This is a genomic window from Aureimonas sp. ME7 (genome assembly GCF_903970965.1).
In the GTDB taxonomy this organism is placed as follows: Bacteria; Pseudomonadota; Alphaproteobacteria; order Rhizobiales; family Rhizobiaceae; genus Aureimonas.
The window spans coordinates 114,570-298,434 of sequence record NZ_CAJCKW010000006.1; the positions used below are offsets into that span (position 1 = coordinate 114,570).

Genomic DNA, 183,865 nt, shown 5'->3' on the forward strand with positions numbered 1-183,865 from the left:
AAACGCTGACGGCCATCTATGAAACCTTCATTGCCCGCTGGTTCGCCGCCCAGTCCTGACTTCCTGCCCTCGCTGCCCGAGATCGGTCGCTACTTCACCGGCGCGTGGCAGTTGATGGCCGGCGACCGGCAGGGGCTTCACCGGCTCGACCTATCGGCCGACGGCTTCTGGCGCTCGTTTGCCGCGCTCGTCGTGGCGCTGCCGCCGACCGCCCTGTCCTGGCTGGAGTTCGAGCGCGTCGAGCGCGGCTCGGCCGCCGCCGGGCCGCTCGCGGCGGTCGCCGCCCACGCGCTGGCCGACCTCACCGCCTGGCTCCTGCCCCTCCTCCTCGTCGGCATCGCGGCGCGCCATATCGGGTTCGAGCGGCGCATCGTGCCCTTCGTGGTGGCGGCGAACTGGGGCGGCGCGCTTCTGACCTGGGCGTTCTCGCCCTTTTTCGTCCTGCTGCTCGTCACCGGCCCGAGCGATCTGACGCAGATCCTCGGCCTCCTGATCGCGCTGGCCTCCGTCGTCCTGACGACCCGGCTCATCGTTTATGCCAGCGACTGCGACTGGCCGCTGGCGGTGTCGATCGTCACGATGATGGTGTTCGTTTCGCTTCTGTCCTACGGCGCCGTGTCCGATCTCTTCGGCATGGCCGTCGGCTGAGGCTTCAGGCGTAGTCGACCTGGGTGAGGTAGAGCCCGTCCGGCGGCGCGACGGGCCCGCAGCGCTTCCTGTCGCGCGATTCAAGCGCCGAGACGAGATCGGCTTCCGACCAGCGGCCTTCGCCGACGAGCTTCAGGGAGCCCGCGAAGGATCGGATCTGGTTGTGGAGGAAGGACTGGGCCGAGGCGTGGATATGCACCTCGCCGCCGGGCCCCGGCACGACGTCGAGCCGCTCCAGCGTGCGCACCGGGTTCTTCGCCTGGCAGTTCACCGAGCGGAACGTGTTGAAGTCGTGCGTGCCGAGAAGCCGCTTGGCGGCGCGGTCCATCGCCTCGACGTCGAGCGGGCGCCACACCCACCAGACATGGCCCTTCAGGATGGAGGGCGGCGGGCGGCGGTTGAGGATGCGGTAGAGATAGTGGCGCTTGCGGGCCGAAAAGCGCGCGTCGAACGTGTCCGGCACCTTTTCCGCGTGGAGGATGGCAACACTCCCCTCCTCGCGGAGATAGGCGTTGAGCGCGTCGCGCACCGTGTCGCTCTTCCAGTCGCGGGTGATGTCGACATGGGCGACCTGCCCCGTGGCGTGGACGCCGGCATCCGTGCGGCCCGCGCCGAACAGGGTCACCGCCTCGCCGCAGAAGGCATGAAGCGCGCGCTCCACGGTTTCCTGGACGGAAATGCCGTTCTTCTGCCGCTGCCAGCCGCAATAGGGGGCGCCGTTGTATTCGACCGTGAGCTTGTAACGCGGCACCGGGATCAGCTGCCGAGGCGCGTGCCGGCCGGCACCGGGTTGCCGCGCAGGAAATCGGAGGCGTGCGCCGGCTTGGCGCCGGCTTTCTGAACGTCGAGAAGGCGTACCGCCCCCTCGCCGGCCGCCACAAGAAGCGCGTCGTCGAGCGCTTCGCCCGGCGCGCCGGTTCCTCCTTCACCCACCGCGCGGAGAAGTTTCAGCCGCTCGCCGGCGAGAAGCGTCCAGGCGCCTGGAAAGGGCGAGAAGGCGTTGATGCGCCGCGCGATCTCGGCCGCCGGCCTGTTCCAATCGACGGCGGCCTCGTCCTTGCCGATCTTGTGGGCGTAGAGCGTCTCGCGTCCCGTGCGAGCCGCGATCTCGTCCTGGGGCTCGAAGCGGAGCGTGTCCGCCTCCAACCCGGCCATCGCCTCGACCATCAGTTTGGCCGAGGCCGAGGCCAGGCGATCGTGAAGTTCGCGCGCGGTTTCGCTCTCGCCGATGGGAAGCGTCTTCGTCAGCGCGACGGGGCCGGTGTCGAGCCCGGCTTCCATGCGCATCACCATCATCCCCGTCTCGGTGTCCCCGGCCTCGATCGCGCGCTGGATGGGCGCGGCGCCCCGCCAGCGGGGCAGGAGCGAACCGTGGCCGTTGAGCGCGCCGAGGCGCGGCGCATCGAGGATCGGCTGAGGGAGCAGGAGACCGTAGGCGACCACCACCGCGACATCGGCTCCGAGCGCGGCGAAGGAACGCTGCTCCTCCTCGCCCTTCAAGGACACCGGGCTGCGCACCGGCAGGCCGAGACGCCGTGCCTCCGCCTCGACCGGCGAAGGCGTCGGCTCCAGCCCGCGCCGTCCGGCGGGCCGGGGCGGCTGGGTGTAGACGGCGGCGATTTCGTGGCCCGCGCCGTGAAGGGCCTGGAGCGTCGGCACGGAAAACTCCGGCGTTCCCATGAAGACGAGGCGAAGGCTCATGGCCGCCTCAGGCCACGCCGCGCTTCGACGCCTTGGAGAACTTGCGGATCACCATGTCGCGCTTCAGCTTGGAAATGTAGTCGATGAAGAGCGTGCCGTTGAGGTGGTCGATCTCGTGCTGGAGGCAGGTGGCGAGAAGCCCGTCGGCCTCGATCTCGTGGGTCTGGCCGTCCAGCCCGAGATAGCGCACGCGAACGCCCGCCGGCCGCTCCACCTCGGCATAGTAGTCCGGGATCGACAGGCAGCCTTCCTCATAGGTCGAACGCTCGTCCGACGAATGGAGGATCTCCGGATTCAGGAAGACCTGGGGCGCCTTTTCCTCCTCGTCCTCCTTGGACAGGTCGATCGTGACGACGCGCAAGGGTTCGCCGACCTGGATCGCGGCCAGCCCGATGCCGGGCGCGTCGTACATCGTCTCCAGCATGTCGTCGACGAAGCCGCGCAGCGCGTCGTCGACGCGCAGGACCGGCTCGGACACGCGGCGCAGAAGGGGATCGGGCAGGATGACAAGGGGCTTGACGCTCATGCGCGTCACGTAAGCCGAAGGGGCGAACGGGTCAACCGCCGAGCGATGTTCCCGTTTTGATCTGGCTCGAGCATCTCGAATCGGCTAGGCTTCAGGCCATGGATTTTTCCGCCCTCGGCTCCTTCCTCGACCGGCCGTTCGTCGCCGTTTTCGGCCTGTCCCTGACCTGGGGCGAGGCGCTGCTCGTCGTGCTGGTCGCCGGGCTTCTCCTGCGTTTCGTCTTCCGGCGCGGGACCTCGGGCGCCGTGGACGACGAGGGGACGCAGGAGCTTCTGCGCTCCCAAGCCGAGCTTGCCGGCCGCATGCAGAGCATGGGCGAGATGATCGGCGCGCGGCAGGCGGAACTGACGCGCGCGGTGGCCGAGCGGCTGGATGGAATGGGCGTGCGCGTCGGGCGAAGCCTGCAGGAAACCCAGGCGCAGACCGGAGAAACGTTGGCGCGCCTCGCCGAGCGCCTTGCCGTGATCGACCGGGCGCAGGGGCAGATCCAGGGGCTTGCCGGCGAGGTGGTGCGCCTGCAGGACATTCTCGCCAACAAGCAGTCGCGCGGCGCCTTCGGCCAGGCGCGGATGGAGGCGATCGTCATGGACGCGCTGCCGCCCGGCGCCTATTCCTTCCAGGCGACGCTGTCCAACGGCAAGCGGCCGGACTGCCTGATCCCGATGCCGAACGGCGCGCCGGCCCTGGTGGTGGACGCCAAGTTTCCGCTGGAAGCCTGGACGGCGTTTCGCGAGGCGACGAGCGACGAGGCGCGCGATCTCGCCGCCACCCGCCTTCGCCGCGACATGGACGTCCATGTGCGCGCGGTTTCGGAAAAATACCTTCTGCCGGGCGAAACGCAGGACACGGCCTTCATCTTCGTGCCCTCGGAATCGGTCTTCGCCGAGATCAACGAGCATTTCGGCGACATCGTCCAGCGCGCGCATCGGGCTCGGATCGTCATCGTCTCGCCCTCGCTCCTGATGCTGTCGATCGAGGTGGTGAAGGCGCTTCTTAAGGACCAGCGCATGCGTCGGGAAGCGGGGCGGATCCAGCGCGAGGTGGTGGCGCTCGGCGAAGATCTCCAGCGGCTCGACGCGCGGGTGGCGGCGCTGAAAAACCACTTCGCCCAGACGGGGCGCGACGTCGACCAGATCCTGATCTCCACGGAGAAGCTGATCCGGCGCGGCGAGAAGATCGCGAGCGCGGAACTCGGCGAGGAAGGCGAGCCGCACCCTGTGTCGAGATCCTGAAACATACGCCGACGAATCGACCGGTTTTCCACACGTTCGCGAAACCACGCCGAAAAACACTAGGCCTAAAGCTTGACAAATCTTTAATCGGAGGGGATCGAAAACGCCGCGATCGCGTTTCTCCCCTGAATGACTATCTCGGGGGCTTTTTCCATGCGCGGCATCACGACAGCGATTTTCGCCGGTCTCGTCCTCTGCGCCTCGCCGATCGCCGTATCCGCGCCCGCCCATGCCGCCGCCGCAACCGCGTCGCAGGATCTCGCTTCCCTTTACAACCAGAACACCAGCGACGAGTTTCGCAAGGGTCTTCAGGTTCGCCTGACATGGACGGGCGACTATGCCGGCGCGTTCGACGGCCGCATCGGCCCGCAGACGCTCCGCTCGGTTCGCGACTTCCAGGCCCGCAACGGGTTCACCGCCGACGGCGTGATGAACGAGGCGTTCCTGAAGCTTCTGATCGCGAAAAGCGACGAGGCACGCGATGCGGTCGGCTTCACCCATGTGACCGACACGGCGACGGGCGTTCGCCTCGCTTTGCCCGGCGCGCTCGTCGCGCCGAAGGGCGAAACGGAAGTCGGCAGCCTGTGGCGCTCGGACGACGGCGGGATCGAGATCGAGACCGTGCGCTTCGCCAAGGAAGGCTACACGCTGTCCGGCGTCTTCGACACGCTGTCGGCCGGTGGCCCCGGCAAGACGGTGGCCGCCGCCGAGATGACGGGCGATGCCTTCACCATTCGCGGGCACGAGGACGGCCGAGAGTTCCTGATCCGCTTTTCGGGGCGTGGCAACGACCTGCGCGGCTTCTCCGTCGCCTGGAACGCCGAGGAAGCGCCAGTCGTCGCGCCATATGCGCAGGTCGCCGCGCTGACGGTCGAGCCCTTTGCCGCCGCGCCGCAGGCCGAGGACATGGGTCCGATGGCTCGCCTCTTCGAAAGCGGCCGTGCGGAAGGCGTCGCCTTCGGCGAAGGCGAGAAGGCGTCGGCGCCCGCCAAGCCGGAACTCGCCGGCCCCGCCCCCGGCTTCGATTCGTCGGGCACCGGCTTCGTCGTCTCCAAGGACGGCTGGCTCCTGACCAACGCCCATGTCGCCAAGGCCTGCAAGACGGTTCTCGTCGGTGACCTTGGTGCCGCGTCCCAGGTCATCGTCGATGAGGCGCAGGATCTGGCCCTCCTGAAGGTGGACGCTAAGGCCGGCAAGCCGCTGCCGATCGTCTCGGGCAAGCCGCGCCTCGGAGAGGACATCCTGGCGCTCGGCTTCCCGCTGCGCTCGATCCTCGCCGACAGCCTGAACGTGACGCGCGGCAACGTTTCGTCGCTGATGGGCCTGATGAACGACGCGAACTACCTGCAGATTTCCGCCCCCGTTCAGCCCGGCAATTCGGGCGGCCCGCTGGTGGATCTCGCCGGCCGCGTCGTCGGCGTCGTCACCGCTAAGCTCAATGCCGTCGCGGTCGCCGACCTGACGGGCGATATCCCGCAGTCGATCAACTTCGCGATCCGCCCGGATGCTGCCGCCCGCTTCCTCGATGCCCACCACATCGCCTACGAGACAGCCGACGCGAAGCTGGCGCTGGAAAGCGTGCCGGACGCGACCGCCAAGGTCCAGGACTCGATCTACCCGGTTCTCTGCCTCGGCACGAACTGAGCGCCCGCCCGCTGGAACGAACAAGGGCCGGATGCGTAGCGCATCCGGCCCTTGTTCGTTCCAGGTCGCCGGGTCAGTTGGATGTAATAGCCTCGAAGATCGGCGTCACCACGACGTGGGTTCCGTCGAAGCTCGCGCCCTGCATCGGAATTTCAGCGGTGCCTCCGCCCTGCCGGTCCACGACGAGGAGGCCGGCATCCGCCGTGTCGCTGGCCATGCGCACCTCGCGCAGAGTGCCCACGTGCTGGCCGTCGGAGCTCATCACCGCCTTGCCGGCCCAGTTCGTCGTATCCTGGTCGCCGATGCCCGAATCCATGGCTTCGTTGTCGCTGGTGACGGATGGAACCGGCGGCTGCGTCGCGGCCGTCCCTTGCGCGGACGCGATACCGGGGGCGCCGAGAAGAGCTAGGCCAAGCGCTGCGTGTCGAAGGAAAGGATGGATCAAGAGGGTCTCCAAAGCTCGAGGCCGCGAGACAGCGCGGCGATGGCTGAGGGACGCCCGTTTCACCGTCATGGTTCCCCGCGTCACGCAATCTTCACACGGGCCCGGCGGCGCCTTACCCGGCCTGTGTCGCAGCCGGCCCATGCCCCGAAACGCACTCGTCCCGTCATCCAACTGTGATCTTGCGACCCTAGGGCAGCCTGGAACCGTTCCAAGACAGAAGGACCCGAAGGGCGATGAACGAGCACGTCAATCCCCGCCATGCCGTCTTCCCGACGAGCCGCCTCGAGGATGCCGAAGGCGAGGGCCTGAACCCGACCGCCAACCGGACGATGGGCGAGATCATCGCCAACCGCTTCTCGCGCCGCGACTTCCTGCGCGGCTCGCTCGCCGCGACCGCGATCGCGGCCACCGTCAGCCCGATGGCGCTGATCTCGGCCGAGCATGCGCGCGCCGCTTCTCCGAAGCGCTTCGACTTCCGGGAAGTGGAAGCGGGCATCGACACCCATCATCACGTGGCCGAAGGCTACGACGCGGACGTCCTCCTGCGCTGGGGCGACGCCCTCTTCCCCGACAGCCCGGCCTTCGACCCGGTGAACCAGACGCCGGAAGCGCAGGTGCGTCAGTTCGGCTACAACAACGACTATGTCGGCTTCGTGCCGCTCAGCGGATCGTCCGAGCACGGCCTTCTCGTGGTGAACCACGAATACACCAACGAGCACCTGATGTTCCCCGGCATCGTCAAGGTGGTCGAGAAGGCCGACAAGAAGGACCCGACGAAGACCGTCACCGAGTTGGAGATCGCCCCGGCCGATCGCCGCCGCGTCGACATCGAGATGGCCGCCCACGGCGGCACGGTGGTCGAGATCCGCAAGGAGGGCGGCAAGTGGCGAGTGGTGCGCGAGGGCGCGCTCAACCGCCGCATCACCTCCAGCACCGAGATGCAGCTGACCGGCCCCGCCGCCGGCCACGACCGCCTGCGGACCAAGGCGGACGCGACCGGCACCAAGGTCTTCGGCACGATCAACAATTGTGCCGGCGGCGTCACGCCCTGGGGCACCTACATCATGGCCGAGGAGAACATCCACGGCTACTTCATGGGAACCCTGCCCGAGGGCCACCCGGAAGCGACGAACTACAAGCGCCTCGGCCTTCCCGAGGGCACCTATGCCTGGGGCCAGTTCCACGAGCGCTTCGATATCTCGAAGGAGCCCAACGAGCCCAACCGCTTCGGCTGGGTGGTCGAGGTCGACGTGATGGACCCGAACTCGGTGCCGAAGAAGCGCACCGCGCTCGGCCGCTTCAAGCACGAGGGCGCCGAATCGATCGTGGCCAAGGACGGGCGCGTCGTCTTCTATCTCGGCGACGACGAGCGTTTCGACTACGTCTACAAGTTCGTCACCACCGGGCGCTATGACGCCGACAACCGCGCCGCCAACATGGATCTCCTGGACGAGGGGACGCTTCATGTCGCCCGCTTCGCCGAGGATGGGACGGTGGAATGGCTGCCGCTCACCCATGGACAAGGCCAGTTGACGGCCGAGAACGGCTTCCATTCCCAGGCCGACGTCCTGATCGAAACGCGCCGGGCGGCCGATCTCCTGGGCGCGACGCCGATGGACCGGCCGGAGGACATCCAGCCGAACGAGACCAACGGCCGGGTCTACGTCATGCTGACCAACAACACGCGCCGCAAGGACGACCAGATCGACGCCGCCAACCCGCGCGCGGCCAACGCCTTCGGCCACATCATAGAGATCCACGAGGACGAGGGCGACTTCGCGGCCACCAAGGGTCGCTGGGAGGTTCTTCTGAAATGCGGTGATCCGAGTGTTGCCGAAGTCGGGGCGACCTTCTCGACCGAGACCACGAAGAACGGCTGGTTCGGCATGCCCGACAACTGCGCGGTCGATGCCGACGGTCGCCTCTGGGTGTCCACCGACGGCAACAGCCCCAAGGCGACGGGCCGCACGGACGGGCTTTGGGCGGTGGAAACGGAAGGCGAGGCGCGCGGCACGTCGAAGCTCTTCTTCCGCGTGCCGGTGGGCGCGGAAATGTGCGGGCCGCTTCTCCTGCCCGACATGCAGACGGCGTTCGTCGCCGTGCAGCATCCCGGCGACGGCGGCGAGGACTGGGACGGGTTCGGCCGCCTGTCCTACTACGAGGATCTGTCGACCCGCTGGCCGGATTTCCGCGACGACATGCCGACGAGGCCGTCCGTCGTCGCGATCACGAAACAGGGCGGCGGCCGGATCGGCTGATCCATCCCTCATGATCTTGGCGGCGGCCTTCCCGGAAAGGAGGCCGCCGCCGGCGTTTTTTTAGGGAATGCGGATGCGCGCCAGAAGGCCGCGATGGTTGGAGCCGAACGTGTCCGGCAGCGCCTCCAGCGAAAGGACTTGCGCACCGCGCGTCAGGACGTGGTCGATCGGCAAGCCGAAACGCCCTGCCGTCACAGGCCAGGTCGAGACGTAGAAGCCGGAAAAGCGCAGGCCCGTGTCGGCGGCGAGCTGCATCAGGCCGGGCGACCAGGGCGCGGAGTTGAAGTCGCCGGCGAGGATCACCGGCCCTTTCAACGCCTTGATTCGCCCGGTGAGCGAAGCCAGCTCGTAGTCCGGGATCTCGTCGAAATAGGGCTTCGACATGTGGGCGCCGACGAGATTCAGCGCTCGTCCGTCGATGTCGAGCTTGAACTGGACGTAGCGGCGGTGCGGCACGGCATCCAGCGTCGCCTGGAAGGTGCTGACGGGCGGATGCTTCGACAGGAGCAGCGTGTCGCACTCTCCCTGCCCCGCGCAGCCCAGCTTGTAGGGATAGGTCTTCATCAGCTCGGGGATCGAGCCCCGGAGCGGCGAAGCCTCCATGAGAAGCAGGGCGTCGGCACCCGACGACAGGAGATAAGGCACGGCAGACGGCGCGTTTCTGTTTTCGAACAGGACGTTGAAGGACAGAAGCGTGAAGTCCACCCCGCCGGATGCCGGATCAACGCGAGGCGCGGCGACGCTCTCGAAGCGCCACCAGGTGAGCCCGACGGCGAAGGCCGCGACGGCGATGACGAGAACCGCGCGTACCCGGCGTCGAAGAGCCAGAAGCACAAAGGCCGGCGCGAACAGGCAGAGCGCCATGTAGGGCATCAGCTGTGAGATGGCCGGCATCAGGACGGCCTTGGGAAACAGAAGGCTCGCCGCGATGACGAGGACGAGGCCGCCGGCGAGCGCGGACGCGGCGCCGGCCCATTCGTCGCGATGTCGCATGGGCGGAACGGCTCCAGTCGAGTTCGATGCGGGGTCGCCAGGCGTTCGACGTCGTCCGGCGGAGGGATTCCAGCCTTTTCGCACTTGCGAAACAAACTCCGCAAGGTAGCATCCGCCGCATTCCGGGAGCCGTTGGCTCCCCTCATTCGAAGGATCTTTCATGGCGGTACTCGTCACCGGCGGCGCAGGCTATATCGGTAGCCACATGGTCTGGGATCTGGTCGACGCGAACGAAAAGGTCGTGGTGCTCGACCGCCTGTCCACCGGCTTCGAATGGGCGGTGGCGCCCGAAGCCGAGCTCGTGGTCGGCGACATCGCGGACGGCGAGCTCGTGGGCCGGCTGATCGCCGAGCACGGGATCGACGAGATCATCCATTTCGCCGGCTCCATCGTGGTGCCGGAATCGGTGGCCGATCCGCTCGGCTACTATCTCAACAACACCGTCGCCTCCCGCGCCCTGATCGAGGCGGCGGTGCGGGGCGGGGTGAAGCATTTCATCTTCTCGTCCACCGCCGCCGTCTACGGCTCGCCGAAGACGATGCCGGTTCCCGAAACGCAAGGCCCCGCGCCCGAATCCCCCTACGGCACGTCGAAGTGGATGACGGAGCTGATGCTGCGCGACACCGGCGCCGCCCATCCCCTCACCTTCGCGGTCCTGCGCTACTTCAACGTGGCCGGCGCCGACCCGAAGGGCCGGGCCGGCCAGTCCACCAAGGGCGCGACGCACCTCATCAAGGTCGCCAGCGAAACCGCGCTCGGCAAGCGCCCCTTCCTGGAAGTCTTCGGCAACGACTACGACACGCCGGACGGCACCTGCGTGCGCGACTACATCCACGTGTCGGACCTCGCCGCCGCTCATGCCAAGGCGCTCGCCTATCTTCGCGCCGGCGGCGCGTCGATCGTCGCCAATTGCGGCTATGGCCACGGCTACTCGGTTCTGGAAGTGCTCGACACGGTGCGCGAGGTGGTCGGGCGCGACTTCGACGTGCGCATGAGCGGCCGGCGACCGGGCGATGCCAGCGCCATCGTGGCGGATGCATCGATCGCACGCGAGCGCTTCGGCTGGGAGCCGCGCTACGACGACCTGCCGCTGATCGTCGGCCACGCGCTGGCCTGGGAAGAAGCGCTGGACAAGCGAAACGCGCGCTAGGAGCCCTGTTCGCCCAGCACGGGTTCGCCGCGCGGGGCCTCGGGGGCCGGGTCATGGAATGCCGGGGACGCAGACCTTTCAAGGAAGTGGAAGGAAGCACGGAGAGCACGGTCCACCAATCGCGCGCAAGGTTTCGTCCCAGCGCGCGGGACGGAGTGGAAAAGGTCGGACGCGCACTTTCCGTCGTCCGCCCGTCTACCGCCCTGCGCCAGCATTCGGGCGGTCCGGGCGAGCGTGCTTCCTTACGCGAACTCGACCCTCGATCCCTCATGCCCCGAAGCTGACACCGGACGCAGAGCATCGCGATCGCAGCCTCGTCACGATCACGTCGCTGATGGCCAACGGGCAGGTCGCCCAACTGGCGGGACAGCTGAACCGCGCCTTGGACAACGGCCTGCGGAAGGAGGAGGCGGGCGAGGTCGTCACGCAGATCGCCTTTTATGCCGGCTGGCCGAACGCGTTCTCGGCCGGCCCCGTCGTCAGGGAAGTCCTGGAAAGCCGGCCCGAATGAGGGACGCCGTCAGTTCCGCCCCCGATGCACCTTCCCGATCTCCATTCTTATAAGGATTCGCCATGGAAAAGACGTTCACCGCCGCCTCCCTCGACGCTCGAGAGATCCAGGTCTTCCCGAGCGGCTCGGCCCCGTCCATGATCGCCAGCCCCGCAACCTTCTCCGGCCATGTCATCGTCGACGTTCTCGTTCCGTCGTCGGTCGAGACCCCTGCCTCCTCGGCTCTGGTTTCCTTCGCGCCGGCCGCGCGCACCGCCTGGCACTCCCACCCGGCCGGCCAAATGCTGATCGTCACCGCCGGCAAGGGTTGGGTCCAGCGCGATGGGGAGGAGAGACAGGCGATCGGCGCCGGCGACACCGTGTGGATCCCCGCCGGCGTGAAGCACTGGCACGGCGCGACCGACATCAATGCCATGAGCCACATCGCGGTCACCTACATCCGGGACGCGAAGAACGCCGATTGGATGGAACTCGTGACCGACGAGGAATACGCCGACCGCTGAGTCTTCTTCCAAGAAGGCTGAGGCCGGTCGATGCGTCGCCGGGCGGGTGGGGGACGGCGATATCCGGCTAGATGCGGGCTGAAAGGCCGATGGCTTGACGTGCCGGGGCTCGGCGATGCCGGGCGAATGGCTCTTGCCCGGACGAGGCGATCATGGATCGGCGGGAGCGGTCGCCGTCGCGCCGCCCCGCTTGCGTATCCGAACTTGCGGGGCGTCCGGCATCGTTCGGGCCCGCACACCCCGCAAGATCGTTGGATCAGTGGCTGTCGGAACCCGGGACGAGGCGACCGGCCGAACCCGGAGCGGCGGAATAGGTGCCGGCCAACGCTCCGGTGACGACGCTCATGATCGCATCGTGATCGGCCGCGTCGTTGACGGAGCGCGACCCGGGAACGAGACCGCCGCCGGAGCGGGCGGCCGAGGCGGGGGCGGTGGCGAGCGGGAAGCCGTAGGTGGCGCGGGCCGGGCTCGCGCCGATGCGGTCGGTCGAAGACGCGCCCTCGATCACCGACTGCACGGCGGCTTCGTCGCGAGCCCGCTCGTAGGTGTCGGAGCCGGGCACGATGGCGTGGGCTACGGACATCGTGCCGAAGGACGCGGCGGCAAGAAGGGCGGAGGCCAGGGTGCGGGTCTTGGTCATGGATCGTTCCTCGGATGGGCCTCGACGGGCCGTTGAAGCGGGGAAGCCGGGCGGGACGCCTCGACATCCCGGAGCGGGCCGTTTCGGCCCGCCGCTCTTCCCCGTGTTTGACGAGGAAGAGACTAGACGCGGCTTGTCGCAGCCCTGTGCCGCGGGCGTGCGAAATTGTCCCAAAAGTGTATCGAGCCGCACAGTCGATCCGAAGCAACGGCCGATCCTGCGACACGTTGATACAGTTTTTCGCGCGCCTTTCCCGCATAGTGGCCTTATGATGGCGGCCGACCCGAAGTTCGGAACCATCCGATGGACAGCATTCCCCATATCATCGTCGTCGACGACCACCAGGACATACGCGACCTCGTCGGAAACTACCTGGAGCAGCAGGGATACCGGGTGAGCGCTGCGGAAAACGGGGCCGCCCTCCGGCGCCTGCTCGAACGCGGAGTGCCCGATCTCATCGTCCTCGACATCATGATGCCGGGCGACGACGGGCTGACGATGTGCCGGGAGATCCGCACCATGGGCGACACGCCGATCATCTTCCTGACGGCGCGGGCCGAGGAAACCGATCGGGTGATCGGTCTGGAGCTGGGCGCCGACGACTACCTGACCAAGCCCTTCTCATCGCGCGAGCTTCTGGCGCGCATCAAGGCGGTGCTGCGCCGCGCGAGGCCGGCCGGCCCCCAGCGCGCGGTCCGGCGCCCCGCCATGCTGCGCTTCGATCGCTGGACGCTCGACGTCAGCCGCCGCGAGCTGCAGGACGAGGACGGCGTCGGCGTTCCGCTCTCGACCGCCGAGTTTCGCCTTCTGAAGGTGTTCGTGGAGCATCCGGGCGCCGTCCTGACCCGCGACCAGCTCCTCGACCTCACCGTCGGCCGGGAGGCCGAGCCCTTCGACCGCGCCATCGACAACCAGGTCAGCCGCCTGCGCAAGAAGGTCGAGAGCGACCCCCGGAACCCGACCATCATCCTCACCCATTGGGGCGGCGGCTACAGTTTCGTCCCGGAGGTAACGGCATCATGACACTCGCCTGGAGCCCGGTGACGGGGCTGCGGCGCGCCTTGGCGCCGCGCGAGGCCGAAAGCCGCTGGAACCCGGTCCACTGGTGGCGCAAGAGCCTGGCGATCCAGCTTCTCGCCTCCATGCTGCTGGCCCTGTTCGGCAGCCTCACCTTCGGTCTCTACATCTGCTGGGACGAGTACAAGGGCGCCATCCAGACCGCGGCGCGCACCGAGCTGCACAGCCGTTCGGCGGCCGTCGCGCGGCTGATGGAGGTCACCACGCCGGCGCTGAGGGACGAGCTCGCGCGCGTCAACAGCACGCAATACACCCGGTTCTGGATCACACCGGGCGTCACGCCCGATCTGGGCACCTGGGTCGACGACGCCTTCGCCCGCTTCCATGTGCCGTTGCGCGATCTCCTGGACGACGGCGCCGAGGACGCATCCGCCGCCCCCGAGGTTCATCCGGTTCTGGGCCCGGGCGCCACGAGCGCCCTGTTCCGCGAGGATGCGCGCTGGAACACGCCCACGGCGGAGGCGAGCGGCGACGTGCCGACGCAAGGCCGATACCTCGACTACGCCGAAAAGGACGGTGCCGGCGTCATCATCCCCTTGGGCAACGGACAGGCCCTCAACGTCGCCTTCTACAAGCGCATCGCACCGACGATCTGGGCGACCCCCCTTCCCCTCACGCTCGGCCTCACCGCCGCGCTCGTGGCGCTGGTCGGCGCGTTCACGGCGCGGCGCATCGCGCGCCCGCTCCGGCAGCTGACGACGGCCGCCGAATCGCTGGGGCGCGGCGAGGCCGGCCCCCCGCTTTGCGAATGCGGTCCCGACGACATCCGTCGCACGGCGGAGGCCTTCAACCGGATGCAGGAGCGTCTCCACCGCTTCGTGGAGGATCGGACGCGGATGTTGGCCGCGATCAGCCACGACCTGCGCACGCCGCTGACGACGCTGCGCCTGCGCGCCGAACTCGTCGAGGACGCCAACCTTCAGGGGCGGATGCTTTCGACGATCGACGAGATGCAGGCGATGGCGGACGCGACGCTGGCGCTGATCCGGCAGGAAACGACCGCCGAGGCGACGCGCACGATCGACCTTTGCGCGCTGGTCGAGAGCACCTGCGCGGATCTGGCCGAGCTCGGACACGACGTCACCTTCGAGGCCTGCGAGCGCCTGCCCTACCGGTGCCGTCCGGACGGCCTGCGCCGCGCCGTGCGCAACCTCGTCGAGAACGCCGCGCGCTACGCCGGAGGGGCGCATGTGCGCCTCGTGACGACGCGCACCAGCGTCGAGATCGTGGTGGACGACGACGGACCCGGCATCCCGCCCGACAAGCTGGACGAGGTGTTCGCGCCCTTCTATCGCCTGGAAGGATCGCGCTCGCGCGAGACGGGGGGCGCGGGCCTCGGCTTGTCGATCGCCCGTGCGATCGCCCGCCAGCACGGCGGCGACATCACCCTGCGCCGCCGCGCGCCCGGCCTCAGCGCGGCGGTGACGCTTCCCCTCTGACCATCGCAGCCCCTCGCAGCGCCTTCCCGGCGCCCCCTTGCGCGCGCCCCGATCCGGAGGCCGCCCCGCGAGTTCGCGCGCCAGCCCGTTGAAAGCCTGGAATGATCCATCTGAACTTCTCGATCCCGTGCCTCTACGTCTTGGTGCGGTTCGTTCTGCCTCTCCCCTGGACGTATCGATCGAAGATCGCGCTCGCCGCGCTGCTGATCGTCGGATCGCAGTTCCATCTCTGGAACCGCCTTTCGTCCGGCTCCGTTTTCGCGCCCGAGTTCCCGCAGGGCGTGGTGCTCGCCTTCAACTGGGCCTTCGGCGCGATCCTGTTCCTGGCGATCTTCCAGATCGCGCTGGATCTCGCGGGCTTGGCGACGCTTCCCTTCCGCCGTCCCGCGCCGATCGTGTCGAACCGGATGCGCTACGCCGCCGCGATCGCGGCCACGACCCTTGCCGGCGTCGCCGTCCATCAGGCGACGCGGCTTCCCCTCCCGAAGGATATCGAGATCGCGATCCGGGACCTGCCCCCCGAATTCGACGGCTACCGCCTCCTGCAGCTCACCGACCTTCATATCAGCCGTCTCTTCCAGGAGGACTGGACGCGGGCCGTGGTGGAGCGGGCCAACGCGCTGGAAGCGGATGCGATGTTGATCACGGGCGACCTGATCGACGGCTCGATCGAGACCCGCGAGGCGGACGTCGCACCGCTCGCCGATCTCAGCGCCCCGGACGGGGTGTGGATGATCCCCGGCAACCACGAATACTACTTCGGCTACGACGCGTGGATGCGCCGCTTCGCCGATCTCGGCCTCCAAGGCCTCACCAACGCCCACACCGTGTTGCACCGCGAGGGCGCCGAAATCGTCGTCGCCGGGCTGGCCGACCTTGCCGCGCCGGCGAACGGGCACGAGGGTCCGGACCTCGGCGCCGCGCTGGCCGGCGCCCCGGCGGGCGCGCCCGTGATCCTTCTCGAACACCAGCCGCGCATGGCCCCCGAGCGGGCCGGTCACGCAGCCCTGCAATTGTCCGGCCATACGCATGGCGGCATGATCCGCGGGCTGGATCGCCTCTTCGCCCTGGCCAACAACGGCTTCGTGGCGGGCACCTACAAGGTCGGCGGCATGACGCTCTATGTGAGCAACGGGACCGGGCTCTGGCCGGGCTTCGCCCTGCGCCTCGGCAAGCCGCCAGAACTCACGCGCATCACCCTGCGTTCGTCCCCGTAGGCGCGCGAGCGCCCCTGCCCGCGCCGCCCCTGCCCGCCATGCTCCAGCGCTCGGGCCGGCCTTGAGGACGCCGAAGCCGCCGGAACAGATCCCCGGCCTTACGCCTCCTTCGACACCGCCCGGGCCGCGACGGGTCGAAGCTCAGGCCATCCACCCAACCCGGAGTTACACACCTCGCACACCCTCGGGAGCTTCGCTAATGTTAAGATACCGGAAAGCATAGACTCCATACAAATTTAAGATGCTGAAACGAATGGTTTTTCGTCCCCGTATCTATGCCGCAGGCCATCAAGATCTGTAGCGCGAGCAGGGAGACGTTCTATGCATCGATACCAACTGCATACTATTGCAACTCTCTTGGGTTGTGCCGCCCTCGTCGGCGCCTTGCCCGAGGCGCATGCCCAATTTTCCGGAGGCCTTGGCGCGTCCGTCGGCGGAGGCCGAGGGCTGAGCGCGGGCGTTGGCGCCTCGCTCGGCGGCGGGCGCGGAATCGGCGCCGGGATCGGAGCCTCGCTCGGAGGGGATCGCGGCGCGGGTCTGGGAGCCGGCGCCTCGCTCGGCGGCTCCAACGGGGTCGGCGCCGGGGCCGGTGCGTCGCTGGGCGGCAGCCGTGGGACCAATGTCGGGGCGGGCGCCTCGGTCGGCGGGCGCAACGGCGTCGATGCCGGCGCGGGAGCCTCGCTCGGCGGCTCGAACGGAGTGAATGCCGGCGCGGGGGCCTCGGTCGGGGGCTCCAACGGCATCGGAGCCGGGGTCGGAGCCTCCGTCGGCGGGGGCAACGGCGTGAACGCGGGCGCAGGCGCGTCCGTGGGTGGCGGGCGCGGCGTCAATGCCGGGGCGGGCGCCTCGGTCGGCGGCGGCCGAGGGGTGAACGCCGGTGTCGGCGCGTCGCTGGGTGGCGGTCGAGGGACGGGTGTCGGCGTCGGCGTTTCGGTCGGCGGCAATGGAACGCGCCCCGGCGCGGGAACGGGAACCAATCCAGGCGGCGTCGCGTCCTCGCCGCCGATCCGGTCCAACCCGCCGACCGCGGGCAATCGTCCCGATCCCAACGCCGTACCGCCGACCGCCCTCCGCCCACCGGGCAGCCGCATACCGACGACGCCGAACATGAACCGGCGGCTGACGACGGCGGTCCTCCAGTTCAACGAAATGAGCCCCAACGACCGGCGTCGTCTGCAGAAGCGCTGCGGGCCGATCCTCAACGATCCCAACGGCAACGAATGGGATCTGGTGCAGCTCTGCAAGCTGCTCCGCTCCTGAAACCCGGTGCGGGCGCCGACCCCATCCACGGGGCGCCCGCATCCTCTCCTTTCCATGTCCGGCGGAAGCGCTCCGCGCGGCCGGCGTCCGAAGACTGGCCGGGTCGCACGCCGTCGATCCTGTCGCAATTCCGGCACAGTCCCCCTTCGAACGCGCTCCGAAGTCGCGGCCTCCGGGGTGGAAACGACGACAGGGCTTGCCGAAGGTCAAGGGGAAAATCTTAGCGAACACCGATGCTTCCGCAGATTTCTGGAAACCTTCCAGATATCGCCTTGGAATCGGTCCAAATCATTGCATTTGCTCGACCTTCCGCTTTGCGGCATGGCTTCGGCCGATCCGTAGCCGCCTTCCCGACAGGCGCGGAAGGAACGTCATGACCGACAGCGCCATCGATTGGGGACAGTTGTATCGCAGCGAAGAGGGACGGCTGCGCGGCCTCGTGCAGCGGCTCGTCGGCAATCGGGCGACGGCGGAGGACCTCGTTCACCAGGCTTTCCTTCACCTTCTGCGCCAGGCCGATCCCGCCTGTCGCTCGGCACCCGCCTACCTGACGACCACCGTGCGAAATCTCGCCCTCAACCACCTGCGCGATGCCCGGCGCCGGGGCGAGACGTCGCTGACCGATCTGGACCTCGACGCACTTACGGACGGCAAGCCCTCGCCCGAAGCGTCGGCCATCTATCGCTGCGAGCTGCGACGCCTTCTGGGCGCCGTCGCCGAACTGCCGGAGCGCCGCCGCCAGGCCTTTCTCCTCAGCCGGATGGAGGAGCTGACCTATGACGAGATCGCCCTTCGCATGAACGTCTCGCGCAACACGGTGATTTCCCATGTCGTGGCCGCGCTCGCCGATCTGTCCCGGCGCCTGGAGCGATAGGGCGCCGGCGTTCATCGTTTGGCGGACCCTTAGTGTCTCGGGATAAGGGGACACCATGAACGACACGCGGGAGCCGGATCCGACGATGGAAGGAAGCCAGACCGACAAGCGCTTCGAGGAAGCGCTGGAATGGTTCGTCCGGCTGCGCGAGGAGGACGCCGAGCCCGATCTGCGCGCCCGGTTCGAAACGTGGCGTCTCGCCGATCCTCGCAACGAGGAAGCCTTCGCCAGGGCGCAGGCGCTGTGGGACGGGTTCGAGATCGCGCGGCCGAGCTTCCGGCGCCGCCGTCGAGGGCCCCGTCTCGACCGGCGCGGCGTCCTGACGCTCGGCGGCCTCCTGGCGCTGGGTGGCCCGGCGCTTTATTGGGCGAGCAGGCCCGGACGCTTCGCCGATTATCGGACCGACGTCGCGGAGCGTCGCAGCGTGACGCTCGCCGACGGAAGCGAGGTCGAACTGGCGAGCTATTCGGCCCTGTCGGTCGACTTCACCCCGACACAGCGGGGCCTGACGCTCCATCGCGGTCAGGCCTTCTTCCGCGTCGCTCCCGATGCGGACCGCCCCTTCGTCGTCGAAGCCGGGGCCGGACGGGTCCGTGCGCTCGGCACGGCCTTCGACCTGAAGCTCGTGGCGGGAAACACCACCGTCTCCGTCATGGAGCACGCGGTGGAAATCGCCGCCGCGAAGCATACCACCACGCTCGAGGCGGGCTGGCAGGCCAGCTACGGCACGGGCGGCATCGCCCCGCCGCAGCGCTTCGACGCGGGCGTCGCCGAGGCGTGGCGACGGGACCGGATCGTCTTCGAGGACGTCCCGCTTCGCCGCGTCCTGGCGGAACTGGAGCGCTACCGGCACGGGCCGATCCTGCTGATGGGCGCGAACGTCGGCGAGATTCCGGTCACCGCCGTGTTCGACACCCGCGACACCGACCAGGCGCTTCGAACCATCGAGCGCAACGTCCCCGTGCGGGTCGTGGCGGCCGCCGGCTTCGTCACCCTCGTCTATGCCCGATGAAAAAAGTTCACGCCCCCGTTCATTAGCCGGGGCTTCCCGCGTGTCTGAAGAAACGAGGGCCTCCGGGGGGACGGCTCTCGTTCACCGAGGGACGCGGCCGAAACGGTCGCAAGGACACGAGAGTTCGACCATGCGTATCGAGGGACAGGACAAGGGCGCCGCGACACGAAAGCGGGCAACGAGGGCCATGGTTCGCGGCCTGTTCGTGTCGAGCCTTCTCGCCGGCGCGGCGCTGCCGGGCGCGACCGCGACGCCCGCCTCGGCCGAGACGGGCCGCACCGCCTTCAACATTCCCGCCCAGTCCCTGTCCGGCGCGCTCCTGCGCTATTCGCAGGCGACCGGCGTCCAGCTCTTCTTCGGCGCCGACCTCGTGCGCGGTCGCAATTCGGGCGGCGCCAAGGGGCCGCTGACCCCGACCGCCGCGCTGACCCGCATCCTCGCCGGCTCGGGGCTCGCCTATCGCAACGAGGGCGGCACGATCGCGATCTACGACCCGGCCGCGATCACCGGCAGCATCGAGGCGACCGGCGGGACGGTGGTTCTCGACACGGTGACGGTGGAAGGCGAGGGCGACGGGGGCGCGGGCGTCAGCGGCTTCGTCGCGACGCGCTCCTCGGCCGGCACCAAGACGGGCGCCCCGCTGGTCGAAACGCCGCAGTCGATCTCCGTGGTGACGCGCAAGCAGATCGAAGCTCAGAACGCCCAGAGCGTCACCGAGATCCTGCGCTACGTCCCCGGCGTCACGGTCGAGACCTACGGCGTCGACCCGAAGGGCTACGACTGGGTCTTCATCCGCGGCTTCAACGCCCAGAGCACCAGCGACTACCGCGACGGGTTGCGCCAGATCGCGTCGAGCTACTCGTTCTTCCGCACCGAGCCCTACGATCTCGACCGCGTCGAGGTCCTGCGCGGGCCCTCGTCCAGCCTCTACGGCCAGTCCGATGCCGGCGGCATCATCAACCGCGTCACCAAGAAGCCGACCGCGACCCCGGTGCGCGAGGTGGAGGTGGAATACGGCTCCTTCGGCCGCGTGCAGGGCGCCTTCGACGTGGGAGGCCCGGCGAACGAGGACGCCTCGCTGCGCTACCGCCTCGTCGGCGTCGCGCGCGAGTCCAACACGCAGTACTCCTATGGCGGCGCGGATGTCGGCGACGACCGGCTCTTCCTCGCCCCGTCGATCGCCTATGTGCCGGACGCCGACACGAGCCTCCTGATCCAGGCCGACATCCTGCGCGACCGGTCCGGTGGCACCGTCCTCTACTACACGCCGACCGACACCTTGATCGGCGATCCCGACTTCAACCAGTCGACGCAGGAACAGGCGACGATCGGCTACCAGTTCGAGCATCGCTTCAACGACACGTTCACCCTGCGCCAGAACCTGCGCTACGGCCATGTCGACTTCGTGCTCGACAATCTCCTGATCGCCGGCTCCAACGCCGCCGGGCTGACGCGCGTGGCGCGCAACTTCGACGAGACGCTGGACGCCTTCACGGTGGACAACCAGGGCCTTCTGAACTTCGAGACCGGCCGGGTCGGCCACGAGGTCCTGTTCGGGCTCGACTACGCCTATTCCGACGCCGACGTGAAGCGCTTCACGGGCGCGGCGCCCGGTCTCAACCCCTATGCGCCGGTCTACGGCGCCCCGATCCGCAATCCCTCGACCCCGCTCGTGCGCTACACGGAGGAAGCCAGCCAGCTCGGCCTCTACGGCCAGGACCAGGTCAAGCTCACCGATCGCCTGATCGCGACGCTCGGCGGGCGCTACGACTGGATCGACGTCACCACCGACAACGCGCTGACACGCACCACGACAAAGCTCGAGGACGGCGCCTTCAGCGGCCGGGCGGGCCTGACCTATCTCCTGCCGCAGGGCTTTGCGCCCTATGTCAGCTATTCCGAGGCCTTTGTTCCCAATCTCGGCGTCTCGGCCCCGGCCAACGGATCGGAAACCTTCGATCCCTCGTCGAGCCGGCAGTGGGAAGGCGGCGTGAAATACGAGCCGACCGCCTTCACCGGCCTCTTCACCCTGGCGCTCTTCGACATCACCAAGACCAACGTCCTGACGACCGACCTCGCCAACCCGGGCTTCAGCGTCGCCACGGGCGAGGTGCGCTCGCGCGGGCTGGAGCTGGAGGGCAAGGTGAATCTCGCCACCGGCTGGGACCTGACGGCCTCCTACAGCTACACCGACGCCGAGGTGACGCAGAGCAATTCCGGGAACGTGGGCAAGCGCCCGATCCTGGTGCCCGAGCATCAGGCCTCCGGCTGGCTGAACTACGAGTTCCAGGACGGCGCGCTGGCCGGTCTCGGCCTCGGCGGCGGCTTGCGCTATGTCGGCCCGTCCTACGGCAACGCCGCCAACACGCTGGAAGTCGAGGGGCGCACCCTGGTGGATGCCGGCGTCAGCTACACCTACGGCAACGTCAAGGCGCAGGTGAACGCCACCAACCTCTTCGACAAGCGCTACTTCACGACCTGCTCCTCCACCATCGACTGCTACGAGGGAACGCGGCGCTCGGTGATCGCCCGCGTCAAGACGAGCTTCTGAGGACGCGCGTCGTGGGCGATCCCCCGCCCCCGGCGCGGGCCGGCATGACGGCGGCGACGCGCCGCCGCGTGCTCCAGGCGCTGGCGGGCAGCCTCCTCCTGCCGGCGAGGGGCGCAGCGGCCATGCCCCGGCCGCTGCGCGTCGCGGCGATCGACTGGGCGGGCGCCGAGGCGATGCTCGCGCTGGGCGTGGTGCCGGTCGGCCTGTCCGACACGCGCTACTACCGCGAGCGCATGGGCCGCTCCCTCTTGCCCGAAGACGTCGCCGACATCGGGCCGTTCTGGGAGGTCAACATGGAGCTCCTGGCCGAACTGCGGCCCGACGTGATCCTGGCGAGCCCGTCCAACATCGTGGCGATGCCCACGCTGCCCGAAGTGGCGCACATCCATGCCGTGCCGGACGCCGTGCCGCCCGAGGGGCGATACGCGCTGGGCGCGGCGATCCTGCGCGACGTCGCCGCCCTCCTGTCGCGCGAGGCGCGGGCCGAAACCCTCCTGGCCGAAGCCGAGCGGGCGATGGGCGCTGCGGCCGAAGCGCTGGCGCGGGGGCCGGAGCGTCCCGTGTTCGTGCTCCTGCCCAACGGCAACGGGCGGAGCGTCATCGTCTACGGCCGCAACAGCCTGCCCGACGCGGTTCTCCGGCGGATCGGCGTTCGCAACGCGTTCAACGGGCGCACCAACGCGGCGGGCGTCGCCACGATCGGGGTGGAGCGGCTCCTCGCCGAGCCCGATGCCCTGATCCTGATGATCGACATTCCCTCCGCGCGTCGGCGCATCGACGCCGCCATCGCCGGAAGCGCCCTGTGGCAGGCGCTGGAGCCGGTGCGCGCCGGGCGCATGGCGTTTCTGCCCGCCTTCTATCCGTTCGGCGGCGTTCCCTCGGCGCTCGGGCTGGCGGGCGAACTCCGCGCACGCCTGTCGAACCCCGCATGATCGGCACGAGACGAAGCGGGTTCCTGCCTGCGCGGCACGTGTTCGCGCTCCTCGTGCTGGCCGCGACGCTGTTCCTCGCCTGGCGAGGGCTGGACGCTCTCCTGCCCACGGCCCGCTGGCTCCAGGCCGTTCAGGCGCCCGACCCGGCCGATCCGCAAACGCTCGTCTTTCTCCAGAGCGCGATGCCGCGCCTCGCCATGAGCCTTCTGGCCGGCGCCGCGCTCGGGCTGGCGGGGTCGGTCTTCCAGCACCTGTTTAGCAATCCGCTCGCCGATCCCTCGCTCCTGGGAGCGGCCTCGGGCGCGCAGCTCGCCTTGACGCTGGCGCTTCTCTACGCGCCGGGCGCTCTCGCCTTCGGGCCGGAGCCCGTCGCCTGGGCCGGCGCGGCGCTGGCGCTCGGCCTCGTGTTCGCCTCGGCGTTCCGGCAAGGCTTCAGCCCAAGCGGGCTCGTGCTCGCCGGTCTGGTGATCAACCTGTATCTCGGCGCGCTCGCCAGCCTTCTCGTCCTCTTCAACCACGACTTCCTCAGCGAACTGTTTCTCTGGCAGGCCGGCTCGCTCGCCCAGAGCGGCTGGTCCGGCCCCTTCGCGGTCGCCTCGCGCCTCCTGCCGTTCGCGGTGCTGATGGCCCTTCTGCGCCGCCCTCTACGCCTTCTCGAACTCGGCGACGCGTCGTCCCGCGCCCTCGGGCTCGGCGTCGGGTGGACGCGCGGTCTCCTTCTGGCGGGCGCCACGCTTCTCGTCGCTTCCGTGATCGGGTCCACCGGGCTCATCGGCTTCGTCGGCCTCGCCGCGCCGCATATCTCGAGGGCGTTGCGGGCGGGGCGACGGGCCTTCGATCCATGGGGCGCGGCGATCACGGGGGCGATCCTCCTCGCTTTCGTCGATCAGGTGACGCGCGAGCTATCCGCCTTCGCCGGCGAGATCCCGACCGGCTCCGTCGTCGCCGTCATGGGCGGGCCGCTTCTTCTCGCCCTCCTGTCGCGCATGCCGCGTTCGCCCGCTCCCCCGCCCCTGCCTACGAGCACGTATCCGCGTCCCGCGTACGCCGGGGCGCTCGGCTGGCTGGCCCTCGCCCTCCTCCTCGTCACCGCGCTGAGCCTTTCTGCCGCGCGGATGCGCGGGGGCTGGTCGTTCGACCCGTGGGCGCTGGAGGGGCTGATCCTGCAGGGGCGCGCCTTGCGGATCGCGGCCGCCGCGGGGGCGGGGGCGGGTCTCGCCCTGTCCGGCTTCCTGCTCCAGCGCATCACGGGCAATCCGCTCGCGAGCCCCGAGCTTCTGGGCGTCAGCCAGGGGGCGGGGCTCGGTCTCGTCCTGGCGATGCTGCTGGTTCCCGGTGCGGGCACCGGAGCCATGCTTCTGTTCACTTCGGCCGGCGGCCTCGCCGCCCTCCTCCTCGTCCTCGGCGCGAGCCGGCGCGGGGCGCGCGAGCCGAACCTGCCGCTTCTGGCGGGGGTTGCGGTCGGCGGCATCGCGTCGGGCGTGACGAGCTTCTTTCTCGCCAGCGGCGATCCGCGCGTGGCGATCCTCCTGTCGTGGTTTTCGGGCTCGATCGGGCGGGTCCAGGGCGCGAGCGGATCGGCGCTGGTCTGCATCGTCCTCCTCGGTCTCGGCCTTTCGGCCGCCATGCACCGCAACCTCGACACGCTGCTGATCGGACGCGATGCCGCCCGCCCGATCGGCTTTCCGCACGGCGCCGTTTCGTTCGCCGGCCTCGCGCTGGCCGCCGTCCTGACGGCCGCCGCCACCATCACGGTCGGCCCGTTGAGCTTCGTCGGCCTGATGGCGCCCCACCTCGTTCGCCGCGCCGGATTCCGAACGGCAGGCCAGGCCGTTCCGGCCGCGGCCCTCGCGGGCGCGATCCTCCTCGTTGCCGCCGACTGGATCGGGCGCAACATCGCCTACCCCTGGCCGATCTCCGCCGGGCTCCTGGTCACGTTCCTGGCCGGCCCCTTGATCCTGGCAGGGAAACTCGGCCGAAACCGCTGACCCGAGGGCCGGGAGCCGCGCCAGAGGCCATCCCGCATGTGAGGAAACGGCCTCTTTTCCAAGGCGGGGCGCAACCTCGCGCGCGAACGTGATATCGGGCTTCATTCCCGCATTCCGGCTGGTGCCGGCTTTGCCCGAAGGAGACACGGCATGGCGCCTGGGCGCACGACCGGCCAGGAGAACGTCATCGGCTCCCGCAGGGTGGACATCGCCGCCCTTCCCCGCTTCGGTCGCATCTGCGACCCGGCCGAGACGGTGCGGCGCGTGCGCCCGCATATGGCAGCCCTCGGCATCACCCGGCTCGCCCGGCAGACGGGGCTGGACCGGATCGGCATCCCGGTCTGGGCGGCGATCCGGCCCAACTCGCTGTCGCTGGCGGTCAACCAGGGCAAGGGGGCGAACGACGACGCGGCGATGGCCTCCGCCCTCATGGAAGCCGCCGAATACGCGATCGCCGAACGCCCGAACGCGCCGGCCCGTATCGCCACGAAGGCCGAACTCCTGGCGGAGGGCGCCCCCGTCTTCGAGCCTCGGCGACAGATGGCACCCGGCGCCCTCGTGCCGGAGAATCGCGAGCTGTCCTGGCTTTCCGGGCGCAGCCTCTTTCACGGCGGGGAGGTGTGGGTGCCCACCGAAGCCGTCCGGCTCGACCATACGACCGAGGTCTTCGGCGGGCTCGCCCGCTCGTCCAACGGCCTGGCGTCGGGAAACAACGAGGACGAGGCGGTGCTCCACGCCCTGTGCGAACTCGTGGAACGCGACGCGCAGACGTTCCAGCGGTTCCGACCGGGACGAAGCGCGTCCCTCGTTCGGATCGATCCCGCCTCGTTCGGGAGCGCCCTCGTCGACGACCTGTGCGCACGCCTGCGCGCGGCCGACTTCCACCTCGATCTTTTCGACATCACGACGGAGATCGGCATTCCCGTCGTCCATGCCGTGGTCCGCGACGCGCGAATCCCCGTCCACGGGCAGCTCGACCTGGCGGCCGGGTCGGGCTGCCATCCCTTCGTGCCGCATGCGGCCGTCCGCGCCATCACGGAAGCCGTCCAGACGCGGATCACCAACATTTCCGGGGCTCGCGACGACATCGATCCCGCCGAATACGCCGAGCCGCTTCGACCCGGCCTCCGAGCCTATGTCGAGGCCGCGCATACCCAAGCCACCGGCGAGCCGCCCCGATCCATCGCATCGCCAGAGGTGACGCCTGCCCGGTTCCTGGACATCGTCCGGCAGCGGTTGCTGGATGCGGGGATCGACGAGGCGATCGCCGTCACGCTGGGAAGCGAAGCGCACGAGATCGTCGTCGTGCGCGCCTTCGCCCCGCGTCTCGAGGATCGTCCCGTCAACCGGTTCTGGACGCCCGGCCCCCGGATGGCCAAGGCGATGCTGCGGCTATGGTGAGGGTTCTCTTCGCGGGGCCGAGCCTTCCCGGCGTCCGGCTCGACGCCGCCGGGATCGACATCCGCCCCCCCGCCGCCCAGGGCGACCTGCAGGCCTGCGTTCTCGAGGGCGCCAACGTCGTCGGCCTCGTGGACGGCGTGTTCGAGACCGTTGCGGCCACCTGGCACAAGGAAATCCTGTTCGCGCTGTCGCAAGGGGTCACCGTTCTTGGCGCTGCCTCCATGGGCGCGCTACGGGCGGCCGAATGCCATGCCTTCGGAATGATCCCGATCGGGGAGATCGCGCAGCGCTACGTTTCGGGCGCCCTGGACGACGATGCCGCAGTCGCCCAGCTCCACGGTCCGGCCGAGCTCGGCTACCTCAGGGTGACGGAGGCGCTGGTGGACTGCGAAGCGGCCATCGCCGCGCTCGGAGCGTCAAGCCGCATCGACGCGCGGGAAGCATGCCAGCTCGTGGACGCCGCCCGCGGCCTGTTCTTCAAGCAACGGACCTGGCATGCGGTCGTCGATCGAGCCGGGCTGGAAGGAGCCAGAGGGCGCGAACTCCTCGCTCTCCTTCCAGGCAAGGAGCGGCAGAAGCAGCGCGACGCCCGGCGTCTGGTGGAAGCCATGCAGGCGCTTCCCGATGCGAGAACCCTGCCCGATCCGGGATGGCACCCGGCCCGAACGCCGGCCTGGCTTCGAACCTTGAACCGCCGGGAGGCAGCGCCCTAGATGAACACCACGGAGGGTGAAAGCCGGCGCGACAAGATGGCCAGGCCGGCAACGCTCGCCGTGTTGGGGCGTTCATGCCCGATCTCGGCGATGACGATCGCCTCGCGAACTTGCTACACTTGAGGCGACGCAAACCTTTGGTATCCCGCGCGCGCATGGCCGACGAACGATACAGACTGGCTCTTCTGGGACCTCCGTCCCTGCGCGATCCCCATGGCGAACTCGTCGGCTTTCCCGCCAAGGCCTTCGCCTTGGCCGCTCTTCTGGATGCACGTGCCGACGGGCGCGCCGCCCGCCCCGTCCTGGCGGGCCTTCTCTACGAGGATGTCGGACAAACGGCCGCCATGGTCAACCTGCGCCAGCTGCTCAGCCGGGTCCAGTCCCGACAGAACCAGCTGGGGATCGAGCTCTTCGCCTTCTCGAAGGACGAGGTTCGGCTCGTGGCCGAGACGGGCGGTGTCGCGCTCGACGTCGCCATGTTGCGAGCGGTCGAGACGCTGCCCGATCGCCAGGCGCTGGACGCGTTCCGCGAAGGATACGGCGGCGATCTTCTCGAGGGCTTCGAAGGCAAGGGCGAAGCGTTCGATGCCTGGCTCGCCGGGCAGCGCGCGGAGGTTCGGCGGCGCTATCTCGATTTCCTGCGCTCGGGCGCGGCCAACCTCGGCGGCCGGGAAGGCGAACGGGCGCTGCGGCAGATCCTTCGGTTCGATGCCTACTCGGAGGATGTCTGGCGCGACCTTCTCAAGCTGGTGCGCGAAACCGTCGACCTCGAGGCGGCCGAGCGCGTCTTCCAGGAAATGACGGAGCGCTTCGAAGCCGATCTTGGCATCGCCCCCGGTCCCGAAACCGGAAGGCTGATGGAGATCCTGCGCGGTCGGGGCAGCGTCCGGGGCGCCGAGGCTTCCTATGTCAGGCCCGCCGAAGCCCTGCTTCGCGGCCCCGCACCCGACGGCGGGAGCGCCGCCACGCCGGTTCCGCGCCTGTGCATCCTGATGCCGCCCGCCGAGCCCGGGCTCGACGAGCACGCCGGTCTCGTCGGCTCTTTGATCGAGGACATCACGCTCGGCCTTTGCCGGCTCCGATCGCTCGCCGTGATCGCGCCCCACACCGCGTGGCAGCTGGCGGGGGACGGCGCGGCGCCGCTCGGCCAGTTGCAGCTCGACTACGTGGTCGAGACGAGCCTCCGATCGTCGTCGACCGGCCCCCGGATCTATGTGAAGCTCGTTCGGATGTCGGACCGGGTGATCATCTCGGGCGACGTCTACGAACTGTCGGACAGCTATCTCGGGCATCACGACCGGCTGACCAAGATGATCGTCCAGGCGCTGGCCGACGGGCTGGAGCGCGCGGAGGGCGAGCGGTTCCTGACCTCCGCCCGGCCCGACGCCTATCAATGGCTGCTGCAGGGGCGCCAGCATAGCCGCGTCCTCGATCTTCCCCACGTGCGGCGCGCCCGCAAGGCCTTCGGCCAGGCCGTGGAATGCGATCCCTCCTTCGTTCCCGGCCTGTCCGGAAAGGCGAGGACGCTGATTCTGGAATGGCTGCTTCTCGCCCAGACGGATCGCAATCTCCTGATCCAGGCGCAATCCATCGCCCAGCACGCGATCACGCTCGATCCGTTCAGCGGGGAAGCGCTGCGCGACTACGCCGGATCGACGCTTCTCCTCGGGGGGATGGACGAGGCGAAGGAAGGGTTCTCGAAGGCCGAACGCCTGACACCGCACCATGCGGACATCCTGGCCGATCATGCCAACGCGCTGACGCACTGCTCGGAGATGGAACTGGCGCTCGGCAAGATCGAGCGGGCGATCGGGCTGAACCCGATCCCGCCCGACGACTATCTCTGGACCGCGGGAGGGGCGCTGTTCTTTCTCAACGACTTCGAGGGCGCCCTTTCCTATCTGAAACGGATGAAGCGGCAGGAGCCCGCCTTCCGCCTGACCGCCGCGTGTCTCGCCATGCAGGGGCAAAGGCGGGAAGCGGCCTATTTCGTGGCGCGCGCTCTTGAGGACCAGCCGAACTTCCTCATACAAGATTGGGTTGCGACGATTCCTTTGCGTTCGAAGCAACACATCCAGCAATACACCCATGCCTTGGCCCAGGCCGGGTTTCGTTGAGAAAAGGGAGACAGGACATGCCGATCTTCATCGTGGGCGCCAAGAGCGACACCGAAGAGCTCTGGATGGTCGACACCGATGCCGGCACCGTCCGAAAGGTCGACGCGGATGCCGGCGCGGCGGAGGGCTCGGACGCTCCCACGCTCCAGAGCCTTCGCCGGAACGGCTACACCGTGATCCGCGACGTCGACGTGGCCGTTCTGGTCGGCCAGTCCGACCAGCCCGTCAGCCGCCAGTTCACCGACTGAGGGAGCGCTGCGAGACGGCGCCGCCCCGCGAGGGGCGGGCGGCCTTCGGTCGTGATAGCGACCCGTGGATCCCTGCCGGCACCCGTGTCGGCAGGACGACAAGCCCGACCGGCCCTTGGCGTCCTCAGTCGGCGGCCAGCGGCACCGTGTGGTTCGCGGACCAGGACAGGGTCACGGGGTCTCCCGGCGAACGCAGGCGCGCATCCCGGTTCTGGGCGAAGACCTTGAGGACGAGACCGCCCGCGGCCTCCACGTCGTAGATGATCGCCGTTCCCGAATAGATCGACGCGCGGATCACGGCGGGAAGCCGGTTCACGCCCGGCCCACCCTCGTCGCCACCCAAGCCGGAAGCGTCCCCGATATCGATCTTCTCCGGCCGAACGGCGAGCGTCACGCGCTGGCCCGCCGGCGGCAGGGCGAGCGCGCTGACGATCCGCTCGCCGCTTGGCAGCACCGCCCCGTCCCCTTCCACCGTGCCGTCCAGAAAGTTCGTGTCGCCCAGGAACTCGGCGGCGAAGCGGTTCGCCGGCCGCTCGTAGACCTCGGTCGGCGCGCCGATCTGCACGATCCGGCCGCGATCCAGGATCGCGACCTTATCCGACAGGGTCAGCGCCTCCTCCTGGTCGTGGGTGACGAAGATCGTGGTCAGCCCGCTTTCGCGCTGGATGCGCACGAGTTCGACCTGCATCTCCTGGCGCAGGCGCCGGTCGAGGGCGGAGAGCGGCTCGTCCAGCAGGAGGACGCTCGGCCGCGTGACGATGGCGCGTGCCAGCGCGACGCGCTGCTGCTGTCCGCCCGAAAGCTGCTTGGGCTTGCGTTCGCCAAACCCCGGCAAGCGGACCATCTCCAGCGCGCGATCGACCTCCTGGCGCGCCTGCGCGCCCCGGATGCCGCGCCGCGCGAGGCCGAACGCCACGTTGTCGGCGACGCTCATATGCGGAAACAGCGCGTAGGACTGGAACACCATCCCGATGTTGCGCGCCCACACCGGAACGTTCGTCACGTCGCGGCCGCCGATCGTCACCTTGCCGCGATCGGGAGCGACGAAGCCGGCGATGATGCGCAGGAGCGTCGTCTTTCCCGACCCGGAGGGGCCGAGAAGGCTGGTGAAGGAGCCTTGTGTGAAATGCGTCGAGATATCCGACAGGATATCGGCCTTCCCGTAGCTTTTCGCGACGGCGGATACGTCAACGGCGGTCACGGGGGACTCCTGGTCTGGCGAAGAGGGAGAAGAGAAGGAAGAGCATCATCGAGCCGCCGAGGAGAATGGTGCAGATCGCGTTGATCTCCGGTGTGAACCCCTTGCGGATCGCCGAATAGATCTCGACCGGCAGCGTCGAGAAGCCGGGCGTGGCGAGGAAGTAGGAGACCACGAACTGATCCAGCGAAACGGCGAAGGCGAAAAGCGCCGCTCCCACGATGCTCGGCAGAAGCAGCGGCAGCGTCACGCGGAAGAAGGCCGAGACCGGCCGCGCGCCAAGGCTCATGGCGGCCTCCTCCAGATCCGTGCGGATCGTCGTCAGGCCGGTGCCGACGACCAAGACGACATAGGGAATGGCAAGCGCCACATGGCCGATCAGGATCGCGTGGAAGCCGCGCCCGATACCCGTCCAGAAGAAGAAGACCAGCATCGCCGTGCCGGTGATCAGCCAGGGAATGGCGATCGGGGGCAAGAGCAGGAGGCGCAGAACCGTCTTGCCCCGGAACTCGCGCCGAGACAGGGCGACGGCCGCCAGCGTGCCGAGGCTCGTCGCCAAGGCCGAGGTGATCAGCGCGATCGAGACGCTGTTCCAGCTGGAGCGAAGGAGCTTGGCGTTGTCGCCGAGCGCCTCGTACCAGTGCGTGGTGAAGCGGAAGGGCAGCGCGTAGAGCGGCGACTCGTTGAAGCCCATCGCCACCAGCACCGCGATCGGCAGGTAGAGGAAGACGAGGACGGCGAGGAGATAGGTGCGGGCGGCAAGTTTCATCGGGGCCGCCTCCTCACAAGGCCGCGTTGCGGCGCAGGACGCCGGAGAAGGTGGCGAAGATCGCCAGCACCACGCCGAGGATGGTGAAGGACAGAGCGGCGCCGAGCGGCCAGTTGAAGGCCGAGGTGAACTGCTCCTCGATCACCGTGCCGAGCGTGACGCCGCGCGTGCCGCCCAAGATGCGCGGCTCCATGAAGGCGCCGATGACGGGCACGAAGATCAGGATCGAGCCCGAGATGAGGCCCGGAGCGGCGAGCGGCACGAGGATCTTGAAGAGCGTCGTCCACCAACGGGCACCCAGGCTCTCGGCGGCTTCCAAGATCGAATCGTCGATCGACAGGAGCGCGACGTAGCAGGTCAGCACCATGTAGGGCAGGTAGCCGTGGACGAGGCCGAGAATGATCGCGGGCAACGAATACAGGAAGCCGACCGAAGGCGCGTCGGCAAACAGGGTGCGGATCGCGGTGTCGAGGAAGCCGCCCTCGCGGATCACCATCGTCCAGGAGAAGACGCGAACGAGGCCGTTGGTCCAGAACGGCAGGATGACGAGGATCAGCAGCATCTCGCGGGCACGGCCCGCCGTCGCGCGAACCAGCGCCAGAGCGGCCAGGAAGCCGAGAACGGCTGAGATGGCCGTCGTCCAGAGCCCGATCAGAAGCGACGTCCAAGCGACGCCGACGAGATAAGGCTGGTCGACGAAGGCCCGGTAGTTCCGGAGCGTGAAGGCGACCTCCTTCTTGCCCATCGGCGTGCCGCTGAGGAAGCTGAACGCCAGCATCGCGCCGAGCGGCAGAAGGACGGCGAGCGTCAGCCAGGCATAGGTCGGCATGAGCATGGCGACGGTCGCCATCCACGCCGGCAGCCGACCGCCCGCGCCCCGGGCCGCGGCATCGCCGCGGCCCGGGGTGGAGTTGGGACTGATGGCGGCCTCAGCCGGCATAGGACGCCTTCACTTCCTGCCAGAGATTGCTGAAGGCCTCGCGCCGGTCGTCCGGCTGCGGCGCCATGATGGTCATCGTGTCGAGATACTTGGCGTCGTGGACGCGGCGGTTGAGGTCGTCGGCGGGAAGCTTGTCCATCGCGGCCGCGTTGGCCGACGCCGGCGCGCCGACCTTGGTTGCCCATTCGAAGTAGAACTCCGGGTCGATCATGTAGTTGATGAAGGCCTGGGCGTTCTCGGCGTTCTCGCTGGTCGTGGGAATGGCCAGCGTGTCGAGCCAGCCGACCGCCCCTTCCTTGGGAACCACGAATTCCAACGGCAGCTGGAAATTGCGCTTGGAGCGGACCGAGGCGCCGGACCAATAAACCGACAGGTCGAACTCGCCGGCGGAAAAGGCCTTGTTCCACTGGTCTTCGCTGGTCCAGATCGTCTTCACGTTGGGCTTCAGGCCCTTCAGCCAGTCGCCGACCGCCTTGAGGTCCTTCGGGTCGTTCATGTCCTGGCCGGTCATGAAGGCGCCGATGGCGACCGAGGTCACCGCGTCGTCGAAGAGACCGACCTTGCCGGCAAAGGCAGGGTCGGCGAGCGCGCCGTAGCTGTCGGGCTTCGGCTTGCCGTCGCGGATCGCCAGCGCGTTCATGCCCCAGACCCAGGGCACGCCGTAGTGCTCGCCGCCTTCGGTGAAGTTCGGATGGTCGGCGAGCTTGGCCGGCACTCCGGCCGCGTTCGGGATGGTGGACAGGTCGATCGCCTGCAGCAAGTCCTCGGCGGTCGCCTGCCGGGTCCGCGCGCTGTTGACGACGACGACGTCGTAGGCGCCCGGATTGGTCCGAAGCTTCGTCAGCATCTCGGATTCGGCATTGTAGTAGTCGTGGACCACTTCGATGCCGGTCTTCTTGGTGAAGGCCTCGACGGCCCATTTCTCGTCGGTGCCGTAGCCCTGCCAGTTGAGGACGGTCACCGTGCCGGCGGCGCGCGCCGGGCGGACCATGGCACCCAGGCCGCTCACGGCCACCGCGCCGGCGCCCATGATCGTCAGGAATTGGCGTCTCGAATGCTGCTGCATGGTCGTCGCTCCGGTTGGATGCGGGGGAAAGGGGCTTAAGCGTCGGTCGTCTTATTCAAGCACGAGGTTTCGAGATTCGACATCCACCATCCAGGTGCTGAGCGCCGCCAGAACGAGAAGGGCGGAGATCGTGCCGAGCGCCAGATGGAAGTTCGAGGCCATGATCGGGGCGATCACGGATGGGGCGAGAAGGCCGCCGAAGCGGGCCACCGCGCCGGCCGCGCCCATGCCGCTGGCGCGCAAGGGCGTCGGGTAGATTTCCGGCGTGAAGGCATAGATGGCGCCCCATGTCCCCAGAAGCGCGAAGCTCATCAGAAGCGTCGAGCCGACGACGATCGCGGTGCTCTGTCCCAGTCCGAACAGCAGGCAGCCGGCCGCACTCAGAAGCAGGAAGCCGATCAGCGTCGGCTTGCGGCCCCATTTCTCGACGCCGTAGGCGGCCAGCGCGTAGCCCGGCAGTTGCACCAGGGCGACGAGAACCAGGAACATCTGGCCGCGCAGGAAGCCGAAGCCCTCGCCCGACAGCCGGACCGGCAGGTAGACGAAGACGCCGTAATAGGAGATCGAGATCAGGAACCAGGCGGCCAGAAGGCCGACCGATCGACGGCGCAGAGCCGGCGAGAACAGGGCCGCGAGCGACTTGCGCGCCGGCTTTTCCGCCGCCAGCGCGCCGATCGTGGCGGTGGAGCCGTTGGTCTTGGCGACCCGCTGCAGGACCGCGCGCGCTTCGTCCGACTTTCCCCGGCTGTTCAGGAAGAACGGCGATTCGGGAACGTAGAAGCGTAAAGCCAGGCCGATGATGGCCGGCAGGCCGGTGCAGAAGAAGATCGTGCGCCACGCCTCGCCGCCTTGCGAGCCCGCCAGAAGGGCAAGAACGGCGAGCAGCACCGTGCCCAACGCCCAGAACGCTTCCAGAAGCACCAGCCACCGCCCCCGACGGTCGGCCGGCAGGAATTCGGCCAGCATCGTATAGTCCACCGGCAGCGTCGCGCCGACGCCGATGCCGGTCAGAAGGCGCAGGGCCAGGAGCCAGCCGAAATCGGGCGCGAAGGCGGAGGCGACGCCGAAGATCGCGTCGATGCAGATGGCGATCATCAGAACGGGGCGGCGCCCGATCCGGTCGGCCAGGCGCCCGAAGACGAAGGCGCCGATCAGCATGCCGACGAAGAAGAAGGTGCCGGTCTGCAGGGCTTGCGGGACCGTCACGCCGAAGCTTGCGGCGATGGAGGGCGCGCTGAAGCCGATCGCCAGCACCTGCATCGCGTCGGCGGCCCAGACGAGGCCGAAGATCACGAAGAGGCGCTGCTGGAACCGGCCGACGCCCGCCGCCTGTATGCCCTGTTCGACGGTGATCGCTGCTGGCATGCGGAACTCCTGGGTGACGGTTGACTGTTCGCGGGGGGGGCTCGCCCTCCCTCGCGCGGGAAAACAAGCGGCCTGTGACGGCCGCCTGCCGGTTCGCCTCAGGCGGAGCGGCGAAGCTCCTTCACGACGATGTCGCCGTCGACGACGATCGCCTCGTCGTCGAGGAAGAGGGAGCATCCGCGCATCGGGATGTCGAGGTGGCAGGCCGTGTCGTTGGGGCCGCCGAGTTCGTTGTTGGGGCCGGTGGAGAACATGACGTTGCCCCAGAAGGAGCGCGGCTCCATGCCCATGCCGCCGGGGAACTCGCCCGGCACCATGCCATGCCACTTGGCATTGGGGTTCATGCCCCAGCCGACATGGCTCATGCCCATGCCGCGCGGGTCGGCAAAGCCGTCCATGTAGGACTTGACGAGTTCGGCCTCGAGCCCGCCGCGGATGTCGCGCACCCAGCCCTTTTCGATCGTGTAGGTGATGGGCTCGCGCACGTAGATGTTCTGCGGCAGGAGGATGTCGCCGGGCGCCACCACGATCTGCCCGTCCACCCCGTCGTCGTCGCCGCCGGTGAAGACGAAGCCGGACGGCCAATGGTCCCAGCGGCCCGGCTCGTCGGTGCAGGCGTATTCGGTCACCGTCGGGTAGGTGTTGAGCTTGTAGGTGACGTCGGTTCCGTGCGGCGAGGTGATGCGCATCACCTTGGCCTTGGCGAGGATCTCGCCCGCGATCTCGACCTTCTCGCGCAGCTCCTTGGTGGGCAGCATGCGGGCGAGAAGCTCGGGCGGCTCCACCGCCGTCAGGATGCGCGTGCCGGCCGCCTGGATCGCGAACTGTTCGGGGCTGAAGAGCAGGAACACGCAGTCAATCAGCATGTCGCAATTCTTCAGGGCTTCCACCGCGTCGGGCAGGGCCGCGAGACCCGTCACCCCGACGTTCCAGCCGCCCGTCGGCAGCGGCGCGGGAAGGCGCATGTGATACATGCGCGCGCCCAGCCGCTGGCCGGCGGCCATGAAGGCGTCGGCATAGTCGAGGCGGTCGGAGCCTTGCGTCAGGACGACGAGCTTCTCGCCCTCGTGGACGCCCGACATCTTGAGCTGATGCAGGCAGATTTCGGTGAAACTCGCGTGATCCATGGCCGGTCTCCTTCGCGCGTTGGGCGGGACTGTCTCAAAGGGTGCGGGGGTCGGCGGCCGGGGGGGCGATGCGCTCCAGCGCCGCCACCGCCTCGTCCAGCGAGACGACGTCCCCGTATTTGGCATCAATGTCGAAGAGGTTGGCCTCGTGCGGGCCCTCGTGCCGGTCGCCGACGCATTCGCGCACGACGATCGTGCGGAACCCGTATTGGACGCCGTCCACCGCGCTCGCCCGGATGCAGCCCGACGTGGAGCAGCCGGCCAGGATCACCGTGTCGATCCCTTGCGCGTGCAGCATGGGGGCAAGGCTCGTGCCGAAGAAGGCGCTGGCATATTGCTTGGTGACGACCGGCTCGCCGGCGATCGGCTCGACCCCTTCGCAGAACTCGGCAAGCGGGTTGCCGGCGACCATGGCCGTCATGACCGGCGACTTGCGCACCCAGACGCCGCCGTCGGCGCAGCCGGGCGTGTGGTAGAGGATGTTGGTGTGGATCACGGGCATGTCACGCCCCCGCGCGGCCGCCAGAAGACGCGGCGTCGCCGCCACCGCCTCGACGACGCCCGGCGCGTAGAGCGGGGCGCCCGGCGTCGTGTAGGCGCGCATGAAGTCGATCACGAGAAGCGCCGGCTTGCGTCCGAAACCGATCCTGTTGCCCCAGACGCCCTTGTAGTTCTCGGAAGCGGCCTGATCCATCGCGGGGCTCCTCAGTAGGCGCCGGACAGAAGCGCGCCGGCGCCCGGAACGACCGGTTCGAGATCGAGCGCCTTCAGCATCTGGTAGGTCGTCGCGATCGCGGCGGTGACCACGGGCTTGCCGGTCAGCGCCTCGACCTTGGAAACGCTGGCGAGCGAGGGCATCTGGACGCAGGCCGACAGGACGATCGCATCGACGCCCGACGTGTCGAGCCCGGCCACGATCCCCGGCAGGTTGGCCGGATCGTGCGCGGCCACCTTCAGGTTGTCGGAGATTTCCAGCGCCGCGTGCGAGACGACCTCGACGCCTTCCGCCTCCAGATACTCGATCACCATCCGCGTCAGCGGCTTCATGTAAGGCGCGACCACGGCGATCCGCTTCGCCTTCATGACGGCGAGCGCTTCGACCAGCGCGCCGGCGCTGGTGACGACGGGCGCCGGCGCGCCGTTCTCGGCGGTCACCTTCGAAAGGCGGGCCTGGCTTTCGCGGTGGTAGCCGTGGCCCATCGACATGATGGCGACGAGGCAGGCATAGCCGAGGACGTCGACCCGCGCGTCGGAGAGTTCCAGCGCGCAGCGGTCGGACTGCGCGTCCATCGCGGCTAGTTCGTCCTTGGTCACATGCTTCATGCGCATGCGCGCCGAATGGAAGGTGAAGCGTTCGGGCCGGATCAGCTGACGGGCGGCCAGCATCGCCGGGATCTCGGTTTCCATGGTGATGTTGGAGCTCGGCACGATCTGGCCGATGCGGAACGTCGTCTTGGTCATGGCCGGACTCGCGAAAGGGAGGTGCCGAGAAGGGTGTCGAGGGCCTCGAAGAACCCCTCGAAATCGTCCCAGGGAATCATGTGGCCGGCGTTCTCCACCCGCGCCGTGCGGATCGAGGGGTTGAGGCGGACGATCTCGGCCTCGTCGCCCGGCTCGATCACCCCGCCCCGTCCCGCCACCATCAGAACGGCGGGAACCGGCAGTCCGGGCAGATCGACGTGGATGTCGTCGGTGTGGAAGCCCTCGAAGGCGGTGACGATCGCCGGCTCGTAGCAGGTGTGCAGCCATTCGGCGCGAAGGGCGAGTTGCCCCTGATCCCAAGTCGGGCAGAAGACGCGCATCGCCTCGCCGTCCATCCCCTCGCTCGCCTGACGGATGGAATCGACATACCAGGGGAGCTTGGAAGGATAGGGGCGCCGGCCCGGCCCCGAAACCGGAGGATCGACCAGAACCAGCCGCTTCACGCCGGCCGCCCCTCGGGTCGCCGCCCGGACCGCGATCCGGGCGCCCATGGAATGGCCGAGCACCGTCGCGCCCTCGAGGCCGAGCGCCCCGACCAGCGCCGACAGGTCGTCCGCCATGGCGTCGAGGCCGTAGTCGAGATCGGGCCCCGTCGAGGAAAGCCCGCGCCCGCGCACGTCCACGACATAGGTGTCGAACCCTTCTGCCAAGCGCTCGGCGACGAAGCCCCAGGTGACCGCGGGGCTGGTGATGCCGGGCACCACCACCAGCGGCTCACCCTCGCCGGCAAAGCGCAGGACGTGCTGGCGGATGCCGTTGGCCGCGATGTTGAAGCCGGTGGGGCTAAGGGTCATGCCGCCACCTCGCTTTCGCCGCGTAAGGGGGCTTCGAAGATGTCGTAGCCGAAGACCCAGGCCGGGTCCTCCTGCGTGCGCAGCCAGGTGTTGGCGTTGGACACGGCCTGGACGCGGGACGCGCGCTCGCGCCGGTTCGCCTCGTAGAGGCGGAAGGCGGCGGCGAAGTCGGCAAGGCCCGTTTCGCCCAGGCAGCGCGCCAGCATCGCGCCGTCCTCGATCGCCATGGCCGCCCCTTGCGCCATGTGCGGCTTCATCGGGTGGCAGGCGTCGCCGAGCAGCACCATGCGCCCGCGGCTCCACACGGGAAGCGGGTTGCGGTTGAGGAGCGGCCACTTGGTCACCTCGGTGGTCGCCTCGATCAGCGTCTGGACGATCGGATGGTAGCCGTCGAAGGCTTCGCGCATCTCCTCGCGGCTGGAGGGCACGGAAGCGCCCTCGAAGTCCCAGGCGGGATGGGGAACGCCGGTCACGTAGTAGTATTCGCGCCCGTCCGCCGTGGTGTCGTAGACCATCATGTGGCGGTCATGCGTCCACCACTTCACGCAAGCCTCGAAGTCGAAGCCCGTTCGGCGCAACGCGTCCTTGTCGAGAAGGGCGCGGTGCCCGACCCAGCCGCTGTAGTTCGGCCTTTCCTCGCCGAGGAGCGTTTCGCGGATGCAGGAATTGATGCCGTCCGCTCCGACCGCGATGTCGGCGCGCGTGCGCGTTCCGTCGTCGAAGGTGAGATCGACGCCCGAGCCGTCGTCGACGATCGCCGTCAGGCGCTTGCCGAAATGGAGCGTGCCCGGCTGGAGCGCGGACACCTGCAGCGCATGGAGGTCGCCGCGATGAACGGTCAGATAGGGCGCGCCGTACTCCTTGACGGCGAAGTCGCCGAGCGGAATGCGCGACAGGTATTGACCCGTTTCGCCATCGCGCGAGAACCAGAAGTCCGGCTTGGAGGCGATCGAGACCAACGCATCCTCAATGCCGATCCGGCGGAAGATCTTGAGGACGTTCGGCCCCATGTGGATGCCGGCGCCGAGCCGCGAGAAGGCCGGTGCCTGTTCGTAGACGTCGACCGAGAAGCCCGCCTTCTGCAAGAGGGCGGCGGCCGCGACGCCGCCGAGGCCGGCGCCCACGACCGCGATGCGGGATCCTGGCTGCATGGTGGGATCACTCCATTCGAGTTGGTATCGCCTGCCGGCGGCTTCGCACCATTGATTGAGCGTATACGCTATAAAAGCAAGGGTATAGTTTATGCTGCAACTGCATAAATCGTCGCCGCAGCGCACAAATAACGGGCATTCATGCCGGTTCTTCTTCGATTGACAGTATCCACCTTTGTCGCAATCATAGCGCATACACTCTAAAATTGTGCCGCAATGCTCGCTGCTCCCCTCCCCTCGCGCTTCCGCCACGCGCCCTCCCCCTCTCCGTGCGATCCGATCCTTGCAGTTCGGGCCCAGGACCGGCATGACAGGATATCGGCCACGGCCTCGGCCCATGGCGAAAGCGGGAGGCCATCGAAAGGCGGACATGCGGGACGGGAACGGAGAAGCGGCCGAAGCGAAGGGGGAAGCGTACGACTTCAGCCAGCAGGTCGGTTATCTCCTGCGTCGGGCCTACCAGCGCCATCTCGCCATCTTTCAGGCCGAAAGCGCCGACGGTCAGCTCACCTCCGTCCAGTTCTCGACACTGTGCGCGCTCCGGGACAACGGCCCCCGGTCGCAAGGCGAGCTCGTCCGGCAGACCGGCATCGACCAGGCCACCATCCGGGGCATCGTGGACCGGCTGCGCGCGCGCGGCCTCATCGAGCTGTCGAAGGACAGGGAGGACGGGCGCAAGGTCATCATCGGCATCACCCCGGTCGGGCTTGCGCTTCTCGCCGAGATGGTGCCGCGCGCGCAGCGCATCACCGAACTGACCATGGAACGGCTCAATCCCGCCGAACGCATGGCCCTTCTCCATACGCTGCGCATCATCGCGGACGTCGACGCCGGACCGTGACCGCACCCCGGCGCGAAGCGGGCGGGCGCGAGCGATGACCGGCGCCCCCGTTTCGTTTCGCCTGCACGTGAACCGGGAAAGCGTCACTGTCGAAACCGCGCCCGACACGCCTCTTCTCTACGTGCTACGCAACGATCTGGCGCTCAACGGGCCGAAATACGGCTGCGGGCTCGGCGAATGCGGCGCCTGCGCGGTGCTGGTCGGCGACCGCGCCGTGCGCTCCTGCACCCTGCCCGTATCGGCTCTTCGAGACCGCGCCGTCACGACGCTGGAGGGGCTCGGAACGCCCGATGCGCCCCATCCCGTCCAGGCCGCCTTCATCGCGGCGCAAGCCGCACAGTGCGGCTACTGCCTCAACGGCATGATCATCGCCACCGTCGCGCTTCTGCGCCGCAATCCCCACCCCGACGAGGACGCCATCCGGCAGGCGCTTCGCCATCACCTGTGCCGCTGCGGAACGCATAGGGAGATCCTGGCAGCGGTTCGGGACGCGGCAGCCTCGCAACCGCCGCAAACGGCGGAAGACAGACCCGGAGCCAAGCCATGACGCCATCCGTGGACCGCTCCGCGCAAGCCTACCTCGCCGATCCCGACACCCTGACCGTCTCGCGCGCCGCGGCGTCGGGCGAGGAACTCTTTCTCGCGGTCCATGCCGACGGCACGGTCACCGCCTTCAACGGCCACGTGGATCTGGGCACCGGCATCCGGACCGCGCTGGCGCAGATCGTCGCGGAGGAACTCGGCGTCGCCTTCGAGCGCGTGACGATGGTTCTCGGCACGACGTCCGCGACCCCCAACCAGGGTGCGACCATCGCCAGCGAGACCATCCAGGTCGCGGCCGTTCCGCTGCGCCAGGCGGCGGCCACCGCGCGCGCCTTCCTCGTGGCGGAGGCGGCCCTGCGCCTCGGCCATCCGGCGGCGGACCTGCGGATCGAGGACGGTACGGTCGTCGCGCCGGAAGCCGGCAACGAGTTCGTGCCCTTCGGCGAACTGGTGACCGGGCGCGCGGCGCGGCTGGCGATCGACCCGGCCGCGCCCTTGAAGCCCGCCTCGGACTATCGCGTCGTCGGGCGCGCCGTTCCGCGCACCGACATTCCCGCCAAGGCGACCGGCACCTTCACCTATGTCCACGACGTGCGCGTGCCCGGCATGCTGCACGGGCGCGTGGTGCGCCCGCCCTATGCCGGCTTCGACGCCGGCCCGCATGTCGGCGCGAGCCTCGTTTCGGTCGACGAGAGTTCGGTCGCGGGCGTTCCGGGCCTCGTCGCCGTGGTCGCGATCGGCGACTTCGTCGGCGTCGTCGCCCGGCGCGAGGAGCAGGCCGTCGAGGCGATGAAGCGCTTGGCCGTCGTGTGGCGTGCCCCGCCCCTCATCCCCGACCTCAACGCCCCCGAACAGGCGCTGCGCGACAATCCCGGCACCGCGCGCACCCTGGCCGACGAGGGCGATGCGGCGCGCGCTCTGGAAGGCGCCGCGCTTTCCCTCGAGCGGACCTATGTCTGGCCCTACCAGATGCACGGCTCAATCGGCCCGTCCTGCGCGGTCGCGGACTTTCGCGAGGACGCCCTCACCGTCTGGTCGGGAACGCAGAACCCCTTTCCGATGCGCGCCGACCTCGCCCGCCTTCTCGACATGCCCGAGGCGCGGATCGTGGTGGAGCGGTTGGAGGCGGCGGGCTGCTACGGGCGCAACTGCGCCGACGACGTGACAGCCGATGCCGCGCTCCTGTCGCGCGCGGTCGGCGCGCCGGTGCGCGTCCAGCTGACGCGCGAACAGGAACACGCCTGGGAGCCCAAGGGCGCCGCACAGGTGATCGACGTGCGCGGCGGGCTGGACCGCGAGGGTGGCCCCGCGCTCTACGACTTCGAGACGCGCTATCCGTCCAACCTCGCGCCCACCCTGCCCCTGATCCTGACCGGCAAGGTGGCGCCCGTCGCGGACATCGCCCAAATGGGCGACCGCACCGCGATCCCCCCTTACGCCTTTCCGAACCTGCGCGTCACCGTCCACGACATGCCCCCGATCGCCCGGGCCTCCTGGTTTCGGGGCGTGTCGGCCATGCCCAACACCTTCGCGCATGAAAGCTTCATCGACGAACTGGCGATCGAGGCCGGCGTCGATCCGATCGAGTACCGGCTGCGCTACCTCACCGATCCGCGCGCCGTCGATCTCGTGCGGGCCGTAGCCGAGCGCGCCGCCTGGAAGCCCCACACCGAGCCCTTCACGCACGGGGGCGACGGCGACATCCTCTACGGTCGCGGCTTCGCCTATGCGGTCTATGTGCACGGCAAGTTTCCCGGCACCGCCGCCGCCTGGGCGGCCTGGGTGGCGGATGTCGCGGTCAACCGCTCGACCGGCGAGATCGCGGTGACGCGCGTCGTGTGCGGTCAGGACACGGGGCAGGTCATCAACCCCGACGGGGTGCGCCACCAGATCCACGGCAACGTGATCCAGTCGACGAGCCGCGTCCTCAAGGAAGAAGTGCGCTTCTCGCAGACCGGCGTCGCGGTCCTCGAATGGGGCGCCTATCCCATCCTCCAGTTTCCGGAGGTGCCGGACATCGACGTCCTCATGGTGCCGCGACCGGACGACCCGCCGCTCGGCGCCGGGGAATCGGCCTCCGTGCCGAGCGCGGCGGCGATCTGCAACGCGGTGTTCGATGCAACCGGCATCCGGTTCCGCGAACTGCCCTTGACCCCTGAGCGCGTGCGCGCCGCGCTCAATCCCTTGCCCCCGCCGGCCGAACCGACATCGACGGAAGCGCGCAAGCGTCGCTGGGCCTGGCCCTTTGCCGGCGCGCTGGCCGGCGTCCTGGCGACCGGGGCGGCGACGCTCCCCTTTCCGTCCGCGATCGCTCCGATCGCGCGGCCCGCCGCCGACGTGTTCTCGGCCGCCACGATCGAGCGCGGGCGCATCGCGGCGGCTGCCGGCGCCTGCAACGTCTGCCATGTCGGCAACGACGGCCAAGCCTTTGCGGGCGGTCGGGCGCTGGAAACGCCGTTCGGCATCGTCTACGCCACCAACATCACGCCCGACCCCGACACCGGCATCGGCGCCTGGAGCTATCCCGCCTTCGAGCGGGCGATGCGCGAGGGCGTTTCGCGCGACGGGCACCATCTCTATCCCGCCCATCCCTACACGTCCTTCGCCAAGGCCAGCGAAGGGGACCTCCAGGCGCTCTACGCCTATCTGATGGCGCAGGAGCCGGTCACAGCCGAGACCCCGAAGACGGGCTTGCGCTTTCCCTTCAACGTCCGTCCCCTGATGGCGGGCTGGAACGCGCTGTTCCATTCGAGCGCCCCCGCGCCGATCGACCCCGCAAAGAGCGAGGCCTGGAACCGAGGGGCCGAACTCGTCGAGGGTCTCGGCCATTGCTCGGCCTGCCACAGCCCGCGCAACGCGCTGGGCGCCGAGCGCGGCGGCCGCGCGCATCTGGCGGGCGGCGAAGCGGACGGCTGGCACGCGCCCTCGCTGCGCGCCGGGGCCGCACCCGTCGCCTGGACGGCGGAAGCGCTCTACGACTACCTGCGGACCGGGCGCTCGCACGAGCACGGTTCGGCGGCCGGCCCCATGGCTCACGTCGTCGATTCGTTTCGCGACGTGCCCGACGACGACATCCGCGCGATGGCGACCTATCTCGCCTCGCTCGACGGCCCCCCGATCGATCCGGCGCAAGCCTCGGCCGCCGCGCGCCGCGCGGTCGAAGCGGCGGACGGGGCGATCGCCACGGCCGCGCGCATCGCGCCGGCCGGCGCGCGCCTCTTCGAGGGCGCCTGCGCGTCCTGCCACGCGTCGGACAAGCCGATCGCCTCGCTGGCGCTCAACAGCAACCTTCACGCCGCCGATCCCGGCAACGCGATCCGTGCGGTTCTGGAAGGCGTGCCCGCCCATAGCGGGCTCGATGCGGAAGCCATGCCCGCTTTCGACACGGCGCTGGACCGGCGTGCGATCGCCGATCTCATGGCCTATGTTCGCGCGCGGTTCGCGCCCGGCAAACCGGCCTGGAGCGATCTTCCCGCCGCCGTCGAGGCGGCCCGCGCCGCGCCCCATTCCTGATCCCGAAGTTCGGACCGCCGCCCCATGTTCTTCGACAAGACCATTCCCCTCGCCAGCGCCTGGAACACATGGTCGGACCGGCCGGGCGAACTCGTGTTCCTGCCACTCGGCGTCCGGATCGCGCCCCTCCTGTATTCGGGCAAGACGGCGCGCGCGAGCCCGATCCGCGCACCGGACGAGGTCCGCTTCGGCCGCCACGGTCTTCGCGGCGAGCGGATCGACTTCGAGACCGATCATGCCGGCACCCGCCTCGGCTTTCGCTACGACAAGCCCGACCCGTTCACGGTGCGCGGTGCCTTCGACGTGCGCGCGGCTGGCGAATGGGGCCTGCGCTACTGGATCACGCTCGCCCTGTCGGCCGAGGGCGGCCAGACGGTCCATTACGACGAGGCGACGGGCACGGCCGTCGTGGAGGTGGACTTCCGCTTCGTGGCGCTGGCCGCAAACGACGCTCCCGCGCTCGCGACCGGCCACGAGACGTTCGACGACCTCGTCGAGGACTTCGATCGGAACGGCTATTTCGACAAGACCTGCCGATCGGACGCGGCGCGGCTGATGGCGCTGCGCTTCAATCTCGAGATGACGCCGCGCCTGCGTTTCGCCGCAGCCGTCGCCGACAGCCGGGCGCTCGCGATCGCGCGCGCCCGAGCCGCGCTCGCCGAGGGCGAGCCGGGGCAAGCGCCTGCGCTTCAGACCGGGCGGGGCGCCGGCGCGCTCGACGCCGTGCGCGACGTTCTCGGCTGGAACACGGTCTATGACCGGCTCAACCGCCGTCCCTACACGGCGGCGAGCCGCATCTGGGGCCTCGGCGACGCGGTCTGGTACAACGACCAGTGCTTCGCCGCCCTGATGGCCGGTCTTCTCGACCCGGCGCTCGCAAGGGCGAATTTCGATGTCGCGATGGGAAGCGCGACGCCGCAGGGCAACATCGCCTGCCTCGTCAACCCGAAGGACGCCTGGGTCGACCGCACGCAGGCCCCGCACGGCGCCTTCATCGCCTGGGCGATGTTCGAGCGCAGCCGCGACCGCGCCTTTCTGGCCGACGTCTTCGATGCACTTGCGCGCAACCAGCTCTGGTGGCGCGCCCACCGCGATCCGGGCGGCCTCGGCCTCGTGTCCTGCGGCACGTCGGATGTCGGCGACGCGATGTATCGCGGCACCGCCTTCGGCGCGCGCAACGAAACGGGCATGGACAATTCGCCGACCCACGACGAGGCGCGCTACGACGGGCAAACGCGCACGCTCTCGACGCTGGATGTCGGCATCAACTCGGCGCTGGCGCTGGACGCCGAGATGCTGGCGCGCATCGCCACCGAACTCGGCCGCCGGGACGAGGCCGCCACCTTCGAACGGCTGGCGCGCGAAACCCGCGAGTTGATCCGCACCGAGCTTTGGGACGAGACGCGCGGCCTCTTCGCCAACCGGCAGCGGGACGGCGGGTTCGTGCGCTCGGTGTCGCCGACGAGTTTCTTTCCGCTTCTCTGCGGAGCGGCGGACGGGGCCCAGGTCGAGCACCTCCTCGTTCATCTGCGAGATCCCGGAATGTTCGGCGGCCCCTACCCGCTTCCCAACGTGTCGCGCGACGATCCCGCCTACCCCGAGCAGATCTACTGGCGCGGGCGCATCTGGCCCAACGTCAACTGGCTGGTCTGGCAGGGCCTTCGGCGCTACGGGCTCCACGACGAGGCCGAGGGCCTTGTCGCCCGTTCGCTTGCCATGTTCGAGCGCTCCTGGCAGGGCCGCCGCTGGTGCGGCGAGAACTACGGGGGCGAAACGGGCGAGATCGACGACCTACCGGGCAACGACCCCTTCTACACCTGGGGCGCGATGCTGCCGCTGATGGCCGTGTCGGAGGTCATGGATATCGGCCCGTGGAACGGCTGGGAGCTCGCGAACGACGGGCGGCCGGTCCGTCTCGGGCCGATCGAGAGCCCCGCCGGGCCGGTCGTGGTCGAGGTGGCGGAGGGAGAGCTCGCGCTTCGGGGCGCGGACGGCGAGCCCTTGTTCGCCACCACCTATCGCGGCCGTCTGACCCATGTCGTCGTCTCCGAAGGCTTGGTGTCCGCAACCTTCGCGGACGGTGCCGCCGACATCGCCTTCCGGTTGGGCGCACAAGCGTCGGAGAGGCTGGCGGCCGTGCGCCTCGATGGACGCCCGCTGGAAACGCGCCTCGTGGACGGCTGCCACGACGCCGAGCTGCCGGGGATCGAAGCCGGCGCCCGGCTCGACTGGCACCTTGCCCCACCGCGCGCCTCGTGACGGCGTCGCCCCCGGACTGGTTCCGGAATCCGGAGCCGCGCTTCCGAACGGCCACGTTCTGGTTCTGGCACCGCATCCCGACGCAAGCCGAGATCGCCGCGCAGCTCGCCGATATCAGCGAAAAAGGCATCGGCTGTGTGATGATCCAGGCCCGCCCGGCGCTCGACCTCTCAGTCTATCTCTCGCCCGCCTATCTCGCGGCTTACCGCACCGCCTGCCAAACGGCGAAGCGGTTGGGGATCGGCGTCACGATCTACGACGAATACGGCTGGATGTCGGGCCACGGCGGCGGGCGCACGGTGGCAGTCGCCGACGCCTTGCGCGAGCGCCACCTGTTCTGGGCGAGCGGGCCGGTCGGCGCGCCGCTCGGGATCACCGGCATCCGCTCGCCCTTCCTGGATTTCCTGGGCGAGGCGGGACGCAGCTGGATCTACGACGGCAGTCTGCCCGTTTGGGGCGACTGGCAGACGGTCGCCGCCATCGCGCATCCGCCCGTCGTCCGCGACGAAGGGGCTCTTCGCATCCTCGAAGACGTCGATATTGACCCGCAGGGGAACGACGGCTGCCGCATCGCGCTAGCCGACATCAAGGGCGTTTCCGCCGACTGGCGGGTGACGGTCTTCGTCTCCGCCCGCTGCCTGACCTCGCGGCTCGTCAACTATCTCCTGCCCGAAACGGCGGAGCGCTTCGCCGATACCGTCTACGCCCCGCTCGTGGACGCGGCGGATGGGGCCGCCGACGCGATCTTCTTCGACCACCCCTATGCCGGCTTCTACATCTGGAACGAGCACGAAGGCGCCCTCGGCAACAGTCTTCTCAGCGACGGGCAGCCGGCCGGCCCCGGCGATGCCATGGCCCTCCTCTCGCTTGCGCGCGACGTCGGCCCCGCGACGCCGATGCTCCGGGCCGGCTTCCTCAAGGCCTATGGCGAGCGGATGCACGAAGCCTTCTTCGGCACTCTGTCGCGCTGGGCGCGGAAACGGGGCCTCGGCTTCACCGGCCACGAACTCCTCACCCATGTGGGCGGCTGGTCGCTTCACGGCGGGCTGACGGGCATGGACCCGCGCACCATGCCCGGCGTCGACTATTTCGGGATCGACGCCTTTCGCACGCAAACGGCGGTGGACGCTGCCGACTTCGCGCCCCAGCTCGCCGCCAAGCTCGGCGACAGCGTGGCGCGCGCCAACGGGCGCCGCCGCTGCACGATCGAGCAATACGCGACGGGGCGCGAAAGGGGGCGGCCGACGCTCGCCGGCCAATGGGACCTGACGCCGCAGCGCTTCCGCACCCAGGCGATCCGGCACCTTCTCCTCGGCGCCCGCCGCATCCTGCTCCACGCCGTCAACGTCACCGACGGCTTCGACGGTGACGAACGCCCCCTTCTCAATCCGCGCTGGGACTTTCCGCCCGCCTACAACTTCCAGCCCTGGTGGGACGACTGCCCGGCGATCTTTTCCGAACTCGCGCGCCTGTCGGCCTTTCTGGAGGACGGCGATCCGCTCCGACCCGTCGCCCTGTTCTATCCCTTGGAGACGATCCGCGCGGAAGGGCCGGCGCATGCGTGCGGCGAGCACTTCGGCCGGTGGGCGGAGGCGCTCGCGCGTGCCGGCATCGGCTACGACGTGGTGGACGAGCGCATGCTCGGCACGGCTCTTGCGCCCGGTGGGGGCTACGAGACGTTGGTGCTGCCGGCCGCGACTCGCATGAGAAACGCGCGAAGCGTCGATCTCATCGGCGAGTTCGGCGCTCGCGGCGGCCGGATTCTGGCGTCCGGCCAGATCCTCCGAAGCGTCCGCGAGCGCGTCGGCAACCTCGATCCCATAGGGCGGCGGGATCGGGCGCACCTAAGCTTTTCCGAAATCGCTGCGGACGAGATCGAGGCCTGCGTCGCCGCCCTGCCGCGCCCCCGGCCCGACATCCGCTTCCGGGGCGACGGGCCGACATGGTCCTCGATCGCCCGCTGCGGTGACACCTGGCGGATCGCCGTTCTCAACGACGCCGATCATGCGCGGGAGATGGTCCTGGCCTCGAACGCGGCCGAGGGCGAGATCGCGATCTGGTCGCCGGCCGAGGGCGAAAGCGAGGAGCCAACCGTCGCCGCCGCGCGGCCCGGCGAACTGACGCTCCAACTGCCGGCCCACGGCGTCGCCTGCCTTACCGTTCCGGACGACGCGCACTGCCGGCCTCTCAAAACGTCGGGGATCGCGTCCCCGCCAAGGATATGCGCGGCAGCGGGCGCCAGTGCCGTCATGGAGCTTGCGGACGGCTGGACGCTTGGGATCGGCGACCTGCCGCCCGTTCCCGTCGCGGTGGATCGCGGATGGGAGAAGCAAGGCTTTCCCGTCTTTTCCGGGACGGGGACCTATCGAAACGAGGTCCGGATCCCCGATCGGCCGGAGAACGCGGCCTGGAGCCTCGCCCTCCCCGGGTTCCACGCTTCCGCGGAGGTCTGGATCGACGATCGCCTCATAGGCCGGGCGCTCGGCGGCTCCGCGACGTTCTCCCTGCCCTACAGCACGGGCGCACGCCTCGCCCTGACGATCCGCGTGCGCAACACGGCGGCCAACCGGTACTATCGCGACACGTCGTTCGGGGAAGGCTTCCCCGAAGCGTCCGGCCTGACCGCCCCGCCGCAGCTTCTGGCCACACCGACGCCCGGAGGGTGAAGCGAACGTTCCCGATCAGGCGTCCGCCGAGCCCTCGTCGCCCGCATCGATATCGAACCGGACGCCTTGCGCGAGCGGCATCTGGTAGCCGTAGTTGATGGCGTTGGTCTGGCGGCGCATATACGCCTTCCAAGCGTCCGAGCCGCTTTCGCGCCCGCCCCCGGTTTCCTTCTCGCCGCCGAACGCGCCCCCGATCTCGGCGCCCGACGAGCCCATGTTGACGTTGGCGATGCCGCAGTCGGACCCCACGACCGAGAGGAAGCGATCCGCCTCGCGCATGTCGGTGGTGAAGATCGAGGACGAAAGCCCGGCGGCCACGCCGTTCTGCAGGGCGATGGCCTCGTCCAGCGTCTCGTAGCGAAGGACGTAGAGGATCGGGGCGAAGGTCTCCTCCAGCATCGGCCCGGTCTGACGGGGCATCTCCGCCAGCGCGGGGCGCACGTAGAAGGCGGATTCCGCGACGCTCTCGGTGAAGCGCTCGCCGCCGGCCACCTGGCCGCCCGAAGCCCTGGCCGCGTCGAGCGCCCGCTGCATGCTCTCGAAGGCGGCGGCGTCGATCAGCGGGCCGACCAGCGCCTCGCTCTCCAGCGGATTGCCGACGGAAACCGAGGCGTAGACGCACTTCAGCCGGTCGACCAGCGCATCGTAGACGTTGGAATGGACGATCAGCCGCCGCAGCGTCGTGCAGCGCTGGCCGGCCGTGCCCATCGCGCCGAAGGCGATGGCGCGCAAGGCGAGGTCGAGATCGGCCGAAGGGGCGACGATGGAGGCGTTGTTGCCGCCGAGCTCCAGGATCGAGCGCCCGAAGCGTGCGGCGACCTGCTGACCGACGAGGCGGCCCATCGCCGTCGATCCCGTGGCCGAAACCACCGGCACCCGCGCGTCCCCGGCCAGCGCCTCGCCGGTCTCGCGTCCGCCGATGACGAGCTGCGACAGCCCGGCCGGTGCGTCCGGGCCGAATCTTGCGACGGCGCGCTCCACCAGCGCCTGAACGCCGAGCGCCGTCAGCGGTGTCTTTTCCGACGGCTTCCACACGACGCTGTCGCCGCACACGAAGGCGAGCGCCGCGTTCCAGCTCCACACCGCGACGGGAAAGTTGAACGCAGAAATGACGCCGACGACACCCGCCGGATGCCATTGCTCCTGCAGACGATGGTCGGCACGCTCCGATCCCATGGTCAGGCCGTAGAGCTGGCGCGACAGGCCGACCGCGAGATCGCAGATGTCGATCATCTCCTGGACCTCGCCGAGACCTTCCGAGACGATCTTGCCGGCCTCGATCGTCACCAGCCGGCCGAGGTCGTCCTTGGCCGCGCGCAACTCCTCGCCGAGGATGCGCACGAACTCGCCCCGGCGCGGCGCGGGCACGCGGCGCCACGCGAGAAACGCCTCGTGCGCGACGGCGATCGCCGCGCGCACCTCCTCGGCCGAGGCGTCGCGCACCTCCGCGATCGCCTCCCCGGTCAGCGGCGAGCGCACCACGCGCCCGCCCCCCGTCGCCACCGCCCGGTCGACGCCCAGCCGATCGAGAAGGTCGAGGGTTTGTTCGGCGAGATTCGTGGTCTTGGCCATGGACGGCTCCTTTCGTCGTCGAGCATGCCGGATCGTCGCTTTGCGGGCGCCCGGCAAGGGATATGGCGGGGCGCCGGAGGGTGCCCCGCGAAGGCGTGCGGGATGCGGCGGGCCTCAGACGTCGGCGAGCGCGCGCAGCGCCTGGAGGGCTTCGGCGATCGACGCGGACTGCATCTTGGCATAGAGCGCGATCTCGTCCGCCGGTTCGGCGCCCAGGTCCTCGACGAACGCGTCTCGATGGGCGCGCGCGGTGAAGTTCCGTTGGGACTCGTCGCCGAGATTGGACTGGAAGATGCCCGCCGCCGAAACGGGCAGGAAATCCTCGTAGGTGATCGGCTCGGCCGCGACGAAACCCCGCTCGACCAAAGCATCGAGATCGAGCCCCTCGGGTGCGCCGGCCTTGCCGGTCGCCCGGTAGCGGAAGAAGGCGAGTTCCTGGCGCCGAAGAGCGTCCTTGTCGTCCGGGAAGGCTTCGAAACGGCGGGCGAGAATGGCGGCCGCCTCCGCGCGAAGCGCCTCGCCCGCCACGAGGTGGAGGCGCAGGAGCGAGGTAAAGACGCGGAACGGATTGCGGCGGAGCGCTTCGGGCTCGACCGGCTGGAACGCGGTGGAATGCACGGGAACGCCGGCAACCGACAGGTCGTAGTAGCCGACCGGCACCATGCCCATCACGGCGAAGAGTCGGCGCATGGTGGAAAGCTTCCCCGCCGTGCCCAAACGAATCGCGCCGTGCCGTTCGAGATCCAGCCGCTCGATCTCGCGGTGGGCGAGAAGACGCGCGTCGAGCGCCGGGTCGGCGCGCCGCGCCGCCTCGTTGACGGCCGCGACGAGTTCCATGAGCGTCCCGTACTGGGGCACCTGGGCCCGGTACATCTCCGACATCGACCCCGAGAACAGCGTGCGGATACGGTCCGGCGACATGCAAGCGGATGATACCAACGAAGGATCTCCAGGCAGGCAGGGCGTTGGCCCATGCCTATCGCAGGGAACGGCGATCCGTGAGGGGAATATGGTCGCCCTTCGCGAATTTCGGGCCGAACGAGCGTGGGGCGGCGTCGCGGGAAAGCGCTACGGGAGCGCCCGCCCCGAAGGAGCCTCGGACGCTTCGTTCAAGGCGCTGAACTCCTCCGGAAAGCGCAGGAACGACTTCGAGAACTTGGCCGCGAAGTCCGTCGCCAGGGACGATATCGGCGAGAAGTTCGGCATGATGATCGACCATTCGAAATGGATGGCCGGGCGGAAGGGGCGGATTTTGAGGTTGCGCCAGGGAAGACGAGAGGCGGTGAACGGATCGACCATGGCGCAGCCGAAGCCGGCATCCACCAGCCCGCACCGGATCATCGTCAGGAGACTTTCCATCCGGATGCGCAGCGCGCGGCGGTGGGTCACCATGACCGCGTCGAAGGCGCGGCGCATGGACGAGCTCGAGGCGAGCCCCACGAAGTCCCGCTCGTGCAGGTCCTGCGGCTCGATCACGTCGCCCTCCAGAAGCGGATGGCCCGTGGGCGCGACGAATACCGCCTCCATCGAGGGAAGCTCATGGGCGCGATCGCCGAATGGGGAATGCGCTCGTGCACGATGCCCAGATCGCATCGCCCGGTGATCACGAAGTCGAGGACGGACGGCGACGTCATTCCGTAGAGCGTGATGTTCACGCCGGGGCGCGCCGCGCCGAACTCGGCGGTCACGCTCGGCAGCAGGCTCGTGGCGAGCGCGGGAAGGGCGGCCACGCGCAGTTCGCCCCCGCGACGCTCCCGGATATCCTTGGCGGCCTTCCCGATCCGCTCCAGGCCGACAAAGGAGCGCTCCACCTCGCGATAGAAGGTGATCGCGTCGGCGGTCGGCATGAGCTTTCCGCCCTTGCGCTCGAACAGCCGACGGCCGACGGCGTATTCCAGATCGCTGAGAAGACGGCTGATCGCCGGCTGGGTCACCCCGAGAAAATGCGCCGTTTCCGTCGCCGATCCACTCAGGAATGACGGCACGAAAGGCTTCCACCTGCCTGCCTTTCAGTACCTTTGCTCCCTCCTGCCACGACATAACATCAGGTTACGAAGACGCCATGAAATTCAATTTGGCGAATGGCAGCAAGTTTCGAACAGTTACAGGGTTGATGGAAATCTGATCAGGGACCTTCGATGAGCATTCAGCCCCGCCTGCGCCTTCTCACCACGGTTGCCCTCCTGGCCGCGTCCGCAGCCTTCCCCGCGAACGCGCAGGACAAGGTCCTCCACGTCGCGGCCTATGGCGGCTTCTACGAGCAGCTGATCCGCGAACAGATCTTCCCCGATTTCGAGAAGCAGCACGGGGTCCGCATCGAATACACGGCGGGCAACCCCACCGACACGCTGGCACGGCTCGTGGCGACCCAGTACGCCCCCCAGATCGACGTCGCGATCATGGACGACGGGCCGATGTACCAGGCGATCGCGCTCGGCCTTTGCCGGGACGTCGAGCCCGCCGCCGTGTACGACGACCTCTACGACATGGCCAAGGTCAGCGGCGGCAAGGCGACGGGCCTGGGCGCCGTGGCGACCGGGTTCATGTACGACACCCAGTATTTCCAGGAACAGGGCTGGGCCGCGCCGACCTCCTGAGCCGATCTCAAGGATCCGAAATACGCCGGCAAGCTGGTGGTCCCGCCCTTATCCAATACCTACGGCCTCCACGCCCTCGTGATGGAAGCCGAGCTCGGCGGCGGCAACGAGCGCAACATCGATCCGGGGTTCGAAGCCTTCAAGTCCGAGATCGACCCGAACGTGCTGGCCTACGAAGCCTCGCCCGGCCAGATGACGTCGCTGTTCCAGAGCGGGCAGGCCGTGCTCGGCGTCTGGGGCTCGGCCCGCATCAACTCGCTGGCCAACACGGGCTTTCCCGTGGAGATGGTCTACCCGAAGGAAGGCGCGGTCTCGCTCGGCATCATTGGGTGCCCGATCGCGGGCCGCGACACGCCCGAGGCGCAGGCGCTGCTTCAGTACCTGTTGAGCCCGGACGTGCAGGAGAAGGTGGCGCGCGGCTACGGCTACGGCCCGGTCAACAAGAACGCCAAGCTCACCGACGAGGAAGCCAAGGGCATTCCCTACGGACCCGAACAGGTGGGCCGGCTGCGCGTGATCGACTGGGACTACGTGAACCCGGTCCGCAAGGAATGGAACACGCGCTGGACGCGCGAAGTCGAGCGCTGAGGGCACGGGTCCGCCAGCCGGCATCCGTTCCGTCCGGCGATCCCGGCGGAAGACGCTTCTCAAGGAGACCGCCGATGAGCTTCCTGAAAATCGAACGCCTGACCAAGACCTACGATCAGATCGTCGCGGTCGGCGGCATCTCGCTCGACATCGAGCGCGGCGAGTTCGTTTCCCTGCTGGGACCCTCGGGTTGCGGCAAGACGACGACGCTGCAGATGATCGCAGGCTTCGTCGAGGTGACGTCGGGGCGGATCGTCCTGGACGGGCGCGATCTCGCCGAGGTGCCGCCCGCCAAGCGGGGCCTCGGCATGGTGTTCCAGAGCTATGCGTTGTTTCCGCATATGACCGTCGCCCAGAACGTCGGCTTCGGGCTCGAGATGCGCAAGGTCGGCCGGGCCGATCGCGACCGCAAGGTCGCCGCCGCGCTGCAACTCGTCGGCCTGTCCACGATGGCGGATCGCTACCCCCGCCGCATGTCGGGCGGCCAGCAGCAGCGCGTGGCGCTCGCCCGGGCGCTCGTGATCGAGCCGAACCTTCTTCTTCTGGACGAACCCATGTCCAACCTCGACGCCAAGCTGCGCGACGAAATGCAGGGCGAGCTGCGCGACATCCAGGAGCGCACCGGCCTCACCACGATCCTCGTCACCCACGACCAGTCGGAGGCGATGGCCCTGTCCGACCGGGTCGTCGTCATGAACCGCGGCGTGATCGAACAGGTCGGGCCGCCCGAAGCCGGTCTACCGGACGCCCGCCTCGCGCTTCGTGGCTGGCTTCCTCGGTCGAACCGACACGCTGGACGGCGAGCGCAGCGGCCAGACCGTGGCGGTGCGCGACCAGCGCTGGACCCTGGCGGACGAGGGCGCTGCGGGCCCGATCGTGGTCGCCGTGCACCCCGAGCGCGTCTGCTTCGGCGAGGACGGCCTCCGGGGCGTCGTGCGCAAGCGCGTCTTCCAAGGGAAGCCAGTGGTTCTTCGACGTCGAAAGCGAGGCGGGGCAGGTCTTCGTTCTGGCTCCCAACGGGAGCGGGGCGCTGCCGGCGGCAGGCGAAGCCGTGGGCCTCGTCTGGAAGGCCGAGGACATGCGCGTCTTCGCGCGCGACGAGGCGAGCGCGATGAGCGCCGTCACCGCGCAAGCCGCAGCACCGCTGGCGGCCGCGCCGCCGCGAAGCCGGGCATCCCTCGCTCCCTATCTCCTCAACCTTCCCGCGCTTCTCGTCGTCCCGCTCGCGATGACGCGACCCTGGCCTCCAAGGGCGGGGCCCGCACGCTCCTCGTCGACGAGAACGCGGCCATCGGCGACCAGATCTATCGCGGCATCGGCACGACGCCCTTGCGCAAGCGCGAACTCCTCGGCGAGAACTACTGGAAGGGAGGGCGGATCGGCGCGGACTTTGCCACGAGCGAGGCAAGCCACCTTCCCGGCGCGACGGTCTGGCAGCTTTCGCCCGATCTCGAGCTTGGGATTTCGGCCGGCGGACGCACGGCCATGATCGAAGCGCGCCAGGTCGTCATGGCGACGGGCGCGCTGGAGCGGCCGTCTCCGATCCGGGGCTGGACGCTGCCGGGCGTGATGACGGCGGGGGCTGCGCAAATCCTCCTCAAGACCTCCGGCGTGGCGGTTTCGGGCAAGGTCGTGCTGGCGGGCTGCGGCCCGCTGCTCTGGCTGATCGCAGCCCAGTACCTGACCGCCGGCCAGCGCTTCGACGCCATTCTCGACACGACGCCGCGCGGCAATTGGGCGGCGGCGTTCGCCGAACTGCCGCGCCTCCTCGCTTCGCCCTATCTCGCCACGGGCCTGAAGCTGATGGGCCCGGGTCCGGCGGGAGACAAAGGTGGTCACCAGTGTCACCGCGCTCGCCGCCGAGGGCGACCGGCATCGAGATCGTCGCGATCCACGAGGACAACGGCTGCCTCGTGTTCAACCCCCATCGCTACACGTTGGAGGAAGGCGGCATGAAGCGCACCGACCGCGCCCGACTGGCCTTCAAGCGCGAGGCCGATCCGAGCGGCATCCTCAATCCCGGCAAGATGGTCGCCGGGGAGAATCCGGACTTCGATTTCGACAGCGGACGCGCCTGACTGTTCTCCGGGCTCCCGCGCGCCGACGCCGCCTGACGTCGCTATGCGCGTCCTCGTCATCCACGCCCTCGATCCGGCCCTATGTGGAGCGTCTGCGCGCGGCCGACACCCTGGTGCTCGTCCACCCCGTCTGGAACTTCGGCATGCCGGCCATTCTGAAGGGCTTCTTCAACCGGGTGCTGGTGCCCGGCGTCGCCTTTGCCATGGCGGACGGCGACCGCGGGCGGCTGACGCGCGTCATGAAGAACATCCGCAAGGTGGCGGTGGTGACGACCTAAGGGGGCACGCGCTGGCGCGCGCTCCTCGTGGGCGATCCGCCCCGGCGCGTGGCGCGCCGCGTGCTCTACGACATGAACAACAACGGGCCACGCGAGTTGGAAGCCTTCAAGCACGCGGTGGGGCGGAGCATGAGCCGCTTCTGACGACACCATCCCCAGCAACCGGCAAGCGGCGGAACCGGCACCCGTCGACGAGGGCAAGCTGCCGCTGGAGCGCGCCCGGTCCGAGCTCGACATCCGCCAGCTTCGCATCCTGAGTTCGGTTCTGGAGGAGCGCAGCGTTTCGCGCGCGGCTGCCCTCCTTGGTCTCAGCCAGCCCGCCGTCAGCCTGTCGCTGCGGCGCCTGCGCGGGCTGACCGGCGACCCGCTGCTCGTCCGGGGCGCGCGCGGCTTCCTGCGCACCGAGCGCGGCGAAGACGTCCTCGTGCTGATCGGACGCATCCTGTCGGACGTCGATCATCTCGTGGGACGCGAGGCCGAGTTCGACCCCGGCTCCTCGGACCGGCACGTGCGCATCATCGCGGCCACGGGCCTCGGCCCCTTCCTGGTTCCCCAGTTCGTGCGCTCCTTAAGCGCGGCGGCGCCCGGCATGTCGCTGGAAATCGCACCCATGCCCGGTCCGGCCGCGCTCGATGCTCTTCTGAACTCCGGCGAGGCGGACCTCGTTCTCGGCCATCGGCCGCTGGAGGGGCGCGACCTGCGCGCCGAGGAGCTGATGGAATGCGAGGTCGTGTGCATGGTGGATCGCGCCCATCCGGCCGCGGGGCGCCGGGCGATCGCCATGGACGAGTACCTCGGCTTCGAGCACCTGTCGCCCAATCCCGCCCATGCCGACGCGGCCAGTCCCATCGACGGGCGCCTCGCCGAACTCGGCCTCAAGCGCTCCGTGCGCATTGCCGTATCGGAATACGCGATGGTCCCGCTGATCCTGCCGGGCAGCGATCTCGTCTTCACCTCGGTGCGCCCTTTTGCCGACTTCCTGTCGCGCTCAGGCGACTTCGCGGTGATCGGCGCGCCGCCCGAGTTCGGCCCGATCCACTTCTTCATGCTGTGGCACGAGCGCTCGCAGCATTCCAACTTCGGCGCCTGGCTGCGTCGCTTCACGCGCGAGGCCCTCCGTCAGGCCTGGGCGTCGTAGCGCCAAAGGTCGCGCGACTCATCCACCGCTCCCTGGCGATCGGGAGCGGGCACGCGAGACCTCGCCGGCCAGGGCCGCCGGGCACGATCGCTCGCAGTCCCATGCCGGCCTACCCCTCGGGCGCCGCGAACACCGACCACGTCGGGTACCGGCATCGGCCGGGTTTTCGCTTGGCGACGGGCGAGCGCGTTCCCCCTCGGGCCTCCGGTTTCCGAGCGCGCGTCTACGCTTTCCCCCCTTTTGTCATCAGGCCGGCTCTTCCCTAAGCCGTCCATACCATCCCGTCATTGACATTCTAATATACCAATTGTTAGTCTGCAGGCGGATTTGGACCACGGAGTGGCCCGCAGAGCCGGACGACAAGGGAGGACGAATGGCGCTGAACAGGGACCGGCTCCTGCCGATCGAAACGGAGGCTCGCGCCATCGCGCGGCGCCTGTTCGATGCCGTCGAGAGCCTGCCCATCGTCTCGCCGCACGGCCATACCGAGCCCGCGTGGTTCGCCCGGAACGAACGCTTTCCCGATCCCGCCACGCTGTTCGTGGTGCCCGACCATTACATCTTCCGCATGCTGTACAGTCAGGGCGTGCCGCTGGAGGCGCTCGGCGTGCCGCGCGCGGACGGCGGCGCGAGCGAAACCGACGGGCGCGCGATCTGGCGCCTTTTCGCCCGGCACTACGCCCTGTTCCGTGGAACACCTTCGCGCCTGTGGTTCGAGCACGCGCTCCAAACGGTGTTCGGCATCGAGGAGCGCCTGTCGGAAAACAATGCCGACGCGCTCTACGACCGCATCGCGGAGGCTCTCGGGCGGGACGACATGCGCCCGCGCGCACTCTTCGAGCGCTTCCGCATCGAGGCGATCGCGACCACCGATTCGGCGCTGGACGACCTCGCCCATCACGAGGCGATCGCCGCCTCCGGCTGGGGCGGGCGCGTTCTGCCGACCTACCGCCCGGACGCGGTCGTGGACCCCGACCGGCCGGGCTTCGTGCAGGCGCTCGCGCGCCTTTTCGAGCTGACCGGCGAGCGGGACGACTGGGACGGGTATCTCGGCGCGCACCGCGCGCGCCGCGCCTTCTTCAAGGCGCGCGGCGCGACCGCGACCGACCACGGCCACCCGAGCGCGCGCACCGCCGATCTGCCGCGCGGGGATGCCGAACAGCTGTTCGACAGGGTGCGCGGCGGCCGGGCCGACGCGGCCGAGCGCGAGCTCTTCCGCGCCCAGATGCTGACCGAGATGGCGCGCATGAGCCGCGACGACGGGCTCGTGATGCAGATCCACCCGGGCTCGGTGCGCAACCACAACGCGGCCGTGTTCGAGCGCTTCGGCTTCGACAAGGGCGCCGACATCCCCGCCCGCACGGACTATGTCGAGGCGCTTCGCCCGCTTCTCCAGGCGGTCGGCAACGATCCGTCCGTGACGGTGATCCTGTTCACGCTGGACGAGACGGCCTATGCGCGCGAGCTCGCCCCGCTCGCCGGCCATTACCCCGCGCTCCGGCTCGGCCCCGCCTGGTGGTTCCACGACAGCCCGGAAGGGATGCGACGCTTTCGCGAGGCCACCACCGAGACGGCCGGTTTCTACAATACGGTCGGCTTCAACGACGACACGCGCGCCTTTCTGTCGATCCCCGCGCGCCACGACATGGCGCGGCGCGTCGACTGCGCGTTTCTCGCCCGCCTCGTCTGCGACGGCCGGCTGGACGAGGACGAGGCGCAGGAGGTGGCGCACGACTTCGCCTATCGGCTGGCCAAGGACGCCTACCGACTTTGAATCGAAGCGCCGGCGCCCGCCGCCGGCTCGATCTGGGAGGATCACCATGCACATCACACGCAGACGCTTCATGGGCACCACCGCCGCAGCGGCCGCCGGCGCGACCCTGTTCGGCGGCCGCGCCCTGGCCGCGCTCGCCCAACCGTCCAGCCCGGTGACGATCACGGTCGCGGACGTGGCGGGCAATCTCGCCCTGACCCAGGCCGCCATGGAGCGCTACACCGCGGCCAGGCCCGAATGGGCGAGCCGCATCGCCTTCACCAAGGCGCCCGCGCCCGAGCTGCCGGGCAAGCTGCGCGCCCAGCAGGCGGCAGGCCGCGTCGACATCGACCTCGTTCTCACCGGCACCGACGCCCTGTCGGCCGGCCTCGACCAGGGGATCTGGACCGACCTCTCGCCCTATATGGCCGATCTGCCGAAGCTCGAGGACATCTACATCCCGCAGGCCTTCAAGATGCAAGGGATGGCCAAGAACCACGGCGTCGTCGTTTCCTACTACCCGTCCGGGCCGCTGATCGAGTACATGCCCGACCGCGTGCCCACCCCCCCAAAGACGGCCGACGAGCTTCTCGCCTGGAGCAAGACGAACCCGAACAAACTGATCTATGCGCGCCCCGCCAACTCGGGCCCGGGCCGCACCTTCCTGATGGGGCTGCCCTATCTCCTGGGCGACAGCGACCCGCGCGATCCCGAAAAGGGCTGGGAGAAGACCTGGGCCTATCTAGAGGAACTCGGGCAGAACATCGAGTACTACGCGTCCGGCACCACGCAGACCATGCGCGAGTTCGGCGAGGGCACACGCGACATCGTGGTCACCACCACGGGCTGGGACATCAACCCGCGCGTGCTCGGCACGGTGCCCGCTGAGGCGATGGTGGGCACGCTCCAGGGCTTCCACTGGGTGACCGACGCCCACTACATGGTGGTGCCGAAGGGCGTGTCGGAAGAGAAGCTCGCCGTTCTCCTCGACCTCATGAACTTCATGCTGACGCCCGAATCCCAGGCCTACGCCTACGACGAGGGCTACTTCTACCCCGGCCCCGCGGTGAAGGACGTGCCCTTGTCCATGGCGCCCGAATCCAGCCGGGCGGCGATCGAGGAGTTCGGCCGTCCCGAATACGACGAGTGGATCGCGTCGAACCCGCTGGAGATCCCGCTCGACGCCGACAAGATCGTCGCCGCGTTCCGCATCTGGGACGAGCGCATCGGCGCCAAGAAGGGGTGACCTTTCGATCCCGCTTGGCGCGGCCGGCACATGCCGGCCGCCGACCGTCTCACCTGCAAGTCGGAGGCCGTTCGCGATGAATGCCCACAGCAACCCGATCGCCTCCGTCCCGCCGGGCGCCTCGCCCCATGCCGACGGCGGCCGCCTGGAACTCGTCGGCCTGCGCCGCGCCTTCGGTTCCTATACCGCGCTCGACGGCATCGATCTCAGCGTCGAGCGTGGCGAGTTCATTGCGCTGCTCGGGCCGTCGGGCTGCGGCAAGTCGACGGCCTTGAACTGCATCGCCGGGCTCCTGCCGCTGACGGGCGGAGAAATTCGCCTCGACGGGCGTGCGATCCACGAGCTGGAGCCCGAAAAGCGCGGCTTCGGCATGGTGTTCCAGAGCTACGCCCTGTTTCCGCACCTGACGATCCGCCGGAACGTCGGCTTCGGCCTCGCGATGCAAGGCGTGCCGCGGGCCGAGGCCGACGCGCGCATCGACGCAGCGCTCGATCTCGTGCGCCTGCGCAGCCAAGCCGATAAGCTGCCGGGGCAGTTGTCGGGCGGCCAGCAGCAGCGCGTGGCGATCGCGCGCGCCATCGTCATCCGCCCGCCCGTGGTCCTGATGGACGAGCCCTTGTCCAACCTCGACGCCAAGCTGCGCCTGGAAATGCGCGCCGAGATCCGCGCCATCCACGAGGCGATCGGCTCCACCACGATCTACGTGACGCACGACCAGGACGAGGCGCTTTCGCTCGCCGACCGGATCGTCGTCATGGCGAACGGCGTGATCCGCCAGGTCGGCACCCCGGAAGACCTCTACGAGCGGCCGAGCCAGATCGACGTCGCGGACTTCATGGGATTTCGCACGCGCATCCCGGCCCGGGTCGTCGACGGCGAAGGACATGTCGAGGCGGTCGGGGCGCGCCTGCGCCTGCCCCCGGCGCGTGGATCGGTGCCGGGCAGCGCCGTCTGGATTTCGGTTCGCCCCGAGGATCTGGTGGCGGGCGGCTCGGAGGGGATCGAGGCCGAGGTGCGCTCGATCGAGTATCGCGGCCGCGCCTGGTTCGGCTCGGGCACGCTGGCCGACGGAACGCTCGTCTTCTTCCGTTCCGACGCGTCGCTGGCGAACGGAGCCAAGGTCCGCCTCGGGTTCGATCCCGCCCGCACGCTCGTCTTTCCCCGCGAGGACGCATGAGCGATCTCGCCCTTTCCTCCGAGCCCGCGCGCCGGCCGCAGCGTCCCTCGCTCCGCATCCGGCTGGCCGCGCGCGGCATCGACGGCACGACGCTGCTCGTCCTGCCCGGCCTTGCGGCGGTTCTCGCCCTTTTCGTGTATCCATTCCTCTACGGCGTCGTCGACTCGATCACGCCGACGGAAGGCGCATGGTACGCGAACTACGGGCGCTTCTTCTCCGACCCGTTCCTTTACAACACGATCGGCGCCACGCTGTGGCTGGCCCTGCCGGTGACGATCGTCAATCTCACGCTCGCCGTTCCGATCGCGCTGCGCGTCCGGCTGATGCGGCGCCAACGGCTCCTGACGACGATCCTCGTCCTGCCGATCACGCTCGGCACGGTTCTGGTGGCCGAGGGGCTCCTGAACTTCCTGGGACCGCGCGGCTGGTTCAATCAGGCGCTGATCTTCATCGGCCTTCTGGAAACGCCGCTGCGCCTGACCAACAACTACTGGGGCGTCTTCGCCTCGCTGCTCATCACCGGCTTCCCCTTCGCCTTTCTTCTGACCTTGTCCTACGTGTCGGGCATCGATCCGGCGATCGAGCAGGCGGCCGCGACGCTCGGCGCCAACGCGCGCCGGCGCTTCACCCACGTCTTCCTGCCGCTTCTGGTGCCGGGGCTGGCGGTGACGTTCTGTCTCGCCTTCGTGCAGGCCTTCGCCGTGTTCCCGTCCGCCGTGCTTCTCGGGGCGCCGGCGGGTGCGACGCGCGTCATCTCGATCGCGGCCTATTCGGCGGCCTTCGAGGAATACAACCACTCGCTCGGCTCGGCGATCGCGATCATCATGGGCCTCGTGCAACTCGCCGTGGTCGTCGCGGTGCTGGCCCTGCGCGGTCTTTTCTATCGCGGCCCGGCCGGCGGAACCAAGGGGTGAACGGATGATCCGCGACCGTGGCATCGGGTCGAAGCTCTGGCGCGCCGCCGTCTGGGGCGTCGCGATCCTCTTCGTCCTCAATCTCCTCGGCGTCATCTCGGCCGTGGTGACCAACTCCTTCGCCACCCGCTGGCTGGGCACATGGCTGCCGGTGGATTGGACGACGCGCTGGTACTTCTCGGCCTGGCGCGAGTTCCAGCTGACCGAGGTGCTGCTCGTCACCTTCCAGATCGTGTTCCTGGTCACGCTCCTGTCGGGGCTGATCGGCATCACGACGGCCTATGCGCTGGCGCGGCGCGACTTTCCCGGAAAGCGCTTCGCGATCCTCCTGTTCCTCCTGCCGCTTCTGGTCCCACCGCTTACCTACGGCATCCCGCTCGCCACGCTGCTTTACCAAGTGGGTCTCGGCGGCTCCTTCTGGGGTGTCGTGATCATCAACCTCGTGCCCTCCATCCCCTTCGTGGTTCTGGTGATGATCCCCTTCATCGAGCAGATCGACCCGCGCATCGAGGCCGCCGCCCGCGTCTTCGGGGCGGGCACCACCAGCCTGTTCACGCGGATCCTCCTGCCGCTTCTCCTGCCGGGCATGCTGGCGGCGCTGCTTCTCGTCCTGGTGCGCACGATCGCCATGTTCGAGCTGACCTTCCTGGTCGCCGGCCCGACCAGCCAGACGCTGGTCGTCTCGCTCTACTACGCCGTCTTCGCGTCGGGCGTGCGCGCCTCGCAGTCGATCGACGCGATGGCCGTCGTCTACATGATCACGACCCTGTTCTGGCTGGTGCTGGCACTGCGCTTCGTGAACCCGACGCAGATCGTGGCGCGCGCCAAGCAGTCGCAGCCGGCGCACTGAAGGGCCCCGCGCGCGGCGGGCGATCGGCCCGCCCGCCGCTTCCAGCGTGTGGCGGCGAATGCCGACGCGCTCGCCCGGCCGGTCGGAAGGCGCCCGCGCCGGGCTTCATCCCCTCAAGCGGGGGCGACGCCCTATGCCGCCGCCCCCTCCCGATCGAGGCCGGCCTCGCGCGCCATCGCGCGCAGCGCCTTCAGGCCCATGGCCTGATAGTGCCGAGGTTCGCGCACCGACGGGTCCTGCTCGGCCTCGATGACGAGCCAGCCGGCGTAGCCGTGCCCGGCCGCGAGCCGTAGGACCGGGGCGAAGTCCACCCCCCCTTCCGCGTCGCCCGGCACGGTGAAGACGCCGCGTCGAACGCCCTCCAGAAAGGAAAGGCCTTCCTCGCGCACCTGCCGCATGATCTCGGGGCGCACGTTCTTGGCGTGAATGTGCGCGACGCGTCCCATGTGACGCTTCGCGACCTCGGCCGGGTCGCCGCCGCCGAAGAAGCAATGCCCCGTATCGAAGAGGAGCCTCGTGGCCGGCCCCGTCTCGCGCATCAGCCGGTCGATCTCGGCCGGGGTCTCGACCACGGTTCCCATGTGGTGATGGTAGACCAGCGTGATGCCCTGTTCGGCCGCGAAGGCGGCGAGCGCCTCGACGCCTCGCCCGAAGGCCGCCCAGTCCCCGTCCGCGAGGACGGGCTTATCGTTCACCGCCGTGTCGTCCGCCCCGTGGATCGCGTTGGAGGTCTCGCAGACGATGACCACGGTCGAGCCGACCGCCTTCAGAAGGTCGAGAAAGGGCTGCATCGCCGCCTTCTCGGTCTCGATGTCGTTCACCAGAAGGTTGGTGGAGTGCCAGCCCGACACGTAGCGAAGGCCGCGCCGGCCGAGCGCCGCCTCGATGCCCTCCGGGGTCGTCGGCAGCTTGTGCCCCTTCTCGATCCCGTCGAAGCCGATCGCGGCCGCCTCGTCGAGGCATTGCTCGAGCGAGATATGGGCGCCGAGCGAGCGATCGTCGTCGTTGGTCCAGGCGATGGGATTGGTGCCGTAAAGAATCATCCGCGTTCCTTCAACTGGGTCTCGTAGGAAGCGCGCGCATCGCGGACCTCCTGGCGCCGGGAGACTTCCGGTACGGCGACGTCCCACCAGTGGCCACCATGGGGCGTCGAGGGATAGGGATCGGTGTCGATCACCACGACATAGGGACCCGCGATCCCGGAACGGCGCGCGAGCGCGGCCTCGAGTTCGGCGATGTCCGCAACCTTGACGGAGGTGGCGCCCATCGCGCGGGCGTGGAGCGCGAAGTCGATCGCGGGCGCGTTGGCCAGGTTGGACGAGGCGTAGAGATTGTTGAACTCCGCGCCCCCGGTGCCCTTCTGCAGCCGGTTGATGCAGCCGTAGCCGCGATTGTCGGTGACGACGACGGTGATCGCGACGCCCATCATCGCGGCGGTCGCCATCTCGGAATTGGCCATCATGTAGGAGCCGTCGCCGAGCATGCAGACGACGTCGCGTTCGGGCTCGGCCAGCTTGATGCCGAGCGCCCCGCCGATCTCGTAGCCCATGCAGGAATAGCCGTACTCCATGTGGTAGGCGCCCGGCCTCGGCGCCTTCCAGAGCTTGTGGAGCTCGCCCGGCATGGTGCCGGCGGCGCACATGACGACGGTGTCGGCGTGGGCGGCGCGCTGAACGGCACCGATCACCTGGGCGTCGGTCGGCAGTTCGTTGCCGGCGCCCGGCGGCGGAGCCGTCAGCGGATCGACGGCGGCGAACCAGTCCGCCTTCAGCCCCGCGCGGGGCGCCGGGGCGCGGGTGTCGCCGAGCGCGGCGGCAAGGGCGTCCAGCGCGGCGAGCGCATCGGCGCAAAGCGGCTCGGCCCCGTGCTTCATCGCGTCGTAGGCCGCCACGTTGATCGACACGAGATGGCGATCCGGGTGGCGGAACAGCGCCCAGGAGCCGGTGGTGAAGTCCTGGAAGCGCGTGCCGACGCCGATCACGAGATCGGCTTCGGCACAGACCGCGTTGGCGCTGGAAGCGCCGGTGACCCCGACCGGACCGAAGTTCCATTCGTCGTCCCAGGGGAGAGCCGACTTGCCCGCCTGGCTTTCGACCACGGGAATGCGCAAGCGCGCCGCGAAACGCGCCAGCGCCTCGCAGGCGCCGGAATAATGGACGCCGCCGCCTGCCACGATCACGGGCGCGCGTGCGGCCCGGATCATCTGCGCCACCGCCTCCACCTCGCGCGGGTCGGGCGCCGGGCGGCGGCGATGCCAGACGCGTGGCTCGAAGAACGCTTCCGGCCAGTCGTAACCTTCCGCCTGCACGTCCTGGCAGAAGGCGAGCGTCACCGGGCCGCAATCGGCCGGATCGGTCATGGTGCGAAGCGCGCGGGGCAGCGCGGTCAGGAGCTGCTCGGGCCGCGTGATGCGGTCGAAATACCGGCTGACGGGGCGGAAGCAGTCGTTGGCCGAGACCGTGCCGTCCGCGAAGTCCTCGACCTGCTGCAGCACGGGATCGGGCCCGCGCCCGGCGAAGACGTCGCCCGGCACCAGGAGGACCGGCAGGCGGTTGACGTGGGCAAGCGCGGCGGCGGTCACCATGTTGGTCGCCCCCGGACCGATCGAGGATGTCACCATCATCGCGCGGCGGCGGCCGAGCTGCTTGGCATAGGCGATCGCGGCATGGGCCATCGTCTGCTCGTTCTGGCCGCGAAAGGTGGAAAAGCTGTCCTTGGCGTCTTCCAGCGCTTCGCCGATCCCCGCGACGTTGCCGTGGCCGAAGATCGCCCAGGCCCCCGCGATGAAGGGTTCATCTTCTTCCGTCATCTGGCGGGAAAGCCAGCGGATCATGGCCTGGGCTGCGGTCAGGCGGATGGTGGTCATGCCGCGACGTCCTCCTTGCAGTTCGCCCTCGCCTCGTCCCAGAGGGCGCAGAGGGATGCGAAATTGTCTTTCATCCGCGTCACGGCGGCGGCATCGTCGATGCGCCCCGACAGCCACTCGCGCGCCGGCTCGCGGAAGATGGTACGGCCGACCGCAAAGCCCTTGACCAGCGGGTGGCGGGCCGCTTCGCGGAAGCTCGCCGCCAGTTCCTCCACCCCTGCGTCGAGGCCGAGCACGACGATGCCCCGGCAATGCGGATCGTGGGCCGCGATCGCCTCGCAGGCGTTCGACCATGCCCGCTCGCCGGTCAAGGGTTCGAGCTTCCACCAGTCGGGAAAGATGCCGATCTCGTAGGTTCGACGGATCAGCCGCGCAACGGTCTCCTCGTCGGTCGGGCCGACCTTGGAGGGGATGACCTCCAGCAGGAACTCCAGCCGGTTGCGCCGGGCGGCCGCGTAAAGGCGCCGGAGCGTGTCCTCCTGGGCCGAGCGCACCGCCGCGTCGTCGTCCGGGTGGCAGAAGCAGAGCACCTTGACGACCTGATGCAGCGGCCATTCGGCAAGGCCCCCGCAGTCGGGCCCGAGTTCGGCTTCGAGTTCGAGCGGCCGCGAGCCCGGAAGCTCGGCCGGCCGGGCGACCCAGAGGCCGGTGCCGGTGGCGGCATGAAGCGCCTTTCTCCCCAAGCGATCGTCGCACAGGATGCCGTAGCCGGGGCGCCCGTCGGCAACGCCGAGGGCCGCTTCGAGGCAGAGTTCCTTGAAGCGTCCGATGCGCTCCGGCGTCGCGCCTTCCATCGCCTCCATCTGCATCCGGTGGTCGAAGGCGAAGACGCGCATGCGCGGCCATGCCTCGTGCCGGTTGGTCGAGCGGTGGATCCGCTCCAGCTCCGCGTCGTGGCGCAGCGCCGGCGTGACGACGCCGCGTTGCAGGAAGAAGCGCAGTTCCTCCAGGCTCGGATAGGCCGGCGTGCAGCCGTGGCGCGAAACGGCGAAGGCACCGCAGGCATTGGCGTATTCGAGGGCGCGCGGCCAGGGCTCGTCGTCGAGCCAGCCTTTCAGAAGGCCCGACATGAAGCCGTCGCCGGCGCCCAGCACGTTGAACACCTCGATCGGAAAGCCCGGACCGCTTTCCCCCTCGTCGAGCGAGGGGGGAATCTCGCCGGTGAAGGCGACGGCCCCGGACGCCCCGCGTTTGCACACGAGGACCGCGTCCGTCTTCGCGCGAACCGCGCGCAGCGCCGCCAGCGTATCGGTCGAGCCGCCCGCGATGTGGAACTCCTCCTCCGTGCCGACGATCAGGTCGAAGAGCGACAGGGTCGCCTGGAGCCGGGCGGTCACCGCGCCGCTCTCGATGAAGCGGTTCTCGCCGTCGCCGTGGCCGGACAGGCCCCACAGGTTCGGGCGGTAGTCGATGTCGAGCGCGGTGCGCGCGCCGTTGGCACGTGCGAGCCGCAGGGCCTTCAGGACGGCGGCCTCGGTTCGCGGATGCGACAGATGGGTGCCGGTCGCCACCACGGACCGGCTTTCCGCGATGAAGGCCTCGTCGATATCTTCCTCGCAGAGCGCCATGTCGGCGCAGTTCTCGCGGTAGAAGATCAGGGGAAAGCGTTCCTCGTCGCGGATGCCGAGGATGACGAGCGCGGTGAGGCGCTCGGGGTCGGTCGTGACGCCGCGCACGTCGACGCCCTCGCGCGCCAGTTCCTCGCGTAGGAACCGGCCCATGTGCTCGTCACCGACGCGCGTGATGAGCGCGGAGCGCAGGCCGAGGCGCGCGGTGCCGGTCGCCATGTTGGTGGGCGAGCCGCCGACATATTTCTGGAAGGAGCCCATGTCCTCCAGGCGACCGCCGATCTGCGACCCGTAGAGATCGACGGACGAGCGGCCGATGGTGATGACGTCCAGTGCGGGCAATCGACCCTCCTCTCGCCGAACGGATTTCGAGGTGGGAGGGAGCGGGCTCGCGGCATCGAGCCCCGTCGAAACGTCGCGCGTGAGCGACCCGCGCCTCCTCCCGACGCATGTAGAACAAATATTCCATTATTTTGGTTTCGGCAAGGCAGATAGTCGCAACTGCCGCAAAACATGCCGATAAGCGGGGTAGGTCCGTCATGCGGCAGCTTAACCTTCTGGCGCCGCCACTACTCTAAAATATGTTGGAAAATAAATTCCAAATCGGGTAGTGTTCCGCCGGGAGGAGGATACTGCGGGAAGCGGATCGTCCCCTTGCTTGCGCCATTCTTCACCAGCGGAACGCTCCATGTCTCTATCGATTGCAATTCTCGGCGCCGGGCGGATCGGCAAGGTCCATGCGGGCGCGGTGTCGCAGACAGCCGGCGCGCGGCTGGCGGCGGTGGCCGATCCGCTCCAGGCGAACGCGGACGCCGTGGCCGCCCTCTACGGCTGCCGGGTGACGTCGATCGAGGAGGTCGCCGCCGCGTCCGACATCGATGCCGTGGCGATCTGCACGCCGACCGACACCCATGCCGACCTCATCGAGCTCTTCGCTCGCGCCGGAAAGGCGATCTTCTGCGAAAAGCCGATCGACCTGTCGCTGCGCCGGGTGCGCGAGTGCCTCGGCGTCGTCGCATCGACCGGCGTTCCGCTGATGCTCGGCTTCAACCGCCGCTTCGATCCGCATTTCTCGGCGCTGAAGACGGCGATCGAGGACGGGCGGATCGGGGATGTCGAACAGGTCGTCATCACCAGCCGCGACCCCGGCCTGCCGCCGCTCGACTACCTGCCGCGCTCGGGCGGCCTGTTCCGCGACATGACGATCCACGACTTCGACATGGCGCGCCATCTCCTGAGCGAAGAGGTGGAAAGCGTCTTTGCCACGGCTTCCGTGCTGGTGGACCCTATGGTGGCGAAAAGCGGGGACGTCGACACCGCCAGCATCGTCCTCAGGACCTCGAGCGGCCGGCAGGCGGTGATCACCAATTCGCGCCGCGCGAGCTACGGCTACGACCAGCGCATCGAGGTCCACGGCTCGGCCGGCATGGTCGCGGCGCAGAACCAGCACAAGGCGAACGTCGTCGTCGCCGACGCCACCGGCTATACGCAGCCCCCGCTGCAGGACTTCTTCATGGATCGCTACGCGGACGCCTATCGCGCCGAGATCGCGACCTTCCTCCAAAACGTGCGGGATGGGCAGCCGATGAACCCGTCCGGCGAGGACGGGCTGCGGGCGCTGGCGTTGGCCGAAGCCGCGAACCGCTCGCTCGCGGAAGGGCGGCTCGTGAGGGTCGCCGAGGTCCTGGCCGACTGACGCCGCATCCGGGGCGCGCCGCCGCGCTCCGGCTCTCATTCCCCGAAAGGCGCGGGGCCCGCGGTCAGGCCGCGGCCCCGTCGAGGATCCGGCTTTCGGCGAGCAGCCCCTTCTCGTCCATGATCGGGTGCGCCACCGAAACGATATGGGCGTTGATGCGCTTGAGATCGCGCAGGATGTCGAGATGGAGCGAGCTCGTCTGGAGGCTGGCGGCATGGCCGTCCCGCAGCCGCTGGAGGTGGCGCTCGGCGGACTGCTTCTCCAGAAGGCGCACCTGCACCTTGATGTTCATCAGCCGCCGCGCGAGCGTCATGTCGCGCGTGACGAAGATCGTCTGGGCGATGCGCAGGTTCTCGACCGTCAACTCGAAGAGCCTGTCGAGTTCGCGGTATCCCTCCTCCGAGAAGCGCAGGCCGTTGGTCACCATCTTGGTGACCTGTTCCAGGAGGCCCTTCTCGATGATGTCGCCGACATGTTCGAGGTTTATGGCGTAGTCGATGATGACGATCGACTTGGAACTGCCCTCCTCGCTCATCTCGCCCTGCCCGAGCTTCGACAGATAGAGCTTCACCTCCTGCTGCAGGCGGTCGACCCCATGCTCCAGCTTGGAAATGTCCTGCAGGGGCGAAAGATCGCGCCGCCGAAAGGCGTCGAGAACCTGCACCAGCATGCGCTCGATCAGGTCGCCGACGCCGAGCACTTCGCGCGTCGCGCTGGTGAGCGCGACGAGCGGGGTCGACAGCTCGACCGGGTCGAGGAACCGGGGCGCCATTTCGGACGTGGGGGCATCCGGCACGAGACGCGTCATCCAGTCGGTGAGAAGGCCGGCGAACGGCCAGGCAAGAAGCGCCAGCGCGAGATTGAAGGCGAGATGCGCGTCGACCGGAAGCTTGTCGGGCGGGAGGGGAAGCGCCGCCAGAAGCGCGCCGGCCTGATCGGCGAGCGGCAGCGCCAGGAGGCAGCCGGCCGCCCGCACGACGAGATTCGCCAGAACCACGCGCCGCGCGGCGGCAGGCCCTCCCATGCTGGCGACGACGGGTGGAATCGCGCCGCCGAGATTGGCGCCAAGCACCAGCGCCACGACGAGACCGGGCGACAGGATGCCCGCCCCGGCCAGCGACAGGATCAGAACCACGATCGCCAAGCTCGAAGAGGAGATGAAGGCCAGGGTGGTCGACAGGATCAGCGCCACCGGCCAGGCGTCCTCCAGAAGGCCGATAAAGGCGGCGAGCGCCGGCGAGGCGCGCAGCGGCTCGGTCGCCGAGGTCATCAGATGCAGCGACAGGAGCATCAGCCCGACGCCGACGAGCGCTGTTCCCGCGCCCTGGCGGGCGTTGCTCCGGCTGCGGTGAAGGGCGATGCCGACGAGGATGAGAAGCGGCGAAAGCCACTCGATCCCGGTGGCCACGATCCAGGCTGTGACGGCGGTTCCGACGTTCGCGCCGAGAAGCACGATCTGAGCCATGCGTGCCCGCACGAGGCCGCGCTCGACGAAGGACGACACCATCAGCGCGGTCGCCGTGGAACTCTGGAGCGCGATCGTCGCCACGAGGCCCGACAGGAAGGCGCGCCAGCCCCGGCGCGTTCCGGCGGCGAGCCCGGTTCGCAGCCTGGCGCCGAAGGCGCGCGAAACGCCGAGCTTCACCTGGGCCAGTCCGAAGAGGAGCAGGGCGACGGCGCCTGCGAGGTTGATCATGACGACGGTGGAATGCATGGGTCTCAACCTGCCCGAAATCGTTCAAGGCGCAACCCGGCGACAGAAACCGCCGCGATGCGCGCCGAGCGGGGCTTCGGCGATGCGCCGACGTCTCGCTCCGTTGTTTCGCGTCGTTCCGCTTCAGACGGCCCGTGCAACCGGCGTCGGGACGAGTTCTTGCGCCCGCTCCGCCCGCTCGATCGAACCTCGCATGACGTCGAGAAAGACGCGCCAGAAGCCGGCGAGCGGCGTCCTCGCGCCTTCGCCCGGCGCCGTGCCCGAGAGCGCCCGGTAGAGTGCGAGACGATGAGGGGGAATATAGGGCAGCGCCAGCTCCTGCGCATGGCGCAGGCAGTACCAATCGGTCGCGAGATCCACGCCGCTGCAGGTCGCAAGCTCCCGGACGGGCACCCCCGCCTCCGCGAGCGGCGCCGCGAGGCGGGTCGCGTCCACCCCGGCCGCCCGCAGGATCCCGTCGAGACTCGCGGCGGCGAAGAGGTCGGCGATCTCGTCCGGCCATTCGCGGGGCAGATAGCGGTGGGTCACGAGCGCGCGGGCGTGTTCGTAGAGGAAGCCGCCATAGTCCGGCGCAACGAAGGCCGGATGCGGCGCCTCGCCCGCGCGCGCCGCCTCGCGCCGGTAGAGCTCCACGAGCCGCCCGTCGAGCGGCAGGCCGGACAGGCCGACGGTTTCCATGGCGCCGCTTCCCGGCCGGAGGACCGCGAAGGCGGGCGGGAAGGCGACCGGCGACGGGACGGCCACATTGACAAGGCGATGCCCCGCAAACTCGCGCGTGGTTTCCCCCGCGACATGCATATGGCCGCTGAAATGGCGCCGCATCCCCGCCTCGATCAGCCGGCGCGCGACCGCGGGCTCCGGCGTGCGGCGCGCGACGTTGGTGTCGCCGAACAGGGCGCGCTCGGCCGCGAGGTTGTCGCCGAAGGGATCCACCACGGGATAATGCGAAAAGCACAGAAGCGTCTTGCCGAGGCGCCGAGCCCGTTCGTGGACATCGGCGATCCAGCGGGTCAGGAAGGGCTTGGAGCGCAGGACGCCGTTCCACCCCGCATTGGTGCTGTCGACGAAGCTGTCTTCCCGGGACAGATCCTCGGTGCCGTCCCGCGGCTCGAAGACGTTGGCGTCGATCATCAGGAGCCACAACCCGTCGGCGGGCTCGACCAGATAGGACGCGTCCGCCATCGAAACGCGGGTTCGCCCGTCCGGTGAGGCGATCTCGTAAACCCGCTCGGCCGGGTCGTCGGAAAGCCCGAACGGCGTTTCCCAGTGGAGGTCGGCAGGATGGCGGGTGAAGCCGTGCTCGAGCATCGGCCGAAGGGCTTCCGGATAGCCCTCGCAATACATGGCGTCCGACAGGACGGCGCCCGGCGTCCGGGCTGCCTCGGCATCGCTGGTGACGAGGACGGGCTGCCCATCGCATCGCAGGAAGCGCTTCGATTGATGGCGGCCGTGCAGCGCATAGCCGTCGTGATTGCCGGGCAGCGCGAAGAACCGGATCCCGTGCCGGTCGCGGTAGCGCCGGAGGAGGCGGGCGACGGATGCCACCGTGGCGCGCTGCCCGTCGTCGCTGTAGTCGCCAAGGAGGACGACGTGGCGGATGCCGCGCCGGACGGTCTCGTCCAGCGCCGCCTGGAGCGCGCCGAAGCTTTCGTTGAAGACGCGCGTCGAGGCGCGCGTGTCGGCCCAGCTGCGAACCGTCAGCCGACGCCCGTCGATGTCCGCGCCTTCGAACCCGTAGTCGCCCTCCACGTCGTGGTAGTGGGCGTCGGCGATCACCGCGACGGGCGGCAGGGCAGCTTGACGGATCATCCTTTCCGGCCTTCGATCAGGTCGATCCAGTCTGAGGCCTTGCGCGCGGCATCGTAGAGCATGGGCTTCGGGGTCTCGAACCATTCGTCGGGGCGCAGCTCGCGCTTCTCCCGGATATGGGCGAGCGCGTCGTCCAGCGTCGGAAACAGATCGCGCTGCTGCCGGTGGAGGTAGAGCGCCACCAGCGAGACCGAACGCGAGCGCCCGCTGCGGCAGTTGACGAGCACGTTGCCGCCGTCGGGGTAGGGGTAGGTTTCGCGCTTGGGCAGGGTCTGGTGCAGCGCGCCGTGCAGGATGTAGTAGGCGCCGAGCATCATCGTGTCCGGACTGCCGCCGCCGTCGATCATGCCGAGCTTGTAGTAGCGGATGGGGGAATAGCCGCTGGCGCACAAGGGCCCGTCCTCGGGGCGGGCCGGCTCGCGCACGAAGTTGACGTCGAGATTGACGGCGCAGTTGACGACGATGCCGATCTCGTTCGCCTTGAGGAGGGCGAGGTCGCGCGCGCCCTCCAGGCCGCCGATGAAGAGCTTGGATCCGAAGGGGCCGAGGCCTTCGGTGATGAGGCTGATCGCCGGGCGGGCGTAGACGGGGGCATCCATGCGGGGTTCCTTGGGCGGGCAGAGCAGGCGCGAGGCCGCCTCTTCCACCGGGTCGTTTCGAAGAACAGGCGTTCAGGCCGCGTCCACCCGGCGCTCCAGCACCGTGACGGGCTTGGCGATGTCGCCGGAGGCGGGATCGAAGACCATGGCGGCGGCGGGATCGAACTCCAGCCACACCTTGCGGCTCGGCCACGCCTCGACGAAGCGGGGAATGAGCGCGGTCAGCGCGGCGCCGCGCGCCGACAGGGTCAGGATGGTCTGCGACCCGGTCGGCTGCACGACGTCGACCTCGGCCGGCAGCGTGTTGGCGGTCGGCCGGTCGTGCAGCGTCAGGCGCTCGGGGCGGATCGCGAGGCGCACCGGGCCCGGCGCCCGGTTCAAGGGGGTCGGCAGGACGATTTCCGCGTCCTGGACCCGCACGACGCTGCGGCCCTCGCGCTCCTCGAGCTCGGCGTCGAAGAGGTTGATCCGGGGGTCGCCGATGAACTCGGCGACGAAGAGATTGGCCGGCTGATGATAGATCTCGTAAGGCGAGCCGATCTGCTGGATCACGCCGCCCTTCATCACCACGATGATGTCGGACATGGTGAGCGCCTCGACCTGGTCGTGGGTGACGTAGATCGTCGTGGCACCCAGATCGCGCGACAGGCGCTTCAGCTCGGTGCGCATCTCCGTGCGCAGAACCGCGTCGAGGTTCGACAGCGGCTCGTCCATCAGGAGGATGGGATTGCGCGCCGCGATGAGGCGCGCCACGGCCACGCGCTGCTGCTGCCCGCCCGAAAGCTCGGAGGGAAAGCGGCCTTCGTAGCCTTCGAGCTGCACCTTCCGCAGCGCCTCGGCGAGGCGCTCGGCGATCTCCGCCTTCGGCTTGCCGGCCTGGGCGAGCGCCAGCGTGATGTTGCGGTCGACCTTCATGTTGGGCCAGAGCGCGTAGCTCTGGAAGATGAAGCCGAGGCCGCGTTTTTCGGGCGGCACGAAATGTCCTTGCGCGCCCGAATACACGGTCCGGCCGCTCAAGGAGAGCTCGCCGGACGAAGGCTGTTCGAGCCCCGCGATGATGCGCAGCGTCGTCGTCTTGCCGCACCCGGAGGGACCCAGCAGGGTGACGAACTTGCCCTTGGGAATTTCCAGGTCGAGCGGCGGGATCGCCAGATGGTCGCCGTAGGACTTGGTGATGGCCTTGAGGGATACTTCGCTCATGATTTCCTCCCGAAACCGGCTTTCGTGGGGCGGCGCGCCCGAAAACGGGCGGCACCGGGGCGGAACCGGGCCGCGCGGCCCGGCTCCCTTTCGCGATCAGTTGCTCGTCTCGTAGATCCAGAAGTCGTTGACGGCGGCCACGTTGTCGCGCTGGAACTCGGCCGAGCCGAAGATCTTGCGCACGTTCGGCCAGTTCTCGCCGCCGGCGGGCAGCGGCACGTCGGTGCGCGGCGAGAAGGTGCCGACCTTGAAGTAGGCCGCCAGACCCTGAAGCTTCTGGAGGCTCTCGCCCTCGCGATAGGGCTTGTCGAGTTTGGTGTCGGGCGTCAGGTCCTTCGAGCCCATCTGGAAGGCGATGAAGAGCTTGGCGGCGTTGGGATGGGGCGCGCGGCCCGCGATCCCGACATAGGTCGAGTAGGCGTAGACCCCCGCCGGATCGACGTCGTAGAGGATCCCGTTGGCGTAGTCGTCGCTGCCGTTCTTGCTGACGTAGTGCATCGAGGAGAAGGTGATCGGCGGGTTCGCTTGGCCCTTAAGTCCCGACGCCGTCGCGAGCTTCGAGCCCGAATCGTAGATCACGAGATCGTTGTCGAGAAGGCGATGCAGGAACTCGTAGCCGGCGTTCTCGATGCCGTCGGACAGCTCGATCGGCTTGCCGGCGTGCTTCTCGTAGGCCGCCGCGAAGTCGTCGGCATGTTCGACGATCTGGGTGAGGAGCGCGAGCGAGGTCAGGGAGCCGAGCGGGCTCTTCATCGCGAAGCGCTTGTTCCACTCGGGCTCGGTCAGCTGCCAGACGTTGGTAACGGGCGGCGCGTCCTTGTAGGTGTCGGCGTTGTACATCAGCACCGTCGCCTCGACGACGTGGGTGAGCAGCGGCTCGCGCAGGTCCTCGGGGATCTTGTCGACGAGATAGCGGGGCACGTAGTTGACGATGCGCTTGTTGGGCAGCATGTCGAAGAACATCTGCGCCGTGCCGGCCGTGTTGACGACGTCCACCGCGTAGACGCCCGCCTGATGCTCGCGCACGACCTTCTCGATCGTCTTCTCCGAGCCGAGATCATAGGCGTTGACCTTGATCTCCGGGTAGAGCTTGCGGAAGTCCTCGGCGAGCGCGTTCACGCCGGAGGACGAGGAATAGATCGTGACCTCGCCTTCCGCCTTCGCCTTGGCGACGATGTCGTCCCAGTTCTCTTCCGCCGGCTGGTACGACCCGAGCTCGGCCGACTTTTCCCAGGTCTCGAAGTCGGCGCCTTGCGCGAGCGCGGCCGAGGCGAGCATGCCCGTCAGGGCGAACGCCGCCAGGGATGCCTTGAAGTGTCTCATTCCTTGTTTCCTCCCCTTCTGGTAAGCGCCGCCGTCAGGCGAAGCCCATCTTCGTATTGCGGAAAACCAGCCGGAACAGGAGGTTGCAGCCGACGACGAGCCCCACCAACAGGAGGGTCGCGGCGCCGATCAGCTGCGGAACGTCGTCCGTCTGATAGGTGTAGATCACGCTGGCGAGCACGGCCGTGGACGGCGTGACGAGCAGGATGATGAGAGACAGCTCGCGCATCGTGCCGATGAAGGACAGGAGCATGCCCGACACGAGGCCCGAGGCGGCAAGCGGGGCGATGATGCGCCGGACGCGGCCGAACCAGCCGATGCCCTGGACGCGGGCCGATTCCTCCAGCGACTTGTCGATCTGGAGCATGGCCGCGATGCCGGTGCGCGAGGTGTAGGGCAGGTTCTTGACCGCCGCGATGAGAACGAGCAGCGCGAACGTTCCGTAGAGTGCCGGGATCGGCCCGAGCGGCTTGGAGAACATGCCGATATAGATCGCGCCGAAGGCGACGGCGGGGAAAATGTACGGCAGGAAGGCCGCCATTTCGAGCGCGCGCGAGGACAGGGTGCCGCGCGTCCTCACCACGACATAGCCGATCAGAAACCCGAGGACGCCGGTGGCGAGCGCGGTGAAGAAGGCGAGGCGCAGGCTGTTCCAGGCGGCATTGAGGATCTGAGGGTTCTGGAAGACGCCGGGGTAGAGCGCGTTCACGCCCCCGCGCTCGCCGATCCAGTAGTGCAGCGTCAGGTTGGACAGGTCGTAGTTTCCGGCCGTGCGCGACAGCGACTGGAGAACGAGAAGGCCGAGCGGCAGGACCACCGTCATGCACATCAGGAGCATGACGAGCCCGAAGACCAGCCAGCGCGCGCCCCCCAGATCGATCTCGCGGCGGCGGAAGCCCTTGCCGGACATGGTGACGAAGCTCTTGCGCACGCCGATCATGCGCTGGTTGATCCAGATGAACAGGATCGCCATGACGACGAGCACCAGCGCCAGGAGATAGCCGTCGCCGACGTTGCGCGAGCCGATCGCGGCGTAGATCTGCGTCGGGAGCACATAGTAGCGGATCGGCATGCCGAGGACGGCGGGGGTGCCGAACGAGCCGATCACGCGGATGAAGGTCATCACCACGGCAGAGCCGACGGCGGGCAGGACGAGCGGCGCGGTGATCGAGACGAACTGGCGAAAGCGAGACATGCCCGCGATCGCGCCGGCCTCCTCCAGCTGGCTGTCGACGGTGGACAGAGAACCGGAGATGATCAGGAAGCCGTAGACGTAGTAGTGCAGCGACAGGCAGATGATGATCGGCACGGCGCCGAAGGCGAGCCAGTCCGGCGGCTGCACGCCGAACAGGTAGACGAAGACGCCGGACGCCCCGCCGATGCGGTCGTTCTTGAAGAAGGTCACCCAGGCGAGCGCCATCACCCAGGACGGCAGCATGTAGGGCAGGACCACGGCGGTATTGACGAACTCGCGGAACGGCACGTTGGTGCGCACCACGACCCAGGCCAGCACCGCGCCGAGCGCGAGGCAGATGGCGGTGGCCCCGAAGGCGGTCACGAGCGAGTTGAAGAAGGGCTTGTAGAACAGGGCCCAGGACATGCGCCCCGAAAACACCCGCTCGTAGTGGAAGGTCGTGAGCTCTCCCGGCTGGCGGCCGGGCAGATAGGCGGCGTCATAGGGCTGGACGGTGACGGTCTCGCGCACGAGCTGGAACAAGGGCACGATCACGAGAAGGCCGAGCGCGATCGCAAGGCCGAGCGCGATCAGCCGTTCGGGCGCGGAGAAGAACCGTGCCGCGCGGCGTGCGATCCGCCCTTCGCGCGAGGGTCGCCGGAGTTCTCCGACATGTTCAACGGTGACCATGCTTTTCCTCCCGAACGGCGTTGGCGAGCCGTATTCACTCGATGCGCGACGACGTGGCCTCGGCGCTACGCCGCCTGCGTTTCGGCGACCTCGCCAGACCTGAGCGCCAGGCGAATGCCGACCGCCTCGCTGACGCCCTCCGCGATGCCGGGCGCCGCCGCCAGGACCGCGCCCCCCTCGCGCAGCGAGCCGAGTTCGAGGTAGGGGCAGACACGCCCGCCCGCTTCCGAGACGATCAGGAGACCGGGCACGCAGTCCCAGGCGTTCATGTGCAGCTCGACATAGCCGTCCGACCTCCCGTCGGCGACATAGGCGAGGCCGAGCGCGCCCGACGCGCCGCGGCGAACGTTCGCTCCGAGGTCCAGGAGCCGCCCCGTCACGCCGAGATAGGCGTCGTTGGCGATGCGGGTGGACCATCCCATCTCGATGGAGGCGGCATCGAACCGGCGCACGGGCGAGCAGAAGATCGGCTTTCCGTTGCGCGTCGCGCCCGCGCCGGCCCGGGCGAAATGGAGTTCGTCGAGCGCCGGGTTGTAGATCGCGCCGAGTTGGGTGACGCCCCCTTCCAGGTAGCCGATCGAGATGCAGAAGTGCGGAATGCGCCGGGCGAAGTTCGCCGTGCCGTCGATCGGATCGACGACCCAGACGCGGTCCCGGATCTCGCCCCCGCCCTCCTCGCCGAAGAAGCCGTCTTCGGGAAAGGCCTGTGCGATCGCCGATCGGATATGGATTTCGGATGCCGCGTCGGTTTCGGTCAGGAAGTCCTGCGGCCCCTTCATGGAGATCGACGCAGGCTCGGAGCGGAACGCGTCGAGGACGAGTGCGCCGGCCGAGCGGATGACGTCGAGACAAAGCGCGGCACGCCCGTCGAGGTCGTCGGAATATCGTGTCGCGGCCCCCATGAACCCTCCCCTTGCACACGTGTTCATTCCTGCACACGTGTGCAGCGTTGGCAACGGTTATTTTCGGACGTTGGTCTTCATGTCGGGAAAACAGGCGTCTTGCTTACGATCCGGGTCGGGCCGACCGGTCGGTACGCCGGCATCCGTCCCGCGAAGCTGCTTCGCTGCGATCGCCGCCTCACGGATATCGTCGCTCTGGATGACATCGGTGTCCAAGCGGGTCGGCAGACGGCTGATGACGACGAACCGGATGCCGTCCGTCTGGCATTCCTCCTTGAAGGAAGCAGGCGGCTCGCCCGACAAGACGAGATTGGCGCGCGGGAAACTCGACGATCGGTTCGATCAAGGACGATGGCGCTGCGCGCGCCGCAGCAGCGCAAGACCCGGCATGCTGATCGGCCTGACGCCGAAGAGCGAGAACAGGTTGGCCCTACGACGCCCCCCCTTTCACGCGTTTCTTCGGTGAATGTCCGCTAGACCACCGATCGCGACACGTCCGCGCGGCGGGCGACTTCGGAAACGGCGACGAAAGTCTTGAGGATGCGGTCCGGTCGCGGGCTCGTGTTTTGCCTGAACGCACCTTTCGTCGCCCGCCGGCGCCCGGACAATGCGCAGCCGCCGGTCAGCCTCCTGCGGCGAGGCGCCGGAGATCGGCTTCGACGCCCGGCGCGCCCGCCAGCACCGGCCCGCCCGATAGCATATCCTGCCACCCGGCGGGATCGATGATCCAGCCGCCCGCCTCCTCCACGAGAAGAAGCCCGGCGTAGCAGTCCCAGGCGTTCATGTGCGGCTCCCAGTAGCCGACGAGGCGCCCGGCAGCCACGTAGGCCAGCATCAGGGCGCCCGAGCCGTTGCGCACGAACATGCCGCCCTCGTCGAGCAGCCGCTCGATGAAACTCGAGACGGTGCGGCTCGGCACGCGGTGGTTGGCACCCATGCCGAGAACCCCGGTGCGAAGGGTGGTGTCGGCGACGCGGATGGGAGCGCCGTTCATCGTGGCCCCGTCGCCGCGCCGCGCCGAGTAGAGTTCGTTGGTGGTGGGCGCGTAGATGACGCCCGCCACGATCTCCGCCCCCCGCATCACCGCGACGGACACGCACCACGCCGGAATGCCGAAGACGAAGGGGCTCGTCCCGTCGATCGGGTCCATGACCCAGGTGAAGCCGGAGCTTCCCTCCTCCAGCGCGTATTCCTCGCCGAGCAGGCTGTCGTCGGGAAACGCGTCGCGGATGCGCCAGCGCAGCAGCGTTTCAACCTCTTTGTCGGCAATGGACACGACGTCCTGCCCGTTCAGCTTTTCGGTCACCGTCAGCCGCGAGCGGTCGCGGAAGTAGCCGAGTGCGATCTGGCCGCCTTCGCGGGCGAAGGCCTCGGCCAGCCGTTGGCGGAGGGCGACCTCGTCCTCGGTCGTACGGTCTCGGGGTGTGTGAAGCATGGGATCTCAGGCCGGAATGAGGGCGACGCCGCGATCGTGCAGCGAGATGCCGACGTCGCTGGAAACGGAACGAACCTTTTCGACCGCCGGGTCGACGATGAAGAGACGGCCGACGGCGGTCTCGACCTCGTATTCGATATGGTCGCCGAGATAGGCGGCGCTGGTCACGCGGCCCTCCAGCGTACCCGGACGGGGATCGCCCAAAACCATCGCGTTCGGGCGGATGGCGAGCTTGGCCGCACCTTCGCGGGCGGTCTCGCCCCGGATCGGATGGGCGAGCCCCCCGACCTTGGCCGCCAGCTGGCCTCCGCCGTCGCGCACGACCTCGCAAGGAACGACATTGGCCTCGCCGATGAAGTCGGCGATGAAGGAGGAGGCCGGCGTCTCGTAGAGTTCGCGCGGCGATCCGGCCTGGGCGATCTCGCCGTCCCGCATCACGACGATGCGGTCGGACACGGCCAGCGCCTCCTCCTGGTCGTGGGTGACATAGACGGCGGTGAAGCCGAGGCGCTGCTGCAACTCGCGGATCTCGGTGCGCACGCGCCGGCGCAGCCGCGTGTCGAGATTGGACAAGGGCTCGTCGAGAAGGAGCACCTGCGGCTCCAGCACCAGGGCCCTGGCCACCGCGACGCGCTGCTGCTGGCCGCCGGACAGTTCGCTCGGCAGGCGCGCGCCATAGCCGGCAAGCCCGACGAGTTCGAGCCCGTTCTCGGCCCGCTCGCGCGCTTGCCCCTTCGACAGGCCGCCCGAGCGAAGACCGTAGGCGACGTTCTCGGCGATCGTCATATGGGGAAACAGCGCGTAGGACTGGAACACCATCGAAACGTCGCGCTCGTTGGCGGGCAGCGCCGTCACGTCCTTGCCGCCGATCAGGATCCGGCCGGCCGTCGGCTGCTCGAGGCCGGCCAGCATGCGCAGCGTCGTGGTCTTGCCACATCCCGACGGACCGAGCAGCGTGACCAGCGTTCCCGGCTCGATCTCCATCGACAGGGCGCGGATCGCCACGACCGCGCCGAAGCGCTTCTCGACGCTCTCGAAGCGGACGGATCCCTTCTTCATCGGGCTCGTCATGCGGTCTTCTCCAGGGAGGGGATCGGGGCGGCGGCGGGCGAAACGGCGGCCGGGCTTTCGCGCCGGAGCCGGCGTTGGCCGACCACGAGCTGGAAGCCGGCGATGACCACGATCATCACCAGGATCAGCGTGGCGGAATAGGCGATGGCGACGCCGTACTCGCCGTTTTCCGTCAGGCCCACGATGTAGGACGTGGCCATGTTGTACTGGGCGCTGACGAGGAAGATCACTGCGCTGATCGAGGTGATCGAGCGCACGAAGGAGTAGACCAGCGCGCTGACGATGGCCGGCTTCAGAAGCGGCAGCACGACGCGGCGCAGCGTCGTGAAGGAGTTGGCGCCGAGCGTCAGCGACGCTTCGTCGAGGCTCTTGTCGAGCTGGCTCATGGCCGCGATGCCGCTGCGCACGCCGACCGGCATGTTGCGGAATATGAAGCACACCACGAGGATGATCGCCGTGCCCGTCATCTCGATCGGCGGCAAGTTGAAGGCGAGCACGTAGGACACGCCGATCACCGTGCCGGGAATGGCGAAGGACAGCATCAGCATGAACTCGAGGAGCTCGCGGCCCGCGAAGCGCTGGCGCACCAGGAGATAGGCCGACAGGAGGCCGACCGCGGCCGTCAGGGGCGCGGCGGCCAGCGCGATCTCCATCGTGGTCCAGAACGAGTTCCAGGCGACGCCCGTCCAGCGCAGGCCGCCGTCGCCGAGCGAGACGGAAAAGGCCTTGGCGTAGTGGTCGAGCGTCAGCGTGTTGTCGAGGCCGAGCGTGCGCACGAAGCTGCCCGCCACGATCATCGCGTAGACGACGAGCGTGAACGCGATCCAGGGCACGACCATGGCGATGACGCCGGCCTTCAAACGAACGTCGAGCGCGGCGTGGCGGCCCGAATCCCCCTTGCCGGTGACGGTGGTGTAGCTCTTGCCCTTCAGCCACAGGCGCTGGGCGGCGAAGGCGGACAGGGTGAAGGCGAGAAGCACGAGCGCCAGGACGGCGGCACGCGCCGGATCGTTCTGCGCGCCGACGACGGCAAAGAAGATTTCCGTCGACAAGACGCCGTGGCTGCCGCCGAGCACCAGCGGGTTGCCGAAGTCGGCCATGCTCTCGATGAAGCCGACGAGAAAGGCGTTGGCCAGACCCGGCCGCATGAGTGGGAAGGTGACGGTCCAGAAGGTGCGCCAGCGGTTCGCCCGCATGGTCTGCGCGGCTTCCTCCATGGAAGGGCTGATGCCTTCCACCACGCCGATCAGCACCATGAAGGCGATCGGGGTGAAGCTCAGCATCTGCGCGACCCAGATGCCCGTCATCCCGTAGAGCCAGCGCCCGCCGTCGTAGCCGGTGAGCGCCAAGATGCCTTGCGTCACGACGCCGGAGCGCCCGAACAGGAGGATCAGCGCCAGGCCGATCACGAAGGGCGGCGTGATGATAGGCAGGATGGTCAGAAGGCGCAGAAGCTTCTTGAAGGGAAAGCGCATGCGCGTGGCGGCCAGCGCGAAGGCGAGACCGAGGACGGTGGTGCCGAAGCCCGTCAGGAGGGCGAGGAAGAGGGTGCGCCACGCCAGGCCGCAGGCGCCGGCTCCGCTCACGCAGTCGAGCGACCAGATCGAGCGATCCTGGATGTTGGACAGGAAGCTCGACGCGTCGAACGCGCCGTCGAAGGACTGGAAGGCGCCGATGAAGAGGCTGGCCAGCGGGTACAGGACGAAGGTCGCGACCAGCGCGACGACGAGGGCGATCGCGGACAGGACGAAGGCGTCGCCGCGCAGCCGGCCCCGCTCGGCGAGGCCAAACGAGACGAGAAGCAGAAACGCCAGCGCCAGCGCGAACGCCCCGATCCCGAAGGGCGGCTGTCCGTCGTCGAGCGGGCCGAAGAGGCTTTCCCAACCGCTCCAGTTCCACCCCCCGTAGCCGACGGACAGACCCTCGGCCACAAGAAGCGCGAGCCCGATCCCGCCCACAGTGGCCAGCCGGGAACCGCGCCGCTCTCCCGGAGGGGAAACGCGCAGGAGAAGGGCCGCGCCGAGCGCCAGGACGACCGGCAGGAGCCAGAAGGCGCCCCGCTCGGCGATCTGGACGACGCCCGGCGCGGCATCAAGGCCGAGCGGCCAAGCCCCGAGCCAGCCCGTGTTCCAAAGGCCGCCCTCCATCCCGTACCAGGGAAGGACGACGACGGCGACAAGCCCGAGGAGCAACGCTGCGTCGAGCCGGCGAACGCGGGAATCCATCGGCGTCCTTTCTTTCGGAAAGCATCGGCGGGCGGGCATGCTTCGAACGGTTTCGAAGCGCCTTGGGGGTGCGGGGGTCCGGCGAGCCCGGCGCTCGCCGCGAGCCTCAGTTGGCGGCGGCGCCGATCTCCTTGTCCCACCGCCCCAGAAGGGCCTTGCGGGTTTCGGCGTTGCCGTACTTGGCGAAGTCGTAGTCGATCAGCTTGATGTCGCCGAGCTTGGGCGCTTCCGGGGGTACGGTCGCATTCTTGTTGGACGGGATCTGGAAGCTGTCGGCCTCGGCGGCCTTCGACTGAACCTCGGCGCTCAGCGCCCAATCGTAGAAGACCTTGGCGTTCTCCAGGTTCTTGGCGCCCTTGACGATCGACATGGAGCCGACCTCGAAGCCGGTTCCCTCGCAAGGGGCGACCGTCTTCACGGGGAACCCTTCCTTGGTCATGGCGACCGCATCGTGCATGAAGACGATGCCGATGCCGGTTTCGCCGCGCGCGGCCGCCTTCACCGGGGCGGACCCGGACTTGGTGTATTGCGTGACGTTGGCGTTGAGAGCCTTCTGATAGGCGAAGGCCTCGTCCTCGCCCATCAGCTGCACGAGCGTCGCCAGGGCCGTATAGGCCGTGCCCGACGAATTCGGATTGGCGACCTGGATCTCACCCTTGTACTTCGGGTCCGTCAGATCCTTCCAGCAGGCCGGGGCCTCCAACCCCTTCTTCTCGAGGATCTGCGTGTTGTAGCCCCATCCGAGTGCGCCCGAGTAGACGCCGACCGTGCGATAGCCCGATACCTCCGCCTGCTTCTTCGCCCAGTCCTGCAGCTCGTCGAGCCTCGGCGACTTGTATTCCAGCGTCAGCTTGTCCTCGGCCGCCTGGAGATGCGGGTCTCCCGTTCCCGCCCACCAGATGTCGGTCTTGGGGTTGCGCGCCTCGGCGCGGATGCGGGCATAGGCCTCGCCCGAGCTCATGCGCACCATGTTGACGTCGATGTCGTGGTCCTTCTCGAAGAGCCGCTCCATCAGTTCGCACCATTTGACGTCGGCCGCGCACACGAGGTTCAGGGAACCTGCAGCCTCAGCCGGCAAAGCCGACGCCGCCATTCCGACGAGCATCGTGGTCACGAGGAAAGTCGCGCGCATTCTGAAGCCTCCCAGCATTCGTTCGTTTGCACTCCTGTGCAAGTTCGCTGGCATCGGGCGCGTTGTCAACGCCTTTCCTGCCTGCCATAGGTGTCGAAGGAACATGCAAGTGATTGCAGGGCGACACGACCTTGAAGCACAAGACGGAACGGCCCGATCGACCACCGGCCTTCGCCAGCGCGGAGGAGGTGGCGCGTCTGGCCGGCGTCTCGCGCTCGGCCGTGTCGCGCGCGTTCACACCCGGTGCCAGCATCTCGAAGGACACGCGCGCCAAGGTGGAAGCGGCGGCCGAGGAGCTCGGCTATCACGTGAACCACCTGGCGCGCGGGCTGATGCGCCGCAAGACGGGCATCGTGTGCCTCGTCGTGGCGGATATCGACACGCCCTATCTTTCGCGGCTTCTGGAACACCTGTCGCGCCTCTTCCAGGAGGCGGGAAAGGCGGTGATGATCCTGAACGCCGGCCGGGCTTCGGGAAACGTCGACGCGGCGCTGCGGCAGACGCTGAACTATCGCGCGGACGCGACCATCGTCCTGTCCGGCACGCCGTATCGCTCGATCGCGCAAAGCTGCCTCGACAGCGGCCAGCAGCTGGTTCTCCTCAATCGCGACGACCATCTGCCCGGCACGGTGAATCTGGCGGTCGACAACGCCAAGGCGGCGCGCACGGCGGCGACGCTGTTCCTCCAGGCCGGCTATCGACGCCTGGCGCTCGTATCCTCCGACCTGCGGACGCCCAGCCTCCTGGCGCGCCGCGAGCATTTCCTCAAGGCCTGCGGGGAAAACGGCCTTGGCGTGCGGATATGGGAGGGAGGGGCGACCGCCTATGAGAGCGGGCTGCGGGCGGGCATGGAGCTGATGACCTCGGACGATCCCCCCGATGCCGTGTTCGCGGTGACCGATCTCCTCGCCTGCGGCGTGATGGACGCGGTTCGCCGGCGGTTCCATCGTCGGATCCCCGAGGATGTCGGCCTGATCGGCTTCGACGACATCGAACAGGCCGGCTGGGCCTCCTACGACCTCACGACATTCTCGCAGCCCGTGACGCAGATCGCGAGCTGGACGGTTCGCCTCGTCGCCGACGGATCGGACATGGGCCAAGGCGCGGACCACGTCTTCGAAGCCCCTCTCGTGTGGCGCTCGTCCGTGCGCGCGTCCGCCTGAGCGTCCGCTATTGCGGAGCGCTTGCGATCTCCGCCTCCATCCCCGGCCGTTCCCGACGTTTGGGAAGCGGCGATCCGAGCACCCTTCCCCACCTTGCCGGATCTGCGACGGCAGGGCTGACGACCGGCGCTGAAGGCTCCGACCCTGCGCTATGGAGGCATAACCCATGCCCCCATGCCTCGGCGTGAGTGCGCCCGTCTCGTCGGCTACATGTTACTGGAAGCGCCCGCCGACACCGATTGCATCGTTTCGGATGGGGTGATCGTGGCGCTGGGTGCGGGTTCGGCTGGTTCCCCTCCCCGTTCTGTCTCGGTTTCGACCGAATTCGCCTTTGCCGATTGCGCGCTTGGACCGCTCGATCCCCTGTTCGAAGATCGACGCCGGCTGGCACGTTCGGCTCAGACCGATGCCAACCACCTCCGGTTTCGGCGCCAGGATCGGCCTGCCGGCGTTCTCGAGTTCGCGCAGCCATACGAGATGATGCAGCACCGCGGGCATTCCGCTTGAGCCACGACCTTGGTGTCGCCAAGACCAAGGAACTCACAAAAATCTATTCCTCGTGTCGGCATCCAAAAGGGAAAATCTCTCAAGGCTGCGCGACCTTTCGCCAAAACATGTCTAATAAATATACAGAAATGATAGATATATTTAGGAGAAATCTGGAACCGCCGTCAGTGTCGCAAATCAGGATCGTAAGCCTTCCCGGCAGCATCGTTCGATCCTCATGCGCTGACGCTCTGGTGGCCCCTGTTGCCAAGCACATCGCGATCTTCGCATCGAGCGCGGATTTCAATGGTGCGCAGCCCGGTCCGAACCTGTCGGCGCGGGTCTACCAAGCGATGGCCGAGGCATTGCCCGTTCTTTCGCGCTAGGACCCCGCGTTTTCGGCGGCCTGACGCTCACCGTCCACCCGTTTTCGGCTCTCCGACTGGTTGATCGATATGACCTTGTCTTCCCTTCCCGTCGATGAGCCCGCGAGCCGGTCGGCGACGACGCCATCCGATGCGCCGGCTCGCCGCATCCCGGCTTGGGTCCAGCTCGCATTCGAGCGCTCGATCGCCATCGCAGCGTTTCTGGCCCTGTGGGAGATCGCCCCGCGCCTCGGCTGGGTGAACGCCACCTTCCTGCCGCCCTTCTCGGATGTGTTGGTGGTGGGATACGACTATGCGATCCAGGGCAAGCTCTGGCCGCATGTGGAAGTCAGCCTCGTGCGTGCGCTTGGCGGCTTCTCGCTCGGCGTCGTCACCGCCGTGCCGCTCGGCATCGTGCTCGGCTGGTACAAGGGCGTCGACCGCTACCTCAACCCGCTTCTCCAGCTTCTGCGCCAGACCAACCCGGTGTCGCTGTTTCCGATCTTCATCCTGTTCTTCGGGATCGGCTACATGACCAAGGTCGCGATCATCTACTGGGTCGTGGTCTGGCCGATCCTTCTGGGAACGATCAGCGGCATCCGCTATGTCGACCCGGCGCTCGTCAAATATGCGCGCTCGATGGCGCTATCGGACCGGCAGCTCTTCCTGAAGGTCGTGGTGCCCTCCTCGATCCCCTCGCTGATCACCGGCATGCGGCTTGCCGCCACCTATTCCTTCCTGATGCTGGTCGTGTCCGAGATGGTGGGGGCCAACAACGGCCTCGGCTATCTCGTGGTCAACTCGCAATACCTCATGAGCATCCACCTTCTCTATGTCGGGGTGATCATCCTGGCGCTTTTGGGCATCACCGCCAACTGGCTGCTGGTGCTCCTGGAGCGGCGGCTGACCTCCTGGAAGGTCGAGCCCAACCTTTGACGGCACGGGGCGCTTGCCCCGCGCGATATCCGATCCGAACCGGCCGGCGGGGCGATCATGGTTCCCCGCGAAGGATGACGTTTGGGAAAAAACGCCCCCGCGTCCCGGCCGATCCGCCTTCCGTTCCCCATCTTCTTCGAGACCCGATCCGATGTTCGACCCTTCGCTCTTGGCGCAGACGCGCCGGACCTTCCTCCTGGCGGCGGCCGCCACCGCGGCTTCCCTCTCGCTCGGCTCCCTGCCGGCCTCGGCCGCCGAGCCGACCGAAATCCGCATCATCGAATCGCCGACGCTTCCCTGGACCAACGGCTGGGAGCTCTTCGACGTCGCCGACGTGAAGGGCTTCTTCGCCGACGAAGGGCTGAAGCTGGTGCGCGTGCCGCTGCCGCCCGAGCAGTACACGACCGCGATCGACGCCGGGATCACCGATTTCGCCGGCTATGCCGACTACGCCTATTTCGCCAACGTTCGGGACAAGGGGCTCGACGTCGTGGAGATCGCGGCCTCCTCGCTCCTGATCGCGCCCGAGATCGGCGGCGACGGCCTCTTCGTGCCAGAGAACAGCCCGATCCGAGGCCCTGAGGACCTCAAGGGCAAGACGGTGGGGATGACCAACCTGTCCTGGTCGAGCGCCTGGTTCACGCTCGACTGGCTCGGCGCCAAAGGCATCACGAAGGACGACGTGACCTATCTTGCCGTGCCCCCGGCGCAGCAGGAGCAGCTTCTTCTGCGCGGCGACATCGACGCGCTCTACGCCTTCGGCCCGCTCGACGCGCAGTTGAAGAAGAAGGGCGGCTATCGTCAGCTCTTCAAGCTGTCCGACCTGACGGGGCGGAAAATCGTGCGCGGCGGCACCATGGCCAAGCGCGAGTTCGTCGAGAAGAACCCCGAAACGGTCCGAAAGTTCACCGCCGCCATCGCTAAGGCCGCCGACTGGGCCAACGCCAATCCGGCCGAGGTCGTGAAGATCCAGGTCGATCTCGGCCATGTCGATCCCGAACTCGCTCCCTGGGTCTACACCAACGACGGCAAGGGCGACTATTCCGTCCTGCGATGGGCCGACCATGCCCTCCAGAACGAGGCGGACGTCCAGTTCTGGCTCGACCTCGTGGTGCGCCAAGGCATCGTGCCGGCGGACAAGCACAAGGCGGCCGACTTCTTCACCGACGAGTTCAACCCCTTCGCCGGGCAGACGGCCTCGAAATAAAGGCCGCTCGCAGGGGCGCCGCGTTTCCTCCTCCCTGTCTGCGTCGCCCCTTCGCATTCCCCTAGCGTTTCCCCTTTCAAGGACCGGTCCGATGGGCTCCACGATCCGCTTCGAGAACGTCAGCAAGACATTCGCCCTCCAGCAGCGGCTGCGGGTGGAGGGAAACTCGGCCGTCTTCACCGCGCTCGACGGCATCGACCTCGACGTGAAGGCGGGTGAGTTCTTCGTGCTCGTCGGCCCTTCGGGTTCGGGCAAGTCGACGCTTCTGGATCTGGCGGCCGGCCTGACGCGGCCGAGCTCGGGCCGCATCCTGATCGACGGCGCCCCGGTCACGGGCCCCGCGCTCGACCGGGGAATCGTGTTCCAGCAATACGCGCTGTTTCCGTGGAAGACGGCGCTCGAGAACGTCGAGTTCGGGCTGGAAGCCAAGGGCGTGCCCCGCCGCCAACGCGCCGGGATCGCCCGCGAGTTCCTGGATCTCGTCGGTCTGACCAGCTTCGAGGACCGCCATCCGCACGAGTTGTCGGGCGGCATGAAGCAGCGCGTGGCGATCGCGCGTGCCCTCGCCTACGACCCCGGCGTCCTCCTGATGGACGAGCCCTTCGCCGCCCTCGACGCGCAGACGCGCGAAACCCTCCAGGATGAGCTTCTGCGCATCTGGGAGCGCTCGGGCAAGACCGTGGTCTTCATCACCCACGGCATCGACGAGGCGGTCTATCTCGGCCAGCGGGTCGCCGTCCTCACCTCGCGCCCCGGCCGCCTGAAGGCGGTGGTCGACATCCCGCTCGTCGCGCGCGGCGGCGAGACGGACATTCGCTCCAGCCCCGAATTCTCGCATCTGCGCCACGAGGTCTGGTCGCTTCTCCACGACGAGGTGCGCCGCGCCGAGCGGCTGGAGCGCGAAGACCACGCCAAGCTTCCCGCCGCCATCGCCGGCTGACCACCCCCAACCCGTTCTACGGAGCTTCCGACATGACCCGTCAACTCCACCTCGCCGGCTTTCTCTGGGCCTCGCATCTGACGCACAGCCACGCCCAGTGGCGCCACCCCCGCCAGGACCCGGACTTCCTGAGCGCCGACTACTACGTCAACCTCGCGCGCATCGCCGAGAAGGGAAAGTTCGACTTCGTCTTCTTCGCCGACATCCTCGCCCTGCCGGAGCGCTACGGCGGCGACATCTCCGAAGGCCTGCGCCGGGGCGTCCAGGCGGTGGCCTCGCTCGACCCGGCGCATGTCGTGGCGATCATGGCGGCGGCCACGACCCATCTCGGCCTCGGGCTGACACGTTCCACCACCTATTATCCGCCCTACGACATCGCCCGCACCTTCGCGACCCTCGACCACCTGTCCAAGGGGCGCGTCGCCTGGAACGTCGTCACCTCGCTGTCTCAGGCGGAGGCGCGCAACTTCGGCTTCGAAAACCATCTCGACCACAATCTGCGCTACGAGCGCGCCGAGGAGTTCCTGGAAGCCGCCTTCAAGCTCTGGGGGAGTTGGGACGAAGGCGCGCTAGTGCGCGACAAGCAAGCCGGCATCTTCGCCGATCCGACCAAGGTGCGCGCCATCCACCACGAGGGCGCGTTCTTCCGCACCAAAGGCCCGCTCAACGTGCCGCGCTCGCCCCAAGGGCGGCCGGCGATCATGCAGGCGGGCTCGTCCAGCCGGGGCAAGGATTTCGCCGCGCGCTGGGCCGAGATCATCTTCGAGATCGACCCGACGCCGGAAGGGCGCCGGGCCTATTATGCCGACGTGAAGCGCCGCGCCGTCGCCTTCGGGCGCGATCCCGACACGATCAAGATCTTCCCCTCGCTGATCCCCTTCATCGGCGAAACGGAAACGATCGCGCGCGAAAAGAAGCGCTTCCACGACGAGCTCGCCGACCCCGTGTCCGGCCTCATCACCCTGTCGGCCCATACCGACCACGACTTCTCGCAATACTCGCTCGACGAGCCGATCGCCGATCTGGAGGTACCCGGCTGCCAGGGGATGTTCGACGTCGCCAAGCGCCTCACCGACAAGGAAAGCCTGCGTCTTCGCGACATCGGCCGCCTCTACGCGCAAGGGGTGCTCCTGCCCCATGTCGTGGGCACGCCGGCCCAGGTGGCGGACGCGATCGAGGAAGGTTTCCACGGCGGCGAGGCAGACGGCTACATCGTCTCGTCCGGTTTCTCGCCGGGCGGCTACGAGGAATTCGTCGAGTTCGTGGTGCCCGAGTTGCAGCGGCGCGGCCTGTTCCGCCGGGAGTACGAGGGCCGCACCCTGCGCGACCATCTGGGCTTGGCGCCCGCCACCCTCGAGCCGCTCGGCCGCCTTCCCGAGGCCGCGGAGTGAGCACCCTCGAGCGCGGCGTCGTTCCGTTTCGCGCACCCGCGCGCGCCACGGCTCTCCTGGCGGAAGCCCGGCGGCTGCGCGCGAGCCTTGCCGAAGAGGCGGGCGCGCGCGATGCCGAGCGCCGCCTTCCCTATGCGGCGATGGCCGGGGTCAAGGCGGCGGGGCTTCATGCCGCCCGTGTTCCCGTCTCCGACGGAGGCGCCGGCGCGACCTGGGGTGAGACGGCGGAGATCGTCCTGGAGCTCGCGCGCGGCGATCCCAACGTCGCGCAGGCCCTGCAGCCGCAGCTGGCGATTACCGAGATCATCCGTGCCGACGCTTCTCCCGAACAGCGCCGCCGCTGGTTCGGCCGGATGCTGGCGGGCGAACTCGTCACCAACGCGGTGGCCGAGCGCGGCGGCGCCTTCTACGGCGACATCGACACGCGCCTTCTCGCCACCGCGGACGGCGAACGCCTTGAGGGCGTCAAATACTATGCCACCGGCAGCCTCTTCGCCGAACATCTCTACGTCACGGCGCTGGATGGGACCGGCGCGGCGACGAGCGCGATCGTGCCGATCGACCGCGAAGGCATCGAGGTCGAGGACGACTGGAACGGCATGGGCCAGCGCACCACCGCAAGCGGCACGGTGCGGCTCGGCGCGGTCGCGGTGGCGCCAGCCGAGCGCATGCCGCTGCCCGCCGGCCGGCGCTGGCACGGCCAGTCGTCGGCCCAGCTCGTCCATGTCGCGATCGACGTCGGCATCGCATTCGCCGCGCTGGACGATGCCATCCTCCTCGCCCACTCGCATGGGCGCACGCTTCGCGAAAGCGGCGTCGGGCCGGCGGTGGAGGACCCCTACGTCCTCCAGGCGATCGGCGACATCTCGGTGCGGGCGGAAGGAGCGGCGGCGCTCGTGCGCCAGGCGGCGACCCGTGTGGATGCGGCCGCCGATGCGTTCTTTGCGGATGGCGGCGAGGACGCGCTCTTCGTCGCCGCCTCGATCGCCGTCGCGCAGGCCAAGATCCTGGCGACGGAAGCCGCGCTCGCCGCCTCCGAGAAGCTTTATCTCGTGGCCAACGCATCGGGCACCGACCGCTCGCTCAACCTCGACCGGCACTGGCGCAACGCGCGCACACACACGCTCCACGATCCCGTCGCCTACAAGTTCCACTTCGTCGGCGACCACCTGCTCAACGGCCGCGCCCCGCCGGTCACCGCCAAGATCTGAAGGCGAGCCTCGTTCCATGACCAAGCGACTGATCTTCAACGGCTTCTCGATGAACGTCGTCAGCCACATCTATCACGGCCTGTGGCGCCACCCGGACAGCCGGCAGACCGAGTTCAACGATCTGCAATACTGGATCGACCTCGTACGCATCTTCGAGCGCGGCAAGTTCGACAACGTGTTCCTGGCCGACGTTCTGGGCGTCGATCCCGTGTATCGCGGGACATGGGACACGTTCATCCGCGAGAGCGTGCAGATCCCGGTCAACGATTCCTCGACGCTGGTGGCCGCGCTCGTCGGCACGACGGACCGCATCGGGCTGACCTTCACCTCGTCGATCCTCCAGGATCACCCGTTCTCCTTCGCCCGGCGCGTTTCGACGCTCGACCATCTCAGCCGCGGGCGCATCGGCTGGAACATCGTCACCAGCGTCAGCGACAACGCGGCGCAGAACTTCGGCCTCGATCGCATCGTGCCGCACGACGAGCGCTACGAATGGGCGGAGGAATATGTCGACGTCGTCTACAAGCTCTGGGAAGGATCGTGGGACGACGACGCGGTTCTGGCTGACCGGGCAGCCAACACCTATGCCGACCCGGCCAAGGTCCATCGCATCCACCACGAAAGCCGGCGCTACAAGGTGCGGGGCCCGCATCTGTCGCAGCCCTCGCCGCAGCGAACGCCGGTCCTGTTCCAAGCCGGCTCCTCCAAGACCGGCCGTGCCTTTGCCGCGCGCCACGCAGAAGGCACGTTCATCATCAGCCTCAACCCCGCCGGGGCACGGCGGCTCGTTGCCGACGTCAACGCTCAGGTAGAGGCCGCCGGGCGCCGGGCCGGCGATCTGAAGTTCATTCAAGGCCTGTCCTTCGTGGTCGGCTCGACGGAGGCGGAAGCGCGCGAGAAGGCGCGCGCCCTCGACGAATGGTCGAGCACGGACGGGCTCCTCGCCCATATCAGCCGCGATCTCGGCATCGATCTCGGGCTTCTCGACCCCGAACGCCCGGTGGAGGAGCTGAAGATCGACGGCGTCCAGGGCTACATCGCTAATTTCGAGGACGCCAACCCGGGCCAGAAGGCTCGTGTCGGCGATCTCGGCCACGCCCTGTCCTACAACACGCGCATCGTCGGCACGCCCGAAAGCATCGCCGACGATCTCGCGGAATGGAGCGATGCCGGCATCGACGGGGTGAACCTCATCTGCCAGACCTCGCCCGGCACCTATGTCGACTTCGTCGATCACGTGACGCCCGTCCTCCAGGCCCGCGGTTTGGCGCAGAGGGAATACGCAGAAGGAACCCTGCGCGAGCGCCTGTTCGACGGCAACGGCCCTCACCTACCCGAGCGCCATCCGGCCCGGCGGTTCCACAACGCCTTCGCCCGGCAGGACGCCTTTCTTCAACTGACGGACGCCTGAGCAAGGATCTCGACGATGACCACCATTCCCGACGCCGTATCGGTCCATTGGTTCCTGCCGACCTCCGGCGAAACGCGCTATCTCGGCACCAGCGAGGGGGCGCGTCCAGTGGACCTGCCCTATCTCAAGCAGATCGCGATCGCCGCCGACTCGCTCGGCTACGAGGGCGTCCTGATCCCCACGGGGTCGGGCTGCGAGGACGCCTGGGTGGTGGCTTCCGCCTTGGTGCCGCTGACCGAGAAGCTGCGATTTCTCGTGGCCGTGCGCCCCGGCCTTCTCCAGCCGACGCTGGCCGCGCGCATGACCGCGACGCTCGACCGCCTGTCGAACGGGCGGCTTCTCATCAATGTCGTGACCGGGGGCGATCCGGCCGAGAACCGGGCGGACGGCATTCACCTGACCCATGACGAGCGCTACGCCGTCACCCGCGAATTCCTGGACATCTACAGGCGAGTTCTCGCCGGCGAGACGGTGAACCACAAGGGCGAGCACTACGACATCGAAAACGGCCGGATCCTGTTCCCGACGCGCTCCAAGGCTTCGCCACCGATCTATTTCGGCGGTTCTTCGGAGGCCGGTGTCGATGTCGCGGCCGAACATGTGGACCTCTTCCTGACCTGGGGCGAGCCGCCGGCCCAGGTGGCCGAGAAGATCGAGCGCGTGCGCCGCGCGGCGGCCGCGCGCGGTCGCACGGTGCGCTTCGGCATCCGGCTTCATGTGATCGTGCGCGAAACGAGAGGCGAAGCCTGGGAAGCGGCCGACAGACTGATCAGCCGCCTCGACGACGAAACGATCGCGCTGGCGCAGACCCGTTTCGCCGCCATGGACTCGGTCGGCCAAGCGCGCATGACGGCGCTGCATGGCGGGCGGCGCGACAAGCTGGAAGTCTCGCCGGATCTCTGGGCGGGCCTCGGCCTCGTGCGCGGCGGGGCGGCGACGGCGCTCGTCGGAGACCCAGCTACCGTCGCCGAGCGCATGGACAAGTACCGGCGCCTGGGCATCGACACGTTCATTTTGTCCGGCTATCCGCACCTGGAGGAGGCGCACCGCTTCGCCGAGCTCGTGTTTCCACGCCTACCCCTGGCGCACGGGACGGGCCCCGACCGGCTCGACGCGCGCGGCGAAAGCATCGCCAGCACGTCGCGCCCGCGCGCCGCTTCGGCGAGTTGATCCGTCGAAAGCCGTCGGCACGGCGCCGGCCGGCGGCACAGGGGCGGCATGCTCGTCTAGACCATTGCGATGGCCTCGGCGAGCACCCTTCCCTTTGCAATCGCCGTCCCAGCCGAATTCGACTCCGGGTTCAGCCGACGGTCACCAAGCGGTATAGCCGCCGTCGGCGAGAACGACGGAGCCCGTCAGCAGGCTCGCCGCGTCCGATGCCAGGAACAGAACCGCGGACGCGATCTCATCCGTGCGCCCCATGCGGCCCATGGGCGTTCCGCCGATCCAATGCGTCATCATCTCGGGATCGTCGTAGACGAAGCTGGTCAGCGCGGTTTCAATATAGGTCGGCGCGACCGCGTTCACCCGGACACCGCGCCCGCCCCATTCGGCCGCGAGCGACTTGGTCAGGTGGTGCACCGCCGCCTTGGAGGCGTTGTACTGCGCCTGCTCTTGGGGCCGATTGACGATGAACCCCGACATCGATCCGATATTGACGATAGAACCGCTGCCGCGCTCCAGCATGCCCTTTCCGAAGGCGCGGCAGCACCAGAAGACGCCGTTGAGATTGACGTCCAGCACCTTGAGCCACACGGTGTCGGCCATGGTTTCGGCCGGCTCGTTGCTGATGGCGATACCGGCATTGTTGACGAGCACGTCGACGCGGCCGTGCCGGGCGAGAATCCGGTCCCGAAGCGCATCCACCTCGTCGGCCCGCGTCACGTCGAGACGCATTCCTTCCGCGCTGCGGCCCATGGAGCGCAATCGTTCCGCCCCCGCCTCGGCACCTTCCAGGCTGAGATCGGCCAGAACGACGTGGGCCCCGGCTTCCGACAGAGCTTCGGCCGTGGAGAAGCCGATGCCTTGCGCGGCACCCGTCACGAGAGCGATCCGGTCATCAAGGCGGAAGCGTTCCAGATACATGTTCATCCTCCATTCCGATATGCGAAGGCTCGCGCCCTCAGGTCAGGGCGCTTCGAAGGGGTTCGCCGCGAAGGGCACGCGCGCCCTCTTCGGCCGCCAAGCGCTGCAGCGCGGCCACCGAAGCCTCGGAGTAGAAGGCGGCGTGGGGTGACAGGATCACGTTCGGAGCCTTCCGAAGCGGCGAAGCGTTGCTCAAGGGTTCGGCCTCGAAGACGTCGAGCCCCGCCCCCATCACGTGTCCCGTCTCCAGCGCCTCGGCCAGCGCGACCTCGTCGATCAACCCGCCGCGCGACACGTTGACGACAATGGCATTCTGCGGCAGTCGCGCCAGTTCCGCCCGGCCGATGAGATGGCGTGTTTCGGTCAGAAGGGGCACGTGAAGCGACAGAATCTCCGCCCGCTCCACAACCTCGTCCAACCCCGTGAGTTGGACCCCGAGCCGCTCGGCGGCATCGGGAGAAGCGAACGGATCATGGGCGACGAGCCGGCAGCCGAAGGTTGCCATACGCTGCGCGAAGGCTTGTGCGATCCGGCCGAAGCCGACAAGGCCGACCGTGGTGTCGCGCAACGAGCGCAAGGCGGGTACCATGGCGGCGATGCTCCACGACCCGCCGCGAACGCCCTCGTCGAAACGCCCGAGCCGGCGCGACAGAAACAGGGCCATGGCGGCGGCGTGGTCGGCCACCTCCTCGACCCCGTAGTCCGGCACGTTGCAGACGTGAATGCCGAGTTCGCGCGCCGCATCGAGGTCGACATTGTCGACGCCGACGCCGTACCGGATCACCACCGCGCCGCGCGGGAGCGTCTTTTGCACCGCGCGGGACATCGGGGCGAAGTTGTTGAACACGACGCTCGCGCCCGCGACGGCAGCCATGGTCTCGGCTTCGCCTCGGCACTGATGGCTGGCGAAACCGGCGCCCTCCGCCATCGCCATGGCCCGCTCGGTTTCGACGTCCGCAAAGGCATGGTCGGTGACGACGACGCCGGGGCGCACGATAGGTGCACTCACGACAGGAGGCCGCGACCGGCAAGGTTGCGCATCAATGCCCGCGTCCCGAACGTCCAGGGTGCGGCCTTGTCGGAGAAGGTCACGGTGTTGGACAGGGTTCCCAGAAGCGGCGTCGAGATCTCCACCACGTCGCCAGCCTTATGGGTGAAGCCGCTGCCCGGATGGTCTCGGTCCTGGACGGGCGCGAACATGGTGCCGAGAAAGAGCATGAATCCGTCGGGGTACTGATGACAGGCGCCGGATGCCTGGGACACGAGATCGGCCGGCTTGCGGCTGATCTCGGCCATGTTGGAACGGCCCGTCATTTCGAACCCGTCCGCCCCGCGCACCGACATCGAGAGCGTTGCCGCCTCCACGTCGGCTAGCGAGAAACGGTCGTCGAACAGGCGAATGAAGGGGCCGACGGCACAGGATGCGTTGTTGTCCTTCGCCTTGCCGAGCAAGAGCGCCGAGCGACCTTCCACGTCGCGAAGGTTGACGTCGTTGCCGAGCGTCGCACCGACGATCCTGCCGCGACCATCCACCGCCAGCACGATTTCCGGCTCCGGGTTGTTCCAGGCGGAGATCGGATTGACGCCGACGAAGGCGCCATGGCCGACGGCGGACATCGGCTGCGATTTGGTGAACACCTCGGCGTCCGGTCCGATGCCGACCTCGAGATACTGCGACCAGAGCCCTTCGCGCTGAAGGATGTCCTTGACTTCTTGAGCCTCTTCGGACCCGGCGCGAATGTTGGCGAGGTTGCCCCCGATCAAAGTGCCGATACGCGAGCGGATCTCCTCGGCACGCTTGGGATCACCGCCGGTGCGCTCGTCGATGACGCGCTCGATCATGCTTTGAGCGAAGGTCACGCCGCAGGCCTTGAGGGCCTGCACGTCGCAGGGCGCGAGAAGACAAGGCGCCTGGGCGCCGTATCCCGTCTCGTCCGGCGAGCGCAGGAAGCTCTCGACGGGGCCGAGCACTTCGCCATCCAATGTGTCGAAGCGGGCCGACGGGTCCATGTCGAGAAGATCGGCCATCGTGGGCGCGCTGCGCGTCACGTCCACAACGGCGCCACCCCGCAGGATCACAACGGACGGTCCGTCCGCCTCGGGACGCCAGACCCGGCCGACGAGCTTGGCGTTCTCGCAATTTTCTGGAAGCATGGAAGGGCTCTCGATAAGTAGCAAAACTATTTATTGGCTCTTCGATAGCGAAGGCGTGGTATGGCGGCAAGCCCCGATCTCGAATTGCTCGCCTTGCGTTGCGGGCAGCGGGTGGCCGAGCAATGGAGCCTGCCTGGTTTTTCCGAACATCTTCTTCAGCACCGCCATCGCCCCTTGCGATACCTAGTAAAGCTATACTACACCAGAGGGAACGGCGGATGGGATTTCCAGCCATCCGTCACGGCACGCAGGACGACTCGATGTTCGCAGCATACGATTCCAAGCTTTTCATCGCCGGCGAGTGGCGGACGGGAACGGGCGAGCGCCTGCCGGTCGAAAACCCGGCGACCGGCGAGATCATCGGCCATATCGCCGCGGCGAGCGCGGACGAAGTCGATGCCGCCGTCTCGGCCGCACGTGCGGCCTTCCGCCCTTGGGCAAAGCTTGCCCCGAAGGAACGCTCCTCAGCGCTTCACCGCTTGGGCGAGGTGGTCGCAGCGCGTGCCGACGCCATGGCCCTCATCATGACGAGCGAGCAGGGCAAGCCTCTCAACGAGGCGCGCGGCGAAATTCTGAAGCTGGCCGAAGCCTGCCACTTCTACGCCGAGGAGGCCGAGCGGGTTCACGGCGAGATCGTGCCGGGCGCGACCACCGACCATGAAAGCATGGTGATCCGCGAGCCGATCGGCGTGGTGGGGGCGATCACGCCCTGGAACTACCCGGCCGAGCTGATCGGCTGGAAACTGTGCGGTGCGCTGGCCGCCGGTTGCACGATCGTCATCAAGCCGGCCGAGCTCACCCCCTTCACCGCGCTCGCCATCGCAGAGGCATGCGTGGAGGCGAAGATCCCGGCCGGCGTCGTCAACGTCGTGACCGGCAAGGGTTCGATCGTCGGTCAGGCGCTGGTCGAGCATCGGGATATCGACAAGATCGCCTTTACCGGCTCCAGCGCGGTCGGCCTTCACATCCAGCGTTCGACCCCCGTGGTGCGGCGCATGTCGCTGGAACTCGGGGGCAATTGCCCGCTCGTGGTTGCACCCTCCGCCGACCTCGACGCGGCGGTCAAGGGTGCGGCCCGGCGCGCTTTCCGCAACATGGGCCAGATCTGCATCGCGGTGAACCGCATCTATGTCGCCCGGCCGCACTACGAGGCTTTCCTGGCCAAACTGAAGACGGCGGTGGAACGGCTGACCATCGGCAACGGTCTGGACAAGCCCGACGCGGATCTCGGCGCCATGGCCTCGGCCGAACCCTTGAACAAGACGCGCGAGCACCTGGCCGACGCCCTGGACAAGGGGGCGCGCCTCGTTTCCGGTGGTTCGGCGCCGGACGGCGAAGCCTTCTCGCGCGGGCACTTCTTCCGGCCGACGGTCCTGGCCGACTGCACCCACGAAATGAAGGTGATGACGGAGGAAACCTTCGGCCCCCTCGTCGGCGTCGCGCCCTTCGACACGCTGGACGAGGCGGCCGATCTCGCCAACGACACGCCCTATGGTCTGGCGTCCTACGTCTATGCACGCGACGTGAACGAGGTCCGCGCCCTGTCGCTCCGGCTCGACTACGGCAACGTGGCGGTCAACAACGTGGACGCCGGCGTGATGAACGCGCCCTATGGCGGGCGCAAGCAGAGCGGCGTCGGCTACGAACACGGGCGCGAAGGCATGCTGGAATACATGCACTTCAAGCATATCCGCATCCGCTACGACGAGGCACGTTGATCCCATGACCGAGTGTCTTCTCGGGATCGACATCGGCACGTCCGGCTGCAAGGCGATCTTAATCGGCTTCGACGGCGCGGTGCTGGCAAGCGCGACGCAGAGCTATCCCTTGTCCCAGCCCCGCCCGGGCTGGAGCGAGCAGGACCCGGCCGATTGGGTGGACGGGGCGCGCCGGGCCGTGGCTGCGGCACTTGGCCATCGCGCGGATCTGTCGGTTCGAGCGATCGGCCTGTCCGGTCAGATGCACGGGCTGACGCCGCTCGACGACGCCCATCGTCCCTTGCGTCCCGCCATTCTTTGGAACGACCAGCGCAACGGCCGCGAATGCGACGAGGTGGTGGAGCGCGCAGGCGGCGAGGAGGCGCTCCTCGCACTGACCAACAATCGCATGCTGGTCGGCTACACCGGGGCCAAGATTCTCTGGATGCGCGCCCACGAGCCGGCGCTTTTTCAAAAGCTTCGCCACGTCCTCAACCCGAAGGACTACCTGCGTCTCGTTCTGACCGGAGAATTGGCGACCGAAGTGTCCGACGCATCGGGCACGGGCCTTTTCGACGTGCGGACGCGCCGCTGGTCGGACGCGCTCCTCGACCGACTGGAACTGCCGGGCGAAATCCTGCCGAAGGCGTACGAATCTTCGGTCGTCAGCGGCCGCCTCAGCGCGTCCGGCGCATCGCTCCTCGGGCTTCGCGAAGGCATTCCCGTGGTGGGCGGCGGCGGCGACAGCGTGATCCAGACGCTGGGCTCGGGCGTCATCGCGCCGGGCGAGTTGCAGACCACGATCGGTACCGCCGGCATCGTCGCCTGCGCGCTCGATACGCCGCGCCCCAATCCGGGCGGGCGGCTGCAGGTCTTCTGCAACATCGATCCCGCCAAGTGGCATTGCATGGGTGTTTCGCTGAACGCGGGCGGAGCGATGAACTGGTTCCGCCATCTGACCCAGGAGCTGGGTGGGGGGGGCGAGCCACCATCGTTCGACACGCTGGCGGATCGTGCGGCCCAAAGCCCCGTGGGAGCCCGGGGCCTCCTGTTCCTGCCCTATCTCTTCGGTGAGCGCTGCCCGCATCCCGATCCGGCCGCGCGCGGCGCCTTCGTCGGCCTGACCGCCCGCCATGGGGGCGCGGACATGACGCGCGCGGTGATGGAGGGCGTCGCCCATGCGCTGCGCGACATCTTTGCGGTGATGGAAGAAGCCGGCATCGGGCGCACCGTCGTGAAAGCCTCGGGCGGCGGCGCGCGCTCTCCCCTCTGGCGTCAGATGCAGGCCGATCTCTTCGGCTGCGACGTGGTGACCACGGAGGGCGCAGCCGAAGGCGGCGCCTTCGGTGCGGCGCTCGTGGCAGGCGTCGGCATCGGCGCCTGGCCGGATGCGACGGCGGCCGCCGCGCTCTGCCGCACCGTCACGAGAGAAGAGCCAGCAGAAGAGGCCGGCGCCGTTCTCGCCGAGGCCAACCGCATCTACCGCACCCTTCATTCCGCTCTCGCGCAGGCCTCGGCCGATCTCGGCCAGCCGCGCCTGGACCCGTGACGGAAGGCCAAGGAGTCCTTTGCCGATGCCCTCAACCGCTCCCCATCCCCACGTTCTGATCTTCGATCTCGACGGAACGCTGATCGACAGCGCCCACGACATCGCGGCTGCCGTCAACGAGTATCTCGCCTCCCGGGGCTGGCCGGCGCAGGACCCCGCCTTCGTGGAAGGCTTCATCGGCAACGGACCGCGCCGGCTTCTTCTGGATCTTCTGAAATCGACCGGCCTGCCGCACGACAACGCCACGGTGGACGAAGCGGTTTCGACCTATATCGCCAACTACGAGCGAAACCCCACGCGCCATACCCGTTTCTACCCGCATGTCGAGGAGGACCTGCGACGGCTCCACCGCTCGGGTTTCAGCCTCGGCCTTTGCACCAACAAGCCGCACGCCCTGACGCTGAAGGTGCTCGATCTTCTGGGCATCGCGTCCTTGTTCGAGGCCGTCGTCGGGGCCGATGCGGCGCCCGCCTGCAAACCCGATCCGGCTCATCTTCTGGCCGTGTGCGAACTAATGGGCGCTGACCGGAACCATGTCGCCTATGTCGGCGATACGGCGGTGGACCAGGCGACGGCCGCGAGCGCCGGCATCCCCTTCCATGCCGTGCCCTGGGGCGGCGGGTCGCTCCTCCAGGTGGAGCCGGGCTTTCGGCTGGAACGGCTCGCCGATCTCCTGGCGCTTCGGCCCGCCGCCGAGTTCAGGTCCGCATGGGCGCGATGACCGGAAGCCTTCTCCAGCGCATCGTCACCGAACGCGACGCGATGGGCGCCGCGGAGCGGCGCGTGGCCGATTTCGTCGCCACGGACCCCGGCAGCGTCATTCACATGAGCATGGCCTCCTTGTCGCAGCGATGCTCGGTCAGCGATCCGACGATCATGCGCTTCTGCCGCCGTTTCGGCTTCGAAGGCTACGGCGATTTCAAGCTGTTCCTAGCGCAAAGTCTGGTGCCGTCCGCGCCCTTCGCATACGAGCAGATCATCCCCGGCGATTCCATCGCCAACATCGTGCGCAAGACGGCGCGCAATTCCCTGAACGCCATCCAGCGCGCGCTGGAGGATCTCGAGCCGCCGCAGATCGAGGAGGCGGCCAAAGTGCTGCAGGGGGCGACCTGGATCGGCATCTACGCTTCGGGCATCTCGGAGATCACCGCACTCGACGCCGAGCACAAGTTCCAACGCCTCGGCATTCGCTGCGAAGCGCTGATCGGGCGCAAGAAGCAGTGGCTCCACGCTGAAACCTCGCGGCCCGGCGAGGTGGCGCTGATCTTCTCGCAATCCGGACATACCAGGCAGATGGTTGATATCGCGACGGCGGTTCGCGCCGGGGGCGCCCGGGTCGTCTCCGTGACGGCCGCCGACAGCCCGCTCGCATCCGTTACCGACGCCCTGGTGGCCGTCGTGCCCTATGACAGGACCGAGCTCCTGACGCCGCTCGCCTCGCGGCTCAACCATCACCTGGTGGTCAACATGCTCGTCACTTCGATCGCGATGATCGGCGGCAGCGAGTTTCCCGATCAACTGCCGGCGCTCGATTCCTGGCAGACCGAAAAGATCTGAAAGTCCCCGCATAGGACCTTCGAAACCCGCGCCAGCAACGGCGACGCGCGACACAACAAGCTTGCAGGGAGTATCCGCATGAGCACGCAGGACGAAGCGAAGAAGGTCGCGGGACGACGCGTCATCGAGGAGTTCGTCAGGGACGGGATGAAGCTCGGCCTCGGCTCGGGCACCACCTCGCACTTCTTCGTGCGCGAACTCGGCCGGCACGTGGCGGGCGGCATGCGCCTGACGTGCACCACCACTTCGCGCGCCACCAACGAGGTCGCGCGCGAAGCGGGCATCGCGCTCACCGACCCGAACGAGATCGGCGAGCTCGACCTGACGATCGACGGGCCGGACGAGATCGACCGGCAGTTCAACATGATCAAAGGCGGCGGCGCATGCCTCCTTTGGGAGAAGATCGTCGCCCATGCGTCCAAGCGCATGATCACGATCTGCGACGAGACGAAGATCGTCGATCGGCTGGGTGCCTTTCCCCTGCCTGTCGAGGTCGTTCAATTCGCCTGGAAGCAGACCCGACGCATGGTGGAGGGGACGCTTGTCGAGCACGGCATCGAAGGCGCGGCGATCGAGCGGCGCATGCGCGATGGACAGCCGGTGATCACCGACAGCGGTCACTTCATCCTGGACTGCCGCTGCGGTCCGGTTCTTTCCGACCCCGGCCCCTTGGAAACCGCGCTGAACCGAATCCCAGGCGTTGTCGAGAACGGCCTCTTCACGCGCGAGTCGGCCGGCATGGTCGTCGGTCGGCTCGACGGCAGCTCGGATGTCCTCCTTCGATAGACCTAGTAAAGCAATATTTTCTCGTTCGAGTACCAATCGCTATCCAAGCAGCTAGCCGGGAATTCTGCGACATTCGCCCGTTTTCACGGCTGATCTGCACCGATTGGGTCGAACCGAGCGGGGATCCCTTGACGGCTCGCCAAAACAGCTAGTAATCCTACATCAACATCTCTGGGAGGAGACCATGAGCCCCATGTCACAGATCAATCGTCGTCAGGTCCTGCAAGCGGGCGCCGCCCTTGGCGCCACCGCCATGCTGGGAGGCCGTGCCTTCGCGCAAGGCTCCGGCTTCGTGCCCTACAGCAACAAAAGCCTCGACTACTATTTCTTCGTCATTCAAGAAGAGGCCGTGAAGCGCGCCGTGGAAGCGCAGCAGTGGCGCTTCCAAGCCACCAATGCCAGCTTCGACAACACGCGCCAGCTCGAGCAATGGCAGAGCCTCATGCTCAGCCAGCCGAGCGCCATCGTGTCCGACCCCATCGACAGCCAGGCGATCGTCAGCGCCATCCGCCGCTACAACGCCCGCAAGGTTCCCGTCGCCATCATCGACACGCCGGCCGACGGCGGCGACGTGGCGATCACCGTGTCCTTCGACAACAAGCTCGGCGGCGTGATGGCGGCGCAGGAGATCGTCAAGCGCCTGACGGCCAAGTACGGCAGCCCCAAGGGCACGGTGCTGAACTGCTTCGGCGCGCTCCAGAGCGTCGCCTGGCGCCAGCGCAAGGAAGGCATGGACGAGGAGTTCGCCAAGTATCCCGACATCAAGTATCTCGCCCGCCCGACCGAAGGCGCGCTGGACCAGATGCTGGCGGTGACGCTCTCCACCCTGTCCGAGTTCCCCGACCTCGACGCCGTCCATGCCCCCAGCGACTCGCCCTCGCGCGGCATCGTCACCGCCCTCCAGCAGCGCGGTCGCTGGAAGAAGGTCGGCGAGGAAGGCCACGTCATCTTCGTCAACATCGACGGCGAGCCGATCGCGCTCAAATGGATCCAGGAAGGGTTCATGGATGCCTGCGTCTCGCAGGACCCGATCGCCTACGGCGAGATCGCGGTCGAGATGCTGCAGAAGCATGCCATTCCCGGCGAGGCCGTGCCGCTCGGCACGTATGAGAACAAGAAGTACTTCTGGGAGAAGGGCGAGATCGTGGCGGGTGCGACCGGGCCTACCCTGATCATCCCTCCCTTCGTGATCGAAGCCTCGAATGCCGACGACAAGCGCCACTGGGGCGCAATTTCCGAAAAGGAATGGGGCATCCCCTATTCCTGATCCATCGCCCTGACGGGGCGCGGGAAGCTGAAGCTCGCCCGCGCCCGATCCGCCCGATGAGGAGGCTTCCATGACGACGATCCAACCGGCCGAACATGCGCCGCTCAGGCCCGGTCCGATCGTCCTGCGCACGGACAAGCTCGAGAAGCGCTATGGCGGCGTCCTTGCCCTTTCCGACGTTTCGGTCGCCATCCGCCGCGGCACGATCCATGGGCTTCTCGGCGAGAACGGCGCGGGCAAGTCCACCTTGGTGGGCCTGATCTCCGGCCAGCGCACGCCCACGGGCGGCACCATCTATCTCGACGAGACCCCCGTCGAGCACGCCGACGTGAAGGCGATGGAGAAGGCCGGCATCTTCCTGGTCACGCAGGAGCCGATGATCGTCGATCATATGAGCGCGGCGGAAAACCTGATGCTCGGTATCTGGCCGCGGCGTTTCGGCTTCGTCGCCTGGAAGCGGCTACGTCTTGACGCCGCGCGCATGCTGGAAGGATCGGGCATCGATGGCCAAGCGCTGGCCGGTCGGCTCGACGCGGTGGCGCGGCGCAAGCTCAACATCCTGCGCGCCATGTTCAGTGGCGGCAAGATTATTATCCTTGACGAGCCCACCGCCGCTCTCAACGTCGAAGACCGTGCGCAGCTCTTCGACTTCATGCGCCAGTTGAAGAGCGAGGGCGTCACCTTCATCTTCATCTCGCACTATAACGACGAGATCCTTGAAATCTGCGACGCCTGCTCGGTCTTGCGCGACGGACGGCTTGCGGGCGGTACGGAGGACGTTCGATCGCTGACGTCGGAAAAGCTCTCCGAGCTCGTGCTCGGCCGCGACCTCGCGCTGTTCCAACGCGAGCGCCGCACTTTTCCGCTCGAGGCTCCCGCCCTGCATCTGCGCGACATCCGCGCCGGGACCCTCGACGTTCCCGAACTGCGCATCCGTCCGGGCGAGATCCTTGGCTTCACGGGCCTACCGGGCGCAGGTGCCAAGGAGTTGGCGCGCGTCATCTTCGGCCTCCTGCCCGCCCGCTCCGGCACGATCGCCCTTGCCGATGGCGACACGTCGCCCCGCCCGCTACCGCGCAATCCCCGCGAGGCCTTCGACCGGGGGATCGCCTTTCTGTCGGACGACCGGCGCCGCGACGGCTCGGTCGGGGGCATGTCGATCGCGGCCAACCTGTCGCTTTCCTCCCTGCCGGGCGTCTCGAAGCTCGGCTTTTTCCGACGCGGCGCGGAAGTGGGGCTTTCGGCACGCTATTTCTCGGCCATGGGCATCAAGGCCGCTGGGCCGGATGCCGCAGTCGATACGTTGAGCGGCGGCAACCAGCAGAAGGTGGGCCTCGGTCGCGTGCTGGCGACCCGACCCCGCCTCCTCATTCTCGACGAGCCGACGCGCGGCATCGACGTCGGCGTGAAGCAGGACGTCCTGCGCATCATCGACGACCTGACGCAGGACGGTGTTTCGGTGATCGTCGTGTCCACCGACACGGACGAGATGGTTCGCATCGCCGACCGGGTCTGCGTATTCGACAAGGGCCGCATCGCCGACGAGTTCGCCGGCGCCGAGATCACGAACGAAAGGCTGCGTGGTCTCGCCGAAGGCTGAAGAACCCGCAGCATCCACAGGATACGCCATGACCCCCCCGTCCATCAGCCTTTCCTCTTCGCCAGCCTCCGCCGCCACGCCGCCGCCGGCAGCGCCCAAGCCCGCCGGTCGCTCCGCCACCGGCTGGATCCTGCACAACGTGGTCTGGATCTGGCTGATCGCACTCGTCGTTCTCTTCGGCGTCTTCAATCCCTACTTCTTCACCCTGTTCAACCTGCAGAACATCATGGTCCAAGCGACCGTTCTCGGGATGATCGGCCTTGCCGTGTCCCTGCCGCTCCTCGTGGCCGAGATCGACCTGTCGCTGCCGGCCAATCTCGGCTTCTCGTCGGCCATCGGGGCGCTGGCCTATTCCAACCTCGAGCTGCCTTGGTTCGTCGCCATGCTGGCAGGCGTCGGCGTTGCGACGTTGATCGGGTTCTTCAACGGCCTCTGCATCACCAAGCTGCGCATGGTCTCGCTGATCGAGACGCTCGCCATGATGATCATCCTGGAAGGCGCGCTCCTTGCCCTGACGCAGGGGCGTACCATCACCAACATGGCGGACGGCTATATCTGGATCGGGCAGGCGGCGGTGGGCGGCTGGCCGATCATGCCGCTCATCTTTGTGATCGCGCTTCTCGCCATGGGAATTCTCCTCACGCGGACGATCCTTGGGCGCAGCATCTATGCGGTGGGCGGCAACGCGGTGGCCTCCAACTCCGCCGGCATACGCGTCGATCGGATCAAGATCGCGACCTATACGATCGCCGGCTTCCTGGCGGGCGTCGCCGGCTTCCTGCTGGCGTCCTGGCAGATGGCGATCACCTCCAACCAGGGGTCGAGCTATCTCCTTTATGCGATTGCCGCCCCCATCATCGGCGGGGTCAGCGTCTTCGGCGGACGCGGCAACGTGGTCGGCGTTCTCGGCGGCGTTCTGCTCCTTACCGTGATCCAGGTCGGCCTTGCCATCGTCAACGTGCCCTCGTTCTATGTCGGCATGATCGGCGGCTTCATGATCTTCATCGCGGTCGCGATCGACGCACTGCGCGTGCGCTACTTCAGCTGACCGCCTCCTCGCCGGGTCTCTCGAGGCGGATCAATGGCGGCTCGCGAGGCGCATCGAAGATAGGGGCATCACGGGATGTGGTCCTGACCCGTGAAACTGGTCCGGACTATGTGAGAATTTTCGGGCACGATTTCTCGGCGAGAGGAGAGAGCCGATGCCCAAGAAACGGTTCACGAACGAGCAGATTGCCTTTGCCCTGCGGCAGGCGGAGAACGGCACGCTGGTTGGCGAGATTTGCCGCAAGATGGGGGTCGCCGAGGCGACGTTCTATCGGTGGAAGAAGGTCTATGCCGGGATGGGCGTATCGGAGATCCGGCGCCTGAAGCAGCTCGAGGAGGAGAACGCCAAGCTGAAGCGGCTGGTCGCGGATCTCAGCCTGGACAAGACGATGCTGCAGGATGCCCTGCAAAAAAGTGGTGAAGCCCGTCCGGCGCCGCGAGGTGGTCCGGCACTTCCAGGCGGCGTTCGCCATGTCGGAGCGCCGGGCCTGCCAAGGCCAGCGGCTTTGGACGGGCGCCCCATCGCTACAAGTCACGCCGCGATCCTGCTCCGGCGCTGCGCATGCGGTTGAAGGACTTGGCCGCGAGCCGGGTTCGCTACGGGTATAGGCGCCTACACGTCCTGCTCCAGCGGGAGGGGCGGGTCGTCAACCACAAGCGCGTGTACCGGCTCTACAGCGAGGAAGGGCTGTCGATCCGCACGCGAAGCCCGAAGCGCCGCCGGTCCTCGCGGTACCGGGTGGGTCGGGCCACGGCGGAGCATGCCAACGAGGTCTGGTCGATGGACTTCGTATCGGACCGGCTGTTCGACGATCGGCCGTTCCGGATCCTGACGATCCTGGACTGCCATACGAGAGAAGCTCTTGCGACCTGTGCGAGGACGAACTTCCGGGCGTATCAGGTCGCCGAGGAGTTCGACCGGCTCATTGCCCTTCGCGGCAGGCCGGCGAGCATTCGGGTGGACAACGGCCCGGAGTTCGCCGGTCGGATGCTCGATCAATGGGCCTACCTGAACAAGGTCGAGTTGGACTTCTCGAGGCCGGGAAAGCCGACGGACAATGCCCTCATCGAAGCCTTCAACGCCCGCCTACGCAGCGAATGCCTGAACGCCTCCTGGTTCTTGTCCATGGCCGATGCCCGGTCCCGGATCGACGCGTGGCAAGAGGACTACAACCACCACCGTCCGCACACGAGCCTGAAAAACTTGACCCCGGCCGAGTTCGCAGATCAACTCAGAAGAGCCCGAGAACTCTCATGACACATGGGCCAAAGTCCGGGTCAGGACCAAAGCCCGCCATGTATTAGATTTGAACCGGGCCACCTAACGGGGGCAGGCCACCGAAGCGGTCGCGCAACCCGCACGTATCGGATCTTCCAGCTCCAACAGTTAGAGCCGAGCTATCCCCATTGCCACAGTGAACGCGGGTCATCCGACGGTGGTTGGACCCGCCGTCAACTTCTGATTTTGCACGAGACTGACTCACCTTTCCAACGCGTTAGAGCGGGTCGCGGCATGTTCGCCAAGTCGAAGTTACGTCGGCTTCGGTCGGGGTTGTCGTTGGGAAAGCGCGACGCTGTGAAGAATAGCGGACGTTCGAGCACCACTCGGTTGTCCTCGATCCGGATCACACGCCCGTCATCGAAAACACTGGCATGGCTGAAGTCAGACAACTTGACATCCCATTCGAACATCGTCATTTTTCATGATAATAAACGAGTTCAAAATGATGAACATATTTGGGGGCAGGTTTTGAGTGGGCGTGGTGCGGAGCGAATCCTCGATCTGCTGGAATGGTTGTCCGCTCGCTCGGAAGGTGTTTCGCTGACCGAAGCCACGCTTGCGCTCGACATGCCCAAGAGCAGCGGCCTGCTTCTCCTGCGATTGCTGACCGAACGCGGCTACGTCGAGCGGTCGAAGAAAGGAACCTACTCGCTGGTTCGCCTTCCTGGAGAGGTCCGCTCGGACACGGAAGCCTGGGGCACGCTTCTACGTCTCAGCGAGGCTCCCTTGCGTGAGGCGGTGGAGGCTTCGAACGAGACGGGCTTCGTGGCCGTGATGCAGGATACTCAGATCCGCTATCTCACCAAAAGGCTGCCCGCCCGGGAGATCCGCTACGATCGCGACATTACGCATCTACGGCAGGCCCATCAGGTGGCGAGCGGTCTGGCGATCCTGTCCGGCTTAGACGAAGCGTCGCTCCGTGCCTATCTCGACGTCGCCGTGCCAACGCACGAAGCGCGGGCGGAAATAATCGCGACGATTGCCAAAGCCCGTGAGACTGGCTGCGCCGTCAATCTCAAGGGTGTCGTCGAGGGTGCGGCAGGCGTTGCCTCACCGATCCGCGATGCGAACGGGAGCATCGTCGCCGCCATCAACCTATCGGGGCCGCGCGAGCGCATCGTCGCTCATGTCGCCGAACTCACCGACATCGCCATCCGCACGGCACAAAAGGTTTCGGAGGACCTCGCGCGGCGAAGCCGGACCAAACCAGCATCCAAGGGAGGAAGTTGAAACATGACCAAGATCAAGCTGGCCGCATGGGCGCTCGGCGCCGCCATCATATCGACGGGCGTAGCCAACGCGCAGGATGCCAAAGTGCCTGAAGGCTACCCCGCCGACTATCAGGCCGTGATCGACGGCTCGCGCGGCGAGAACGGCCTCGTGATCTATTCCAACATGGCGGATAACAACTGGGGACCGATCCTCGAGGGCTTCCGCGCCGCCTATCCCTGGATCAAGGTCGAGACGCTCGACCTCGGATCGGGCACCGTGCATTCGCGCTGGGAAGCGGAAGCCGGCTCGGGCTCGCGGACGGCCGACATCCTCATATCGGGCGCCAACGACCGCTGGGCTTCCTACGGCATCGACGGCAAGATGATGCCCTACGACAGCCCGGAGTTGTCCAAGCTGCCGGACTTCGCCAAGCCCTACCCGGGCGTCGCGGTTCTCTCGGCCGATCCGCTGGTCATCACCTACAACGCCGCGCTCCTGAGCGAGGACCAGCGCCCGACGGGCTTCGCCTCGCTGGTCGAGGACGCGCTCGCCGACAAGGGCACGTTCGACGGCAAGATCACCACCTATGACGCCGCCCGCAACTCGTTCGGGCTCGCGGCGTGGTGGAACTACATGAAGGTCAAGGGCGACGACGGCTGGAAGCAGCTCGCCTCCATCGGACCGATGATCCGGGGCGAGGTCTCCGGCGGCCCGATGAACGAGAAGATCGCGACCGGCGAATACGTCACCGGCATCGCGGTCTCGGGCATCACCATCTTCCCGCGCCTGGAACAGCCGGGCGGCGAACTCCTCGGGTTCGCCTTCCCCGACGACGGCACGATCATGATGCTGCGCGGCATGGGCATTCCCAAGGGCGCGGTCAATCCGAACTCGGCCAAGCTCTTCGTCGACTACGCCCTCAGCAACGCGGGCCAGACCCTGATCGGCAAGGGAGGCCTGACGCCCTACCGCGACGACGTCGACGAAAAAGAGGTGCGCTACACCTTCCAGGGGATCGCCAAGGAGGTCGGCCAGGACAAGCTCATCGTCGCCGGCTTCGACAAGGGCCTGATCGACGAGGCGCCTGCCTTCGTCGAAAAGTGGAACGCCGCGATGGCCGGGCGCTGATCGCCCGACCCGCCGGGCGCGGCCGACGAACGCCGCGCCCCCACATCCTCGATCAGCGGATCCTAGCCATGACAACGACCGCGCTGGACCGGGCCGAGACGCCCGGCCTCGACCGCTCGCGCCTGATCTTCTGGGGCGTCGCCCTGGTGACGACCCTTCTCGTGGTCGGCCCGATCGCCCCCATCATCGCGCAGGCCTTCCTCGACAAGCCGCTCTACGCGCCCGACACCGAATGGACGCTGACGAATTTCGCGCGCCTGTTCGGCGACCCCGCGATCCTTACCATCTTTGGCAACACGCTCTACTTCGCGGTGCTGACCATGGTGGTGGCGCAGATTTTCGGCTCCGTGATGGCCGTCGTGATCGGTCGCACCAACCTGCCCGGGCGCAAGTGGATCGGCGAGATCCTGATCTGGCCGCTTTTCGTCTCCAACTTGGTGATCGCCTTCGGCTGGCTGACCATGTACGGCCCCTCGGGCTACGTCTCGCTCGCCGTGCGCTCGTGGTTCGGCTTCATCCCTTGGAACCTGTATTCGCTCACCGGGATGGGCATCGTCGCCGGCCTCAGCCAGGCGCCGTTGGCCTATCTCATGTGCCTGGGCGCCGTGACCAAGGCCGACGCGCAGCTCGAGGACGCCGCCCGCTCCGCCGGAGCCGGGCCGTTCCGCGCGCTCTTCTCGGTCACCGTGCCGATGATGCGCCCCGCCATGATCTACTCGGCGGTGCTGAACTTCGTGATCGGCGTCGAGATGCTGGCGATCCCGCTTCTCTTCGGGGCGCCGAGCGGCATCAACACGGTGACCACCTTCCTCTACAATGTCGGCATCAACGCCGCGGTGCGGCCCGACTACGGCATCGTCGGCGCCGCCGCCCTGATCCTGCTTCTCGTGGTGGCCGGCCTCGTCTGGCTCCAGGGCTTCCTGATGAAGGGCTCCGGGCGCTTCGTCACCGTGCGCGGCAAGGCGAGCCGGGCCTCGACGCTCGATCTCGGCCCCTGGCGCTGGATCGCCTTCGCACTGGTCGGGACCTATGTCCTCTTCACCATCGTGGCGGTCTTCGCGGGGCTGGTGATGCGCTCGGGCGTCAGCTTCCTCACGCCGCTCATCCCGTTCTGGAAGCTCCTCTCAACCGCCAACTACGAGACCGTCTTCGCTTCGGACACCTATGTCCGCTCGATCGTCAACTCGGTGCTGATCGCCCTGATCGGCGGCGTCATCGGCACGTTCTTCATCGCCGTCGTCGCGCTTGTCGCCCGGCGTTCGGAGTTCCGCTTCGCACGGCCTCTAGAGTACGTCGCGCTCTTCCCGCGCTCGCTGCCCGGCATCATCGCGGGCCTTGGCTTCTTCTACGCCGTGGTCTGGATCCCGGGGCTCGACGTGATCCGCGGCACGATCGTCATCCTGATCATCGCGTTCATCCTGCGTTACATCCCGGTCGGCTTCGGCGCCATCGCGCCCGCCCTCTCGCAGATCGGCGACGAGTTGGACAGGGGCGCGCGCATCTCCGGCGCCGACTGGTGGACCACGGTCACGCGGATCATCCTGCCGATCCTCAAACCCGCACTCTTCTCCTGCTTCGCGCTGCTCTTCATCCACTTCTTCAAGGAATACGTGACCGCCGTGTTCCTCTACCAGCCGGGGTCCGAGATCATCGGCTCCACCATGCTGCAACTGAGCGCGCAAGGGGACAACGGACCGGTGGCGGCCCTCGCCACGATCCAGGTCGTGATCACCGCCCTCTTCGTCATCCTCGCGCGCCGCGTTTTCGGAGCCAAGATCTATGGCTGACCTCGTCCTCGATCACCTCACCATCCGCTACGGCGGCGTCACCGCCGTCAATGACATCTCGCTGACTGTGGGCAAGGGCGAATTCCTGACCTTCCTCGGCCCCTCCGGCTGCGGCAAGTCGACGACGCTGTTTTCGATCGCCGGGCTCAACCACGCGACGTCGGGCACGATCCGCATCGGCGACACCGTGCTCTTCGACGGCGGCAGGGGCATCTCCGTACCGCCGGAGCGACGCGACATCGGCCTCGTGTTCCAGTCCTACGCACTGTGGCCTCACAAGACGGTGGCCGAGAATCTCGCCTTTCCTCTCAAGCTGCGCAAGCTCGGCCGCGCGGAGCGCGACGAGCGCATCCGCGAGGCGCTCTCGCTCGTGGAGATGATGCCCTATGCGGAGCGCTACCCGTTCGAACTATCGGGCGGCCAGCAGCAGCGCGTGGCGCTCGCCCGCGCGCTGGTCTACCGGCCGCGCCTCCTGCTCCTCGACGAGCCTCTATCGAACCTCGACGCCAAGCTGCGCGAGCGCGCCCGCGTCTGGCTGCGCGAGCTCCAGGAGCGCCTCAACGTCACGACCATCTACGTCACGCACGACCAGGCCGAGGCGCTGGCGGTCTCCGACCGCATTGCAGTCATGAGCATGGGCCACCTGCGCCAGCTCGGCACGCCGAAGGAGATCTACGAGAACCCCGCCGACGCCTTCGTGGCCGACTTCATCGGCTCGTCCAACTTCCTGACCGGCAGCATGATCGGCGAGGCCGGAGGCCGCGCACGGATCCGCCTCGGTGACGGCACCGAACTCTCCGTCCCGGCGGGCCGCCCGTCTGCGGACGGCGGGCTGGTCGTCGCCGTGCGGCCCGAGCGGATCGAGCTCGTCGACGGACCGGGAGAGAACGCCATTCGCGTCGAGATCGCGCAGGGCACCTATCTCGGCTCCGTCTATCAGTACGAGGTCTCGGGCGGCGGTTCGCGCTTCCGCATCCAGACCACTCGCCCCGTCGAGAGCGGGACCGCGTTCGTTCGCATCCCGCCGGAAGCGGCCGCGATCTTCGCGGCCGGGCCGGACGCGAGCTGAGGAGCGACGGCATGATGAAACCCCAAGACGTCGTCCGCTTCGATGCGGATGCGGGCGGCCCATTGGCGGGCGTCCGCGTGCTCGACCTGTCCCGCCTCGTCGCGGGCAACATGCTGTCCGTACAGCTCGCCGACTTCGGTGCCGACGTGATCAAGATCGAGTCCGCCTCGGGCGATCCCTTGCGGGACTGGACCGACGACGGCCAGTCGCTCCACTGGAAGACCTACGGGCGCAACAAGCGCTCGATCCTGCTCGATCTGCGCCAAGCGGAGGGCATGGAGGCGCTGCGCGCGCTTCTGCGCACCGCCGACGTCTTCATCGAGAACTTCCGACCGGGCACGCTGGAAACGATGGGACTCGCGCCCGAGCGGCTTCTGGAAGCGAATCCGGACCTCATCGTGGTGCGCATCTCGGGCTTCGGCCAGACCGGCCCTTATGCGCAATATCCCGGCTTCGGGACGCTCGTCGAGGCGATGAGCGGCTTTGCCACGCGCACCGGCTTTCCGGACCGCGAGCCCGTGCTGCCGCCTCTCGCTCTCGCCGACATGATCTCCGGCGTCTATGGGGCACAGGCCGTGACCATGGCGCTTCTCGCACGAGAGAAAGGTCAGTCGCGTGGCCAGGTGATCGACCTGTCGCTCCTGGAGCCGATGTATGCCGTTCTCGGCCCGGAGGCGGCGATCCACCGCGTCACCGGCAAGGTGAAGCAGCGCACCGGCTCGGCATCGAACACGGTCTCGCCGCGCAACGTCTACCTCTGCTCCGATGGAAAATACGTGGCGCTGTCGGGCTCGATGCAGGTCGTCGCCATGCGCATCTTCGACATCATCGGCCGGCCCGAGATGAAGACCGACCCGCGTTTTGCCACCAATGTCGAGCGCGTGCGAAACCGAGCGTTGGTGGATGAGGCGGTGGGCGCCTGGTTCACGCGCCACACGCGCGACGAAGCGCTGCGTATCATGCGCGAAGCGGGCGCGACCGTCGGGCCGGTCTACGACATCGCCGACATCGCCGCCGATCCGCATTTCGCCGAGCGCGGCGTGATCGTCGAAGTGGAGGATGCCGACAACGGCTCCCTCCCCATGCACAACATCCTGCCTCGGATGTCGGGCACGCCCGGCGGCTGGCGTCGCCCGGCCCCTCGGCTGGGCGAGCATACGGACGAGATCCTCGCCGAGATCGGCCTCGAGCGCGCCGCCGAGCCGCAAGCCCGGAGGAGTTCGTCGTGATCCGCTCCCTCCTCTACGTTCCCGGTACGAGCGATCGCTTCATCGCCAAAGCGCACGAACGCGGCGCCGATGCCATCATCGTCGATCTCGAGGATGCGGTGGTGGCCGAGCGCAAGACGGAGGCGCGCGAGGCGCTGGCGGCAACGGTCGACGCAGTGCGCCGTGGCGGTGCGCTCGTTTTCGTACGCATCAACAACGAGCCGTCCCTCCTCAAGCCGGACGCCGAGGCCGCCTGCCGGGCAGGTGCGGACGGGCTCTACGTCCCGAAGGTCGCCGACGCCGACCTTCTCTCGGACCTTGCCGCTCATCTCGCGCCGATCGAGGCGGCACTCGGGCGGCGCCCGCTCGACTTCGTGCCGCTGATCGAGGATCCCGGTGCTGTCTTCGATGCGCGCGCGATCGCGAGAGGGCCGCGCGTCCTGGCGCTGAGCGCCGGCGCCGAAGACATCGCGACGGCCATGGGCGCCGAGCCGGTGCCCGACGTGCTGCGCCTGCCCAAGCTGCTCATCCATATGGCGGCCAAGGCGGCCGGCGTACTATCCTTCGGCCTTCTTCGCACGGTGGCGGACTATGCCGACCGGGACGCGATGGTTGCGGCTGCCCGCGAAGCCCGGCAGTTCGGCTTCGACGGCGCGAGCTGCATCCATCCCAGCGTCGTGCCCGTCCTCAACGACGCCTTCTCGCCGAGCGAGGCCGAGCTGGCCTTCGCGCGCAAGGTCGTGGCGGCCGATGCGGCGGCCCGGCGCGAGGGCCTCGGTGCCTACAAGGTGGATGGACGCTTCGTCGACGCGCCGATCGTCCGCCGCGCCGAGATGACCCTGGCACGCGAGACGAACATACCAACCCCAGCGCGGAGTGCATGATGCCCGACGCATCGCATCCAGAGGGCACGCGCGCGCGCCGCGTCCTCGTCACCCACAATTCGATCGCCCCCTCGGCCGTCGAGCTTCTCAACCGCAACGACATCGACGTGTTCTTCTCGCCGCCTTACGACGCGCCGGAGATTGTGGCCGAACGCGCGTGCGAGTTGGCGGTCGATGCGATCATGGTCCGGCAGGGCAAGGTCAACGACCTCGTCATCGGCGCGTCGCCCAAGCTCAAGCTCATCGTCAAGCACGGCGTCGGCATCGACAACATCGATGTCGCCAGCGCGGCGCGGCGCGGCATTCCGGTCCTGCGCTCCCTCAACAGCAACTCGCTCGCCGTTGCCGAGCACACGATCGCACTGGCGCTGACGCTCCTCAAGGAAGTCACCTGGCTCGATCCGGCCGTGAAGCGCGGCGAATGGCCGAAGCCGACCTTTACCGGGCGCGACATCGCCGGCTCGGTGATCGGCCTCGTCGGCTTCGGAGCGATCGGCCGCGAGACCGGACGCCTCGCCGAGGCGCTCGGTATGGAGGTCACGGTCCACGACCCGATGGCCGCGCCGGGCGCGATCGAGGCGGCGGGCCATACGCGCGCCGACCGTCTCGACGATCTTCTCGCGTCGGCCGATATCGTCAGCCTCCACTGCCCTTTGACGCAGGCGACGCGCCATCTCATCGACGCCCCTCGCCTTGCCCGGATGAAGCCGACGGCGTTCCTCGTCAACACGGCGCGCGGCGGCATCGTGGACGAGGCGGCGCTGGCCGAGGCGCTCGTCGAGCGCCGCATCGCCGGGGCTGCGCTCGACAGCTTCGCGAGCGAGCCTCCCGCCCCCGACAGCCCGCTCTGGGACCTGCCGAACCTCGTCGCAACCCCGCATATCGGCGGCGTCACGGCCGGGTCCGCCCGAGCCATGGCCGAGATCGCCGCCCGACACATCATCGACGTCCTCGACGGCAAGGCGCCCGATGCGGCCAGCCTGTCCTCGCCCGACGCCTTCGCTGCCTGACATCATTCGAGGACCGAACGCATGCCCGTAGGCTTCCGAATCAACCGGACTTGGACCCGCATCGCCTCGGCGATCGTCGCCGACGCACGAACCCTTCCGGTCGCCAATGTCAGCGACTGCATGTCGCGCATCGCGGCCGGAGGCCCGCAGCTTCGCCCGATGCACCGGGACGGCGTCCTGGCCGGCCCGGCCCTCACCGTGCGCACACGGCCCGGCGACAATCTCATGCTTCACAAGGCGATCGACATGGCAGAAGCCGGCGATGTGATCGTGGTGGATGCCGGAGGTGACTGCACGAACTCGCTGATGGGCGAACTGATGCTGGCTCACGCGATCGGACGCGGCGTCGCCGGCTTCGTGCTCTACGGCGCGATCCGCGACGCCGAGGCGTTCCAGGCGCGCAACCTCCCGGTCTTTGCGCTCGGCATCACGCATCGCGGCCCCTATCGCACCGGTCCCGGTGAAATCGGCTATCCCATCTCGTTCGAGGGCATGACCGTCATGTCAGGGGACCTGATGCTTGGCGACGGGGATGGCGTGGTGGCCATCGCACGAACGGATGCCGCGACCGTCATCGCCGCAGCCCACCACAAGCATGCGGCGGAAACGCGTCAGATGGCGGAGACGGAAGCCCGCACCGTGGACCGCTCCTGGGTGGACAAGGCGTTGGAAGCGGCTGGTTGCACGTACGAAGATGCGCACGTCCTATGAGATCGCTGGCCGCGTCCGCTCCTCAGATTTAAGGGTCAGGACCCATTGATTTGAAGCGTGCCGTTTGATTCAGGCTTTATCCGGGGGACTGGATATAAGCGACCTGTACTAGCTGAAGGACGAGCAGATGGAGCGGCTTCGTCTGTTCTTTCCTAAGAGCCACGGCAGGCCACGTATCGACGACCAGCGGGTTCTAAGCGGCATCATCTTCGTCAACCGCAACGGGCTGTGATGGCGCTATGGGCCCGCGAAGACGCTTTACAACCGCTGGAAGCGTTGGGGTTGAAGCGGGTGCCTTCGTCCGAATGATGGAAGGTCTGGCAGCAGCCAATGCCGATCCCAGGACCGTCATGATTGATGCGACCTATCTGAAGGCCCGTCGCACGGCATCGAGCCTCGCGGTCAAACAGAGAAGCTTGGTCGCTTGATCGGCTGCACAAAGGGGGCCTGAACACCAAGCTCCACGCAGTGGCCGATGCGAACGGACGGCCCTTGAACTTCTTCATGACCGCCGGGCCGGTCAGCGACTATGAAGTGAAGGGCATTAAGCCCTGCATTCCAGGCCGAAAGTCTCGCTGCGCGCCTGTCAAATACGACAAACGCCGCTACCGTCACCGCAACCACATCGAGATCATGTTCGCGCGGCTCAAGGACTGGCGCCGCGTTGCCATCCGCTACGACTGGTGCCCAACCGTCTTCTTCTCCGCCATCGCGCTGGCTGCCACAGTCCTCTTCTGGCTCTGAGCTATGAGTCCTGACCCTAACATGCCTCAAAAACTTGGAAGCCTAATTCAGGCAAGAACACTTTTCAGTGGGCAGGCCAGTGAAGCGTCCAGCTGGCGGCACCGTCCCAAAACCTTTCGAGCGTTGCACGGCAAAAAGCCGGAGTGAGCCTATTGCGCTGATGACGGCCCCAGTTCGCGTCGCCCCGAGGCGAGAAAGCACCCGATCGCTTCGACCGCATCGAGACAACGACACGAGACTGTGGACAACGGGCTTCAGTTCGGCAGCGCGTAGGCGATGACGTAGTCGCCGCGATCCTGGGACTGGCGAGCGCCGCCAGCCGAGATCACCACGTATTGCCGACCCGTCTTGGGAGACTTGTAGGTCATCGGCCCGCCTTGGCTGCCGACGGGAAGGCGCGCCTTCCACACCTCCTCGCCCGTGCCCGAATCGAAGGCGCGCAGGTAGTAGTCCTGCGTCCCGGCGATGAACACGAGCCCACCCTGCGTGGCCAGCGTTCCGCCCAGCGTCGGCATGCCGACGGGAATCGGGACGTGCATCTTGATGCCGAAGGGACCGGTATCCTGGACGGTGCCGACCGGCACCTGCCAGGCGATCTTCCGGGTCTTCAGATCGATCGCCGTCAAGGAGCCGAAGGGCGGCTTCTGGCAGGGGATCTGGAGCTGCGACAGGAACCGGTTCTTGTTGACCGAATAGGGCGTGCCCTTGAGGGGAACCGCGCCCATGCCCGTGTTGGGCGCTTCGCCGCCGTTGTTCTCCTCGGCCTTCTTTTCCGGTGGCGTCGTGCCGGTCGGGTTGCTGTTCATCGCCGCGACCTCAGCCGGCTGCTGCGGCACCATCTGCACCCAAAGGCCGAGGCGCATGTCGTTGAGGAACGCATACTGGGCGTTCGGGTCCACCGACAGTCCGCCCCAGTTCATGCCGCCGAGCGAGCCGGGAAAACTCAGCGAGGTGTCGGTGTCCGGCACGGTATAAAGGCCGTCGTAGCGCATCGACTTGAACTGGATGCGGCACAGGAGCTGGTCGAAGGGGGTGGCGCCCCACATGTCGGCCTCGCTCAGCGTCTCGGCACCGATCTGCGGCATGCCGACGGAGCGCGGCTGCGTCGGCGAATACTGCTCGCGCACGACGTCGCCGGCCTTGACCGGTTGCTCCACCACCTCCGTCAACGGGCGCCCGGTGGCCCGGTCGAGCACGTAGACCTGGCCCGCCTTGGTGCCGAAGAGGACGGCCGGAACGGTGGCGCCGCCCCCGGTGGGGAAATCGATCAGCGTCGGCTGCATCGGCACGTCGAAGTCCCAAAGGTCGTTGTGGACCGTCTGATAGACCCACTTCTCGCGTCCCGTGGTGGCGTCCAGCGCCAGGATGGAGGCGCCGTAGCGGTGGTCGAGCGGGGTGCGGGTGCCGCCCCAAAGGTCGACGGACGGGCTTCCGACCGGCATGAACACGGTGTTGGACGCCGCGTCGTAGGTCATCGGCGCCCAGACGTTGGGGGTCGAGCGGGTATAGGTCTGCCCTTCCGGCGGCAACCTGGTGATGGCCGGATTGCCGGGATCGAAGGCCCAGCGCAACTCGCCTGTGACGACGTCGAAGCCGCGCATCACGCCGCCCGGCATGTCGACCTGCACGTTGTCGGCGATGCGGCCGCCGACGACCGCCGTGGTGCCGGCGATCGTCGGCGGCGAGGTGAGCTGGTACTGGGGGTCGGGGGCGTTGCCGAGGCCCTCCTTCAAGTCGACGCGGCCGTTCGCGCCGAAGTCCGGGCAGAAGGCGCCGGTGTCGGCGTCGAGCGCGATCAGCTCCGCCGTGATCGTGTTCATCAGGATGCGGCGCTGACAGGGCGCGCCGGGCGCGACCGCCACGGGGGCGGGCGGCGTGGAGCCGGGCGCGCTCGGCCGGGCGAGCGGCGCCGTGGCGTCGAAATAGCCGAGCCCGCGGCAGCGGTTCCAGACCGTGGAGCGGGCGTTGATCTCGTTCTTCCAGATTTCGCGCCCCGTGTCGGCATCGAGCGCGACGACGTTGTTGTGCGGCGTGCAAAGGAAGACGCGGTCGCCGATCTGAAGCGGGGTCTGCTGGTCCTCCGCCTCGTTGCCGGTCGGGCTGAGCGGCGTGTCGCCGGTATGGTAGGTCCAGGCCATCTCGAGCCGCGAGACCGTGTCGCGGTTGATGTCGTCCAGGGCCGCGAACCGCGTGCCGCCGGCATCGTTGCCGTAATGCGACCAGTTCGTCGGCGGGGCGTCGGTGGCCACGGGCGTCAGCTCGGTGGTGCCGACGGCGCGCACGTCCGGGTGGGGCTGGAACATGCCGTAGGCGGTCGCCGCGCAGGCCAGCGCGACCACCGTCGCCCCGCCATGGGCCAGGCCCGTCAAGGAAGACCGGCCCGAGGCGCGGCGCAGGAGCGGCAGGGACGCCAAGACGACGACCAGACCGACGGCCATCGCAAACAAGCGCGACACCAGCGGCCAGAAGGCCAGCCCCGCTTCCCAGACCGCCCAAGCCGCCGTTCCCGCCACGACGAGCGCGAACAGGCCGGCGCCGGACGCCCGGCGCCGAGCGACCTGGAGGCCGGACACGCAGATCAGGACGCCGGACACCAGGAAGTACCAGCTTCCGTCCAGCGACAGAAGCTTCACCCCGCCTACCACGAAGAAGGCGCCGGCTGCGAACAGGACGAGGCCCAGGATCGCGAGCCAGATGCGAGCGAGGGTACCGATACCTTGCGTGGAATGGGCCATGACGACGGGGTTCCGCTTCCGGGGATTGGCGTTCCCGCAAGTCTTCGCACATGCGAGAAGCAGATCCGCCGTCCCTATTCCTCCCATTCCAATTGTTCAACCCGAAGGTCGAGGGGTGAACATTGCGTTCGCGATCCCGACTGGCGGAACCGTTCGGGAGACGGCCGGCAGGAATCGACGCGCGAGGGCGGTCGCCGGGGCATCGGCCCCGGGCGACGATCGGATGCCGACCGCGGCCGGCGTGGATGGATCCGCCCGGCGGGAAGCGGGACACGTTCCGCCTTGGGTTCGAACATCGATCCCGAAGCGCCGCTCGGGCGCGTCTCTCCCCTCCCCTCCGGCGAAGCGCGAGAAGGGGCGGCAACCGGGTTCCTTCCGTTCCGGGTTCAGCGCTTTCCCGAGGCGCGCCGCGACGTCGCCCTTTCGCCCAGCTGGTCCAGGGCGTCGCTGTTGGCCCGCCCCCAGCCGTAGAGAAGCTCCACCGGCTCCACAAAGCGTTCGCCCAGAAGCGTCAGCCGGTACTCGACGGCCGGCGGCACGCTCCCCGCTACATGGCGGGTTAGAAGCCCGCTCGCTTCCATCTCCCGCAGCGTCTGCGTCAGCATCTTCTTCGAGATGCCGGGCAGCGAACGCTGGAGGACGCCGGTGCGTGAGCGCCCCGAGTGGCGCGCGTGCAGCGTATGAAGGACCATGCTGGTCCACTTGGTCGCGAAGAGTTCCAGAACGCGGCGCGGCGCGCAGTCCTCGCGCCAGTCCTCGTCGAGCGTTCCAGGTCGCATGGATGGGTACCTCCGGGTGCCTATGTCCCCATCTGGTTCCGTCTAGCCCTTCGTGTCGGCCCTGCCTAGATCGATCGAAACGCTCATGCACGGAGAAGCGACCATGACCAAGACCGCCCTCGTGGTCGGAGCCAGCGGCATCGTCGGCAGCGCCACCACTGCTTTGCTCCTGGAAAAGGGCTGGCGGGTCCTGGGACTGGCCCGTCGACCCGTGGCCCAGCCCGGCGTCGAGCCGGTCGCGGCCGACCTGCAGGATGCCGGCGCCACCGCAGCCGCGCTGCGCGGACACGCGCCGGACGCCGTTTTCGTCACGACATGGCTGCGGCAGCCGACGGAGGCCGAGAATATCCGGGTCAACGCGGGCATGGTGCGCAACCTTCTGGACGGCCTGGCGCCGGGCGCATCGGCCGAGACGCCCCGGCACGTCGCGCTGGTAACGGGGCTCAAGCACTATCTCGGACCCTTCGAGGCCTACGGGAAGGGTACGCTGCCCGAGACGCCGTTCCGCGAAAGCCAGGGTCGGCTCCCGGTCGACAACTTCTACTACGCGCAGGAGGACGAGGTGTTCGCCGCTGCCCGGCGCGACGGGTTCACCTGGAGCGTCCACCGCCCCCATACCGTGATCGGCAAGGCCGTCGGCAACGCGATGAACATGGGCACGACGTTGGCCGTCTATGCCACGCTCTGTCGCGAGACGGACCGTCCCTTCCGCTTCCCCGGTTCGGCCGCGCAGTGGAACGGGCTGACCGACATGACCGACGCGCGCCAGCTCGCGCACCAGCTTCTCTGGGCGGCCGAAACCCCTGCGGCCGCCGACGAGGCGTTCAACATCGTCAACGGAGACGTCTTCCGCTGGAGCTGGATGTGGGGCCGCATCGCCGAGTGGTTCGGCCTCGAGCCCGCGCCCTTCGACGGCACGGTGACGCCGCTCGAAGATCAGATGCGAGGGGACGACGCCGTCTGGCGCCGGATCGCGGAGCGCGAGAACCTCGCCGAGGCCGACCTGTCGCGTCTGGCCTCGCCCTGGCACACGGATGCCGATCTCGGCCGGCCGATCGAGGTCGTCACCGACATGGGCAAGAGCCGGCAGCTCGGCTTCCTGCGCTATCAGGCGACCGACGCGGCCTTCTTCGATCTGTTCGAGAAGCTGCGCGCCGACCGGCTGATCCCGTGAAGGAGGTGGACATGGACGAAGGTTTCGAGCGTGCCGACAACGAACACCGGGCGCCGCTTCGCACGCAGTTCCGCTCCACGACCCGGCCGCTGATCGTCACGCCGACGTTCCTGACGCGCGCGGACGATACGTCCTGGCGCGAGCGCCCGCACGACGAGGGCTCATCGAGGGGCCGCTCGGGGAGCGGGGTCGAGCATCCCGACCGGCGGCCGCAGGCCCTGGCGCTCGAACCCGACCCCGACCTCGCCTTCGAGCATTGGGACGAATATTGGCGAAAGGTCCATGGACCGAAGTTCGCCTGGAACGAGCCGGGCAGTTCGTCCGAGCGCGTGCTGCGCTACGACCAGGTCCACCGCATCGCGGCCGGCCCCTCCTCCTTCTTCGCGCCGCCCTATCGCGCGATGGTCGACGAGACGGGGCGCCTACCCTCCGATCCCGAGAAGCGGGTTCCCCGGATGGAGCGCCCGCGCTGGGACGGCTTCGCCTATATCGCCTACGAGAGCGAAGCGGATATCGAGGCGACGCTCGGACAGGAGAAGTTCGCCCGGCGCATCATCGCCGACGAGCAGACCGTGTTCCGAATGGTGACGCGCGAGATCGCGCGCGAGTTCATCCTGATCCCCAGCGCCCGTCACCGCGATCCGATCAGCCTCGTGAAGATCCATGTGCGCCGGCCCGAGCTGACGCGCGACGAGTTCCAGCATCGCCTTCTGGACGAGCATGCCGATCTCGTCATGTCCAAGGGCGCGACCCACGAATTCGTTCGCCGCTATGCCCAGCTCCACAACATCGGCTCCACGCAGGAAGATCCCGAGGGGGTCAAGATCGACGCGGTCTCCGTCCTGTCCTTCGCCAGCGTGAACGATGTCGAGGACTACCTCGTCAGCCCCGACCATGGCGCCATCGAAAAGTCCGAGAACGCGCTTGCGGGCGCGGGGTCGGAGTGGTGGACGGCGGTGAACTACGGCGTGATCAACCGTTTGATGCCGGAACTGGCGACGCAGCGCTGACCAAATCGGCCGGATTGCCGGCTATGGGAGGCGCGACACGGCGGGGTCGCGGCTGCGGATCCGGGCGGCGGCGCGGCGCAGCTCGGCCAGAAGCGTCTCGCTCGCCGGATCGACGGGCCGGTCGGCGCGCATGGTCACGCCGACCGGCCCGAGGGTCTGCGCCGTGTCCACCGGCAGCGTCGCCAGTGTGCCGTCGGCGACATCCTGCTCCACCACGCCCTCGGAGATCAGCCAGATGGCGTCCCCGCCGCGTACATAGGCCCGGCCGAACGCGGGAGACACGGTTTCCAGGACGGCCGGGAACCGGGGAAGCCCGAGCGCCAGGACGAGGCGATCCACCACCGGCCGGATCGCCGAGCCCGGCGGGGGCATCAGCGCCTCGAACTCGGAGATGCGCGAGACGTCGAGCGCCTTGCGCTGGCGCAAGGGGTGCTTAGGGTTCACCACGAAGGCGATCCGTTCCGAATAAAGCTGCTCGAAGGCGAAGTCCGCCATCTCCGCGGCATCGCCCATGCGCCCGATGACGATGTCGAGGTCGCCGCCTCGGAGCTGGGACAGGAGATAGGCGTTGGGTCCGGTGACGACGCGCGGCACCGCGCCCAGACCGGCGGCCATGAACGCCCGGAGAACCTGCGGCAGGAGCCGGGCCGACACGGTCGGCAGGGCGCCGATCCGCAGCGGGGGCGCCTGCGGGGAACGCGCATCCAGAAGCGCCCCGACGCCCCGACGCAGCGAAACGAGGCTGGCCTCGGCATGGCGCAGAAAGATCTCGCCGAAGGTGGTGAGGGCAACCGTTCGGCGCGAACGGTCGAGAAGCGGAACGGCCAGCAGCGCTTCCAGCTCGCGCACGGTCTTGGAAACGGCCGGCTGCGTCACTGCCAGCGCGTCCGCCGCCTTCACGAAGCTCCTCGCCCTGGCGACCTCCACGAACGTCGTCAGATGGCGCATCCGGATACCGGGCGGCAACATTCCCATAACTCCAGGGTTATATTGAGCCGACAAAAGGTCATTTCCGTCCGCTTCGCAAGCCTTGTAGCATGAGAGTCGCCGCATCGGGAGGAGCGTCCGCAGTCCATGCCTTTCAGATCCGTCAACGGCATCGCCATCCATTATCGCCTGGCGGGACCACCCGGCCGGCCGCGGCTGGCGTTCCTCAACTCGCTCGGCAGCGACCTGCGCATCTGGGACGAGGTCGTCGAGCGGCTGAGCCGCGACCACGAATTGCTGCTATACGACATGCGAGGGCATGGCTTGAGCGAGGAAACGCCGCCCCCTTATTCGCTCGACCTGCATCTGGAGGATTTCACGGGCCTTCTGGACGCGCTGGGATGGGAACGGGTGGTTCCCGTCGGCTTGTCGGTCGGCGGTCTCGTGGCACAGGCCTTCGCCGCGCGTCATCCCGAACGCGTAGAAGCGCTGGTCCTCCTGGATACGGCGGCGAAGATCGGCACTACGCAAAGCTGGAACGAACGGATCGCTTCGGTGGAGGAAAATGGCCTCGCGTCCATTTCCGCCGCCGTGGTCGAGCGCTGGTTCGGCGCCTCGTTCCGTTCCGGGGAGCCGGCGGCGCTGCGAGGTTGGCAAGCGATGCTGGAGCGCACGACGGTCGCCGGCTACGCGGGCACCTGCGCGGCCCTCAGAGACGCCGACCTGCGGCCCGAATGCGCCGCCATTCGAGCTCCGACCCTCGTCGCGGTGGGAACGGAGGATCTGGCGACGCCGCCCGCGCTCGTGCGCGACACCGCCGAACGCATCGCCGGCAGCCGCTTCGTCGAGATCCCGGGCGCCGGCCATCTCCCCTGCATCGATCAGCCGGTCGAGATCGCCCGGCTGATCGACGAGCACGTTTCCGCCGTCCGGCAGCCAGAGGCGGAACGCTACGATGCCGGCATGGCGGTGCGCCGGTCGGTTCTGGGCGATGCCCACGTGGATCGCGCCAGCGCCGCGATCACCGATTTCGACCGCTCCTTCCAGCGCTTCATCACCGAAGGGGCCTGGGGAACGGTCTGGTCCGGCCGCCATTTCACCCGCCGCGAGCGCTCGATCGTCACCATCGCGCTCCTGGCCGCGCTCGGCCAGGACGAGGAGGTCGCCATGCATGTGCGCGCCACGCGCAACACGGGCGCCACGCAGAGCGACATCGCCGAGGCGCTCATGCACGTCGCGGTTTATGCCGGGGTTCCGGCGGCCAACCATGCGATCCGGATCGCCAAGACGGTGTTGGCCGATATGAACGGGAGGCAGGCTCCATGAGCGGCTCGTATTTCCAACGCGACCGGGACTGGCATCCGCCGGGATACACGCCGACCTACAAGACGTCGGTGCTGCGGTCGCCGCGCCACGCTCTCCTGTCGCTTCCCACCACGACCTCGGAGGAAACCGGGCCGGTCTTCGGGCACGACGTTCTCGGACCGCTCGACAACGACCTCATCCGCAACTGGAGCCAGAACGGCGGCGAGGCGATCGGCCAGCGCATCGTGGTCTACGGCCGCGTCCTCGACGAGGAGGCGCGTCCGGTGCGCGGGGCGCTGGTCGAGTTCTGGCAGGCCAACGCGGGCGGGCGCTACCGCCACCGGAAGGAAAGCTATCTCGCCGCTCTCGATCCGAACTTCGGCGGCTGCGGTCGGGCGATCACCGACGAGGACGGGCGCTATTCCTTCCGCACGATCAAACCAGGGGCCTATCCCTGGCCGAACAGGGTGAACGACTGGCGCCCGGCGCACATCCACTTCTCGATCTTCGGCCACGCCTTCGCCCAGCGCCTGATCACCCAGATGTATTTCGAGGGCGACCCGATGATCTGGCAATGCCCGATCGTGCGCACGATCCCCGACAGGGCGGGGATCGAACAGCTCGTCGCCGCGCTCGACCGCAACGCGACCCTTCCCATGGACAGCCTCGCCTACAAGTTCGACATCGTGCTGCGCGGCCGCCGCTCCACGATGTTCGAGAACCGGATGGAGGGCAACTGATGGTCCAGCCGCTTCGCTACCTCAAGGAATCGCCTTCGCAGACCGCCGGCCCTTATGTCCATATCGGCACCAATCCGAACTGGGTCGAGATCACCGGCGTCTGGAAGAGCGACCTCGGCCTCGTCCTGGTGGGACCCGACACCCGGGGCGAGCGGGTGATCCTCGAAGGATGCATCACCGACGGTTCGGGGGCTCCGGTGCGCGACGCGCTCGTCGAGATCTGGCAGGCCGATGCGGCGGGCCTTCACAACTCGCCGCAGGAGCGGCGCGGCCGGGCCGATCCGGCCTTCGCCGGCTGGGCGCGTCAGCCCGTCGACGACCGGGACGGCTCGTTCCGCTTCGAGACCATCCGTCCCGGACCGGTGCCCTATCCCGACGGCCGGATGCAGGCACCGCACGTCAGCGTCTGGATCGTGGCGCGCGGGATCAACATCGGTCTGCATACGCGCCTCTACTTCGGCGACGAAGCGGAGGCGAACGCAACCGATCCGCTTCTCAACCGCATTCCCGAGCCCGAGCGCCGCGCGACCCTCGTTGCGCCGCGAAGCGAGCGAGACGGGCTTCCCGTCTTCCGCTTCGACGTGCGCCTGCAAGGCGAGAACGAAACCGTGTTCCTCGACATCTGAAGGCCATCATGGACAAGACGATATCAAGCCTCGCCGATGCGGTGGCCGGCATCCCGGACGGCGCCGTCGTGATGATCGGCGGCTTCGGCGGCTCGGGCGCGCCGATCGAACTCATCCATGCCCTGATCGACCGGTTTCTGGCGACGGGCTCGCCCCGCGACCTGACGGTCGTCAACAACAACGCGGGCAACGGTCATGTGGGTCTGGCCGCCTTGATCGAGCAAGGCATGGTGCGAAAGCTCGTCTGCTCGTTTCCGCGTTCGGCCGATCCGCGCGTCTTCACCGAACGCTATCTGGCCGGCGAGATCGAACTGGAGCTGGTGCCGCAGGGCACGTTGGCCGAGCGCATCCGCGCAGGCGGGGCAGGCATTCCCGCCTTCTACACGCCGACGAGCTTCGGCACGGATCTGGCCAAGGGCAAGCCCGTCGAGGAGTTCGACGGTCGCCCTTACGTGCGCGAGCTCTGGCTGAAGGCCGACTACGCGCTGGTGAAGGCCCATCGGGGCGATACGCTCGGCAACCTCGTCTTCAACAAGGCGGCACGCAACTTCAATCCGCTGATGTGCATGGCCGCCGCGAACGCGATCGTGCAGGTGAGCGAGATCGTCGCGCCCGGCGCGATCGATCCCGAAACGGTGGTGACGCCCGGCATCTTCGTACAGGGGCTCGTCGAGGTGAGCGATCCGGCCCAGGAGGAGGACCTCAACCGCGCCGAGGCCCGCTATCCGGAGATCGCCGCATGAGCGCGCCCGCTTCCACCGACGCCCCGCGTCTTTCCCCCGCCCAGATCGCCTGGCGCGCCGCGCAGGACATCGCGGACGGCGCCTATGTCAATCTGGGCATCGGCCTGCCCGAGATGGTGGCGCGCTTCCAGCCGCCCGGGCGACAGGCCGTCTTCCACACGGAGAACGGCATTCTCGGCTTCGGGGAAGCCCCGCCGGCGGGAAGCGAGGACTGGGATCTCATCAACGCCGGCAAGAAGGCGGTGACGATCAAGCCGGGCACCACCTTCTTCCATCACGCGGATTCCTTCGCGATGGTGCGCGGCGGGCATCTGGACGTCGCGATCCTCGGCGCCTACGAGGTGGCTGAGACCGGCGACCTCGCCAACTGGTCGACCGGTCCCAAGGGCGTGCCGGCGGTGGGCGGTGCGATGGACCTCGTGCACGGCGCCAAGCGCGTCGCCGTCATCACCGACCACGTGACCAAGGACGGACGTCCCAAGCTGGTGAAGCGGTGCTCCCTGCCGCTGACGGGCGTGGGGTGCGTGACGCGCATCTACACGAGCCATGCCGTGGTCGATGTCGAGAACGGACGTTTCGTCCTGCGCGAAAAGCTCGCCTCCCTGTCCGTTGACGAGCTCCAGGCGATGACGGGGGCCGAACTCGTCGTTCCGGACGGGGTCGCGGACCTGCAGGCGGAGGACATCTGACATGACAGAAGCGTTCATCTGCGCCTATCTGCGCACGCCCATCGGCCGCTTCGGCGGAGCGCTTTCGTCCGTGCGCGCTGACGACCTGGGCGCCGTGCCGCTTCGGGCGCTGATGGAGCGCCACGCCTCCGTGGACTGGGAGGCGGTGGACGACGTCGTCTTCGGCTGCGCCAACCAGGCGGGCGAGGACAACCGCAACGTGGCGCGCATGTCCCTGCTTCTGGCGGGTCTTCCCGAAACCGTGACGGGCACCACGATCAACCGCCTGTGCGGCTCGGGGATGGACGCCGTGATCACGGCCGCGCGCGCGGTCAAGGCGGGGGAGGCCGAACTCGTGATCGCCGGCGGCATCGAATCGATGAGCCGCGCCCCGTTCGTCCTGCCCAAGGCCGAGACCGCCTTCTCGCGCCATGCCGAGATCCACGACACGACCATCGGCTGGCGCTTCGTGAACCCCTTGATGAAGGCGCAGTACGGCGTCGATTCCATGCCCGAAACGGGCGAGAACGTCGCTGAGGATTTCGGCATCAGCCGAGGGGACCAGGACGCTTTCGCCGTGCGCTCCCAGAACAAGGCAGCCGAAGCACAGGAGAACGGCCGCCTCGCCCGCGAGATCGTCCCCGTCACGATCCCGCAGCGCAAGGGCGAGCCCAAGGTCGTCGACCGGGACGAGCACCCGCGCGCCACGACGATCGAGACGCTGGCCAAGCTGCCGACCCCGTTCCGCAAGGGCGGAACGGTGACGGCCGGCAACGCGTCCGGCGTCAACGACGGAGCGGCGGCGTTGATCGTGGCGTCCGAAGCGGCGGCCAGGCGGCACGGCCTCACCCCCATCGCCCGCATCCTCGGCGGTGCGACGGCAGGCGTGCCTCCCCGCATCATGGGCTTCGGCCCCGCCCCCGCCTCCCGTAAGCTGATGGAGCGGCTGGGGCTTTCGGAGCGCGACTTCGACGTGATCGAGCTCAACGAGGCCTTCGCATCCCAAGGTCTCGCGAGCTTGCGGGACCTCGGGATCGCCGACGACGACGCGCGCGTCAATCCGAACGGGGGCGCCATCGCGCTCGGCCATCCGCTCGGCATGTCGGGCGCGCGCATCACCGGAACCGCCGCCCTGGAACTGCAGCTGAACGCCGGGCGCCGGGCGCTCGCCACCATGTGCATCGGCGTCGGGCAGGGCATCGCCGTGGCCCTGGAAAAGGCGTGACCCGCGAACCGCTGCTCGGCGCGCTCACCGGCGACACGTCCATCGCCGCGCTGTTTCGGCCGGACGCCGAGGTGGATGCCCTTCGCCGCTTCGAGATCGCCTTGGCCGAGGCCGAGGCGGCGGCCGGGCTGATCGATCCGTCCGCGGCGGAAGCGATCGGGCGCGCGCTGGCCGACATGGCGTTCGACTTCGATCGGTTGGCCTCGGGCCTTCGACGCGACGGCGTCGTCGTTCCGGAACTGGTCCGCCAGTTGCGGCAGGTCGTGGGCGAGCCATTCGGGGGCTTGGTGCATCTTGGCGCCACCAGCCAGGACGCCATCGACACCGGCCTGATGCTGAGGCTGCGGACCGTGTTCGACATCCTAGGCGGGCGATTGTCAACGCTCATCGACCGTCTGGACCGGCTCGACGCGGAGCAGGGCACGCGCACGCTCATGGCGCAGACGCGCATGCAGGCCGCCCTTCCCTTCACGGTCGCCGCCAAGCTGCGGACATGGACCACCCCTTTGCGCAACCACGCCCGGCGGCTGGCAAGCCTGCGGGAGGGCCTCGCCGTCCAGCTCGCAGGACCGATCGGCGACGGATCGAGCTTTTGGGGCGAGGCGGCAGCGGTGCGCGCCGAGCTTGCCCGGCGTCTCGACCTTGCCGATGCCGCCCCCTGGCACTCGGATCGCACCGCGATCATGGACGTCGCGCAGGGTCTGGTCCTCCTGACCGGAACGCTCGGCAAGATCGGACAGGATGTCGCCTTGATGGCGCAGAACGAGATCGCCGCGATCAAGCTGGCCGGCGGGGGGGCATCCTCGGCCATGGCGCACAAGCAGAATCCGGTCGGGGCGGAGGTTCTGGTCGCCATCGCGCGCCTCAACGCCAATCTGATGGGCGCTCTCCAGCAGTCGATGATCCACGAGAACGAACGCTCGGGCTCGGCCTGGACCCTGGAATGGTCAGTCGTTCCGCAGATCGCGGAAGCGACGGGCGCGGCGCTTGGGCATGCGCTCGAATTGCTCGACGGCGCGACGCTGGGCCGATCGCGCTGATGCCGCGGGACGGGAGGTCGCCATGAGGGCGGTGCTGAAGACGCAACCTTGCGACCGCGCTTTCGAGATCGCCGAGGTCCGGGAGCCGGACCGGGGACCGGGGGAGGTTCTGGTGGAGATCGAGGCGGCCGGGATCTGCGGGACCGACGTGGCGATCCGCCACTGGCGCACGGCGGTGGTCGGACAATACGCGCCCCGGTTTCCGTTGATCGTGGGACACGAGTTCGGCGGCCGGATTCTCGACCCGGGCGGCAGCTCCCTGGCGCGTGGAACGCTGGTGGCCGTCAACCCGCAGATCGCCTGCGGGGCTTGCCGCTTCTGCGACCTCGGGCGCCCCACCTTGTGCGTCGACCGCCGCCTGATGGGCGGCCGGATCGACGGCGGGTGGACGGAACGCGTCAGTGTTCCCCAAAAGAACCTCTTCGCGTTCCCGTGCGGTACCGATCCGGCGCTCGCCTCGCTCGCCGAACCCATGAGCGTGGCCGCCCACGCGGTCTGCGAGCGCGCGCCGACGCAGGCGGGGGACGTCGTGGTGGTGATCGGCGCGGGGCCGATCGGGCTTTTGTGCGCCATCTTCGCTTTGAACGCCGGGGCGTCCAAGGTTTTCGTGACGGGCCTCGACGCGGACGAGGCACGCCTGCGGCTCGCCGAGGAGCTCGGCGCCGTTCCCCTCAACGTGGAACGCGCCGATCCGTCGCGCGAGGTGACGGCGGCGCAATGGGACGGAGCGGATGTCGTCTACGAGACCAGCGGCAGCCCGGCCGTCGTATCGCAGGCTCTGGCCTTGGCGCGCCGTGGGGGCCGCGTCGGCGTGGTCGGGCTATGCCACGGGGAAAGCCGGGTGGCCACGACGCCCCTCGTGCTTCGCGAACTGGAGGTGATCGGCTCGCGCGGCTACAACGACACGACCTGGGCCACCCTGATGCGCATCGTGCCGCGCGTTGCCGATTCGGCCCTGAGGTTGATATCGCATCGCCTGCCGCTGGAAGCGGTGGAGGACGCGATCGCTCTGGTGGAGAGCCGCCGGGCCAACAAGGTCCTTCTGTCTCCGAAGCTGGCCTGAAGGATGGGGCGGCCGGGCCGCCCGCTTCCCGTCAGTGGTGGAGGATTTCCCCGAGAAACGCACGGGTTCGCTCGTGCTGCGGCGACTTGAAGAAGATCGAGGGGACGTTTTCCTCGATGATCCGGCCGTCGGCCATGAAGATCACGCGATCGGCGACCTGGTTGGCAAAGCCCATCTCGTGCGTGACGCAGATCATGGTCATGCCGTCCTGGGCGAGCGACACCATCGTATCGAGCACTTCCTTGACCATCTCGGGATCGAGCGCCGAGGTCGGCTCGTCGAAGAGCATCGCCTTGGGCTCCATGCAGAGCGCCCTGGCGATCGCCACGCGCTGCTGCTGGCCGCCGGAGAGCTGCGCGGGATACTTGTTCGCCTGATCGCCGATCCGCACCCGCTCCAGGTACTTGCGCGCAGTCGCCTCGGCATCCGCGCGCGACAGCTTGCGCACGCGCATCGGCGCCAGGACGCAGTTCTCCAGGACCGTCTTGTGCGGAAAGAGGTTGAACTGCTGGAACACCATGCCGACCTCCTGCCGCACCGCGTCCACCGCCTTCTGGCTGTCGTTAAGGCGATGGCCGGCGACCACGATCTCGCCGCTCCGGATGGTCTCGAGGTGGTTGATGCAGCGGATCAGGGTGGACTTGCCCGAGCCCGAGGGGCCGCACAGCACGATCTTCTCGCCCTTGGAAACGGTCAGGTCGATCGACTTCAGGGCGTGGAAGGCCCCGTAATACTTCTCCACGTTGCGCATCTCGATCATCGGATCGGCGGCCCGAGCCGTCCGATCCTGTCCATCCACGTGCGTCATGTCCGCTCTCCCTGTCCGTTATCTCGTCAAGCCGGGCGACATGCGGCGTTCCAGACGCCGCCCCCAGAACGACAGGGGCCAGCACATGGCGAAGTACATCGCGCCCACGACGCCGAACACGAGAATCGGCCGATAGATCTGGTTGGACACGATCGTGCCGGCGCGGGCGAGTTCGATGAAGCCCACGATGGCTGCCAGCGAGGTGCCCTTCAACAGCTGCACCAGAAATCCGACGGTGGCGGGCAGCGAGAGCTTGAGGGCCTGGGGGGCGATCACGTCGAACATCCGGCTGCGCGTGTGAAGGCCGAGCGCGTGGGCGGCCTCGCTCTGCCCCTTGGGCACGGCCTGGATCGCGCCTCGCCAGATCTCGCCGAGAAAGGCCGAGGCGTGCGCCGTCAGCGCGATCGCGACCGCGGCCCAGGCCGGCAGGTCGAAGCCGAGCAGCGGCAGGCCGAAATAGGCGACGAAGAGCTGCATCAGGAGCGGGGTCCCCTGGAACAGCCCGATCCAGGCGATCGCCGGGATGCGGAGCCAAGGGGTTTCGGAGACCCGCATCAGCGCCACGATCACGCCGAAGAGGATGCCACCGGCGAAGCCTATGGCGGTCAGGGCCACCGTCCAGAGCAGCCCCTGAAGGAGATAGGTGAGTTCGAGATATCCCATCGTCCCCTCCTCAGCGCTGCGGGTAGTTGAAGGCCCGGCGACCGATGGCCGCCAGCAGCCACATGGTCATCAGGGAGATCACGAGATAGATGCCGGTCAAGGTGAAGTAGACCTCGAAGCTGCGAAAGGTCTCCGCCTCGATCCGCTGGCCGACCGATGTCAGCTCGTAGGCCGAGATCGAGGTGCAGATCGCCGTGGTGAGCGTCAGCAGGATGAACTGGCTGCACAAGGAAGGGTAGATCGCCCGCAGCGCCGGGGTGAGCACGATCAGGCGAAAGACCTCGCCCTTGTGAAGCCCAAGGGCCAGGCCCGCTTCGGTCTGTCCTTCGGGCACGCTTTCCACGCCGCCCCGGATAATCTCGATCGCGTAGGCGCCGCCGTTGAGCCCCAGCGCGATCACCGCCGTCATCGTCGGGTTGAGCCGAATGCCGGCGAGCGGCAGGGCGAAGAAGATGAAGAAGATCTGCACCAGAAACGGGGTGTTGCGGATGACCTCGACGAAGGCGTTCACCAGAAAGGTCGGGATCCGCATCTGCGCGCGCAGGATCACGACGCCCAGAACGCCGATCACCATGGCGAGGATCATGCCGGAAGCGGCCAGGAAAAGCGTGCCGAACACCCCCATGAGGAGCGTCTGCCAGGCATCGGTGACCACGCTGAAGTCAAGTGTCATCATCGGTCCTTGAGGTTACGCTAGTCGTCCCACTCGGGCTGCCAGTCGAAGCGGGAATAGCGTTCGCCGCGCGCCAGGCGATGGATCGCCGCCATGTCCTCGTCCGAAAGTTCGAAATCGAAGATCTCGAGATTGGCACGCATGTTCCCCGGGTTGGAGGAGCGGGGAATCGCGCCGACCCCGTCCTGCTGGACGAGCCAGCGCAAGGTCACCTGCCCCGCCGTCTTCCCGTGCTTGCGACCCAGCGCGGCGAGTTCGTCCGACCCGAACACCTTGCCCCGGGCGATCGGCTGATAGGCGTTCAGGAGCATGTCGGCCCGGCGCATCCGGTCCAGCAGCTTTTCCTGCGAGAGAAACGGATGATACTCGACCTGATTGCAGAACAGGTCCGCTCCGTGCACGTCCAACGCCTCGTCGAGAAGCGCCACGGTGAAGTTGCTGACGCCGATCAACCGGGTCCGGCCACGGCTGCGCTCCTGCGCGAAGGCGGCGAGGGTCTCGCCCAACGGGACGTCCCGGGTCGGCCAGTGGACGAGGAGAAGGTCGACCTGCTCGAGTTCCAGCCGCTCCAGGCTCTCGCCGACCCGTTGGCGCACGCTTTCGGGATCCAGGGCGTCGAACCAGATCTTGGTGGTAACGAAGATGTCCTGGCGCGCCACGCCCGAGGCGCGGATCGCGCGTCCGACCTCGGCCTCGTTTCCGTAGCGGATCGCCGTGTCGATCTGGCGATATCCGAGCTCGATCGCCTCGCGGATGGCCGCTTCGCCAGCCGGGCCGGTGAGTTCGAACGTGCCGAGACCCAGGCACGGGATGCTCTCGCCCCGGAACGTCTTGACGGGAACCTTCATGCGACCCTCCCGACGCACGCACCGTCCAGAACGGACAGGCTCGCCGCCCTCGTTCGTCCCGCCCACGCCTCGGGCGACAAACCGGCCGACTGCCGGTCGTTGGGAAGCTCGACCCCGACCATCAGATCCGCCGGCAGGGCAGCGAAGATGCCGGACAGATCGATCGCGCCCTCGCCCGGCAGGAGGCGCTCGTGCCGGGCGGCGAAGTTCAGCTCGTCCCGGGTGAGGGGAATGGTCGCCGGGCCGTCGCAGATCTGCGCGTAGTGCAGCCAGGACGGCGGCACATCCGCGATCTCCTCGATCGAGACCCTGGCCCGCGAAACGTGGAGCGAATCGACGATGACCCCCTGGTTGGGCTGGTCGGCTGCGCGCAACACGCGCATGGCCGCGGCGAGATCGCGAAGCTCCGACTGGGGCATGAATTCCAGATCGGCCGTGAGGCCGAACTCGGCCGCCGCCCGGCAGAGCGCCACGTAGGACGCGGTGAGCCGCGCCTCGTCGCCATCGTCGCCGGCCACCAGGACGGTGCGTGCCCCCAGGCTCGCCGAACAGTCCAGAAAGGGCCGAAGCGGCTCGACGTCGAAAGTGGACGAGATGCGCACGATCTCCATGTCGAAGGCTTCGACGCCCTCATCGGCCATCAGCGACCGGAGATCGCGGATCCGGGTCGCGTCGCCCATCAGCGGATAGGCGAGGCCGCCGGGGGCCGCCGGCAGCATGCGCAGTCCGACATAGTCGTACCCCGCCGCCGAGGCCGCACGCACGGCATCTTCCGGGCCCACCCCGAGACAGGTGAGAAACGACAAGCCAAGCTTCCGGGTCATGCAGCCTCCGCCGGCCGTGCCAGCATCTCGGACAAGGTGACGGTGCGGTCTTCGCGCGCCGCGCGCGCCACCGCGAGCGTGGCGGCCAGCGTCGCCATGCCGTCGCGCGCGTCGATCAGCGGATCGACCTCGCGCCGTGCGACGGCGATGAAATGTTCGAGCTGGTTGACATAGGTGCGCGAGCCGTCCCCGGCGCGATGCTCGCGCACCAGCGGGTCTTGCCAATGATCCGTCTCGCGCGCATGGCGCCACAGGTACATGTCCGATACGGACAAGGCACCCTTACGTCCGGACAGGAAAAGCGAGGGTCCGGGCTGCACCGGATGATAAAGGGCCTGGCCCGACGTGTACTCCCAGGCCCAGGGACTGACCGCGTTGTCGGAGATGACGAACGTGCCGAGCGCGCCGTTCGCGAACCGGATGGCGATCGAGGCCGTGTCCTCGACCTCGAAACCGCGATGGGCGTTCGAGGTGAACGCCCGGACGGATTCGATCTCGCCCACGAGATGGCGCAGCACGTCGATGTCGTGGATCAGGTTGATCAGGAGAACGCCGCCGCCGGCCCTGGTGCGCCATTGCGCGTCGAAATAGTTCGCGGGCTTGTCGAACAGCGTCATTCCGCTGACGGCGACGAGATCGCCGAGCTCGCCCGCCTCGATCGCACGCTTGGCGGCGCGGATGTCGGGGCTGTGTCGCCGCTGATGGCCCACCAGCACCGGAACCCCCGCCCGTTCCGAACCTTGCACGATTCGAGCGGCGTCGGCGACGTCCCCGGCGATCGGCTTCTCGATCAGGCACGCGATCCCGCGCTCGATGCAAGCCAGGGCAGCGGGCGCATGAAGGCGGTTGGGAAGGGCGACGATCGCGCCGTCGGGACGGATCTCGTCCAGCATGGACGCGTAGTCGGCGTAGTGGGCGACACCCAGACGCTCGGCCAGGCGCTCCGCCTCCGGCGAAGGATCGGCCAGGCCTGCGAGCGAGGCGTCGGGATGGCCCATCACCAGGTCAGCATGCTCGCGCCCGATGAGACCCGCCCCCAGAAGGACAAGCCTCGTCATTTCGTCATCTCCGCCATGGCCCGCACGGCCAGCCGGTAGCCGTAGGCACCGAACCCGGCCATCACGGCGTGCGCGGTCCGGGACACCAGCGACTTGTGATAGATTTCCTCGCGTTGATGGACGTTGGAGATGTGGAGTTCGATCTTCGGGCCGGAAAAGGTCTTCAACGCGTCCAGGATCGCGATGGATGTGAAGGTCAGGGCGGCCGGGTTGATGATGATGCCGGCGGCCGACTTGCGGGCCGCGTGGATGGACTCGATGATCTCGCCTTCGAAGTTGGACTGGCGAAAGTCGATCGCGAGCCCCAGTTCGCCCGCCTCCGCCTCGCACCAGCGGCGAATGTCGTCGAGCGTCGTGGACCCGTAGATTTCAGGCTCGCGCTCGCCCAGGAGATTGAGGTTCGGGCCGTTCAGGACAAAGATGGTGCGCATTGCGGGATTCTCGACGAATCTGGAGAGAGTTGCAGGACGGCGTGCGAGCCTGCCTCGCAGGCGCCGACCTCCCAATGGGCTGAGCAGCGCGGATGGGGGCACCGACGCTCCGGGCCGAACCGCTCAGCGCAGGCGCCAGCGACCCGGCTACGGGCGGGCAACGGTTCGCCCGCGGCAGCCCGATCATGGCGACCCCGATCGGCACGGCGCATCGCTTCCGCCGCGCCCGAAGCTCGGCGGAAGCGTGCGACACATCAGTTGGCGACGGTGAAGGGGACGCCTTCCAGCGTTTCCGGGAACGCGGGCAGCGGCTGGTCCAGCCACTTCTCGCTGACCTTCTCCAGCTCGCCGTTGCCCTTGATCTTGTCGATGAACTGGTTGAGCCAAGCATTCATCTCGGCATCGCCCGGACGGGTGGTCACACCCATCCATTGTTCGTTGAACACCAGCTTCTGCTCGAAGTCGTTGCCCGGCGCAGCCCTGTCGAGGTTGATCTTGTAGGTGGTGTTGCCGCCGATGGCATCCACCTGGCCCGACACGAGCGCCTGAATGTTGGAACTGTCGTCGTCGAAGCGCCGAATGTTGGGAGAATCGCCCAGGAGCTCCGTGATCGCCTTGTCCTGTGCGGCCCCGCGCGGCACGCCGATGCGGAGGTTGCGGGCGTCCTCGATCGTCTCGATCTTGTTCTTGGCGCTGGACAGGAGGATGATCTTCAGGCCGGCATAGGGCTTGGTGAACTGCACCACCTTGGCGCGGTCCGGGTACATGCCCATGACGGCCATTTGGACGTCCACCTTGTTGGTCAGAAGGTTGGGGATCCGAGCGGCCACGGCGTTGGACACGAACTCCACCTTGACGCCGAGTTCCTCGGCCATGAGCTTGGCGACGTCGACATCGTAGCCGATGTTCTGTCCGCTCGCGTCGATCGAACCCCAGGGAGCCTGTTCTCCCATCACGCCGACGCGCACGACCCCGGCGCTCTTGATCTTCTCCAACGTCTGCGCGCTCGCCGTCGACAGGCCCCCGACGAGACCGAAGCCGGCGACCAGCGCGAATGCGGCAACCTGAACCAGTGATTTCCTGAGCATGTATCCTCCCCTTTTCCAATTTGAAACGAAACGCCGGAGCGCATCGAGCGGCGCACTCCGGTGGCAAGTCCTCCCTTGCCAAACGCCCCGAAGCCATGGAAAAAACTAACCAACCGGTTGGTTGATGTCAACACTGCCATGGTACCGTTCCGAGCGGTCGGCATGGTGGTCGGAACATCCTCGAACGACCATCGGCGAAGAGCGGAAGGCTGTCGATATGACGATGGAAGGGAACGACGCGACCCCGGGAGGCAACGGCCTCGTCTCCGGCAGGCGCGCTCCGCAATGGCGCCGGCGAGCCCTTCTTGATTCCGCGATCACGGAATTCTCGACCTACGGCATCGGCGGCGCGCGCGTCGATAGGATCGCGGCGCGCGCCAGCAGCAACAAGGCGATGGTTTATCATTATTTCGGCAGCAAGGAGGATCTCTACCTCGCGGCGCTGCAGGACATCTACGGCGGGATCCGAAGTGCCGAGGACCGGCTGCAGTTCGACATGGCCGATCCGCGCGCAGCCATACGGACGCTGATCGAGTTCACGTTCCGCTACTACGTCGATCATCCCGCCTTCGTGCGGATGATCAATACGGAGAATCTTCACGGCGCCGTGCACCTGAGCGCGGCCGGAGACCTGCCCGACCTCAGTCGGCCGATCGTGGCCAAGGTGCAGGCGATCCTCGACCACGGCGTCGCGATGGGTATCTTTCGACCGGGGATCGACGCGATCGACCTCTACATATCGATCTCGGCGCTGGGCTTCACCTACGTATCGAACCGCCACACGCTCAGGGTTCTGTTCGGCCGCGAGCTGCTGGCGACGGAGGCGATCGACCGGCGGCTGGAAACGATCACCGACATGATCCTGCGCTTCGTGGAAGCCTAGGTCCGCGAGCCCACCTCCTTCGAGCGCCATGGAGGCGGCCGGCTCGTGCACGTTCCGGACCGGGATGGGCGTCAGCGTTCGCAATCAGCGCTCTCCCAGAATTCGGCGGTAGTGGGCGACGGTCAGCGCGATCCCCTCGGCCAATGTCGTGCGCGGCTTCAGGCCGAGGATTCTCTCGGCATCGGTCGCGGCGATCTCGGACGACATCGGAACTTCGGGCCCGTCGAATCCGATCCTGGCCCCCGGCACCTGGGCGGCGATCATCGCCGCCACTTCGGCGACCTCGGCGGCTTCTCCTCCCAGCGAAATGGCATGGGCGCCGCGGTGGCTACCCGTGGCGGCCGCCACGAAGGCGGCTGCGACGTCGCCGACGAAAATCAGATCCTGTCGGCCGGAATAGCCGATCACGTAAGGGCGGCCCGCCACGACCTCGCGGCATGCGATGGTCGGGCCCGCCGTCAACCCCACCTCGCGGCCCGGCCCGTAGACGACCGTGGGACGCAATCCGACGCTGGCGATTCCGGCATCGCTCCAATAGGCGCGGGCGCATCCCTCGCAGGCGAGCTTAAAGGCCCCGTATATCGTCACCGGATGCGGGTATCGCCCGTCGTCGGGCCCGAACACCGCCGCGCTGCTGGCATAGGCTACCTGAGAGATGCCGTTCGCCCTGGCCGCCTCAAAGACGTTGAGCGTACCGATGACGTTGATCCGGGCGCCCAACAATGGATCGGCGGCGCAGGCCGGCGTCAGAAGAGCCGCCAGGTGAACGATCGATCCGCACCCTTCGGCCGCGCGCGCCAGCGCTTCGGCGTCGGCAATGTCACCCACGATCCAGCGCAGACGATCCGCCGCCTCGCCGACGATCTCGCGAGCGAGGCGGCGATCTTCGCTCCGATCGAAGATGCGGACCTCGCGCCCTTCCGCCAGCAGCAGCCTAGCGATCCAGCACCCCAGGAACCCGCCGCCCCCGGTCACGAGAACCGGCGTCATACCGGGTTCCGCATGTCGTCGGCGGTCAGGCTGTAGGCCGTCTCGTAGATGGCCGAAACAGGAGCGGCCAGAAGGCCGGTCCGGGCACACACCGCCTCGATCTCCGGCAGAGCCGCCGCGAGACCGGGACGGGAACTCCCTTCCACCAGAAGCACCACGTCGAAGCCGCGCTCGGACATCTCGGCCCGAAGTTCGGTTTCACGCGTGCGAACACCGGAAACCTCGCTTCGCGCCAGACCCACATGAACGCAGCAAACCGAAGGCACCGCGAGCACATCCCGGGCGAGCTCGCCAGCCGTCTGGCGCAGTCTCGCCTCGGCCCCATCGCCGGTCAGGTCGAAGCGCAGCGTCGCCACGCCGCCGCCGTCCCCCCGTCCGGCTGTCGCGATCCGATCGCAGGCGACGCGCAGGAAATTCTGGAAGCTCGGGGCGACCGCCGCGGTCCATGGGGTGGGGTGGTTCAGACGCTCGAGATAGGCGGGCGAGCGGAACACTTCGACGTCGTCGCCCGCGTAGACGGTTCCGAACACGTATCGGTCCGCCTCGGGAGCGTGAAGACGCTTGCCGGTGCAAAAACCCGGAATGGAAAGCCGCTCCGGCATGTGCTCGCGCGTATGCCATTCCACATATTCGCCGTGCTCGCCGGCAGCAATGTCGTGCCAGATGGCCAGAAAGGCCGATCCCTTCAATCCCAACGTCTTCTCCCTGCCTCGATGGCAACAAGGAACGGACCAACCCGCTTGACAGGCCAACTCTCGCCCCCGTAATTGGGATACTAGAATGTTAGATGGACTTGCTGTCAAGTTCATAGGCGAAGTCCACTCGAAGTCGCAGGGAAACGGATGGCACAGACACAGGAAACCCAGCGGGTCGCGATCGTGACAGGAGGCGCCGGCGGGCTGGGGTTCGCGATCGCCGAGCGACTGGCCGACCAGGGGCACGTCGTCGCCATCTGGGATCTGGACGAGGAGCGCGCCGGGGCCGCCGCCGCCCGGTTGCCGAAAGCCCATGGCTACGGCGTGGACGTGACGGATCGCGCCGCCGTGGATGCGGCGATGTCGCGCGTTGTCGACGAATTCGGCCCCTTGGGCATCCTCGTCAACAGCGCCGGCCACAACGGACCGCTCGAGGCGTTCGCCGACTATCCCTTCGACGGCTGGCGGTTCGTGATGACGCTCAATCTCGACGCGGTGTTCCACTGCTGCCAAGCCGGTGTGCGCGAGATGCTGAAGACCGGCTACGGCCGCATCGTCAACCTGGCCTCCATCGCCGGCAAGGAAGGGAACCCGAACGCCGTGGCCTATTCCGCCTCCAAGGCGGGCGTCATCGGGCTGACCAAGTCGGTCGGCAAGGAGCTGGCCACAACGCAGATCCGCGTGAACTGCGTGACGCCGGCCGCGATCGAGACGGAGATGCTGAGCCAGCTGACACCCGAGTTCAAAGCCTTCGTGACCTCCAAGATTCCGGTGGGTCGCCTGGGTCGCGCCGAGGAGGTCGCCTCGCTCGTCGCCTGGCTCGCCTCGGAGGAATGCTCGTTCTCGACCGGCGCCGTGTTCGACGTGTCCGGCGGGCGCGCGACCTATTGAGACCGCCATGCACAGGCTTCATTCCCTGTCGCTCGCCTATCTGACGGTTCGCGGCTGCCCGCCCCTGGAACAGGTGCGCGTGGCGGCGAAGGCGGGCTACGACGCCACGAGCCTGCGCCTCGTCGCCCCCACGGGCGTCGCCCTTCCCCATCCGATCGTCGGCGAGGGCGCGCTGATCCGCGAGATCCGGTCGGCCTGCGCCGACCTCGGCATCGCCGTGTTCGACGGCGAGCTGCTCACGCTTCTGCCGGATACCGACGTCGAGGAATGGCTTCGCGTGCTCGACACGGCGGCCGAACTCGGCATGCCGATGATGCAGATCACCAGCGACGACGCGAACCTCGAACGCGCCGCCGGCAAGCTGGCCCGCGTCGCGGACGCGGCGGCCGAGCGCGGCATCACCCTGGCTCTCGAACTGACCCGCTGGCGCGCCATGTCGACCGTGGCGCAGGCGCAAATCCTTGCCGAAGCGTCCGGCCGCGACAATGTCGGTGTTCTGATCGACGCCCTTCACGTGTCGCGCGCGGGCGGCAGTCCGGCCGACGTGGCCGCACTGGACCGGGACCGGGTCCTGTATCTCCAGCTCTGCGACGCCCCGGCCGAGGCGCCCGGCGACGACGCGGGCTGCATTGCGGAAGCTCGCGAGGGACGCCTTATGCCGGGCGAAGGGGAACTCTGGCTCGGCGAGCTAATGGCGGTTCTGCCGCCGGACATCACCATCAGCGTTGAGACGCCCCATGCCGGCGACGACGCCCTCGACTTCCTGACGCGGGCCGAGAAGGGCATGGCCGCGACCCGCCGCTTTCTGCGGTCTCTGGCAACCGAAGACCGGATCTCCGGCGTGCCGGGGTCCTGATGTTGAGCATCGGCGCTCCCGGCGGTAATCATCGGCATGGCGGCGTCGATCACGCACCGTCGTGGCGCGCCGGAGCCGATCGCGGCGAGCCTTGGCGAGTGGTTCGACATTGAGGAAGGCGGATCATCTTGAGTTCCAGACAACGAGGCTCGCTGGCCCTGCAGGTGGCCGAACGTCTGCGCCGCGCCATTCTGGACGGCGAGCTGGAACTGGGCGACGCCCTTTCGGAGGACAAGCTGGCCAGCACGCTCGGCGTCAGCCGCAGTCCGGTGCGCGAAGCCTTCGCCGCGCTGGAGCAGCAAGGTCTCATCGACATCCGGCCGCAGCGCGGCAGCTTCGTCTTTCTGCCCACGAAGGAGGACACGGAGAACATCTGCGAGTTCCGTCGCATGATCGAGCTCGATGCGCTGCGGCTGGCCATGGAGCGGCAGGGAGCGCGCACCATCGCGGCCATGCGGGTCGCGGCCGACGACATCCGCTCGGCCCTGGCCAGCGGGGACATGCTGCGCAGCGCCAGCGCCGACACGGACTTCCACGAGGCGGCGATCGACAACTGCGGCAACCCCTATCTCGTCAACGCCTACAGGCTGGTGTCCGGCAAGGTCGCGGCGCTTCGCTCCCATCGTTCGGCGCTCCCCACCCGCGAGCAGGCGAACGAGGAGCATTTCGTCATCATCTCGCGTCTGGAAGCGGGCGATGTCGCGGGCGCCCTGGACGAGCTCGGCACTCATATCCTGAAGATGGCCGAACGCTACGGCTTCGCCCTTGCCCCGCCGCCGCCCGGCCGTCCGGCACGCAATCTCCGGCTCGATCGCATCGGCCCTCTGTCGACCTAGTTCGGAGTGCCCGCGCGCGTCCAGCCACGCGCGCCGTCGCCATACGCCTCGCAGCCATCCGAGGTGACGGCCACCGTGTCCTCGAGCTTCAAGAAGCCGAGGCGTGGATGCAGCCAGGTGGTTTCCAGCGAAAGCACCATCCCCTCCCGGAGAGGGTGGAAGCGATGCCGGGCGGGATAGGGGATCGGTCCGTCGTCCATCAGTCGCGGCGCCTCGTGGGACACGAGCCCCATGCCGTGCGCCACGAAGCCGATCCGCCCTTCCCGGACGCCGGCGGTCAAAGGCAGGGCGGCGGCGAAGATGTCCTCGCCGGTGGCGCCCGAACGGATGGGCGCCCGCGCGCCCTGCTGCACCGTTCCGACGAACGCCAGGGCGTCCTCGAGCTCGGCGCCCGGCTCGCCCAGGACGGCCATCCGGCAGAGATCGCCGATATAGCCGCGATAGTTTCCGCCCGAATCGAGCGAAAGGATATCGCCCTCCCCGATCCGCTGATCGGACGGAGCGCGGTTGAAGCTCTTCCCGGCCGTGATCAGGCCATATTCGAAGACGAGGCCGCGATCGGTCTGCTGGCGGCGCAGGAACTCCACCACCTCCCGCTTGGTGCGGCCGGGCTCGAGCCAGGCGAAGGTCGCCCGCATGGCCTCCACGACCCTTTCGGACGCCGTTCTCAGATGATGGAGCTCGACGTCCGTCTTGACGGCCCGCAAGCTTTCCAGAACCTCGACGCAATCGGCGACGCGCGCGCCCGGCCGCGCCCGTTTCAGCGTCTCGAACGCATCCGCTGGCAGGAACCCTGCCTCGATCCCGATCGACTCGGCCCTGATGCCCTGCTTCGACAGATGGTCGAGGCCATGGTGCATCGCATCCACCGATCCGCGCGCCCGAAGGCGCAGATGCGCCGGCCAGAGCCGGCCCAGTTCGTGTTCGAACGTCTCGTTGGGATTGCCCACATAGGCGACGAGATCGGGGCGCCCCTTCGGATACACGACGATGGGAAGATATCGGCTCAGCCCGGTCGCATCCATGATGTCGAACATGAAGAACCGGTATCCGCCCAGAAGATACTGGACGTTGTGCTTCGACGTCACGAAGAGCACGTCCAGGCCCGCTTCCTCCATCAGGCGATCAAGGGCCGCCGCATCGAACGGAACCGGGGAAGGGGACAACGTCATTGGCGGACGGCCTTTCTGCGATCGGGCCCGTCGGCGGGCGCGGGAATGTCGTACGAAGGCGCTCGTGGGCGGTATTGCCGGCGCCCGTTCGCCTCTCTGCCGCCGCGCTTCGAAGACGGGAAACGGACGATATCGGATCGTCCTATCACGCCCCGCCTCGCCGCACACAGCGCAGATCCGCTCCCCGCGGGCGCGGCCGCTTCGTGCGGCGCGGAGGCGCGGAGGCGCGGAGGCGGCATCCGCGAGGCATTCATACCAGGGAAGGCGATCGAAGGATGAAGGCGCTTGTTTATCTCGGCCGGCAGCGGTTCGCGTTCGACGACATCGCGGATCCCGTCCCCCGGGACGGCGAGGCGGTGGTGCGGGTCGCCGCCTGCGGCATCTGCGGATCCGACATGCATGGCTACCATGACGGCGATCCCCGACGCGTTCCGCCCCTGGTGATGGGACACGAGATCGCCGGCGTCGTCGAGACAGGGGCGAGCGCAGGACGGCGCGTGGCGATCAATCCGCTCGTCACCTGCGGGAGATGCGACGCCTGCCTGTCGGGCAGGCAGCAGCTCTGCGAAAGCCAGTCGGTTCTCGGTCTGCCGCCCTATGCCGGTGGATTTGCCGAAAAGGTCCGCGTCCCCGAACGCAATCTCGTTCCCATCCCCGACACGATGGAATTGCGGGCCGCCAGCGTATGCGAGCCGGTCGCGGTGGCCTATCACGCCGTCGGGATCGCGGCGCGCCTGACCGATCGTCCCTTGTCGGCGCTGCGGATCGCGGTTCTGGGCGGGGGCGCCATCGGCCTCGCCACGGCGCTGGTCGCCCTTTCGCGCGGGGCCGGGGCGGTGCATGTCGGGGAAACCAGCGCCGAGCGCCGGGCGACACTCCGGGCCGCCGACGGCTCGATCGCCGCCTATGATCCGGCCGGGGGCGATGGGCCGGAGGCCGGATCGGTCGATCTGGTCTTCGACGCGGTTGGAGCCAGGCAAACGCGGGAGGCCGCGTTCCGCATGGTGCGCCGTGGCGGGGCGATCGTCCATCTCGGCCTTCTGCCGGGCTCGGAAGGGGTCGACGTTCGGCGCATGACGCTCGGCGAGATCGCCTTTGCCGGATCCTACTGCTATTCCATGGTGGACTTTCGCGAGACCCTCGCCCTTCTGGCCGCGGGCCGGCTCGGGCCGCTGGACTGGATCGAAGAACACCCCCTGTCCCAGGGAGCGGAGGCCTTTCGGGACATCGACGGCGGCCGGTTCCACAAGGGGAAGCTGATCCTGACCAACGCCATCCTATGATCGCGATCCCGCCTCTCGACGTTCCTCGCCCGATGTCGGTCGTTTCCATTGACGGAGCTTGTTCATGAAGACCTCGATCGCCACCGTTTCCATTTCCGGCGACCTTTCCGAGAAGCTGTCCGCCATCGCGGCGGCCGGGTTCGGCGCCGTGGAAATCTTCGAGAACGACTTTCTCGCCTCCGACCGGAGCGCACGGGACGTCGGGCGGATGGTTCGCGACGCTGGCCTGGAAATCTGCCTGTTCCAGCCGTTCCGGGACTTCGAAGGCCTGCCCGAGCCCCAGCGCGGCCGGGCTTTCGAGCGGGCGCGGCGCAAGTTCGACACGATGAACGAACTCGGCACCGACCTGATCCTCGTGTGCTCCTCGGTTTCGCCGCTGGCGCTCGGCGGCGTCGATCGAGCCGCGGAGGATCTGGCGGCGCTCGGCGAACTCGCCCGAAAGGCGGGGGTTCGCGTCGGATACGAGGCCCTGGCTTGGGGACGCTACGTCAACGATCACCGCGATGCCTGGGAGATCGTGCGCCGGGCGGACCATCCCCATGTCGGCCTCGTCCTCGACAGCTTCCATTCGCTGTCGCGCGGCATCGACCCCCGCTCGATCCGCTCGATCCCGAAGGACAAGATCTTCATCGTCCAGATGGCCGACGCGCCCAAGCTCGATCTGGATCTCCTGTCCTGGAGCCGGCACTACCGCAACATGCCCGGCCAGGGGGATCTTCCGGTGGCGGAGTTCATGGCGGCCGTCGAGGCCACGGGCTATGACGGCTACTACTCGCTGGAGATCTTCAACGACCAGTTCCGGGCCGGTTCGACGCGCCAGACGGCCGTCGACGGCCGGCGTTCGCTGATCTACACGATGGACCGGCTGAAGGCGGAGGGGCGAGCCGTGAAGGGTCCTTCGGAACCCAGTCCCCTGCCGGCCCCTGCCCGCACCAGCGGCGTTTCCTTCGTCGAGTTCGCGGCGGATGCGGCGTCCGGGCGAGCGGTCGCCGCCCTTCTCGCGTCGATCGGCTTCCGCCGTGCCGGCCATCATCGCTCCAAGGACGTGGAACTCTATGCGCAAGGCGACTTGCGCGTCGTCATCAACATGGAGCCGGAAGGTTTCGCCCATTCCTCCTATGTCGTGCACGGCACCAATGTCTGCGCCCTGGGTCTGCGGATGGCCGACGCCGACGAAGCGCTGGCCCGAGCCGAGGGCCTCCTGGCCACGCCCTTCCGCCAGCCGGCGGGACCGGGCGAGCGCGAGTTCGCCGCCATCCGGGGCGTGGGCGGCAGCCTCCTTTATCTCGTGCCTGAGCGCGATGCGGCCGGGCCGCAATGGGAAGCGGACTTCGACCTCGCGCCCGGCTGGCAGAAGGAGCCAGGCGCCGGTCTCCTCGCCGTCGACCACGTGGCGCAGACGGTGCGCTTCGAGGACATCCTGTCCTGGACCCTGTTCTACCGCTCGATCTTCGATCTGACGCCGCTGCCGGCCGCCGAAGTGCCCGATCCCGGCGGCCTCGTGCGCAGCCAGGTTCTGGAGAACGCCGATTCCAGCCTGCGCATCGTCCTCAACGGCTCGCAGTCGCCGCGAACCCTTTCGGCGCGCTTCGTGTCGCAGTTCGTCGGCCCCGGCGTCCAGCACATCGCGTTTCGGAGCGAAGACGTCTTCGCGACGGCCGAAACCCTTCTGGCGAACGGCGTGACGCTTTTGCCGATTCCGCAGAACTACTACGACGATCTCGAGACCCGGTTCGACATCGCCCCGGAAACGCTGGAAGGGATGCGCCGCACCGGCATCCTCTACGACCGGGACGAAGCGGGCGAATACTTCCAGATCTATCTGAAGGCGCTGGACGGCGGGTTCTTCATCGAGATCGTGGAGCGGCGCGGCTACAAGGGCTTGGGCGCGGCCAACGCCGCCATCCGGCTCGCCACACAGACGCGGCAGGCGCCGGCGGACATTCCGCTCTATTGACGCCGTTTCGATGTCGGCTGATAGGTATCGCGATCGCGGGGCTCCCCGGTCGCCTTCCCCGTCATCGGCGGACGGAAGGCGCGATTCCGGGATCTGGCATCGGCCGCAACCCGTATCCCCCGCGCCGGCCCAACCCGGGGCCGACGGACGAGGCGGCGTCGCGGGTGCTACCGCAAGGGCGAGAAGGCGAGCGGCATGGCGATCTGGCTGGTCATGTCGGAGCTCAGCCAGTCCGGACCGTTCTTCGGCGGCCATTTGCCGTCCGCCACCGACCGCGCCCGCGCATCCGATCGTGCGGCCAGACTGGGATAGGGCCAGATCTGGGTGATCCGAGGCTCCCCGTCCAGGCCGTACATGGCGAGCGTCAGCTTCGAATAGTCTTCGCGCGCCGGGACCGCATCCTGCCACTTGTCCATGGTCGGAGCGATGCCGTTGACCTTCGTCCTGTAGGTGCGGAACTCGTAGACCGGTCCGAAGGCGCCGGTTTCCACCGGCGGCAGAAAGTCGAAGGCGCGGTAGCTTTCCATCGTGAGCCGCACCAGATGCTCGGCGCAGCCGAAGGGGTCGTCGGAGCGAAGGGCCCGTTCGCGCTCCCCCATCAGGGTATCCAGGCTGTCGAACCCCCTGAGGAGGAACACGCGGTTCAAGGTTCCGATATCGGTTCCGAAGGCGCCCAGAAGCGTTCCCGCCCCCGCCTCCGCCCAGGCCTGGATCCCCGGTGCGGCCTTTCCCGCGCCGAAGATGACGGTGTCCAAGGTGGCGAGCTCGTAATAGGTCAAGTCCTGCACTCCCGTGTCGGGCCCGTGACGGGCTGGCCGGCCAGAAAGCGGCCGGCGATGTAGCCGAAGGTCATGCCGGGGCCGAGCGTGATGCCTCCGGCGGGGTAATGACCGCCCATGATCGAGGCCATGTCGGCTCCCACGGCGAAAAGGCCGGGAATGGGGTCGCCGCCCGCTCCCAGCACGCGGGCGAGCGTGTCGGTTCGCAGGCCGCCAAAGGTGCCAAGGCTTCCCGGCACGATCCGCACGGCATAGAACGGCCCCTTGGCCAGCGGCGCGAGCGACGGGTTGGGCCGATGCCGGTCGTCGCCCTGCACCTTGTTGTAGGGGCTCTCGCCGCGGTGGAAGTCTGGGTCGACGCCTTGCGCCGCCCCTTGGTTGAAGCGGGCGAGCGTGGCTTCCAGCGCCCCTTCGGGGATGGAGCAGGCCTGGGCGAGTTCGGTGATGTCGCGCCCCCGCTTCAGATAACCCGAGCGCAAGGCGCGCCCGAGCGGAAAGGGAAAGGGCTTGGCCCAGCCGAGGCCCCAGCGGCGCTGCGCCTTGTGATCGGCGATCAGCCAGCCGGTCGGATAGGCGCCTTGCGGCGTCGCCGCCGCGAGCGCCGCCATGAAGTCGTGATAGCTGTCGGCCTCCGAAACGAAGCGTCGTCCGCCCGGCGTCACCGCGATGATGCCGGGCTTGGCGCGATCCACGAGATGGGGAAAGGCGATCGACGCGCCGTTCGGGCCGGCAACGAGGCTGACGGGCGCCATGGCGACGTTGGACGCCAAACCGGCCTCGACGCGCGCACCGACCGTCTCGGCCAGACGCAGCCCGTCGCCGGTGTTGGATCGGGGCGCGGCGGATCGGTGCTCGCGGCCGCCGGCCACCGCCGCCCAGCGCTCCAGGCGCTCCGGATCGTGCGGAAAGCCTCCCGACGCCAGCACCACGCCGGCGCTCGCCCGCACCAGCGTTTCGCCGTCCGGCCCCGACAGCCGGGCGCCCACGACCCGTTCCCCCTCCTGCAGCAGTTCCACCACGGGCGCGCTGTCGATCAGCATCACGCCCTTGTCGAGGGCGGAGCGCAGGAGCCTTGCCACCAGGGCGTTGCCGTTGGCCAGTCGCATCGGCCGACCGTGAAGCAGCCGGTCGCGCGCGATCCCCGCGACGCGCCGGCCCACGTAGAACGCCGAGGCCGGCTTTCGGAGCGCATCGAAGAAATGCCGCATGTCCGACGCCGGCCCGATGCCCGCACCCCAAAGGCTGACGACGCCAAGGGGTGGGCGCAGCTTGCCGATCCAGGACCCGAGTTCGCGTGCATCGTAGGGCGCGGCCGAAACCGAGCGCCCGCCCGTTCGCGCGCCCGGCGTTTCATGGAAGTCCGGAACCCGATTGCCGTCGATCCAGCGCAGCGCGGCGTGATCCTGGAGGAACTGCACCATCTCGGGGCCATTCGCCAGGAACATCGGCAGGCGCGGATCGCCCGCGCGGTTGCCGAGCTCGCCGCGCAGATATCGCATGGCCTCGCCCGGCGGCTCGTGGATGCCGGCGGCGAGCGCGAGCGGGTTGCGGGGAATCCAGAGCCAGCCCCCGGACCATGCGGAGGTGCCACCGAAGACCGGTGCCTTCTCGGCCACCACGACCCGCGACCCGAAATGGGAGGCCGTGACGGCCGCCGTCAGCCCGGCGGCGCCCGAGCCGACCACCAGCACGTCGCACTCGAGAATGCGCTTGGCCTCCGGTTGCATGTCCCCTCGCCCCCCTTTTCCCGCGCGATCCCGACAAGCGCCTACCGGGCTTGAGCGGCCAAGCGCTGCGGCGTCTCGTCGACCGCGGGACGCCTCGAACGCAGGAACTTCGACCCCTCGGCCGCTCCGGCGAGATCGCCGACCCCTTGGAGCAGGCGCGGCGAAAGCTCGCTCATGCGCTCTTCGGTCATGCGAACCGCGGGACCGGCGATCGACAGACAGCCCAGGACCCGTCCGTCGAGGGGACCGCGCACCGGCATCGCCATGGCGGCCATGCCGGCGATGTAGCTGTCCACGGCGGTCGCGTAGCCGCGTCGCCGGGCTTCGGCCAGTTGCTCGAGGAGCGGCGGGAGGGTGCGCGGCGCATTGTGCCCCTGGCCGTCGGCGTGGCGCAGGAGACCTTGCGAGCCGATGCGCAGCAGCGCTTCCTCGTCCGTCATGGTGGAAAGCCAGGCGCGACCGCCGGCCGAACTGGCCAGATGGACCACGACGCCCTGTTCCTGCCCCGGGTCGTATCGCAGGCCGCGCGTCGCGCCTTGGGCCACCGCGACCCAGACGAGCTCCTCCCCGTCGATCACCGACAGGCGAACCAGCTCGCCGCTGTCGGCCGCCAGGGCGTCGAGCACCGGCTGGGCCACGTCGGTGATGCCGGCCCGGCTGAGAAACGCCAGCCCCATGGCCGGCAGTCTGATCGTCAGGACATAATCGCCCTGCGCCTGAAGCTGGCGCACGTATCCGAGCCGCCCCAGTTCCTGCAACGTCCGGTGGACGCCGCTGGCCGGCTGATCGGTGGCCGCCGCGATGGCCGAGATCGGCAGCCCAGCCGGGTGCTCGCCCAGGAGTTCGATCAGCGCAAGGGACTTTTCCAGGACGCTACTCATGCATTCTCGCCTCCGACCGCCCCGTCGCGGTCGCCTCGTGCAAGGGTGACAGATCGACGTCCACCCGCGCGCCGGTTCGGGCGGCGCGGCCTATGGCGTCCAGGACGATGAGGTTCGCCGTCGCGTCGCGCACGTCCACGAGAGGCGTACCGCCGTCGCGGATCAGCTCGGCGAAATGGGCGAGCTGCCGTTCGTAGGGATCGCCCTTTCCCATGGGCACCCGGTCCGACACGAGCTCCACGGTCCAGTCCGGCAGGCCGGGAGACGACCAAAGGGTCAGATCCGGCAGGGACAGCCCGCCCCGGCTTCCGGCATACAGATGCGCCGATACCGGATGGGCAGGAAAACGTCCCAGATTCTCGCCCGCCGACAGATCCCAAGCCCAGGGTCCGACGGCCGCATCCGAGATGCAGAGCGTGGCCAGACCGCCGCCGGCGAACGTCGCGCAGACGGCTGCCGTGTCCTCCACCTCGAAACCGCGGTGCGCATGGGAGGTCGTGGCCTGGACGCTGAGGATCTCGCCGAAGAAGTGGCGCAGGAGATCGATCTCGTGAACGAGGTTGATGAGGAGCGGCCCGCCGGCTCCCGCCGTGCGCCGCCAGGCCGCCGCGAAATAGCTGTCCGGCTTGGCCAGGGACGAGGTCACCGTCGCCATCACGAGGTCGCCGATCGCGCCGTCCCGAATCGCTCTGTGGGCCGCGCGGATGATCGGATTGTGGCGGCGATGGTGGCCGATCAGAAGCGGCACCCCGGTTCGGCGCGCGACGTCGGCCAGTTGCAGGGCGGACGAAAGGCTTTCGGCGACTGGTTTTTCCAGAAGCACCGGCAGCCCGCGTTCCAAGAGGAAGGCGGCGATCGGCAGATGCGTCTCGTTCGGCGTGGCGACGATCGCGGCCTGCGCCAACCCCGACCCCGCAAGCGCCTCGACGTCGGGAAGCGCGGGCACGCCACGGGTCTGCGCCAGGGCATGGGCTTCGGGCGTCGGATCCACGATCGCGGCCAGCCGAAGGCTGGGCATGCGCATCAAGGTGTCGACATGGGTGCGGCCGATCACCCCCGCGCCCACCACCGCAATGCCCGCAACATGGCTCATCCCGAACCGTCCTTCCTACGCCCGCAACCGCATCCTCCGGTCGATCCCATCCGCTTCGAATCGAGCAAGCCGCAGGTCGAAGGCGTCGGAAGGATACCGGACCGACTTCGACCCGATGCTCCTCGCAAAAGACCTTGCAACATTGTGGAATGACATTCAATATCTGAATTAATTTCTTGGTTGCCATGTTTCAGGCTTCCCGGATGCCGGGTTTTCGAGCCCGGCAATAACCGATGTCATAACCAGTCAGTTATGCTGACGCTCCAACATGGAATTGTCTTCCCGCTTGCGAGTGTGTCAGCCTGATGGCCGAAATCCGAATGAGATCGGTCCGTCCTTCGGCTCTTTCTCATCGAACGACGGAGATGAAATGCCCTTCCGACATTCCGTCGGAAGCCGGTTTGGAAGCGAGGACCACCAGTTGACGCTACCCCTGCGCATCGACGGCGAAACCCGGATCTTCCCGATCATCGGACATCCCATTGCGCAGGTGAAGTCGCCCGCCTCGCTGAGCGCGATCATGGCGGACAGAGGCTTCAACGGCCTGGTCGTTCCCGCCCATGTGATGCCGGACGATCTGGAAGGATGGCTCTCGCACGCTCTTGCCCTGCGCAACTGCGATGGCATCGTCGTCACCGTTCCCCACAAGGTCGCATGCCTTGCCTTCTGCGCCCACGTCACGGAGCGCGCCAAGGCTTCGGGTGCCGTCAACATCATGATCCGGGACGGGGAGGAATGGGTGGGCGACGCCACCGACGGCCAGGGCTGCCTCGACGGCATCGCGGCAGAGGGCTTCGACGTCGCGGGCAAGCCGGCGCTCCTGGTGGGCACGGGCGGTGCCGGCTCGGCCATCGCCTACGAGATCCTGGCGCGGGGAGCGTCGCGTCTGGCGCTTCACGACATCGACGCGCACCGCCGCGACGCGTTCATCGCGCGCCTGGAAGCGACGTTCCCGAACCGCGTCGGCGTCGGGGGGACCGATCCGCGGGGCTTTGCGCTGATTGCCAACGCGACGCCGCTCGGCATGCGCGAGGGCGATCCGCTGCCCGTGGAAACCGATCTTCTGGCCGCCGATCAGTTCGTGGCCGACGTGGTGACGCGCCCTGCGGTGCCGCCTTTGATCGCCGCCGCCCGGCAAAGGGGATGCGCCACGATGGCGGGATCGGGGATGTTCGAGGCGCAGGCGGTGCTGCTGGCCGAACTTTTGATGGGAATCCGGCGGATCGCCGCCTGAGACAAGGAATCCGGCAGCGGCGGGAAGGAACAGGGAGAAACGGATCCGAAGCGATCCACCCTTCCCGCCAAAACCGGGCAACCGGCGCCGGGCCGGCGCCGGCAAGGCTCGTGCGATCGCCGGGCGAACAGGCAGGACGCAGGATCGTCCGGCAACACAAGGGAGGATGGAACCCATGAAGACGCTTTTTGCTTCGGCCGCGATGGCGCTCGCCATGTCGGCGAGCGCGGCGCCGGCCGACGAGATCAAGATCGGCTCGATCATCGAGCTGTCGGGGCCGGGCGCCGCCGCCGGCACCAATTTCCGTGACGGCGTCCACATGGCCTTCGAGGAGATCAACGCGGCGAACGGCATCCTCGGCGAGCCGGTCCGCATCGTCGAGTACGACAGCCAGACCGATCCGCAGGTCAGCCGCGCCATGGTGCAGAAGGCCATCGACGACGGCGTCTACGCCATCACGGGAACGGTGTTCTCCTCTTCCACGATCGTGAACATGCTGGTCGCCCGCCAAGCCGGCATCCCGCAGTTCACCGGGTCCGAGGCGCCCAAGATCACGCAGATGAACAACCCCTACATCTTCCGCACCGCCTTCGGATCGCAGAAGGGCGTTCCGAAGATGACCAAATACATGGCCGACGAGATGGGGGTGAAGAAGGTCGCGGTGGTGTGGGCCAACACCGAGTTCGGAAAGGGCGGCCATTCGTCCTTCCTGGACGAGATCGGGAACTACGATATGGAGATCGTCGCCGACATCCCGACCGAACAAGCGCAGACCGACTTCTCGGCCGACGTCCTGAAGGCCAAGAACAGCGGCGCGGATGCCCTGTTCGTGTATCTGACCGAGGAGGAAAGCGCCCGCTTCCTTCGCGAGGCTGAGAAACAGTCGATCGGCCTGCCGATGGTGGGTGAAACGACGCTGATCGGCCACAAGGTGATCGAGCTGGCGGGCACGGCGGCCAACGGTGCCATGGGGCATGTCGGCTTGACGCCCGATGCCGATGTGCCGGCGATGAAGCAGATGGTCGACAAGTTCAAGGCCAAGTTCCGCTACACGCCCGATCACAACGCCATCAAGGGCTACACCGCCGCCTGGGCGATCAAGTGCGTCACCGAGAAGAACGGCGAGGCCGACAGCCAGAAGCTGGCCGACGCCTTCCACGGCCTGACGCTGACCGCCGCCGAATGCCCGGGCATCCTGCTCGACGCCTCGTGGGACGAGAACGGTGAAATGGCGCGCGAAAGCTTCTTCGTCGAGGTCCGGGACGGCCAACAGGTCGTGAAGGCCGTCCTGCCGCCGAACTGAGCAGCGCTTTCCGCGCCCGGCTCCCATCCCCCCGCGACGGGCGCACCGTTCTCCTGCGCCTGTCGCTCCATCCAACGATCCGTCGGATTGAACGACGCGCTGCGAGGGTCGCTCCGTGGCCGAACTCATACAGATTCTGGTGTCCGGCCTTGCGGCCGGTTCGATATACGCCTTGGCGGCCGTCGGCTTCACGCTGCTCTGGCAGGCCTCCCAGACCATCAACTTCGCGCAGGGCGAGTTCGTGATGCTGCCGGCCTTCTTCGTGCTGGTGGGCATGGGCGCGCTCGGCCTGCCGCTTTGGCCGGCGGTCGCCTTCGCACTGATCCTCTCGCTCCTGGTGCTCGGCGTCCTGTTCAAGAAGGCGGTGGTCGAGCCGATGCTGCCGCACGGCACTCTGCCGCTGGTGATCGCGACCATCGCGCTCGGCCTCCTGATGAAGGAAAGCGTCAAGGAATTCTACGGCGCGACCGCACAGCCCTTTCCGGCCGTGTTCCCGCAGAAGGTCTACGATGTCATGGGCGCGAGCGTCGCGCTGCAGGACATCGGCAACCTCGCCGTTTCCATGCTCGCGATCGGCGGGCTGCAGCTCTTTCTCGGGCATACCCGCACCGGTCGCTGCATGCAGGCAAGCGCCCAGAACCCGGCGGTGGCCGAGATCCTCGGCGTCGACGTGAAACGGATGGTGCTCTACACGTTTCTGATTAACGCGGCGCTGGCGACCATCGCCTCCGTTTTGATCTCGCCGATCTATCTCGCCAAGTTCTCGAACGGGGAGACGCTCGGCCTCGTCGCCTTCATCGCGGCGATCGTGGGCGGCTTCAACCAGATCCGCGGCGCGCTCGTCGGCGGTCTCCTGATCGGGGTCGTCGACAACCTGTCCGCCGTCTACGTTTCGGCCGAGTACCGCGCGGCCATGCCCCTGATCCTTCTGATCGCCATCATCCTCCTGCGTCCGCAGGGCCTTCTCGGCACCAAGGAGGGCCGAACGGTATGACGAGCCGCAAGATCATCCTCCTCGCGGCGGCGCTCGCGCTTCTCGTGGCGGCGCCCATCGGCCAGGGCAGCTACATCGTCTACACGTTGTGTTCCTGGCTCCTGTTCTCGATCGCCGCGATGGGGCTCAACCTGACGCTCGGCTATGCTGGCCAGGTCAGCCTCGCCCAGGCCGGCTTCATGGGGATCGGCGCCTATATCACCGCCCTGATGACGATGGCCGGCATCCACTGGATCTTCGCCGTCGCCGCCGCGATCGGCGCCTGCTTCGCGGTTGGGCTCCTGCTCGGATGGCCGGCGTTGCGGGTGCAGCACCATTTCCTCGCCTTCGTGACGCTCGCCTTCAACACGCTTCTGTTCCTGGTGCTGCGCAACGAGGAGGAGATCACCGGCGGATCGTTCGGCCTCGTCGGCATGCCGCGCCCCTCGTTCTTCGGTCTCTCCACCGATCCCAACCTCGCGTTCTACTATTTCAGCCTCGTCTGCTTCCTCGTAGCGGTCGGCCTCATGTGGTGGATCCTGCGCTCGCCTTGGGGGCGCGCCTTCAGGGCTCTGCGTGAGAACCCGATCCGGGCCGAATCGCTCGGGCTCCGGATCCGGCGCCAGACGCTCCTAGCCTTCGCCATCGGCTCGGCCTTCGGGGGCCTCGCCGGCGCGCTGCAGACGCCGCTCGTGCAGTTCATCGAGCCGGGCAGCTTCACGCTCGTCCACTCGCTGAAGGTCCTCCTGATGGTGGTGGTCGGCGGCTCCGGGTTCTTCTTCGGACCGATGCTGGGTGCGGCCGTGGTGATCCTGCTGCCCGAAGTGCTGCGCTTCACGGAAGGCTACTATCTCATCATCTACGCCACGCTCGTGATCGCGCTCATGGTGTATTCGCCGAGCGGCCTGATCGGGCTCGGCCAGAAGGTCTGGGACAAGTTCCGCCCCCGGCAGGAAGCACGCCGGGACATGCAGAAGGGGTTCCAGCTTTGAGCGCCGCGCCCATCCTGTCGGTTCGCGGCATCTCGATGCAGTTCGGCGGCATCCGCGCGGTGAACAAGGTGAGCTTCGACGTCCACAGGGGCGAGATCCTCGGGCTGATCGGTCCGAACGGGTCGGGCAAGTCCACCCTCTTCAACTGCATCCTCGGCCAGCTCCGCCCGACCGAGGGTCATTGCGAGATCGAGGGGGTCTCCACCGACGGCGTGCGACCGGCCGACCTGTCGCTGATGGGCGTCGGGCGCACCTTCCAGCAGCTTTCGGTGTTTCCCAGGATGACGGTGCTCGACAACGTCATCCTGGCCGGCCAGGAACACGAAGGCACGATGCTCGGACGCCTCTTCGCGCGCTCCGACGCGGGTCTTGGCGACAAGGCGCGGCAACTCGTCGAGTTCTTCCGGCTCACCCCCTATCTCGACACGGAGGCCGGCTCGCTGTCCTACGGGCAGCAGAAGCTCGTGGACGCGGCGATGGCCTTCATGGCCGGACCCGGCATCGTGCTTCTGGACGAGCCGGCGGGCGGGGTGAACCTCACCATGCTCGCCCATCTGAAGGAACGGCTCGTCGCCTACAACCGCGAGCACGGCACGACCTTCGTGGTGATCGAGCACAACATGGAATTCGTCATGTCGATCTGCACGCGCATCATCGTCCTGGCGCAGGGCGAGATCATCGCGCAAGGGTCGCCGGACGAGATCCGTTCGAACCCGAGCGTCATCGACGCCTATCTGGGGGGCTGAGATGCTGGAGCTGAGGAACCTCGTCGGCGGCTACGGCCGCGTCACCATCCTCAACGGGACGAGCTTCGCCATCCCCAAGGGTTCGATCACCACGGTGATCGGCCCGAACGGGGCCGGCAAGTCCACGGTGTTCAAGGCCGTGTTCGGACTCCTGAACATCCATTCCGGGCAGGTCCTGCTCGAGGGCGAGGAGGTCACCGGCAGGCGCCCGGCCGAGATGATCGCGCGCGGCGTCACCTACGTGCCGCAGGGGCGCAACGTCGTGCCCCAGCTGTCCGTCTTCCACAACCTGGAGCTTGGCGGCATCACGGCCCGCGACCCGAGCAAGGTGAGGCGGCGGATCGAGGAGGTCATGGACCAGTTCCCGATGCTGCGCGAGCGTCGGGACCAGAAGGCGATCGAGCTTTCGGGCGGCCAGCAGAAGCAGCTCGAGATCGCCCGCGCGCTGCTTCTCGACCCCAGGCTGATGCTGATCGACGAGCCCTCGATCGGTCTTTCGCCCAATCTGGTGCAGGACGTCTTCCAAACCCTCGGGCGGCTGCGCGACGAGGGGGTCACCATCCTGATGGTGGAACAGAACGCCAAGGCGGCGCTGGCCATGTCGGACCACGGCCTGGTTCTGGAACTCGGTCAGACCCGCATGTTCGATCGGGCCGAGACGCTCCTGAAGGATCCGCGCGTCGGCCAGCTGTTCCTGGGCGGCCACATCGAGGACGCCGCCTGAAGCGCCGTGCGGCGCGCCGACGTGCGCTTCGGCGTGCCGCGCGGCCTCGCAGGGGTCGATCTCCCGCCTCAGCGCGCCCCCAGTTCGGAGAGCGTCGCATCGATACCCTCTTCGATCGGCGTGACGCGGTGAGCTCCCAGCCATTCCGGCACGGGATCGGAGACGAGGTCCGAGGGGATTTTGAGCGGCGGGCCCGTCACGTCGATCCCGTCCCATTCGGTCCGCCGGCGCAGCAGTTCGACGAAGTCCGTCATGTCCCGGGTGTCTCCGGCCATGGTGAGAACGTGCGCGTCGGGCCGGGACGACGTCAGCCCGGCCACCAGCATCGCGGCCACGTCGTCCACATGCACGAAGCCGACGCGGCCCGAAAAACCGATCGTGGCGGGCTCGCGCCGAACGCTGGCCGCCAGCGCGATCGAGGGGCCGGCGGAGATGCCGCGGCTGATGCCAGGGCCGTAGACGATATAGGGACGCAGGCCGAGGCTCGGCACGCCGTAATCGGCGGCAAAGACCCGCGCGATTCCCTCCACCGCCAGCTTGGTCACGCCGTAGACGGTCATGGGATGGGGAAGCGCGGCGGTTGCGGGTCCGAATACGCCGGCGGTGCTCAGAAACGAGACCGGAACGCCGCGCCGCGCGGCCGCCTGGAAGACGTTGAGGCTCGCCAGCACGTTCACCTCGATCGCCCGCGCCGGACCCCCTCGCGCAATCCACCGTCATGAGACCGGCGAGATGGACGATGCCGCAGACGCCTTCGGAGGCGCGAAGCACGGTCTGCGCGTCCCTCGCATCTCCCGTCACGAACTCGCAGCCATAAGCCGTTCGAAGCGGCGCCGCAGGCTCCGAAAGGTCGAGAACGCGCAGCTCGCGGCCGGCGGCTGCAAGGCGTCTCGCCACGCGCTGACCGATGAAGCCCGTTCCCCCGACAAGCAGGACCTTCCCCATGCACCCGATCTCCCACTTTGATTGAATGGAATGTCATTCCATAGTAAAACAGTCTTTCATAAAAATGGCGCTCGTGCGAGTTTCCTGATCCTGACAATGGATGGCCTGCCATGGAAAGCTTCGACCAGAGCGTGGATCTTCTCGTATTCGGCGCGGGCGCCGGCGGAATGACGGTCGCCCTTTCGGGTGCGATCAACGGCCTGTCGGTCCTGCTGTGCGAGAAGACGGACATGGTGGGCGGAACGACTTCCAGTTCCGGAGGAACGGCCTGGGTGCCCGGAACGGCCCTGTCGCACCGGGCCGGCGTTCCCGACACGGTTTCCGAGGCCAGCGACTTTCTGCGCCATGTGGTCGGCAACCGGGGAGGCGATGCGCTGCGCGAGGCCTTTCTGGCGTCGGGCGGGGCGGCCATCGACGATCTCGAAGCCCATTCCCACGTGCGCTTCGTCGCCGCCACGGCGCATCCCGACTATCTCGACGGGCCCGGCGCGGCGTTTGGCGGGCGCGCCCTGGCGCCGGCGGAATTCGACGGGCGCAAGCTCGGACCGGACTTCGAGCGCGTGCGCCCGCCCCGCGAGGTGTTCATGGGCCTGGGCGGCATGATGGTGGGGCGGGCAGAGCTCGGCGCGCTCCTGAAGCCCTTCGCCAGCATCGCGAACGCGCGCACGACGCTCGGTGTCGTCCTGCCCTATCTGCGCGACCGGCTGACGCGCCGGCGTGGCACACGGCTTCTGATGGGCAACGCGCTGGTCGCCCGGCTTCTCTACAGCCTGCGCCAGCGCAAGGTCCCCATCTGGTTCGAAAGCCCCCTGGCCGACTTCATCCGCGACGGCGATCGGATCGTGGGCGCCCTGGTGCGCACGCCGGACGGCCTGCGCAGGGTCCACGCCCGGCGCGGCGTGGTGATGGCCACGGGCGGGATCGGCTGGAACAAGGATCTCCGGGCCCGCCTCTTTCCGGCCGAGATCGCCGATCTCAGCCAGTCTCCCGCCGGCAACACGGGGGACGGAATCGCGATGGCGACCTCGCGTCTGGCCGCATCGCTCGACGACGGCTGCGAAAGCGCCGGCCTCTGGATGCCTTGTTCCCTGCTTCGCAAGCGGGACGGAACCACCGCGATCTGGCCGCATATCCTTCTCGACCGGGCGAAGCCGGGCCTTGTCGCGGTCGGCCGGAACGGACGGCGCTTCGTCAACGAGGCCGACAGCTACCACGACTTCTGCATGGGCATGATCGGGGCCGGATTGCGGGAGGCCTGGCTGATCGTCGACGACCGCTTCATCCGCACCTATGGACTCGGGCTCGTGCTGCCCGGTGGTCGCGGCCTGCGACGGCTCCTGCGCCAGGGCTACCTGACGCGTGCCGACACGCTGGAAAAGCTCGCCGCCCGGATCGGGGTGGATGCGAACGGGCTCGAAGAGAGCGTGGCGGCCAACAATCGCCATGCGGCGGAGGGCGTGGATCCCGAGTTCGGCCGCGGCGGTTCCGTGGTGAACCGCTTCAACGGCGATCCGAGCGTCGGCGGCAACCCCTGCATCGGGCCGCTCCGAGCGCCGCCGTTCTATGCCCTGCGCGTGGTTCCCGTCGATCTGGCGGGAAGCGGCGGCTTGCGCACCACGGAGAACGGCGAGGTGCTGGGCCTCGGCGACGCCCCCATCCCCGGCCTGTTCGCCTGTGGCAACGACGCAGCCTCCTTGTTTCGCGGAACCTATCCGGGACCGGGAACCACGATCGGTCCCGCCATCGTCATGGGATGGCGCATCGCCCGCCATCTGGCGAAACCGGTCTGACATCGCATCTCGTCATCCGGATCGCGACGGGGCCCGGCACCGGCGGCGGCCGGCCTCACTTGACGATCGCGTCCGCCTTCGGCCGGCCGCTGGTCAGGAGAACGGCCAGGATCACCACCGCGCCGCGAATTCCGATCTGAAAGAAGGGATCGATCTGAAGCAGCGTCATGCCGTTCGACAGGACGACGATGACGAGGACGCCGAGCACGGTGCGCAACGGGCCGCCGACGCCGCCCGTGAGAAGGGTGCCGCCGAGCACCACCGCCGCGATCGTATCGAGAAGAAACGGATCGCCCATTCCGGGCGCGGCCGAGAAGGTGCGGATGCCAAGCAGGATGCCCGCAAGGCCTGAAATCGCACCGGCCAGAACAAAGGTCGCGATCTTGGCACGCGTCGTGAAGATGCCGGACATGCGCGCCGTGCGCTCGTTGTCGCCGATCGCGTAGATCGTCTGTCCGAACCGCGTGAACCGGGCGAAGAGCGCGCACGCCAGGAGGACGCCGATCGCCCAGAACCCGATCTTGGGCAGGAAGCCGAAGGCGACCCCGCCAGCCAGAAACGAACCGGTCGGCGTCGTCCAGGGGATGGGCCGACCGCCCGACACCACCAGGCCGATGCTTTGGAAGATGTAGAGCGAGCCGAGCGTCACCAGAAAGCTCGGCAGTTTCAGGACGGCGTTCAGCACGCCGTTGAACAGGCCGCATGCCGCCCCCACCAGGAGCCCGGCGAGGAGCCCGACCTCGCCCACCACCGGAACCAGGGTGATGGCGCAGATCGCGGCCAGCGTCATCGTCGCGCCGACCGACAGGTCGATCGCACCAATGAGGATGACGAACGTCGTTCCCATCGCCGCGATCAGCAGGACCGAGGACTGGCGCACGATGTTCCAGAGGTTCGGCCAGGTCAGGAAGGCGTCGTGCGCCAGCGAGAAGAAGACGAACAAGGCCAGCGCGGCCAGGAGGGGCGTCAGCTTACCGAGAATGGCAACGCTCTTCATGATGGTTTTCCATGCAGGACGGTTCGGTTCAGAACATCAGGGCGACGAGGTCGTGTTCCCGCGGCTTGGCGCCGGGGGGCGCCGGGACGGGAGGCGACAGGCGCCCTTCGGACAGGAAGAAGACCCTGTTCGACAGCTCGATGAGTTCGACGAGGTCGTCGGAGATGAGAAGGATCGCGCAGCCGCGATCGGCCTGGTCGCGTAGGAGCCGGTAGATCTCCTCCTTGGCGCCCGCGTCGACGCCGCGCGTCGGGTTGTCCACCACGAGAAGACGCGGATCGCGGGTCAGCCACTTGGCCAGCACCACCTTCTGCTGGTTGCCCCCCGACAGCGCGCCGACGCGGTAGTCGGGATCGGGAGGGCGCATCTGGAGCCGTTCGATCTCCTCGCGCGCCATGCGCCGCGCGCGGCCACTGCGAACGAAGCCCGCACGCGAAAGCCGACCGAGCGACGGGAGGGCGATGTTCTGGAGAATGGAGCGTCCGAGCATCACCCCGTCGCGATGCCGGTTCAGGGGGACGTAGCCGGCCCCGAGCGCGATGCGCGCGGCGGCACCGGCCCGCGACACGTCCACCCCGCAGATCTCGACGCGCCCGCTTGCGCTTTCGACCCCGAACAGGGCGAGGCCGAGCTCCGTCTTGCCGGACTGCACGAGCCCGCCGACCCCGACGATCTCCCCCTCGCGCACCTCGAGCGAGACGTCGGCAAAGGCGGCGGACGAGAGCGCGTCCACCTTGAGCACCGGCGCTCCCAAAGCCATGCGCTGGCGGCCCACGGCGTAGAAGTCGCCGAGCCGATCCCGGCCGACCATCAGGCGATGGAGCTTTTCCTGTGTGGGGTCGGCGACGTTCGCGTCGACCACCTGCCCGTCCTTGAGCACCAGCACCCGGTCGCAAAGACGCAGCACCTCTTCCAGGCGATGCGAGACGAAGAGGATCGACGCCCGGTAGCGCGTCTTCAATCGATCCACGATGCGATAGAAGAGATCGAGTTCGGGCCCGGAAAGCGAGGCGGTCGGCTCGTCGAGCAGCACCAGCGGGTGCCGGATGCCGAGAACCTCCGACTGGGCGACCACCCGCGCGATCTCCACGAGCTGGCGCGTGCCGAAGTTGAGCTCGCCGGTCCGCATGCCGGGATCGAGCGCGATCCCGAGCCCCGACAGCACACCTTGCGCGACCGCACGCATCCGCCGGCGGTCCAGGACGCCGAACCGCGTGAATTCGCCCTCCAGCCCGAGAAGAAGGTTCTGGAAGATCGGGTAGACCGAGATCAGCGACTGTTCCTGGTGGACGCGGAAGATGCCGAGGCGAACCGCCTCCGATGCGTCTCCCAGCGACACGCGCCGGCCGTGCAGCGCGATCTCGCCCTCGTCCGGTCGCTGGGTGCCGCTCAGGATGTTCATCAGCGTCGACTTGCCCGCCCCGTTCTCCCCGACGAAGCCGAGCGTGGAGCCGAGCGGGATGTCGAAACCGACATCGGCGAGCGCGGTGACGGCACCGTAGCGCTTGGTGATGCCGCGAAGCCGGAGGTGCATGGGCGGCGAATCGCCCTCGGCGTCTTCCCCGCCCACGTCCGCCTCAGAAGCCAAGGACGGTTTTCCCGGCGCGCGTCACGCCCGCGACGGCACTCAAGGGGCCGGGGGCGGCATGGGCACGGTAGGTTTCGTTCAGCTTGGCGACGTTGCCGGCATCCAGCGAAGCCTGGACGGCCGGCGGCAGCGCCCAATTGGCGGGACGGCTGGCCGCCATGGATTCGATCGGGCTCCACAGCTGCGTCGGGTCGATCACCTCCATGCCCCAGGGCAGCTTCCAGTTCTCGCCGTTGAGATGGCGCGACATGGAGCGGAAGTCGAAGGCGATGCCGCCATCGGCTGCTGTCGCGTCGAGATAGGCCTGCGCGGCCTCGGGAGAATCCAGAAACAGCGAATCGAAGTAGCGCATGCGCTCGAGCGGATCGGTGACGACGCCCTCCAGCGCGTCGTAGAGATCCACCACCGAATAGCCCGTCATGAAGGGCGCGTTGATCGAGACGGTGCCCAGCGCGTTCTCGTCCTCTCGCACCCGGTTCAGCATCTCGCGCGTGGCGTCGATGCCCGCCGTCGGGATGGCGAGCCCCCGCTCGCGCAGAGCATCCAGGACCGCGATCGCGGTATCGTCGTTGTAGGAGATGATCGCGGCCACGTCGGGATGGGCGGTCAGGAGGTTCTCGACCACCGGCCGGGCAGCCACCCGGTTCTCGCCGCCGGGCTGTTCGGCCACGAGCTCGATCTCGGGATTGCGCGACAGGGCGAGCTTCACGCCGGCGGCGCGCGTGTCGGCGGAGAAGTTGCCCGGCAGGCCGGCGACGTAGAGCACCTTGCCCTTGTTGCCGATCCGGTCGAACAGGGCCTGCGCCATCGCCGCCGTGCCGCGCACGTTGTCGGGCTGGCTGTAGAGCTGATAGGCGCCGTTGAAGGACGGATCGTCCGGGTGGAGCCAGGCGGCCGTGGAATGGGCATTGGCGATCCGGATGCCGACCTGGGCGGCGGTCGCCGTCAGCGCCTTGATGATCTCGGCGTTCTGGGCAAACGTGACGACGGCATTGATCCCGAGCGCCGGAGCCTGTTCGATCTGGGCGATCTGCTTGGCGACCGAATCGTCGAAGGTCTGCGAGACGTAGCCGAGCCCAAGCTGCTCGCAGGCCGTCCGGCACCCTGCATCCCAGCCCTGCCAGTACTCGTTGGCCAGAGTCGGAAAACTGTTGAGGATCGTGATCTTTTCGTCCGAGCCCCGCGCCGTTCGAAGCATCAGGCCCGGCGCGGCAAGGAACGCGGCAGCGCCGACAGACGACTTCAGAACCTGACGCCGACTGACGCCATTCGAAAACTTCACCATGCTTGCCGTCCTCCCGACGAAATCGACGTTTCTTTCGTCGGCGAAAGACTATTTCCCGTTTCCTTCCGTCACATCACTCGATTTGTCCGAAATGGACAGTGCGACGCAGCATGGCCGGGACCGCGCGTCAGCCCTTCATCACCAGCACCGCGCCCACCAGCACCGCGCCCGCTCCCAGGAGCCGGGTGGGCGTGATCGGATGCTGCGCGATGCCGAGCGCGCCGTACCGGTCCAGAAGCAGGGAAGCGACGACCTGGCCGAGAATGAAGAAGGCGACCGTCGACGCCGAGGCGATGCGAGGCAGCGCGAACAGGACGCAGGACAGGATCGTCGCGCCGAGCAGGCCGCCCACCAGAAGCGGATAGGGCGCGATCGAGGCGACGCTGCGCCAGGGCGGAAACGGGACGGCGCGCACCAGCATGACGAGAAGCAGCACGCACGCGGCCACCGACATGGAGATCAGCGCCGACGGCAGCGGTCCCAGAACCCGCGCGATCGCGGCATTGAAGACACCCTGCGTCGCCTGCGCCATGCCGGCAACGATGGCGGCCGCGACCGCCAGAAAGAGCACGGCGCTCATGTCCGCCCCCCCGCGCGCCGGCGCGCCGCGGCGGCCGCCATCATTTCAGGGCGACATAGGTTTGCGGGTCGAGCTGGGAGATGCGCACGGCCGCATGCGCGCCCGTGGCCCTCTCCACGATGGCGCGCAGCCGGAGGCCGATATCCGTCACCCGCTCGCGCGTGCGCTCGGGCCCAAGCATGATCGTCATCTCGACATTGACGGCCGCCATGTCCGGCAGGGTCAGCACCGGAACCACCGCGAACTGGCAGGCGTCGGGCGTCACCGCCAGCCCGTCGCACAGCATCGCGCGCATCGGCGCGAGCGCCTCGACCAGCGCCTGCCGCGAGAAGCGATGGACGCTCTCCTCGACGAAGATCTTCAGGTTCGGCATGGCGCGTCTTCTCCGTTCATGCGGGCCCGCGCCCCGCGAAGGCGTTCGCCACCAGCCGGGCCAGCTCCGGTGCCTCCAGGGGCGCCGGGTTCCAGTAGGGGTTGGCCAGAACGATGCCGGGAATCTCGTCGACGGCGCCGGCGGGAAGCCCGAGGCGCTCCAGAGCCATCGTGGCTCCCAACCCTTGCGCAAGGTCGAACAGCGCCCGTGCGGGATCGTCGGTGCCGAGCGCGCGGCGCAGCGCCGCCATCGCATCCGGCACGAAGGGCGCGTTGAAGGCGAGCGCATGGGGCAGAACCGCTGTATGGGTCTCGGCATGCGGCAGGTCGTAGGTGCCGCCGAGCGTGTGGCAGATCTTGTGGTGGAGCGCCATGCCGACGCTGCCGAGGCACACGCCGCAGAGCCAGGCGCCGAACAGGGCCTCGCCGCGCGCCGCGCGGTCGTCCGGGCGCGCATGGATGGCCGGCAGCGCGCGCGCCATGGCCCCGATGCCGCGCTCCGCCATCATGGAGACGATCGGATTGGCGTCTCGCGCGTAGAGCGCTTCCACGCCGTGCGCGATCGCGTTGATGCCGCTCGTCACCGACATGGCGACGGGCAGCGTCAGCGTGAGGTCCACATCGTAGAGGACGACCTCGGGCAGGATGCGCGGGTCGGAGCGCGTGCGCTTGCGGCCGTTCTCGGTCTCGCCGAGGATCGGCGTCATTTCGGAGCCGGCATAGGTGGTGGGCGCCACGATCTGCGGCAGGTCGGTGCGCAGCGCGACCGCCTTGGCGAGCCCCGTGGTGGAGCCGCCGCCGACCGCCACGAGGCCGTCGATCCGCTCGGCCGTCACGGTTTCCATGGCCCGTTCGGTCACCTCGACGGGCGTGTGCATGCGCGCGCCCGCGAACACGGCCGCCGCGCGGTCGCCCAGCGTTCCCGCGATGCGCTGTGCATCCGCTTCCTGCTCGGGCGTCGCCACCACCAGCACCCGCCGGAGGCCAAGACGCTCGACCTCCTCTGGAAGCTTCGCAAGGACCCCCGCGCCGAACACGACGCGGCCGGGGTTGGCGTTGTAGACGAAGCTCTCGACCCCCCCGCTCATGCCGGCGCCCCCTCGCCCTGGCGGGCCAGAACGAAGCGCCAGTCGACCTGCGTGAAAGGATTGGGAAAGCCGAGTTCGGCAGCCCGCGCCGGGTCGTCCACGGTCTGGAAGTCGGCGATCAGGTCCTCCTTCACGCCGAACACGGCATCGGTGTGGAGGTAGGGACAGTCGGGGGTGAAGAGGTGGGTCGTGACGGTCTCGAAGCCGCTCGCCGCGACGATGAAGTGGATATGGGCCGGACGGTAGGGATGGCGGCCGAGCGCGGCCAGCAGTTGGCCGACGGGTCCGTCCGCGGGGATCGGGTAGTAGCGCGGCTTGACGGAGCGAAACCAGAACCGACCCGTCTCGTCGGAGGTGAACACGCCACGCAAGTTCATGTCGGGCTGGATGCCCTGCTGCTGCACATCGTAGAAGCCCTCGTCGTTGGCCTGCCAGACGTCCAGCGTGGCGCCCGCGATCGGCCGGCCGGCGGTGTCCACCACGCGCCCCGTCACCAGCATCCGCTCTCCCTTGCCGTCGAGGCAGATGTCGTGGCCGTTCTCGTAGCGCGGCGCGTTGGACACGTGGAAGGGGCCGAGCACGGTGGTCTCGGTGGCGCCCTTGGGCTTGCGGTTGTCGATCGCGTCCACCAGCATCGACACGCCGAGGATGTCGGACAGGAGGATCCATTCCTGGCGCCAGTCGCTGGTGATGTGGCCGGTCGCGGTCAGGAACTCGATCACGCGCATCCATTCCGCGTTGGTCGGCTCGACCTCCTTCACGAAGGCGTGGAGGTGTCGCACGGCACTATCCATCACGGTGCGCAGGCGCTCGTTCCCGGCGTCGGCATGGCGGGCAGTGACGACGGCGACGGAGGTTTCCTCCGTGAAGTAGCCGTCGCGGACGGTCTGGGCAGGTGTTTCCGACATGCGGGTCTCCTTGCGGGTCTTGGACCGCGGCCCGGCGGGGCCGCGGCTTGGCGTCGGTCCGCCCGCCTTCAGGCGGCCAAAAGCGTCACCTTGATGCAGGCCTTGGGATCGGCGCCGAGGCGGAACGCCTCGACGGCGTCGCCCAGCGCGAACTGATGGGTCTGGATGGGCGACAGGTCGAGGCCGGTGCGTTCCAGGAAGCGGATCGCGGCCGGCCACACGCCGGGCGAGCCGATGCAGCCCTTCACCTCCAGATTGCGCATCTGGATCAGGCCGAGATCGACCGGCACGGTGCGCCCGATCGAGATGCCGACCATGGACACGCGGCCCTCCTCGCGCGCGAAGCGGAACGTGTCGGCGAGCGAGGCGTCGTGACCGGACGCTTCCACCACGAGGTCGGCGCCGATCCCGCCGGTCAGCTCCATCACGCGCTCCACCGCGCCGCCGTCGGAGGGATCCACCGCCGCGTCGGCACCGAGCCTCAGGGCGACCTCGCGGCGCTTGGCGATGGGATCGATGACGACGACGCGCGCGCCCATGCCGATCGCGGCCGCCGCCGAGACGAGGCCGATCGTGCCGCCGCCCGACACCACCACGGTTTCGCTGGCGTTGGTGCCGCCGGAGCGCTGCACGGCGTAGAAACCGCAGGTGAACGGTTCGATCAGCGACGCCTTCCGGTCGTCCACCGCATCGGGCAGCTTGTGCAGCCATTCCGGGTTCACCGCGAAATATTCGCGGTCCGCCCCGTCCAGCGAGAAGCCGAAATGGTGGAGGCGCTCGGGCGTGCGCACCACGCATTCGCCGACCACCCGGTCGCCGGTCGCAAAGCCACGCACGTCGCGCCCGACCTCGACGATCTCGCCGGCCCATTCATGGCCGGGCGTGACGGGGTAGCTGATCGGGATGATGTAGCGACCGCCGAGCAGCTCGTAGTCGGAATGGCAGATGCCGACCGCGCGCGTTCGCACCATGACTTCGGTGGAAGCGATGCGCGGCATCTCCACCTCCGCGACCACGGGCTTGTCGGGCGCTTCGAAGACGAGAGCTTTCATGAGTGTCCTCCCAGACGAACGAGGTTCAGTGGACGGGCTCGACCGCGCCGCTCGAGGCCGAGCGGACGATGGCTTCGAGCAGGGCGATGTTGCGGATCATGTCCTCGCCGGTGATCGGATATTCGATCTCGCCGCGAACGGCGCGGGCGAAGGCGTGGAGGTTGTCGCGCACCGGCTCGGCGGCGCCCAGATCCTCCACCGTGATCGGCCCGCCGGCGGTGGCGCGCGTCACGATCCAGCCGCTGGGCGCCTCGACATGGGTCTTGTCGCGCACCTCGATCCAGCCTTGCGTGCCGAACACGGCGAAGCGCGACACGAAGGGCGTGGCGAGCGTCGCCGAGACATAGGCCGAGCCCCCGCCGGCAAAGCGGATATGGGCGCTCATCGTGTCGCCCTGCGGGATGCGCGAGGCGAGGTTCTCACAGGACACGCGCACGTCGCTCGCCTTGCCCATGAGCTTCACCGACAGGTCGGTGAGGTGGATGCCGGTCGCGGTCATGCCGCCGGCCGGCGCCTGGTCGGCCTTGAGGCGCCAGTTCTCGGCCGGCAGGCTCAGGAACTTGTCGTGGCTGAAGTTCGCCTCGATCTGAAGGATGCGGCCGAGTTCGCCGGCTTCCGCCTTTTGCAGGATCTCGGCGATCGGCGGCTCGAAGCGGCGCTCGTGCCCCATACCGAGCACGAGGCCGGCCTCCCGGCACAGTTGCACCGCCTTCTCCGCACCGGCTTTGGTGAGGGCGAGCGGTTTCTCGCAGAAGACGTGCTTGCCGGCTGCGACCGCCGCCTCGATCTGCGCCTCGTGAAACGCGTGAGGCGTTGCCAGGATCACGGCCTCGACGTCGGCGTCGTTCAAGGCCTCGTCAAGCCCGGACGAGAAGGCGAGCCCTTGCTCGGCGGCGAACGCGGCCGCCGCCGGATCGGGATCGACGGCGCGCACGAGGCGGACGCCCCCCTCCCCGCCCGCCATCAGCTGCGTCATCTTGCGGCCCCACCAGCCGAGGCCGACGATCGCGGTTCTGACCTGTTCCATCGCCATCCCCTCAGCGGTTGTCCATCCGCTTCAGGAAGGGATGAATCTCCACCCTCTCCCAGATGCCGGCCTTGGCGAAGGGATCGGCGGCGTTGAAGCGCTCGACCTCTTCCTTGGTTTCGGCCTCGAACAGGAAGAGCGAGCCGATCATGGTCTCGCCGTCCTCGGCCAGCAGCGGCCCGGAGATGACGATCTTCACTGGGGCGTCCGCGAGATACGCCTTGTGGGCGTCGTAATGGGCGAGACGGTCCCCGACAGCGTTGGCGCGGTCGAGAGCGTGGACGATGACATGCATGGGATGGCCTGGAAACGGAGGGATGGGGGTCAGGCGGCGGAATAACCGCCATCGACCATGAGGATCTGGGAGGTGATGCCGCTGGCCGCATCCGACAGGAGGAAGCCGACGGCGCTCGCGATCTCGGCGGGCTCGACGAGGCGCCCGATGGGCTGGTCGTCCATCCAGCGCGCCATAACCGCAGGCTGCTGGATTCCGACCTCGGCCAGCATCACCGTGTCGGTGTAGCCGGGACCGACCGCGTTGACGCGAACGCCGCGCCGCGCCCACTCGACGCCGAGCACGCGGCACATGTGGGCGACGCCGGCCTTCGACACGTCGTAGCCGACATGCAGCTCGGGCCGCACGGCCTTGACGCCCGCGATCGAGGCGGTCGCGACGACCGAGCCCCGGCCCGCCTCCAGCATGCCGCGGGCGAAGGCGCGGATCGTCCAGTAGACGCCGTCCAGATTGATGCGCATGACGCGCCGCCATTCCTCGTCGGTATGCTCGGCGCCCGGTTTCTCGTAGCTCATGCCGGCATTGGCGAAGAGGCCGTCGACCGGGCCGAAGCGCGCCACGGCCTCGCCCTGCGCCGCGTTCACGGCATCAGGGTCCGACACGTCGAACGCGATCCAGTCGGCCCGGCCGCCGGCGGCCCTGATCTCTTCGGCGACGGCGCTGACGCCCTGGTCGCGGTCGGCCGCCAGGACATGGGCGCCGAGCGCGGCTAGGTGCGCGCATGCCGCCCGGCCGATGCCGCCGGCCGCCCCGGTCACCACCACGCGCCGCCCGTCGAGCCGGAACCGATCGATCGCGCTCATGCCGCCGCCTTCACCTGGACGAGGACCTTCATGTTCCGCCCGCTCGGGTCGAGCAGCGCCTCGAAGCCCTTCTCGACCACGTCTTCCGGCTGGATGGTCGCGGTGACGATCCGCTCGACCGGAAAGCGGCCGGAAGCGATCATCTCGGCAACGCGCGGCCAAACGTCGGTCGGGTAGCACCAGGTCGCCTCGACCGTGATGTCCTTGAGCGCCCAGAGCATGGCGTCGATCGAGGCCTTCTTCGTGTGGAGCCCGACCTGCACCACGGTGCCGCGCCGGCGCACCGCATCGACGCAGAGGTTCAGCGAGGCCTCCGCCCCGACGCATTCGAGGGCGACGTCCACTCCGACGCCGTCCTCAGTCTGCGCGCGAATGGCTTCGAGGACATCCTCGTCGCCGCGCGGATCGAAGACGATCGCCTCCGGCACGAGTTCCTTGGCGAGCGCCCGGCGGTTCGGGTTCGGCTCGGAGACGAAGATCGGCGCGGCGCCGGCCGCCTTGGCGGCAAGAAGCGCCAGCGCCCCGATCGGGCCGATGCCGGACACCAGCACGCTCGACCCCTCCTCGACCCGGCCGCGATCGACGCCGTAGAGCGCGACGGCGGCCGGCTCGATCATCGCCGCCTGGACGTCGGTAATGCCGTCGGGGACCTTGACGACGTTGTAGCCGTTCAGCACCGCCTGCTCGCCGAGGCCGCCCCAGTCCCAGGACAGGCCGACGCAGGCCATCTTCTCGCTGAGGTGATAGAGGCCGCGCCGACCGTAATAGTCGTCGCGCGGCGAGATGAGGGGCTGGATCGACACGCGGTCGCCGGGCGCGACATGGGTGATCTCGCCGCCGACCTTCACGACGCGCGCCGAGAACTCGTGCCCGAGGATCTGCGGCAGCTTGGCGCCGGAGTAGACGTGCGGGTCGATCGGCGTGACGATCGGACCCGCGACGTATTCGTGGAGGTCCGTGCCGCAGATGCCGCAGACGAGCGGCTCCACCAGCACCTGATCTGGCGCTAGCTCGCCAGAGGGGGCGGGAACGTCCTCGAGGCGGACGTCGCGCTGCGCGTGGTAGCGAATGGCCTTCATGGGAAGAACTCCTATTGCGCCGTGTAGCCGCCGTCGCAGACGAGGCTGGACCCCGTCACGAAGCGCGACTCGTCGGAGGCGAGGAAAAGGACGCAGTTGGCGACGTCGACCGGCTCGCCGAGGGTGAGCGGATGCTTGGCGGACATCATCTCGAGATAATGGTCGAGGCCGCCGGGATAGGTTTCGCCGGCTCGCATGAAGAGCGGGGTCTTGGTGGAGCCGGGATGCACCGCGTTCACGCGGATGCCGTGCGGGGCGTAGCAGACGGCGTCGGTCTTGGTCATCGCCAGCACCGCGCCCTTGGTGGCGTGGTAGGGCGGCAGGTCGTCGTTTCCGATCAGACCGTAGATCGAGGAGAAGTTGACGATCGAGCCGCGTTTGGCCGCCATCATCGGCCCCACCGCATGCTTGGTGCACAGGAAGACGCCGCGCACGTTGACCGCGAAGATCTGGTCCCAGTCTTCCACCGCGACCTCGTGGGCGAGCTTATTGACGCCGGTGATGGCGGCGTTGTTGACGAGGATGTCGAGCGCGCCCCAGCTCTGGACGACCGCCGCGACGGCCGCCGCGACGTCGGTCTCCCGCGACACGTCGCAGCGGTGGAACTCGGCCTCGCCGCCCGCCGCCCGGATCGCCTCCGCGGTCTGACGTCCTGCGTCCTCCGCCACGTCGAACACGGCGACGCGGGCGCCCTCTTCCGCAAAGCGCAGGCACGTCGCCTCGCCGATGCCCGTTCCGCCGCCGGTGACGACGGCGACCTTTCCGCTCAATCGAGCCATGTCTTCCTCTCCCATGCCATGCGTGTCGTTTCTCGGCGCCTCAGGTCAGCACCATTCCCCCGTCCACCATCAGCGTCTGGCCGGTGATCGTGTCGGACGCGCCAGACGCCAGGAACGCGGTGGTTCCCACGATGTCGGCGGGCGTCGAGGGGCGGCCGATCAGGATGTTCGACGAGAACTCGTCGAGCGCCTGCGAGGGCCGCTCGGTGAGGCCGTGCTCCATGAACTCGCGGTCGAGCTGGCGCCACAGTTCGGTCGCCACCACGCCCGGTGCAAACGCGTTGACGGTGATCCCGTGCTCGGCCAGCGCGCGCGCAGCGGCCTGCGTCAGCGCAACCACAGCGAACTTCGAGGCGCAGTAGTGTGCGAACAGCGGATAGCCCTGCTTGCCCGCGATCGAGGCCGTGTTGACGATCTTGCCGCCCCCGCCCTGCCGGATCATCTGCCGGGCCGCTTCCTGCGTCCCGATCAGGACGCCGCGCCCGTTCACCGCCATGATGCGGTCGAAGTCCTCTTCGGTGACGTCGAGGAAAGGGCAGGTCTGGCTGATGCCGGCATTGTTGAAGAGAATGTCGAGCCGGCCGAACTCGGCCACCGTCCGCTCGATCGCGGCCCGCACGCTGGCGCGCTCGCTCACGTCGACGGCGACGCCGATCGCCCGGCCGCCGGCCTCGCCGATCCGCGCCGCGACGCGCTCGGCGGCCGCCGCGTCGAGGTCGGCGACCGCGACCGCTGCGCCCCGCGCGCCCAGATCGCGCGCGATGGCCTCGCCGATGCCGCGCCCTGCGCCCGTCACGATCGCGGTGCGACCCGCCAGCGACTGTTCCATGTGAGGTTCTCCCATCCCGTTCACGAGCCGCGGCGGACGTAGAAGCCCGCGGCGGCGATGATCACGACACCCTTCAGGATGATCTGCATCTGGACGGGCAGTCCGAGCATCACCACGAGGTTGGAGATGGCGACCAGGATCGCCGCCCCCGTCAGCGCGCCCGCGATCGTTCCTCGGCCGCCCGACAGCGCGATGCCGCCGACGACCGCCGCCACGATGGAGTCGAGCTCGAACCCCCGGCCGACGAAATTGTCGACGACGCCCACGAAGCCGGCGAGAACGAGACCCGCCACCGCCGCGCACACGCCGCTCGCGACATAGGCGAGGAGCGTCACGAGATCGGCGCGGATGCCCACGAGATGGGCCGTCACCGGGTTGCCGCCCGTGATGTAGACGCGCCGGCCGAAGCCCGTGCGATGGAGCGCGACGGCCGCGACGGCCGCGATCGCGATCAGGAAGAAGAGCGCATAGGGGATGCCCGCCACCGTGCCCGCGCCGACCAGACGGAAGAAGGGCGGCGCGTTGCCGGAGGGGGCCCCTTGCGTCCAGGCGAAGCGCGCGCCCTGGAGGACGATCATGGTGGCCAGCGTCGCCAGGAACGGCGAGACGCGCCGACGCGTGACCAGCCATCCGTTGGCCAGGCCCACCAGGGCGCCGATGGCGATCGCCACGGCGAAGATCGCCGGCACGTCGCTGTCCCGGCCCGTGAAGGCGGTGGCCGTCACCGCGGCGGTCGCCATCACCGAGGCCACCGACAGGTCGAGGCCACGCACCAGGATCACGAAGGTCTGGCCGATCACCACGATGCCGAGCGGGGCGAGCTGCAGCAGCATGTTGGAGACGTTGGCGCCCGACAGGAAGCCGGGCGCGGCCACCGCGCCGAGCACGATCACGGCCACGAGGAAGAGAAGGATGCCGTAGCGCGAGAGCCGGGCGCGAAGCGCCGTGCCCGCGGCCGGCGCCGCCAGCGTCTCGGCGGCGATCGGACGCGCGCCGCTCATGCCAGCCCCCGCTGCTTCTCGACATAGACCGAGACGGCGAGGATCACGACGAGCCCCTGGATGACGAGCTGCCAATGGCTGGAGATGTCGAGGAAGTTCAGCATGTTGTTGAGAAGCGAGACCAGATAGACGCCGAACAGGGTGCCGATCACGCCGCCGCGCCCGCCCGCCAGCATGGTGCCGCCGACCACGACCGGCGTGATCGAGGCCAGCGTGTAGTTGGCGCCGGTATAGGGCTGGCCGGCGCTGAAGCGGCTGACGAGGTAGATCGCGGTGAGCGCGGCGAAGAAGCCGGACGCGGCGTAGACGCCGACCAGGATGCGGCGGCGCGGCAGGCCCATCAGGTCGGCGGCGTGCGGATCGTCGCCCACCGCGTAGACGCGGCGCCCGGTGCGCGTGTTGTTGAGAACGAAGGACACGAGGAGGAAGAGCGCCAGCGCGACCGTCGCCCCGATCGACAGGCCGCCCGCGAAGGTTCCGTAGGCGAAGACGTCGAACTCCAGCGGCACGCCGCCCACGGGACCCAGGCCGTAGAGCAGCGCGACCCCTTGCAGGATCGCACCCGTTCCCAGCGTGACGATCAGCGGATGAACGCCGGTCAGAACGATCGCCACGCCGTTGGCCGCGCCGATCAGGAGGCCGAGCGCGAGCACGCCGAGAAGCACGGGCGCCACCATCTCAGCTTTCCCGTCGATCAGGCCCGAGGTCAGCATGGACAGGAGGCTGATCGTGGAGCCGACCGACAGGTCGATGCCGCCCGTCAGGATCGTCAGCGTCTGGCCGAGGCTGACGAGGGCGAGGCCCGTCGACTGCTCGTAGACGTTGAGGATGTTGCCGCCGGTGGCGAAGCGGTCCGAGGCGAAGGCGCCCACCGCGAACAGAAGCACGAGAAGCGCGATCACCACCAAGAGGCCGGCGCGGCCGCGCAAGAGGGGGATCAGGACAGCGGACATCGATGGCGTCTCCTTCAGCCGGCCAGACGGCGCGTGGCGAGTTCGATCACGGCCTCCTCGTCGATCTCGCCGGGGCCGAGCTCGCCGGTGACGACCCCCTCGCGCATCACGACGACGCGCTCCGACATGCCGACGATCTCGGGAAGCTCGGAGGAGATCATGAGGATCGCCACGCCCCGGTCGGCGAGCTCCTGCATGATGCGGTAGATCTCGGTCTTGGCGCCCACATCGACGCCGCGCGTCGGCTCGTCGAGGATCAGGAGGCGGTTCGCCGTGCGCGCCCAGCGCGCCACCACGACCTTCTGCTGGTTGCCGCCCGACATGACCGAGACGGGCGTGCCCGGCCCCCGGCAGGTGATGCGGAAGGAGGCGATGGCCTCCTCGGCCACGGCCTTTTCGCGCGCGCCGTCGAAGAGCGAGGCGCGCGAGAACTCCGGTAGCGTCGAGGCCGTAACGTTGGCGGCGACATCGAGCAGCATGGCGAGGCCCTGGCCCTTGCGGTCCTCGGTGACGAGCCCGATCCCGAGCTCGATCGCGCGGCGCGGCGTGGCGATGCGCACGGGCCTGCCGTCCACCAGGATCTCGCCGGCCCGCATCGGGATCGCGCCGAAGAGAGCCAGCGCCAGCTCCGAGCGACCCGCGCCGACCATGCCGGCGAGCCCGGTGATCTCGCCGGCGCGCAGCGCGATCGAGGCGCCGCGCACGCGTCCCGCGATCTCGACGCCCCGTGCCTCCACGACGACGGGGCCAGGCTCGCCCCCGCCCTTTCGGCGGGGAAAGAGCTCGGCGAGCTCGCGCCCGACCATGAAGCCGATCAATTGGTCGCGCGACACCTCGCCGATCGCACGCGTGGCCACGAAGCCCCCGTCCTTGAGGATCGTGACGCGGTCGCACAGGGCGAAGATCTCCTCCAGGCGATGGGAGATGTAGACGATGGCCACCCCGGCATCGCGCAGCCGGCGCAGGCGCTCGAACAGGACGTCCACCTCGCGCCCCGCGATCACCGCGGTCGGCTCGTCGAGGATCAGGAGCTTGACGTCGTGGACGAGCGCCTTGGCGATCTCCACCATCTGCTGGTCGGCGACGGACAGGTCGCGCACGAGGCGCGCGGGATCGATCGCGATGCCGAAGCGCTCGAGAAGGGCTCGGGCGTCGGCGCGCGTGCGGCGATGGTCGACGAGCCCGAGGCGGTTGCGCCGCTCGTGCCCGATGAAGATGTTCTCCGCCACGCTGAGATGGGGGAAGAGCACGAACTCCTGATAGATGACGTGGACGCCCGCGCGTTTGGCGTCGCCGGGCCCTTTCCACACGGTGGGCCGACCGTCGAACTCGATCGCGCCCTCGTCGGGCTGGTGGACGCCGGCGATGACGCGCGTCAGCGTGGACTTGCCCGCCCCGTTCTCGCCGACCAGTGCGTGAATCTCACCGGCCCGCACGTCGAAGTCGACGTCGTTGAGCGCGCGCACGCCGGGGAAGCCCTTCCGGATGCCCTTGAGCGACAGCATGGGGTTCAACTTTCACGAAACGAGCGACGATTGGCGGCCCGCCGACCGGCGACGGGCCGCCGTGAGGCGTCAGTTCGAAGGGGGCCTCAGCGCGGGTAGTCGACGCTGTAGGACGAAGGGTTGTAGCCGGGGCCCATGCCGCCGGTGACCAGCATGTCGGCCGGCCCGTCCTTGACCACCATCTCGGAGATCGGCAGGTCGCGCCGGATCGAGGCGGTCTCGTCGCCGTCCGTCGTCGCGATCTGCGAGTTGATCGTATAGGTGCAGGGCACGGTCTGGCCGGCGAGCACCTTCAGGGCCACCTCGACGCTGACCCCGCCCATGGCCGGCGGGTAGCCGATCTCCAGCATCGGCACCTTGTGCTGGAGCGCGAGCTGCAGCGGACCGTTGACGTCCGAGGTCGTGTGGGGCGGAATCTCGCCGTCCTTCCAGCCCGCCTCCACGAAGGCCTCGATCGAGCCGGGCGTCTGGAGCCCGTGGGCCGACCACACGGCGTTGATGTCGTGGCCGTATTTGGAGATCGCGGCCTGCATGACCTGCTTGCCCTTGACCGGGCTCCAGTCGGAATAGACCGTGTCGAGGATCTTGATGTCGGGATGCTGGTTGAAGACCTGCATGGCCGCGCGCGTGCGGATCTCGTTGGGGCTGGAGCCCGCCTGGCCCGCCAGCATGATGACGTTGCCCTTGCCGTTCAGCTTCTCGACGATCCACTGGGCGAAGAGGCGGCCCATCATCGTGTCGGAGGCGGTGACGAAGGACACGAAGTTGTCCGACGAGATGCGCCGGTCCACCATGACCACGGGGATGCCGCGCTTGGTGGCGCGGGTGATGGCGGGATCGAGCGCCTGCTCGGTGTTGGCGCTGACGATCAGGATGTCGACCTGGCGCGAGATCAGGTCCTGGACGTCGGCGACCTGCTTGGCGTCGTCGTGGCCGGCGTCGGTGATGATGAGCTGCTTGATCTGGTCCTTGTGCTCGGCCGCCGCCTTCATGATCGAGTGCTGCATGACGACGCGCCAGCTGTCGCCGAGCCCCGCGTTCGAGAAGCCGATGACGTAGGGGCCGTCCTTTTTGTACTCGGCCGTGTCCTTGAAGCAGATGTCCTGGGCCGGGTTGAACAGGAAGGTGCGCGGCGCGCCCTCGTAGGGGCCGGCGTGGGCCGCGCAGACGCCCGCAAAGGCGACGGCGGCACTCAACAGATAGCGTTTGATTCCAGTCTTCACGTGCTGCTCCTCCCAAAGCGATGGCTGGTCTGCGAAGGACGCAAGTAGGCGCGACCGCAGCGCGAATATCGCACTGCAATATACTGTGCGACTTCTACGTCGTTCCTCCCGCGGGCCGCCAACAGGCCCGAACGAAACGTTAGTGATTTTGTCCGCCCGAGAACAAATCCTGATTTGTCCAAAATGGACATCGTTCGCCTCCACATGAGACGGGGCTTGGTTCAGGAAGAAGCAGCCGCAGGGTGCGAAGGCGCTGGGCGGACGGGACGCCGTCGCAGGGAGAGGCGAGATGGCACAGAACGAACTTCGTATCGGCTGGGTCGGAACCGGAAAGATGGGCCGGCCCATGAGCCGTCATCTCCTGAAGGCGGGGATGGCGGTCACGATCTTCGAGCCCCTGGCCCAGAATCGCGCGAGCCTCGTCGCCGACGGAGCGGAGGTGGCCTTGTCGATGGCCGACCTCGCCGCCGCGGCCGACATCGTCGTTCTGACCATTCCCAACGACAAGGTGCTGGAGACCGTCTCGTTCGGGCCGGACGGCCTGGTCGCGGCCATGCGCCCTGGCCAGATCCTGATCGAGATGAGCACGGTGTCTCCGAGCATCTCCGCCCGCCTGCATAAAGAACTGGAGCGGCGCGGCATCGCCTATCTGCGGGCGCCCGTCTCGGGATCCACGACCACGGCCACCAGCGGCAAGCTGTCGGTGGTGGTGTCCGGTCCGCTCGCGGCCTTCGAAGTCGCCCGGCCGATCCTGGCCTGCTTCTCGACCCACCAGTTCCATGTCGGAACCGGCGAAGAGGCCCGCTATCTCAAGCTCGTGCTCAACGCCCTCGTGGGCGCCACCTCGGCGCTTGTCGGGGAGGCGCTGACGCTCGGCCGCAAGGGCGGCCTCGACACGGCCACCATGCTGGACGTGATCGCCCACAGCGCGGTCGCCTCGCCGCTGCTCGCCTACAAGCGCGACCTTCTCGTCTCGCGCAACTTCGAACCCGCCTTCACCGTGGAACAGATGATGAAGGACTTCGATCTGATCCTGGACGCGGGGCGCGCCGACCACGTTCCCATGGCGCTGGCCGCCCTGGTCCGGCAGCAATACGAGGCGGCCTTCGCCGGCGGTCTTGCCGACCAGGACTTCTTCGTGCTTGTCGAGCAGTGCGAGCGATCGGCGGGTCTTGCGATGGACAAGCGGGACGGCCGGGAAGCGGAAACCGGCGTCGCACGTTGACGGAAGGCGGAGACGGGACGGTGCCTCGCTGATCCCTCCTCCCACGCCCGCAGGGAGGCGGCGCGTTGAACGAGTACGAGATCCTACGCGTCATCGAGTTCGTGGAGCAGACGCGCACGCCCTTTCGGCAGACCATGCCCGTTTGCGACGACGAGCCGGTGTGGAACATCACGGCCTTCCTGATGAAGTCGGAGATCCGGGGCCAGATGGTCACGATCTCGATGCTCGCCCAGGTCACCGGCATTCCCTATGCCACATCCATGCGGCTGATCGGCCGGCTGGTGGACAGCGGCTTCATCCTGCGCATGCCGCGGGGCCGCGCGGGCAAGAGCCATTCGCTGCATCCGGGCGAGGACATGCGCAGGGCGTTTCTCGTCTATGCCCGGTCGATGAAGTCGCTGATCGCCCGCACCATGGGCCTTCGCGGCACGGGCGAGGACGAGGAGCAGTACTACTTCGGCGGAACGCCCCTCGCTTCGCAGCCGCAGCCTCCGCCCCGGCTGGTGGAGCATCGCGCCAAGGCCGAACTCGACATCCGCTTCCTGCTCAACGACGACAACTACTTCTCGGCGATGCGCAACATGTGGGTGGATCTGCGCTCCAATCTCGCCGCCTCGCGCGACTTCAGCCTGCGCCGCCTGCCCGATCTCTACCGCGAGATTCTTGCCAACGCCGAACGCCCCGTGTCGAAATACGACGTGGTGACCCTCAACATGCCCTGGCTGGGCGAACTGGCCAGCAAGAAGCTTCTGCGGCCGCTCAATCCGTTGGTGGATTCGGGCATGCTCGACCTCACCGACTTCCACCCGGTGATCCAGTCCACCGCCGACTGGTGCGGAACGACCTTCGGAATGCCGATCTACTGCACCATCGGCATCCTCGCGGCGCGCAAGGACCTGTTCGAGGAGCGCAACCTTGCGTTTCCGCGCACCTTCGACGAGGTGATCGACAGCGGCCGGCGCTTCCACCAGCCCGATCAGGGACGTTTCGGCGTGGTGTTCGACGGCGCGCGGGGGATGCCGATCGCATCGACCTTCCTGTTCTTTCTCGGCGCCTGCGGCACGGCCCCGGTGGCCGCGCGCTCGGGAGGGGGAGCCGTCGCGCTTTCCCGGCTCGCTCCCGACGAAGCCGTCCAGATGATCGATTCCGAGGCGGGCGCGGCCGCGCTGGAACACATGCGCCGCCTGCTGGAGATCGCGCCGCCAGACGCCTTGGACCTCGCCTGGGATCAGAACCTCGCGCTGTTCCTGTCCGGCCGGGCCTCGATGGCCTATTGCTGGACCATGCGCGCCGCCCGCATGGAATACGATGTCCAATCCACGGTGAAGCGGAAGGTGGAATATCTGCCGCAGCCGGCGGGCCCCGGTGGCGGGCGGGCATCTCCCATCGGTGGGTTTCTCCTGGCGATCCCCGCCAACCTTCCGCCCGAGCGGGTGGAGATCGCATCCGAGGCCATCGCGTGGATGACGTCCAAGAAGGCGATGCACGCCCATGTGCGCAACGGCTTCCCGGTGGCGCCCCGCTTTTCCACGAGCGCCGACCCGGAAGCCAGCGCCGGCTCGCCGATCGTCCGCTTCGTGGACGGCCTGGCGAGGCGGCAGCTCCTGACGACCTGGCAGCGCCCCAACATTCCGCACTACACACGCATGGAGGCGGTGATCAGCCGGGAAATCCATGCCGCCTTGCGCAAGGACAAGCCAGCCTCGATGGCCCTGTCCGATGCCGGCGCGGCGATCAACGAGATTTTGCGCGAACCCGCTCCCCGCTGACCGATCGCCGTTGCAACGGCACGGGGGAAGCAGCTTCATGCAGGCGCTGCTCTACGAAACTCGTCCGCACGATATGAAAACTTCTGAGCACGTTTCCCTTACAAGAGTTATGGAAGCGGCCTTGGGCATACGAGCCCACCACGGCGCTGGCCACCGCCATCGCCGGATGCGTATTCGGCGTAAGGGCCGAAGGATTTGACAAAGGGCGGGAAGCCCCTCGTCCACAACTTCACCTGCCAAAACGCTTTACCTACCTCGCTTATCCGCTCATGGATACCGGGTGCGGTTTTGCGCCTTTTTGCCTGCCTTCGCTGCCGTCGGACACGCCGCCTTTCGCGAAAATGTCCCAGAAGTGTCTCCGATCCGATCGAACTCCGGAAATCAAGCGGCCGAGTCATTGGAAACGTTGGCGCGCCGGTCAGAACAAAACGGCGAACACTTATATTATTGAATTCGTTAGATTATTTTTTATACTCGATGAGCGGCTTGTTCCCTTGCTGTCGGCCTCTACGGTGCAGGCGTGCTGACCCGGACTCAAAGTTAAGCGAGTTTTCTTCGTCCAATGACCGTTGTTATGTACGCCTCTATGGCGTACATAACGTCCGATCGTAGATGGTAGGAGTTCCGATGCGAGTGTTCCACGACGAGACGCAAGACGTCGCTGAGCGCAGCACCGAGCGTATGAATTTTCGTACCAAGCCGCGCATCAAGGAGGCGATCCAGCGTGCAGCCGCCCTGTCGGGTGTGGACGACTCGGTCTTCACGATGAGCGCGGCGTATCGCTTCGCTCTGGAGACGATCGCTGCTCACGAGCGCACTGTCCTGCAGGCGGTGGATCATTCGGCGTTCTTTGCCGCGATCGACAATCCGCCGGAGCCGTCCGAGAAGCTGCGAGCCGCCTTCGCGCGCCATCGCGAGGCCGTTCAGTCCAAGTGAGTGTTCTGATCATTGAGCCGCTCGATCGAGAGAAGCACGATCGGGCGGCTTTCTCCTGCGGTGTCGCCCAGGTCGACAACTTCTTCCGCAATACCGCGAACAAGCTCGCCAAGGCGGACAACCTACGCACTTGGGTGATGACCGATCCCGATGGGAGCATCATCGGCTTCTACGCGATGAACGCCCATGCCGTCGACTACACCGATTTGCCGAAGAGGTTCGCCCGCACCCGTCCCGGCCATGGCAGCATCCCGGCTGCCTACGTCTCGATGATCGGTGTGCGCAAGGATCTGCAGGGTAAGGGCTACGGCGGCGACCTGTTGGCGGATTGTCTGAAGCGTATCGCACGCGTGGCTGACCAGATCGGGATCGCGGTCGTCACGCTTGATGTACTGGACTGTGGTGACCCTGCGTTGGTAGTCCGCCGCCAGCGTGCCTATGCCACCTACGGCTTCGAGCCTCTGCCATCGCAGCCCTTATGCATGTTTCTGCCGCTCGCCACGGTCCGCAGGCTGCTGGATCAGGCGGGTTAAACGCCGCCGACCTGTAAACGTGCGGATCGTTAGTACGGTGCGGTTGTGCTCTGTGGCAGAGCAGACGGATGCCTCTGCAACGTATGGGCGTCAGTCCTGTGAGGACAGTAGTCCATCGATCATCAGGATCGTTGCTCCCAACTGCGTCCGCAGACCGATCAGTTGATCGGTGATGACAAGGTCATGCCGGGTCAGCGAAAGGAAGAGTCTGAACACGCGGTCGGAATGACGTGCCAGCGCGATAAGATGGGTGCCGTTGGGTTCATGCGTGCCGGCGAACCAGTTCTTGACGGTCCGGTCGCTGGCTTTCGTCCATATCATCACGGTCTTGATGGCATGCGGCTCAGTCGCGAAGTGCTCGCGCAAAGCTTCTGCCACCAATCGTGCCAACAGAGGCGCTCCGCCATTACCGGAGCTGCTCGGCGGACACATACTTCCCGTTTCCGGAAATTTTTTCCCTTTGACCTGCCACCCGTTTCCTGGACTGTTTGGAGCTGGAAAATTCCAGTTATGGAGGAGGGCCGGAAACAGGAGTGAGGAACGAAGAGGTCGCAGTTCTCCGAGGCGCAGATCGCGTTCGTGCT

161 protein-coding genes and 7 pseudogenes (1 of these 168 running past the window's edge) are annotated in these 183,865 nt (G+C 68.0%); 92 read left to right on the plus strand and 76 right to left on the minus strand.

The features are described from left to right. Both dapE and H7A85_RS12195 read left to right on the plus strand, forming a co-directional pair. Positions 1 to 59 carry the 3' end of a succinyl-diaminopimelate desuccinylase gene (gene dapE / locus H7A85_RS12190; protein WP_182086217.1) on the plus strand. Its footprint begins 1,120 nt before the window's first position, so only the last 59 of its 1,179 coding nucleotides appear in the window; its start codon lies off the left edge, out of view; the stop codon is at positions 57 to 59. Then, a complete protein-coding gene (locus H7A85_RS12195) occupies positions 31 to 648 on the plus strand; it encodes a hypothetical protein (protein ID WP_244631158.1) in 618 nt (205 codons plus the stop codon). Before dapE ends, H7A85_RS12195 begins: the two co-directional genes overlap by 29 nt. A 4-nt stretch (positions 649 to 652) precedes the next feature. On the opposite strand, the gene truA is transcribed toward H7A85_RS12195, so the two are convergent. Genes truA through def form a run of 3 tightly spaced genes read right to left on the minus strand, consistent with a single transcriptional unit; the run spans position 653 to position 2,875 of the window. Further along, positions 653 to 1,399 carry a tRNA pseudouridine(38-40) synthase TruA gene (truA, locus tag H7A85_RS12200; RefSeq protein WP_182086218.1) on the minus strand — a complete coding sequence of 249 codons (747 nt, stop codon included), beginning with the start codon at positions 1,397 to 1,399 and terminating at the stop codon, positions 653 to 655. Between the two features lie 5 nt (positions 1,400 to 1,404). Further along, on the minus strand, positions 1,405 to 2,349 hold the full coding sequence (gene fmt / locus H7A85_RS12205) for a methionyl-tRNA formyltransferase (RefSeq protein WP_182086219.1): 945 nt from the start codon (positions 2,347 to 2,349) through the stop codon (positions 1,405 to 1,407). A gap of 7 nt (positions 2,350 to 2,356) precedes the next feature. After that, a complete protein-coding gene (gene def / locus H7A85_RS12210) occupies positions 2,357 to 2,875 on the minus strand; it encodes a peptide deformylase (protein ID WP_182086220.1) in 519 nt (172 codons plus the stop codon). A gap of 98 nt (positions 2,876 to 2,973) precedes the next feature. Between def and rmuC the strand changes: the two genes are divergently transcribed. Both rmuC and H7A85_RS12220 read left to right on the plus strand, forming a co-directional pair. Then, positions 2,974 to 4,107, plus strand: a complete 1,134-nt coding sequence (gene rmuC, locus H7A85_RS12215) for a DNA recombination protein RmuC (protein ID WP_182086221.1) — start codon at positions 2,974 to 2,976, stop codon at positions 4,105 to 4,107. 153 nt (positions 4,108 to 4,260) lie between these two features. Beyond that, positions 4,261 to 5,751, plus strand: coding sequence for a serine protease (locus H7A85_RS12220; protein ID WP_182086222.1), 1,491 nt, complete (start codon positions 4,261 to 4,263; stop codon positions 5,749 to 5,751). A 73-nt stretch (positions 5,752 to 5,824) separates the two neighbouring features. On the opposite strand, the gene H7A85_RS12225 is transcribed toward H7A85_RS12220, so the two are convergent. After that, a complete protein-coding gene (locus H7A85_RS12225) occupies positions 5,825 to 6,196 on the minus strand; it encodes a PRC-barrel domain-containing protein (RefSeq protein WP_182086223.1) in 372 nt (123 codons plus the stop codon). Between the two features lie 233 nt (positions 6,197 to 6,429). Here H7A85_RS12225 and H7A85_RS12230 point away from each other — a divergent pair, with 233 nt between their 5' ends. Continuing rightward, entirely contained in the window at positions 6,430 to 8,454 is a 2,025-nt protein-coding gene (locus tag H7A85_RS12230) for a PhoX family phosphatase (RefSeq protein ID WP_182086224.1), read from the plus strand. A 60-nt stretch (positions 8,455 to 8,514) separates the two neighbouring features. On the opposite strand, the gene H7A85_RS12235 is transcribed toward H7A85_RS12230, so the two are convergent. Continuing rightward, positions 8,515 to 9,447, minus strand: coding sequence for an endonuclease/exonuclease/phosphatase family protein (locus H7A85_RS12235; RefSeq protein ID WP_182086225.1), 933 nt, complete (start codon positions 9,445 to 9,447; stop codon positions 8,515 to 8,517). A gap of 160 nt (positions 9,448 to 9,607) precedes the next feature. Here H7A85_RS12235 and galE point away from each other — a divergent pair, with 160 nt between their 5' ends. From galE to H7A85_RS12250, 3 genes and pseudogenes are all read left to right on the plus strand, one after another. Continuing rightward, positions 9,608 to 10,597, plus strand: coding sequence for a UDP-glucose 4-epimerase GalE (gene galE / locus H7A85_RS12240; RefSeq protein ID WP_182086226.1), 990 nt, complete (start codon positions 9,608 to 9,610; stop codon positions 10,595 to 10,597). 301 nt (positions 10,598 to 10,898) lie between these two features. After that, positions 10,899 to 11,108, plus strand: a pseudogene (locus tag H7A85_RS12245) (carboxymuconolactone decarboxylase family protein); the annotation flags it as partial. A gap of 62 nt (positions 11,109 to 11,170) precedes the next feature. Further along, positions 11,171 to 11,611 carry a cupin domain-containing protein gene (locus H7A85_RS12250; protein WP_182086227.1) on the plus strand — a complete coding sequence of 147 codons (441 nt, stop codon included), beginning with the start codon at positions 11,171 to 11,173 and terminating at the stop codon, positions 11,609 to 11,611. A gap of 256 nt (positions 11,612 to 11,867) precedes the next feature. On the opposite strand, the gene H7A85_RS12255 is transcribed toward H7A85_RS12250, so the two are convergent. Further along, positions 11,868 to 12,251 carry a hypothetical protein gene (locus H7A85_RS12255; protein ID WP_182086228.1) on the minus strand — a complete coding sequence of 128 codons (384 nt, stop codon included), beginning with the start codon at positions 12,249 to 12,251 and terminating at the stop codon, positions 11,868 to 11,870. A gap of 303 nt (positions 12,252 to 12,554) precedes the next feature. On the opposite strand from H7A85_RS12255, the gene H7A85_RS12260 reads away from it, so the two are divergent. From H7A85_RS12260 to H7A85_RS12320, 13 genes are all read left to right on the plus strand, one after another. Beyond that, positions 12,555 to 13,274, plus strand: coding sequence for a response regulator (locus tag H7A85_RS12260; RefSeq protein ID WP_182086229.1), 720 nt, complete (start codon positions 12,555 to 12,557; stop codon positions 13,272 to 13,274). Next, complete coding sequence (locus H7A85_RS12265) at positions 13,271 to 14,767, plus strand: ATP-binding protein (RefSeq protein WP_182086230.1); 1,497 nt, start codon at positions 13,271 to 13,273, stop codon at positions 14,765 to 14,767. The genes H7A85_RS12260 and H7A85_RS12265 overlap by 4 nt, the downstream gene beginning before the upstream one ends. A gap of 101 nt (positions 14,768 to 14,868) precedes the next feature. After that, complete coding sequence (locus tag H7A85_RS12270; protein ID WP_182086231.1) at positions 14,869 to 15,984, plus strand: metallophosphoesterase; 1,116 nt, start codon at positions 14,869 to 14,871, stop codon at positions 15,982 to 15,984. Positions 15,985 to 16,305: 321 nt separating this feature from the next. Next, the gene (locus H7A85_RS12275) at positions 16,306 to 17,244 is read left to right on the plus strand and encodes a hypothetical protein (RefSeq protein ID WP_182086232.1); all 939 of its coding nucleotides are present in this window, start codon (positions 16,306 to 16,308) and stop codon (positions 17,242 to 17,244) included. Positions 17,245 to 17,617: 373 nt separating this feature from the next. Next, positions 17,618 to 18,118 (plus strand): sigma-70 family RNA polymerase sigma factor, encoded by a 501-nt coding sequence (locus H7A85_RS12280; RefSeq protein WP_182086233.1) that lies wholly within the window; start codon positions 17,618 to 17,620, stop codon positions 18,116 to 18,118. Positions 18,119 to 18,173: 55 nt separating this feature from the next. Continuing rightward, positions 18,174 to 19,130 (plus strand): FecR family protein, encoded by a 957-nt coding sequence (locus H7A85_RS12285; RefSeq protein ID WP_244631160.1) that lies wholly within the window; start codon positions 18,174 to 18,176, stop codon positions 19,128 to 19,130. 130 nt (positions 19,131 to 19,260) lie between these two features. Next, positions 19,261 to 21,681 carry a TonB-dependent siderophore receptor gene (locus tag H7A85_RS12290; protein WP_210270251.1) on the plus strand — a complete coding sequence of 807 codons (2,421 nt, stop codon included), beginning with the start codon at positions 19,261 to 19,263 and terminating at the stop codon, positions 21,679 to 21,681. Positions 21,682 to 21,692: 11 nt separating this feature from the next. Further along, the gene (locus tag H7A85_RS12295) at positions 21,693 to 22,613 is read left to right on the plus strand and encodes an ABC transporter substrate-binding protein (protein ID WP_182086234.1); all 921 of its coding nucleotides are present in this window, start codon (positions 21,693 to 21,695) and stop codon (positions 22,611 to 22,613) included. Then, positions 22,610 to 24,601 carry a Fe(3+)-hydroxamate ABC transporter permease FhuB gene (fhuB, locus tag H7A85_RS12300; protein ID WP_182086235.1) on the plus strand — a complete coding sequence of 664 codons (1,992 nt, stop codon included), beginning with the start codon at positions 22,610 to 22,612 and terminating at the stop codon, positions 24,599 to 24,601. Before H7A85_RS12295 ends, fhuB begins: the two co-directional genes overlap by 4 nt. Positions 24,602 to 24,751: 150 nt before the next feature. Next, a complete protein-coding gene (locus tag H7A85_RS12305) occupies positions 24,752 to 26,002 on the plus strand; it encodes a YcaO-like family protein (RefSeq protein ID WP_182086236.1) in 1,251 nt (416 codons plus the stop codon). Beyond that, positions 25,996 to 26,715 (plus strand): TfuA-like protein, encoded by a 720-nt coding sequence (locus tag H7A85_RS12310; protein WP_244631162.1) that lies wholly within the window; start codon positions 25,996 to 25,998, stop codon positions 26,713 to 26,715. The genes H7A85_RS12305 and H7A85_RS12310 overlap by 7 nt, the downstream gene beginning before the upstream one ends. Before the next feature lie 155 nt (positions 26,716 to 26,870). Further along, the gene (locus H7A85_RS12315; RefSeq protein ID WP_182086237.1) at positions 26,871 to 28,832 is read left to right on the plus strand and encodes a BTAD domain-containing putative transcriptional regulator; all 1,962 of its coding nucleotides are present in this window, start codon (positions 26,871 to 26,873) and stop codon (positions 28,830 to 28,832) included. Positions 28,833 to 28,849: 17 nt separating this feature from the next. Beyond that, positions 28,850 to 29,080, plus strand: coding sequence for a hypothetical protein (locus tag H7A85_RS12320; protein ID WP_182086238.1), 231 nt, complete (start codon positions 28,850 to 28,852; stop codon positions 29,078 to 29,080). Between the two features lie 124 nt (positions 29,081 to 29,204). On the opposite strand, the gene H7A85_RS12325 is transcribed toward H7A85_RS12320, so the two are convergent. The 10 genes from H7A85_RS12325 to H7A85_RS12370 all read right to left on the minus strand — a co-directional run bounded on the left by H7A85_RS12325 (position 29,205) and on the right by H7A85_RS12370 (position 38,972). Then, a complete protein-coding gene (locus H7A85_RS12325; protein ID WP_182086239.1) occupies positions 29,205 to 30,281 on the minus strand; it encodes an ABC transporter ATP-binding protein in 1,077 nt (358 codons plus the stop codon). Continuing rightward, entirely contained in the window at positions 30,268 to 31,047 is a 780-nt protein-coding gene (locus H7A85_RS12330; RefSeq protein ID WP_182086240.1) for an ABC transporter permease, read from the minus strand. The genes H7A85_RS12325 and H7A85_RS12330 overlap by 14 nt, the downstream gene beginning before the upstream one ends. 13 nt (positions 31,048 to 31,060) lie before the next feature. Beyond that, positions 31,061 to 31,897, minus strand: a complete 837-nt coding sequence (locus tag H7A85_RS12335) for an ABC transporter permease (RefSeq protein ID WP_244631181.1) — start codon at positions 31,895 to 31,897, stop codon at positions 31,061 to 31,063. Between the two features lie 79 nt (positions 31,898 to 31,976). Further along, positions 31,977 to 33,053 carry an extracellular solute-binding protein gene (locus H7A85_RS12340; protein ID WP_182086241.1) on the minus strand — a complete coding sequence of 359 codons (1,077 nt, stop codon included), beginning with the start codon at positions 33,051 to 33,053 and terminating at the stop codon, positions 31,977 to 31,979. 51 nt (positions 33,054 to 33,104) lie between these two features. Then, positions 33,105 to 34,418, minus strand: coding sequence for an MFS transporter (locus H7A85_RS12345; RefSeq protein WP_182086242.1), 1,314 nt, complete (start codon positions 34,416 to 34,418; stop codon positions 33,105 to 33,107). Between the two features lie 98 nt (positions 34,419 to 34,516). Beyond that, positions 34,517 to 35,545 (minus strand): leucyl aminopeptidase, encoded by a 1,029-nt coding sequence (locus H7A85_RS12350; RefSeq protein ID WP_182086243.1) that lies wholly within the window; start codon positions 35,543 to 35,545, stop codon positions 34,517 to 34,519. A 34-nt stretch (positions 35,546 to 35,579) separates the two neighbouring features. Continuing rightward, entirely contained in the window at positions 35,580 to 36,239 is a 660-nt protein-coding gene (locus tag H7A85_RS12355; RefSeq protein ID WP_182086244.1) for an N-carbamoylsarcosine amidohydrolase, read from the minus strand. 11 nt (positions 36,240 to 36,250) lie between these two features. Further along, positions 36,251 to 37,006 (minus strand): Asp/Glu racemase, encoded by a 756-nt coding sequence (locus H7A85_RS12360; protein ID WP_280514922.1) that lies wholly within the window; start codon positions 37,004 to 37,006, stop codon positions 36,251 to 36,253. Beyond that, on the minus strand, positions 37,003 to 37,821 hold the full coding sequence (locus tag H7A85_RS12365) for an alpha/beta hydrolase (RefSeq protein WP_182086245.1): 819 nt from the start codon (positions 37,819 to 37,821) through the stop codon (positions 37,003 to 37,005). Before H7A85_RS12365 ends, H7A85_RS12360 begins: the two co-directional genes overlap by 4 nt. Next, positions 37,818 to 38,972, minus strand: coding sequence for an FAD-dependent monooxygenase (locus tag H7A85_RS12370; RefSeq protein ID WP_182086246.1), 1,155 nt, complete (start codon positions 38,970 to 38,972; stop codon positions 37,818 to 37,820). The genes H7A85_RS12365 and H7A85_RS12370 overlap by 4 nt, the downstream gene beginning before the upstream one ends. A gap of 370 nt (positions 38,973 to 39,342) precedes the next feature. On the opposite strand from H7A85_RS12370, the gene H7A85_RS12375 reads away from it, so the two are divergent. The 5 genes from H7A85_RS12375 to H7A85_RS12395 are packed head-to-tail and all read left to right on the plus strand — an operon-like array spanning position 39,343 to position 48,794. Further along, positions 39,343 to 39,813 carry a MarR family transcriptional regulator gene (locus H7A85_RS12375; protein WP_182086247.1) on the plus strand — a complete coding sequence of 157 codons (471 nt, stop codon included), beginning with the start codon at positions 39,343 to 39,345 and terminating at the stop codon, positions 39,811 to 39,813. A 34-nt stretch (positions 39,814 to 39,847) separates the two neighbouring features. Beyond that, positions 39,848 to 40,360, plus strand: a complete 513-nt coding sequence (locus H7A85_RS12380) for a (2Fe-2S)-binding protein (RefSeq protein WP_182086248.1) — start codon at positions 39,848 to 39,850, stop codon at positions 40,358 to 40,360. Further along, on the plus strand, positions 40,357 to 43,869 hold the full coding sequence (locus H7A85_RS12385; protein WP_182086249.1) for a molybdopterin cofactor-binding domain-containing protein: 3,513 nt from the start codon (positions 40,357 to 40,359) through the stop codon (positions 43,867 to 43,869). Before H7A85_RS12380 ends, H7A85_RS12385 begins: the two co-directional genes overlap by 4 nt. 24 nt (positions 43,870 to 43,893) lie before the next feature. Further along, the gene (locus H7A85_RS12390) at positions 43,894 to 46,128 is read left to right on the plus strand and encodes a trehalase family glycosidase (RefSeq protein ID WP_182086250.1); all 2,235 of its coding nucleotides are present in this window, start codon (positions 43,894 to 43,896) and stop codon (positions 46,126 to 46,128) included. Further along, a complete protein-coding gene (locus H7A85_RS12395; RefSeq protein WP_182086251.1) occupies positions 46,125 to 48,794 on the plus strand; it encodes a carbohydrate-binding protein in 2,670 nt (889 codons plus the stop codon). The genes H7A85_RS12390 and H7A85_RS12395 overlap by 4 nt, the downstream gene beginning before the upstream one ends. A 15-nt stretch (positions 48,795 to 48,809) precedes the next feature. Here H7A85_RS12395 and H7A85_RS12400 read toward each other — a convergent pair whose 3' ends face one another. The 3 genes and pseudogenes from H7A85_RS12400 to H7A85_RS12410 all read right to left on the minus strand — a co-directional run bounded on the left by H7A85_RS12400 (position 48,810) and on the right by H7A85_RS12410 (position 52,351). After that, a complete protein-coding gene (locus H7A85_RS12400; protein ID WP_182086252.1) occupies positions 48,810 to 50,366 on the minus strand; it encodes an aldehyde dehydrogenase family protein in 1,557 nt (518 codons plus the stop codon). Between the two features lie 114 nt (positions 50,367 to 50,480). Then, positions 50,481 to 51,287 (minus strand): DUF1338 family protein, encoded by an 807-nt coding sequence (locus tag H7A85_RS12405; protein WP_182086376.1) that lies wholly within the window; start codon positions 51,285 to 51,287, stop codon positions 50,481 to 50,483. A gap of 147 nt (positions 51,288 to 51,434) precedes the next feature. Then, positions 51,435 to 52,351 (minus strand): annotated as a pseudogene (locus H7A85_RS12410) (LysR substrate-binding domain-containing protein). Between the two features lie 153 nt (positions 52,352 to 52,504). Between H7A85_RS12410 and H7A85_RS12415 the strand changes: the two are divergent. The 11 genes and pseudogenes from H7A85_RS12415 to H7A85_RS12470 all read left to right on the plus strand — a co-directional run bounded on the left by H7A85_RS12415 (position 52,505) and on the right by H7A85_RS12470 (position 62,985). Continuing rightward, positions 52,505 to 53,551 (plus strand): annotated as a pseudogene (locus tag H7A85_RS12415) (ABC transporter substrate-binding protein). Between the two features lie 74 nt (positions 53,552 to 53,625). Continuing rightward, a pseudogene (locus tag H7A85_RS12420) lies at positions 53,626 to 54,650 on the plus strand (ABC transporter ATP-binding protein); the annotation flags it as partial. 230 nt (positions 54,651 to 54,880) lie between these two features. After that, on the plus strand, positions 54,881 to 55,507 hold the full coding sequence (locus H7A85_RS12425) for an FAD/NAD(P)-binding oxidoreductase (protein ID WP_182086385.1): 627 nt from the start codon (positions 54,881 to 54,883) through the stop codon (positions 55,505 to 55,507). After that, positions 55,429 to 55,629 (plus strand): annotated as a pseudogene (locus H7A85_RS12430) (FAD-binding protein); the annotation flags it as partial. The gene H7A85_RS12425 and the pseudogene H7A85_RS12430, both read left to right, overlap by 79 nt. Positions 55,630 to 55,712: 83 nt before the next feature. Beyond that, the gene (locus H7A85_RS20860) at positions 55,713 to 55,907 is read left to right on the plus strand and encodes an NAD(P)H-dependent oxidoreductase (RefSeq protein WP_244631165.1); all 195 of its coding nucleotides are present in this window, start codon (positions 55,713 to 55,715) and stop codon (positions 55,905 to 55,907) included. Positions 55,908 to 56,331: 424 nt separating this feature from the next. Further along, positions 56,332 to 57,045, plus strand: coding sequence for a LysR substrate-binding domain-containing protein (locus tag H7A85_RS12445; RefSeq protein WP_182086253.1), 714 nt, complete (start codon positions 56,332 to 56,334; stop codon positions 57,043 to 57,045). 373 nt (positions 57,046 to 57,418) lie between these two features. Next, positions 57,419 to 58,819 carry a glucuronate isomerase gene (uxaC, locus tag H7A85_RS12450; RefSeq protein WP_182086254.1) on the plus strand — a complete coding sequence of 467 codons (1,401 nt, stop codon included), beginning with the start codon at positions 57,419 to 57,421 and terminating at the stop codon, positions 58,817 to 58,819. A 46-nt stretch (positions 58,820 to 58,865) separates the two neighbouring features. Next, entirely contained in the window at positions 58,866 to 60,044 is a 1,179-nt protein-coding gene (locus tag H7A85_RS12455; protein WP_182086255.1) for an extracellular solute-binding protein, read from the plus strand. Positions 60,045 to 60,120: 76 nt separating this feature from the next. Further along, on the plus strand, positions 60,121 to 61,221 hold the full coding sequence (locus H7A85_RS12460; protein ID WP_182086256.1) for an ABC transporter ATP-binding protein: 1,101 nt from the start codon (positions 60,121 to 60,123) through the stop codon (positions 61,219 to 61,221). Then, a complete protein-coding gene (locus H7A85_RS12465) occupies positions 61,218 to 62,135 on the plus strand; it encodes a sugar ABC transporter permease (protein ID WP_182086257.1) in 918 nt (305 codons plus the stop codon). Before H7A85_RS12460 ends, H7A85_RS12465 begins: the two co-directional genes overlap by 4 nt. Before the next feature lie 4 nt (positions 62,136 to 62,139). After that, positions 62,140 to 62,985: an ABC transporter permease subunit gene (locus tag H7A85_RS12470; RefSeq protein WP_182086258.1), complete on the plus strand. Its 846-nt coding sequence runs from the start codon at positions 62,140 to 62,142 to the stop codon at positions 62,983 to 62,985. A gap of 131 nt (positions 62,986 to 63,116) precedes the next feature. Here H7A85_RS12470 and iolE read toward each other — a convergent pair whose 3' ends face one another. Genes iolE through iolC form a run of 3 tightly spaced genes read right to left on the minus strand, consistent with a single transcriptional unit; the run spans position 63,117 to position 67,761 of the window. Then, positions 63,117 to 64,028: a myo-inosose-2 dehydratase gene (gene iolE / locus H7A85_RS12475; protein ID WP_182086259.1), complete on the minus strand. Its 912-nt coding sequence runs from the start codon at positions 64,026 to 64,028 to the stop codon at positions 63,117 to 63,119. Continuing rightward, positions 64,025 to 65,851 carry a 3D-(3,5/4)-trihydroxycyclohexane-1,2-dione acylhydrolase (decyclizing) gene (iolD, locus tag H7A85_RS12480; protein ID WP_182086260.1) on the minus strand — a complete coding sequence of 609 codons (1,827 nt, stop codon included), beginning with the start codon at positions 65,849 to 65,851 and terminating at the stop codon, positions 64,025 to 64,027. The genes iolE and iolD overlap by 4 nt, the downstream gene beginning before the upstream one ends. Beyond that, a complete protein-coding gene (gene iolC / locus H7A85_RS12485; RefSeq protein ID WP_182086261.1) occupies positions 65,848 to 67,761 on the minus strand; it encodes a 5-dehydro-2-deoxygluconokinase in 1,914 nt (637 codons plus the stop codon). The genes iolD and iolC overlap by 4 nt, the downstream gene beginning before the upstream one ends. Before the next feature lie 346 nt (positions 67,762 to 68,107). Here iolC and iolG point away from each other — a divergent pair, with 346 nt between their 5' ends. Then, a complete protein-coding gene (gene iolG / locus H7A85_RS12490; RefSeq protein ID WP_182086262.1) occupies positions 68,108 to 69,115 on the plus strand; it encodes an inositol 2-dehydrogenase in 1,008 nt (335 codons plus the stop codon). 64 nt (positions 69,116 to 69,179) lie between these two features. Here iolG and H7A85_RS12495 read toward each other — a convergent pair whose 3' ends face one another. The 12 genes from H7A85_RS12495 to H7A85_RS12550 all read right to left on the minus strand — a co-directional run bounded on the left by H7A85_RS12495 (position 69,180) and on the right by H7A85_RS12550 (position 84,389). Continuing rightward, on the minus strand, positions 69,180 to 70,829 hold the full coding sequence (locus H7A85_RS12495) for a Na/Pi cotransporter family protein (RefSeq protein ID WP_182086263.1): 1,650 nt from the start codon (positions 70,827 to 70,829) through the stop codon (positions 69,180 to 69,182). A gap of 123 nt (positions 70,830 to 70,952) precedes the next feature. After that, positions 70,953 to 72,638 (minus strand): metallophosphoesterase, encoded by a 1,686-nt coding sequence (locus H7A85_RS12500; RefSeq protein ID WP_244631167.1) that lies wholly within the window; start codon positions 72,636 to 72,638, stop codon positions 70,953 to 70,955. Then, complete coding sequence (locus tag H7A85_RS12505; protein WP_182086264.1) at positions 72,635 to 73,237, minus strand: dual specificity protein phosphatase; 603 nt, start codon at positions 73,235 to 73,237, stop codon at positions 72,635 to 72,637. The genes H7A85_RS12500 and H7A85_RS12505 overlap by 4 nt, the downstream gene beginning before the upstream one ends. A gap of 72 nt (positions 73,238 to 73,309) precedes the next feature. Continuing rightward, positions 73,310 to 74,437 carry an ABC transporter ATP-binding protein gene (locus H7A85_RS12510; RefSeq protein WP_182086265.1) on the minus strand — a complete coding sequence of 376 codons (1,128 nt, stop codon included), beginning with the start codon at positions 74,435 to 74,437 and terminating at the stop codon, positions 73,310 to 73,312. A 96-nt stretch (positions 74,438 to 74,533) separates the two neighbouring features. Further along, on the minus strand, positions 74,534 to 75,760 hold the full coding sequence (locus tag H7A85_RS12515; RefSeq protein ID WP_182086266.1) for a substrate-binding domain-containing protein: 1,227 nt from the start codon (positions 75,758 to 75,760) through the stop codon (positions 74,534 to 74,536). Between the two features lie 34 nt (positions 75,761 to 75,794). Then, positions 75,795 to 77,624 (minus strand): iron ABC transporter permease, encoded by a 1,830-nt coding sequence (locus H7A85_RS12520; protein ID WP_182086267.1) that lies wholly within the window; start codon positions 77,622 to 77,624, stop codon positions 75,795 to 75,797. A gap of 65 nt (positions 77,625 to 77,689) precedes the next feature. Then, positions 77,690 to 78,526 (minus strand): inositol monophosphatase, encoded by an 837-nt coding sequence (locus H7A85_RS12525; protein WP_182086268.1) that lies wholly within the window; start codon positions 78,524 to 78,526, stop codon positions 77,690 to 77,692. 57 nt (positions 78,527 to 78,583) lie between these two features. After that, the gene (locus tag H7A85_RS12530; RefSeq protein ID WP_182086269.1) at positions 78,584 to 78,829 is read right to left on the minus strand and encodes a hypothetical protein; all 246 of its coding nucleotides are present in this window, start codon (positions 78,827 to 78,829) and stop codon (positions 78,584 to 78,586) included. A gap of 319 nt (positions 78,830 to 79,148) precedes the next feature. Then, positions 79,149 to 79,961 carry an inositol monophosphatase gene (locus H7A85_RS12535; protein ID WP_182086270.1) on the minus strand — a complete coding sequence of 271 codons (813 nt, stop codon included), beginning with the start codon at positions 79,959 to 79,961 and terminating at the stop codon, positions 79,149 to 79,151. Between the two features lie 6 nt (positions 79,962 to 79,967). Next, a complete protein-coding gene (locus tag H7A85_RS12540) occupies positions 79,968 to 81,032 on the minus strand; it encodes an ABC transporter ATP-binding protein (RefSeq protein ID WP_182086271.1) in 1,065 nt (354 codons plus the stop codon). Further along, positions 81,029 to 83,257 (minus strand): iron ABC transporter permease, encoded by a 2,229-nt coding sequence (locus H7A85_RS12545; RefSeq protein WP_182086272.1) that lies wholly within the window; start codon positions 83,255 to 83,257, stop codon positions 81,029 to 81,031. Before H7A85_RS12545 ends, H7A85_RS12540 begins: the two co-directional genes overlap by 4 nt. A gap of 106 nt (positions 83,258 to 83,363) precedes the next feature. Continuing rightward, positions 83,364 to 84,389, minus strand: coding sequence for an ABC transporter substrate-binding protein (locus tag H7A85_RS12550; protein ID WP_182086273.1), 1,026 nt, complete (start codon positions 84,387 to 84,389; stop codon positions 83,364 to 83,366). 113 nt (positions 84,390 to 84,502) lie between these two features. Between H7A85_RS12550 and H7A85_RS12555 the strand changes: the two genes are divergently transcribed. Beyond that, complete coding sequence (locus H7A85_RS12555; RefSeq protein WP_244631169.1) at positions 84,503 to 85,552, plus strand: LacI family DNA-binding transcriptional regulator; 1,050 nt, start codon at positions 84,503 to 84,505, stop codon at positions 85,550 to 85,552. A 213-nt stretch (positions 85,553 to 85,765) separates the two neighbouring features. Here H7A85_RS12555 and H7A85_RS12560 read toward each other — a convergent pair whose 3' ends face one another. Continuing rightward, on the minus strand, positions 85,766 to 86,041 hold the full coding sequence (locus tag H7A85_RS12560) for a hypothetical protein (protein WP_182086274.1): 276 nt from the start codon (positions 86,039 to 86,041) through the stop codon (positions 85,766 to 85,768). Positions 86,042 to 86,055: 14 nt separating this feature from the next. Here H7A85_RS12560 and H7A85_RS12565 point away from each other — a divergent pair, with 14 nt between their 5' ends. The 8 genes from H7A85_RS12565 (at position 86,056) to ssuD (ending at position 94,669) form a co-directional block, all read left to right on the plus strand. Continuing rightward, the gene (locus H7A85_RS12565; protein ID WP_182086275.1) at positions 86,056 to 86,424 is read left to right on the plus strand and encodes a hypothetical protein; all 369 of its coding nucleotides are present in this window, start codon (positions 86,056 to 86,058) and stop codon (positions 86,422 to 86,424) included. Between the two features lie 69 nt (positions 86,425 to 86,493). Continuing rightward, the gene (locus H7A85_RS12570) at positions 86,494 to 87,339 is read left to right on the plus strand and encodes an ABC transporter permease (protein WP_182086276.1); all 846 of its coding nucleotides are present in this window, start codon (positions 86,494 to 86,496) and stop codon (positions 87,337 to 87,339) included. Positions 87,340 to 87,490: 151 nt separating this feature from the next. After that, on the plus strand, positions 87,491 to 88,546 hold the full coding sequence (locus tag H7A85_RS12575) for an ABC transporter substrate-binding protein (protein ID WP_182086277.1): 1,056 nt from the start codon (positions 87,491 to 87,493) through the stop codon (positions 88,544 to 88,546). A gap of 91 nt (positions 88,547 to 88,637) precedes the next feature. Further along, the gene (locus H7A85_RS12580) at positions 88,638 to 89,486 is read left to right on the plus strand and encodes an ABC transporter ATP-binding protein (RefSeq protein ID WP_182086278.1); all 849 of its coding nucleotides are present in this window, start codon (positions 88,638 to 88,640) and stop codon (positions 89,484 to 89,486) included. Positions 89,487 to 89,518: 32 nt separating this feature from the next. Then, positions 89,519 to 90,877 carry an LLM class flavin-dependent oxidoreductase gene (locus H7A85_RS12585; protein WP_182086279.1) on the plus strand — a complete coding sequence of 453 codons (1,359 nt, stop codon included), beginning with the start codon at positions 89,519 to 89,521 and terminating at the stop codon, positions 90,875 to 90,877. After that, the gene (locus H7A85_RS12590) at positions 90,874 to 92,088 is read left to right on the plus strand and encodes an acyl-CoA dehydrogenase family protein (RefSeq protein ID WP_182086280.1); all 1,215 of its coding nucleotides are present in this window, start codon (positions 90,874 to 90,876) and stop codon (positions 92,086 to 92,088) included. Before H7A85_RS12585 ends, H7A85_RS12590 begins: the two co-directional genes overlap by 4 nt. A 16-nt stretch (positions 92,089 to 92,104) precedes the next feature. After that, on the plus strand, positions 92,105 to 93,499 hold the full coding sequence (locus tag H7A85_RS12595) for an LLM class flavin-dependent oxidoreductase (RefSeq protein ID WP_182086281.1): 1,395 nt from the start codon (positions 92,105 to 92,107) through the stop codon (positions 93,497 to 93,499). A gap of 15 nt (positions 93,500 to 93,514) precedes the next feature. Further along, positions 93,515 to 94,669, plus strand: a complete 1,155-nt coding sequence (gene ssuD / locus H7A85_RS12600) for an FMNH2-dependent alkanesulfonate monooxygenase (RefSeq protein ID WP_182086282.1) — start codon at positions 93,515 to 93,517, stop codon at positions 94,667 to 94,669. A 141-nt stretch (positions 94,670 to 94,810) separates the two neighbouring features. Here ssuD and H7A85_RS12605 read toward each other — a convergent pair whose 3' ends face one another. The 3 genes from H7A85_RS12605 to H7A85_RS12615 are packed head-to-tail and all read right to left on the minus strand — an operon-like array spanning position 94,811 to position 97,738. Further along, positions 94,811 to 95,584, minus strand: a complete 774-nt coding sequence (locus H7A85_RS12605; RefSeq protein WP_182086283.1) for a glucose 1-dehydrogenase — start codon at positions 95,582 to 95,584, stop codon at positions 94,811 to 94,813. A 37-nt stretch (positions 95,585 to 95,621) separates the two neighbouring features. Continuing rightward, a complete protein-coding gene (locus H7A85_RS12610; RefSeq protein WP_182086284.1) occupies positions 95,622 to 96,593 on the minus strand; it encodes a C-terminal binding protein in 972 nt (323 codons plus the stop codon). Beyond that, the gene (locus H7A85_RS12615) at positions 96,590 to 97,738 is read right to left on the minus strand and encodes a fumarylacetoacetate hydrolase family protein (RefSeq protein ID WP_182086285.1); all 1,149 of its coding nucleotides are present in this window, start codon (positions 97,736 to 97,738) and stop codon (positions 96,590 to 96,592) included. The genes H7A85_RS12610 and H7A85_RS12615 overlap by 4 nt, the downstream gene beginning before the upstream one ends. A 218-nt stretch (positions 97,739 to 97,956) precedes the next feature. Here H7A85_RS12615 and H7A85_RS12620 point away from each other — a divergent pair, with 218 nt between their 5' ends. The 18 genes and pseudogenes from H7A85_RS12620 (at position 97,957) to H7A85_RS12705 (ending at position 118,276) form a co-directional block, all read left to right on the plus strand. After that, entirely contained in the window at positions 97,957 to 99,456 is a 1,500-nt protein-coding gene (locus H7A85_RS12620; RefSeq protein ID WP_182086286.1) for an NAD-dependent succinate-semialdehyde dehydrogenase, read from the plus strand. Between the two features lie 4 nt (positions 99,457 to 99,460). Then, positions 99,461 to 100,984 (plus strand): xylulokinase, encoded by a 1,524-nt coding sequence (xylB, locus tag H7A85_RS12625; RefSeq protein ID WP_182086287.1) that lies wholly within the window; start codon positions 99,461 to 99,463, stop codon positions 100,982 to 100,984. A gap of 25 nt (positions 100,985 to 101,009) precedes the next feature. Then, positions 101,010 to 101,705, plus strand: coding sequence for an HAD-IA family hydrolase (locus tag H7A85_RS12630; RefSeq protein WP_182086288.1), 696 nt, complete (start codon positions 101,010 to 101,012; stop codon positions 101,703 to 101,705). Further along, a complete protein-coding gene (locus tag H7A85_RS12635) occupies positions 101,693 to 102,541 on the plus strand; it encodes a MurR/RpiR family transcriptional regulator (protein WP_244631171.1) in 849 nt (282 codons plus the stop codon). The genes H7A85_RS12630 and H7A85_RS12635 overlap by 13 nt, the downstream gene beginning before the upstream one ends. A gap of 78 nt (positions 102,542 to 102,619) precedes the next feature. Then, entirely contained in the window at positions 102,620 to 103,327 is a 708-nt protein-coding gene (gene rpiA, locus H7A85_RS12640; RefSeq protein WP_182086289.1) for a ribose 5-phosphate isomerase A, read from the plus strand. 193 nt (positions 103,328 to 103,520) lie between these two features. Beyond that, entirely contained in the window at positions 103,521 to 104,594 is a 1,074-nt protein-coding gene (locus H7A85_RS12645) for a substrate-binding domain-containing protein (protein WP_244631172.1), read from the plus strand. 70 nt (positions 104,595 to 104,664) lie between these two features. Then, positions 104,665 to 106,194, plus strand: coding sequence for a sugar ABC transporter ATP-binding protein (locus H7A85_RS12650; RefSeq protein WP_182086291.1), 1,530 nt, complete (start codon positions 104,665 to 104,667; stop codon positions 106,192 to 106,194). Between the two features lie 28 nt (positions 106,195 to 106,222). Next, positions 106,223 to 107,242: an ABC transporter permease gene (locus H7A85_RS12655; protein ID WP_182086292.1), complete on the plus strand. Its 1,020-nt coding sequence runs from the start codon at positions 106,223 to 106,225 to the stop codon at positions 107,240 to 107,242. A gap of 154 nt (positions 107,243 to 107,396) precedes the next feature. Next, positions 107,397 to 108,499 (plus strand): annotated as a pseudogene (locus H7A85_RS12660) (IS3 family transposase). Positions 108,500 to 108,913: 414 nt separating this feature from the next. Then, positions 108,914 to 109,753: an IclR family transcriptional regulator C-terminal domain-containing protein gene (locus tag H7A85_RS12665; protein ID WP_210270252.1), complete on the plus strand. Its 840-nt coding sequence runs from the start codon at positions 108,914 to 108,916 to the stop codon at positions 109,751 to 109,753. 3 nt (positions 109,754 to 109,756) lie between these two features. Next, positions 109,757 to 110,863 (plus strand): extracellular solute-binding protein, encoded by a 1,107-nt coding sequence (locus H7A85_RS12670; RefSeq protein WP_182086293.1) that lies wholly within the window; start codon positions 109,757 to 109,759, stop codon positions 110,861 to 110,863. 68 nt (positions 110,864 to 110,931) lie between these two features. Continuing rightward, the gene (locus H7A85_RS12675; protein ID WP_182086294.1) at positions 110,932 to 112,650 is read left to right on the plus strand and encodes an iron ABC transporter permease; all 1,719 of its coding nucleotides are present in this window, start codon (positions 110,932 to 110,934) and stop codon (positions 112,648 to 112,650) included. Further along, complete coding sequence (locus tag H7A85_RS12680; protein ID WP_182086295.1) at positions 112,643 to 113,719, plus strand: ABC transporter ATP-binding protein; 1,077 nt, start codon at positions 112,643 to 112,645, stop codon at positions 113,717 to 113,719. The genes H7A85_RS12675 and H7A85_RS12680 overlap by 8 nt, the downstream gene beginning before the upstream one ends. A gap of 11 nt (positions 113,720 to 113,730) precedes the next feature. Beyond that, a complete protein-coding gene (locus H7A85_RS12685) occupies positions 113,731 to 114,948 on the plus strand; it encodes a CoA transferase (protein ID WP_244631173.1) in 1,218 nt (405 codons plus the stop codon). Then, the gene (locus H7A85_RS12690; protein ID WP_182086296.1) at positions 114,945 to 115,811 is read left to right on the plus strand and encodes a CoA ester lyase; all 867 of its coding nucleotides are present in this window, start codon (positions 114,945 to 114,947) and stop codon (positions 115,809 to 115,811) included. The genes H7A85_RS12685 and H7A85_RS12690 overlap by 4 nt, the downstream gene beginning before the upstream one ends. Next, positions 115,811 to 116,821 carry a hydroxyacid dehydrogenase gene (locus tag H7A85_RS12695; RefSeq protein WP_182086297.1) on the plus strand — a complete coding sequence of 337 codons (1,011 nt, stop codon included), beginning with the start codon at positions 115,811 to 115,813 and terminating at the stop codon, positions 116,819 to 116,821. Before H7A85_RS12690 ends, H7A85_RS12695 begins: the two co-directional genes overlap by 1 nt. Positions 116,822 to 116,842: 21 nt before the next feature. Beyond that, the gene (locus H7A85_RS12700; RefSeq protein ID WP_182086298.1) at positions 116,843 to 117,532 is read left to right on the plus strand and encodes an RraA family protein; all 690 of its coding nucleotides are present in this window, start codon (positions 116,843 to 116,845) and stop codon (positions 117,530 to 117,532) included. Between the two features lie 127 nt (positions 117,533 to 117,659). Then, positions 117,660 to 118,276, plus strand: a pseudogene (locus H7A85_RS12705) (transposase). Between the two features lie 254 nt (positions 118,277 to 118,530). Here the strand turns inward: H7A85_RS12705 and H7A85_RS12710 are convergent. Together H7A85_RS12710 and H7A85_RS12715 are read right to left on the minus strand one after the other, a co-directional pair. Then, entirely contained in the window at positions 118,531 to 121,011 is a 2,481-nt protein-coding gene (locus H7A85_RS12710) for a membrane-bound PQQ-dependent dehydrogenase, glucose/quinate/shikimate family (protein ID WP_182086299.1), read from the minus strand. 386 nt (positions 121,012 to 121,397) lie between these two features. Next, positions 121,398 to 121,790, minus strand: a complete 393-nt coding sequence (locus H7A85_RS12715; protein ID WP_182086300.1) for a helix-turn-helix domain-containing protein — start codon at positions 121,788 to 121,790, stop codon at positions 121,398 to 121,400. A 103-nt stretch (positions 121,791 to 121,893) separates the two neighbouring features. Here H7A85_RS12715 and H7A85_RS12720 point away from each other — a divergent pair, with 103 nt between their 5' ends. Both H7A85_RS12720 and H7A85_RS12725 read left to right on the plus strand, forming a co-directional pair. Further along, a complete protein-coding gene (locus H7A85_RS12720) occupies positions 121,894 to 122,964 on the plus strand; it encodes an SDR family oxidoreductase (RefSeq protein WP_182086301.1) in 1,071 nt (356 codons plus the stop codon). An 11-nt stretch (positions 122,965 to 122,975) separates the two neighbouring features. Further along, positions 122,976 to 123,974 carry an EthD domain-containing protein gene (locus H7A85_RS12725; protein WP_182086302.1) on the plus strand — a complete coding sequence of 333 codons (999 nt, stop codon included), beginning with the start codon at positions 122,976 to 122,978 and terminating at the stop codon, positions 123,972 to 123,974. Between the two features lie 21 nt (positions 123,975 to 123,995). Here the strand turns inward: H7A85_RS12725 and pcaQ are convergent, their stop codons facing one another. Further along, positions 123,996 to 124,943, minus strand: coding sequence for a pca operon transcription factor PcaQ (gene pcaQ / locus H7A85_RS12730; RefSeq protein ID WP_182086303.1), 948 nt, complete (start codon positions 124,941 to 124,943; stop codon positions 123,996 to 123,998). Positions 124,944 to 125,048: 105 nt separating this feature from the next. Here pcaQ and pcaD point away from each other — a divergent pair, with 105 nt between their 5' ends. Genes pcaD through H7A85_RS12770 form a run of 8 tightly spaced genes read left to right on the plus strand, consistent with a single transcriptional unit; the run spans position 125,049 to position 132,311 of the window. Further along, positions 125,049 to 126,227, plus strand: coding sequence for a 3-oxoadipate enol-lactonase (pcaD, locus tag H7A85_RS12735; RefSeq protein ID WP_182086304.1), 1,179 nt, complete (start codon positions 125,049 to 125,051; stop codon positions 126,225 to 126,227). Next, positions 126,224 to 126,946, plus strand: coding sequence for a protocatechuate 3,4-dioxygenase subunit beta (gene pcaH / locus H7A85_RS12740; protein ID WP_182086305.1), 723 nt, complete (start codon positions 126,224 to 126,226; stop codon positions 126,944 to 126,946). The genes pcaD and pcaH overlap by 4 nt, the downstream gene beginning before the upstream one ends. Next, positions 126,946 to 127,572, plus strand: a complete 627-nt coding sequence (gene pcaG, locus H7A85_RS12745; RefSeq protein WP_182086306.1) for a protocatechuate 3,4-dioxygenase subunit alpha — start codon at positions 126,946 to 126,948, stop codon at positions 127,570 to 127,572. Before pcaH ends, pcaG begins: the two co-directional genes overlap by 1 nt. 8 nt (positions 127,573 to 127,580) lie before the next feature. Then, positions 127,581 to 128,315: a 3-oxoacid CoA-transferase subunit A gene (locus tag H7A85_RS12750; protein ID WP_182086307.1), complete on the plus strand. Its 735-nt coding sequence runs from the start codon at positions 127,581 to 127,583 to the stop codon at positions 128,313 to 128,315. Beyond that, on the plus strand, positions 128,312 to 129,004 hold the full coding sequence (locus H7A85_RS12755) for a 3-oxoacid CoA-transferase subunit B (RefSeq protein ID WP_182086308.1): 693 nt from the start codon (positions 128,312 to 128,314) through the stop codon (positions 129,002 to 129,004). The genes H7A85_RS12750 and H7A85_RS12755 overlap by 4 nt, the downstream gene beginning before the upstream one ends. Position 129,005: 1 nt before the next feature. After that, positions 129,006 to 130,208: a 3-oxoadipyl-CoA thiolase gene (pcaF, locus tag H7A85_RS12760; RefSeq protein WP_182086309.1), complete on the plus strand. Its 1,203-nt coding sequence runs from the start codon at positions 129,006 to 129,008 to the stop codon at positions 130,206 to 130,208. After that, a complete protein-coding gene (locus H7A85_RS12765) occupies positions 130,205 to 131,248 on the plus strand; it encodes a 3-carboxy-cis,cis-muconate cycloisomerase (protein WP_182086310.1) in 1,044 nt (347 codons plus the stop codon). Before pcaF ends, H7A85_RS12765 begins: the two co-directional genes overlap by 4 nt. 22 nt (positions 131,249 to 131,270) lie before the next feature. Beyond that, complete coding sequence (locus H7A85_RS12770) at positions 131,271 to 132,311, plus strand: alcohol dehydrogenase catalytic domain-containing protein (protein ID WP_182086311.1); 1,041 nt, start codon at positions 131,271 to 131,273, stop codon at positions 132,309 to 132,311. A gap of 31 nt (positions 132,312 to 132,342) precedes the next feature. On the opposite strand, the gene H7A85_RS12775 is transcribed toward H7A85_RS12770, so the two are convergent. From H7A85_RS12775 to H7A85_RS12810, 8 genes are all read right to left on the minus strand, one after another. Continuing rightward, positions 132,343 to 133,119, minus strand: coding sequence for an amino acid ABC transporter ATP-binding protein (locus tag H7A85_RS12775; RefSeq protein ID WP_280514923.1), 777 nt, complete (start codon positions 133,117 to 133,119; stop codon positions 132,343 to 132,345). An 18-nt stretch (positions 133,120 to 133,137) separates the two neighbouring features. Continuing rightward, positions 133,138 to 133,782 carry an amino acid ABC transporter permease gene (locus H7A85_RS12780; RefSeq protein ID WP_182086312.1) on the minus strand — a complete coding sequence of 215 codons (645 nt, stop codon included), beginning with the start codon at positions 133,780 to 133,782 and terminating at the stop codon, positions 133,138 to 133,140. Positions 133,783 to 133,792: 10 nt separating this feature from the next. Then, entirely contained in the window at positions 133,793 to 134,455 is a 663-nt protein-coding gene (locus H7A85_RS12785) for an amino acid ABC transporter permease (protein ID WP_244631182.1), read from the minus strand. Between the two features lie 20 nt (positions 134,456 to 134,475). Next, positions 134,476 to 135,303: an aldo/keto reductase gene (locus tag H7A85_RS12790; protein ID WP_182086314.1), complete on the minus strand. Its 828-nt coding sequence runs from the start codon at positions 135,301 to 135,303 to the stop codon at positions 134,476 to 134,478. Further along, positions 135,300 to 136,127: a TIM barrel protein gene (locus tag H7A85_RS12795; protein WP_182086315.1), complete on the minus strand. Its 828-nt coding sequence runs from the start codon at positions 136,125 to 136,127 to the stop codon at positions 135,300 to 135,302. Before H7A85_RS12795 ends, H7A85_RS12790 begins: the two co-directional genes overlap by 4 nt. Further along, positions 136,124 to 137,185: a Gfo/Idh/MocA family oxidoreductase gene (locus tag H7A85_RS12800; RefSeq protein WP_182086316.1), complete on the minus strand. Its 1,062-nt coding sequence runs from the start codon at positions 137,183 to 137,185 to the stop codon at positions 136,124 to 136,126. Before H7A85_RS12800 ends, H7A85_RS12795 begins: the two co-directional genes overlap by 4 nt. Further along, complete coding sequence (gene aroQ, locus H7A85_RS12805; RefSeq protein WP_182086317.1) at positions 137,182 to 137,616, minus strand: type II 3-dehydroquinate dehydratase; 435 nt, start codon at positions 137,614 to 137,616, stop codon at positions 137,182 to 137,184. Before aroQ ends, H7A85_RS12800 begins: the two co-directional genes overlap by 4 nt. Before the next feature lie 254 nt (positions 137,617 to 137,870). Then, positions 137,871 to 138,704: a transporter substrate-binding domain-containing protein gene (locus tag H7A85_RS12810; protein ID WP_182086318.1), complete on the minus strand. Its 834-nt coding sequence runs from the start codon at positions 138,702 to 138,704 to the stop codon at positions 137,871 to 137,873. A 217-nt stretch (positions 138,705 to 138,921) separates the two neighbouring features. Between H7A85_RS12810 and H7A85_RS12815 the strand changes: the two genes are divergently transcribed. After that, positions 138,922 to 139,587, plus strand: a complete 666-nt coding sequence (locus H7A85_RS12815) for a TetR family transcriptional regulator (RefSeq protein ID WP_182086319.1) — start codon at positions 138,922 to 138,924, stop codon at positions 139,585 to 139,587. Positions 139,588 to 139,671: 84 nt separating this feature from the next. Here H7A85_RS12815 and H7A85_RS12820 read toward each other — a convergent pair whose 3' ends face one another. Both H7A85_RS12820 and H7A85_RS12825 read right to left on the minus strand, forming a co-directional pair. Continuing rightward, positions 139,672 to 140,577, minus strand: a complete 906-nt coding sequence (locus H7A85_RS12820; protein WP_182086320.1) for an SDR family oxidoreductase — start codon at positions 140,575 to 140,577, stop codon at positions 139,672 to 139,674. Next, positions 140,574 to 141,272 (minus strand): hypothetical protein, encoded by a 699-nt coding sequence (locus H7A85_RS12825; protein ID WP_182086321.1) that lies wholly within the window; start codon positions 141,270 to 141,272, stop codon positions 140,574 to 140,576. The genes H7A85_RS12820 and H7A85_RS12825 overlap by 4 nt, the downstream gene beginning before the upstream one ends. Positions 141,273 to 141,419: 147 nt before the next feature. Here H7A85_RS12825 and H7A85_RS12830 point away from each other — a divergent pair, with 147 nt between their 5' ends. The 3 genes from H7A85_RS12830 (at position 141,420) to H7A85_RS12840 (ending at position 143,855) form a co-directional block, all read left to right on the plus strand. Further along, positions 141,420 to 142,163 carry an SDR family NAD(P)-dependent oxidoreductase gene (locus H7A85_RS12830; protein WP_182086322.1) on the plus strand — a complete coding sequence of 248 codons (744 nt, stop codon included), beginning with the start codon at positions 141,420 to 141,422 and terminating at the stop codon, positions 142,161 to 142,163. Between the two features lie 7 nt (positions 142,164 to 142,170). Continuing rightward, complete coding sequence (locus H7A85_RS12835) at positions 142,171 to 143,019, plus strand: sugar phosphate isomerase/epimerase family protein (RefSeq protein WP_182086323.1); 849 nt, start codon at positions 142,171 to 142,173, stop codon at positions 143,017 to 143,019. A gap of 128 nt (positions 143,020 to 143,147) precedes the next feature. Further along, a complete protein-coding gene (locus H7A85_RS12840; RefSeq protein WP_182086324.1) occupies positions 143,148 to 143,855 on the plus strand; it encodes a GntR family transcriptional regulator in 708 nt (235 codons plus the stop codon). Here the strand turns inward: H7A85_RS12840 and H7A85_RS12845 are convergent. Further along, the gene (locus tag H7A85_RS12845) at positions 143,852 to 145,027 is read right to left on the minus strand and encodes a Xaa-Pro peptidase family protein (RefSeq protein ID WP_182086325.1); all 1,176 of its coding nucleotides are present in this window, start codon (positions 145,025 to 145,027) and stop codon (positions 143,852 to 143,854) included. The two genes, H7A85_RS12840 and H7A85_RS12845, sit on opposite strands and share 4 nt — an antisense overlap. A 275-nt stretch (positions 145,028 to 145,302) precedes the next feature. Between H7A85_RS12845 and H7A85_RS12850 the strand changes: the two genes are divergently transcribed. Then, the gene (locus H7A85_RS12850) at positions 145,303 to 146,310 is read left to right on the plus strand and encodes an alcohol dehydrogenase catalytic domain-containing protein (protein ID WP_182086326.1); all 1,008 of its coding nucleotides are present in this window, start codon (positions 145,303 to 145,305) and stop codon (positions 146,308 to 146,310) included. A gap of 64 nt (positions 146,311 to 146,374) precedes the next feature. Next, positions 146,375 to 148,267 (plus strand): sugar phosphate isomerase/epimerase and 4-hydroxyphenylpyruvate domain-containing protein, encoded by a 1,893-nt coding sequence (locus H7A85_RS12855; RefSeq protein ID WP_182086327.1) that lies wholly within the window; start codon positions 146,375 to 146,377, stop codon positions 148,265 to 148,267. A 167-nt stretch (positions 148,268 to 148,434) separates the two neighbouring features. Here H7A85_RS12855 and H7A85_RS12860 read toward each other — a convergent pair whose 3' ends face one another. Genes H7A85_RS12860 through H7A85_RS12875 form a run of 4 tightly spaced genes read right to left on the minus strand, consistent with a single transcriptional unit; the run spans position 148,435 to position 152,747 of the window. Continuing rightward, on the minus strand, positions 148,435 to 149,046 hold the full coding sequence (locus H7A85_RS12860) for an NIPSNAP family protein (protein WP_182086328.1): 612 nt from the start codon (positions 149,044 to 149,046) through the stop codon (positions 148,435 to 148,437). Further along, positions 149,043 to 150,773: an FAD-dependent oxidoreductase gene (locus tag H7A85_RS12865; protein WP_182086329.1), complete on the minus strand. Its 1,731-nt coding sequence runs from the start codon at positions 150,771 to 150,773 to the stop codon at positions 149,043 to 149,045. Before H7A85_RS12865 ends, H7A85_RS12860 begins: the two co-directional genes overlap by 4 nt. Before the next feature lie 41 nt (positions 150,774 to 150,814). Then, positions 150,815 to 151,654: an IclR family transcriptional regulator gene (locus tag H7A85_RS12870; protein ID WP_182086330.1), complete on the minus strand. Its 840-nt coding sequence runs from the start codon at positions 151,652 to 151,654 to the stop codon at positions 150,815 to 150,817. After that, positions 151,647 to 152,747 carry a Gfo/Idh/MocA family oxidoreductase gene (locus H7A85_RS12875; protein ID WP_182086331.1) on the minus strand — a complete coding sequence of 367 codons (1,101 nt, stop codon included), beginning with the start codon at positions 152,745 to 152,747 and terminating at the stop codon, positions 151,647 to 151,649. The genes H7A85_RS12870 and H7A85_RS12875 overlap by 8 nt, the downstream gene beginning before the upstream one ends. A gap of 421 nt (positions 152,748 to 153,168) precedes the next feature. On the opposite strand from H7A85_RS12875, the gene H7A85_RS12880 reads away from it, so the two are divergent. The 6 genes from H7A85_RS12880 (at position 153,169) to H7A85_RS12905 (ending at position 158,719) form a co-directional block, all read left to right on the plus strand. Continuing rightward, positions 153,169 to 153,981, plus strand: coding sequence for a shikimate dehydrogenase (locus tag H7A85_RS12880; RefSeq protein WP_244631174.1), 813 nt, complete (start codon positions 153,169 to 153,171; stop codon positions 153,979 to 153,981). Between the two features lie 175 nt (positions 153,982 to 154,156). Then, a complete protein-coding gene (locus H7A85_RS12885; protein ID WP_182086333.1) occupies positions 154,157 to 155,284 on the plus strand; it encodes an ABC transporter substrate-binding protein in 1,128 nt (375 codons plus the stop codon). Positions 155,285 to 155,399: 115 nt separating this feature from the next. After that, positions 155,400 to 156,278 carry a branched-chain amino acid ABC transporter permease gene (locus tag H7A85_RS12890; RefSeq protein ID WP_182086334.1) on the plus strand — a complete coding sequence of 293 codons (879 nt, stop codon included), beginning with the start codon at positions 155,400 to 155,402 and terminating at the stop codon, positions 156,276 to 156,278. Further along, positions 156,275 to 157,249: a branched-chain amino acid ABC transporter permease gene (locus H7A85_RS12895; protein WP_182086335.1), complete on the plus strand. Its 975-nt coding sequence runs from the start codon at positions 156,275 to 156,277 to the stop codon at positions 157,247 to 157,249. Before H7A85_RS12890 ends, H7A85_RS12895 begins: the two co-directional genes overlap by 4 nt. Positions 157,250 to 157,284: 35 nt before the next feature. Beyond that, positions 157,285 to 157,995, plus strand: a complete 711-nt coding sequence (locus tag H7A85_RS12900; protein WP_182086383.1) for an ABC transporter ATP-binding protein — start codon at positions 157,285 to 157,287, stop codon at positions 157,993 to 157,995. Between the two features lies 1 nt (position 157,996). Next, positions 157,997 to 158,719 (plus strand): ABC transporter ATP-binding protein, encoded by a 723-nt coding sequence (locus tag H7A85_RS12905; RefSeq protein ID WP_182086336.1) that lies wholly within the window; start codon positions 157,997 to 157,999, stop codon positions 158,717 to 158,719. A 68-nt stretch (positions 158,720 to 158,787) separates the two neighbouring features. Here the strand turns inward: H7A85_RS12905 and H7A85_RS12910 are convergent, their stop codons facing one another. Next, positions 158,788 to 159,429: an NAD(P)-dependent oxidoreductase gene (locus tag H7A85_RS12910; protein ID WP_280514924.1), complete on the minus strand. Its 642-nt coding sequence runs from the start codon at positions 159,427 to 159,429 to the stop codon at positions 158,788 to 158,790. Positions 159,430 to 159,774: 345 nt separating this feature from the next. On the opposite strand from H7A85_RS12910, the gene H7A85_RS12920 reads away from it, so the two are divergent. Then, positions 159,775 to 161,454, plus strand: coding sequence for an FAD-binding protein (locus H7A85_RS12920; RefSeq protein ID WP_182086338.1), 1,680 nt, complete (start codon positions 159,775 to 159,777; stop codon positions 161,452 to 161,454). A gap of 55 nt (positions 161,455 to 161,509) precedes the next feature. Here the strand turns inward: H7A85_RS12920 and H7A85_RS12925 are convergent, their stop codons facing one another. From H7A85_RS12925 to H7A85_RS13010, 18 genes are all read right to left on the minus strand, one after another. Then, on the minus strand, positions 161,510 to 162,451 hold the full coding sequence (locus H7A85_RS12925; RefSeq protein ID WP_182086339.1) for an ABC transporter permease: 942 nt from the start codon (positions 162,449 to 162,451) through the stop codon (positions 161,510 to 161,512). 28 nt (positions 162,452 to 162,479) lie between these two features. Continuing rightward, entirely contained in the window at positions 162,480 to 164,039 is a 1,560-nt protein-coding gene (locus tag H7A85_RS12930; RefSeq protein ID WP_182086340.1) for a sugar ABC transporter ATP-binding protein, read from the minus strand. Next, positions 164,029 to 165,324, minus strand: a complete 1,296-nt coding sequence (locus H7A85_RS12935; RefSeq protein WP_182086341.1) for a sugar ABC transporter substrate-binding protein — start codon at positions 165,322 to 165,324, stop codon at positions 164,029 to 164,031. The genes H7A85_RS12930 and H7A85_RS12935 overlap by 11 nt, the downstream gene beginning before the upstream one ends. A 127-nt stretch (positions 165,325 to 165,451) precedes the next feature. Next, positions 165,452 to 165,904, minus strand: a complete 453-nt coding sequence (locus H7A85_RS12940; RefSeq protein ID WP_182086342.1) for a DMT family transporter — start codon at positions 165,902 to 165,904, stop codon at positions 165,452 to 165,454. A gap of 40 nt (positions 165,905 to 165,944) precedes the next feature. Beyond that, positions 165,945 to 166,277 carry a hypothetical protein gene (locus H7A85_RS12945; RefSeq protein WP_182086343.1) on the minus strand — a complete coding sequence of 111 codons (333 nt, stop codon included), beginning with the start codon at positions 166,275 to 166,277 and terminating at the stop codon, positions 165,945 to 165,947. 16 nt (positions 166,278 to 166,293) lie between these two features. Next, positions 166,294 to 167,364, minus strand: a complete 1,071-nt coding sequence (locus H7A85_RS12950; protein WP_182086344.1) for a maleylacetate reductase — start codon at positions 167,362 to 167,364, stop codon at positions 166,294 to 166,296. Next, a complete protein-coding gene (locus H7A85_RS12955) occupies positions 167,361 to 168,272 on the minus strand; it encodes an intradiol ring-cleavage dioxygenase (RefSeq protein WP_182086345.1) in 912 nt (303 codons plus the stop codon). The genes H7A85_RS12950 and H7A85_RS12955 overlap by 4 nt, the downstream gene beginning before the upstream one ends. A 68-nt stretch (positions 168,273 to 168,340) precedes the next feature. Continuing rightward, positions 168,341 to 169,324: a zinc-binding dehydrogenase gene (locus H7A85_RS12960; RefSeq protein ID WP_182086346.1), complete on the minus strand. Its 984-nt coding sequence runs from the start codon at positions 169,322 to 169,324 to the stop codon at positions 168,341 to 168,343. A gap of 25 nt (positions 169,325 to 169,349) precedes the next feature. Continuing rightward, on the minus strand, positions 169,350 to 170,351 hold the full coding sequence (locus tag H7A85_RS12965; protein ID WP_244631175.1) for a Gfo/Idh/MocA family oxidoreductase: 1,002 nt from the start codon (positions 170,349 to 170,351) through the stop codon (positions 169,350 to 169,352). Between the two features lie 10 nt (positions 170,352 to 170,361). Then, positions 170,362 to 170,646, minus strand: coding sequence for a YciI family protein (locus tag H7A85_RS12970; RefSeq protein WP_182086348.1), 285 nt, complete (start codon positions 170,644 to 170,646; stop codon positions 170,362 to 170,364). Between the two features lie 29 nt (positions 170,647 to 170,675). After that, entirely contained in the window at positions 170,676 to 171,449 is a 774-nt protein-coding gene (locus H7A85_RS12975) for an SDR family NAD(P)-dependent oxidoreductase (protein ID WP_182086349.1), read from the minus strand. Continuing rightward, positions 171,446 to 172,528 (minus strand): 2,3-butanediol dehydrogenase, encoded by a 1,083-nt coding sequence (locus H7A85_RS12980; protein WP_182086350.1) that lies wholly within the window; start codon positions 172,526 to 172,528, stop codon positions 171,446 to 171,448. Before H7A85_RS12980 ends, H7A85_RS12975 begins: the two co-directional genes overlap by 4 nt. A gap of 11 nt (positions 172,529 to 172,539) precedes the next feature. After that, entirely contained in the window at positions 172,540 to 173,307 is a 768-nt protein-coding gene (locus tag H7A85_RS12985) for a glucose 1-dehydrogenase (RefSeq protein WP_182086351.1), read from the minus strand. A 40-nt stretch (positions 173,308 to 173,347) separates the two neighbouring features. Next, positions 173,348 to 174,136 (minus strand): glucose 1-dehydrogenase, encoded by a 789-nt coding sequence (locus H7A85_RS12990; RefSeq protein WP_182086352.1) that lies wholly within the window; start codon positions 174,134 to 174,136, stop codon positions 173,348 to 173,350. Between the two features lie 20 nt (positions 174,137 to 174,156). Then, positions 174,157 to 175,137 (minus strand): ABC transporter permease, encoded by a 981-nt coding sequence (locus tag H7A85_RS12995; protein ID WP_182086353.1) that lies wholly within the window; start codon positions 175,135 to 175,137, stop codon positions 174,157 to 174,159. Further along, positions 175,134 to 176,090, minus strand: a complete 957-nt coding sequence (locus H7A85_RS13000; RefSeq protein WP_182086354.1) for an ABC transporter permease — start codon at positions 176,088 to 176,090, stop codon at positions 175,134 to 175,136. The genes H7A85_RS12995 and H7A85_RS13000 overlap by 4 nt, the downstream gene beginning before the upstream one ends. Before the next feature lie 14 nt (positions 176,091 to 176,104). After that, the gene (locus tag H7A85_RS13005) at positions 176,105 to 177,595 is read right to left on the minus strand and encodes a sugar ABC transporter ATP-binding protein (RefSeq protein WP_182086355.1); all 1,491 of its coding nucleotides are present in this window, start codon (positions 177,593 to 177,595) and stop codon (positions 176,105 to 176,107) included. Positions 177,596 to 177,681: 86 nt separating this feature from the next. Continuing rightward, a complete protein-coding gene (locus H7A85_RS13010) occupies positions 177,682 to 178,818 on the minus strand; it encodes an ABC transporter substrate-binding protein (protein WP_244631176.1) in 1,137 nt (378 codons plus the stop codon). Between the two features lie 289 nt (positions 178,819 to 179,107). Between H7A85_RS13010 and H7A85_RS13015 the strand changes: the two genes are divergently transcribed. The 4 genes from H7A85_RS13015 (at position 179,108) to H7A85_RS13030 (ending at position 183,281) form a co-directional block, all read left to right on the plus strand. Then, a complete protein-coding gene (locus tag H7A85_RS13015) occupies positions 179,108 to 180,043 on the plus strand; it encodes an NAD(P)-dependent oxidoreductase (RefSeq protein ID WP_244631177.1) in 936 nt (311 codons plus the stop codon). 65 nt (positions 180,044 to 180,108) lie between these two features. After that, positions 180,109 to 181,812 carry an extracellular solute-binding protein gene (locus H7A85_RS13020; protein ID WP_182086358.1) on the plus strand — a complete coding sequence of 568 codons (1,704 nt, stop codon included), beginning with the start codon at positions 180,109 to 180,111 and terminating at the stop codon, positions 181,810 to 181,812. Positions 181,813 to 182,439: 627 nt separating this feature from the next. Then, on the plus strand, positions 182,440 to 182,748 hold the full coding sequence (locus tag H7A85_RS13025; protein ID WP_182086359.1) for a DUF1778 domain-containing protein: 309 nt from the start codon (positions 182,440 to 182,442) through the stop codon (positions 182,746 to 182,748). Continuing rightward, positions 182,745 to 183,281, plus strand: a complete 537-nt coding sequence (locus H7A85_RS13030; protein ID WP_182086360.1) for a GNAT family N-acetyltransferase — start codon at positions 182,745 to 182,747, stop codon at positions 183,279 to 183,281. The genes H7A85_RS13025 and H7A85_RS13030 overlap by 4 nt, the downstream gene beginning before the upstream one ends. 90 nt (positions 183,282 to 183,371) lie before the next feature. Here H7A85_RS13030 and H7A85_RS20740 read toward each other — a convergent pair. Then, positions 183,372 to 183,865: hypothetical protein (locus H7A85_RS20740; RefSeq protein WP_210270253.1), on the minus strand; the 494-nt coding region annotated here is incomplete at its 5' end.

Excerpts from the sequence above, each read along its gene's own strand:
- fmt (WP_182086219.1), bottom strand. The coding sequence starts at position 2,349 with ATGAGCCTTCGCCTCGTCTTCATGGGAACGCCGGAGTTTTCCGTGCCG.
- def (WP_182086220.1), bottom strand. The coding sequence starts at position 2,875 with ATGAGCGTCAAGCCCCTTGTCATCCTGCCCGATCCCCTTCTGCGCCGC.
- rmuC (WP_182086221.1), top strand. The coding sequence starts at position 2,974 with ATGGATTTTTCCGCCCTCGGCTCCTTCCTCGACCGGCCGTTCGTCGCC.
- H7A85_RS12220 (WP_182086222.1), top strand. The coding sequence starts at position 4,261 with ATGCGCGGCATCACGACAGCGATTTTCGCCGGTCTCGTCCTCTGCGCC.
- H7A85_RS12230 (WP_182086224.1), top strand. The coding sequence starts at position 6,430 with ATGAACGAGCACGTCAATCCCCGCCATGCCGTCTTCCCGACGAGCCGC.
- H7A85_RS12235 (WP_182086225.1), bottom strand. The coding sequence starts at position 9,447 with ATGCGACATCGCGACGAATGGGCCGGCGCCGCGTCCGCGCTCGCCGGC.
- galE (WP_182086226.1), top strand. The coding sequence starts at position 9,608 with ATGGCGGTACTCGTCACCGGCGGCGCAGGCTATATCGGTAGCCACATG.
- H7A85_RS12250 (WP_182086227.1), top strand. The coding sequence starts at position 11,171 with ATGGAAAAGACGTTCACCGCCGCCTCCCTCGACGCTCGAGAGATCCAG.
- H7A85_RS12255 (WP_182086228.1), bottom strand. The coding sequence starts at position 12,251 with ATGACCAAGACCCGCACCCTGGCCTCCGCCCTTCTTGCCGCCGCGTCC.
- H7A85_RS12260 (WP_182086229.1), top strand. The coding sequence starts at position 12,555 with ATGGACAGCATTCCCCATATCATCGTCGTCGACGACCACCAGGACATA.
- H7A85_RS12265 (WP_182086230.1), top strand. The coding sequence starts at position 13,271 with ATGACACTCGCCTGGAGCCCGGTGACGGGGCTGCGGCGCGCCTTGGCG.
- H7A85_RS12270 (WP_182086231.1), top strand. The coding sequence starts at position 14,869 with ATGATCCATCTGAACTTCTCGATCCCGTGCCTCTACGTCTTGGTGCGG.
- H7A85_RS12275 (WP_182086232.1), top strand. The coding sequence starts at position 16,306 with ATGCATCGATACCAACTGCATACTATTGCAACTCTCTTGGGTTGTGCC.
- H7A85_RS12280 (WP_182086233.1), top strand. The coding sequence starts at position 17,618 with ATGACCGACAGCGCCATCGATTGGGGACAGTTGTATCGCAGCGAAGAG.
- H7A85_RS12285 (WP_244631160.1), top strand. The coding sequence starts at position 18,174 with ATGAACGACACGCGGGAGCCGGATCCGACGATGGAAGGAAGCCAGACC.
- H7A85_RS12290 (WP_210270251.1), top strand. The coding sequence starts at position 19,261 with ATGCGTATCGAGGGACAGGACAAGGGCGCCGCGACACGAAAGCGGGCA.
- fhuB (WP_182086235.1), top strand. The coding sequence starts at position 22,610 with ATGATCGGCACGAGACGAAGCGGGTTCCTGCCTGCGCGGCACGTGTTC.
- H7A85_RS12305 (WP_182086236.1), top strand. The coding sequence starts at position 24,752 with ATGGCGCCTGGGCGCACGACCGGCCAGGAGAACGTCATCGGCTCCCGC.
- H7A85_RS12310 (WP_244631162.1), top strand. The coding sequence starts at position 25,996 with ATGGTGAGGGTTCTCTTCGCGGGGCCGAGCCTTCCCGGCGTCCGGCTC.
- H7A85_RS12315 (WP_182086237.1), top strand. The coding sequence starts at position 26,871 with ATGGCCGACGAACGATACAGACTGGCTCTTCTGGGACCTCCGTCCCTG.
- H7A85_RS12320 (WP_182086238.1), top strand. The coding sequence starts at position 28,850 with ATGCCGATCTTCATCGTGGGCGCCAAGAGCGACACCGAAGAGCTCTGG.
- H7A85_RS12330 (WP_182086240.1), bottom strand. The coding sequence starts at position 31,047 with ATGAAACTTGCCGCCCGCACCTATCTCCTCGCCGTCCTCGTCTTCCTC.
- H7A85_RS12335 (WP_244631181.1), bottom strand. The coding sequence starts at position 31,897 with ATGGCGACCGTCGCCATGCTCATGCCGACCTATGCCTGGCTGACGCTC.
- H7A85_RS12340 (WP_182086241.1), bottom strand. The coding sequence starts at position 33,053 with ATGCAGCAGCATTCGAGACGCCAATTCCTGACGATCATGGGCGCCGGC.
- H7A85_RS12345 (WP_182086242.1), bottom strand. The coding sequence starts at position 34,418 with ATGCCAGCAGCGATCACCGTCGAACAGGGCATACAGGCGGCGGGCGTC.
- H7A85_RS12350 (WP_182086243.1), bottom strand. The coding sequence starts at position 35,545 with ATGGATCACGCGAGTTTCACCGAAATCTGCCTGCATCAGCTCAAGATG.
- H7A85_RS12355 (WP_182086244.1), bottom strand. The coding sequence starts at position 36,239 with ATGGATCAGGCCGCTTCCGAGAACTACAAGGGCGTCTGGGGCAACAGG.
- H7A85_RS12360 (WP_280514922.1), bottom strand. The coding sequence starts at position 37,006 with ATGACCAAGACGACGTTCCGCATCGGCCAGATCGTGCCGAGCTCCAAC.
- H7A85_RS12365 (WP_182086245.1), bottom strand. The coding sequence starts at position 37,821 with ATGACCCTTAGCCCCACCGGCTTCAACATCGCGGCCAACGGCATCCGC.
- H7A85_RS12370 (WP_182086246.1), bottom strand. The coding sequence starts at position 38,972 with ATGCAGCCAGGATCCCGCATCGCGGTCGTGGGCGCCGGCCTCGGCGGC.
- H7A85_RS12375 (WP_182086247.1), top strand. The coding sequence starts at position 39,343 with ATGCGGGACGGGAACGGAGAAGCGGCCGAAGCGAAGGGGGAAGCGTAC.
- H7A85_RS12380 (WP_182086248.1), top strand. The coding sequence starts at position 39,848 with ATGACCGGCGCCCCCGTTTCGTTTCGCCTGCACGTGAACCGGGAAAGC.
- H7A85_RS12385 (WP_182086249.1), top strand. The coding sequence starts at position 40,357 with ATGACGCCATCCGTGGACCGCTCCGCGCAAGCCTACCTCGCCGATCCC.
- H7A85_RS12390 (WP_182086250.1), top strand. The coding sequence starts at position 43,894 with ATGTTCTTCGACAAGACCATTCCCCTCGCCAGCGCCTGGAACACATGG.
- H7A85_RS12400 (WP_182086252.1), bottom strand. The coding sequence starts at position 50,366 with ATGGCCAAGACCACGAATCTCGCCGAACAAACCCTCGACCTTCTCGAT.
- H7A85_RS12405 (WP_182086376.1), bottom strand. The coding sequence starts at position 51,287 with ATGTCGCCGGACCGTATCCGCACGCTGTTCTCGGGGTCGATGTCGGAG.
- uxaC (WP_182086254.1), top strand. The coding sequence starts at position 57,419 with ATGGCGCTGAACAGGGACCGGCTCCTGCCGATCGAAACGGAGGCTCGC.
- H7A85_RS12455 (WP_182086255.1), top strand. The coding sequence starts at position 58,866 with ATGCACATCACACGCAGACGCTTCATGGGCACCACCGCCGCAGCGGCC.
- H7A85_RS12460 (WP_182086256.1), top strand. The coding sequence starts at position 60,121 with ATGAATGCCCACAGCAACCCGATCGCCTCCGTCCCGCCGGGCGCCTCG.
- H7A85_RS12465 (WP_182086257.1), top strand. The coding sequence starts at position 61,218 with ATGAGCGATCTCGCCCTTTCCTCCGAGCCCGCGCGCCGGCCGCAGCGT.
- H7A85_RS12470 (WP_182086258.1), top strand. The coding sequence starts at position 62,140 with ATGATCCGCGACCGTGGCATCGGGTCGAAGCTCTGGCGCGCCGCCGTC.
- iolE (WP_182086259.1), bottom strand. The coding sequence starts at position 64,028 with ATGATTCTTTACGGCACCAATCCCATCGCCTGGACCAACGACGACGAT.
- iolD (WP_182086260.1), bottom strand. The coding sequence starts at position 65,851 with ATGACCACCATCCGCCTGACCGCAGCCCAGGCCATGATCCGCTGGCTT.
- iolG (WP_182086262.1), top strand. The coding sequence starts at position 68,108 with ATGTCTCTATCGATTGCAATTCTCGGCGCCGGGCGGATCGGCAAGGTC.
- H7A85_RS12495 (WP_182086263.1), bottom strand. The coding sequence starts at position 70,829 with ATGCATTCCACCGTCGTCATGATCAACCTCGCAGGCGCCGTCGCCCTG.
- H7A85_RS12500 (WP_244631167.1), bottom strand. The coding sequence starts at position 72,638 with ATGATCCGTCAAGCTGCCCTGCCGCCCGTCGCGGTGATCGCCGACGCC.
- H7A85_RS12505 (WP_182086264.1), bottom strand. The coding sequence starts at position 73,237 with ATGGATGCCCCCGTCTACGCCCGCCCGGCGATCAGCCTCATCACCGAA.
- H7A85_RS12510 (WP_182086265.1), bottom strand. The coding sequence starts at position 74,437 with ATGAGCGAAGTATCCCTCAAGGCCATCACCAAGTCCTACGGCGACCAT.
- H7A85_RS12515 (WP_182086266.1), bottom strand. The coding sequence starts at position 75,760 with ATGAGACACTTCAAGGCATCCCTGGCGGCGTTCGCCCTGACGGGCATG.
- H7A85_RS12520 (WP_182086267.1), bottom strand. The coding sequence starts at position 77,624 with ATGGTCACCGTTGAACATGTCGGAGAACTCCGGCGACCCTCGCGCGAA.
- H7A85_RS12525 (WP_182086268.1), bottom strand. The coding sequence starts at position 78,526 with ATGGGGGCCGCGACACGATATTCCGACGACCTCGACGGGCGTGCCGCG.
- H7A85_RS12535 (WP_182086270.1), bottom strand. The coding sequence starts at position 79,961 with ATGCTTCACACACCCCGAGACCGTACGACCGAGGACGAGGTCGCCCTC.
- H7A85_RS12540 (WP_182086271.1), bottom strand. The coding sequence starts at position 81,032 with ATGACGAGCCCGATGAAGAAGGGATCCGTCCGCTTCGAGAGCGTCGAG.
- H7A85_RS12545 (WP_182086272.1), bottom strand. The coding sequence starts at position 83,257 with ATGGATTCCCGCGTTCGCCGGCTCGACGCAGCGTTGCTCCTCGGGCTT.
- H7A85_RS12550 (WP_182086273.1), bottom strand. The coding sequence starts at position 84,389 with ATGCGCGCGACTTTCCTCGTGACCACGATGCTCGTCGGAATGGCGGCG.
- H7A85_RS12570 (WP_182086276.1), top strand. The coding sequence starts at position 86,494 with ATGACCTTGTCTTCCCTTCCCGTCGATGAGCCCGCGAGCCGGTCGGCG.
- H7A85_RS12575 (WP_182086277.1), top strand. The coding sequence starts at position 87,491 with ATGTTCGACCCTTCGCTCTTGGCGCAGACGCGCCGGACCTTCCTCCTG.
- H7A85_RS12580 (WP_182086278.1), top strand. The coding sequence starts at position 88,638 with ATGGGCTCCACGATCCGCTTCGAGAACGTCAGCAAGACATTCGCCCTC.
- H7A85_RS12585 (WP_182086279.1), top strand. The coding sequence starts at position 89,519 with ATGACCCGTCAACTCCACCTCGCCGGCTTTCTCTGGGCCTCGCATCTG.
- H7A85_RS12595 (WP_182086281.1), top strand. The coding sequence starts at position 92,105 with ATGACCAAGCGACTGATCTTCAACGGCTTCTCGATGAACGTCGTCAGC.
- ssuD (WP_182086282.1), top strand. The coding sequence starts at position 93,515 with ATGACCACCATTCCCGACGCCGTATCGGTCCATTGGTTCCTGCCGACC.
- H7A85_RS12605 (WP_182086283.1), bottom strand. The coding sequence starts at position 95,584 with ATGTATCTGGAACGCTTCCGCCTTGATGACCGGATCGCTCTCGTGACG.
- H7A85_RS12615 (WP_182086285.1), bottom strand. The coding sequence starts at position 97,738 with ATGCTTCCAGAAAATTGCGAGAACGCCAAGCTCGTCGGCCGGGTCTGG.
- H7A85_RS12620 (WP_182086286.1), top strand. The coding sequence starts at position 97,957 with ATGGGATTTCCAGCCATCCGTCACGGCACGCAGGACGACTCGATGTTC.
- xylB (WP_182086287.1), top strand. The coding sequence starts at position 99,461 with ATGACCGAGTGTCTTCTCGGGATCGACATCGGCACGTCCGGCTGCAAG.
- H7A85_RS12630 (WP_182086288.1), top strand. The coding sequence starts at position 101,010 with ATGCCCTCAACCGCTCCCCATCCCCACGTTCTGATCTTCGATCTCGAC.
- H7A85_RS12635 (WP_244631171.1), top strand. The coding sequence starts at position 101,693 with ATGGGCGCGATGACCGGAAGCCTTCTCCAGCGCATCGTCACCGAACGC.
- rpiA (WP_182086289.1), top strand. The coding sequence starts at position 102,620 with ATGAGCACGCAGGACGAAGCGAAGAAGGTCGCGGGACGACGCGTCATC.
- H7A85_RS12645 (WP_244631172.1), top strand. The coding sequence starts at position 103,521 with ATGTCACAGATCAATCGTCGTCAGGTCCTGCAAGCGGGCGCCGCCCTT.
- H7A85_RS12650 (WP_182086291.1), top strand. The coding sequence starts at position 104,665 with ATGACGACGATCCAACCGGCCGAACATGCGCCGCTCAGGCCCGGTCCG.
- H7A85_RS12655 (WP_182086292.1), top strand. The coding sequence starts at position 106,223 with ATGACCCCCCCGTCCATCAGCCTTTCCTCTTCGCCAGCCTCCGCCGCC.
- H7A85_RS12670 (WP_182086293.1), top strand. The coding sequence starts at position 109,757 with ATGACCAAGATCAAGCTGGCCGCATGGGCGCTCGGCGCCGCCATCATA.
- H7A85_RS12675 (WP_182086294.1), top strand. The coding sequence starts at position 110,932 with ATGACAACGACCGCGCTGGACCGGGCCGAGACGCCCGGCCTCGACCGC.
- H7A85_RS12680 (WP_182086295.1), top strand. The coding sequence starts at position 112,643 with ATGGCTGACCTCGTCCTCGATCACCTCACCATCCGCTACGGCGGCGTC.
- H7A85_RS12685 (WP_244631173.1), top strand. The coding sequence starts at position 113,731 with ATGATGAAACCCCAAGACGTCGTCCGCTTCGATGCGGATGCGGGCGGC.
- H7A85_RS12695 (WP_182086297.1), top strand. The coding sequence starts at position 115,811 with ATGCCCGACGCATCGCATCCAGAGGGCACGCGCGCGCGCCGCGTCCTC.
- H7A85_RS12700 (WP_182086298.1), top strand. The coding sequence starts at position 116,843 with ATGCCCGTAGGCTTCCGAATCAACCGGACTTGGACCCGCATCGCCTCG.
- H7A85_RS12710 (WP_182086299.1), bottom strand. The coding sequence starts at position 121,011 with ATGGCCCATTCCACGCAAGGTATCGGTACCCTCGCTCGCATCTGGCTC.
- H7A85_RS12715 (WP_182086300.1), bottom strand. The coding sequence starts at position 121,790 with ATGCGACCTGGAACGCTCGACGAGGACTGGCGCGAGGACTGCGCGCCG.
- H7A85_RS12720 (WP_182086301.1), top strand. The coding sequence starts at position 121,894 with ATGACCAAGACCGCCCTCGTGGTCGGAGCCAGCGGCATCGTCGGCAGC.
- H7A85_RS12725 (WP_182086302.1), top strand. The coding sequence starts at position 122,976 with ATGGACGAAGGTTTCGAGCGTGCCGACAACGAACACCGGGCGCCGCTT.
- pcaQ (WP_182086303.1), bottom strand. The coding sequence starts at position 124,943 with ATGTTGCCGCCCGGTATCCGGATGCGCCATCTGACGACGTTCGTGGAG.
- pcaD (WP_182086304.1), top strand. The coding sequence starts at position 125,049 with ATGCCTTTCAGATCCGTCAACGGCATCGCCATCCATTATCGCCTGGCG.
- pcaH (WP_182086305.1), top strand. The coding sequence starts at position 126,224 with ATGAGCGGCTCGTATTTCCAACGCGACCGGGACTGGCATCCGCCGGGA.
- pcaG (WP_182086306.1), top strand. The coding sequence starts at position 126,946 with ATGGTCCAGCCGCTTCGCTACCTCAAGGAATCGCCTTCGCAGACCGCC.
- H7A85_RS12750 (WP_182086307.1), top strand. The coding sequence starts at position 127,581 with ATGGACAAGACGATATCAAGCCTCGCCGATGCGGTGGCCGGCATCCCG.
- H7A85_RS12755 (WP_182086308.1), top strand. The coding sequence starts at position 128,312 with ATGAGCGCGCCCGCTTCCACCGACGCCCCGCGTCTTTCCCCCGCCCAG.
- pcaF (WP_182086309.1), top strand. The coding sequence starts at position 129,006 with ATGACAGAAGCGTTCATCTGCGCCTATCTGCGCACGCCCATCGGCCGC.
- H7A85_RS12770 (WP_182086311.1), top strand. The coding sequence starts at position 131,271 with ATGAGGGCGGTGCTGAAGACGCAACCTTGCGACCGCGCTTTCGAGATC.
- H7A85_RS12775 (WP_280514923.1), bottom strand. The coding sequence starts at position 133,119 with ATGACGCACGTGGATGGACAGGATCGGACGGCTCGGGCCGCCGATCCG.
- H7A85_RS12780 (WP_182086312.1), bottom strand. The coding sequence starts at position 133,782 with ATGGGATATCTCGAACTCACCTATCTCCTTCAGGGGCTGCTCTGGACG.
- H7A85_RS12785 (WP_244631182.1), bottom strand. The coding sequence starts at position 134,455 with ATGACACTTGACTTCAGCGTGGTCACCGATGCCTGGCAGACGCTCCTC.
- H7A85_RS12790 (WP_182086314.1), bottom strand. The coding sequence starts at position 135,303 with ATGAAGGTTCCCGTCAAGACGTTCCGGGGCGAGAGCATCCCGTGCCTG.
- H7A85_RS12795 (WP_182086315.1), bottom strand. The coding sequence starts at position 136,127 with ATGACCCGGAAGCTTGGCTTGTCGTTTCTCACCTGTCTCGGGGTGGGC.
- H7A85_RS12800 (WP_182086316.1), bottom strand. The coding sequence starts at position 137,185 with ATGACGAGGCTTGTCCTTCTGGGGGCGGGTCTCATCGGGCGCGAGCAT.
- aroQ (WP_182086317.1), bottom strand. The coding sequence starts at position 137,616 with ATGCGCACCATCTTTGTCCTGAACGGCCCGAACCTCAATCTCCTGGGC.
- H7A85_RS12810 (WP_182086318.1), bottom strand. The coding sequence starts at position 138,704 with ATGCTCAGGAAATCACTGGTTCAGGTTGCCGCATTCGCGCTGGTCGCC.
- H7A85_RS12815 (WP_182086319.1), top strand. The coding sequence starts at position 138,922 with ATGACGATGGAAGGGAACGACGCGACCCCGGGAGGCAACGGCCTCGTC.
- H7A85_RS12820 (WP_182086320.1), bottom strand. The coding sequence starts at position 140,577 with ATGACGCCGGTTCTCGTGACCGGGGGCGGCGGGTTCCTGGGGTGCTGG.
- H7A85_RS12830 (WP_182086322.1), top strand. The coding sequence starts at position 141,420 with ATGGCACAGACACAGGAAACCCAGCGGGTCGCGATCGTGACAGGAGGC.
- H7A85_RS12835 (WP_182086323.1), top strand. The coding sequence starts at position 142,171 with ATGCACAGGCTTCATTCCCTGTCGCTCGCCTATCTGACGGTTCGCGGC.
- H7A85_RS12845 (WP_182086325.1), bottom strand. The coding sequence starts at position 145,027 with ATGACGTTGTCCCCTTCCCCGGTTCCGTTCGATGCGGCGGCCCTTGAT.
- H7A85_RS12850 (WP_182086326.1), top strand. The coding sequence starts at position 145,303 with ATGAAGGCGCTTGTTTATCTCGGCCGGCAGCGGTTCGCGTTCGACGAC.
- H7A85_RS12855 (WP_182086327.1), top strand. The coding sequence starts at position 146,375 with ATGAAGACCTCGATCGCCACCGTTTCCATTTCCGGCGACCTTTCCGAG.
- H7A85_RS12865 (WP_182086329.1), bottom strand. The coding sequence starts at position 150,773 with ATGCAACCGGAGGCCAAGCGCATTCTCGAGTGCGACGTGCTGGTGGTC.
- H7A85_RS12870 (WP_182086330.1), bottom strand. The coding sequence starts at position 151,654 with ATGAGTAGCGTCCTGGAAAAGTCCCTTGCGCTGATCGAACTCCTGGGC.
- H7A85_RS12875 (WP_182086331.1), bottom strand. The coding sequence starts at position 152,747 with ATGAGCCATGTTGCGGGCATTGCGGTGGTGGGCGCGGGGGTGATCGGC.
- H7A85_RS12885 (WP_182086333.1), top strand. The coding sequence starts at position 154,157 with ATGAAGACGCTTTTTGCTTCGGCCGCGATGGCGCTCGCCATGTCGGCG.
- H7A85_RS12895 (WP_182086335.1), top strand. The coding sequence starts at position 156,275 with ATGACGAGCCGCAAGATCATCCTCCTCGCGGCGGCGCTCGCGCTTCTC.
- H7A85_RS12900 (WP_182086383.1), top strand. The coding sequence starts at position 157,285 with ATGCAGTTCGGCGGCATCCGCGCGGTGAACAAGGTGAGCTTCGACGTC.
- H7A85_RS12905 (WP_182086336.1), top strand. The coding sequence starts at position 157,997 with ATGCTGGAGCTGAGGAACCTCGTCGGCGGCTACGGCCGCGTCACCATC.
- H7A85_RS12920 (WP_182086338.1), top strand. The coding sequence starts at position 159,775 with ATGGAAAGCTTCGACCAGAGCGTGGATCTTCTCGTATTCGGCGCGGGC.
- H7A85_RS12925 (WP_182086339.1), bottom strand. The coding sequence starts at position 162,451 with ATGAAGAGCGTTGCCATTCTCGGTAAGCTGACGCCCCTCCTGGCCGCG.
- H7A85_RS12935 (WP_182086341.1), bottom strand. The coding sequence starts at position 165,324 with ATGGTGAAGTTTTCGAATGGCGTCAGTCGGCGTCAGGTTCTGAAGTCG.
- H7A85_RS12940 (WP_182086342.1), bottom strand. The coding sequence starts at position 165,904 with ATGAGCGCCGTGCTCTTTCTGGCGGTCGCGGCCGCCATCGTTGCCGGC.
- H7A85_RS12945 (WP_182086343.1), bottom strand. The coding sequence starts at position 166,277 with ATGCCGAACCTGAAGATCTTCGTCGAGGAGAGCGTCCATCGCTTCTCG.
- H7A85_RS12950 (WP_182086344.1), bottom strand. The coding sequence starts at position 167,364 with ATGAGCGGGGGGGTCGAGAGCTTCGTCTACAACGCCAACCCCGGCCGC.
- H7A85_RS12955 (WP_182086345.1), bottom strand. The coding sequence starts at position 168,272 with ATGTCGGAAACACCTGCCCAGACCGTCCGCGACGGCTACTTCACGGAG.
- H7A85_RS12960 (WP_182086346.1), bottom strand. The coding sequence starts at position 169,324 with ATGAAAGCTCTCGTCTTCGAAGCGCCCGACAAGCCCGTGGTCGCGGAG.
- H7A85_RS12965 (WP_244631175.1), bottom strand. The coding sequence starts at position 170,351 with ATGGAACAGGTCAGAACCGCGATCGTCGGCCTCGGCTGGTGGGGCCGC.
- H7A85_RS12970 (WP_182086348.1), bottom strand. The coding sequence starts at position 170,646 with ATGCATGTCATCGTCCACGCTCTCGACCGCGCCAACGCTGTCGGGGAC.
- H7A85_RS12975 (WP_182086349.1), bottom strand. The coding sequence starts at position 171,449 with ATGAGCGCGATCGATCGGTTCCGGCTCGACGGGCGGCGCGTGGTGGTG.
- H7A85_RS12980 (WP_182086350.1), bottom strand. The coding sequence starts at position 172,528 with ATGAAGGCCATTCGCTACCACGCGCAGCGCGACGTCCGCCTCGAGGAC.
- H7A85_RS12985 (WP_182086351.1), bottom strand. The coding sequence starts at position 173,307 with ATGGCTCGATTGAGCGGAAAGGTCGCCGTCGTCACCGGCGGCGGAACG.
- H7A85_RS12990 (WP_182086352.1), bottom strand. The coding sequence starts at position 174,136 with ATGGAACAGTCGCTGGCGGGTCGCACCGCGATCGTGACGGGCGCAGGG.
- H7A85_RS12995 (WP_182086353.1), bottom strand. The coding sequence starts at position 175,137 with ATGAGCGGCGCGCGTCCGATCGCCGCCGAGACGCTGGCGGCGCCGGCC.
- H7A85_RS13000 (WP_182086354.1), bottom strand. The coding sequence starts at position 176,090 with ATGTCCGCTGTCCTGATCCCCCTCTTGCGCGGCCGCGCCGGCCTCTTG.
- H7A85_RS13005 (WP_182086355.1), bottom strand. The coding sequence starts at position 177,595 with ATGCTGTCGCTCAAGGGCATCCGGAAGGGCTTCCCCGGCGTGCGCGCG.
- H7A85_RS13015 (WP_244631177.1), top strand. The coding sequence starts at position 179,108 with ATGGCACAGAACGAACTTCGTATCGGCTGGGTCGGAACCGGAAAGATG.
- H7A85_RS13025 (WP_182086359.1), top strand. The coding sequence starts at position 182,440 with ATGCGAGTGTTCCACGACGAGACGCAAGACGTCGCTGAGCGCAGCACC.